The sequence below is a fragment of the Alkalihalobacillus phoenicis genome, assembly GCF_047302405.1.
Taxonomy (GTDB): Bacteria; Bacillota; Bacilli; order Bacillales; family Bacillaceae_D; genus Alkalihalobacillus.
In genome coordinates this window covers 1,095,758-1,326,443 of sequence record NZ_CP154853.1, presented here as the reverse complement: position 1 = coordinate 1,326,443, position 230,686 = coordinate 1,095,758, and the positions used below count along the sequence as shown (strand labels likewise).

Genomic DNA, 230,686 nt, shown 5'->3' with positions numbered 1-230,686 from the left:
AACTAAGAGAAAAAGGGCTATGAAATTGATTAAAAGGCACAAAAAAGCTGTGGGATAAGGTCATAAAAGGACCTTATTCCACAGCCTCATGACTGACGAAAATGATAAAAAATTAAGTAGTCTAAAGCAAACGTTTGTCCTTAACCTAAAGTTCTTATGTTAATAAAACTTCTTCTGGTATCGGGATAAAAGCAGGCAATATAACTTCAACTTTTGTACCAACATCAATTTCACTATGAACATTTAATATGCCATTATGATGTTCTAATATTTTGTAACAGACCATCAAGCCTAAACCTGTCCCTTTTTCCTTTGTTGAATAAAAAGGTTCCCCCAATCTATCGATTCTTTCTTTAGAAATTCCACAACCATTATCTTCAATTTGAATACACACTTGTTCATCGGGGTGATTTTTTAATTTCAATTTAATTTTTCCATTTAGTTCAACCGCTTCTATTGAATTGCGAATTAAATTCATAATCGCTTGTTTCAACTGCTTCTCACTCCCATATATCGGTGGGACTTCTTCATATTCAAATTCAAAAAAGACATTCTTTATAATGGATTGAGTTTCCGTTAACTTTATAATTTGTTCCAATAATTTTTGAACATTGATACGTTTAAAAGGAGTCTCATAATTAGGTTTGGCCAATGTTAAATATTCAAATATAATCGATTCGACTCTTTCTAATTCTTCCATAATAAGCGTTAGAAATTGCTCATTATACATTTTTTCCTTTTGAAAAAGTTGCAAAAATCCTTTTACCGATGTTAATGGATTACGGATTTCATGAGCAACACCTGCAGCCATCTGAGCAACAGCTGAAAGCTTATCTGATTTTCTTAATATATTATCGACTCTTTTCCTTTCAGAAACATCTTTAAAAATCGTACGATAGGCAGGTTTTCCGTGATATAAAATAATCGTTGTTGAAGCCTCCACTTCTCGATATTCTCCATTTATACAACGTAATCGAAAGATAGTCGTCGTCATTTTCTTTTTATCAGTTAACAGTAAACGAATGTTCTCTTTTGCCCTTCGATACTCTTGACCGATAAAGAGTTTACTTAATGCATGTCCGACAATGTCATTTTTATCATTTGCTTTAAATAATTTAATGCCTGCTGGATTCATATAAATAAACTTATGACCATCGTGAACAGTAATCGTTTCCGGAATATGTTCAACTAAACTCCGATAATGCAATTCGCTATCACGTAGAAACTGCTCGGCTTTTTTCCTTTTTGAAATATTCAGAAAAAATAAAGTGATCTTTTCTTCCGTTCTGTACGCTCGAATATCATACCAGCAGTCCAATTTCGTAATATAATGTTCCGTCTCAAACCTTTCTTCTCCTGCTAAAAATTCATTGATTTTATTTGTAATTTCTATATCTTGCTCTTTTAATAAATTCCAAAAATTAAGATGAGGAATTTCATTTGACTGTTTCCCTAACATCTTACACGCCTCTTTGTTCATAAAAAGAACCTTACCATCAACATGGATGGTCATCATTGCATCTTTGAGGTTTTCTAAAACTATTTTGGGCAATGTACGATTCATTTCTTTCTCCTCATTGCTTTCTCGCCAATCATAAAAATGAGGAGGAGTGCTCTCATTAATCGGTTCAAATTGAAGTAAATATAGTTCTTGTTCATTACTTTCTTTTGTTAATGGACTAATAACAGCATTAACCTCTGTTTTCTTCCCTGAAGAATGAATCAGCTTAATATTAGTTTTCATAGTATGATGATTATAAAACATTAACTTTAGGTGGGCATCTTTTTCTAACAAAGAATAAAAAGATAACATTAATAATTCCTCACGCTTATATCCTAAATGTTCACAAAGGGTATCATTAACATGAATAATCTCCCCTTGATCATTTATAACAGACTGCCAAGTAACAGTAGCATTAAAACACCTTTGAAATAATGGTACTACATCCATATCCATTCTCCCTTAACTTTATGAGTTCAGTAATATTATTCTCTTTTCACTATACAATTCCTCCTAATATCTGAAATAGTTACAGTTTTTTTAGCGACATTTTTCAACATATACAACGTTATCATGACTACTTTCTGGAAGGATCTGTAGTTTCTCCCATGAAGGAACATTTTTCCATTGATTAACTTTAAAACAGTGAACCTCAAACGACATAGTTCTCCTTTTTCCTTAGTCAAAAAACTACTTTTTTAAAATTAAAATTTCCTTCACCTTTTTTTATCTTTCTTTCGATTTATAAATTGAAAGGAGGTGAACGAGATGGAAAATCAAAATTCACGTTTAGCGATGACCTTTATTATAGGAACCGATTCATACGGAGATACCGTTTTTACAACTAAGTCCTTTCAAAATGTAAAAGGAGAAGCAGCAGATGTTGATTTAGTGCAATTTGTCCAATCATTTGTATCCCTACAATCACTTGAGCTTGATTCAGCAACACGTACTAACCAGTATGGAATTATTTAATCTAGCTACGTCATCAAAATGTTCACTTTTAAGTTGAAACAAATGGCTTTTGATTAACCAAAACGGAGTCAGCTGAATGCCGGGAGACTCCTGCGGGATTAGTGAGGAACGGGAGACCCCGCAGTTTTACGAGGAGGCTCCCGACCCACCCGCGGAACGCGTAGGGCATGCAGTTGACGGAGTAATCCAAACTCCACTCCTCTCGCTTCTGACCAAACGAACTTCGCTTTTTATTCAATCTAGCTACGTCCGTTAGAAGCTCGAGAAAAATCGGTTCGTCTTTTGAAGACAAAAAGCGTCTTCATAAGCCGCCCCTTATTTTTTCTCGCTTCTGACCAAACGGACTCCGCTTTATAATTAAGGAGGAAAAAAATGAGTAAAAAACTTGAGTTATTATTTGAAAATGAAACAGAAAAACAAGTAACCGTTTCTGTTGATTATCCTACTGAACCTGTTAATCCAGAGGCGATTTACGAAGCAATGCTAGAAATGATTTCTGCTAATGTCCTCACTTCAAATGGTGGAGATATCACAGCCATTCGTGGTGCCCGTTTAGTGGACAGACAAGTAGAAACCATCGAGCTCCCAATCTAATGATTTCTTTAGAGTCATGGCTTCCTTTTATTGCAGAATATAGCTTTCCTGTTATTGTTACCTTTTATTTGCTCCATCGCCTCGAGCAAAAATTAGACCATGTCATTTTAGCTGTAGAACAACTCCCCCACAAAATGGAGTCATAATAATGCAAACACTCATAACTAGATTACTAGTTATGAGTGTTTTTTTACATAATTTTCATTTATTAAAACCATACTATGATAAGTCTAGAAAAGGAGGATTGTGTGTAATGTCTTGGTTTTCTTTTAAAAAGAAATTAACGATGCCCAAAATAGAAGAAAGTGAATTCAGTACCTTCAGTCAAGCAATTGAAAAGCACAAACAATCAAGTGACTTCACTCATCACCAATTTTATACACAATCTCAAAAACTGTGGTTATCCTATTACCAACCATTAATCAATCATATTAAATTGGAACGCCAAGTTATTGAACCTCTCCGGAATGGTTTTTTCATTAACCTAGATGACATAATTCCACTTCTTCATGTAGAAAATGTAAAGATAGTTCATAGTCCGATGGAAATGACTGAACTTCTGATGATAGGTGCTGTCGTTATCCAGCTCATTGAAGAATCACAAGAAACTTGTTTAATTGCGATGCTCCCACAGGAAGAAGTCCGAGATGTCACCATCCCTGAAGTTGAATTCAGTGTTATAGGTCCAAAAGAAGCCTTTGTTGAGGCAATTGACGTCAATATAAATTTAGTTCGTAAAAGACTTCCAACACCTAATCTCATAACAAAGGAATATACAATTGGTACTCTTTCTAAAACAAAAGTTATTATTATGTACCTAGATTCAATTGCTAATAATGAAAACATTAACACGATGATCGAACGGATTACGACGATTGAAATCGAAACAATCAGTGATAGCTCTTATATTAATCAATTAATTGAAGATTTTTCAAATAGCCCATTCCCTCAATTTATTGATACAGAAAGACCGGATCGGGTTGCCGCAGAATTAGCGGAAGGGAAAATAGCCGTTTTTGTAAATGGTTCCCCACAAGTTATTACGGCTCCGACAACATTTATAGAATTTTTCTCTTCCTTTGAGGACTATTTTTTATCATGGCATATTGCTTCTGCCTTTCGCTTAATTCGAATTTTTGCGGTGTGGTTTTCTATTTTTGCTACCCCTCTTTATGTAGCAACCTTAACTTACCATGCTGAAATTATTCCACAGGATTTACTAGCAACTTTAATTTTATCGAGAAATCAGATTCCGTTTCCTCCAATTTTAGAAGCTCTATTTTTAGAAATAACAATTGAATTATTAAGAGAAGCAGGGGCAAGACTGCCAACAAAAGTAGGGCAAACGATTGGTATCGTAGGCGGGATCGTTATTGGAACAGCGGCTGTTGAAGCTGGATTGACAAGTAATGTATTACTGATTTTTGTTGCCCTTGCTGCACTAGCTTCATTTACAACTCCTGTTTATCGGATTGGTAACACCATTCGATTAGTTCGATTCCCTTTTATATTTGCTGCTCAATTATGGGGGTTAATTGGACTGACGATTTTATTTATGTTTTTGTTAGTTCATTTATTATCGATCAAATCATTAAATCGTCCTTATTTAGCACCACTTTACCCACTTAATCTTCGAGATTTTAAGGACGCTTTTATTCGAATGCCTTTTAATTTTCAATCTTCTCGACCTGATCAATTGACTACAAAAAGACCTGAAAAATTCAATAAAAGAAAAGCAAAACAAAAAAAGGATATTGATGAAGGCATGTAACTAGACTGTAGGAAGAAACGAGGCACAATCATGCAAGAGAAAAAAGGGAATATTGAAGCGTTATTAGTAGAACCATTTCTAGTTTTTTACCTTGTCCATTCAATGCAAGCAGGAGTTGGTGTGCTAGGCTTTACAAGGTATTTGGCAGATGCAGCTGGGTACCAAGGATGGATCGCCGTCATTATTAGTGGTTTATGTATTCACCTATTTATTTGGATGATTTATCAAATTCTTGGTCCTAAACAACATGATATTATTACCGTTCATAACCAAACATTCGGACGGATTTTTGGAGGACTTCTCTCGCTTTTTATTGTTGCTTATTTTACCCTCGCTGCCATTGTCGTATTAAGAACTTATATTGAAATCATTCAGATTTGGATTTTTCCTGATATCCCTATATGGTCCATTTGTTTTATTTTAACTTTGTTGGCCTACTATATGATCACTCAAGGGTTTAGAGTCGTCGTGGGGATTAGCTTTTTTAGTATAATCATTCCCTTTTTTCTTTTATTAGCCGCTCTTGTCCCATTAGAATTTGCCGAATTCCATCGTCTTTTGCCTTTATTTGATACGACAATTAAAGAGCAAATCGAAGCGACCAAAACAATGACCTTAAGTTATTTAGGTCCGGAGATTCTTTTATTGGCTTATCCATTTATTAAAAATGGGGTTACCTCTCAAAAATGGGCTCACTTCGGAAATTTATATACGCTATTAATATATTTAATGATTACAATCGTTCATTATTCTTTTTACAGTCCCGGTCATATCGCTACAGTGATTTGGCCATTAATTACTTCTTGGAAAATCGTGCAATTACCGTTTATTGAACGGTTTGAATATTTAGGGATCGCTTCTTGGCTCATTATTATTACCCCAAATATTGCCTTATGTATTTGGGCTGCGAGTCGCGGATTAAAAGAGATGTTCAATTGGCCTCATCGTCAAATGTTAAGACTGATTGCCCTTTCCGTCTTTTTCATTGCCCTTATGTTTCAATCAAGACAAGAAATTGATCAATTAAATAATTTTATGTCGAGCTTAGGTCTTTATTTCTTGTATTTCTATATTCCGATTCTATTTTTAATTACTATGCTCAAAAGGAAGTTGTTCAAATGAATTTATTCTCTAAAACGTTAATATTTATCCCTTTTTGCTGCTTAATGAGTGGCTGTATAGCTACTAATATTATCGATGAAGTCCAACTTATGAATGTGGTAGGTTTTGATTATATTTCGGACAAGCAAATCGAAGCGACCATTAGTGTCCCACTTTACCAACAAGAGTACATGATTATGAGTGAGACGATCTCAGCTCAAGCCAAGGCTAGTCGAGATGCCAGGTTAAAATTAAATACACAATCGTCGAAAAAATTGCATAGTGGTAAACTAAAAACGATTTTAATAAATAACGAACTGGCCAGTAAAGAAGGGATCATGACCACTATTGACAGTTTCACTAGAAATGCAACGATTGGGTTACGTAATCGTATCTGCATTGTCGAAGGAACCGCTAAAGAGATGCTCAGCCAAAAATATGACCATGAGGAAGAAGTGTCTATCTATATAGAAGAACTACTCCAACAGAATATAGAAGGGCAAAACATTCCTGAAACCAATCTTTTGGTCTTTTTAAATCAAAATTACGAGGAAGGTCAAGACCCTTATTTACCTATTTTAAGACAATATGAAAACAGTATCCAAATTAGTGGCTTAGCTTTGTTAAAAGACGATAAATATATTGATTCCATCGATATTACGGAAGCTTTTTTTTTAAAACTTTTGACCCAAAGATTTAATAGGGGGACACATGAACTTGAAATAAAAAACAAAGATGAATATGCGATGATCCGAACCATTCATTCAGTTCCACACTTTCGAATTGAAAAAAATTCAAATGAACCGAATATTGAAATTGACATAAAAATGAAAATTCAGCTGATCGAGTATTCAGGCACTGAGATTTCTGATAAAAAATTAAAGGAGATTCATGATTTACTACAAAAAGATGTAATTGAGCAATCCAAAGCTCTTATTAAGAAGTTTCAAAAGTTAGGGATTGATCCGATTGGTATTGGTAGCTTAGTTCGTTCTAAAAATAGTGATTTTGATTTAAATCAATGGCAAGCTTATTATAAAAATATGGATGTTACCATCAATCCAAAGCTTATCATTGTCGACAAAGGAATCAAGCAATAATATTGAGGTCATATCCGAAGCGTTAATGGTAACTAAAATGCTATAATATATGTACTCTACTTTTTTGGCGAGGTGAAACAATGAACAAAAAGGATACAGAAAAAGCCGTTTTTGCGGGAGGTTGTTTTTGGTGTATGGTTAAACCATTTGATCGATATGATGGTGTAGACTCTGTTGTCTCCGGTTATACAGGAGGATTTACAGAAAACCCAACTTATCAGGAGGTATGTTCTGAAAGTACCGGCCACTATGAAGCTGTTGAAATAACTTTTGATCCAAACGTTATTTCCTATAAAGAACTACTAAACATCTTCTGGAAACAAATTGATCCAACAGATGCTGGTGGCCAATTTTACGATCGAGGTCACTCTTATAAAACAGCCATTTTTTATCAAAATGACAGGCAAAAAGAATTAGCAGAAAAATCAAAGGATGAGCTCGGACGTAGCGGACAATTTAACAAGCCCATCGTAACTGAGATTTTACCAGCTAAACCTTTTTATCCAGCCGAAGACTATCATCAAAATTATTATCAGAAAAACCCAACCCATTATGAGCGCTATCAAAAAGGGTCTGGTCGTGCTGATTTTATTAAACATAATTGGGAGGTATAACAGTGAACTCAAAAAAAGAAGACCTTAAGAAGAAATTAACCCCGCTCCAATATGAAGTAACCCAAAATAATGGAACAGAACCCCCATTTCGAAACGAATATTATTCACTAGAAGAAGAAGGAATCTATGTAGATCTCGTTTCTGGAAAACCGCTATTTTCGTCACATGATAAATATGATGCTGGATGTGGCTGGCCGAGCTTTACGAAACCAATTGATGAGGAAGAAATAATTGAAAAAGAAGATCGTAGTCACTTTATGGTTCGAACAGAAGTACGGAGTAAAGAGGCTGATTCTCATTTAGGACACGTTTTTCCTGATGGTCCCGTAGATAAGGGCGGATTACGTTATTGTATCAACTCCGCTTCTCTTAAATTTATTGCTAAAGATAAATTAGAGAAAGAAGGATATGCAGAGTATCAAAAATTATTTAAGAAATGATTAAAAGGAAGAGCTAATTTCGCTCTTCCTTTTTTACATACTATCCCCGACCAAATGACTCTCGACAGCAACCCTCAACTTAAATAAAAAAAGAACTGCCCTCATTAGGTCGTTTTCACGACCTGATGGGACAGCCCCCTTAAGATTAATCTTCTAATCCGTTTTTCACTTCTTCAATCATTCCTGGGAATGATGTTAAACCACCACCAGAGATATACCAATAAGTAGGATTTAAGAAAATAATATTATCATTTTCATAAGCTTGTGTGCTTTGAATGAACGCGTTGTCTAGAAGATCATTGCCACTAGCGTCGCCACTAGTTACAACCGCTCCACGATCAATCACGAATAAATATTCAGGATTTTGTGATTCTACATATTCAAAATCAATTTCTTGTCCGTGATTTGACACTTCAATACCTGAATCAACTGGCTCTACACCAAAGACATCATGTAAAACTCCAAAACGACCATTAGATCCGTAAGCAGACATACTTCCTTCATTAACCATCACAATTAAACCTGCTGCTTCTTTTTCAGATGCTAACTGTTGTACTTCTTGAACTTGTGTTTCAATTTCAGCTAATTTTTCTTCTGCTTCTGCTTCTTTATCAAAAATTTCAGCGATGATATTTACATTATTTTCAAATGATTCATAATAATTAGACGTATCTAATGCCATAAATAAAGTTGGAGCAATATCTTCCAATTCTTCATATGCCTCTGACGCACGTCCACTAATAATGATTAAGTCTGGATCTAATTCATAAATTTCTTCAAAGTCTGGTTCAAATAAACTACCTGCATTTGTATATTCACTACCTGCATATTTAGAAAGGTATTCTGGGACATTAGATTGTGGTACTCCCGCAACATCAATTCCAAAACCATCAAGAATATCTAATACACCCATATCAAAAACAACAACGGTTTCTGGATTTTTTTCAAGTGTTGTTTCACCTAAATCATGTGTATATGTTAAAGAAGTTGATTCTTCTTCGCCACCTGTTGTCTCTTCTGTATCTGGTTCCTCTACTGGCTCTTCTGCCTCATTAGAGACATCGTCTGAACCGCAAGCTGCAAGAACTATTGCTACTAGTGCAGCTAACATAAACATCCATAATTTCTTCATCTAAATACACCCCTATGGTATTTTTTATATAATAAAGAGCTAAGGAATTATGCGCAAATTGGATCCTGTGAGCGTCGACTTCTCTTTTGCGCACTCATCCTTATTCTTAATTATCAAAGTTACTTAAACAAAATAAACACAAACACGTTGATTATTAATATCATTAATCGTAATATCCATATCGTAAATTTCACGTAGGACTCCGTTATTAATGATCTCATTTGTTGGGCCTTCATGAACAATTTGACCATCTTTTAAGGCCACAATATGATCGGAATAAAAGGAAGCAAAATTAATATCATGTAAAACAATCACTATGGTTTTGCCAAGTTCCTTCACCATTCGTTTTAACACTTTCATAATTTGAACCGAATGTTTCATATCCAAATTATTTAATGGCTCATCAAGAAGGATATACTCCGTGTCTTGGGCAATAACCATCGCAATATAAGCACGCTGGCGTTGCCCCCCACTTAGTTGATCTAAATATTTATCTTGAATATCTTCTAACTCCATATAACGAATTGCTTCATCAATAAAAGCAATATCATCTTCTTTTAAATTTCCTTGTGAGTATGGGAAACGTCCAAATGAGACGAGTTCACGAATCGTTAGACGAATATTAATATGATTGGATTGTTTTAAGATCGAGATTTTTTTGGCTAAATCATTACTTTTTGTATCAGCTAATTTGGAGTTATCAATCAAAATTTCTCCAGAGTCAGCAACTGTTAAGCGACTTATCATCGAAAGAAGGGTGCTTTTCCCCGCTCCATTAGGTCCAATAAAAGAAGTGATCTTTCCTTTTTGAATTTTGACTGAGACATTATTAACAACCGCTTTATCTCCAAATAGCTTTGATACATTCATTACTTCTACCATTTTTTACTCTCCCTTAATAAAAGATATAAGAAGTAGACACCACCAACAAAGTTAATAATGACACTAATAGGTGTTGAAAAACTAAACAGTCGTTCAACAATTAGTTGACCGCCAACTAGTGCGATCACACTAACGAGCATTGCCACTGGAATAATGATTTTATGTTTATATGTTTTAACCATTTCATACGCTACATTCGCTACCAGCAAACCTAAAAATGTAATCGGTCCGACTAATGCTGTGGCTATAGAAATGAGAATGGCAACAAAAATTAATAAAGTTTGAACAACCTTATCATAATTAACCCCCAAATTAATCGCTTGCTCTCTTCCTAATGAGAGAACATCTAAATATTTCAATTGAGGGTAGAAGATAATCGTCGTAATCACAAAGATCGTAATCGAAACCCATAATAAATCGGAGTTCACATTGTTAAAACTAGCAAACAATCGATTTTGAACATTTAAGTATTCATTAGGATCAATTAGAACTTGTAGAAACGTTGAAATACTCCCAAAAAAAGTTCCCATAATAATTCCAACTAATAAAAGGAAAAAGACATTTCTTCCTTCACCTTTTAATAAAAGCTTATAAAGGATCATCGCAAAAACAACCATCAAGGCCGTAGAAATCCCAAAATTCAAATACTTATTTATGACTAGAAAACTTGTTGAACCAAATGCAAAAATAATAAAGGTTTGAAACAATTGGTATAAGGAACCTAAACCAATTAATCCCGGTGTTAAAATACGGTTATTAGTAATCGTTTGAAAGACAACTGTTGAAAAAGCAATCGCTGCCCCTGTTACAATAATCGCTAATATTTTTACACCTCTACGGGGCAATGCGTACTCCCAGCTCCGTAAATCATAAAAAAGAAATAGACCTGTAAAACTAATGGCTAACAGAGATAATAATAGAATCTTAGATTTATTGCTCATGCTTTCTCCCCCTTATTAATAAATAGAGGAAAATCGCACTTCCAATAACACCAACAGTCAAACCAATCGGAATTTGATATGGGTAAATAATAACGCGCCCAATAATATCACAGAGGATGACAAAGGCAACTCCTAATAACGCTGTTGTTGGGAGGTTTTTCCTTAAGTTATCGCCTTGGAAGATGGCCACGATATTCGGAATGATTAATCCTAAAAACGGAATCATCCCAACAGTTAAGACAACGACAGAAGTGATAGCTGCGACTATAATTAAGCCAATATTGACGACTTGTTTATAATTCAAGCCTAAATTGACCGAAAATTCTTCCCCCATCCCTGCAATCGTAAATCGATTCGCAAATAGATACGCAATAATTAATAACGGAATGCTAATATATAACATTTCGTAACGCCCTGTCGTAATTAATGAGAAGCTTCCTTGTAACCAGCCAGAAATATTTTGAATTAAGTCATTTGAATAAGCAAAAAAGGTCGTTATCGAACCTACAATATTACCAAACATCAAACCTACTAATGGAATAAATATTGTATTTTTGAACTTTATTCTGTCTAAAATCTTCATAAATATTAACGTTCCAGCTAGGGCAAACAAAAAAGAAATAACCATCTTCTGCATCATTGTAGCTGAAGCAAACATGAGCATCGAAACCATAATACCAAGGCTTGCTGAATCCATTGTTCCTGCTGTTGTCGGAGAGACAAACTTATTTCTCGTTAACTGCTGCATAATCAAGCCACAAATCGCCATACTTGAACCTGCAATGATAATACTAATCAATCTAGGAAATCGACTATGAATAAGAGTATGTAATTGGTTCTCATCTAAGCGTAATAAACCTGATAAATTCACTTCACTTACCCCTATAAAAAGCGAAGCGATGCTTAAGATGAAACAGACGATAAGTAGGTATAAATTTTTCATAACTCTTCCTTTTTAAAACCGGTTTATAGTTGATAATAATTCTCACCTATAGGCTTTCTCAACGAAAATGATTATCAATCACATCCCCAATGATAATAGTTATCATTATTTATGTCAACATTGTTTCCCTACTTTTTCTGGGAATTATTTTTATTATCTTAATAAAATATTTAACTATCGATTATTCTTTAACACCCTTCTATCAATCTTTTATTAACCTTGTTTCATAAGGTTTTTTTATGTTTATTTCATGAAAAGAGCGGATATAATAAGACACACATTGCTATATTATCGTATTAAAACCACTTGTACTATAATTTTGCGAGGACTAATTTATTGGTTTTTATTCACGATTATGTCACACTTTATTTACAAGTTAATTGAAAATGAGGGAGGAATCGTAATGACCGAAATGAGAATCGAACGTGATACATTAGGTGAAGTTAAAGTTCCAAAGAACCGTTTTTGGGGGGCTCAAACTCAAAGAAGTCTTGAAAACTTTAAAATTGGTGAAGAAAAAATGCCAAAACCACTCATTTATGCTTTTGCCGAATTAAAAAAAGCCGCGGCCATTGTCAATGCAGGTAATGGCGATTTAGCTATCGAGAAAAAAGAAGCCATTGTAGTCGCTTGTGAACAAATTTTAACCGGTCAGTTTGACGAGCATTTCCCTCTTGTCGTTTGGCAAACGGGTAGTGGAACACAGTCGAATATGAACATGAATGAAGTCATTGCTTTTATGGCTAATGAACAATTAGATCATACGAATATAAAAGTCCATCCGAATGATGATGTTAATCGCTCCCAAAGCTCAAATGATACTTTTCCAACGGCGATGCACATTGCAACTGTATATGAAACAGAGAAAAATCTCTTTCCTGCGATTCAAACATGGATTAAGACTTTAACCTTATTAGAGGATAAATTTAAAGATGTGATCAAAGTAGGTCGAACCCATTTACAAGATGCCACTCCCCTCACATTCGGGCAAGAAGTCAGTGCTTGGAAGGAAATGCTCAAAAAATCAAATAAAATGATCCGTGAAAGCCTTGAATATGTTCGGGAGTTGGCCATTGGCGGCACCGCTGTTGGGACTGGTTTAAATTCTCCAGCTTCATTTGGTAATGAAATGGCCAAACAGTTAACCATACAAACAGGTCGTACTTTTGTTCATTCAAATAATTACTTTCATGCTTTAACAAGCCATGATCAGCTCGTTCATTTTCATGGTGCAGTAAAAGCTCTCGCCGCTGACCTATTTAAAATAGCCAATGATATTCGTTTATTAGCAAGTGGGCCACGTTCAGGAATTGCTGAAATTACGATTCCTGCAAACGAACCAGGGAGCTCGATAATGCCGGGTAAGGTCAACCCAACTCAATCTGAAGCAATGACGATGGTCGCAAGTCAAATCCTCGGTAACGATGCGACGATCTCATTTGCCGCTAGTCAAGGTCACTATCAACTCAATGTGTTTAAGCCTGTTATTGCCTATAATGTTTTACAATCAATTCGGTTATTAACGGATGGCCTTGTTAGCTTCCATGACCGTTGTTTAGTAGGAATAGAAGTAGACCGTGGCAAGATGACTGAAAATGTAGAACGCTCTTTAATGCTTGTTACAGCTTTAAATTCACATATCGGCTACGAAAATGCGGCTAAAATTGCGAAAAAAGCTTTTGCCGAAAAATCAACTTTAAAAGAAGCGGCTCTAAAGCTTGGCTTATTAACGTCTACTGAATTTGATGCACTCGTAAAGCCGGAAGAGATGATTCATCCACGCAAATAAGGAAAAATTATTAAAAACAAACACCGGTAGAATCTTTGTAACGATTGGTTGAGCGAGCCTTGCCTCTACTTTTTTGGCTATAAGTGCTCGCTATTTGTTACTTTACAAAACAAAAAACAACCCCAAAGCCCTCTTATCTCGACTTTAGAAGTTGTTTCTCCTTCCACGGCTACCTCTATTTTATTGTTCTTTTTCTGCATTTCATTCATCATACGTATAACGTACGACATATTTATTCGTTTTTAATTTTCTAACTTCAACGACCGGACCAATCTCGTACCCATTATGCCAGTTATCTTCAATTTTGGCTTTAATACAACTGGCTTGGAATTTAGAGCGAAATAATTGACGATAATAAATCCATTTAGGTGCTTGTGCTTCCATTCGAATCCCTTACCTTCATTCATAGTCATCCTATTTCTTAACCTATTATTCCCTTTTCAACTAGTTACATACAATCGTCTCATCGAAAGAATAACTTATCCTATTAATTCCTCATTTTCACGCTTTTTTATATCTTCTAAACGTCTATTTTCCTCTAAATCTCTTTGACGATGAGCAAGTCTTGCAGAAGCACTTGCGGCAATACTCGCAACTAAATCATCAAGAAAAGTATGTACTTGTTCTTTTCGATTATCGAGTTCATGAATAATCCCAACCTTTTGTTTATCTAAATACCCAAAAGTTGTTACCGCGATACTCCCAAATCCAAAGACAGAGCCCAAGGCAATCGTCTCATCTACACCAAATAAGCCCTCATCTGAATCAATTAACGATTGCAGCGGTTCAGAAAGCTTTTTCTCTTCAGCTAATTGATCAAGTTCCACACCAACTAAAATAGCATGTTGAATTTCTCGCTTTAATAATACGGCATTTGTACTTTCATAACAGTCTTCAATCGTTAAATTTGGATTATAAGGAACCTGCATTTCATAAACAATTTCAGCGATGGCTTCAATTGAGACACCACGCTCCATTAATTTTTTTCTAGCTGCATTTTCAACAACATCACACGAGACTGGCTTTTTCATAACAGACCTCCTTGATTCTCTATAAGAAAATTAGCAAATAAAAACCTTTTCCTTTGATTTAGTTTACCACAAATCTAATTCACTGCCCAAAGTTAGGCGATTCATCTTTCTGTTTATGCACAACATGATTTTGAGCACCATTGCTTAATCCTCACTAAATATATGATAAGATAAAGAAAAGTTTGATGAAAGTGTAGGTGACAACATGGTGAATCAATTAAATGGAGATTTATCTGAAGCAATTATTAATAGTCAGTTTCTAAATGAAGAACAGAAGCTGATGATTTATACTCCACCGAATTTTACCCCAATGAAAAGTTATCATTTGTTAATCTGCCAAGATGGACAGGATTACTTTCAACTAGGTCGAATTCCAAGGCAAGTCGACACTTTAATTGAAGAGGTGGAATTACGTGAAGTAATTATTATTGGGGTTCCATATCCTTCTGTCAAAGAGCGTCGTAAAAGATATCATCCGGATGAGGAAAAGTTTGCTTCTTACTTACGATTTTTAGTGGATGAATTAATGCCGTTCCTTGAAGACAAATTCCCTCTTCATTCATTAGCAAGCAGTCGTACTTTAGCTGGCGATTCTTTAGCTGGCACAGTATCGTTAATGGCTGCTTTAAAATACCCAGCTACTTTTGGTCAAGTGATGATGCATTCACCATTAGTGAATGAGACCGTATTACAGGCTGTTTCAGATGCGAACACTATTGATGGGTTGGCTATTTATCATATGATCGGTCAAAAAGAAACAGCGGTCAAAACGACAAATGGTCAAGTGCTTGACTTCCTTGAACCGAACCGGCAATTAAAAGAAGCGTTAGAAAAGCTTAAAATTGATTATACATATGGTGAATTTGACGGTGATCATACGTGGACTTATTGGCAAAAAGATTTAGAGAATGGCTTAAAGAAACTTTTGCCTTTTGAATAACGAAAAAAATGACAAACAACTAGATAGTGGAGGTTAGCATGAAATGAACATAGAAAAAGTAAACACACAAAAACAACTAGAGGACGCCTATCGAGTACGTAAAGAAGTATTTGTAGGAGAACAGAATGTCCCTATAGAAGAAGAAATTGACCAATATGAAGATGAAGCTACTCATTTTGTTGTTTATAATGATGAACATGAAGCCATTGGAGCTGCACGTCTGCGCGAAATAGATGGTTCCGGAAAAATTGAGCGTGTTTGCATCGTTCAAGCAGCTAGAGGCACAGGGATTGGCCTTGAATTAATGAATATTTTATTAGATGAAATCAAAGAACGCCAGCTAAATAAAGCGAAATTAAATGCCCAAATACAAGCTGAACCTTTTTATCAAAAATTAGGATTCGAAACCGTTTCAGGACAGTTTTTAGATGCCGGAATCCCTCATGTAACCATGATAAAAACGATGTAGACACGAAAAACGGAAGGCGTTCGCCTAGAAGCGAGAAAAAATACAGGGCTGACTAAAAAGTCGCTTTTTGACTTTATAGGCAGACCGATTTTTCTCGAGCTTCTAACGCCTGCAGTTAGACACGAAAAACGGAAGGCGTTCGCCTAGAAGCGAGAAAAAATACAGGGCTGACTAAAAAGTCGCTTTTTGACTTTATAGGCAGACCGATTTTTCTCGAGCTTCTAACGCCTGCAGTTAGACACGAAAAACGGAAGGCGTTTGCCTAGAAGCGAGAAAAACCTAACAATGGGGCCCCTCTGTTAGGTTTTTCTATTTACTATTTTTCTAACTCTCTCGCAACGGATTCTAGCTTTCCTTTTAAAGTTGTTGCTTTGTCTCTTCGGTCATCAATACGGATATTGGTTGCGACACGGGAGCAGCCTTTTTCAAATGGAACTTCATGAATCGCTTGAATCACTTCAAACAATACAGGCAGCTCTCCTTCAATCAAAGTACTCATCGGGGTTAATTGAAAAGTAATTTTGCCTTCATATGTTTGCAACACCTTTTGAATTTCACTTACATACTCACTCACACTTGGATTATCGGTTCCAATCGGTACAACCGTTACATCTACAATAGCCAATTGCTTTCTCTCCTCTACTTTAAGTTTGATTCTTTTCAATTCAAGATGTTCTGGAAACTCTTCTAATGCCAATAGCCTGTACGATTCAATCGCAGCGATTAAGTGCATTCGTTCTGGCTCTTCAGTCGTCCATTTTCGCTGTAGCCAATAAGAGATTCCTAAAACAAATTTTCTTAGTCGCTTCATCTTTTTCATCTTCATTAACCAAATCACAAGTGGGACCACTAGTACAGCACCATAAGAAGCATACATAATACTCGATGAAAAAGATACATTAATAAATAGGTTAAAGATCATCGTTAAAAAAAGGACGGCCAAAAAATAAATTACAACCGCATTTGTGGAACAATTTCGATTCGTAATCTCTGCTTTTTTAATTCTCGCTATTCGAGCCCTAATTTTCCTACCTCGATCACTAAAAACTTTATGCTCAGCTCCATGGTATTTTTTTAATTCCCTTGGAAAAATAAAGTGAGTACCAAACATAAAATAAATCAAAAAATAAAAAGGCAAGCCATTAAAAGCGAGTGGGTATACGACTTGAATCAATTTTGGCCCCAAAATTAAAGCCAGATAAACGGTCGAAAAAAGTTTAAGCCACATCGGTAAAGTAGTTGTCACTTGATAAATCATCCGACTCATCGTTTTAATACTTAGTGGTTTAATCCATTTTTGGAGTTTTCCTTTGTGATGATAAGCACAGGCAACATGCTCTTGACCGATAAAGAAAATCCCTGCTTGAAAGGACAATCCTCTAATAACAGCCATCTTTTATATCCCACTCCTTACTCTCATTCCCTCGTACTCACATTTAAAACCCAATATGGAATTCCTGATCCTCGTTCAAACTCGACCGTTTCAAAAGTCGCATCTGCTGAAACAAGTGGTGAATGGTTCACCCATGTATGTAATAAAAATACCTCTGCCGAAACAATCTCATCCGATTCTATTATTACGACAGCTTCTCCTAAGTTCCCATAACTAATATGCTCATCTAATTGATTCGTAAATGTAAAAATAAGCCCATTTTCTCCTTCAATTGCATGTGATTGCTCAATTACTTCATCAGAATAGAACAATTGCAACTCACTCTCAACGACCGAATAGTCTTCTACAGGCTCTCCAGCTTCATTATAAAAGACGACCCCGAGGTAATCATCTCCATTTAAACCATCAGCTGGGGCAACCGTCCAATCCCAGTTAGCTCTGACGGTTACACTGTCATCACCTTGATGAAATGCAACGTTCAATTCGATTTCATCTATTAATTCTTCGTTGGTGACCCCTTCATTATCATTTAGAAAAAACATTCCCCCAACAATCATCAAGACGATTAAAATTCCTGGTAAAATATATAACGCTTTGTTTCCTTCCAACATTTTTTGTCTCTCCTCATATAAACTAGTTCCCACAACGCTCATTATACCTTAAACCTTGATCAAAAGCATCGCTTAGCCATGTAGCTAAATACGAATAGACATTTTGTAAATTAGGTAAAGTTCCCTTTTGTTTCTAAATATAACTAGAGAAATGCCGACTGAATGTCGCGTGGCTGGCGTTGATATGTAAATTAGGATGAACATCGCCTGCCACTTTGCCTACTAAAAAAAGGTCTATTCAGTAAAATTTAGTTCCATTAGTTAGCCTACTCCGCTCGCTGCATGCCCTACGCGTTCCGCTCCCTCCGTTTTAGCTTTTAAAAAAAGAAACACTGAAAGCCAACTTAATCAGATAGTTAATGACCTTAGATTTTCTCTCAAAAGATGAAGTAGAGACCTTTTAAGTAGACTCCCTCCTTTTATCAAAGGATAACCTGTAAAAAAACAAATAATTCTAACTATTTTACAATGGATAGAGCACGACAATAATAGAAAATGAGCGACGGGTCCCCATCGCTCAAAACACATTGATATCTATATTCACCTAAAAATGAAACGTCATGACTTTCTCTTTAATCGTTGATAAGCATGATGGTTTGTTGGTCCAATACCTGTTCCTAACTGAATGGAGTCCGAGATTGCTGCTGTAATAAAGTCTTTCGCCACTTGAACGGCTTCTTTAATTTCTGATCCTTTGGCGAGTTCGGCGGCAATAGCGGCAGCAAACGTACAACCTGTCCCATGCGTATGCTTTGTATCGATTCGTTCCACATGATATTTGGTCATTTCTTTTCCATCATATAATAAATCAAGTGCCGGTCCTTCCGTTAAGTGACCACCCTTTAATAAAATATACTCTGGCCCTAGCTCATACAGCGCTCTGGATACTTCTTCCATTTCTTCAATGCTTGTAATCTCTTTTTCTAAATCTAAGATAGCTTGTGCTTCTGGTAAATTAGGCGTAATCACTGTTGCCACTGGTAACAGCTTTTCTTTTAACGCATCTATCGCTTCTTGTTGTAACAAGGTCGCTCCACCTTTAGCAATCATGACCGGATCGACTACGATGTTTTTTAACTGATATTCTTTCACTTTTTCGGCGACAAGTTCAATAATTTCAGCCGAAAACAACATTCCTGTTTTAACCCCATCTGCTCCGATATCAGATAAGACAGCATCTAACTGAGCTTCAATTGCCTCTACAGGTTGTGGATAAACACCGTGTACGCCTAATGTATTTTGGGCTGTTATTGCGGTAATGGCACTCATCCCAAATGTCTCAAGCTCTTGAAACGTTTTTAAGTCTGCTTGTATTCCTGCCCCACCACTACTATCAGAACCTGCAATCGTTAATGTTTTCGCTATATGCATTTTTTTACCTCCTTGCATTAAGAAAATCTTTCTGGGGAAAATCGGTCGATTGGGACAAGTGTCGGCTTTCCTTCCACTAAGTCGGCAACGATTTTGGCTGTAATTGGACTTAATAAAATCCCATTTCGGTAATGTCCCGCCGCAAAAATCACATTTTTAGCTTGTTTTAATTGCCCAATAAATGGGTACCCGTCCTGAGTAGCCGGACGCAATCCTGCCCAAGTATGAAACGGTTTAAGTGTTTTTAGAAAAGAAAAGATGTGATGATTCCAATTCGTTAAACGAAAAATCCCTTTTTCTGTTACATCGGTTTGAAAACCAGCAATGTCTTCAGAAGCACCGTTAACAAGTGTTCCATTCGCTTTAGGTACGACATATCCTTGGCTCGAATAGACGATATGACGAACTCGCTCCCGCTCCAATTCATAAGCACAAATCTGTCCTCTAATCGGGTAAATAGGAATCGAAAGAGCAAAAAAGTCTTCTAATTCCTTTGCCCACGCTCCAGAACAAATAATAAGTTCGTCACCTTCAAACTGTTGACCATCATCACTTTTTAATAAAACACTTTTATCTACTTCATTAAGCTCTACTTTGCCTAAGTTTTCATAAATCTCGACACCCAATTGTCTACATGCTGCCTCCAGTGCTTTCACATAGCCAGGTGCATACACATGGCTCTCTTCTGGATAATACATGGCAGCGATAATTTCATCAGATAACTCAGGTTCTTTCTCTTTCACTTGTTCAGCCGTTAAAAGTTCTGCTGTTACACCCCATTGACTCTGCCAAGCAAGGCGAGTTTGAAGTGCGAGAAGATCAGCTTCATGATAGACAACGTGTAAGCTTCCACTTTCTTTATATTCAAAGTCTTCGTTTGAAACATTTTTTATCTCATTCTGCCAGTCAGCAAATAATCGTAAACTTTCTAAACTCAGCTTAAAAAAGTCATCTGGATCTTCGCCAATTTCAGAAAGAGGGGCAAGCATTCCTGCTGCTGCCCCCGATGCTTGTCCACCACATTTATTTTTCTCTAAAACCGTTACATTAAATCCTCGTTTTTTTAATTCGAAAGCGGCAGATAATCCAATGACGCCTCCACCAAGAACAATTATTTCTTTCCCCATTGTCTACACGCCCCTAAAGACATCATTGTTATATAGTCTATCTATGAATTTGTTATCTTCACAAAAAGCTCATTAACCAATCGGATATTTCACGCTTTGTTTCTTTGTCGTCCATGCACTACAATTGAAATTCTGCAAATCCACTACTTGCCGTCGCATATTTCTTTTTCGGAATCCGACCTGCTTCATACGATAGACGCCCTGCTTCAATAGCCAACTTCATCGCTTTTGCCATTTTGACTGGATCCTTTGCTTTAGCGACAGGAGTATTCATTAGAATCCCATCGACGCCTAATTCCATTGCTTGTGTAATATCCATCGTACTGCCTAATCCAGCATCAACGATAATAGGTACATTGCTCTCTTCTGCTATTAAGCCGATGTTGTACGGATTAAGAACGCCTAATCCTGAACCAATCGGGGCACCACCCGGCATAACGGCAGCTGCACCTGCTTCTTCAAGCCTTTTACAAAGAATAGGATCATCCGATGTATATGGCAAGACAACAAACCCTTCGTTTGCCAAAATTTCTGTCGCTTTTAACGTTTCTATTGGATCAGGCAATAGTGTCTTTTCATTGGCACTTATTTCGATTTTGATCCAATTACTAATACCTGATGCCTTTGCTAATCGAGCAATCCGAATGGCCTCTTCTGCATTCGTGGCACCGGATGTGTTCGGTAAATACGTAAACGCTCCAGGCTCAAGATGTTGTAAAATCGCATCCTCTTCGGGAGCTTCTAAATTCACACGTCTAATCGCAAATGTCAACACCTCTGCTTCCGATACACGAATCGCCTCATTCTGAACAAATGGATTCGGATACCTTCCTGTGCCTAAAAAAAAGCGTGAATTTAATTGTTTCCCTGCTATTTCTAATGTTTTTCGTTTCATTGGTTCAACCGCCTCCTACAAAATGGACGAGCTCAATTTCCGTACCCGCTTCAACCTTTGTTTTTGCCCACTCATCTCGTTCGATAATTTTGCCATTCACTTCGGTGACGACAAGATGGGATTCAAGTTCAAAATGAGAAACGACCTCTTCTAATGTCATAACATTTAATTCATGTTTTTTACCATTAATCGTTAATTCCACTTCAATCACACTCCGTCAAGGATTTTAATAAATTTCTCGGCTGTCCCTTTGACATCCTCGGCCCCAACAATTTCACTAATCATACAAATTCTTGTTGCCCCAGCCTCAATTACTTGTCCGACATTATGGAGTTTGATTCCGCCAATCGCAACAAAAGGAATTTCCACAACCTCTTTCACTTCTTGAATGTATGCAGTCGTAACAGGATCGACTACATCCTTTTTGCTGTTCGTTGGAAAAATCGGTCCAACGCCAATATAATCAGCTCCACCAGCTTCTGCCTCTTTCGCCTCTTCGACAGCATGTGTTGAAACACCAATCATTTTATCTGGTCCAACAAGCTTTCGTACATCAGCTAGTGGCATATCATCTTGTCCAATATGCACTCCATCGGCATCTACTGCTAAAGCAATATCAATATAATCATTCACAATAAACGTCACATTATGTTTTTTCGTCAGTTCACGTAATTTCTTTGCTTTTTCAAAGACAACTTTTCTTGAACTCTCTTTATCCCTCAACTGGATAATATCCACCCCACCTAGAATGGCCTCTTCCATTACTTCAATCAGGTCTCTTCCAGTGTGAAATTCTTCTCCAGTAATCGCATATAAACGAAAATCTTTCATGTTTTATCACTCCTACATTTTTAACAAAATATAAAAAACCACACTTCATTCAATAGGAAAGAAGCGCGGCTACTCATACAAAATCATAACAAGCATCAACTTCCCTACGCTGGTATGATCCAGATCAGGTTAAAAGGGTAAAAGGAACCACCTTTTTCTCAGCTTATTCAAGATAAGCACCCCTAGTTTTCTCGTAAAATATAAAATTATTTACCCTTTCATTATGACAGATGCCCAATAAAAATCAAGGGAAAGACTATTCAATACTCACTGATATCTCAAGATCATCTAAACGTAGAATTTGTTCGAACTGGGTACCTATGAGTAAAAAGTTTTCATCTGGTGACAATTGTAATGGCACATTTTCCTGCCATTCCATTAAAAACTTGTCTTCACCGGTTTCAAGCGAGAATTGTCTTAATTCAAACCCTTGATCATAGCTATAATAATCACTACTATACTTAGGCTTGAAATAATAAAAAAAGTTCGTTTTTTTTCCATAATCAAAAAATGGGATCCACCACTGGTTAGAGTGAGTACTTAAAATCGGTATTTCTAAATCTTTTACATGCTTGGAATCCCGATAAAAGGAATAAACCGAATTCTCATCATAAATCGTCTCCACCGCAATATGCAAAGACAATGAATTCCCGAAATATTGATACTCAATCAAATCTTTATTCGTATATTCTTCTTTATTTCCTTTAATCGAATAACGATATAATGGAGCAACCACGTTCATATCGTCTATTCCCCTCTTTATATAAGCCAAATGAGCATCTGGTAACCATTGAACATACGCTGCCTCAATTGTGATTGGCAACAATTTATTTGTCCAGATATCCACATAATAGGATTCATGTTGCCAGTCCGGTAAAAAAGCAGTCACTATGACTTCGTTTTTATTATCCGGATGGAAATATACATTGTATTGTTCACCAAACCCCTCTAATTTCATTAACAATTCCCCAGAACTATCTAAAAATAAAAGATCGACCGTCTGCTTCTCTTGATTAAACTCTTGAATGGCAATGATCGACTGATTTGAATTTATATGAACATCATAAACGATGTGCGGCGTTTCATAAAATATGGCCTTTTCACTACTAAATAGATGATAATGACTTATTTTCGACCCATTCTCAGACTCTTCTAGGGTTAAAATTGTTCTTGAATCAAGCCAGCCTATGACATTATAAAAAGGGTAAGTAGATTGATAAGGAATGATGACAGAACTTTCCCAATAATGCTCTGTCACTTGCTGTTTTTCTCTCAGATCGTTATAAGCTTCAGGTAATGGTTGACTATGATAAATCGTACAGCCTGATAATAGGACTAAAAGAAGAAATGTCTTGATGAATTTCAAATGACATCACCTTCATTCCATTTCATTCAACCTATTATCCCATGTTCATATGGACTATACAATTGATAAGACTAAATGATTAGTAAAAATTTCATAACTGGATAAGTTTTAAGGTTTTTTTAAGCCTGAAATATCATATCTGCGTGATTTGAATACGTTTTATCATTTTTTATACTTTTTAGACAAATTTTATTAAAAACAGATTGTAATGAGGAGAACATATTTTGAAAACAAAAAAGGACTATCCACTTAAGGTCATTTGACGACTTTAAGAGACAGTCCCATCTTTATAGAACAATATTACCCATAAATAAAACGGGCTCCAGCAATTCCAGGATTCGTCATTTCTTTCGGATCTAAGATTTCATTTAATTCTTCTTCCGATAAAATACCACGTTCTAAACAAATTTCACGTACAGAGCGACCCGTTTCAATCGCTTCTTTAGCGACTCGTGAAGCAACTTCATAACCAACATGAGGATTAATCGCAGTGATAATCCCGACACTATGCTCTACCATTTCACGGCAATGCTCGATATTAGCGGTTATGCCGTCAATGGCAAATTTACGGAAAACATCCATTCCGTTTTGAAGAATTGTGAATGACTGTAATAAGTTAAACACAAGAACTGGTTCCATCACATTTAATTCTAGCTGCCCTGCTTCGGAAGCAAGACTAATCGTATGGTCATTTCCGATAACTTGGAACGAAATTTGATTAATCACTTCACACATTACAGGATTCACTTTTCCAGGCATAATAGATGATCCAGGTTGTCGAGCTGGTAAGTTAATCTCATTTAATCCTGTTCTTGGACCAGAACTCATGAGACGTAAGTCGTTTGCTATTTTTGATAAGTTAATCGCCATAATTTTCAACGCACTTGATAGCTCTGTATAAGCATCTGTATTTTGAGTCGCATCCACTAAATCTTCTGCTGTCTTTAATGGAAATCCAGTAATTTCAGCAAGGTATTTAGAAACCTTCTCAATATACTCCGGTTTCGCATTTAAACCTGTTCCAACAGCAGTCGCTCCCATATTGATATCATACAAGTGGCCAACGGAACGCTCAATACGTTTTAAGTCACGTGTAAGGACTCGGCGATAAGCACCGAACTCTTGTCCAAGACGAATCGGAACGGCATCCTGTAAATGCGTTCTTCCCATTTTTAAAACATCGTCAAATTCTGCTTCTTTCTTTTTGATTGCTTCAATTAACTCGTTTAATGTTTGAATGAGCCCTTTTGATAAATTTAAACATGCAATATGAATCGCCGTTGGAAAAGCGTCATTTGTTGATTGAGCCATATTGACATGTGTATTAGGGCTAACTTTCATATACTCGCCCTTTTTTCCACCTAATTCTTCAATGGCACGGTTAGCAATCACTTCATTGGCGTTCATATTAAAAGAAGTTCCGGCTCCCCCTTGGATAGAATCAACGATAAAATGCTCGGAAAGCTTTCCTTCGATTACTTCTTCCGCTGCTAAAATGACTGCTCCTGCAATTTTTTTCTGCAAAACACCAACATCACGATTAGCCATCGCCGCTGCTTTTTTTACGTATCCGAAAGCTTTAATTAGTTCCTCATGTGGCGGGTATCCTGTGATAGGAAAATTATCACGAGCTCGCATCGTTTGGATTCCATAATAGGCATCCTTTGGAACTTCCTTTTCTCCAAGTAAATCTCGTTCAATTCGATATTCTGTCATTCGATTTCTTCTCCTTCATCAGGCTGAATTTCTTTCTATTTGATTTTGCTCGTATTATTTATAGATTGTCCCTTTACATTATACAGTATGTTCATTTAGAGGGGTTGGTGAAGAGATTTTGGCAAGCCAAGCTGCCCCGATCACTCCAGCATCATTCCCAAGTGTCGCAACTTCAATCTCAGCACTCTCTGCAACACGCGGAAGGGCAAAACGATTAAATTGTGTGGTTAACGGTGTTAATAAACCATTCCCAGCTTTAGAAACGCCACCACCGATCACGATTTTATGGGGATTAATCGAATTAGCTAAGTTTGCTATGACTAACCCTAAATGAAAGGAAACCTTCTCGACAATTTCATTCGCAAAAGAATCGCCAGCCTCAGCTGCTTCAAATACATCCTTTGCCGTTATTTCACCGTCACTTACTAAAATGGATTGCAATCTGCTTTCAGGACGTTGGACCAACCCGGTCTCAGCAAGCCTAGCAATTCCAGTCGCTGATGCGATAGTCTCAATGCAGCCCGTTTTCCCACAATTACAAGAGACCCCACCTTCAGCTATCGCGGTAATATGACCAATTTCTCCAGCCATTCCGTTCGCCCCGTGCACGATCTTACCGTTTGAAATGATTCCTCCTCCAACACCTGTTCCAAGTGTCACACAAAGTAAATCAGATGCACCATCTCCTGCACCTTTCCACATTTCACCTAAGGCCGCCACATTGGCATCATTATCAACCGTTACACGAAGACCTGTTTCTTTTTCCAATATTTCCTTTAGTGGGAAGTCATTCCATCCAATGTTAACCGCTTTATAAATAAACCCTGTTTCCATTTCAATAAAACCTGGAGCTCCTAATCCAATCGCGGATAACTTTTGTGAACTCTCCCCTAATTCATCAAGCTTAAGCCGGATCGCTGCGGCAATATCTTGCGGAATTTGGATCCCTTGCTCCTCAGTATTTGTTGGAATTTCCCATTTTGTAGTGATTTCCCCAGTTTCAGTAATAAAAGCCATTTTTATCGTTGTTCCCCCGATATCAATACCAACATACCACTTATTTGTCATCCTACTCCACCTTCTACAATTTCGTTTCTTTTGCTTGACTGAGCTCTTTTCTTAAAATGAGCAATGCCTGCTGAAATGTTTGTGTATCAATCATACCCCAATTATGTAGTTCATGCACTTCTTTCTCCATAAGTTGGAGGTCCATTTTGCGGTCGCGAGTATAAATAAAAATGCCAAACTTTTTTAAAAGCTGCAAGAGATCATAAAACGTTTTCATACTGCTCACCTCAAAGACATTATAACAGCCTAACCTTAGAACGGAAAGGATTCTACTAAAATTAGAATAATTAAAATACTGCAATAACTACTTTGAATTTATTTTAAAATATTTTAATGACCGCGATAATGAATAACCAGACACAAGGTAAGTAAACAGCATACGGAAATTGCCAAAATTTTTGCCTTAGCTGCCATTGAATAAATATCCCAATAAACAAAGCAATCGCGAAAACTAAACTTGCAAAAATCGTAAAGAACGCTCGAAAATCGAATATCCCCCATTCAAAACCCATAAAGAAGAAGAGGAAAAACAATAAATTTAATACAATCTTCTCCTGAACAAAAAAGAAACCGAAACTTGGGTGAAACCTCGTACAAGCTGCCCAAATAAACAGAAAAGTGAGCACACAAATGATAAATTCAATAAACCAAAACCCAATTAGAAAAGAAGGAAATAATAATCCAACAATCATTCCGATAAAACAAACAACAAGAAAAGCAAATGTAAATAAACCATAGAGGAATAAAGAAGGTGGATGTTTACCTGCTGCCAATAAGCCACCAATCGTCACCCCTAATATAAACACAAAGAAAAGGACTGAAAAGGCAATCATAAAAAGTTCCTCCCTTTTTCTACAATTCTTGTTCGAACGTTTAAGCTCATTTTCACCTGACAGACACATAAGAAAATTCTTCTTATGATATGATATGTATAGATAAGCAAAAAAGGACAAGAAAAGCGGAATCATTGAATTTAGGAGGAAGATTTTTATGAATGAAAAAGTTCAAGAAAAGATGGATTATGCATTGCGTGGTACGCCCCAAGTGAAATTGGAAGAGCGAAACCTCTTTTTAACAACGATAGCCGAACGAATTTTTTTCGCTTTAACATTAACCCAAGTACAAAGAAACGGATTATACAATGAAATTATTCAAACGATGGAAAAAGAAAAAGATTTGCAACTGTTTATAAACGGGCACCTCCCCTACTCTACTTATTCTAAATACGTCAAAATCGCCAATTCAAAAGGCATTCGTTTTACCATTACGACCCCCAATTATCCAACTCCATTCGGACTCGTTCTCGCTACCGAACGAAGAGCCATTGACTTAGAGCAAATTTTTATTGAAGATGAATGGTATGAACGCGACATGGAAGAGCACCGTAAATAAATGACGGTGCTTTTTTTTCACATCATCTTGGTCAAGCCCACTTTAGCGGCGTTACTCTCGCTTTTTTACACATCATCCTCGACCCAACCAAACTCTCTTAACGGAGGCCACTGAAAAAGTCCTGTTAGTTAAAGTTAGTTTGGATGTTTTGGATTACTCCGCCAGCTGCATACCCTACGCGTTCCGCGGGTGAACCGGGAGCCTCCTCGCGACTAATCGCTGCGGGGTCTCCCGTGTTTCACTTCTCCCGCAGGAGTCTCCGGGTATTCCGCTGGCTCCGTTTTGGATCATGAAAAAACAGTTTAAACCCATGAGCGATTATCTACTTGGAAATCTAATTTCTAAGAAAAAGCTGATGTTGAAACTTTTTCAGTGGCCTCTCTTAACGGCCGGCGTTGCTCCCTGTCTTTCTCATTCGTCCTAATTTACCTATCTGGATCATTCGGATGAATCGCTGTCGGCCGCCGATTTTTCAGTGGCATTGGGGCTCGTAAAATAACGTCTCGTAACGCACGAGCGTTAAAAGGGATAAAGGGCCAAAAATACGGCGTCTCAAACTTTTCAATTCGAACGAGCATGATGATCCATAATGTCGTTCCAAATAGAAATCCACCTAAACCAAAAAGAGCTGTTAACACTAAGAGAGCCACTCGAATGGAGCGATTCGCCAAACTTAGTTCATAACTTGGGGTTGCAAATGAACCGACGACCGCAACCGCTAAATATAAAACGACTTCAGGAGAAAATAACCCAACTTCAATCGCGACTTCGCCAATTAATAAGGCCGCAACGAGTCCTAATGCCGTCGCTAACGCATTAGGTGTATGAATCGAGGCCATCCTCAGCATTTCAATCCCAATTTCCGCCACCAAAAACTGAGCAAATAATGGAACAGTCCCACCTTCCTCAGCACCAACAAAAGACAAAGTCTCCGGTACAAATTGACTATTATCAGCGAGTAAAAACCATAAAGGCATTAAAAAAATCGAAGCCCAAACAGCAACAAATCGTACTAACCGAAGCCCTGCTCCAATAATAGGCTTTTGTCTATACTCTTCTGCATGTTGTAAATGGTGCCAAAAGGTGGTCGGTGCCACCATCGCACTTGGAGAACCATCGACGAGAATGACGACATGCCCTTCAAAGAGCTGAGTTGCTGCGACATCTGGCCTTTCCGTATAACGGACAAGTGGATACGGCTGATAATGATGGCCAAAGACAAATTCCTCAATCGTCTTATCGGCCATTGGCAACCCATCTGTATCAATTTTTTCTAAAGAATCTTTAATATCCTCAATCATTTCCTTATCAGCAATATCGCCTATATAACAGAGGGTAATATCGGTTTTCGAACGACGGCCGACTTGAACATACTCTACTCGAAAAGTCCGGTCTCTAATTCTCCTCCTAATAAGGGCAGCATTCATGACTAGCGTTTCAACAAATCCATCCTTTGAGCCACGAATAACCTGCTCGGTATCTGGCTCCTCAGGACCACGAACCGGATACTCTCTCGTATCAATAATAATAACTTCAGAAATACCTTCGACAAGCAAAGCGGTCGGACCAGCTAAGACTTGGTCAACCACATTATCTAGATCATTTTCCGTATCAATTTCAATATAAGGAATCCGACTTTGAATCAAGGCTTTTAACGGATCGAGCTTGACTTCTTTTTCAGTCGTTCTCGATAATTGCTCTTGAATTTCTGTTAAAGCCGTGTCTTTGGCAAATCCATCGACAACAAAAAAGGCCATGTGGCGATCCGCATGTTTCATCTCTAAGCAGATCATGTCCATACTTTCTTCAACACCAAGCTGTTTTTTTAAGTATTCCAAATTCTCCATATAACTCGTTGAAACTTTTCTCTTCACCACATTATTCCCTCCTCTTATTCACTTACAGGCTTCACGAGCCAGCGTTAAGGTATAATCCAAGACAAGCCAACATATAAATGTGGCAACACGCCATGAAATGGAGGACTCCATGAAACGTATTGCCACAATTCCTATCGTCCTTTTTCTCTCTCTTAGCATGAGCCTTTTTCTCCTATTTTATTTTCAAGATCCTAAACCAAAAGAAACGCTCACGTATTTTCCACCTGATCCAAATACAAGATACATTGAAATCAGAACAGAATTAGATTTATCCTCGGTTAAAAATGAAAAGGAATATGTATTAACATGGGAAACTCACTCAATGCTTGACCAAAAAAGCTATTTAAGACAAGATGTCTCGTTATTATTTGAGGATGGATTTTTGAAGGATGTTTTATCAACATGGAAAGAAAACACCGAAGCCATTTTGCAAACAAAAGAGGTAACTGGAGAAGAGAGCGGGCGATATCAAGCGATTACTTTCCACTATGCGGAACTTCATCAAGGGAATGATTCGATCAAAAGTGCTCAAGCTCTCAGTCACGATGAACTGTATGTGATTGATTCTCCCCTTAGTAAAATTTATGCCTTTAAAGAGCCACAAACATTAGAGGAGAAAGAAAGCAAACGAACAATCGATTATATCATTACACAAAAACAACATTATGACAGGCAAGAACTCCTAAAATACTTTAATCTTAACCCAGAAAATTATATAGCTATCCCGTTAACGGATCTCCCCCTTTATTTAGAGGAAGGGTTTCCTGGCATCCCCAAAGAAAAAACCACCGATTTTCTCGGCGGTTTGTGGGAAGGGTTATATAAAGAATACGTATTGAACATTCAAAAGCCTGATGGTACGGAAATCAAAACCACCCGTGATAACGGGTGGTTTGCTCTACGGCTGAAAGCCTTTGTTACTGACCAAACCCTAAAGGGCTACTGAACGGTTCGCCATGTGTACTCCTTTTACTGGCCAGACCTCAAAGGCCTACTTTTTGTATGATTTCTTCTTCTTTTTTAGTTCTTCACCTGTAAATGGGTCGACATATTCTAAAAGACTCAATTGTTCGGCCACTATATCATCTTGTATTTGATTTTTGATGTATTCTTGTATCACTTTCTTATTTCTCCCTACCGTATCTACATAGAAACCGGTACACCAAAATTTACGATTTCCATATCGATATTTTAGGTTGGCATGTCGATCAAAAATCATTAAACTGCTCTTCCCTTTCAAATAGCCCACAAATGAAGACACACTTATTTTAGGCGGAATACTAACCAACATATGTATATGGTCTACGCAGGCTGTTGCCTCTATAATCTCTACACCCTTTCGTTCACACAAGGTTCTTAAAATTTCACCTATATCTTTTTTTAGTCTCCCATAAATAGCTTGCCTCCTATATTTGGGTGCAAACACAATATGATACTTACAATTCCACTTTGTGTGTGCTAAACTGTTAGTGTCTTTTGACATGAAAACTCCTCCGTATGCTTGATATTCTGGTTGGCGAACCAAAATATATTTTAGCACCTCGGGGGAGTTTTTTTAATACCTCGCTCTAAGCTTTTTGGAACCCTAGGCCGAGCCTAGGGTTTTCATTTCCACAATAAGTGCGCTTGGAAGCACCGTTCCTCACCTCCTCTTTCCGAAAGAGGCAGGTGAAGTGTATATTACCTTTCGGACAAGGGAAGGGGACCCGATTTTACTTAAACAAAGAATAGACTAAGTTAACGCGTTTCAAGCTCTTTTAAACGTTCACTATACTGTTCCTCACGGTCTGGGTTCAGTTCAATCGCTTTTTGAATATACTCTAATGCCTTATCATAGTCTCCTTCAGCTTCAACAATTAAAGACAAATTAAAATAAGCAGGGTGTAAATTCGGATTTTTTTCTAGCGCTTGTTCAAAGAGCACTTTCGCTTCTGGTATCTCTTCATCCTTTATTTTTAAATAACCTAAATAAAAATAAATTTCGCCTACATCTGTTCCTCGTGCGTATGGTCTTTCTAAAAAGGTGTAGGCTTCTGCCAATTTTTCCTCTTCTATATACAAATAAGCGATTTGAGCCTCTAATAAATCAAATTCATCCTTTTGTAATAAAGCATCCGCAAAAAGAAATGGAACAAGGCTCATACTAAACAAAATGGCTACCGCTATTAGTTGTTTAACTGACTTCTTTTGTTTTGGAAGTTGAATAAAGTAGGCCGCGAGAAACCCACCTATTAAGCCACCTACATGAGCACTATTATCGACGACTGGAATAAGAAAACCAAAAGCCAGATTAATCACTAAGACGATTAAAACATTCGCACCCATCGTTTGAAAAAAGAGTTTCCGGTGATTTAATCCGAAATAGAGCAAAGCACCAAATAAGCCAAAAATTGCTCCAGAAGCACCTGCTCCGATCGATAAATTCATCCAAAAGCTGATAAGAGTCCCTAAAACCCCAGCGATGAAATAGATAAAAACAAACCGAAAAGAACCATAAATCCTCTCTACTAAAGTCCCTAGAAAATAAAGGGCTAGACTGTTCATTAGTAGATGCAAAAAGCCAATATGGATAAACATCGAGGTAATGATTCTCCACCATTCCCCGTCCAAAATAAGCGGACTATATTTAGCCCCCACCTCAACCAAAGTCAATATCGATTCACTATCACCATATAATTCAATTAAAATAAATATAAAGACGTTCATCACCAAAAGGGCGTAAGTAATAAATGGCTTCCCGAAAGAAAAAAGCTCCTTTTCCTCTTTTTTCTTTTTATCAGCATACAACTTTAACTCATATTTTAACGTGACTATTTTTGCATCCAATTGCATCGGTTCAAGCTCTACATCAACCGGAAGATTACTTAGTAAAAAGCCGCTCTGCAATAGTCGTTCAGATAGAATAGCTCCCTTCGTCTCTTCATCTTGAAAAATAAAACTAGTGTGAACGACTGTTTTTTTCTTTTTGCCAACATATAATGGCGAAGTTAAACTTGAATAATCATCAACTGGCGGAAGAACCGTGACATAAATATTTTCCGCTTGAACTTCCCTAAGCCGCCTTTCCCTCCGAATCAATTCCATTTTTTTGGCCGTTGCTATCATCTCTTCCTTGTAGCGATTAGCCCAGTCTAAATCTTTACGGACAATCCGAAAAATTCTTGTCGGTTTAACAGAATCATCTTCCAGCCATACTTCTTCCCCTTTATGAAATAAAAGCTGACAGTTCTTTCGAAAGACAAGGTCGTGGACAAGGCTCCAAAACCGGTAATCATGTCTTAAGGAATCCAATTGCATCACCCTTTCCATTTTGCTTTAAACCATAGTTCGAGTTCATTAAGGTGATGGATGTCCATAACCGCCTTATTTAGCTCTGTTATTGGTCTTTCTTTATCGTTATGATTAAAATAAATAGCTTGCCATCCAGCGTTCATTGCCCCCATCACATCATGTGACCATGAATCACCAACATGTACTTTGGACCCGTTAATAGGGGCAAGCTTTTTTTCACATTCATAAAAAATGTTCGGGTTTGGTTTGGCGATGCCTACTTCTTCCGATATAAACATATTCTCACGATTAAAATAGCTCCCCAGCCCCAATTTTTTAATTTTTTCATACTGTGTATCTGCTGGACCATTTGAGATCAGGCCAAGCATATATTCCTTTTTATTTAAAAAGTCCAAAAGAGAAAAAACACCATCAAAAGGACTCATTTTTTCATAAAAGCTCCTTAAATAATCTTGATGAAATTGTTCCGATTCTTCTATCGTTGGCACTCTATTAAAATGTGTCATCGTGTTAAAGTATCTTTTCTGTCTAAATATATGTATATCAAGTTGCCCCGACTCAAAGGCTGGCCAAAGCTTCTTATTTTCCTCTTGAAAACAACGAAACCATTGTGAAAAAGGAATAGACTCCTGTCCAGATTGTTTCAAAAAACTTGTCTCCATTGCCTGTTCAAACGTTAAGTTAAAGTCATACAAAGTCTGATCGAGATCAAATGTCACAAGGTCTTTTTTCAAAATCCACCACCCCTCTTTTATTATATCAGCACAACCAAAAAGGATAACAGTAATGTCCCTTGTGTGAGCGAATCATTTCTTCATTTAATTATCATTATGTATGCAACAAAAATAAATCCGCCCGAAGATGATCGGACGGACGAAACTCTTTTAAACAGGTTCTACTCTTTTAGAAGGCGTTGAAAAAATAGAACCAATCATTTGCTCCCTTACAAGCGGAATTTGCATCGCAAAACCAACAGCTACCCTTCTTAACCAGCGTCTTTTTAAAAGCATATTGATTAAGCGATAACGATATTTATAACCAAAATACAAGGCAATCATGCTTCCGACAAATGATAAAAATGTGCGCTCCATCATATCCCTCCTCGTAACGATAGCTTTTGATAAAAAAAAGATTTTATTCGTTATGAGTAGAAATCCCAATTCCTAAATAACCAAAAGCAATCGTCAGTATAGGAGATATAAAGAGGAAAATCGCATAAGGAAAGTACTCAACAACCGACACCCCAAGCACACTTGCAAAAAAGGCCCCACTTATTCCCCATGGAATTAATGGATTCACTAATGTTCCCGCATCTTCTAAAGTTCGCGCAAGATTTTTACGGTGTAACTTATGCTTTTCATATAAACCAGGAAACAATTTACCTGGAATAAGAACACTTAAATATTGCTCTCCTGTTAATGTGTTCACTGCAATGGAAGTTGATGCTGTAGCTGCTATAACGTCTCCTTGACGTTTCAACTTTGATATCATCATCTGTAACAACTTATCTAATAGACCAATCTTTTGAATGACTCCACCAAGGGCTAGAGCAATCATAACAAGGGAAATCGACCACATCATCGATTGCAGCCCACCACGATTAACGATTCCAGCGATGGTTTCATTCGCAATAGGTGCCGTATAACCAGACTGCAAAGTTTCCAACCAAACAGTTGGATTCATAATTCCTTGAACAAAAAGCGCAGTCAATATTCCTGTTATAACACCAACTATTAGAACAAAAATCGTCGGTTTCTTTTTCACCGCTAACAATACAACGATAAGTGGTGATAATAAAGTAAGCCAACTAATCTTAAACTCTTGCTGTAAACTTAACATTAGCGTATTTGTCGTTTCAATACTTGCAACAGCATCACCATTCCCAATCAAGAGATAAATCGAAACCGTAATGAGTAATGCCGGTATCATCGTCCAACATAAATGTTTAATATGCTCAAATAAATCAATTCCAGCAATTCCTGCCGCAAAATTAGTTGTATCAGATAATGGAGACATTTTATCACCAAAACAAGCTCCAGATATAACCGCACCTGCTACTAAAGCCGGATGAATGCCTAATGCTGTTCCAATCCCAAACATCGCCACCCCAATTGTACCAACCGTTGTAAAAGAACTTCCTGTAAAAGTAGACACAAGAATACAAATCATTAAAGCACTAATCGTAAACCATTGTGGCGAAATAACCTGAAGGCCGTAATAAATCAATGTCGGGACCGTACCACTCAACATCCAAACAGCAATGATCATTCCAACGATTGCTAAAATAAGCAACGGTTTTAAGCCTACTTTTATTCCATCAATCATACTTTCTTCAAGCTCAGACCAGCTATATTTATTTTTAAAGCCTAGTATTAAAAATAAAATCAAACTAATTAATAATGGCAAATGTGGCTCGACCTTTAAATAAAAGATACTATAAACCATAACGACTAACATTAAAACAACCATTAAGATCGATTCAAAAAATGAAGGATTTTTCTTTTTTTCTGTTTGTACCATCGCTGTTCTCTCCCTTTGTCCAACAAGCAACTTTTACACTTTCAAGCTTTTACGCTTTTATGCATTAAAGTAGATATAGTAATAAAAGATATACTACTCGATTTCTAAAAGCTCGTCAATTGATTCCTTAATTGTCACAATAATAAAAATAGGAATGAATGTTATAAAGTAAGAGGTAAAATGCCGCTCCATGGTCATCTAGCCAACCTCATGCAACAATAATTAAAGCCTATGTATTTTATTATAACGAGTAAAATACATAGGCTTTTTCTATTTAAGGGCTTTTAGGACAGCACCTACTATTAATATAAACAGTTAATCGCCAATATATTTACTATATAAGCTTTTGGCTCTTATCAAGTCTTCTGTTCCTTGAACTAATATTCGTCCATCTGGGAAAATAACAAGTCTTTCTCCCTCTATTAATTGAACTTGTAATAAAAAGGGAGTCTTTTTGACGGTTGCTGCTTTTTCAAGGCGTGTTGCCCAAACGGTTAAATCCATGTGCTGATTTCTGGCAATTTGCACGGTTTCTCTACCACATAAAGTTGTGACAGCATCTGTTGCTTGTGCTTCCAAAGCTGGAAATTCCCCATGTTGACAAACAGGACATGTTTCTTTTTTCTTCGTCATTTTCATTTCATAATCATAATTATTCCATAAATCAAACGTTTTTAACGTATTTCGCAGTTTGTCCTTTTGTCCAACTAAGTATTTCACTCCTTCGACAACTTGAAAGGAAGAAACGATATCAACAACTGGGCTAATAACCCCGATCGTATCACATGTTTGGCCATTGCCATCGCCCGGTTGAATAAAGCAGCGTAAGCAAGGCGTTTCTTTAGGTATAAATAACGCAGACATGCCTCGCGCACTTACCGCCCCTCCATATACAAATGGGATGCCTTTTTTAAAACAACTATCATTCAATAAAAAACGAGTCGAAAAATTGTCTGTACCATCAAACACTAAGTCAATAGACTCCATCATCTCTTCGATGTTCGTTACATTAACATCCGTTACGATTGCTTCAATCTCCACAGCAGAGTTCACTTTCTCTAATCGCTGTTTGGCCGCCACGGCTTTCGGTAAAGCTAAGTTCACATCTTCTTCATCAAATAGCATTTGGCGTTGTAAATTGCTTTTTTCGACATAATCACGATCAACAATCCGAACAAAACCAACTCCTGCTCGAACAAGATGATTCGCTAAAACCGTTCCTAATGCTCCAACGCCAACAATTAACACCCTTGCATTATTTAATTTTTCTTGTCCTTCTTCACCAATGCCTGGAAAAAGCATTTGCCTTGAATATCGTTCAAATTTATTTTCTGCCATGTACCTTCTCTCCTCTTTTTTCTCCTATCGTATAGTTTAGCTGAGCCACCCAAAAATCGCAAAAAAGAAGACCGGACCAGAAAATGTGCATAAAAAGTTGATCGTTTCGTTATTAAATCCATAAAACCCTTTATAATGTACCGTCTTTTGCTGACAGTGCTCGGTTTTTTCCGTTATCGTTTCACAATTTGGACAACGGTATTTTATTTGGATTAAAGCCCCAGCATACGTATCGACCAAATTACCAAAAAAACCAGCACAGATTAACAATAAAACAAGTCCAACAGAAAACGATACCTCATATCCCCATAACGATAGAGCGAATAACACAATGAATACACTTCCAACAACAGCTGCCATTGTCCCCAATAAACTCATCGCACCAGAAGTCCCTTGTTTCACTTTTTGAAAGGAAAGTACATCTATTGGTTTTTTTCGGCTTAGCCTCCCAATTTCAGAAGCCCACGTATCAGAAGTAGCGGCAGCCATAGAAACAATAAAAGTGAAAAGAAACATGTCTATTTCAAAAATTCCGTATAAAAGAGCAAGTACAGCGGCAACCCCACCATTGGCTAAAACTTGCCAACCGTCACGAGCTTTATCCTTCTTATCTACTTCATTTTCTTTATTTCTTTTGAATAACGAACTCCAAACAATGGAGCTAATAAAAAACGCCGCTAAAATGAGTAAACCATTTAAACCTAAACCCCAAGAAATCATAAAACCAACTATAACCGCACAAATCGCTCCTGATAAAGTCAATTTCTTCAACCAAAACGACATAATGGCTAACATAAGGACTCCGATAAATTGAACAATCATCGACTGATCACTTCATTTTCTGTCACAATTAGGTCCATTCGTTGATCATGTGTTTCCACAGGGATCTGCTCAAAAAGTTGGAAAGAAAAGGCTAGTGCGACTTTAGGAATATTAGTCTGAGCTAAAAAACGATCATAAAACCCACCACCATATCCTAATCTTTCTCCCCTTTTACTAAAAGCAACTCCAGGTACAAGAATAAAATCGATCTCGTTTATACCGATCTGATTCGTTTTCTCCACATTCGGCTCTTTCAGACTAAACTTTGTTTCTTCTAACTGCTCAAAGCTCGTTACTTCATAAAAAAATAACTCTTTTGTTAAAAAGTTCGCTCGTGGCAGAACCACTCTTTTGGACTCTCTCCAACATTCTTTTATTAGTTCTATTGTATCGACTTCAAAATGAATCGAAAATGACATCGCGACAACTTCAGCTTTTTTCCAGTAATCTATGTTTTGTAACCGTTTATGGATTTGCTTGGACCATTCTAGATATGTATCTTCCGTTAACTGCTGACGCTCTAATTTGACCTGATCTCTTAATTGTTTTTTCTTTGTCTCCATTTGAAAATCACACCCTTTTCCAAAGTAGAAGCAAGCTTTTTAACTAATGAAAAATGCCCCCAAGTTTTCAAAAAACGAGGGAGCATTGTTGGTACCTACCTATTTATTTTTCCTTAAGAGAAAAAATAAGCAGGTTGGAAACCAACTGCTTATTTTGTTTCACGGTGAAGCGTATGACGTTTTAATCTTGGGCTGTATTTTTTAAGCTCAATACGCTCAGGATTCGTACGTTTATTTTTTGTTGTAATATAGTTACGATCGCCTGTCTCAGTGCAAGCAAGAGTGACTTGTACACGCATCTGTTATCCCTCCAAACTATGCATACTTCATACCTTTCTATATTAGCAAACCTGATACAGACGATCAAGTATTTTTTCTTTACAGTTGCTTTTTAATATTCTTTTAGGTTAAATGAAAGAATTAGAATTGGATGACAGAGATTGCAAAATACGATGGTTATTTTCTAAACTAGTAAAATCTTCTTGAAAAATCGACCAAAGTTTCCCACTTTTTTTCCCATGACCATCCACCTTTACCGAACAAGAGAGTATACTTTCTTGCCCAAATGTATGAAAAGGAGAGAAGAGTAATTTCCCTTCTCTGTCTTTCCAAATTTCTTCTTTCTCCCCTGTTCCAAACATGATCACATCTTTTGGTTTTGGCTCATGTAAATTGGCACTAACCAACGTGTATTTGTCGTTTTGTGAGTGAATTAAAGCTTTTTTGGACGATGAATAATATGTCACACCGTCAAAAGCTGCTGGCCCATACGGTGCTTGATGGAATAATAATTGTAGCCGTTTTACATGATGCGAATGATTGATCACCTCAAAATAACGGATAAACACATTTCCATCGCAGCTGACCATATCATAAAATTTGAGTTCAATTCCCCATTTTTTATGAAAGGCTGAACTAATTATATAAGATTCCTCTTCGTAACAACCAGGATAAAGATGCCACTGTTTTTCAGTTAACCAAGAACTCTCTCCATTTAGCCAGACCCCTGTACAAATTTTCAGCTTAGTCCAACGCAAATACCTTGTTAAGTTTGGTTGTAGATGCTGATAACTTTTTTTCCAATATTGACTATTGTTTAATTTGTTTAATTTTCTCAACGTAGATCTGGGTGTTTTGTTTGGCCGTAACAGGTTCTGTCGCTTGGGAGTAAATAGTAAAAATTGGCTCATCCTGCGCGGGTACAATAAAGGTCCAACCTCCTTCTTGATGACTTACTTTTACACCATCAATTAAATCTAAATGATTTCCTTGGAATTGTTCCATTAGCTTTCTCATCACCATTCCCTTTTGCTCGGTATGGCATGTCACTTCTTCAAAATAGATCGATTCTTTTGGAAATGAACTTAAAACGGTATCCAAACTCGTATTTTGAACGGTTAAAACATTTAGCAAATTGGCAGCTGCGTAAATAGCATCATAGAAACAAAGCTGAACCGTATTTTCAGTTTCCATCATCGCAAGCGTTGAGCCTTTTGTTCTTACAAGTGTTGCTGATTCGTAGCTAGCCGCAATTTCTTCTAATGCACTTCCCGCATAAACAGGAATAGCTACTTGTTCTTTTTCACCTTTTTCTAATTCTAAATAAACATACAGAGATAAGTGGTCTTCATCACTTAAAATGGCACCATCGCTATTTAAAACCGATAAAGTTTGAAGACTTTCATCAAAAATTAAACCAATATCCGCCTTTTGTTCCACTACATAATCAGAAAATTCTGTTATAGATAATTGTGGCGCCGCCTTTACAACATGACAATTTAACGCTCTCCACAATATTTCTAACGAATTGGCCTCACCATCGCCTGAAACGACCACTTTCCATGAACGATTTTGAATCGACTTCACATCTAGGCTTGAGATTAACCTTTTGACATAATGTTGGTCAACCGCAATTTCACGTGCATAATTCCCGATCGAATCAAAAGATGTTAATTTAAAGGAGTCCATTCCAAGGTTTTGAACCATTTCTCTTTGATCATTTGTTGTAATGGGAAATCCTTTTTTTCCATAAAATTCAAGTTCAACTTTGTTTTGATTTTTTTGTTGTACTTTTATAAAGACTCCACCATCCCCTTGCTCATTTTCTAAACCTGAACGAAAGACAGGAATAACGGTTTTTCCTACATCACGAACATGATGGCCAATCGCTTGAATACTTTGTGCGACAGTCAACTTTAATAAGTTTGAAAAGGGATGCCCATCTGTAGCGATATGAATATTTTTGCCTTTAAGATAAAGACTTCCATAAGCAAGTCCAAGCTTCGATACGAAGTCAGGTGTCATTTCAACATTTGCCAATCCACTAACTCGGTGGCCTTTAAATAAAGATTGTGCGACACTTCCTTCATTCCAAATAAGCGATTTTGAAACGACACGCCCTGCTTGAACTTTTTTATTTGGCCAAATCTTCACTTCTGGCTGAAGTGTTGCCTGCTCTTGAATAACCGTCTGCGAACCAACAATCGAATCTTCAAAAGCTCTTACAGCAGGTCCGATTTGAACTTGTTCACAAATAGTGACGCCTCGTAATTCACTTGAATCGCCAACATAACTTCTTTCCCATAAGATCGAACGTTTTAGTGAAGCTCTATGGTCAATGATCGAGTCTTTTCCTATAATCGTATACGGGCCAATCTTGGCTCCTTGACGAATTCTCGTTCCTTCTCCAATCGAGACTGGACCAACAATTTCGGCCCCGTCTTCAATGACGACATGTCCTTCTACCCAAATATCCGTCCCAAATTCAGTCCCAGCAAGAGTGGCACGAACTTTCCCATCTAGTAGGTCAAAATGGGCTTGGCGATATTGATTAATATTGCCAATATCGGACCAATATCCGGTTGCTTCAAAGCCATAAAGACCTGCTTGATCAGCTAATACTTTTGGAAATACTTCCTTACTGAAGTCAACCATGCTATCTGCTTCAATATAAGTAAAAATTTTCGGATCCATTACATAAATACCGGTATTGACCGTATCACTAAAAACTTCACTCCAGCTTGGTTTTTCTAAAAAGCGAACAATTTCATTTTGTTCATTCGTCATAATAACACCAAATTCAGTCGGGTCCTCTACTTGTTTCATAAAGATAGTCACTAAACTATCGTTTTGTTCATGAAATTCGATCCCATCAATTAAATTTAAATCCGTTAAGGCATCACCACTAACGACCACAAATGGTTCATCCAAAAATTGTTCTGCTTGTTTTACACTCCCTGCGGTACCTAAAGGTGTCGTTTCTTCAAAATAGGTTAAATTAACTCCCAATGCAGAGCCATCCCCAAAATAATCTTTTATTACATCCGGTAAATACTGCACGGTTACAGCAATATCAGTAATCCCACAATCTCGTAACCATTCAATGCTATACTGCATCACAGGCTTCTGCAATAATGGGACCATTGGTTTTGGTCTTTTGCATGTTAACGGTCTTAATCTTGTTCCTTTTCCTCCTGCCATGATGACACCTTTCACACTACCGCCTCCTCTATTTATCTAAACCTTCACTTGATCAGGTAAACATTTATCCATTTCCAACAACGTTTGTTGGGCAATTTGATTCCAATCATATTTTGATTTCACATCTACTAAACCTTGTTCAGCGAGCTGTTCTCTTGCGATTGGATGGTTAAAGAGATACAGAACTTGATCAACTAGACTTTCGACATGACCTGGGATCATTTTCAAGCCATTTTTTCCATGATCAATAATATCAGCAAGTCCTCCTGTATCGGAAACAATCGTTGCTTTTCCTGCCGCCATCCCTTCTAAAGCCACAATCCCAAAAGGTTCATAAAGACTTGGGAATAGAACGACATCACTTCTTCTTAACCATGAGTTCCTATCTTCATCACTTATAAAGCCTAAGAAGAGTACATAGTGATCAAGTCCTTTCTCGTAAACGAGTTGGCGATATTGCTCAAGCATTGGTCCTTTCCCTGCGACAACAAATTTAAAATCGACTCCTTTTTCTCTCATATTCTCTGCCGCATAAATAATCGTTTCGAAACCTTTTTCTTTTACAACCCGACCAACTGAAAAAATCGTAAAACGATTGTCATCGTCTATTTTAAAGTCTTGATCGTGATGGACCGTTACTTGTTCAATATCAACCCCATTCGGAATGATCGCCATTTTTTCCTCAGGTAAAGAGAAAATCGATTTTAATTCCTCTTTCATATATGAACTACAAACAATAATTTGGTCCGCTTCATATGTTAATTCCCATTCTTTTTGGTTGATTTCAAACTGAAGGTCATTATGGATCCCATGATTTCGACCATGCTCTGTAGCGTGAATGGTAACAAGCAAAGGAATATTATAAGTAGTCTTTATCGCTTTAGCCGCCACACTTACTAACCAATCATGAGCATGTACGATGTCAAACTGGACCGTTCTAGTTATTTTTTCTAGACATTGAACCATCGCCATATTCAAGCTCCCAACCCAATCAAAAAATGACTCTGCTTTAGGTTGTAGCCCTTTAACGCGATAAACATGAATGCCTAAATTATTTTCATAAGTTGGATACCCTTCAACATAGGATGTAAGGACATGTACTTCATGACCGTCCTTCGTAAGAGCTCTAGATAAATCAAAGACATGTCTAGAAAGTCCACCTACCATCATCGGCGGGAATTCCCAACTTAACATAAGTATTTTCTTTTTATTTGAAGGGACTAAATTTGACGGCTTCAAAGAACGTGCATATCGATCATGTTCAGATAAAAAGACTTGTTCATCGACTTGTTCTAAAAATGGAAAGGCTTGCTCCATACTCGTTAAATACGCTTCTGTTAACTGATGGTTCAGTAAGGTCTCTTTAAGGTGATTAAAACGATTAAAATGATTTTTAAACCGTTCATAAGCATATTGGGCGGTGCTTTGACCATCGAATATAAATGCCCAGTCACTACTAACAGCAAGCATCCATTCACGAACCATTTGTTGCATAGCCCGACGTTGTTCAGAGGATGGATGATTAAATAAAGCAACGGTTGTCGTTAAATCTTGTTCCATTTGATGATAGTGCTTATATAAAAAGGTATTCGTTTCATTCATCCATACATCACCATAACCGTCCCTGCCCCAAGTAGAAAACGATACATGAGACGTCGTAAAGTCATAATAATGTCGATGCATGTATTCTTCTGGGGTAATAAAGGATACCGAATCAGCCCCTTTTTTTAACAAAGCTTCAATCCATTCTGGCCCTTCAAACCACCAATGCCCAAAGAGTTCCGCATCAAACGGAGCGACCATTAAATACGGTGGATAACTTTGATCACCATGTGCCTCAACTTCTTGATGAATCGAATGAATGTAATCATCCGCATGAGCTTGTATTTTACCGATTGCCCATTCACGTACATAAGTCTCTTTATGTTCTGAGTTAGCCGTAATTCTTCTATACTTTAAACCTGTATCGATACGAATGCCTTCTGAATGGACAAATGGCTGAATATAATCCCAGTCACGTTCATAAGCAATATCACGATAAAATTCACGGTAATCAACATCACCTGGATACCCTAAAGTCGAACTCCACACCTTACTTGATAACGTTGTATGACGAGGAAAAAGGATTAATCCATGTGGTGTATAAATCGGCGCTCCACTTCCCTTTTCTGGATGAGGGTCCGCGCTTAAAATCGCGTGTTCATCGGCAAAAGCATAGCGAATCCCTTCCTCTACTAAAATTCGGTCTATTCCTGGTGCAAAAGCACATTCAGGCAACCAAAACCCTAAAGGCTTTTCGCCAAAATGCGATTCAAAACAACGAATGCCTTCAACGATTTGTGAGCGTATCGCATTTTTGGTTTGTACATAAGGTAAAAAGGCATGTGTTGCTGCTGAAGTCATAAGCGTAACAAGCTTTTGATCCTTTAATTCCTTATAAGCATTCAGAATATTGAAATTATAATTTTTATATGTTTCCTTAATACGTTGGAATCGTTCTTGATAAAACTTGATCACTCTTCTCTCATCAGGGTTATCCTGTTCGACAAGTTCTTTCAAAATTAATTGCTCCGTTAAATCTAAATGGGCTAAATACCTTTTTTGCATACGCTCATCAGCTAGCATTTCCATTAAAGGAGGTGTGAAGGAAATAGTAAGTGCTTCTTTCACTTGTGCCGACTTCAAAGACCAGATGAGTGGAATATACGTCTCCGTCATTGCCTCAAAAAGCCAACGCTCTTCTAATCTCTCCTCTTCCTCATGCCTTACATATGGGAGATGAGCATGGAGAACGAGAGAAAAATACCCTTCTTTCATTTTCTTCAGCTCCTATTTAATTGATTCGTAAAAAGAATATGTGCTAAAGTGCTCGAGCCATTCTGGGTCTTTGGCTTGTCCAGTTTTCCAATTATAGACCGCTTCAGAATATCGTCCTCGTTCACTTTTTTTAATTCTGGACGTGTCCATGGCATTCGAACGAATTAGACTAAAAAAGTTTCCTTCATCTGTCTCCACACCAAAGTCCGCCAGATACGTTCTATTCGGTTCAAGTTCACTAATATACCAATTATTTGTCATTTCAGGGAGGGTAATCGTATAAAATCGATGAGCATGGTGCCCATCAAAATGCATCGCTGTTATATCATAGATCTTCAGTTGCTTTTTTAAAGAAGACCACGGCTTTCTAAATTGATGCTCGACCATTTGTTGAGTGGATAATTGAACGTCCCAAAAAGCATGTAAAATAAATGGATTTTTTGGAAGTAAGACAAGTGAATCCTTGTCATAAGTTGATGGTGGCTCAACGTAAGTAATCATAGGTGGTTCACCATAATAATCAGGTGACTTGTCTTGGAGTGATTGGCTTTCTTCCTTTGCATGTAGGTCATTATTCTGACCAACTGTTGTTTCCACTTGATGTTGCAACAACACTTGCTCCTTATACTTGTGATAACGATATTGGACTTTTCCAACTGTCGTTCCCAGTTCATGGGCAATTTTTCGAAATGAATACCCTTTCTCTCTTAATTCAGCGATTTTCTCGATCAGTCTAACCACCTCCAAAAATAATTTCGTGTTGCGATTTCTTATATTCATTTATACTCGTTCGAATATTCAAAATCATTTTATTCATATCTTAATCATACATTCGAAAAAATAGGCAAACAAGCACTGAACTTTGTCGTTTTTTGTCAACCCCAGTAAACAAATGGTTTCAAACCCTCAAAAAAAATGTTTCGACATTTTTATTTAGCAATTGTTGTCGAAACAAAAGGGCTATTTACCTGTGAAAAGGGCATAATTATGTAGGAATTTGTTTGTTTTTTTCATTTTTTATAAAAGTAAACGCTCTCATAAAAATTCTTATAAAAATGGTTTCATTCAATGTTAAAATAGATTAGACTTAAAAACTCTTTTAAAAACGTAAGCGTTCAGCCGATATAATAAAAAGATTATGTTTTACACAATGAAAGGTTGATTTATTTATGGAATGGGCTTTTTTAGGATTACTTACTTTTTCAATACTCATTTTCAGCTTATCTTTTTTTCGTCAAGATCGAACAAAAGCATTAGCAAAAGAAGTCGATGATTTGACCATCGCCTACAAAAAAGAAATATTTATCGTCAACAAAAGACTGAAAACATTAGAAGAAGAACACCACAGCTTAATTCAACAACGCAAAAAAGGAACCGCCCGTGAGCAACTTATTGACGATGTTCTTGCCTTAAAATCAAAAGGACATACCGAAGAAGAAATCGCCAAAGAAATGAAATTAACCGAAAATGAAGTTATCAGCATCTTACAAACGAAATATCAAAAACCAACTCATTAAAAAAGCATGGTCGCCTAACTCTAGGCACCATGCTTTTTTCTTTATTTATTCAGCGTCCTCATCTCGTTCCACTTTTGTTGGACCTTGACGTTCTTCTTTAAGGTCAAAATAATCATTGATTAATTCAACACCAATGCCTTGGCTAATGTTGTAACCATTGGACGTGCTTGTATTAGGCACAACAATAGCAAACGCAATTTCAGGGTCATCCGCTGGTGCATACCCTACTAAGGTTTGGTTATTGGCATCTCTACCATTATACCTAACTTGAGCTGTTCCAGTTTTCGCAGCGACTCGAATATTATGATTAACATCATCTTTCAATCTTGGGGCTGTCCCTTGGCCACCATGAACAACTAACTCTAATGATTGTTGCACTCTCGAAATCATATCATCGTTCATGTCAAGTCGATTCAAAATATTTGGCCCAAATGATTGAATAACAGGTCCAAGCTCATCCTTATCAGCATACGGCTGGCGTATTTCATTTACTAACCTAGGTTGTACTCGATTACCGCCATTAGCAATCGTTGAAATATATTGAGCCATTTGTAAAGGGGTATATTGATCAAACTGTCCAAAAGTAAATTGTAGCATTAATCCACCGGCACCTTCTTGACCGACTACATCACCTATATACCCAACACTAGAAGATGGCAAATCGATTCCGGTATCAACACCTAACCCAAATTGATGGAAATAATATTTTAACGTATCATATGCCCTACTCACTTCATTTAAAATGAGTCGGTTATTATGTTGGCGATAATTAGCTAACCTTAACCCAACTTCAATCATATAAATATTCGAAGAACGTTCCAGTGCTTTAGAATAACCAATATTTCCAAGAGTCCGATTTAAAGAACTATAAGGTTGACCAGCTACCCTAATAGGTCGATCATATACGGTTGCACCTATAGGCATAGCCCCGGATTCAAATCCTGCCAAAACCGTTGCTGCTTTAATAGTAGAGCCCATCTCAAAACCATTATTAACAATGGCCTGATGATTCATTACCGGCCCATTTTCAGCTCCAACTTTATCTTCATAACCGACCATCGCAAGAACCTCACCTGTATTAGGCTCCATCACAATCGCATAAGCATTTTTATCTCCTAAATATCGCAATGCTCCTGTTTTCACTTGTCGTTCTACAGCTTCTTCTAAAAGTTGCTGATATTCCATGTCTAAGGAGAGCACTAAATCATTTCCTCTTTGCCCTAATTTCTCCGTTATTTCCCTTTGAACGCTAGAGCCCGATGTTGTCGTAATATTTTCAACCTCTGCCTTTTGTCCACGTAACGCTTCCTCATATTGCATTTCGAGAAAACTTACTCCTACTTGGTCTGCCCGTGAATAACCACGTGCTAAGAAAGAATCAATTTGCTCACTAGGGATCGAGCGAATATTTCCAAACAAGAAGTTGTTCCCAAAAGGATAGGTTCTTTCCGAATCACGTAAAATATCAATTCCTGGTAATTCGCTTAAACGCTCACTAATAACATGGGCCTCTTTATCAGTAATATCTTTTTTAATTCGTTGCGGAGTATTGGCGTAACCCGCTGACATTTCTTGAAAGATCGCAATGACTTCAAGCTCTCGGTCAGAAATTTGCTCTATCTTCCCCTCTGGTATCGCATTGATTTGGGCCCGATATATTTCCCCTGATGTCATATCATCTGTATCTATATCGTCTGTTAATTTAGCGATTTCTTCTGCATCCAATTGTAACAATAAATATTCTCTTAACGTAAATTCTCGAACATTTTCTGTATCGATTTCAATAAGCGGCTGTAATTTCCAAGCTAACTTTAGCATATCTGTTGCTCTCGTTTGTTGAGATGGATTTGTATAGGTTAATGAAAGGACTAACTCATTATCAACAACAATATTTCCATAACGGTCATACATAATTCCTCTTGGTGCATCAATTCTTGCGGTGGAATTGCTTGTTCTTTCAAGCTCCTTTTGAAATTCTTCCCCTTGCACAATTTGTACGTACCCTAACCTTAGAATAAGAATGGAAAAGAGGATAAAAACTGCAAAAAATAAAATATTTAAACGCACAGGTACTTGTCGTTTCTTCCTTGTTTTTTCTTTGTTTGTCATCACCGTCACCTCACCGAATGGCTTTTATCTATGTATACATAAGAATAGACACCTAAGAGAAGGTGTCTAGAACTGTTAGAATGTCAAAAACCCGCGAATGCCGTTGCTACAGTTGTTTCTTGAACCTACACTTGTAGGTGGGTGCCCGCAGAAGATCCTTCAACGTCCAAAATAAATTGGCATGTTGGTAGATGTTCGATTTAAGGCTCCCTTTTTGAAAACAAGGTTCGAAACAAATGGAAGCTGACTAACACGGCAGGCTTATTTAATTGATTTGTATACTCATTATATCATAATCTGGGTCGCTGTCAAAAGATACATGTCCTTCTTTTGATAGGAATGAACAACTCAGAAAACTCTATTTTCTCATGAGAATAACTGATAGTTAAACGGTTGTCCCTCCTGTACTGCCATTTTCGCCATTTCTTTGTGTTGAAAAAGGAACTCCCTCCCCTCCAGTCGGACCAGAAAAACGAACTTTTCGAACAAACCAATAAATACATGTATGACCAGCTCCTAATATAAGCAAAAGAATCGGAATCCCTGTCTTTTCTGGAAATACGGAAATGGTAAAAATAAACGCCAAGACCGATACAATTCGACCACAATTTAAAAAGACCTCTCGGACCACAATGTATTCAATTCTCATTTCTGCTGCTTTTCTTGCTTTACCAATTACATCATACGTTAATGAAAGGTACGGAACGAGTAACATCGGGTATGCCATTGAAATAATAACCCCATAGGTAATCAGCTTTGGAAATGATAAATGAAAGACAATTAAAAAGATGGCCCCATATAAAATAAGTCCGCCAATAAGAATCGACTTTTTTCGATAGGCAGGCTTAATTAATCTTGTCGCCAAATAGTAAGCCACAAATTGTACGGATGAAGCGACCAAACCATATGTCCCAAGAGCTAATTCACTTTGAGTCACAATATAAACCCATACAGTAATAACAAACATAAACGTCCCTTCACGCAAACCTTGAAAAAAATGAGCGTATAAAATTTGTCGCCAGTTATGATTATGTTTTCGCTCTTTTAAAATCTCTTTAAAATGAAAATTCCCTTCAGCTGAACGCCTTTTCAACAAAAAACTAAGCAAAACCGCAATGACAAATAATCCTAATGAAATCGCAAATATGACCGTATACCCCGTAAATTTCTTCATATTTGTAATGATAATCCCTGATAACATCGGACCAATCATCCCGGCAAATGATGTGACTAATCCTAAAAACCCATTAAAAAAATCACGTGTATCCGGCTCTGTTATCTCAAAGGTTAAGACATTAAAAGCGAGCCAATAAAATCCAAAACCAATTCCAATTAAGGCTCCTAGTAAGATGATATATTGACTCGCCTTTTCCCCTAAAAACAAAACAGTGAAAAAAAAGACGGACAAAAAACTTACTCCAAGTCTCAATACGATAATTCGATCAATTTTTTTCGCCCACCTACCGGCTAAAATAAATGTAAGTGGTTGGAAAATAACCGATGCTAAATTATACAAGGCCAAATCGATAAACTGCCCCGATTGTTTCCACAAATAAACATTCACAAAGGTATTAGATAAGGCAATGCTTAATGCATATAAACCGCCAATGGTGAGTAACAGGGCTAATTCCTTTGTGACCTCGATTTCGCCAATCATTTTTGTAAGTAAGGCTTTTTTCACAAATGCCACCACCCTCATCAAATAGTGTGTCTTATGATGAGATGGTTATACTTTTAAAAAAATCACTTTTCTAAAACCGGCCATTTATAAACGTTTACTGTCTAATGAAGAAGTCACATTTCGTAAAAAAGAAATTATTGTTGTGTACACCTTCTTTTATATAATTGGCGTAAACATGTTGGTGCTGGGAAGTTCCTTCTCTCATTCGTCACAACGTTCATCCCATAAAAAAGAGCCCTGAATCATCAGGGCCCTTCATTTATTATTTTGCTGCTTGATATAATTCTTCAACCTTGTCCCAGTTTACCACATTCCAGAATGCGTTAATGTAATCAGGACGACGGTTTTGATAATTTAAGTAGTAAGCATGCTCCCAAACGTCAAGGCCAAGAACAGGTGCTTTACCATCTGATAATGGAGAATCTTGGTTTGGAGAACTTGTGATTTCTAATTTGCCATCAGCTACAACTAACCAAGCCCAACCAGAACCGAAACGATTAGCACCAGCATCAGCAAATTTTTCTTTGAATGCTTCAAAGCTTCCAAAAGTAGAAGTAATTGCATCTGCAACCTCACCAGTTGGAGCTCCGCCGCCATTTGGAGAAAGAAGTTCCCAGAATAATTTGTGGTTAGCATGTCCACCACCATTATTTCTTACCGCTGTACGAATGCTTTCAGGTACAGAATCAAGATTAGCTACTAAGTCCTCAATGCTTTTGCTAGCTAATTCAGCGTGACCTTCAAGTGCTGCGTTTAATTTTGTGATGTACGTTTGATGATGTTTACCATGATGAATGTTCATTGTTGTCTCATCAATATGTGGCTCAAGTGCGTTTGCTGCGTAAGGTAATTGTGGTAATTCGTATCCCATTAAAATCTCCTCCTTGAATATAAACCATTTTTTGAAGAATATCTCCAAAATTTTCTACCGACTTTTGAAACAAAAATGTTTAGTAAGTCTGCAATTATTACATTATCAAAGTTTTCTCATTTCTGCAATCCTTATGCACTGAGATTTTGATAAAAAGTAAAAAAGATTTTGCCTCCTGTTTACTTCATTTGTTAAACACACACAAAAGAGCTCTTCCTTCATCATTATATAAACGCAAAATAGCAACTCTATTTTCTATACCCTTAACTTCGATTTTTAAACTCCCCCTCTTCTATGTTCTACGAGCATTTCTTAGACCACTAAAAAGGGCTATTCTTTAAAAAATGGTTACATTAGTTAGCTATACTCCGCCAGCTCCATACCCTACGCGTTCCGCGGGTGAACCGGAAGCCTCCTCGCTTCGCTGCGGGGTCTCCCGTGTTGCACTTCTCCCGCAGGAGTCTCCGGGTATTGCGCTGGCTCCGTTTTGGTTAATGAAAAAAAAACTGTTTGATGCTATGATTAAAACTCTAAAGAAATAACCTAATTGCTTAGTTAGAATCCTATGTCGTCAAAATTGAACAGGGGACTTTTTCAGTGGCTTGAGCATTTCGTGGGTCCTTTTTTGCGTTTATTTTTTTGAGTGGCGAAGAAACATCATCAATTACTGTTGCCACACTACTGATTCCTCTTACAAAGCAAAAAAAATGACTCCCATTAGGAATCATTCTATCTTTATCGTTATATATGGCTTTACGCCGTTCATTTTAATTAATGGCGGAGGAAGAGGGATTCGAACCCCCGCGCGGTTTAACCCGCCTGTCGGTTTTCAAGACCGATCCCTTCAGCCGGACTTGGGTATTCCTCCGCAAAAAAACATATGGTGGACCCTGTAGGACTCGAACCTACGACCGATCGGTTATGAGCCGACTGCTCTAACCAACTGAGCTAAGGGTCCAAAGATAATCAAAAAGTTATGTATGTAATATCGGATAGCGGCGGAGGGGATCGAACCCCCGACCTCACGGGTATGAACCGTACGCTCTAGCCAGCTGAGCTACACCGCCACATTTGGCTCCACAGGTAGGACTCGAACCTACGACCGATCGGTTAACAGCCGATTGCTCTACCACTGAGCTACTGTGGATTAACGACAAGAATTATAATAGCATGATTTCAAATGCCTTGCAATAGTTTTTTTAAAAATTATTTAGCAACTCTTTTTATAATGTATCACAAGCCTTTAAAAACGACAAGACTATGTTTACTCAACAGACAAAAAGATTGTCGATTGCTCACTCTGTTGTTATGATAAGAACGTCCATTATATTCAAATGGCTAACTTATACGTACTAAACAGATGGAGCTTTTTTGTTCTAGCACCATTTTGTCTTTTTGAAAGGAGTCTGTGATGAAGTTTTATCAATTATTTTATAAATCACTTTATGATTTGAAGGTGATTGCCTATACTCGTTTACAGCCAATAACAAAGGCTTTATTACATGTAACCGTTTTAGCACTCATAGCCTTCCTTCCATTTATTATTTCTTCTAGCTTCACCTTAAATAATCAGCTCAATCAAATTAAAGCATTAGTTGAAACGGATTTGCCTGAGTTCACAATTGATTCCAATCAACTTCATAGCAACCTGTCGGAACCTTTTGTGGAATATTCCGATGCGACTGGATTTATAATTGTCGATCCAAATAATCAATATTCGCTCGTAGAACTACATAAGTACGGAAACGGCGTCGCTTTACAAAAAAATAACTTAACCTCTTTTGCTGCAGGACAAACTCAAGACATTTCTTACAATCTATTAGGGCTCGAGCAAATGGGGAGTAAACAACTCCTTGAACGAATTTCTGAATTAGCTGGTTTTTTACCGATACTATTACCCTTAATCGGATTTTTTAATTATGCGAGTTTACTCGGAACGACTTTTTTAGGAATATCTTTATTGGCTGCTTTAGGTTTACTACTTCGCGGCAAACGAAGCCAACTACAATATAAGCATTTGTGGAATATGAGTGCTTATTCGCTCACACTACCCGTTATTTTATTCGGATGGATTGAAGTTTTTATTCCACTATCACCACTTTTATTAATCTTAGCGTGTATCGCCATGCTTACTACAGTGATTCGGAAAATACCCATACCTAAACCCCGACGAAAAACAAAACCAACAAGTTAAATCGAAACCTCTCTTATAACGAAAAAATGCAGAGTAGTTGATAAAACAGAGAAAAACCTTTGAAGGCATCCTATCTTTGTCTTCAAAGGTTTTTGTTAACTTTATTCAATTCCTTCTTCTTTCTCTATCTCTTTCTGCTCCCATTCTTTAATTAAAATTCTTGTACCATCCACTGAAACTACTTCTACTGGGACGTTTGCTTCAATCCACTTGTTTCCACTTGTAGCACTATAACCTTCACCATCAATTTCAACCGTACCCGTAGGACGAAACGGACTTAAAGTTTTTCCTTTTTTCCCAACAAGCTCTGTGTACTTTTCATTAATGGAGTTATAACCCATTTCACTTGAGAGTTTATCCTTAAGGGTCATTTTATCCCACATATTTCGTGACGGGAAAACTTTTAAAAATAAGAACGAACCAAACCCTCCAATTAAAAACCCCATGGATACGAGTAACCCGTAAACAAGACTTGGAGAAGGAATTGCTAGAGCTGCAATCATGAGAATTACACCAATGACCGCTACAGTACCATCTGTAATGAACTTACCATCCACTATTATAAGTGTTAAACCAATTAAATATAGGAGTACAATCCAAAAACCAACATCCCCACTTAAATGATAGGTAAAATAGGTTGCCATAATCGCAACACCCAATAACGCAAATAGCCCTTTAGCACGTACAAGCAATTCACCAAATAAAAATAAAGTCCCTAATAAAATAACGATAAATCCAATCGTTGCATGATCAAGCCACTCCATGACTCTACCTCCTTTTTCTATATGTACGATTTTTCACTTAAAAAAGTTTCAAAGTTTAAAAAAGGCATCACACCTTTGATTATAACAGTTTTTTACTCGAAGTTCTAAACTTTATGAGAAGAATCCATTAGCTTTATAAGGTTTCCATGATTGAAGCTAGGACAAAAAATCAAATCGCACCGTAATCCGGGGCAACTCGTGGATTTCATTACGTATTTCTAGTTATTCGAACCCTAATTCCAGCAACTCAACTTTTTCATTACCTATCACCGGGTTTCCGCACCCTAATTCCTGCAACTCAACTTTTTCATTACCTATCACCAGGTTTTCGCACCCTAATTCCTGCAACTCACAAGTCTCATTACCTATCCCCTTTACCCACTCGTCATCCAACCGCACTAAACAAAAAAAGACCGCCCCAAAAGTCAAATGCTCTTTTGAGACAGTCTCTCTTTTACTTAATTACTTGAACTAAAAAAACCTCTAATTGAATCAACAACACTACCTAAAAAGTCCAAAAACTTTTCAAGGAAGTTTCGAGTTTGATCACTATTTAAAATGTCATCTAAGTTATCACGAACTTTGGATATTTGTGATTTCACATCGTCCCAATTTATGTTTAAGTCTTTCATTCTCATAAATAAAGAAACTAAACCATCCAACTCTGTATCTGTTAAGGTAATGCCTAGCTCTGCAGCTACTCGACGAATGAGCTCACGTAGGTCATCTTCTGTTTCGACTGGATTATTAGCCATTTCCTCTTTAATACGGTTCATTAATTCCGTCGCTTCATCGACACCAATTGATTCACCAAGTTCTGATGTTTTAACAATTTCTTCATTGGCAATTTGCTTCTGTTCTTCCGGAATAATCGTGTCTGTTGCTACTTCATATGCTTTGATAAGCCCTGTTAAAGCTCCCGTTCCTGATACACTAAATGGAGCTGTGACATAAATAACGGCATCTTCAACCCCAGCTGTAATAAGGGAGTTAGCATACATTCCCTCAGAGACCCAGTACACATTATTCGTTTCAACCGTTATCCCAGTGCCAGGCTCCGCAAGTGTAATTTTTGACGAGGAAATCGCTCTCGTTCCGATTGTCGCTGCGTTCACATACTCCCCTAAGTATTGATGTTCTTCTTCATTTGTGACATAAATAATTTCAACGTCACTTTCCTTAACACCCATATCATCTAATACACGCTGCTTTTGCTCGGTGTTTAAATCTTCACCTAATGTGATAATAATATCTCCTGGTACTGCATCAGCAAATGCTAATGTTGGCCATAACAAGGCAAATAGCATTAAGCAAATCAGTACCTTTTTCCATCTCTTATTCATTTCATCGACCCCTTTTTTTAGCAGTTTCCTGCTTTCACCAACAGCCTATCAATAAATTGGCCCTACTCAATAGAAAACACATTTTCCAAACAAAATAAAAGGGTCTTTTGTCCTAATTGACGCGTTTCAGCTTGTGTAAAATTGTAAAATACAGTCTTTTTACCGACAAGTTAAGTGAAAAAATAGCAGATTTAATAGACTTTTTTATCATCAATTAACCGGCCCTTCATCAAGACGATAAATGTTCCCAGATTGATGGATAACAATCCATATTATAAGCAATATACCAATTAACGACAAACTTGTGAACATTATTTGCTCAGCATCATCAATCCAATAACTGTAAAAAATCGGTCCTAATGCAACCCCGAGAAAACGAACCATTGAATAAAGGGAAAATGTTATCGATTTAATCTGTCCAGATATTAAAACGGCCAACACTTGACTTGCTATTGAAAGAAAGATTCCAAATCCGAACGAAAACATAGATGAACCAACCACAAGAGAAATGAGCTCAAAATAAAGGATTGGTAATAAAATCCCTAAAAACATCATAAACATTCCAACTACTATCATTTTAGTACTTGAATAGATGGTTGGAAACCTCATCTTCCCACTTAAATAACTGGAAATTGTCAAACAAGCAAGTGGGATAGAAAGAAGAATTCCCTTTTGTAAATCCTCTACCAAATAAGAACCTTCAAATTCATAAGAAAGATAAACCAAATAGCCAAATAAAACAAACATTCCTCCGAAGCCCACGGCAAAAACCGCTAAAATAAGTGCCCATGAACGACGAAGTTCTTCTAAAAATAAAGAAAGTGTAGCCGGCTTCTGTTTCCTTCCTCCATCTGCTTTATAAGCAAATAAAATCGACATTCCAATCCATGTTAAAAGAATACAAACGAAATAAAAAACGAGACTGAAAGACCATGTACTTATTAGAATAATCGCTGCTCCGATTATAGGACTAAGAACTTTCGCTAAACCATTAAAAGCTTCAATCATTCCTAAAGCTTGATTACGCTCTCTCCCACTAAACCAATCGGTTGCGATAATAAAGGCAAGTGGTGTGACCAAACCAGCACCAATACCTTGTAATAGCCTTCCAGCTAACAATAAAGAGAATAACTGGCTCCCAGGATAAAACACAGCAATCATCGCAAGCAACGAACCTACAATTAAAATCATTAAAGCACTTAAAATCACTTTCTTATAACCAAATCGATTTGTAAAAACACCACTTAAGGGAATGATCAAGGCGGCCGGCAGAGAAAATACACTCAAAAATAACCCAGCATCCGCTGACGTTAGATGCAAGTCCATTTGAATCGTTGGCATAAGCGGAATAAATAATGAGTTACCAAGGACCATTATAAACGGCAGAAAACCAATCAAAACAGCACCAACTACCGCTAAATGACTCCCTTCTCCTTTACGTGACATCATTTTAGCCTCCTTATTAAAAATGCAGTCGATATTTTTGGAAAAATTTATGACATATGTTCCATGATTCTCACATATACTATAGAGGCAAAAGTATTGTTAACAGGAGGACAAGCTGATGAAAAAATTCCTTTTTACAATCATTACTTTTATTACCTTAACAAGCGTTTATTATGATCTAACAGCCGGAACTTTACCCGCAAAAAATTCCACTTCTGCAAAAGCAGCTCAAATACAAAACAAAACTCAAACTCAAACAGACACTTCACCAGTAAACGAAGAGGTTTCCCTTTACCAAGAAGTGATCGTTGAACCAGGGTTTACCGTATTATCAATAGTGGAGCACTTACATAGCGGCCCCATTCCAGTTTCGATTCAAGAAGTGATTTATGATTTTCAGCAATTAAATAAAGGAATTGAACCCGAGAAAATTCAAATTGGCCATACGTATCTTTTCCCTCTTTATATCGAGTAAGGAGATATTTCTTGCCAAAATTAATAGGTCATTGATAAAATAGTATCGTAACTCAAACGAGCTTGACTAAATTAGTCCTCGTATAAAAGGAGCGATTGGTCTATGACCGCATTAACGCATCGTACAAAAACACGTCCAGTCAAGGTCGGTAATTTGACGATTGGTGGAAACGACGAAGTAATTATTCAAAGTATGACAACAACAAAAACACATGACGTTGAGGCGACTGTAGCTGAGATTCTTCGATTAGAAGAAGCAGGTTGTCAAATTGTTCGTGTTGCTTGTCCAGATATGCGAGCAGCTGAAGCGATTGCTGATATAAAAGCACGTATTAATATTCCCCTTGTAGTCGACATTCATTTTGATTACAAACTCGCATTAAAAGCGATCGAAGGCGGAGCCGATAAAATTCGGATTAACCCAGGTAATATCGGCCGTCGTGAAAAAGTAGAAGCGGTTGTCAAAGCAGCAAAAGAAAAAGGGATCCCGATTCGGATTGGGGTAAATGCCGGTTCTTTAGAGCGTAAAATTGTTGAGAAATATGGCTACCCTACTGCTGATGGGATGGTCGAAAGTGCTCTTCATCATATTAAAATTTTAGAGGATTTAGATTTTCATGACATCATCGTCTCAATGAAAGCATCTGATGTTCATTTAGCAATTGAAGCATATGAAAAAGCAGCAAAAGCTTTTGATTACCCTCTCCACTTAGGAATTACAGAAAGTGGTACATTATTTGCTGGTACCGTTAAAAGTGCAGCTGGCCTTGGTGCTATTTTAAATATGGGAATCGGAAATACAATGCGTATTTCATTAAGTGCCGACCCAGTTGAAGAAATTAAGGTCGCACGCGAGTTATTAAAATCATTTGGGCTTGCTTCAAATGCAGCAACGCTCATTTCCTGCCCAACTTGTGGAAGAATAGAAATTGATTTAATTAGTATTGCCAATGAAGTGGAAGAATACATTTCTAAAATTAAAGCACCACTTAAAGTTGCCGTCCTTGGGTGTGCCGTAAATGGCCCTGGAGAAGCGAGAGAAGCCGATATTGGCATTGCAGGTGCACGAGGTGAAGGCCTTTTATTTATGAAAGGAAAAACGGTCCGTAAAGTGCCTGAAGCAACAATGGTTGAGGAATTAAAGTTAGAAATTGATAAATTAGCGGAAGAACATTACGCGAAGCAACGTGAAATAGAAAAAGCATAAGCGACAAGCGCTTATGCTTTTCTATTTGGATATTTATCCAAAGCTCCCCTATTGAACAGACACCGCTTTTTCTAAAAGAACGGTGAGAAGAATAGAGTCAATAGGATGGAAATAGCCCCTAATCCTATCGCCCAGTTACCTAGTGCTTTAGCACCGTAATGCCTTGATACAAATCCAACGACAATACCAGCTGCTCCAAGCAATACTGGCAAGAAGAACAGTGATAAAAAAGAAAGCACAAAAGCAAATGTGCCGATACCTCGACCGGACGTTGAAGTATCTTTGTCCACATCTACATGATCAACTTCCTCATCCGTATCACGAACCACATATTGGTCAGCATCAAATGGCCTTCCCCCCGGAGACATTCCATTTAAAGCAGCGTATTCAGCAGCTGTCTCTTCGTTAAACTGCTGCCCGCCATTTTGATCATTATGAACAGGCTCCGGCTCATGTGACTCGTCATAATCACTTGTATCTTCTTTCATTTCATTGATCGGTCGCGTATCACGACGACCATCAGCATGCGTATTTAAAAAGGTTAACGATGGATCCTCATCATCGACTAATCGGACTGGATCCGTTTTATATTCTTTCCCTTTTTCCATACGAATCCCTCACTTTCTTTGTTTAGGGGAGCAGTCTTAGTATGACGCAGATCAAAAGGATTATCGCAGTTAATCTTTTCTTCTTTAGGAAATGACCTAGACCAGCATTCAAAAATCATGTATTGTAGTAGGATATGACGTGAACTTTTTAACAAAAGAGGTGTTTATTATGACAGAAAAAATAAGATTCGGATTGGACATTGATGGAACAGTAACCGATCCAGCAACATTTATCCCTTACTTAAATAAGGATTTTAATAAAACATTAACGTTAGACGATTTAACCGAATATGATTTAACTTCTGTTTTGAATATTACAGAAGATGACTTTTGGAAATGGATGGGGCAAAATGAAAGCCTCATTTATAAAGAAGCCAAAATGGCCCCTTATGCAAACGAAATTATCCATGAATGGAACCAAAGACACGAACTCATTTATATTACCGCAAGAAGAAACCACTTATTTGATACGACAAAAGAATGGTTTCTAAGCACGAAATTGCCATACCATCATATTGAAATGGTTGGAAAACATGATAAATTAGAGGCAGTTCGTTCACATAAAATTGATATTTTCTTTGAGGACAAACACGATAATGCGGTTGCCATCGCAGAGGAGTTTAATATTCCCGTTATCTTAATGGATACACCTTACAACCGTTTATTGGTTCCAGACAATGTCATTCGCACTTATAATTGGCAAGAAGCGAAACAATGGGTTGATGAATGGTTAATGGAAAAAGAACGAAAATAAAACAAATAAAACGGAAGGGCTGAGGTCATTATGATAACCTTAGTCCTTCCGTTTTCACTTTCACTTATTAAGGGAGCCTACTGCTGACACTGTCCGCATTTTCCATAAATCTCAAATTTATGTCCAGTTACTTCAAAATCAGAAAATGGTGTCTGTGCATGGAGTTGAAGTCCATCCATTGGACAGCTTTGTATATGGGCCGTTTTACCACAATCCAAACAAATTAAGTGGTGATGATGATGCTGAGTGGAGCAGCGAAATCGGAAACGTTTTTCACCTTCTAATTCTGTCGTTTCCAATATATCTAAATCCGTAAAAAGAGATAAATTCCGATAAATCGTATCGAAACTTAACCCTGGATAACAATCATTCATTGCCTCTAAAACATCTTTTGCCGAAATATATCGCTTTTCATCTGAAAACAGGCGAAGCATCTCTTCTCTTTTCCCTGTATGTTTATATCCCTTTTCCTTCAAACGATTCATCGCTTCATTGATGTCCAATTAAATCCCTCCTAGCTCAATCACCGATGCACTTTAACGGCACTTTTTTGTTTCGTAATAAAGAGTACTACTAATAAGATCATTAAAGCACTAACAACAATTGTACCACCTGTCGCCAATTGGAAATGATAAGCAAAATAAATACCTGAGAATACCGCTGCCTGAGCAAATAAAATACCGTAAGCCATTAATTGCTTGAAGCTTTTAGTAAATTGAATACTTGTTGCAACCGGTATGACAATCAAAGCCCCTACAAGTAAAATTCCAACAATCTTCATTGAAATGGAAATCACTAAGGCTACAAGTACCGAAAAAATAAAATTACTTAGCTTCACAGAAACACCTGATACTTTCGCATGCTCTAAATCAAAAGAGATCGAAATAAATTCTTTATAAAATAACACAACGACTAATAAAATGCTAAAAGCTGCTAAGATGATAAAATGTAAATCAGCCGCTGTTACACTCACAATGCTTCCAAATAAGTAAGCATACCATTCTTGAGTGCTATTTGTTGATAAGCTAATAAAAATGGCACTTAACCCAATCCCCGAAGACAAGATAATTGGAATGGCTAACTCCTGAAAATGTGGATACATCTGCCTAAGTTTTTCAATTAATAAAGAACCGACTAAAGCAAAAATGACCCCCATATACATAGGGTTTAAATCAGCAAACCAAATCGATGTCCCACCAAGGAATGCACCTGCAGAAATACCTGTTAATGTAATGTGAGACAATGATTCCGATATAATCGAAACCCTTCGCACTAACAGAAAAGCTCCAATGATCGGGCAAATTAAAGCAATAATAACTCCTGCAATGACACCTCGTTCAATAAAATTTAATTGATAAATCCATTCCATTTTTTTGACTCCTATAAACATTATCTTATCAATGTTTGCTCTTAATTTAAACCATTTCCTGATGAATCATCATATGCTTATCAAACTTCCCTAACTATTTTCCTTTGTACGACCTTCCCTGACCTAAACTTATGAATAAATACGGAGAGCATAAAAATACAGACAGCAAGGAGAACGATGGTTCCACCAGGTGCTAAGTCTAATTGAAAAGCAACCATCAATCCGCCAATAACTGAGATTTGCGAAAAAATAACCGAATAAATAAACATCTGTTTAAAGCCTCTCGCAAACCTCATGGCGGCAGCTACTGGTAAAGTCATCAACGAAGAGACAAGCAAAATCCCAACGACCCTCATCGAAACGGCAATGACTAAAGCAACGATGATGATAAATATAATGTGGAAAAAACGATGATTCAAACCACTAACAACAGCTTGTTCTTCATCAAAAGATAAAAAGAATAATTCTTTATAAAATAAAATAAGGACAATCATAACAATAATCGAAATAAACAGGATCGTCCAAACATCTGAACGACTAACGGCAATCACACTACCAAAAAGATAATTAAACAAATCATTATTAAAACCATCCGCTAATGAAATAAATAAAACACCCAGACCGATCCCTGCAGATAAAATAATCGGTATGGCTACTTCTTTATAGTACGTGTAAGCCGAACGAAGCTTTTCAATTAATAAAGCTCCACCAACCGAAAAAGCCATCCCCATATAAAGCGGGTTTAACATTTGAAAAAAAGCGAAATAATTTCCTAAAAGTAAACTAGCTGCAATCCCTGACAACGTAATATGGGACAAGGCATCTGCAATTAGCGATAATCTGCGAACAACGAGAAAAACACCTAATATCGGTGCCAAAAAACCGACCATGATTCCAGTCAGTAGGGCATTTTGTAAAAACTCATACCGAAAAAAAGCTTCTAACATTTTAATGTCCCCCGTGATTATGAGTAATCATATGAACATCATGACCATAAATACTTGATAAATCAGGATTTGTAACAAACTCATTTGAATTCCCATGAAAATGTAATGTTTTATTTAAACAAGCAACATCGGTCACATAATCAGTCATCGCTCCCATATCATGAGTGATAAGTAAAAGTGTCATATCCTTCTCTTGATTTAATTTCTTTAACATCGTATAAAATTGTTGCACACTTTGAACATCGACCCCAACTGTCGGTTCATCTAAAATTAACAGTTCTGGGTCACTTACTAGAGCACGAGCGATAAAAACACGCTGCTGTTGCCCACCCGAAAGTTGCCCAATATTTTGGTGTATATATTTTTCCATCCCTACACTCGTAATCGCTTCAACTACTTTTCTTTTATGGTGTTTATTTAAAAAACGAAACAAGCCTATTTTTCCAAATAGCCCCATCGAAACGACTTCAAATACAGTAGCAGGGAACCCACTATTAAAACTATTCGCTTTTTGCGAAACAAAGCCAATTTTATCCCATTGTTGAAACTTCTCAATTCTTTCACCAAACAATCGCACTTGACCATCTTGTGGTTTTAATAAGCCTAGGATGATTTTAATTAAGGTTGATTTACCAGACCCATTTGGGCCAACAAGACCTAAAAATGAGCCTTTTTCGATTTTCATTGATATATTTTCTAAAACATTTTGTTGTCCATAACGAAATGAAACAGATTCTATATCAATCGGGGCATATACTTCTGTTTTTTTCTGACTCATGAAAAAGCCTCCTCATTAGATTACCTTTAAGAATGATTCCGATTTACAATCCCTATATATTATAATGGATTTGAACGCCCATTCCAACTAAATTAATTTATTTTCTGTTAAACTCATGAAAAAACCACAAAAGGATTTACCTTATGCGGTCTATTCTCTCAATTATATCCTGTTTTGTAAAAGATTGTGTTATATCTAAAAACTACATAAGGTCTAATAAGCTCAGTCTAAACTCACGAAGTACAACCCATAGTGAAATACTCAAAAGAAAGCTACTAGTCTACAGCCACTGAAAACCACTAATCATTAAAGACGACTTGCTCAAATTGATTGGCATTATCTTGAATTTCAACGGCATACCAACTCTCAGCATGACCATTTTCTTTAATATAAGCCTCTAACCCATACATTCCACGATGATAGGCTGTTAATGCATAGTCCCAGTTGTCATAACGGTCATAAAGAAAACTTAAATACTCAATGGATAATTGAATTGAAAATAATGGATCAAATAATAATTCATCTTTATATTCAAGTCCCGCCATCTCCGCAATCCAAGGAGCTGTATTTTTCATAAACTGTGCCATACCATACGCTTTTCCATATTTCGTTTCAGGGCCAACTAGATTCGGATCAAACGTATCACCTGTCTCTGTACGTAAAAGCTCGTACACGATATAAGGATCAATTTCTTTTTGCTGGGCCACTTCACCTAGAAATAAACCCCATTCCATTTCAAATTTCCCGTCACTATCTTCATAAAACTGCTCAGCTAATTCTTTTGATTGTACCCAAGTATGGTAATCGTGCACAATATTTGATTCAACAGGTTGGGTGGAAAAATACTGCCTCATCTCAGCCATTTCTTGTTCCATTTGTAATTCTTCTTTTTTCACTTCAGCTTGAAATACTCTATCTTTAAGTTGTTTATTTTGAACAACGAAAAATCCGATTATAACCATAAACAATAGCGTTAAACTTACTAATAGTTTTAATTTCAAAAAATCCCCTCCAATTAATGCAGGTATTTATTCTTACAACGCTACTTATCATACAAAAAGACTAGTTCTTTCTCAACCATTAATATCCGCTTTATCTATGGTAATCGATTGATTTTTAGGTTCTGAGCAATTCAAACAAATCATATCTTAGCAAATCCCCTCCGTTTGCTCCCAAATACTCTTAATTTCTTAATTTCAGGTGGGAATTTCTCTCTTAATATGTGGTACTTTCCATTTAATTGGTTAATTATAGAATCAATTTAAATAAACCGAAGAGCTCAGTTGTCTCCTCGGCTACTAAAAGTATCGGTCTTTAAACAAAAGATTAATGCTCAATCAACGGAATCGTTAAGATCACGGTCGTCCCAACATTAAAGGTACTTTCAATTTTAAAGCTTCCTCCATGGTCTTCAATCATCTTTTTACATAAGGGTATCCCAATACCAGTGCCGGTTTCTTTTGTTGTAAAAAAAGGCTTTCCTAATTGTTGTAAAACTTCTTTTGGCATGCCCTTTCCGTTATCTTTAACAAATATGATGTAATGCTCATTTTCAATTAACGTTCTAATCTCGAATGTTCGATTGTTATTCGATTTTCCAAAGGCTTCAATTGAATTGCGGAGTAAGTTTAACATAATCTGTTTGATAATCGATTCATTCACATTAATAAATTGAGGCGTTTCCTTTAAATGCATAGAAAACTCTACATTATGCAATAAACATTCCGCTTTCATAATTTCTACTAATGACTTCATAATATGCATGGGCGATTGAAGCTTACGTTCCATTTTTCTTCGTGATACGGATAAAAAATCCTCGATAATAACATTCATGCGGTTTAACTCAGCTAAAATCGTATCATAATATTTCTGATATTCATTCGTTAATTGGGCTAATTGAAAAAACCCTTTGATCACTGAAAGAGGGTTCCTTAATTCATGAGCCACTCCTGCTGCAATATGGGACACAGCTTCCATTTGGTGATGGAACGTTAATAAGTTCTCAAATTGTTTTTGTAAAGAACGATCTTCTAACAAAATATAAATAGCATTCGCTTCTAGAAGTGGCAAGGCACGTAAATGAATGAGCGATTCTTTATCCTCAAAGGTCGTCAATTCTACTTTCCCTGTCTGCAGAGCTTGATTCATTAAGTCATAAATTTGCTCCATTACAAATGATTGGTCGGCTAAATGATCAAGGCGTTCATAAATTAATTCGGATTTTGTCACATCAACGATATCCAAAAACATTTGATTCCACTTCTTTATATGATATTGAGTGTCAACTTTTATAAATGGTATTCCAATTTCTTCTATATACATCAAGTTATCGGATTTGTCCATCTCCCAAATTTCATGTGGAGGGTAAGGGTATTTCTCACTTGTTGGTTCATCCACCGTTCGGTTACTGCCTTTAGGGGCAACTTGACTATACGTATGTTGATTTTCCATAAAGAGGCCTCTCCCCTTAATCTCTTCTTCCTGGATTTATAAAAATATGTCACACCTAAAAAATGTTTAAAATAAATTGTCAATTTTTTCTCATTGTGAAATATTCGAGATAACTAGAATGATATCCTTTTTTTATTCACATTTTTATTTTAACGTCATATAATGAAACATCTTGTTTTTTATAGAGGAGGATGTTTTAGCATGAATCCAATTATGCAACAGCTTATTAATCATAAGGTTAATTCATTAAGTAGCACAGAGCTTCTTCAATTATCCCAACAATATCAAATTCCTTTGAACGAGCAACAAGCCAACCAGGTTATTCAAATTATCCGTTCAGAAAAGATTAATGTTGCAAACACTGAACAAATCCATCGTATACTTAACCGTCTGCAAACCGAAATAGATCCCTATGTCGCTAATGTTGTCCAACAACTTATGCAACAATTTAATCAATACTTATAAGGCATTTTCATTCATTGAAAGTATCCACTATTGTTCACCTCCATAACAAAAGAAGTCACTGAAAAAGGGTCTACTCGTTAAAATAGGGTCCCATTTGTTAGCTTACTCCGCGGGTGTCGAGCCTCCGGGCATTCCGATCGCTCCGTTTTGACCGAAGAAAAACCTACTGAAGTCATGATGGGGTATCTAATAAATATCCTAGTGGTTTAAGATTTTTCCCAGTTGAAGGTAAAAATAAGACTTTTTCGCTGGCCTTTTCTACTGACTTCCCTTTTGTTTTTTGTTTCGCCCTTTCCGTAACAAAACACTATTAAAAAAAAGCTACTGAGAACACCCAGTAGCTTTACCCTTTTTATTGTTTATTGAAACATTTTATTTCGAAAATCTTCATCAAATTTTCCAGCACGTAACATTTCAATTTCGAATTTATAAGGGGCCTTTTTATTTTTCTTGTCCTCACCGACAAAAGGAGTTTCTAAAATTTTAGGTACATCCGTTAATTGTGGATGATGAACAATTTTGTGAAGAGCCTCAAAACCGATATGACCGAAACCAATATTTTCGTGGCGATCTTTTGCCGCTCCTTGAACATTTTTACTATCATTAATATGAAGCACTTTTAGTCGATCAATTCCAATGATTTTATCAAATTCATTTAAGACACTATCAAAATCTTCATTGATCGCATAGCCTGCATCATGAGTATGACAAGTATCAAAACAGACCGACAAACGGTCATTTCTTTTTACTCCATCAAAAATACGAGCTAATTCTTCAAAGTTACGCCCACATTCTGAACCTTTCCCTGCCATTGTCTCTAAAGCGATTTGCACAGGACCACCCTCTGTTAACACTTCATTTAAACCTTCGATAATTTTATCAATTCCTGCATCTACTCCAGCTTGAACATGTGCCCCAGGATGAAGCACGATTTGTTTTGAGCCCAATGCCTCCGTACGTTCAATTTCCGAACGAAGGAAGTTAACACCTAACTCAAATGTTTCAGGTTTGACAGAGTTACCAATATTAATAATGTACGGGGCATGTACGACAATATCGGACATTCCATGCTCCTGCATATGAGCAAAACCAGCCTCGATGTTTAATTCTTCAATTGGTTTACGTCGTGTATTTTGCGGGGCACCTGTATAGATCATAAATGTGTTTGCTCCATAGGATAACGCTTCTTCACTAGCTCCAAGTAGCATTTTTTTCCATTCATTGATACATGAGAACCTAACTTTATCGTCATCTCCATCTCCCCTTCTAGATTGCTGATTTATTTCTTTTTCTTTGAAATTCTTCTTTGACGCTGGTCTTCTTTATCCTTTTTAAAGCGAGCTTTTTTCTTATAGGCTGGTTTTACTTTTTTCGGTTTTGCTTTTGCTTTTCCGCCTGTATTGACTACCGTTTTCGTCTCTTTTCTTTTCTGAGATGTTTCCGCTTCTTGACCTTTACGCTTAGGAGCCCGTTTCCCTGGCACACCTAGTGGTGGTTTATCAAGCTTTGTCCACTCACCTTTTTTGAAATCATAATAAGTAAAGGTGATGCCTTTTCCGATTAACTTTTCAACAGCTTGTTGATCAGATAGATCATAAATCGTGTAGGCAATACCTTCTGCCCCTGCACGGCCTGTCCGACCCACACGGTGAATATAAAAATCAAGGTCGTTTGGTAATGAGTAATTAATAATATGACTGACACCTTTAATATCAATCCCTCGTGCTGCTAAATCAGTTGCGACAAGGTACTGGAATTTCAAATCATTCACTTGTCTCATCACTTGTTTACGTTCACGCGGCTGTAACCCCCCGTGCAAACGTCCTACATTGAGCCCCGCTGAAATCATCGCATTTGTAACTGCATCTGCTTCTTCCTTTGTGCTTGTGAAAACAATCGCAAAATAAGGATTAAATGATTCTGCTAATTCTGCTACAAAAGAAAGTTTGTCACGATGTCTTAATGCCACAATTCGATGTTCAATTGTCGTTGCAGTCACATGCTTTGGTTCTACTTGTACATGTCTAGGGTTGTCCATATATTTATTCAAAAATGGCTTTAACTTCTCTGGAATCGTCGCTGAGAATACAAGCATCTGTAACTTCGCTGCCATTCTTGAAGCGACTTTATCGACATCTTCAATAAAGCCCATATCAAGCATTTGATCGGCTTCATCCACGATTAAAACAGTGCCTGTATAAACATTTAAAGCATTTTCATTCATTAAATCCGCGATACGTCCTGGCGTCCCGACCACAATTTGTGGTTGCTGTTTTAAGCCGTCCATTGCCCGCTGTTTGTCTGTACCACCGACAAGTAGCTTCGCTTTAACACTCGCTGTTTCTGGAGAATGGTCTATTAATTTTTTTAATTCCTCAAAAAGCTGACTGGCAAGCTCCCTTGTAGGTGCCGTAATAATCGCTTGGACTTCATCCCTTGATTCGTCCAATCTATTTAATAATGGCAATAAAAACGCTAATGTTTTACCTGTTCCTGTTTGCGATTGTCCGATCACATCATGCCCATTATAAATCGCTGGAATTAAACGCTCCTGAATTTCTGTCGGCATTAAAATATTTTGCTCATTAAGCGATTCAATTAAATAAGGCTTTAAATCGAAGCGCTTAAAATTATTTGTTTTCATCATTTTTCCTACTTTCATCCGTTTCTTCTTTGCAATAGATTATTTTATCATACTTCACTAATAAAAAGCGAATAATCTTCCGAACAAAAAAAGTTAGGCACTAATTTCCGCGTTTTACATACAAATAATAATAAGGAAAAGTGTATTTAGTAAAATGAGGTGAATCAATTGGATAGATTTATCGGACCTCCTTTAACATCGATCCCGATTCAGTCCACTTTGCCAATGTCAGCCTTCTCGCAAATGCCCATGCATACACCGATGATGTTTCCTGGAGCAGGGATTGGTGGCCCTATGTTAGGTGGCGGAGGATTTGCACAAGGGATGGCTGGAATGTCAAGTGCAGGAGCCGGGCGAGCAGGAGGAGGATTGTTAGCAAGACTATTTGGATTTGGTGGTGGAACAAAAGCAGCAAGTGGAGGCTTAGCGAGTGGGCTTGGAAAGGCGGCTGGAAGTTCAATTAAATTTTCTACTATACTTGATAATTCTCAACGTGTTCTAGGGCTAACCCAACAAGTGATGCCTATGGTCCGTCAATACGGCCCGATCATTCGAAACCTTCCAGCGATGTGGAGAATTATGCGCTCTAGTGACAGTGAATTAGCCGCTTTCGCTAACCAAGTAGCAGGACCAACAGTCGACCTTTCATCGCTAATGAACGAGAACCTGACAACCCCAACAACAACTGAAGGTTACATCGAAAACAATACCTTAACAGAAACCGTTGCCCCTTTGCCCTCACAGTTGTTAGCCACACCTTCTCAAGAAACAAATGTAAATACTGAAGCTACAAAACCTAGATTTAGCAACACAACAAAGGAAGGAATTCCATTACCTAAATTATATGTTTAAGAAAAGTAATACTTTTTAGTTGACACATAAGCCTTCAGGTAGTAAAATTTTTAATTTGTATTTTTTTGTGCTATAATAAAAATATTACAGGAATTGGAGGAATGCCTATGTTTAAAGTCGGTGATCACGTTGTTTATCCTTATCATGGTGCTGGTACAATTGAGGACATTGAAGAAAAGAATGTATTAGGTGAAACTCACTCTTATTATATTCTCCACTTCCCTCTTGTGGACGTAAAGCTCATGCTACCTGAGAACCGGATTGAACAGTCTGGTTTACGTAAAGTCATCGCCCAACAGGAACTAGATCATTTGGTTGAGGCTTTACAAAACGGACCTGAAAATCCACTATCAACAAGCCATTTCTCTCGAGATACAGAGAATTTATTAAAAAGCGGCAGTATTATAGATGCAGCTCATTTAATTTCTTCTCTCTCCAAAAAACAAACCGAACGCTCGAACGGACTTCATATTCAAGATCGAAATCATTTACAAAAAGCCAAACAAATGATTGCAAGCGAACTTGTATTAATGAATGATATGACCGAGGAACAGGCGTATGAGTTTATTGATCAATCTCTTTTAGAAGAGGGCTCTGCATAATTTTTTAAATTTTTATGCAATTCCCTATCATACAAAATAGGCATTTCGATTGTCACAGCGAACAATCTCTATTATAATATAGGACGAAACAGACAAATCCTGTTCCTTCATTTTACTTAGGGACAGGAGCTCTCATTTTTAGGAGGCATGTCATGAATGTAGTAAAAATTTCACCCCGTGGCTATTGTTATGGGGTCGTTGATGCGATGGTGCTCGCTCGTCAAGCAGCCCAAAATCTAGATTTACCACGTCCAATTTATATTTTAGGGATGATCGTTCACAATCAGCACGTTACAGATGCTTTTGAAAACGATGGAATTTATTCTTTAGACGGTCCAAATCGTCTAGAGATTTTACAACAAGTTGATAAAGGTACAGTAATTTTTACGGCTCATGGAGTTTCTCCAGAAGTTCGTAAACTAGCTCAAGAAAAAGGGTTAACCGTTGTTGATGCCACATGCCCTGATGTCACACGAACGCATGATTTAATTCGTGAGAAAACAGGTGAAGGCTATCATGTCATTTATGTCGGAAAAAAAGGGCATCCTGAGCCAGAAGGAGCCATTGGAGTTGCTCCACATTCTGTTCATTTAGTCGAATCATTAGAGGATGTAGATGAATTAGAACTTGATTCAGAAAAAATTATTATTACGAACCAAACAACAATGAGTCAATGGGATGTTTCAGATATTATGAATAAAACAATGAAACGTTTCCCACACGCACAGATCCACAATGAAATTTGCTTGGCCACTCAAGTTAGGCAAGAAGCTGTTGCGGAACAAGCAAAAGAATGTGATCTTGTCATTGTTGTAGGTGATCCAAAAAGTAATAACTCAAATCGACTCGCCCAAGTTTCCGAACAAATTGCCGGTACAACAGCTTACCGAATCGGTGATATTACCGAGTTAAAGTTAGAATGGTTTGAAGGTGTTGAAACAGTCGGTGTAACATCTGGAGCATCAACACCAACACCTATCACAAGAGAAGTAATTAAATTTTTAGAAGGCTATGATACAACAAACAAAGACACTTGGAAGACAGAAGGTCAAGTTAAACTTGAAAAAATCTTACCAAAAGTCCGCGTAAAAAAATAATATTGGCCTTTCAAAAAACCTGTTCTTGCACAAATGCATTAGCAGGTTTTTTGTTGAGAAGAAATTTCAAAGGTGCCATGCTGTTCGTTTGATTGTTCGGTTCTTATTTGGTTATGTTTGGAATTATTTGTACTGTAATTTGAGCCAATCCGGGGGTTCATTACTTATTAATCGTTTTTCGCACCCTAATTTCCCTCTATTCCAACTTTCATTACCTATTCACGCTTATTTACACCTTAATACCATCCAACTCTTTTTTTCATTACTTATCAAACTTTATTCGCACCATAATTTCTCTCTTTTCCACTTTCATTACCTATTCACGCTTATTCGTACCCTAATCCCATCCAATCCAATTTTTCATTACTTATCAAACATCATCCGCATCTCAATCCTGCTCTATTCCCAATTTCATTTCGAATATCAACTTATCTGTTCGCTCTCTACACATATAACGAAAACAAAAAAACTTAAAGCAAGTCCTCTGCCTCGACTCACTTTAAGTATTTTTCCTTTATGACATCTCTCCACTTCATCACACAAACTGAAACGGATCCGTATGTACTTTTGAGCATATCACTTCGGTTTGAACATTTTGTTCCGTTAAAAACTTTGTAAAAAATTCATACACGCCATTAATCATTACTTTTTCGACATTGTGACCCGGGTCGACGATTTTCAAACCTTCCATCATCACATCGTGAGCCATATGGTAATAAACATCCCCAGTAACAATGACGTCAGCTCCCTTAAATAAGGCTGTTTGTAAATATTTGTTTCCATCACCACCGAGTACGGCCACTTTACGAACCGTCCCTGTTAAATCACCTACGACTCGGGCCCCTTTGACACCAAAAGCTCCCTTAACAAATTCGGCAAAATTAGCTAATGTCATCTCCTGCTCAAGTTTACCAATTCGACCTAACCCTAACACCTCTCCTTTATTGTTTAACGAATATAGGTCAAAGGCAGGCTCTTCATAAGGATGAGCTTTCATAATCGCTCGTACAACACGACTTTGTAAGCTTGCTGGCATAATCGATTCTACCTTCACTTCTGGAACCTCTTCTAGCTCGTTTACTTTGCCGATATAAGGGCTTGTTCCTTCTTCAGGTTTAAAGGTACCAACACCCTTAGAATTGAAGGTACAGTGACTATAACCCCCGATATGACCTGCCCCTGCGTTTGCCATTGCCTCACGGACTTGCGTTGCATGTGATTCAGGTACAAACACCACGACCTTAACTAGCTCGGTTGATTGTGTCGGTGCGAGCACTTCCGTTTCCGTGAGCCTTAATGCGTTGGCCATCATATCGTTTACTCCGCCTTTAGCAATATCTAGGTTGGTATGAGCAGCATAAATCGTTATATCATGCTTAATCGCTTTTTCAACAATCCGACCATGGGCAGTGTTCACATCGATCTTTTTTAACGGACGAAATAATAGTGGATGATGAGCGAAAATAAAATCCACATTTTGCTCAATCGCTTCATCGATGACATTTTCTAAAACATCAAGTGTCACCATCACTTTTTGGATTCGTTTATTTAACGTCCCAATCATTAAACCATTTTTATCACCTTCAACCGCTATCGACTTCGGTGCCCATTCTTCAAAAAATTGCACCAAATGTGAGGCATGAATATAATCACTCATGATAAAGCCTCCTTTGTCATTAATATTTTTTGCTTTAATTCTTTTTTTCTGCTTTCATTACTTTCCGTCTCTTTAGCCACTTCTAACCGTTCTAATATTTGCTGCCAATGTTTGAGCTCATACTGCCATTTCTTTTTAAATGTAGCAGAGCACTGCTTCATTAAAAACGGACCTAATAATAATTTGGCTTCTGTTTGTTCCTTATATAAAAGGTGATCCGTACCTTTTTCGGCGATGAGAACTTCATAAATTTTCTCATCCTCTTCTAAAATCGCTTCATCGACTAACACCCAACCATTTTCACTAAGCCATTCTCTAATAAAAATCGCCCCAATATTCGGTTGTAAAATTAATCGCTCAACTTCCCCTAACTTATCCTTACCTTGCTCTAAAATCGTCTGAATCAACGCCCCACCCATTCCTGCAATTGATATGGCACTGATTTGGTCACCTGCTTGAATGACATCAAGTCCATCACCTTTACGAACTTCAATACGGCCGGTTAATCCTGAGCGTTTCACTTGCATCACAGCACTTTGGTACGGTCCTTCATTCACTTCCCCAGCTATAGCTGTTAATGTATCATCATTTAATGCTAAATAAGTGGGTAGATACGCATGATCCGAACCAATATCTGCTAATTTTGCCCCTTTAGGTACAAAATCAGCTACCTTTAATAATCTTTTTGATAAATGTCTTTCGTTCATTTTTTCACCTTTTATTTTATATTTGACTCTTGTTTTATCTTATCTAGATGTTTACGATCTTGCAAGAAAATCTCCAGACAAAAAGAAAAAGCGAGAGTTATCTGACTCTCGCTCGTTTCATTATTCATTTAAAGATAATAAGTATTGAGCAATCGCATCTGCTTCAACTTCATCCAATGGCATAGCTGGCATCGAACCTTGTCCATTTAAAATAACATGAACAATCTCATCCTCAGATAAATCAAGATTTGTTAAGTCTGGACCACCTGCACCTGTAAGGTCGCCACCGTGACAAGCAATACAGCTTTGTTGAGCCATCTCTTCTCCTGCTGCAACTGGATCCTCAAACTCTGTTACTTCTTCTGCACCGTTTCCTTCTTCGTCCTCTTGCATCGCTTCACGTTGATTTAAACCAACAAACGAAAGTGCTGTAATTAATAATAAGCCGACAATCGCAATAACGGCGAATGGAATTAGAGGTCTTCCTTTCATTTTCTAACCCTCCTTTGTCAATAAACATCATTTCAAAAATTTGACATCATATGTAGATTGCCAAGAAATACCCCTCTTATTGTACTTGAAAACTGTAACCATGAAAAGGGATTCGTGATCTTTTGCTTTTTTTGTCACTCTTTTTACTAAATTTTAAAGAAAATCATTCTTATCTTAAAGTATACCCGAAAAAACAGCAATCATTTATGAATTAAAAAGGAAGCCGCAAACAAAAACAGTTAAAAAAGGGAGGCCACTGGATAACCGGCTACTCGTTAAAACATGGTTACATTAGTTAGCTATACTCCGCCAGCACAATACCCGCAGCAATCACGGGTGAACCGGGTATTGTGCTGGCTCCGTTTTTGTTAATGAAAAGGCATTTTGAAACCATTACCGGCCATCTTACCAAGAGAACTAATGACCTTTGATTTTCTCCCAAAAGGTGAGGTGGAGACTTTTTCAGTGACTTCCAAAAAGAGACGGTCACTTCAAGCAAATGACTCTTTTTTATCACTTAAAAATAAAAAAACTGTTTGAAAATGACAGAAAAATATCTGATCAATTTGCATTAGCTATAAAAGATCAGTAAAATAAATGGAAAGAACATTTAATCGAATGGAATCTTCCATCATTAGAAAAGATTACCATACACATAAAACTAAAAAAGCGGTCTACTTCACCATTAGAAGTAAACCACCTATTCACCAGCCTATAAGGTATGGTTCTCACTTTTACTCTAAGAAATCTTTTAATCGTTTGCTACGACTTGGATGACGTAACTTTCTTAACGCTTTTGCTTCAATTTGACGAATACGTTCACGAGTAACACCAAAGACCTTACCTACTTCTTCAAGTGTCCGAGTACGACCATCATCTAAACCGAAACGAAGACGTAGAACATTTTCTTCACGATCTGTTAAAGTGTCTAAAACATCTTCAAGCTGTTCTTTTAATAATTCATAGGCAGCCGCATCAGATGGAGCTAATGCATCTTGGTCTTCAATAAAATCGCCTAAATGAGAATCATCTTCTTCACCAATTGGCGTTTCGAGAGATACAGGTTCTTGGGCGATTTTTAGAATCTCACGGACCTTTTCAGGTGTCAATTCCATTTCTTCTGCCACTTCTTCAGGTGTTGGCTCACGACCAAAATCTTGAAGTAATTGGCGTTGAACACGGATTAACTTATTAATCGTCTCAACCATATGAACGGGAATACGAATCGTACGAGCTTGGTCAGCAATCGCACGAGTAATCGCTTGACGAATCCACCAAGTGGCATACGTACTAAACTTAAATCCTTTATCATAGTCGAACTTTTCAACCGCTTTGATTAAACCCATATTCCCCTCTTGAATGAGATCAAGGAATAACATCCCACGACCAACATAACGTTTTGCGATCGAAACAACAAGTCGTAAGTTCGCTTCTGCTAGACGTCTTTTGGCTTCTTCATCACCTTGTTCAATTCGTTTAGCGAGTTCAATTTCTTCATCAGCTGATAAAAGAGGAACACGACCAATTTCTTTTAAATACATACGAACAGGATCGTTGATTTTGATTCCTGGAGGTACACTTAAGTCATTTAAATCAAATTCTTCTTCCTCTTTCGTTACTTGCTGAACTGATGGGCCTTCTTCACCTTCATTTATGATTTCAACACCTTGTTCTCCAAGGTATTCATAAAACTCATCCATCTGATCCGAGTCTTGATCAAAGCTAGCTAACTTATCTGTAATCTCGACATATGTGAGAGTACCTCTTTTTTTACCTAGCTCTACCAATTGTTCTTTCACCTGATCGATCGACAACTCACCTTCCGTTAATGGGCGTAGTGGTTTCTCTGCCATTCGATCCCCTCCTTCCAATGTTCAAAACGATACTAACGATTAAGATGATTGTAGTTCTTTTTTCATCTTAATTAATTCCATTTGTAGCTGGGCGAACACGATTGGATCCTGTTCACGTTTTAATTCTAATTGTTTTTTATGAATCTCTACCCATTTTGGATAGTTTTCAATCTGTTTAATATAATCATCAATGACTTGCGGGGAACATTCTTCCTCTACGGCTTGCATCGCAATTTCCGACGCTAGCCTTTTAATCGCTTCGTCATTAATTCTTTGTACAAAAGAACCTGGGTCTGGTTCATTTCCTTCTCCGTAAAACGCGTACAAATACGCAGCAATCGCATGGTGTTCATCGACATTAAATTGACCACCAATTCGCTCTTGAACTTTTTCAGCAATTTCAACATTCCGGATCATATGAGAGAGTAAAAATCGCTCTGCATTATGATAAGCAGGTAATAGCTTTTTTTGTTCAAAGCTTTTTTTCCCTTCATTCTTTTTCGGAATGGGGTCTGCTGATTTTTGATACGTTGATTGATTTTTTTTCTCACGATAAATTCGAAATTGCTCTTGTTTTAACGCATCTAACGATAAAGAAAATTCATCGGCTAATTGCCTTACATAATGATCGCGTTCAATTGCACGAGGCAAGGTGGAAACTTCTTTCAAAACGTCTTCAATATACTGAATTCGTTCATTTTCATCATTCATGTTCCGACCTTTTCGTAAAAAACGCATCTTAAATGCCATTACTGTTAAGCTTGCCCCTATTACATCATTTTTAAAGCGCTCAGCTCCAAATTTCTTGATGAAGTCATCGGGGTCTAACCCTTCAGGCATCACGGCTACTTTGACAATACAACCCGCATTCTCCAAAATGGTAGCTGCTCTAAAAGCCGCATCAATTCCTGCTCGGTCTGAGTCATAACAAATCGTAACCGTTTCTGCATTTCGCCTTATTCGCCTAGCTTGTTCGTCGGTTAAAGCTGTGCCAAGAGTTGCGATGGCATGATGAATCCCTGCTCCCCAAGCAGCGATAACATCAACAGCCCCCTCAAAAAGAAGTGCGGAGTTGGCCTTACGAATGGAACTTCTCGCCAAATGAAAAGCATATAAGGTTTGCCCTTTTTGAAATATGGGGGTCTCTGAACTATTTAAATATTTGGGGTTTTCATCGCCTAAACTTCTAGCGTTAAACCCAACTGTTTTTCCTTGTGAATTCCAAATAGGGAACATTAATCGGTTCCTAAACCGATCATAATATTCGCCATCGGATTCACGCCTACCTAACAAACCAGCTTTGACCATTTGAGTTAGCGTATAATTTCTCTTTTTAAAGATGGTCACTAATGTATCCCATCGGTCTGGGACAACACCAATTTGAAAGTGTTCAATCTGTTCTTTCGTAAAACCCCTTTGTTTTGCGTACTCTAAACCTATTTTCCCTTCTTCTGTTAAGGTCAAAATATGATGATATAATTTTGCGGCTAATTCGTGCCCTTGAATCATTTCATCCTGTGGTTTTGATGTTTGTTCATTAGTGGTCACCACTTGTTCTGGCAAATCAATATGTGTACGTTTCGCTAAATGCTGAACTGTTTCAATAAATGTGAAATTTTCATGATTCATCAAAAATGAAAAAACATTTCCACTAGCTCCACAGCCAAAACAATAGTATAACTGTTTATCAGGTGAGACAGAAAAAGAAGGCGTTTTTTCCCCATGAAACGGGCATAACCCAGTATACTGCTTTCCTTGCTTTTTCAATTGAACATAATCACTAATGACTTCTACTATATCTGCTGTCTGTCTGATTTGTTCGACAGTCTCTTCAGGAATTCGACCATTCATAACAGTGATCACCAATTCATTATAATCGTTATTAAGTCTTAATATTTTTCGAGCTTTTTTCTTATATTCCTGCTAATTTTTTATGATTTTTTCAAGGTTTTCTAAGAAAAATTGTCGATCCTTCTTTGTAAAGGCTTTTGGTCCCTTAGTTCTCCCTCCCATTCGTCGTTCTTTTTGTGAGAGAAAACGAAAATCCAAAAGTTGTTGAATTGTCTCCTCTTGAAAAAGATACCCTTTAGGCGAAAGGACCAATGTCCCTTTGGCTAAAAGTAATGATGCCAATGCATGGTCTTGTGTAACGCAAATATCACCTTTTTTCACTTGATTCATAACATATAAATCAACCGCTTCTTTATCAGAATCAACCGTGACCTGATCCACAAATGCTGGCAATGTTAATTCATGAGCATAAGAGGAGACAAATGTAGTTGGCACCTTATATTGAGCGGCTAAAAACAAGACTTCTTCCTTTACAGGACAAGAATCAGCATCCACATAAATCGTTCTTTTTTCTTTATCCATAGTAAATTAATTCAACATTCCCTTCCAATATCCTGCTTTTTACGAAAAGAATTTAGTTGATAATTGTCGAAAAAATAGGTCTTGTCAATTGATCAAGAATACGTTCTACCATTTCCTTGGTTACCTTTACTATCATTGCCAAAAACATAAGAAAAAACCTTGACTTTTTAAATTTATTTGTTCTTTTAAAAAATATTCCTTAGAAATCATATTAAATAGCAAGCAACACAATTCTTTATTATACGTAAAAATGGTTCATTTGACCAGTAAAACCTCTTATTCTTTCTTTTGCCCTTTAAAATCAAAGTAACACCATATGTTTATTACCTTTTTTGAAACATATTGTAAATTTGATTAGCTGTTTCTTCTACTGCTTTATTCGAAACATCAATTACTGGACAGCCAATTCGTTCCATAATCTCTTGGGCATAGACCAACTCTTCTTTTATCCGATTAATGTTCGCATACGTCGCTTCTGTTTGTAAACCTAATGCTTTTAAGCGCTCGGCTCGTATATCGATTAATTTCTCTGGACTAATGGTCAGCCCGATGCATTTTTTAGCCGATACTTTAAATAATTCATCAGGGGGCTTGACTTCTGGTACGAGTGGGACATTGGCGACTTTTAAACGTTTATGAGCTAAATATTGAGACAATGGTGTTTTTGACGTTCTCGAAACACCTACTAGTACGATATCTGCTCGCACCACCCCTCTTGCATCACGCCCATCATCATATTTAACGGCAAATTCAATTGCCTCTACTTTCCTAAAATAATCTTCATCAAGTCGATAAATGAGGCCTGGTTCATATCTCGGTTTAACTTGAACAAGATTTCCAATTTGGGTTAACATCGGACCTATTATATCAACTGTTTCCACCCCAACTTGTTTAGCTTGTTCCATTAAAAATTGTTTCATCTCTGGAACAACCAAAGTAAAGGCAATCAAGGCATTGGCATTAGCGGCAAGTCTGACAATCTCTTCGATCGTTTGTTTATCTTCAACATAAGGTACTCTTCTTAACTCTAGCCCCGCATCACGAAATTGACTAGCGGCAGCTTTTACGACTAATTCAGCCGTTTCTCCTACTGAATCCGAAACGATATAAACGACTGAGCGCTGCTTCTGAATCTCCTCCAATGTCATCACCCTTTATATCATAAATTTTGACTATACCTTTTATTACTTAAGGCAAGTAATGAACAGTAAGAATTCTCCTACTGTTCATCTTTCTATTCCCTTATTTGATTAACTAAAAACAATCGCCTGAAAATCAGCAAATGAATAAATGACATTCGCAAAAGCCTTCATTTGTGAAAGACGGTTTTGTTTAATCTCTTCATTTTCATCCATCACCATAATATGATCAAAGTATTGATCAATGACTTCAGTTGTATGAGCTAACGCATGAAAGGCTGACTCATAATCTTTCCCTTCGGTTGCTTCGGCGACTTGCTCTTGTACCCTCATATAGGTTTGATACAGGTTCTCTTCCTCTTCTTTTTGGAATAAACTTGTATTAATTCTCACATCTCCCGTTTGCTTTTTCGAGATATTCGTCACACGGCTTAGCGCTTCTATTACTTGTTTAAATTGAGGTTGTTCAACTTGTTGCATTAAAACATTCGCTTTTGCAACCGTCGTCGATACTTCAGTGAAACCATTGGCAATAACTGCATCAATCACATCATATCGAATCGATTTTTCTTGGAGCATATGTTTTACTCTTAAACGGAAGAATGATAATAAATCAGATTTTATATCCGATTTATCTCGTTTTAATAACTGACGCTCTTCATTAAGATTAAGGCTGACATCGATTAATGTTTCTAATGACAATGATAAGTCATTATCTAAAAGCATTTGAACAATACCTGTCGCTTGACGGCGTAGGGCATACGGATCTTGTGAACCTGATGGAATAAGGCCGATAGCAAAACAAGTCGTAATCGTATCGATTTTCTCCGCTACACTAACGACCACACCGACTAGTGACGATGGACTGTTATCACCAGCAAAACGCGGCATATAGTGTTCGTTAATCGCTTCGGCTACTTCTTTATCTTCACCTGCTAGCTCCGCATATACTTGCCCCATCTTCCCTTGTAATTCTGTAAATTCATAAACCATTTGTGTCACTAAATCAAACTTAGCAATCTCAGCAACTCGGTTTGCTTTTTTCTTTTGTTCTGTACTTAAAACCAATTGATCCGAGAGCTCATTTGTTAAATACTGAACCCTTCTCACTTTATCTGCAATCGATCCAAGTTCTTCATGGTAAACGATGTTTTCAAGCTTGGCAACGGCATCGTCAATTTTTAGCTTCTGATCCTCTTCATAAAAGAATGCCGCATCCGATAGGCGAGCTCTTAATACTTTTTCATTCCCACGTGCGACATTATTTAAATGTTCCGCATTCCCATTACGTACAGTAACAAAATAAGGTAGTAGCTCTCCTTCACTGTTTTCAACTGGAAAATAACGTTGATGCTCTCTCATTGACGTTATGAGCACATCCTTAGGAATCTCTAAAAATTCGTCATCAAACTTCCCAAATAAAGCAGTAGGATATTCGACTAGATTATTCACTTCTTCCAATAAATCCTCATCAATGGGAATTACCCAATTTTGTTCACGACTTAACACTTGAATTTGTGAAATAATCATTTCTTTTCTTTTTTGTGGCTCTACGACTACATTTTGTTCACTTAGTGTCGCCACATAATGAGCAGGTGCAGCTATCGATACTTCTTTTCCTAAAAAACGATGACCTTTAGAAATCGTTCCTGTTGAGATTCCTTCAATTGAAAATGGAATCACCTTTTCTCCGTACAAAGCGATTAACCATTGAATTGGCCTTGCGTAACGGAGCTGATATGAGTTCCAACGCATATTTTTAGGGAAATGAATGGATAAGATCAGCTCTTTTGCTGCTTCTAAAAGTTCAACCGTTTCTTTCCCAGCTGTAAAGGTGTTCGCATATACATACTCAACGCCTTTTAATTCTTTAAAAAACAGGTCCTCGACACTAACGCCTTGCCCACGTGCAAACCCTTGGGCCGCCTTTGACCAATTTCCTTCATTATCTAAAGCGATTTTTTTCGCTGGACCTTTTGCTTCGCTCGTAATATCCGGCTGTTTATCAGCAAGTCCTGTAACTAAAACCGCCAGTCTTCTAGGAGTTGAGAAGGCCTCAATAGATTGATACTCAAGCTTTTGTTCGTTTAACCAGCTACTCATTTTTTGCTCAAGCTGATTCATTGCATCTGTAATAAAACGAGCTGGTAATTCCTCTAATCCGATTTCTAATAAAAAATCATGAGCACTCATTATTCTGCCTCCTCCTTTTTCAACATAGGGAATCCTAATCTTTCTCTTTCATCATAATAAAGTTTCGCTGCCAAACGAGCTAACTGTCTAACCCGTCCAATATAGCCTGTACGCTCCGTAACAGAGATCGCTCCTCTGGCATCCAGCAAATTAAATGTGTGCGAACATTTCAAAATATAATCATAAGCAGGAAAGACAAGATTTTCATCTAAAGCTCGTTTCGCTTCTCCTTCGTAAGTGTTAAATAAACCAAACAGCATCTCTGTATCAGAAACTTCAAATGTATATTTAGAGTGTTCGTACTCTGGCTGTTTAAAAATATCACCATACGTAAATCCTTCTACCCATTCAAGGTCAAAAACATTTTCTTTATCTTGAATATAAGAAGCTAAGCGCTCTAAACCATAAGTAATTTCTGCTGACACAGGGTTCGCTTCAATACCACCTACTTGTTGGAAATACGTAAATTGAGTAATTTCCATCCCATCTAACCAAACTTCCCAACCAAGCCCGGCACAGCCTAATGTCGGGTTCTCCCAATTATCTTCAACAAAACGGATATCGTGTTCCAATGGATTAATCCCTAAAGCCCGTAAACTATCTAAATAAAGTTCTTGAATATTAATAGGAGATGGTTTCATAATCACCTGAAATTGATGATGTTGATATAAACGGTTTGGGTTCTCACCATAACGACCATCTGCCGGTCTTCTTGATGGCTCTACATAAGCAACATTCCACGGTTCTGGACCAATCGTACGTAGTAAAGTAAATGGGCTCATCGTACCTGCCCCTTTTTCTGTATCGTATGCTTGCATAATCATACAATTTTGTTTAGACCAAAATTCTTGCAAAGTCAAAATCATCGTTTGCACATTCATCTCTAATACCTCCATCACTTGTTCCATTTTTTGATATAAATTGAGTTTATTTGAAAGCAGCAAAGACAAAAAAGAAACTCTCGTCCCTATGCTGTCTTCCAGCATAGGGACGAGAGTTTCCCGCGGTTCCACCCTACTTATTTGTAAGTAATGATTCCCTTCCTTACAAATCACTTTTTTCCGTTCTGCTCCAGAGTGCCTTCGTTATAGGTAAATGCCCTAGCTTACACTATCCTAGGTTCGCTTTCATTCAGCTCTATAAGTACTATTCTCCTTCTTTGCAGCCTATCTAGTATTCATATTTTATATAAAAAGAAATCCTCTGTCAATCCTTAATATTCTATACAGAAAGTTTCATTTCTAAACAACTCATCTCAATAAGGAAAAATAAACGAATATAAGACAAGCTCTACAAATAAAAATGAAATGACGGCAAAATTACAGAGTGGAAATCAACTAAAAACGATGAGGAGTGAAAAAATGAGTGAAAACTTAGACTGGACCATCCATGACCCTTATACGTATCAAAACTTATGTAACCTTGAACAACAAGTTATCGGCGTGCAAACGACACAAGGTTCCGTAAGAGGTGTGTTAAAACATGTTTATCCCGATCATATCATCGTCGAAATGGGCGGGACTCCCTTCTACATTAGAACACAGGAAATTGTCTGGTTCTTCCCAGCACGAGCAACATAAACATCGCTCACTTTCATACAAATGTTTCTAAAAAAGAAGGTTTTACATGAAAGGTGGGAACAAAGTTATGATGAAGCGAATTAATAAGCTCGCGATTGCTCTCCCTGTACCTGAGCATGGCGATATAAATGGTGCTTCTATTGTCCAAGAATTATTAGGTGGAGAATTTGGAGAAATGTCAACCTTGAACAATTATATGTTTCAATCCTTCAACTTTCGAGGTAAGAAAAAATTCAAACCTTTTTATGATCTGATCGCTAGTATTACGGCAGAAGAATTTGGCCATGTTGAGCTAGTAGCCAATACGATTAACTTAATGTCTTATGGCAATACACATCCTGGTGCTCCTGATACAGCTCCTTTACAAATTGGCAAAGATAAAAGGTATTCTTATCACTTTACAACAACGGCCCAAACGGCTTTTCCTGGTGACGGCATGGGCAACCCTTGGAATGGAAGTTATGTACATGGCAGCGGAGCTTTAGTAGAAGATCTCTTACACAATTATTCACTCGAAATTGGAGCGAGATTACACAAAATGCGTGTTTATGAAATGACCACAAACCCAACAGCGAGAGAGTTATGTGGTTATTTATTAGTGCGTGGTGGTACTCACATTATTGCTTATGCGAAAGCAATCGAAGTTGCTACAGGCGTTGAGATTGGCAAGATGCTCCCTGTACCAAGACCCGATAACAATGCCTTTGATCATGCCAAAAAATATATTGAACAAGGACTTTCTAATGTGTTATACACTTGGGGAGAAAAAGAATACCGTGACATTAATCAAATTTGGAAAGGGCCTAACCCTGAAACAGGGGAGCCTTTAAGAGTAATAGATGGAACCCCAGAAGGTGCCCCTATACCAGATTTAGAAGCTAAACCAGAAATGTTTGCTCCAGGACTTGACGAAGATGATTACGAAAAAATCTTAAAACGTCTAAAAGCCGGCTTATAAAATCGAGACCACTGAAAAAGGGGACGTTGCAAAAGATAAAAATAACCCATCCAGTCATCATAAAATGATTTTTGATGGGTTATTATCCTTTTGGTTTGAAGTCTGCTAACTCTATTCTAAGTTACAATGAAACCTAGCGTCTGGGGGCAGCCGCAAAGTATTTAGGACAACCCTTTTTGGTCCTGATTCTCTTTTTCCTTTATTTGAAGGTCCATCTTCTCTAATTGCTCTATAAACCGTTTCGATTTTAATGTAAGACCAACATATTCGTCATAATAGGTCGAAATAATCCATTTCAGTTCTTTTTTTGTATCATCTTTTAATGAAATTTTCCCTAATCGGTTTAAATCCATATAAAAGAATAAGCGTAATAACCTTGCCGTTTGCTCATTTATTCGCAGAGCATGATCATCCTTATACGCACACTGTCCGCAAAGAAATCCTGCTTCACGAATTGAAAAAGCAACGGGAATAAAAATTCCTTGACAACTTGCACAATGATCCAATTGTGGTTTCGCTCCCGCTACGGCCAACATCTTCATTTCATAAATACGTAAAAGGACTTCCGGGTCAATACCTTCATCTAAATAATGGAGCATTTGATAAACCAATTCAAATAAATACGGATTGATTTCTTTTTCTTCGGTTAATCGGTCCAACAACTCAACCACATAACTTGCATACGACGCTAAATAAAGATCATTACGGACCTCTTTAAACGAGTCAAGGATTTCACCTTGATTTAAAGTTCCTAGGCCTTGGTGTTTTTGGATTAAAAAAGTTCCGTATATAAATAGTTGAGATACAGAAGCTAATCGACTTTTAGGCTTTTTAGCCCCTCTTGCCATTACACCGATTTTCCCTAATTCTCGCGTGTATAAAGTGATTATTTTATTTGTTTCTCCATAATCAGATGAACGTATGATAATTCCTTCTACCTTTTGTAACATCTACTTCACCACTTTTAATAAACATGGTGCACAAACGTGATTAATGATTAGTAGGTGCGTCTAAATCTTCACTTACAGCTGCTGTCTCTTGTTCGAATTGTTGATCTGAGTCTCGTTCTAACTCTTTAATTAACAAATACATGTCAACGTTTCCTGTCATTGAAAAGACCTTCCAAGAAAAATCGAGCATCATCAGATTCCACCTTTCTTTGAAGATTACACTTAAACACGTCTTATCACTATCATGACCTTGTTTGCACGAATCATGTTATGGAATAATTACTAATTTATTTTCCTTGACAAATCGTAAATTTGTTTTATTATTTTATACTGTCTTTTGGCTTTAATGATCATGTATGTTTATTATAAGTGGATACAAGATCAAAAAACAATGGCCATTCGCACAGCCACTGCTTTTTCTTAACTTTAACCTAGCCCATTTTTTTCAAACGAGCTCCATCGTGATTAATATTCGTCTTCTCTAAAGCCATAATCCCGTAAGTGCGTTGATTTATTACGCCAATCTTTTTGAACTTTTACCCATAATTCTAAAAAGACTTTTGAACCTAAAAGGGCTTCAATATCAGCACGAGCTTGTTTTCCAACTTCTCGTAATACCTTCCCTTGTTTCCCAATGACAATCCCTTTTTGTGAATCACGTTCGACAATAACTGTTGCCCCGACATAAACAGTTTCACTGCCTTCTCTGCGTTTAATCTGCTCAATCACAACCGCAATCGAATGTGGCACTTCTTCCCTCGTCATATGTAAGACCTTTTCACGAACTAATTCGGCAATAATAAATCGTTCTGGATGATCGGTCACTTGGTCACTCGGGTAATATTGTGGCCCTTCATCTAAATAACCAACAATTTGTTCGAGTAATGTCGTCACATTATTTCCTTGTAAAGCCGATATTGGTACAACTTCATCAAAGTCATATTTTGTCCGATAGGTTTCAATCACACCTAACAGCTTCTCAGGATGAACTTGGTCAATTTTATTAATCACAAGGAATGTTTTGGCCTCGGTTTCTTTTAAACGTTCAATAATAAATTCTTCTCCTGGGCCAAACGATTCCGTTGCATCCACAACGTATAAGACAAGATCCACTTCTTTTAACGTATTTTTGGCGACCTTCATCATAAAGTCCCCTAATTTATGTTTCGGCTTATGAATACCAGGTGTATCAATAAAAACAATTTGAGCCTCATTAGTCGTATAGACGCCTTGCACTTTGTTACGTGTCGTTTGCGGCTTATCCGACATAATCGCTATTTTTTGACCGATTACTTGGTTAATTAATGTAGACTTCCCAACATTAGGTCGGCCAATAATCGAGACAAACCCTGATTTAAAACTTTTTTGATCGTTATTCATGTAAATCCTCCGATGTAAATGCTCCAGGTAATAATTCAGTAACAGTCGTTTCTTGAATTTCCCCTGATAAATTTGATAAATAAACTGATGTTGTTTGTTCACAAAGCTCGATCATAACTTGACGACACGCTCCACATGGCGAGCATGGTCCTTCCGTATCCGCCACAATCGCAACTGCTTTTACTTTTGTATTCCCGTCTGAATAGGCTTTAAACAATGCCGTTCTTTCCGCACAATTTGTTAAACCAAAAGAAGCATTTTCGATATTAGCCCCATGATAGATTTGACCATCATCCATTAATAAAGCAGCTCCTACTGGAAATTTAGAATAGGGAACATAGGCATTCTCCCTAGCCTTGAGGGCTTCTTTTATTAGCTTGTCCTTTTCCATAACATTCTCCTTCAATTATTAAAGTGATATTTTTTGTAAGTTATTAGTATTTCTATCTCTTTCACTTATTCCAGACTGGCAAGCCAACCAATTTATTTACTCTTGTGTAAATAAGAGGACTACCCTTTCTAATCTAAAATAGGAATCAGTTTGGGTGAGTCTGTTTACTCCGTGAGCTGCATGCCCTACGCGTTCCGCGGGTGAGTCGGGAGCCTCCTCGCTAACGCTGCGGGGTCTCCCATCCTTCACTATTCCCGCAGGAGTCTCCGGGCATTCCGCTCTCTCCGTTTGGATCCTTTGTTTTTTATGGACAACAAAATATCATTTGGAGCCACATTCATATTTAACATGTTCTTTACAGCAACAACCATAACTCTAACAATGGTGGTAAGAAAAGCATTAAGCCAATAATAGCAGCAAATAAACAGTAAACAAATACGGCGGCCGCCGCGATATCTTTGGCCCGTTTTGCTAATGGATGATAATCATCGGTAATCATATCAACCGTTCTTTCCACTGCTGTATTCATAATTTCCATTGAAAACATCCCAGCAATCACGAGTAATAATATCATCCATGATGTAAGGGAAAACGAAAGAATCCAAGCCGCCATGAGCGTCGTAGCCGCAATCACAAGATGAATTTGCATATTTTGTTCATTCTTTACTACATGCTTTAACCCTTGACAAGCATAACCGAAGGAACGAAGAAATCTCTTAAACCCTCTTTTCTGTCTATCTTGTAAGGCCATATTCATTTAGAATGTTTTCTTGTTTGGCAAACATCTCTTTTTCATCTGCATCAGTCATATGATCAAATCCGAGCAAATGCAAAAAGCCATGGACAACAAGAAAACCTAATTCTCTTTCAAAAGAATGGCCATATTCCTCTGCTTGAGCTCCAATTCGCGGAACGGAAATAATGATATCTCCTAAAACATTCGGAAGTCCTTCTGCGATAATTTCCTGTTCGTTTTCCCCTTGTTCATTCAGAGCAAAAGAAATGACATCAGTCGGTTGATCCTTATCCCGATACTCTCGATTGATTTCTTGAATTTCTTCGTCGGTTACAAAGGTTAAAGACAGCTCAATCTCTCCTACTAGACCTTCTGATTTTGCCGCACTTTCCAAAAGCTTTTCAACTAATTCTTGTTGCTTTTGATTAATATTATTTGTCTCATCAACGATATCAATCGTCATATTCATGCTTCTTAGTCTCCTTTTTTCTTCTCATCCTCTGGGTACTCAATTCTTTGATGGAATGTCCCTTTAAGCGTCTCACAAATCGAAATGGCCACTTGATCGAGCTCACGTAACGTTAAATCTGATTCATCAAACTGACCATCTTCTAACTTATCTTTAATAATTTTCCGCACAAGATTTTCAATTTTATCTGGTGTTGGTTTTTGCATAGAACGCACAGCTGCTTCTACACTATCAGCAATTTGGACAATCGCTCCAACCTTTGTTTGTGATTTTGGTCCAGGATAACGAAATTGTGATTCAGGTAATGAGGTCTCACTATCTTGGTTTGCCTTATGATAAAAGAACTTCAAAAGAGTCGTTCCGTGATGTTGTTCTGCTATATCTATGATTTCTTTTGGCATCTTATGTTTTCTAAGAAGATCAGCACCGTCATAAGGGTGAGCCGTTATAATGGTCGTGCTCAGCTGTGGTGATATTTTATCATGTGGATTCTCCATCCTCATTTGATTTTCAATAAAAAAATGTGGCCTTTTTGTTTTCCCTAAATCATGATAATAAGACGCCACTCGAGCAAGGAGCCCATTTTCACCAATTGACTCGCTGGCCGATTCTGCTAAGTTCCCAACCACAACACTATGATGATAGGTACCCGGAGCTTCCGTTAATATCCTTCTCAATAGAGGATGATTAGGGTTTGATAACTCAATTAATCTTGTTGTTGATAAAATGCCAAATCCAACTTCAAAAAACGGCAACAAACCTAACGTTAAGACAGCGGCCACAAAACCAGAAAACCAAACAAAACCAACATGTATTCCGATTTCGACCCAACCACTAGGAACAACCTTCATAAATAGTAGTGAGAGAACCGTTAAAATATTGACAGCTGAAACGTATAAACCAGCTCTTAAAATACGGGATACTCGATTCGATTCTCCTAAAAAGAATGCGGCAGAGATAGAACTAAAAAATAAATAAATTCCATACGTAAAATTAAAAGCACCTGCTGTATCATAGTTAAAGAAAATACTACCAATCACTGCAAAGATAAAGCTCATAAATACAGCGACTCGTTTACTTAAAAGGAGAGTGAGTAACATCGCTCCAACAGATACTGGCACTGCGTACCCTAACCCTGTGATACCTAAGCCTTCTAATAAGCTAAAAACCTTAATTAAGACAACTGTAAGCACAAAAATGAGTGTAAACATAACAAGGTGACTATTATTATGACGAAGACTTGTATTAGCCTCATTAATATGATATCCAATGACTGACATAATTAGTATGACGAGAATCGCCAACCCTATATAGGGATAAACATTTAAATCATCATCAAGTAAACCTACTAACCTAAGTTGTTCATAGATCTCATGGTTAACAATCTCGCCTTCTTTTACAATTAACTGACCTTCACGAATCATGACAGGTTCAACACTATCTGCTGTAGCTTGACGTAAACGCTCGGTCTCTTCAGCATCATAAATATAATTGGGAATGATAGCAAATGAAGCAATTTCCTGCATGGCGTTCACTAACCGATTACTTAATGTCGGCATTTCAATCGAGTTTTCGACTTCTTCTTTTTTCTCCGTTAAATCTCGAATCGAAATTTGCTCATTCATAATATCAAAAACAGCATTAGCCGTTGCTTCTTGAGCAATTTGTAATTGAGAGTCCGACGATTCTAAAAGCGTAATTATGGTTTCATCAGAAAGTTCATTGCTTGTCCCGATTGCCAAGGTTTCATGAATATAAGCTAGTTGCTCTTCTAGGATTTCTTCATCCGTGCGCGTTTCGATTTCAACTTCTTCGCCCTCTTCTAGTTCCTCTTCTAACCGCTCTTTAAGGGCTTCTTGTTCTGCTTCATAATCTGCTGCTACTTGCCTTACAAGTTCAAAAATATCATCCACTTTTCCGACTTGATTTTGGGCATATTCTTGTTTTAAATCATAAACGGGTCCAATCGCCGTTACTGCTTCTTTACGCCGGTCTTCGGTAGCCGCTTTATTTTCAACAGTAATAGGGGACCGAATATCTTGATCGACAGCTTGAGACAATCGAATCTCAATTTTGTCTGGGATTATATTCCCTAGCATTAATATGTAAAGTAAAACACCCATAGCAACAAGAAGAGATATTCTAATATAGCGATTTTCTCGAAGACGCTTCCACCAATTATATTGATCAATCGTTTTACTTTTCATCAAGGCATTCTCACCTCTTTTCGATTCCAGCTCAGCACAACATTTCCCTTGTCATTAAGGAGTAAAAATCATGGGCGTATAACCCATGACTACTCCTAGTAATTCTTATATAAAAATCGCCAAACTTATGTTAAAAGGGGTCTTTCATCGTCCTTTTTATCAGTCGATTCATAAGCTTGAATAATTCTTTGTACGAGTGAATGTCTAACCACATCAACTTGATGTAAATAAATAAACCCAATCGCTTGAATACCAGCTAACGTCTCTAAAGCTGTCTTTAAACCAGACTTTTTTCCTCTCGGTAAATCAATTTGTGTTAAATCACCATTAATCACCATTTTTGAACCGAAGCCTAATCTTGTAATGAACATTTTGATTTGTTCACTCGTTGTATTCTGAGCTTCATCTAAAATCACAAAAGCATCCTCTAACGTTCGCCCACGCATATAAGCAAGTGGTGCCACTTCAATTGTCCCTCGCTCCATTAACCTTGTTGTATGCTCAACCCCTAATACATCATGAAGTGCATCATAAATCGGTCGTAAATAAGGGTCGACTTTCTCTTTTAAATCGCCCGGTAAAAACCCTAAACTTTCGCCTGCTTCAACGGCTGGACGAGTTAAAACAATTCGTTTTACATGACCATCTTTTAAAGCCGTTACAGCCATAACAACAGCTAAATAGGTTTTTCCTGTACCAGCGGGGCCAATCCCAAAGACCATATCTTTTTGGTTAATCGCGGATACATAATGACGTTGGCCTAATGTTTTGGCGATAATCGACTTGCCCTTAATATTAGTCGTTATTTTCTCTTCGTATAAATCATGTAATTCTTCTAATTGATTGCGCTTCGCTAGTTGAACAGTATAAACGACATCGCGTTCTGATATCGCAACCCCTTTTCGAATCAATTGAATTAAAGCCGTTAATGTTTTCTCAACCGTGTCAATCGCAGTGCCCTCACCCGTTACAGTCACTTCCTCACCACGAGTAACAATCGACACCTGTAACAGCATTTCAATCTGCTTCAAAAATCGATCATTTGGTCCAAACAAAGCTTGCGTTTCATTCGTATTTTTCACATCTAACTTAAGCACTTTCACATCTGACAATAGCCTCAGTCTCCTTGAATAATCGGTTGTTCTTTCATGATATCTTCAACTACTTTATAATGAATCTTTAGTATAACTTTACCATTCTCAATCGTTTCGTGCAAAACTTTTTCTTCTATAATTTCTGTATCATCCGAGAACTGCTTATTCATCTCATCATGAGCAAACTGAATCGCTTTTTCAATCGCTTCCTCATCTGTATACGACCTTTCAAAAGGAGAGGTTTCATAAAGTGTCTGTTTTTTATAAGAAACCGGCAATTCCCACTTCAAAAAATGAAAAGGCGTAATATCTTCAAACGTTTCAAAATCAGAAAACTCCGGCTTACCAAATCCCCAGATTGGAAGATCCCAATCAAATAGTTGTAAGTAATGTTTGTCCTTTTGTTCGCCTGTTAAGGTCGTAAATAGACTTTCAATCGACTTCTCCACTTCGGCTCTGTACCAAACTTCACCACGAACGACCCCAACAGCCGGAACTAACTCTTGCTTCCCTTCTTGCCCAATATAACCAGAGATGAGAATATCCCCTTTTTGCACAAAATCATTCGGTTTTACCAACGCTTGACCGTGCTCAACAAAAATATCATGAATAATCGCTTTCTTTTTGGAAACAAGATGTCTCGGGTCCAAAAGCTCAGCCCGCTCTGGCAAAGTTTGTTCAACTACTTCAAATTGATAGGTCGTCCCTTTTTTCTTCACACCAACCCATGTCGCCCCATCTAATTGCTCGGTTACATAAGTTTGAATGTCTTCCTCACTTGGTAAATGGAACTGGAACTTCCCCCTTTTTATACCAATGTCATTCACTAACTTCACGAGCTGTGTTTCTACTTGAGGAGAAGCTCCTTTGACCTCAATACCCCAAACCATATTTGAACCGATAAACAACATAATCAAACATAAAAAAATCCCGAGTACAAAACCACTCCGTTTGAGCATTTTTTGATAGAAGAAAGGAAATCCATATCTAGTGGAAAAGTGGACTTTCGCTTCTGTTTTTTTGACGAGCGGTCTAATCCGATGCACGTCTTCTAAATCCATAAAAAACGATAAGCGCTCATCCCCAACCTTTTTAATCTTCCAAACATCGATCCCTTCTTCCAAACATCGATTTAAGAAATGTTCAGGAAACGGAGCATCAATATAAACACGTACATAACCTTGAATTCGTTTCAAAAAGAAATTTTTCACTAGTGCACCACCTTTTTGTCATGCTTTTATTCATTAATATAAGTCACTTGATCAATTCGCCCTTCTAATAAAAGTTCCTCAGGCAATATCGTCTTTATCACAAATGCATCCCCTTTAATTAATAGTTGTCCTTGCTTCAACCTCAAGCGTAATTCTTGATTCGAAAAGCGAAGGACCCCTCTATGATTTTCTATATAAATATGAAGTTGACCTACCATCGTTATCCGTGGTAAATCCATTAATATATCTGGAGGCAGCTGCCACTTATTTGTGACCCATGTTCTCATTTTATTTTTAAATTTCTTCATACTCCCCCTCCTTCTTTTCATTTTTATGTGCATAAGGAGTCGGTTATCACTCTTATTCAACGGAAATTAAGGAAAGTTCTTTTTTTAGCGGCAATTATGGCAACAAATTTTATTTATCGGTTGATTACTGTTAGATGGAGGAGAGGATAGAAATTTAAATAGGATAAATGGTGGTGGAAAGGCTAACACGGTTTTTTACACATCTAAGATTGGCAAGATTCAGAGAGACCACTGACAAACTCGGATATGAGCTTAATTGGTATTACTCGCTCTTTAGGAATCTTTGCAACGAATCATCGGGTTTTGGAAAAATTTTCTTCCATTAGAAAAATAAAATTTACTTCAGTAGTCCCTATTCAGATGGACGATATTGCTACAACTAAATTACACACCACTAGTTCTCTTCCAATTCCAAAACAAAAAACAGCCAACAAGAAGCTATTACACTTCTCATTGGCTGTTTTTGATATGGTATTTCTTTTACTAGTTGAATTCCATCCGATTCATTGAATGGAACAAAAAATTACCTTCTTGCACGCGGATAAGCACCTCTTGGGTTTCTACCTCGCGGAGGTCCGATCACTTCTGCCATCACGACAGCTCTCATCGCCTCTTTGCCTGAAAGATTATCGAAATTCAAGTTTAAACTCTCGGAAGATTTGTTTTTTCTCTGCTGTTGAGTTTGACGTTCAAACTTCCTCGCAGCCTCTTCTTGAGCTCTTCTTAATTGATCATAGGTTTCTTCTAGTCTTTCTCTTCCATTTGAGCGGGTATTCATTTCTGTTTCAGCAACATTTGAGTTTTGTACATTCCCATCAAGTGTTGGATAACGTTCAATTTTCGTTGGTGTTCCTGGTTCTTGTCTTTGTTCTTCTACCGGTTCTGGTTCAAAGAAAAGGTCACGCCAATCTTTAATTTCACGTTGTTCCGCCCTTTGGGTCTGCTCGGTTCCAGCCGTTTGACTTTGTTGTTGTCTGCCCGCTTGCCTTTGCGGAGCTCTTTGCTGGCCTGCTGGTCGTTGTTGCCTTTGCCCCTGCCCTTGCTGTTCTTCATTTGGTGGATTCTGACGCTTGAAGAAGCTAAAAAGAATCCCCATAATAATAATTAACACAAATGGATTTGCTAATAAAAATTCAAAAATGGACAAGCACTTTTCCTCCCTTCAAGAGAGATCAGCTATTGTTTCTATTCTTTACTTTTGGTTTTTATAATCGTCTGAATCGTCATCAGTTGCTTTACTGATTGAATCTCTCATATCTGTGTCAGCCATTACATTTTGATAATTCATGTAATCCATTACACCCATATGACCTTTACGTAACGCTTCAGAAAGAGCCATTGGAACTTCTGCTTCAGCTTCGACAACCTTCGCACGCATTTCCTCAACTCTTGCTTTCATTTCTTGCTCTTGAGCTACGGCCATTGCACGACGTTCTTCGGCTTTTGCTTGAGCAATCTTTTTATCTGCTTCCGCTTGGTCTGTTTGTAATTCAGCACCGATGTTTTTACCGATATCAATGTCAGCAATATCAATCGAGAGAATTTCAAAAGCCGTACCAGAATCTAACCCTTTTGATAAAACAGTTTGAGAAATCATATCTGGATTTTCAAGAACTTTTTTATGGTAATCTTGAGAACCGATTGTCGAAACAATCCCTTCACCAACACGAGCAATAATTGTTTCTTCACCAGCACCCCCGACTAAACGGTCGATGTTAGCACGTACAGTAATTCTTGCTTTCGCTTTTACTTCAATTCCGTCCATCGCCACACCAGCAATAAAAGGTGTTTCAATGACTTTAGGGTTAACGCTCATTTGAACCGCTTCTAATACGTCACGACCAGCTAAATCAATGGCAGCCGCACGTTCAAACGATAAATCAATATTAGCACGTTGGGCTGCAATTAAGGCGTTAACAACGCGGTCAACATTACCACCGGCTAAATAGTGTCCTTCTAGTTTAGCTGAGCTTAAATCAATACCTGCTTTTACTGCTTTAATTAATGGATTTACAACTCGTGCTGGAATAACTCGACGTAACCTCATCCCAACTAGTTCAAAAATTCCAATTTTCACTCCAGCCGCTAATGCTGAAATCCATAGCATTACTGGAACAAACGTAAATAATACTGACAATAGTACGATAATAATCGCAAGTGAAATTAATATAGTAATTGTCCCCGGATCAAAATCCATGTAAATTCCTCCCTTTAATTATCTTCTTTTTGCTCGCGTACAACAATACGTGAGCCAGCTGCCTTCACAACTATAACATTACTACCCTGTCCAATATATCTTCCTTCTGTAACAACGTCAAGGTATTCATTTCCGATTACAGCCGTTCCAGATGGTCGAAGTGGTGTAATCGCTTCACCCTTTACTCCGATTAAATCATTCCTTGTTTCGTTTGTAATGTATCCTGCATCTGATGTTGTCGCTGTATTTAGTACAATTTTTTTCCATGGTCCTTTATCACCGAAATAACGGAATAAAATAACCGATGCGACACCTGTTACAATGATGGCTATCACAATTGAAATGAGCATCCAAGCCGTTGAATAAGAACCTAATAGCATCCCAGCTAAAATCGCAATGATTCCTAGAATTCCAAAAAGGCCAAAACCAACGAGGAAGATTTCAATTAATATGAGAATGACTCCAACAATAAATAAAAGCATGGATTCCATTCCCGCAAAGCCTGCAATCATATGGCCAAAGAAAAATAATAATAATGCTGAAATGCCCATAATTCCTGGAATTCCAAATCCAGGTGAATAAAGCTCTAAAACAAGTCCTAAACTACCGATAGACAGTAAAATCGGAATCACAACTGGATGAGTAACGATTCGGGCAATTTGTTCAGCTACAGTTACTTCCATTTGAATTTCATGAGCGCCTTCTAACTCTAAAAACTCAAGGATTTCGCTACGATTATTAACAATCGCTTCGGCATACTCTACATCCATTGCCTCCTGAGCATTTAAAGTTAAGAACTCACCAGGACCCGAACCTAACTCAGGCAAATCATAACGATTATCAGCCATCGCAAGAGCATATAAAGGATCACGGTCATTTAATTCCGCTGCCGCCTGCATTCGGCTTAACCAGTAGGATTGCGTTTTCTCTTCTGCCGCATTCCCCGCTCCATCAATGACACCTGCCGAACCCATACTTCCCGTTGGGGCCATCACAATATTATCCGCATTTAAAGCGATATACGCTCCAGCTGATATCGCATCTGTATTCACATAAGCTGTAATTGGAATATCCGTATTGCCCATTAACTTTGCGATGTCATTCGCTGCATCAACCGCCCCACCTGGCGTATGAATATCAAGAATAATATGGTCTGCCCCTTCTTCAATTGCCTCACTAAAACCTCGCTCTAAAAAAGCGAGTAATCCTCGCTCCACTGTCTGTTCAACTGGAATATAATAAACAACCGGGTCATTTGGTGAACGGGTTTCTCCACTAGATGTGAGTGGGAGGAGAACAAAGGCAAATAGGATACAAAGCAACGAGCCTGTCATCCTAACATACCGCACATACATTTCCTCCTTTCTATGTAGTCTTACTTTTTATACGATTGAAGAATAAAAAGGTTTCATTTCTATTAAATTTTATCATAAAAAGAGGGTAAAACCTAGAAAACGCTCTGTTTCTAACAAAATTAGAAACAGAGCGTTTTATTTTCATTCATTATGATAAGTGTTGTTGCACGAGACGATTCACTAATCCACCATCAGCTTTTCCTTTAACCTTAGGCATTAATGCACCCATGACCTTACCCATGTCTGCTTTTGATGAAGCACCCACTTCAGCAATTGTATCAACTACAATTTGATTGAGGTCTTCTTCGGAAAGCTGTTCTGGCATATAAATCTCTAAAATCGCAATCTCATCGCGGATCTTAGAAGCTAAGTCTTCACGGTCTGCTTGCTCAAACTCATGGAGGGAATCCCTGCGTTGCTTTAGTTCGCGATTTAAAACCGTTAGGCTATCGTCATCCGTTAACTCACGACCTACTTTAATTTGCTCGTTTTGTAACGAAGCTTTCACCATCCGGATTACAGAGAGCTTTAACTTATCTTTATTTTTCATCGCATTCTTCATATCTGTGTTCAAACGTTCAAGAAGACTCAATGAATCCACCCTCTCAATTAGAACTTACGTTTTCTTGCTGCTTCAGATTTCTTTTTACGTTTCACACTTGGCTTTTCATAGTGCTTACGCTTTTTAACCTCAGCCAACGTACCTTCTTTAGAGAGTGATCTCTTGAAGCGACGAAGTGCAGCATCAATCGATTCGTTTTTGCGAACACGAGTTTCTGCCATAATATATCCCTCCCTCCGAAACAACCAACTCATACGTACAAAATAATAAAATAAATGCACGTCTCAATAAATTATAATATATCAATTGTTATCAGTCAACTTAAAATTGCCACATTTAAACACAATTCCATATGTATTTTACTTTTTTATGCCTATTTTTCCCCATCAAAAAAAATAGACATGCTTGGACACCTTCGACCATAGAGTAGAAAAGGAGGTGACCCTATGTTTAAAGAAGTGTTTTCCTTATTAGCCGTGTTTATCGGTCTCTTTTTATTCGGAATGATCGTATTAAGAACTGGGTTTGCACAAATTGGTGAGGAACGTTTACGAAACTCAATATTAAAAATGACTGATTCCACTTGGAAAGGACTTCTCGTCGGAATGGTCATCACCGCTATTATTCAGAGCAGTTCGGCCATCATGGTGATTGTGATCGCCTTAGTAGCAGCTAAACTTTTAACATTTCAACATTCCATTGGCATTATATTAGGGGCAAACATTGGCACGACGGTCACCACAGAGCTAATCGCCTATGAATTTTCGGCTTTTATTGTGCCTTTTTTATTTTTTGGCTTTATTTTTCTATTGTTCCCAGGCAAATTAGCCTACGCTCTTGGCTGCCTCACTTTTGGACTTGCCTGCATATTTATTGCAATGAATGGACTCCAGGATTTAGCCCATCCGTTAGCATCAATTTCATGGGTGCATAATTTTTTTAATATAACGAATGAGCATCACCTACTCGGTATTGCGATCGGTGGCGTTTTAACAGCGATTATCCATTCTAGTACCGCAACAGTCGCCATTGCCATGGGTTTTATTAGCGATCAAATTTTGTCATTACCAGCAGCGATCGCCATTATGCTAGGAGCGAATATTGGAACATGCATGACCGCCTACATCGCAAGCATCGGGGCTGGGCAAAGTGCTAAATTAGTAGCCTACGCTAATATTTGGCTCAATGTATTTGGTGTTCTCTTATTTATTCCAATGATCGGTCTACTCAGTTCATTTGTCGAAATGCTAACAAGCAATACGATGATGCAGCTCGCACATTCTAGTTTAATTTTCAATTTAGTCTGTTCTTTATTAATGCTACCATTCGTTCCGCTATTCACTCGGTTTATTACTTTTATGCACCAAAAGGAAACGATTTCTAATTAACTTTTGGCAACGATTTTTGGATGGGCTTTTTATTACGGGTTGTCACATAACTATGGATAATCATCCCAGCCATAATAAATCCTAAGCCAATCAAAGCTCCAAATGAAGGGAGGTTCCCTGAAAGTAAAATGATTTCACCAATTAAGGCAAACAATACGGCACCAGATTGAGTTGCCTCTACTGCTGCTAAATTTTCAGCATCACCACGAACTAAATCAGTGGCCCAAAAAAATAAAACCGTGGCAATAACTCCAGCGAAAAGGGCTACTAAAAAGGTTTGCAACACTTGCTGAGATGGTGGTGGACCTTCGACAACGAAGCCGTAACTAAATAGCAAAAGCCACCAAGGCAAACTCGCAATCGTCATACCAAGTACCCTTTGAAAGCTATCCAGTCTCCCTTGGCATTTCTCCATCATTTTGCGATTACCTAAAGGATAGGCAAATGCCGCAATCGTTACAGGAATCACACTTAACAAAAAGAGCTGTAATGTTATCACCTCGCTTTGTTGCAATTGAATGATTAACACACCAACCAAAATAATTAAGGATGGCCAAAGAGCTTTTAATGGAATCCGTTGCTTCACTTTTAGTTGTTTGCCATCTTTTTCAATCGTCATAAAAAATAAAGGGGATAGGAGCAATCCAGCAACGATTGTCATTTGCCAAGTGCCCGCAATAAGCCAACCTGGCCCATAGGCAGCGGCATAAGTAATCGGGGCATAAAATAAAACAAAACCGACAAAGCTCCAAATGAGCCAATAACTGGGGGCTTTTTTCATTTCAGCCCAGAGCGACCTTAACCCACCTCGAAAAGAAACAATCAGCACTAAAAAAGGAATCATAAATAAAAAACGTAAAGAGGCGCTATAATACCAGCTTCCCCCTTCTAAATCAATCGAACGATTAATAATAAAAGTTGAAGAAAAAAAGATTGATGCAATGATACCAATTACAATCGCCTTCATCGGCTCTCCCCATTTCTATCCGTAGTTTTTTCTCTCTTTGTTCATGATGATCTTCGTATAAACGTTTGCATTGGACTAAGCTTAATATACATCCAAAAAAACAACAACAAAATGTATAGAAAAGAGTGCATCGGTATTATTATACGATGCACCCTCATCATTCTTAATAATCAGAAGAACCTTCTAATCCTTGTACAATCGAGACACCTGCACTAGCTCCAATTCTTGTTGCTCCTGCTTCAATCATCGCTTGGGCTGTTTCTAAATCTCTCACTCCACCTGAAGCCTTTACCCCTACGTCTGGCCCCACTGTTTTTCTCATCAGTGAAATATCTTCTACCGTCGCACCACCCGTTGAAAAGCCTGTAGATGTTTTCACAAAATCAGCACCTGCAGTTACAGCCAATTGACAAGCAAGCACTTTTTCCTCATCTGTTAATAAACAAGATTCAATAATAACTTTTGTTAAGGCTTTCCCTTTTGCCGCCTCAACAACAGCTCGAATATCTTGTTCCACATAGTCACGGTCGCCCGCTTTTAAAGCAGCAACATTAATGACCATATCAACCTCTGTTGCTCCTTTTTGGATCGCATCCTCTGTTTCAAATGCTTTCGTTTCAGAAGTAGACGCCCCTAATGGAAAACCGATTACTGTACAAACTTTCACTTCGTCCTTCACTTCAACTAACTTTTGGGACGCAAGCTTTACCCATGTTGGATTTACACATACAGAAGCAAAACGATATTCTTTTGCTTCCTCACATAACTTAATAATTTCTTCTTTAGTTGTATCCGCTTTTAAAGCCGTATGATCAATATATCTTGCCATATTCGTTGTCATCTTATCGTATCCTTTCTTCCCTTAAAGTTGTACGAACCTCTATTATATTACCATAATCTTGATATGAACTCTAGCTTCGGTTAGCAACCAGTCAAAAGTAGCCTTAGCAGACCGAAAAAAGGCTTGGACAAAATCCTCCTCTGATCTAAAAGCCGGTAACATTTTACTCGTTGTAAAATGTTACCGGCTTTCGTTCTATATTATCGGAACCGAAGTGGAGGCAACGAATGGCGTTCAACTCACCGCTCCCGAAAATCATGCTCCGCTAGGGCACAGGGGAATCTCCGTTTTTATGCTTGTAGATAATAGCGTGAAGTAACAAAACTCAAATTGAAAAATAAGGAACCGAAAAACAACTAAAATATGTTCTTCGGACTCGTTTTTTACTTTCTATAGCTAGTTATATCCCAGCCTCTTCTTCATTAAATAACTTAGCTATTTGCTACTTGTTTAAGAGAAGGCTCTTCGTCCATAACGCGAACAAATTCACCTTCACTATACGGATAGCCAGCTTTCGTTAATTTAATTTTAATAATTTTTCCGATCATCTCAGCTGGTACATTTACTTTTACTTTTAAATAATTATCCGTGTACCCAATAAGAACTCCACTGTCTGGATTGTCTTTATCTTCTTCCTCAGGGATCATCTCAAGAACATCACCTTCAAAATGGGAGGCATACTCTTTTGCTAGTTGATCAGAAAGCTGAATAAGCTTATGCACTCGTTCATTTTTTACTTCTTCATCAACTTGCTCTTCCATTCTTGCTGCTGGTGTTCCTGTTCGTTTTGAATACGGAAAAACATGAAGTTCACTAAATTTATGTTTAGCAATAAAATCAAAAGTCTCTTGAAATTCTTCTTCTGTTTCTCCTGGAAAGCCTACAATTACATCCGAAGTAACTGCAAGACCAGGAAGAACTCCTTTTAATTTTTCAATTCGCTCAGCAAAAAATTCCATCGTATATTTACGACGCATTCTCTTTAAAACCGTATTCGAACCCGATTGAATCGGAATATGCAAATGACGAACTACTTTTTCAGACCGGTCAATAACATCGATCACTTCATCGGTTAATTGACTTGCCTCAATCGAAGAAATACGAATACGTTTCAATCCTTCAATTTGCTCTAAATCTTCTAAAAGCCGAGCAAGACTATAATCTTTTAAATCTTCTCCGTATCCACCTGTATGAATTCCCGTTAAAACAATTTCTTTATACCCAGCTTCGACAAGTTGATTCGCCTGACTAATGACTTCTTTAGGATCCCTTGAACGCATCAACCCACGTGCCCAAGGGATAATACAGAATGTACAAAAGTTATTACAGCCTTCTTGAATTTTTAATGAAGCACGTGTACGATCCGTAAATGATGGTACATCCAACTCTTCATATACACGGCTTTTCATAATATTCCCTACACCGTTAATCGGTTGACGTTCTTCTTTATATTGCTCAATATAATCAAGCATCTTTACTCGATCCTGTGTACCGACGACTATGTCAACACCTGGTATTGCCATAATTTCAGCAGGGGATGTTTGAGCATAACATCCTGTCACACAAATAACCGCATCTGGATTTTTACGAATCGCTCGACGAATCACTTGACGGCTTTTTTTATCTCCGGTATTTGTCACGGTACATGTATTAATAACATAAACGTCTGAATGTTTTTCGAAATCTACTTTTTCATAATCACGTGCTTTAAATAACTGCCAGATCGCTTCTGTCTCATAATGGTTTACTTTACATCCTAATGTATGAAATGCAACTGAAGGCATCTTCTTCACCTCAACAACTCTAATTGATAGGACAGAGCAGCCAATACATATAAAGAGGCTGTTTCTGTCCTTAAAATCCGTGGCCCTAACCCACATATTTTGGCTCCAACTTGCTCAAGCTGTTGCACTTCCTCCGTAGATAAGCCCCCTTCAGGACCAATCACTACTAAGATGGAATGCTCGTTTTCAAGCGTTTGGAGCACGTTTACTAACTGACTTTTTTCATTTTGTTTCGCTACTTCTTCATAAGCGACTAAAACCTGATCAAAATGTTTGCTTTGTTCTATAAGCCCTTTAAAGGATACGGAGTTTTCAACAGCTGGGACTTTCGCTCGGTAAGACTGTTCTGCTGCTTCTTTTGCAATTTTTTGCAGTCGCTCAATCTTTTTACGTGATTTTTTTTCATCCCATTTTACAATCGCTCTAGCTGTTTGGACAGGAATAAAACGAGAAGCTCCCAACTCCGTCCCTTTTTGAACAATATAATCAAGCTTGTCCCCTTTTGGTAAACCTTGAGCAATCGTGACATGAACAGGAAGTTCTGTATTTAAATCAATCACTTCCATTGGTTTAACCGTCACTTCTTCGGCACTTACTTCTAGCAATTGACAAAGATAAGCTCCTTCACGTTCAGAAAGACAAATAATCGAATCTCCACTTTCCATTCGCATCACTCGGGTTATATGTTTTGCATCTTCGCCTGTTATTAAAAACTGATCCTGCTTAATTTGTTCAACAAAATATCGTTGCAAAAGACACTACCTCACTTTTACTCGGGTTCACCATTTTTTGCGATGATTGCTACCCAATCTTCCATTTCCACTACTTCTTCAATGATGAAACCAGCTTCTAGTAAAGAACCCTTTACTTCCTGCTTTTTGCGTTTAATGATTCCTGATGTAATAAATCGTCCACCTGGTTTAAGAATCGCTGCCGCATCTTGTGTAAAACGAACAATGATTTCAGCTAAAATATTGGCGACAATAACATCATGTGGCCCTGATACACCTTCAAGTAAATTATTTTGTTTGACTTCAATTTGATTTGAAAGCTGATTTAATTCAATGTTCGCTCGGGCACTTTGAACGGCGACCTCATCTAAATCCATACTAAGAATTTGACTTGCTCCAAGCTTTGCCGCAGCGATACTTAACACACCTGAGCCTGTCCCGACATCGACGACGCTCTCATTGCCTTTTAAGACCTTTTCTAATGCTTGAATACATAAAACAGTCGTCGGGTGGGTCCCTGTACCAAAAGCCATCCCAGGGTCAAGTTCGATAATCATTTCGCCTTCGTATGGAGTATACTCCTCCCACGTTGGGACGATCGTTACATGCTGAGAGACTTTAACAGGCTTATAGTATTTTTTCCACGCTGTTGCCCATTCTTCTTCTTTTACTTCCGTCAGCTTCACTTTATTGAAGCCTAGATCAATATTGTATTGAGATAAACCATTGATCGAAAGCGTCACTTCATCAATCGTCTCGGCTAAAAAACTATTCCCCAGAAAATAAGCTTTTACAATAACTCCATCTTCAGGGTAGTCATCTGGAGAGAGTTGGTAAATTTCACCGAAACGAACACCCCAATCTTTCACAAGGTCTGATGGGTCTTCAATGACAACACCACTCGCACCTGCTTCATGTAAAATGTTTGAAACAGGCTCTACCGCTTCCTGGGTCGTATGAATACTAAATTCCGTCCATTTCATAAAAATCTCCAACTCCATCCAAATAATATTTATCGTTCCTATTCCCTTACTCGATCAACTGAAAGAAGAAACACTTGTTTTACAAGGTTGAGACAAAAAAGTTTTTGCTAATGAGAATTCCAACCGTAATGGTAGGTGATACCTTCACATTTGCTCCAGAAATACACTCGCTTTTTAAGGCCACTGAAAAAAGGTCTACTCGTTAAAATATGGTTACATTAGTTAGCATACTCCGCCAGCTCCATACCCTACGCGTTCCGCGGGTGAATCGGGAGCCTCCTCACGACGAGTCGCTGCGGGGTCTCCCGTATTTCACTTATCCCGCAGGAGTCTCCAGGTATTACGCTGGCTCCGTTTTGGTTAATAAAAAAACGTTTGCTGCTATGAATGCCGCTCTAATGAATAACCTAATTGCCTAGGATTCTTTCTCATCAAGGTTGAGCATGAGACTTTTTCAGTGTCTACGTCTATTTCCTCTGCTAAAGTTGTATGGGTTCGTATTCTCAGTTAAACATTAGTTTTGTACAGCCTCTTTTTGTTTCTTAAGGGGATTACTCCCCTTTAAAAGCTCTTCTTACTTTACCAAAGAAACTATCATTTTGTTCATCCGGTTTGCCACCAGAAAGTGTCGCAAATTCTCGGATAATATCCTTTTCTTTTTCAGATAGGTTTTTTGGAACGACGACACGTACTTTCACATGCTGGTCGCCTTGACCTCTGCCGTGTACGTTCGGTACCCCTTTTCCACGTAGTCTAAAGTTCGTACCCGTTTGTGTTCCTGCTGGTATTTTTAACTTTACTTTACCATTTAATGTTGGCACTTCGATTTCATCACCTAATGCGACTTGAGCAAAAGTTAATGGCATCTCGCAATAAATATCGTCTCCTTCACGTTCAAAGAACTCATGTGATTTTACGTTAAAGACAACGAATAAATCACCTGGAGGTCCCCCGTTTGTGCCTGGCTCACCTTGTCCGGAAACACGTAACTGTTGCCCGTGATCAATACCCGCCGGAACTTTTACGCTAATTTTTTTGCGTTTGCGTACTTTCCCTTTTCCGCCACAAGTAGAGCATTTATGTTTGATTTGCTTACCCGTTCCCTCACAATGATGACAAACACGACGGTTAACGACACGACCAAATGGTGTATTTTGCTCAACGCTCATTTGACCAGTACCCGAACAATGCGAACATGTTTCCGGTTTTGTCCCTGGTTTCGCACCAGATCCGTCACAAGTCGTACACTCTTCTTCTCTTGGAATTTCGATTTCTGTATCTTTACCAAAGACAGCTTCTTTAAATTCCATAGTCATTGTGTATTGAAGGTCAGCTCCTTGACGAGGGGCATTTGGATTTCTTCTACCGCCACCACTGCCGCCGAAGAACATATCAAAAATATCACCAAAACCACCAAAATCTCCTGCACCTGCTCCACCAAAACCTTGATTTGGATCCGTGTGACCAAATTGATCATAATGGGATTTCTTTTGAGGATCACTTAAAACATCATATGCTTCTTTTACTTCTTTAAATTTCGCCTCTGCATCAGCAGCTTTATTGACATCAGGATGATATTGGCGCGCCAATTTACGATACGCCTTTTTCATCTCGTCAACAGAAGCTCCTTTTTCGACACCGAGGACGTCATAGTAATCTCGTTTACTCATTCCATCCACTCCCTGAATCTATTCATCGATATTCATTTTATTTGTATTCAACGACAAGTCAAAATGAATCGTTTATTTACGGTTATTATCCCAAAAAAGCTCTATTAGTCCATAACGTTCATCTTACCATTTTCTCAAAAGTGTGTGCAAGAGGGATCATCGTGTTCCCTCGGCAATTAGGAAGTTTTATATACCTTTTAGAATATGGGAGTCTATTATGGTCGTACTTCATTACAGTCATGCACTCAACCTTAGCTATTCCTTGAAAAAAGTCAAAGTCATAAATCTGACTTTGACTTTTTTATAACTCTTATTTTTTGTCGTCGTTTACTTCTTCGTAATCAGCATCTACGACATTATCATCTGATTTTGCTTGTTGCTCCTCGGCACCTTCTGCACCTTGTTGTGCTTGAGCCGCTTGCTCATACATTTTGGTTGTAATCGCGGTTAAAATTTCTTGTAACTCATCTTTAGCTGTGCGAATTTCATCAAGATTATTCGCTTCAATTGCTGCTTTTAGCTTATCTTTTGCCGCTTCTGCTTTTTCTTTTTCAGCCGCTTCCACACCTTCGCCAAGGTCTTTTAACGTTTTTTCCGTTTGGAAAACAAGTTGGTCCGCTTCGTTACGAAGTTCTACTTCTTCACGACGCTTTTTATCTTCCTCGGCATTGGCTTCAGCATCTTTAACCATTTGATCAATCTCATCATCCGATAAACCTGAAGAAGAGGTGATCGTAATCGATTGTTCTTTATTTGTGCCAAGGTCCTTCGCTTTAACATTTACAATCCCGTTCGCATCAATATCAAATGATACTTCGATTTGTGGTACACCACGTGGTGCTGGTGGGATATCAGCTAATTGGAAACGACCTAATGTTTTGTTGTTTGCAGCCATTTCACGCTCACCTTGAAGAACATGAATGTCTACAGATGGTTGATTATCAGCCGCCGTTGAGAATACTTGTGATTTAGAAGTTGGGATCGTTGTGTTGCGCTCAATCAACTTCGTAAATACGCCACCCATCGTTTCGATACCTAATGAAAGTGGAGTGACATCAAGTAAAACAACATCTTTTACATCCCCTGTTAAAACACCAGCTTGAACAGCCGCTCCAAGAGCAACTACTTCATCAGGGTTAACTCCTTTATGAGGATCTTGACCCGTTAATTTCTTAATCGCTTCTTGAACGGCTGGAATTCGAGTTGATCCACCAACAAGAACGATTTTATCAATTTCTGAAGCTGATAAACCAGAATCGGCAAGAGCACGGCGAGTTGGCCCTAATGTACGCTCCACTAAATCAGAAGAAAGTTCTTCAAATTTAGCACGGCTTAAGCTCACTTCTAAGTGCTTAGGCCCTGTTTGATCGGCTGTAATAAACGGTAAAGAAATTTGTGTTTGAGTGACACCAGATAAATCTTTTTTCGCTTTTTCAGCCGCATCTTTTAGACGTTGCATTGCCATTTTATCTTGCGCAAGGTCAATACCGTTGTCTTTTTTAAATGTCTCTACTAAGTAGTCGATGATCACTTGGTCAAAGTCATCTCCACCAAGTTTATTATCACCAGATGTAGCTTTAACTTCAAAGAAACCGTCGCCTAATTCAAGAATTGAGACGTCAAACGTACCACCACCTAAGTCATAAACAAGGATCGTTTGGTCTTCTTCTTTTTCTAAACCGTAAGCAAGTGCTGCTGCTGTTGGCTCGTTGACAATACGCTCTACTTCAAGACCAGCAATTTTACCAGCATCTTTCGTTGCTTGACGTTGGGAGTCATTGAAATAGGCAGGGACTGTGATAACCGCTTTTGTTACCGTTTCACCAAGATATGCTTCTGCATCTGATTTTAGCTTTTGTAAAATGATCGCTGAAATTTCTTGTGGTGTAAATTCTTTACCATCAACCGTTTCTTTATGGTCTGTACCCATAAAACGTTTGATTGAGATAATCGTGTTAGGGTTTGTGATCGCTTGACGTTTTGCAACTTCTCCTACTAAACGCTCTCCATCTTTAAATGCGACAACAGATGGTGTCGTGCGGTTTCCTTCTGGATTTGGGATAACCGTCGCTTCTCCACCTTCCATTACAGCCACACAAGAATTTGTTGTACCTAAGTCAATTCCAATAATTTTACTCATAGTAAGATGTGCCTCCTAATTAATCATTTATGTAGTTTATGCGTTAACTTTGACCATTGATGGACGAATAACACGTTCCTTCAGCTGATAGCCTTTTTGTAATTCTTCCACAATTTGATTTGATTCATAACCCTCTTCTTCAACTTGCATAACGGCTTGATGACGATGCGGATCGAAGGTTTCACCAACAGTTGGAATTAATTCAACCCCTTCATTCTTAAGGGCATCTTGTAATTGACGATAAACCATTTCCATTCCTGTTAGAAGAGATTTTGTTTCCTCTGATTCAGGCTCAACAACTAAAGCACGCTCAAAATTATCTAACACAGGAAGTAGACTTTCAATAATTGATTGCGATCTATATTTTGCAGCCGCTTCTTTTTCTTCGCGAGAACGGCGTCTGAAATTATCATAATCAGCTTGAACTCTAAGAATACGTTGGTTCGCTTCAGCTAATTGAGCTTCTAATTCACTTTCACGTGAATTTTCTTCCTCTTCATTTGCTTCTACTACTTCATCAACAAACTCATCATTCTCTGTTTCCTCTGTGAGCTTTTCATTTTGATTTTCATCTTGTTCAGTCGTCATTTCCATATCTTGGGCTTCATTCTTATTCATTTGACTCACCTCCTCATAATGTAAAATGGCTATTAATCTCCCTACAGCCGAGCTTTTTTCAGCCCAACAAAAAAGATGTGATAAAATGCACAAGCACAACCTAATCACCTTTTATATTCTTACGAAACAAAAAGAGATTAGGTTTCCTTTTCATTCAGATCTTCATTTATCTGTGTAGCCTTGTTAATATTTTCGTTAGATCCTTTGAAATCGTATCAACTACTCCAATGACACGTCGATACTCCATCCGGGTTGGACCAATGATTCCGATCGTCCCCATATGTTGACCCGCTACCTCATAGCTTGCTGTAATCATACTAATATTATCAAAAGCTTCATGTTTGTTCTCGTGCCCAATTTTCACTTGAACCCCAACGTCATTGGCACGTAAAACTTTATTCATGATATTATCTTGTTCTAACATTTCAAACAAGACACGAACTTTATCAATATCTCGGAACTCTGGTTGATTTAATAAATTCATTTTCCCACTGTAAATAACTTTTTCATGTTTTTCAAGCTCAAGCGATTCACCAATGGCTACAATCATTTGTTGATAATTTTGCACATGACGCATCATGACGCCTGCAATTTCTGTTTTGAGCTTATTCCTTAATTGATAGAGCGGCACTCCAACTAAACGATCATTTAAGATATTGACAATAATTTGAATATCTTCTCCTGCCATATTAGGTGGAATCACAATCGTTTGATTTTCAACATGGCCTGTATCTGTTACGAGAATTAAAATCGCCGATATATCGGTCAGAGGAATGATTTGAATATTTCTTAACTTCGTCTCAAATACTTCTGGACCTAACACGATCGAGATATAACTCGTCATATTAGATAAAATACGAGCCGAAAGCTGGATAACATCCTCCACTTCCTGCATACGGTCTGAAAATAGGGACCGAATCCCCTCTTTTTCAAGCTTCGTTAAATGTTGCGGCATTAAGAGATGATCCACATAATAGCGATACCCCTTCTGTGAAGGAATTCGACCAGCTGAACTATGCGGCTTTTCTAGAAAACCTAATTCTTCTAAATCAGCCATATCATTTCGAATCGTCGCCGAACTAAAAGAAATATCATCACGTTTTGAAATACTGCGTGAACCAACTGGCTCAGCAGAGCGCACGTAATCGTCCACAATCGCATGTAAAATTAACAATTGCCTTTCTGTTAGCATCTACTATCACCTCTGTTAGCACTCTATATACCTGAGTGCTAAATCTATTGATAAATTATCAAAAAGGGCTCGATTTGTCAATATATAATGCTTGAAGAGATGAGATAAAAATTAGATCCTATTGTGTAAGTGCCGGGTATAGAGTGGAGATTAAGAAAAAACAGGGGTATGCCATTTTCCATCCGAATTCACCCTAAATAGCTCCTACCTTGAGGCCGCCGCGAAAATGGAGCTCCTCTTATTTAGAATACGCTGTATCATTTAGCTTACCGCGAGCTGAATACCCGACGCGCTCCGCTGGTTCCGTTTTGGATGAAGGAAAAACAGTTTAAAACAATGACCGACCAACTCAGAAAAATCTAATGACCTTAGATTTTTCTGAGTTCAGGAAGATATTGAAACTTTTCTATTGAGAGCTTCACTACTCCATTCTAACCATCAGCCGTCTTACAAACCCTCACTTACTCTAAATCATTCAATACTGCTAAAAACTGTTCAAAGACTTCGTTTCCGAGTAGTAGGCCATCATCGGTTAATCGAATTCCATTTAAAGTGTCTTCAATCAATCCTCTATTTTTCAACTGCATCAATTGTGTTTGAAACAGTTGCTCATAATCGAGATTATATTTTTCTATAAAGAGAGAACGATTAATCCCTTCCCGTTTTCTTAACCCTAAAAACATTTCTTCTTCAATTTTTTCCACTAAGGAAACCTTAAATTCCTGTAATCGTGGCAATTCACCACAGGCCACAGCCTTTAAATATTTGGGTAATGGTCCGTGGTTATGATGCCTAACTCCACTGACATAGCCATGTGCCCCCGCACCAAAAGCATAATACTCTTCGTTATTCCAATAAACCAAATTATGTTTGCTTTCATAACCTACCTTGGCAAAGTTACTAATTTCGTACTGAACAAAACCATGGCTACTCGTTTGTTCTCGTAAAAGCTCATACATTTTGACTTCATCATCTTCTGGGGGAAGCTGGAGCTTACCTTTACGCTGCCGATTAAAGAAAACCGTCTTTTCTTCTATTTTCAAAGAGTAAGCCGAAATATGTTCGACACCAAGCTCAAAAGCTTTTTGTAACGTTGTTTTAAATTGTTCCGGTGTTTGTTGCGGCAATCCAAACATTAAATCAATCGATATATTATCAAAACCAGCTTTCCGACTATTTTCAATCGCTTTATAAATATTCTTTTCAACATGTGTACGCCCAATCGCTTTTAATAAACCTTCATCAAAGGTTTGTACCCCCATACTTAAGCGATTAACTCCATATTTTTTCAAGACATTTAGTCGGTCCATCGTCGCATTATCAGGGTTGACTTCAACCGTAAATTCCTCGACTTGTTCCAAGGAAACTCTTTCTTGAATCCCGACCAATAGTCGCTCCAACTGCTTTGCCGACAAGGCCGTCGGTGTTCCGCCGCCAATATAGATCGTTTTTAATTGAAATGGTTTCTGCTTACCGTCTTTTGTTAAATCGAGTTCTTTTAAGACTGAATCGATGTATTCGTCTACGGGCTGATTTTTCAAAAAAACTTTATTAAAATCACAATAAAAACAAATTTGCTCACAAAAAGGGATATGAATATACGCTGCTTGAATCACAACTCTCCCTCCTCTTCTTTTGATAGAAAAACCGCAGGATACGCTCCTGCGGTTTTCTTCAGTCACATTAATCATCCATACGTAATACAGCCATGAACGCCTCTTGTGGCACTTCAACATTACCAACAGACTTCATTCGCTTTTTACCTTCTTTTTGTTTCTCTAATAGCTTCCGTTTACGGGAGATGTCTCCTCCGTAACATTTTGCTAATACATTTTTCCGCATTGCTTTAATAGTCGAACGAGCGATAACCTTTTGACCAATACTCGCTTGAATTGGCACTTCAAATTGTTGGCGAGGAATTAATTCTTTTAATTTCTCTACAATAATTTTCCCGCGCTCATAAGCCGAATCACGGTGCACGATAACCGAGAGGGCATCGACTGTTTCACTATTTAGTAAAATATCCATTTTGACCAATTTAGATTGTTTATAACCAATTAGTTCATAATCAAAAGAAGCATACCCTTTTGTGCTTGATTTTAACTGGTCAAAGAAATCATAAACAATTTCTGAAAGGGGAATTTCATAGACGATTTGGACCCGATTCTCATCCAAGTACTGCATATCAATAAAAATCCCACGTTTCCCTTGGCATAATTCCATCACGGCTCCAACATAATCATTCGGAACCATTACTTTTGCTTTTACATAAGGCTCTTCTACATGCTCAATCTTTTGAGCGTCTGGCATATTGGCTGGGTTATCTACCTTTAGTTCCTCTCCATTTGTCATCGTGACATTATAGATAACACTTGGAGCCGTCGTAATTAATGTAATTCCGAACTCACGCTCAATCCGTTCTTGAATAATCTCCATATGCAAAAGTCCTAAAAATCCACAACGGAAACCAAAGCCAAGAGCCTGTGAAGTTTCTGGCTCATATTGAAGAGACGCATCATTTAACTCAAGTCTTTCTAATGCTTCGCGTAAATCGTTATATTCATTTGTATCAACTGGGTAAAGTCCACAATATACCATCGGGTTCATTTTACGATAACCTGGCAGTGGTTCACTTGCAGGATTCCCCGCACTCGTGATCGTATCCCCGACACTTGTATCACCAACGTTTTTAATCGAGGCCGATAAAAACCCAACATCGCCTACCGTTAATTCATCCCGTTTTTCCGCTTTAGGTGTAAAGACACCGATTTCCGTAACTTCAAATTCCTTACCTGTTGCCATCATCCGGATTTTCTGGCCCGCTTTAACTGTTCCTTCAACAATTCGAATATAAGCAACAACCCCACGGTAGGAATCATATAACGAATCGAAAATAAGAGCTTTTAACGGACCTTCAGGATCTCCTGTTGGCGCTGGAACCTTTTCAACAACCTGTTCTAAGATATCACCAATTCCAATCCCATTTTTCGCTGAGGCGAGAACCGCATCAGATGCATCAAGACCAATAACATCTTCTACTTCTTTTTTGACACGCTCCGGCTCTGCACTTGGCAAGTCAATTTTATTAATAACCGGTAAAATTTCTAAATCATTATCAAGAGCTAAATACACATTAGCAAGTGTTTGGGCTTCAATCCCTTGAGCCGCATCGACAATTAAAAGTGCCCCTTCACAAGCTGCTAAACTTCGAGACACCTCATATGTAAAATCGACATGTCCAGGTGTATCAATTAAGTGGAAAATATATTCCTCACCATCTTTTGCGGTGTATGTTAACTGTACAGCATTTAATTTAATCGTAATTCCTCGTTCGCGCTCAAGATCCATGGCATCAAGCGTTTGTTCCTTCATTTCACGTTCCGTTAAAGCACCTGTTTGTTCTAAAATACGGTCAGCCAAAGTCGACTTCCCGTGATCAATATGAGCAATAATAGAGAAATTACGAATCTTCTCTTGTCTTGCTCGACGTTGTTCATTATTCATTCTCGTCACTCCTAGTAAACGTACAACATAGACTAACCCTCATTATAGCAAGCGTTGAACCACTGTTCAATCTTTTGTTTGGATAAGCATCACGTTTATTCTTATTTTATCATGATATTGTATTCGAACGAGCCTTTTGACGTTCCTCTTATCATACCCGATAAACTCATAAAAAAGCACTAAGGAGTCCTTACGAGGTCACTAAAAAGTCCTCACGCTCCACCTTGACAGGGAAAAACAAAAGGCAATTAGGTTATTGATTAGATTTTAATCAAAGCATCAAACGGTTTTTATGAACCAAAACGGAGCCAATGTAGTACCCGGAGACTCCTGCGGGAATAGAGAATACGGGAGACCCCTCAAGCTTTGCGAGGAGGCTCCCGGTTCACCCGCGGAACGCGTAGGGGATGGAGCTGGCGGAGTAGGCTAACTAATGTAACTACATTTTAACGAGCAGCCCATTTTTCAGTAGTCTCATCCTTACTACTCTGAGACGTTTAAAATCCAGTTCACTTTTAAAAACTTTATCCATCTGTTTCACCAGTAAACATGTGATGAACAAACCCCATTACAGCTTCCAAGGTGCTCCTACACATTTTATGAAAACTGGAAGAGAGATACCCTCCAAGATCCGAGAAGAAATTAAAATTCCCAACTTCTTTCGCACGTTCTTTTTTTTCGATTAAATCATTAGCGGCATTAACGTTTTGCACGCTTTCGGTCACTGTAGCTGAAGGCGTTTGGGTAGTGGCGACTTTGGATTCGTTTGTTTCTGTCTTAATATTTAGCGGAACAGGAACCGAGCGTCCCGCTTGTTCATTCATATATTGCACACCGGCTAACACGCCAAATAGCAACACAAATAGAAAGGCCAACACGAACCCAAACATCTTTTTCACCCTCAACATCTCCTTTTAATCATTATGATAATGCTCAAAATAATACTCAGCAAACACTTTAGCAATCACTTCTGCCGTCCGATACGCTTCCTCAAGTGAATTTTCATAACCACCCATTTCAATTAACAGTGAATTCGTATTTAAATCTTGATTAAAAACGCCATTCGTTCTCGTCCCTGTTTTTAAAGGAGCTACACGGCCTAGGCCAGGATAATGTTCCTCCAATATTCCAACAAGTTCCTCTGCAAGTTGCAGACTCCGACCATAATCATCATGATTTCCTCCGATAACAAATAACGCTTTCGCATAATCAACGCCATTAATATTGACGGTTGTTCTCTCCCTAGGTAAGCTATCACGATGTAAATCAAAGACAAATTCTACTGCATCTTTTGTCTCTAACGTTTCCGTAATAAACTCTCTTGCCCCTGTATAAGACTGATTGTAGCTCCAGCCACGTTCCTTTAACATCCCTTGCACATCTCTCTCTTCTACTAAAACTCCAATCCCATGCTTCTCGAGTTCAATCGCTAATTTATCACTCACTAATGTTACATTGACTTGCGAATGATAAGCCTCGTTTGGAACAGTCGTTTCAAGCTCCGGTAAATAAGACTCATGATTATGTGCATTGATGATATAAACAACTTGTTGTCCATTTGTGTTTTTGTTTGCTTGGGCTTGTTTTTCTTTTTCAAGTTCTTCTAACTTAGCTAAACTTTCTTTTGTCGCTTCTCTTTCTGCTAATATGATTTCAAGTGGTGGTGCAGACTCAGCTAAGAAATCGGTGTGTTCAGCACCTTCACTCGAAATATACATTTCGCCCTGATAGTGGCTCATCCCAGGTAACTCTCTTCCTAAAAAGCTTCTAGGGTCATCAAGGCTAATGCTTGTAACTGTATTAAAAATCGTTTCCCCAACGTTCAAACCTTGATAACCGCTAGGCAAATTCATTTTAAAATAATGGTTTTCTAAGCCCATAAAATATAAAAAATCTTCCCCACTAACTTCACTAGACCATTGATAAAACGTAACTGAACTCGGTTTCTTATCAATAGATGTTAAAAGCCCGGTCAATAAAAAGATGATAAAAACACCCAAAAAAATCGTTATAAATATATTTTTAAAGCTCGTCCGCTTTTTCGCCCCCATCAGAAAATAGCTTTGCCTTCGCCTCATCTCCTTTAACACCCTTTCATAAACTTGTCCCTCATTCGTCCATGCTTATGGTGATAATCGATTATATGCTTGTCCACTAAAAGTAGAACAACTACTAGTTAGATGTTTAAAAAAGGTAAAAATAAAAAAGCCAGTCAGGTTGTTGTTGAGCCCTCACTAGCTTTTATGTCAAAAAACATTTTCTATTTAGGAAGTGCTTTTTCGAGCAAATCCTCAGACACTCACAGGAAAATAACGAAAGGAAACGCTTTTAATGGGTGTATGCTCCTGTATTGTCCTGGTTAATCGACTTATGCAAGGCTGCATTTAACCCAGCTGCAATGACATTGGCCATATCATCAATAAAGACATCGACCTCCTTTGGTGTCACCATTAAATTATGTCCCAAGGGAGAAAGCACTTCTTGGATGAGCTGTCTTTTTTCCTCGTCCGGTAAATTTCCAATCATCCCCATAATGGTTTGACGTTTTTCTTCATTCGGCAAGTCCTCATCGGTTAGAGTTCTTTTTTCACCAAAAGTCATTCCAGCCGGAACTAAACCTCGAGAAGGTGCGCCTCCTTCTCGCATTTCCTTACCAAAATGTTTAAGCACAAAATCAATCGTGTCACTCGTAATCGATACGGCATCAACAACTGTTGGAATCCCTACAGCAATGACTGGAATACCTAATGTATCCATACTTAAATCCTTGCGTTTATTTCCAACCCCACTTCCAGGGTGAATCCCTGTATCCGAGACTTGAATCGTCGCATTTACCCGTTCAATTGAGCGAGAAGCAAGTGCATCAATCGCGATCACAAAATCAGGCTTTGTCTTTTCAATAATACCAAAGATCACATCACTTGTTTCGATCCCCGTTAATCCCATCACACCAGGTGTTACAGCACTAACCGGTCTAAAGCCGTCTTGCACTTGTTCTGGTGCTAATTCGAATAAATGACGTGTAATCAGTAAATTTTCGGCCGCAATAGGCCCAAGGGCATCTGGGGTCACATTCCAGTTCCCAAGACCGACAACTAAACATGTGTGATCTTCTTCAATGCCTACCTCTGTTAAAAACTGATGGAAGTGCTCGGCAAATACTCGTTCCATCACTTCTTGTTTTTCCGTATCTCTTTGCCGAATGGCCTGTGACTCAAACGATAAATATTTTCCTGGTTTTTTTCCTAAACGCTCTGCCCCTTCTGCCGTAATCTCAACCCTTGTAATCTTGACCCCCTCATCTTCCGTTTCATCTACCGTCACGCCGCTAACCGACGAACTCTCCTGCACTGGCTCTGGACGTTTATTATCTTCCTCCAAAACCATTTGATGGGCTTCTAGTGCAAGATCGGTACGAATTTGATATTGAGATAAGTCTAAATTCTGTTCATTTGACACGACGTCTACCTCCATTTTCCGTTTTAAAAAGTTTAACGTTAGCGTTTCCTTCTCGGTTTGTTTTCATTCTTCTATTGCAATTGTTGCTTATTTTTGATAGAATGCTGTTTGTTGTATTGATAGTATTCGTGATATTATCATGACCTTGAATCAAGGAAAAAAATCGTCCTTTTTTGAAACGGACGAGTCAAAACAGCTACTGTTCATGCAGGAGGTGAAAGGTATGCCAAATATTAAATCAGCAATCAAACGTGTGAAAACTAACGACAAAAAACGTGCTCACAACATCGCGATCAAATCAGCTCTACGTACAGCGATCAAAAACTTTGAAGCGACTGTAGAAGCTGGAGATGCAGAAAATGCAAAAACAGCTTTTGTTACAGCTACTAAAAAGCTTGATAAAGCAGCGGACAAAGGTCTTATTCATAAAAATGCAGCTTCTCGTCAAAAATCTCGCCTAGCGAAACAATTAAACGGTTTATCTGCATAATTGAACAAGACTACAGTTCACCTGTAGTCTAGACCAAACAGTCAAAAGGAAGCAGTCCTTTAAAGTCATTAAGTGGCTTTAGAGGACTTTTCTTTTTATAGCAATGTTTATCCTTAGTTGCCCCTCGAACCATGATGGTGACTACTTTTTTCTTTCTTCTTCCTCTTTTGTTGTCACCAAGCTCAATCCGAGGTTGCTTTTCATGTCACCAAACTATCAACTGCATCTGAATCAAAAAAAGACCCACTAGGTTTCTTCCTAATGAGACTTCAACTATTAAATTTCACTTTTCATCAGTTGCCAATCGTAAAATCAACAATTCAACCGCGAGTACTTTTTCTGTTTTTCCTGTTTTAATTGCATAATCTGTTTCGGCAGCGAGCTCCATTAAGGCGTAAAGTCTTTTTTCATTAAATTGATGGAGTCTTTGAGTAGCCAACTTTACAACATACGGATGAAGTTTGATTTGACTAGCTATTTCTTTTTGCGAATAACCGCGCGAGCTTAATTCCTTCACTTGATAATAAATGCGAAATTGTCGTGTTAATAAAGCGAGGATTTTTAATGGCTCTTCTTTTTGCCTCAATAAATCATGATAAATGACTAAAGCCTTGTCCGTTTTTTGATGAATCGCCAAATCGATTAAAGCAAAAATATCTTGTTCTAATGTTCTTGCGACAAGTAATTCGATATGGTCTGGTTCAATTACACCACCTTCACCAACATAAAGGCTGAGCTTCTCAATTTCGGAGGCCATTAATAATAAATTGGCACCAACTCGCTCTAATAATTGGCCCTTTGTTTGATCACTTATCGTAATCCCTTTTTGTTCCACTTGATCTTGAATCCATTGAAACAACGTTCGCTCATCAAATGGATTAGCCTCGACTACAGTTGTTTCTTTTTTTAAAAGCTTAGTTATCTTTTTACGCTCATCAAGCTTTTCATACGGAGCTTGAATCACAACAATCGTTTCCTCGACCGGATTCTTGATGTAGCGATCAAGCACATCAAAATTATGTTCGAGCTTTGTCTCCACCTTTTGGCTAGTTACCGCATAAAAATCTTTAATAATGACCAACTTTTTTCCACCAAAAAAAGAAATGGTCTCTGCTTCCTCTACTATTAACTCAATTGGTGTCTCCTGCAATCGAAATGGAATAATATTTAATCCTTCTTCATTTTTTGTTTGCAATTGTTTGGTCAACTCTTGAATGAAATCCTCCATTAAAAAAGTTTGACTACCATAACTAAAATAAACAGGGCTTAACTTCCCTTGTTCCACAGCTTTTTTCACTTTTAAATAAGTCATCTTAATCCCCAACTTTTATGTATATTCCTTCAACAAAAGGTTTTATTTAAGTAACTCTTCTTCTTAAGCTTAGTGAAAACCTCACAAATTCACAAGCTTTTTCCACAAAATTAAGAAGGGAATCCAGCTCCGAAATTCTGGATTCCCCATTTATGATAAACGCCATATTGAAGACCCTAGGCATTCTTCTCTACGACGATAATCAACCTTCTCTTGTATGATATCCTATGCATTCTTAACTTATAGGTGACAACTCTTAACAAAGAAGGGAGATCAACCAATGTATATTTTTTTACGTTTCAACGAAATTTAAAGGATAAGTGTTTAAACTACAATGAGTAAGGAATAACGAATATCACAGATTTGTGAACATTTCTAAAATCATTATCAAAAAAAGACATTCGCTCGATAAACTTAAGGATAATCTATCTAGATTTTTCAATGTGCTTCACGTATACTATAGGTTGTATAAGGAGGGATCCAGATGAATCATTTTGAAGAAGACGTTCAAGAAAAACGCAATGACGCCATCGATTCCGGTATCGGCTTCGTCGTTTCATTTATCTTTTTTGCATTAGTATTTATTGTTGCGCAAGCGGTTGATGTCGCTAGTTTATTCTAATATACATACTCAACCGTCGAGGCTCCTGGCCAGCCTTAACAAAAAAGCTCGGTGTGAAGATTTGACTCTTCCTACCGAGCTTTTTGAACATAATCACTTAAGTTGTTGAACCCTTCTGTGCTTCAATCACTTTTACACCAAATTGTAAACATTCACGACAAATTGAAACACCAGGTCCTAATGCTAATTCTCCTACTTCTTTTTTACTCCTTCTACAAAATGAGCATTCTTCAATTGCCTGATAATTCGGACCCGCTTTATCATTTAGGGTTGTTCGTTTCATCACATTCCCTAATTCATGAATCACCTTCTCTTCAATATAATCAAATTCGCCTTGGAGCTTTAATTGAACCGTCGTATAAGCAATTGCCATCCCTTCATAAAAACGTTGCTGTTCTTTATCCTCGGATTTGCTACTTTTTGTTTCGCACAAGCTGATTAACTTTTTTAACTCTAAAATAACATCTTCAATCTTCGCCCCTCTAAAAGTCTTTTTTCGAAAATCTTGATCCATCGTACTCCCTCCCCCCTAACACATTTGTTCACAATTGTATACATTTATAGTATTCAGCGTCTTCGATTTTTTTCCTTCTTTTACTCCCGAATTAATTTAGTTTGTACCTTTCGCTCGCTTCCTTTAAGCTGCATCACCACTGCTCCATCTAAATCGGTTCGATAAATGATTACCCCTTCCTCCTGCAAACGATGGACGACATCTGGATGTGGGTGACCGAAACGATTATTCCTTCCTGCTGAAATAAAGGCGATTTGAGGCTGTAAATGATTAAGCAAGAGGTCGGTCGTTGAGGTTCGACTGCCGTGATGACCTACTTTTAACACATCGACGGTCATACGAGGAAAGTTTTGCACTAACCGTCTTTCTCCCTCCTCTTCCAGATCACCAGTAAATAGCCAGCTCAAACCGTCTAACACAGCGTACAGCACCATCGAACGCTCATTACGACCACTTTCTACTCCTGTTGGTGCCAATACGTAAAATTCAGCATTTCCAACCGACCAATACTCCCCTTTTTCAATAAAAGTTAAGTCGGCCCCATATGGCTGCCATTGCTGAAAAAGAGCGATTTCCCCCTCATCCATCGGGCCTTTCGGATAAAGAATTTCCTTTACCTTTACATGCTTCAGCACAGCAAGAACCCCACCGACATGATCAAAATCTCCATGCGATAAAATGAGCTTATCAATTTTTCTGATCCCTTTCGCCTTCAAAAAAGGCACAAGTACATCCTCACCGACCTCGAACTGTGAACGCCGTATTTGCCAGTCTTCCTCTTGAAATCGAATCGTCCCTCCTGTATCTAATAAATAAGTCGCTTGATTAAATGGGAGTTCGATTAAAAAGCTATCTCCTTGTCCAATATCGATCATCGTGATTTTGGTCGTTGGGTCTAAATAAGGGATAATTAAATGGAGTGCAACCAGAAGACTCCAGCCACATAAAACAAGTTTCCACCAGCCTCTTTTGCCTCGCTCCCACAATAAAAAAGTGAACAGTAACAGGAAACTTATCGCTAGCAGACTAAATGAATTCGGACGACCAACAGTGAAATAATGAAAACTCCAATTTTCGATCACTTGTAATCCGATATGAACATTTGACAATACGTTAACTAAGAACAAAAGCAGCCAATCAGACATAAATGGCAGGACAAAGGATAAGAAATAAGTAGTAAATACAAGTGGCAAAATGATCAAACTAATTAATGGGATATAAAATAAATTAAGGGGGATTTGCAGCCATGATTGTTCAAAAAAGTGATAAAGTAAGAAGGGCAAAGATAGAAGCTGAGCTAAAGCGGAGACGATAAATAAACGACTAAAATAACTCGTATACCTTCTTGAAATCGTCTGGGACGATAAAATTAACCCAAAGGAAATAAGGAAGGAAAGCTGAAAACCTAATTGAAAGAGGGCGTATGGGTTGACAAGCAAATAGAGAAAAAAAACAGCACTTATCGCTAGTAAAGAGGGGATTCTTTTTTGCAATCTTAATGACAAAAGAACAATCATCGTCATCCCACAAGCACGCATAACTGGTGGAGCTGCCCCAGCTAAAAGGGCATAAATTGGAAGAAAGCAGATTAATAGTTCTTGCGTTCGCTCCCTTGAGACACCAAAGCGTATCATTAAGTAAAATAGGGCCGATATAATTAATCCAACATGTAAACCAGATATCGCCAATAAATGAAAGACTCCTAGTCGTTGATAGGCGTTAAGAATCTCTTCTTCAAAGAACATTCGTTCACCAAAAAGTAAGGCGATCATCATACCCGCGATTTCCGGATCGAGTCTTTCTTCTAATTGATACATTTGTTGTTGCCGAAAGTTTTGTAAGCTTTGTCCCCATGTCCCTTCCCTTGTTTGACATGTAACAGAGCTAGGTTCCACAGCAAAAAGCCAATGGATTTGATTAAAATAAAGAAACTCAGCATAGTTAAAACCAAAAAAATTAGTCGCTTTTTGGGGAGTTTCTAACTGACCATCCATATAACATACGTCGCCAGCGGAAATGGTTTTGAACCTTTCTTTTTCCTCCTCCAATCGCAAATAACTACGAACTTGCAGCTTTTCTCCTTGCTCGGTCACGACAACCGTCATCATTCGATTTCCGTCGATTTTCGGGAGTTCTTTTATCTCGACAATCCCTTGCCAGCTTCCTTCAACTAAGACTGATTCATTTTGATATTCATAAATATAACCAACAATCACATACAACCAAAAACTAAGAAATGCAGGGAGATATGTTTTCATCCAACGTTCTTTTAAACAAAAAAGATAGAGGAGATAAAAAAAGAGGAGAATAAATAAAAAAGGACTCGGCCCTTTGATGACAAAAGTTAAACCGAGTATTGTAGATAGAATACTAATAAAAATCATATGATTCAAGGCATCAGCCCCCTATGATTTTGTTGGTGAATAAAGTGTACGGGTTTGATCAATAAATTTCATTAATTCTTCTTTATCAATATCCGTTTCTTCAAGTTTGTGAAGCAGATCGGTTGTTAATTGCAACTTATCTTGATACCTTCTGTCTAAAACAACTTCATCAAGTTCCACTTGCTCCACCTCAATGCCCACTTGTTCAAATAACTCTAAAGCATACGGATGGTTTTTATAATCTGCATCATAATAAACCTTTTTAATCCCCGCTTGAATAATGGCTTTTGAACAATGTACACAAGGAAAATGTGTCACATAAATTTCGGCTCCCTCTGTTGGTACACCAAATTTTGCACATTGTAATAAAGCATTCACTTCAGCATGAATCGTCCGAATACAATGATTATCGACGACATAACAGCCTTTATCAATACAATGATCACTACCAGAAACTGAGCCATTATATCCACCAGCAATAATTCGTTTATCTCGCACAATTGTCGCACCTACCATTAAGCGTGTGCATGTGCTTCTTAATGACAACAACTGACTTTGTGCCATAAAATATTGATTCCATGAAATACGTTCCATTATGTTCCACCTCTCTAGCTGAAACAAGCTCTCATTCAACCTTTAGCTTATCCTCTTAGATAGTTTAGTGACAAAAAATCCTTTTCGTCAAGTACGAGATCATTTTGTTGTAATTAAAATTTTTAATTGTTCAAACGACTTCTCCCCAAAACCAGACACTTTTTTCAAATCTTCTATTTCTGCAAAAGAACCATGTTCTTCACGATAGGCGATAATTTGAGCTGCTTTTGAAGGACCGACACCCGGAAGCTGTTCCAGCTCCGCTTGAGTAGCGGTGTTCAAATTGATTAAACCATCCGTCTCACTCGTTGCTGCCACCTGCAATGGACCACTATATTCTTCTTCATCATGAATCGAAGGGATATAAATCACCATTTCATCGGTAACAAGTGAGGCTAAATTCACTTGTAAATCATCCGCTTCATCTATAAGTCCTCCCGCTTTATCAATCACATCATGAATACGCTCGCCTTCTTCCATCACATAAATCCCAGGTCTTTTAATCGCACCCTTTATGTCGACAACTAGCTCAATTTCCTCAACAGAACTCACTTCCTGTAAAGTTTCTTCTTTTTCATCCTGCCCTTCTAAAAAGGCCCATTCACTTTGCTCAGCTGTAGTGGTGGACTTATCGCGGTTAAATACAAAGGCAAACAACCCTAAACTAAACAAAACCATTAAACTAGAAGCAATTAGAACCAACCATTCCCTTAAAGATAATTTCTTCATTTTTACCCCTCCATCGACAATAGACGAACAGACCATTCTCTTTTTTATTATAAATCCAATTCTTTAATAACCCAATTTTTTTCGTACCTCTAGAAAAAACACTTTCCCCTTGATTCCCCTTCACTAATCATCAGCCCTTCTTTTCCTGTATCTCTCCAAAAAGGCTGGCTTTTTTTTTGAAAAAAATTCAAATTTCACTTAATTGATTCATAAGTGCCTTCATGCTTTCATACATTTATTTATAACGTTGAACGAAATTTTCAGGATCAAGGATGAAAAGGGGGGAGTATAATGAAAATTGGAGTCATAGGCACTGGCAGTATGGGGACCATCTTAATTGAATCATGGCTTGATACAGAAATCATTTGTCCGGAACAATTAATCATTTACAACCGTACGAGCGAAAAGGCAGAACGGATCCAACGTCAATTTCCCTCAATCCATTTGGCCGAGAATCCGACACAAGTCGTTCAGCAAGCAGATATCACTTTTTTATGTGTCAAACCACCTCAGTTCCCGAACGTGATTCATGAAATTCAACCAAATGTTACCCGAAATGATCTTTTTGTCTCAATTACGAGCCCAATTAGCGTCAAACAATTAGAAGAACAATTAAATTGTAAAGTCGCAAGGGTCATTCCAAGTATTCTCAATCGGGTTCATGCCGGTTCTACTTTATTAAGTTTCGGAACAAGATGTACAGAAATCGATAAAAAGACATTAACCGATTTAATGGAGACTATTTCAGAGCCTTTATTAATCGATGAAAATATTACACGTGTATCGTCTGATATTGTCAGTTGTGGCCCTGCTTTTTTTAGTTATTTGTTACAGGAATTTATTAATGCATCGGTAAGACAGACGGAAATAAGTGAAGAAGAAGCGACTATTTTAGCCACCAATATGCTCGTTGGAATGGGAAAGTTACTTGAAAAAAGGCATTATTCCTTATCTACTTTACAAGAGAGAGTTTGTGTTCCAGGTGGGATTACAGGGGAAGGTTTAAAGGTTTTAGAAAATGAATTAGGAGCTATTTTTGACCATTTGTTTCAACAAACTCACAAAAAATACGATGATGAACGCGATAAGCTCAAGTTTTTATTCAAAGCTTAAGAGATTAAAAGGAGCTGAATCTTTAAGGATCATTTATAGAACCTTTTGAGACAGCTCCTTTTTTTGTCCATAACAATTAATACGCGTTACTTGTCAAAATTCCTGCTATTTTTTCGTGCTTTAAAAAAAATTCGTTCATTTTTATCGGTTGGGGCACTTTCGTCAAAATCAGCACTTATTTGCTCGACAACAAAACCTGTTTGCTCTAACCAATTTTGATACGTCTGCCAATCATACGTCCTTTGTTTATGTAATTCTTCAAAACGCTCGTATTTACCATCCTCTGTCAACACAAAAAAAGTTAGCTCATGCTCCACACTATTTTGAACCTCACCTGAAAATGAGTTCCAAATATAAGATATATCCTCACCTGCATCAGCGAAAGTTTGCTGCAAATAAACATGATTCACTTTATAAGGAGAGTGAACATCAAAGAGGAAAAGTCCGTCCGCTTTTAATTGTCCATAAATCGAGGCGAACGTTTTTTTGACGTCTTCTTCCTCTTGTAAATAATTGAGGGAATCACAAAAAACAGTCACGACATCATACTCTCCTAATTTATCCATCTGCGACATGTCCTGTTCGATTAGAAACGGGTTCAAATTCTCTTTTTCAGCCTTTTCTTTCGCTACCATGAGCATTTCCGTAGACAAATCGACACCAGTTGCCACAGCTCCTGCTTTTAAAAAACGAATTAATAATTCACCTGTCCCACAGCCTACATCTAAAATAGAAACATCTTTTAATGATTCTTGTCCAAGAGAGCGACACACAAATTGAAACCACTTTTCGTAAGGGGCATCAGCCATTAAATCGTCATAAAGGGTGGCAAAAGCTAAATAATTCATTTTTTCCCCTTTTCATAAGTCCAACCATCACGTTGTTCAATTTTGCCTTCTTTCATCAGTTTGCCAAGAGCACGTTTAAAGGCGGCCTTACTTAATTGAAACCTGGCTTTAATATCATCCGGTGCGGTTTTATCCGTATAAGGCATTGCTCCACCACGTTCAAGCAAATAAGCAAAAATCCGTTCTGAATCTTCGGATTGCTGTTCTGTTCGAGACCCTTTCAATGTTACATTCACTCTTCCATCCGGGCGAACAAATTGAACACGAGCTGTCACAAACTCTCCGTAACGAGGTTCTCTTGTCATTTCATCATTGTGAATAAAAGCTAAATACCCTTGTTCGGTTAAGAACAAAGCTCCTTCATCTAAATAATGATAGACATGACCAGACACTTCTTCATTTTTTAATGATTCTGGAGCCTTTTCAGCTGTTTCTTCAATCGGTTTTCCTTTTAGAAGCTTGGCCATCATCCGGCCACGTTTATCCCACGTAATCGTCACTGGCACTTTATCGCCCTTTTTTGGCCAATATCCACGGTCTTCTGGTAATTCATCCATTGATAGGAATAAATCCCTTGAAATTCCATTGTATAAAAAGACACCATGACCTGTTCTAACGGATACAGCTTCTAACCACGCAAACTCTCCGACCGATATAATCGGCTCTTTCATCGTTGCCGCAAGGCGCTCCTGATGATCCAAATATAAAAATACATGGATGGTATCTCCGACTTGAACCGTCCCTACTACATCGTTGTTATGTAGTAAAACGTCTTTTTCTCCAGCTTCAAGGAAATAACCAAAATTCGTTTTCCGGTCCACTTTCAGTTCGACCATATAACCTGGCTTTAATTCCATTACCTTAAAACCCCTTCAAGCTCGATGGTTGACGCATCGCCCCATAGCTTTTCTAAATTGTAATAAACTCGTTCATCTTTATGGAAAATATGCACGATTACATTTCCTAAATCAATTAAAACCCAACGAGCTGTATCATAACCTTCTAAACGTTTAATATCGAGACCATTTTCTTGAGCTACTTTTTTCAATTCATGGGCAATCGCCTGAACTTGCTTTTCAGAATTACCGTGACAAATCACAAAATAATCGGCAATTAATGAAATTCCCTTCATATTTAAAGCGACAATATTCTCTGCCTTCTTGTCATCTACCGTCTTTACTGCTAATTCAAGCATTTTATCTTCTACCACTAACAATCACTTCTCCTTTTTCTTTTTAAAATAAAATCATTGTATGTTGCCAATGTATCTGGGAATATTAACTGTCTTCGCTTCATCAAAAAAGTGATAGTATTTTCAAGTGATTGAATAATCGCCTCATCCAAATCCGTTTCCGCTATCTTTCGGACTTCATCTACCCCTTTAAATTGTCGCCCTGGTTCAATATAATCAGCCAAAAAAACAACTTTTTCTAAATCCGTCATTTCAGGTTTTCCCGTTGTATGATAGGCAATCGCATCAAGAATTTCTTGATCACAAATCCCGACCTCACTCTTTACATAGTAAGCCCCACACGGAGCATGTAAAAGCTCATCCCCATAATGAAGGATACTCGGCCAATGGAGTTTTTCTTTGACCAAATCACGCATTTCATTTTTATCACGAAACTTCGCATAATCATGAAAGATGGCGGCGATTTCAGCTTTTTTTTGGTTAACTCCGAACTTTTTCGCTAAGGCTACCGCCGTATGCATAACGCCTAAAGTATGTTTGTAACGATGCGCTGTCAAATGTGGCTCAACTAATTCAAGTGCTTTCTCTCTCTCCATCTCCATATAATCCTCGCTTTCTTATAATCGATTCCACGCCATTTGGCACCATATAAGCAATCGATTTCCCCAGCTTCACTCTTTCCCTAATTAAGGTCGAGGATAAATCCACTTGAATGGTTTCGACTTGAATGACTCGATCAGAATATATGGCTTGAGAGGAAGTGCCCGGACGCTGAACACCAATAAATGTCGTGTCCTCCATTAACTCATCTATATCTTTCCACGTATGCAAAGATTCAATCATATCGCCACCGATGATAAAATAAAATTGAATATTTGGATGTTGCTTTTTTAGTTGCTTGACTGTCTCAATCGTATAAGAAATCCCTTTTCTTTCAAATTCAATCGTTGAAATAAAAAATCTCTCTTCAAATGCCGTACTTTGCTCAAGCATCTCAAGTCTCTCTTCATTGGTTGACATCGATTCCCTTTTCTTATGAGGAGGTGTATGTACAGGCACAAACCAAATTTCATCTAGTTCGCATTCTTCTAATACATACTGTGCCATTAACATATGACCAAGATGTGGTGGATCAAAGCTACCACCGAACAGCCCGATTCGTTTCATTAAAAAAGAACCCCTTCTTCGAGTTCACTACCTGCTTTTATGGTAGGACTAACTGTTTTTGTTCGACTGATTCACGATAGAGAACAATCGTATTTCCAATAATTTGAACAATATCTGCTTTTGTTCCTTTATTAATTTCGTCTGCTACTTCCTGTTTATCATATTCACAGTTTTGCAAGACGCTCACTTTAATTAATTCGCGAACTTCAAGAGCTTCTGAGATTTGTTGCACCATATTTTCGTTGACGCCACCTTTACCTACTTGAAAAATAGGGTTTAAATGATGGGCTTTTGAACGTAAAAATCTTTTTTGTTTACCTGTTAACATGTGAACCTCCAAGTTGTTCTAAAACGATTTTTGTCATGACTTTTCGATTCTGGCTTCAATCCAGTCCAATATTCGAATGATAAAGCACCTTGATTGACAAACATTCCAACACCATTTAGCACCTTCGCTCCACGAGCTTCGGCCTCAAGTAGTAATTTTGTCTTCAACGGGTTGTAAATCAAATCGCTGACAATCGCTTCTTTTTTTAAGTTATTTAATGATAGTGGGCACTCGTCTGTATTCGGACTCATCCCAACTGAGGTTGTATTAATAATAATATCAAATGAAGAAAGCTCATGCTCAAGCTCCCTTATATCCATAACCCCAAGTATTGTTGCTTTCGATTGGTGACGTTCAATTAATTGTTCGGCCTTTGATTTAGTCCGGTTCGCCACAACTAAACGTGAAACGGATTCATTGACAAGAACAGTCACAATCGCTCTTGCAGCTCCACCAGCCCCGATAACCGCAACGCTTTTTTCTTCAAGTGTGTGTGCGATTTCGAGTAAAGATTGTAAATACCCTCTTCCGTCTGTATTAAACCCTTTAAGCTTACCATCTTGATTTACAATCGTGTTAACCGCCCCGATTTCAGCCGCTTCTGGGTCAATCTCATCCAAATAGTTCATGACCTTTACTTTATGAGGAATCGTCACATTACATCCTCCAAGCTCGAGAGCTCGAATCGCCATGACCGCTTCTTCAATTTTATCAGGTTTCACATTAAAGGCGTGATAATTAGCACTTTGGCCAAGCCCTTTAAAAGCGGCCTCGTGCATAATTGGTGACATGGAATGACCGACTGGATAGCCAAATAAGCCATAAACTTTCCCCATAAATTGTTTCCCCCTCTTATGACGAAATAATTGAATCGCGAATTGAAACCGTAACTCCTTTTGGAACATAGGCTGCGATATCTATGTTTGTCCCATTAACCGAAACAAAACCTAACCCTGAGAAAACGAGATCGACTTTTTTATCTTTAATACGAAATTCCTTCTTCACAAGTGGAGGGAAATCCTCTTTTGATTGTGGCCCTGGCGGTGATAAAAGCTCTCCTAGGTGATTTTCATAAAGCTGATCCGCTTTTTCAATTTTTGTGCGATGAATTTGTAGTTCATTTGAAAAATAAGAAACAAATGAACTTCTTTCTCCTTGCTTAAAATCCAGTCTTGCTAAGCCACCAAAGAATAGTGCTTGTCCCTCGTTTAATTGATTCACAATTGGTTTAATCTCTTTTTTAGGGGTAATCACTTTTAATTCCTTTTTATCAATATAATGAGCCATTTGGTGATGATTTATTATTCCCGGTGTATCATAAAGTATTTTTCCATCATCTAAAGGAATATCAATCATATCAAGTGTTGTTCCTGGGAAATGCGAGGTTGTGATTAACTGTTCCTCATCTCCATCAAAAGCTTGGATCATTTTATTAATAAATGTAGATTTCCCAACATTCGTGGCTCCTACAATATATACATCTTTTCCTTGACGCAACTTATCAATCGTGCCCGCTATTTCAATAACACTTTCCCCTTTAGCAGCACTCATCAAACAGACATCAACTGGTCGTAAACCAAGCTCTTTCGCTGACTTTTTTAACCAATTAATTAATTTGTTCCGTTTAAAAGACTTCGGTAAGAGATCCACTTTATTAGCCACTAATAATACATCATTTTTGCCGACAAAGCGGTGCAACCCCTGGAGCCAACTACCATTAAAATCAAAAACATCGACAATCTTTACGATTAAAGCATCTTTTTCTCCTAACGTATTAAGGATTCTCAAAAAATCATCGTCCGTTAAAGAAACGTCTTGTACCTCATTATAATGCTTTAACCGAAAACAACGTTGACAAATAATCACATCACGCTCTAAAGCAGAGAGAGGGGCATACCCTAAACTTTCTTTATCCTCTGTCTGAACTTTGACACCACAACCAGCACAAATAATTTGCTCCGTATCCATCAATCTTCCTCCCACTGAATTAACCCTTTTTGACGCATTTTCTTTAAAACCATTCGTTCCATTCGACGATTAAATCGGGTAAAAAATCCATCAGTTTTCGTAACAGGAACAACAAGGATCGTCTGCAAGCCAGCACGATTTCCACCTAAAACATCGGTGAAAATTTGATCACCAACAACGACTACTTCATCAGGTGCTAGTCCCATTTCTTTACACGCCCTTTGAAAAGAACGGCGCATTGGTTTCTTTGCACTATGGATGTAAACAACCTCTTCTGGCGTTGAAAATGCTTTTACTCTCTTTTCGGTATTGTTCGATACGATCGTGACTTTCATATCTAACTGCTGGATTGTCTTAAACCACCCCTTCACTTCAGGTGTAGCTAATGCTCGGTCCCATTCAACTAACGTATTATCCAAATCGGTAATGATTCCTTTTACACCCAACTCTTTTAATTCTGTTAAGTTAATCTCAAAAATACTCTTTACATATTGATTAGGAAATAGCTTTTTTAACAATTTACGCACCTCTTATCACGTTCATCTATAACCAATCTTTAACTATACCGTTGTTCATTATAGATTTCAATCAAAAACTATGTATTATTACTTATTTACTCAACTTTCGCATCGAGAAAATCCGTTCAACGAGTTGGCCGAGCGAAAGGGAAGCTCTTAAACAAATGCCCTTGACACGTTTGAAAAGCGAGAACGCACTATCACACAAAACGGATAAACTGTGCATTAAGAAAAAAATAATAGGCTGCCCTCCGGCGGTCGCTCCCAAAACCATACTCCGCGTCCTGCGGGAACCTGGCGAGCCTCCTCGGTTTATTCGAGGCCACTGAAAAAGTTCTGTTAGTTACAATAGGGTTGGATGATTTGGCTTACTCCGCCAGCTGCATACCCACAACAGCAATAGCGGGTGAACCGGGAGCCTCCTCACTCATCGCTTGAGGGGTCTCCCGTGTTTCACTTCTCCCGCAGGAGTCTCCGGGTATTCCGCTGGCTCCGTTTTGGTCAAAGAAAAACCAGCTGAGCCCTAATAGATCATCTAAGGAGAAAAATCATTCTCAAGCTACTGTACGTTGAAGTCATGACTGTTTTTTTATTCGATGAGAAAACTGAACCTAGATTCGATTCCATGATCTAGCGGACAAACAGACACGGAGACTCCCGCCGGAATAAACCGTCCAATGAGACCCCGCAAGCGTGAAACGCTGAGGAGGCTCATGAGGTTCCGGCAGGACGCGGAGTGTCTGTTTGGGAGCGACCGTCGGAGGGCCTGATTTTAGTGAACAGTTTCCTTCAACAGCCTACGAAGAGATGTGTTCAGACTGTCAACGATTGAACCGTTCATGTAAAGTCAATTTGAGTATTATATCGCCCTAAAGTCAATATCTATCAACGGTTAAGGGTCAATCATACGCTGCGAAAGTTGAGTTATTTATGATAGAAAAAAATGAAAGCACATTCCTGTCTAACTGTTCGTACCATCTCTTCATTCCTTTTCTAGCTCTTACGTCAGTTTTTTTCTTTTTTCGCAAACCCTTTTATGTCCTCTTTAATAACCTGCTTCTTAAATGCTAATAGACATTTACAAGCTTTTTTTCCCGTATATTCCAAAAACTTTTCGACAAAATCTTCACCTATCATATCTGTGGATAAAGTTATTAACGACTTAAACCTTTAACACAACTCACTTTCTTACCAATAGCAACAATTAACTAACAAGTTATCCACTACTATTTGTGGATAAAACGAACGGTTGTTCTATTCTAATTTGCATGTTAGGATTATTTTAACAAATAAATTAACTTTTTACTTTCTGAAATAAAAAGCGGAGAATGTAGAATAAAATAAAACATCTTAAAGGAGGTGACCTGTCACCGCCATTGACAGGAGATCATGCATAACCTTTCCGATGAATTGTTGATTGAAACGTATTATAAAGCAGTTGAACTGAACTTGAATCACGATTTCATTGAATTAATTAAAATTGAGCTACTTAATCGTTCATTAATGGACAAGATTAAATTAAGTTCTTAATTTTGTCATCACCAACCTTTCCTTATAGCTCATATCAGCATGGAGAAAAAGAGAGTCGGAATTAATCACGACTCTCTTTTTCTAGTTCTTCCACTTGACTTGGTACTACCTTAATATATTGACGGGGTGGTAGACGTTCTTTTTTAACCCTCTCACCATTTAACTGCTGGATTTGAAAGCGGCCATCCGTTTCTTCTAAATAACGATTTTCATTGTCCATATACCAAGCCCCAATAAACATTACCGAAAACAAGAGAAGACTTATCAGGACTTTCATTCGCGTTTTCATTCCGCCACTACCTTTTCTAAAATCAGGATTCATTTTGAAGAAAATCAATATTCTTCTTAAACTTTCCCAAATCGTCAATAAATATACACATTTTTGAATGAAGAGCCTCTAAGCCCCTTCATTTAAGCAATTGTGGCACTCTACCATATATGAAGCCATTCATTTACATTTGCCTTTCTACTTATATTGATAAAATCAAAAATTGTTGGAAACACTACGTTAAGCATGTTTAATGCGTCAACGCATAATTTAGGTTATAATTTACACTAGTGCGAAAAGAGGTTTCTCTTAAAATCGTAAAGGGGAGTATTACTAAAGGGCCCAATTTTACTATCAATAAAGTTTCTAAGGAGGTATGTATGTGTTTACTGCTTTACACTGGGCTACGATTTCACCCTTATTGTTAGCCATCATTATTCCGTTTATTTACAAATATGCTCGTCAAATACATACGGGTTGGTTTGTATTAGTCCTACCAGTTGTTTTATTCGTTTATTTCATTCGTTTCTTACCAGCCGTATCGAATGGTGAAGTGATAGAACAATCAGTTCCATGGGTTCCTTCCCTTGGGATTCATTTTAATGTTTATGTGGATGGTTTGAGCTTACTATTTGCTTTACTAATCACTGGAATTGGTGCACTTGTTGTTCTTTATTCCATTTTTTATTTATCCAAAAAGAAAGAGCAATTGCACAACTTCTATGTGTACTTACTTATGTTCATGGGGGCTATGCTTGGGGTTGTCCTATCCGATAACTTAATTGTTTTATATGCTTTTTGGGAGTTAACAAGCTTAGCTTCTTCTTTGTTAATCAGCTATTGGTATACGCGGGAAAAATCTCGTTACGGGGCCCAAAAATCAATGCTTATTACCGTTATGGGCGGATTCTCCATGTTAGCCGGTATCGTTCTCCTCTCGATGATCACGAACACGTTTTCGATTCGTGAAATAATCGCTCAAGCTGATGTAGTAGCGAGCAGTAATTTATTTATTCCTGCGATGCTCTTCATTTTATTAGGTGCCTTTACAAAATCAGCTCAATTTCCTTTCCATATTTGGTTACCCGATGCGATGGAAGCACCAACACCCGTTAGTGCTTATCTCCACTCTGCAACAATGGTTAAAGCTGGAATTTACCTTGTCGCACGTCTGACACCTGTTTTTGGTGGAGCTGCAGAATGGTTTTGGATTATCTCGATATTCGGTATTGTAACCTTACTCTGGGGCTCACTCTCAGCCGTCAGACAAAAGGATTTAAAAGGAATACTCGCCTTTTCGACTATAAGTCAACTAGGTCTCATTATGTCATTACTAGGTCTTGGGTCCGCAACCTTATACTTTAGTGAAGGACAAAATGTAGAACTATATTTAACGGCTGTTGTTGCCGCCGTTTTCCACTTAATTAACCACGCAACCTTTAAAGGAAGCTTATTTATGAGTGCGGGTATCATTGACCACGAAACTGGTACACGTGACATTCGTAAGCTTGGCGGTTTAATGACGATCATGCCGATTACATTTACCCTTTCCTTAATTGGATTAGCTTCAATGGCTGGTTTACCGCCATTTAACGGTTTCTTAAGTAAAGAAATGTTCTTTACCGCACTACTTAATGCAACAGAATATGGTATTTTTAATATGGAAACTTTCGGTATGCTCTTCCCAATCATCGCCTGGGTCGCTAGTATATTTACTTTCCTATATTGTGCTGTGATGTTTTTCCAAACGTTCACAGGCAAATTTGAACCGAGTAACTTCAAAAAAACTGTACACGAAGCACCGATTGGCTTATTAATTAGTCCGCTCGTTTTAGCTTCATTAGTAATCATTTTTGGGTTCTTCCCAAATCTATTATCTAAATCGATTATTGAACCAGCTGTTGTTTCAATTGCCCCTAGCCTTGCTGGAAGTGAGTATTTAGATGTAGACATTTATATGTGGCACGGATTTAACGCTGAATTATTTATGACAATTGGCGTAATCTTATTTGGAACGATTTTATTCTTATTAATGAATAAATGGACGAAACTCTCGATTTATAAACATGAACGTGATCCGTTTAACCGTGTATATGATGGGGCTTTATTTGGCCTTTCTAGTGGTGGTAAAAAGTTAACTGACGCTTATATGAAGGATAACTTCCGCCAATATTTAATTTACATTTATAGTTTTATGGTTCTATTCCTTGGTTATATGATAATTAGACTTGGTGTCATTGATTTAGTCCCAGAAAGCTATGCTCCTATTGCTTTCCATGAAGTGACTCTTATTATCGTGATGGTAGCCAGTTCTATTACAGTTGCACTTGCCAAAACAAGACTAAAAGCCCTTATTGGAATAAGTAGTTTAGGTTTTGCAATAGCATTTTTCTTCGTCCTTTTTCGTGCACCTGATTTAGCTTTAACACAGCTTGTTATTGAGATCGCTTCTACAGTCCTCTTTTTACTCTGTTTCTATCACTTACCACTTTTTAAAGAAACTGTAGATGAAAAGTCTGCGAAGATTATTAATGGTATAGTTGCGACTGGTGTTGGGACTATTATTACTTTGCTAGCCATTTCCTCTCATAACAATCGTTTATTTGAACCTTTAACTGAGTACTTTGTTAATACGAGTTATGATGAGGCAGGCGGTAAAAACATGGTTAACGTAATCCTTGTTGACTTCCGAGGATTTGATACATTATTTGAACTTGCCGTATTAGGCATAGCTGCTATCGGAATTTATGCAATGATAAAAGGCAAGGTCGAAAAGGAGGGACTATAATGCATCCTAATGATGTGATATTGCAAACTGTAACTAAGCTTTTAGCTTTTATCATCGTTATTTTCTCCTTTTACGTCTTCCTTTCCGGACATCATAATCCAGGTGGTGGATTTATCGGAGCTTTAACAACAGCTTGTGCTTTTTTATTAATCAGTGTTGCTTTTGATATTGAAACCGTGAAAAAAATGATTCCGGTTGACTTTAAACTACTTATGGCAGTTGGACTGCTTATAGCCGTTATATCAGGAGTTATCCCGATGTTTTTTGGAGAAAATTTCTTGTGGCAAACATTTGATTATTTTGATCTGCCATTACTCGGTGATAATACAGAACTGGCGACTGCCCTTGTTTTTGATGTAGGCGTTTATTTAGTCGTCATTGCCGTTGTATTATCGATCATCTTTACAATTGGGGAGGAACAATAATGGAAATTTTAATCTCCATCTTGTGCGGAATCCTCTTTACTGTTGGCACCTATTTAATTCTGTCAAGAAACATGACTAAAATCGTCATTGGAACTGCCGTTTTAAGTCATGGGGTCCATCTGCTTCTCTTAACAATGGGAGGCTTAAAGTTAGGGGCCGCACCACTCTTAGGCTATGAAGAAGCGGCTTATGCAGACCCCCTTCCACAAGCCTTGATTTTAACAGCGATTGTTATCAGCTTTGGGGTGACATCTTTCTTACTTGTTCTTGCTTACCGAACATACAAAGTACATGGAACAGTTGATATGGATAAATTGAGGGGAATGAAAGATGATGAATAACTTAATTATATTACCAATATTAATCCCATTTCTGACCGCGATCATTCTTCTTTTTATTAGAAAAAGCGTTAAAGCCGAACGTATTATTAGCGTGTTATCAGGAATTTCTTTAGTCATTATTAGTGGGTTACTTGTAAAAGAAGTGCTAGATAAAGGGGCTATCTCTTATGCCCTTGGTGGCTGGGCTCCCCCTTTTGGTATTGCTTTAGTAGCTGACTCATTAGCAGCCTTACTCGTTTTATTTGCGAGCATTGTCGTTTTAATTTGTATTTTGTTTTCTATTCGTGGGATAGATGAAATTCGAGTGAAGTATTTCTTTTATCCACTCGTCCAATTCCTTCTCCTTGGGGTCATTGGAGCTTTTCTAACTGGAGATATCTTTAATCTATTTGTCTTCTTTGAAGTATTACTAGTGGCTTCTTATGGCTTAATTACACTCGGTGGTTCAAAAGCACAATTACAAGAGTCGATTAAATACGTTTTAATCAATGTGATATCTTCAGCCTTTTTCGTTACAGCGATTGCTCTTCTATATTCTGTGACAGGAACACTCAATATCGCACATTTATCACAGCGTGTAGCAGAAGTAAATCAACCAGGAATTTTAACGGTTATCGCCTTTTTATTTATGATTGTCTTTGGGATGAAAGCAGCGATATTCCCATTATACTTCTGGTTACCAGGTTCATACGCCGCACCACCGCCTGTTATTACCGCCCTATTTGCTGGTCTGTTAACAAAGGTCGGAATTTATGCGATTATGCGTGTGTTTACAATCATCTTTTATCATGAGCCACAGATTACTCATTTGACACTTGAAATCATTGCTGTCTTAACAATGGTTGTTGGGGTCATTGGGGCTGTTGCTTATCAAGATATGCAAAAAATTGTTGTTTATAATGTTGTTGCTGGTGTTGGTTTCATTATCTTTGGAATTTCCTCACTTAATGAGGCTGGATTATTTGGGGCTACCTTCTATTTGCTTCATGATATGTTGATTAAAGCGGCTCTCTTCTTATTAGTCGGTGCGATTATGATCATCACTCAAACATCATCAATGAAAAACGCTAGTGGTTTAATCAAACAATATCCATTAGTCGGCTGGTCGTTTTTAGTCGCTGCCTTATCGCTTGCCGGAGTACCTCCTTTTAGTGGCTTTTTTGGAAAACTCTACTTAATTCAAGGTGGATTTGAAGCAGGACAATATATTTCCGTTATCATCATGATAATTGTCAGCCTGCTCATTCTTTATTCAGTCATACGTATCTTCTTTAACGTCATTTTAGGTGAAGAAAATCATGCTTCTCAGAACGAAACAGCGAATATTAAAGGGCTTCTTTATCCTAGTATAATCTTATTATTTTTATCATTTGTGATGGGGTTTGGTGCCGAGTTTATCGTCCCTCACGTTGCGAATGCTGCCGAGACATTGCTAAACCCTGAAATTTATATTGAAGCCGTATTAAAGGAGTAGATTAATTATGATGTCCTTTCAGTTACTCATAAATTTCGCACTCGCAGTAGCATGGATGTTTTTATATAACTCATATGACCTTCCAACCTTTATTATTGGATATATTGTTGGTTTTCTTATTTTGTATATGATGAGGCGAATATTTCCATCAAGGTTATATATTATCCGTGTTTACGGAGTGATTCATTTAGGAGTTATCTTTATTAGAGAGCTCATTCTTTCTAATTACAGTGTAATGAGACTTATTTTAAAGCCAAAATTAGATATTAAACCTGGTATTTTCACTCTACATTTAGATTATAAATCCGATTGGGAGTTAACATTATTAGCCCTTCTAATCTCTTTAACACCAGGAACGGTCGTGATTGATATTTCACATGACAAAGAGCAAATGTATATTCACTCCATGAATATTGATGATTTAGAGAGCAGTATCGGTCATATTCAAAATTCCTTCCAAAAAGTTATCTTGGAGGTGAGCCGTACATGATTAATGCACCCATTGACTATTTCCTTTATTTTGGAGCCGCGGTCATATCATTAGGTTTACTCGGTGGAATTTATCGGATCATTAAAGGTCCTACTCCCGCTGACCGCTTGATGGCCCTCGATACGATTGGTATTAATTTGATTTCAATGACAGCTCTTACTTGTATGATTTTACGTACATCTGCTTATCTAACCGTTATATTATTAGTTGGGATTTTAGCATTTATCGAAACGGTATCCATTGCGAAGTTTATTGAAAGGGGTGTTGTTCTTGAACGGAAACGTAATCATTGATATTTTGGTCGGGCTGTTTGTCGTCCTAGGTGCCTTTATCTCATTTGTCACGATGGTTGGGTTAATCAGATTACCTGATACGTATACAAGAGCACACGCCGCCTCAAAGAGTGCAACACTTGGTGTCCTTTTAATTCTTATTGCTACATTAATTTTCTTTTTCCCTGAATACGGGTTTGACGCTCGTATCATTCTAGGAATCATCTTTGTCTTTATTTCATCCCCTGTATCAGGGCATTTAATTAGTCGTGCCGCATATTTTTCCAATGTTCCTCAATGGGAGCATGCCGTACGAGATGATTTAAAGATAGTCTTGCAAAAACGTAAACAACGTTATGAAATGCAACTCGCAAAGAAAAAAGGCGAGGAAGGCAAAAAAATGCAAGAGCTTGAACGCCGCAAAAGAGAAGAAGAAGAAGTAAATAAACCAGAGAACAGTTAATGAAGAGGCTTCACTAGTTGTAGTTAATTGAAAAAGGAGATGGGAAGCCATTAAGGACTTTCCATCTCCTTTTTTTGTTTGATTAGGACTTTTCCTTATTTATTCCTTCTCAGACCAGTAACCATAATCACCTGCATCACAAAAAGGCTTCCTCATAGGGGCATATTCCCTTGAGGAAGCCTTTTCCCTACCAGCTTATGCTTGGCTTTTTTGAGCAATCTTTTCGCCCATTTTTATATTCTGATTTTCATGAATCGAATCAAAGGTAAGGAAGTTGGGTTTAAATAGAAGAATGACAGTCGAACCAAAGGAAAAATATCCGATTTCCTCCCCCTTCTTTAATTGAGTATGGTCGTGAGTCAATTCGATGGAATTAATGTTCATCGCTCCCACCTTAACGACAACCATTGATTTTCCCTCAACTTCCAATTCAGTCAAAAGTCGATAATTGTGCGATAACGGCTTTTTTCCGTATTTCAAGCCCATTTCATTAACCGGATAAGAACGACCTCCTAAACGCCATTGTCGCTTTATATGACCTGCTACAGGGCTATGAATGCGATGATAATCCTTTGGGCTTAGATAGAAAATAATAAACTGGCCCCCGACATAACGTTTCGCTTCCCTTTTGTCTCCTAACATGTCGGTTAATGAATAGGTTTGGCCCTTCACCATAAATTCGCTCTGTTCATTTAGTACTCCAAATGTGGCAATTTTCCCATCTACTGGACTTACAATCACATCTTCCTTAGCCTCAACTGTCCTGCTTCCATCTGCTAAGGACCGAATGAAAAATTGATGTAGACTTTTATATTCTCCAATCGGTTTGGCTGCCTCCGCTATATTTATTTGAAACGTTTTCGCAAATTGCGGGATGATAAACTTACTCATTTTTGACTGAGCAAATTTCTTTAACATATTCGATTGAAGTTTAGAATTACTTAATTCGACAAATGTCCTAAAAATTCTTTGTTTCAACAAGCTGTCCTCCGTCTTCGTTCATAATTATTTTGACGATGTTCTTCCTTTTAGTAGTGAATTTACTTCTCATATGATAAGATTATATTTTAATAACGTATGTAAAAAAATGTACGCTGTTAGGAATATCCATTAATAACCCTGATGAAAACAGATTGATAAACTATTACTGTCTTACTATTTTTTTGTTTTCATTTATTATGATTTTCAAGGAGTGAAATAGATGTTTCTTTTACAACGCCTTGACAATACCAAAAAGAAACTAAAAGGACAAATCGCCAATGTCCTGACTCTATTAAATCTTAGTTTAGGTGCATTTGCAATCCTTTATACGATACAAAATCAATTACAACTTGCTCTGCTTTTTATTACAATTGCAGCCGTTTTTGATCGATTGGACGGAGCCGTTGCCCGTAAATTAAATAGTACCTCTGAGTTAGGAAAACAATTAGATTCTTTAAGTGATATGATTTCATTTGGTGTTGCCCCTGCCCTTTTAATCCATCAAGCGATTTTATTTGAATTTGGATTTGCTGGTGCCTTCTTTGCTATTGTCTTTATTGTGTGTGGAGCTATTCGTTTAGCTAAGTTTAACATTACTGAAGCAAATGGTTTCTTCTATGGCCTTCCCATTACAGCAGCTGGCTGTATTCTCACGATCATGACTCTTCTTGTGGAATACATTCCAGAATATGTGTTTATGATCAGTACCTTAATTTTAGCCTTTCTTATGATCAGCCCTTTTAAAGTTAAGAAGATGTAAATTTCATTTATATTAGGACCAAAATTAGTTTTTATTCGACATTTATCAAGAAATATACGAAGAATTGTCAAAAACGGTGGAAATATTGGCTTAATATGAATGATTTTCCTTCGAAAGGCTTGACAGTAGTAGGCTTGGAGAGTAAATTGTAAGTGCAGGCTAATTAACTAACAGATAAGCACTGCTAAAAACGTAAGAACGAGCTTTAGTTTTTCTAGAATAGAGGAACAAGTTTTTTCTAAACAAGGTATGAAAGGGAGTTTTTTTCATGAACAAAACAGACTTAATTAATGCAGTATCAGAGCAGGCAGACCTTTCTAAAAAGGACGCTTCTAAAGCAGTAGACGCTGTTTTCGAAAGCATTACTACAACACTAGTAGAAGGTGGAAAAGTTCAACTAGTTGGTTTTGGTAGTTTTGAAGTGCGTGAGCGTTCAGCTCGTAAAGGACGTAACCCACAAACTGGTGAAGAGATTGAAATTGCTGCAACTAAAAACCCAGCATTCAAGCCAGGTAAACAATTAAAAGACGCAGTTAACTAATTATGTTAACTAAATCGGAGCAATGGATTTATCCCATTGCTCCGATTTTTTAATTATTTCAATAGATTTTCTATTATTATTGAGAATCTATTGTTTTCCTTACAAAGGTATGTTAACTTTATTGGGAAGTATATAACTACATACTCGTTTAACCACTAGGGGTGCATAGTTGCTGAGAGAGGCCGAATTTGGTGCCTTAACCCTTTTACCTGATCTGGATAATACTAGCGGAGGGAAGTGGATCGAAGGATCTTGAATGATTTGATTGTTATGATATTTATCAGCACTCTCTATGATTCTTGTTGAATTTGATCAAGTTTTTAATCATGATAAAAACAAACACTTCCAGCCGAAATTTCGACTGGGAGTTTTTTTATGTTTATATTAAGGAAACATAAATGCACAGCAACCAAAAACAATTAACAAGTTGGTGCACTCTTCTCTTAGCATCTAAATAGCTATTGGTTTAAACAAGAATGAATCTAGCTACGCCTGTTAGAAGTTCGAGAAAAATCGGTTCGTCTGTTAGAAGCTTGAGAAAAATCGAAGCAACATGTTCATTCCTAAAAGATGAACCGAATGGCTTTTGGTTAACTAAAACGGAGATAGCGGAATGCCTGGAGACTCCTGCGGGATTAGTGAGGAACGGGAGACCCCACAGTTCTACGAGGAGGCTCCCGACTCACCCGCTATTGCTGCGGGCATGCAGCTCGCGGAGTAATCCAACTTCTCTTTTCTCGCTTCTGAGCAAACAGGCTTCGCTTTTTATTCAATCTAGCTACGCCTGTTAGAAGCTTGAGAAAAATCGGCCGTCTTTATGAAGACAAAAAGCGTCTTCAACAGCCGCCCTGTATTTTTTCTCGCTTCTGACCGAACAGGCTTCGCTTTTTAATCTAAGGAGGATTTATGATGAAACTTTCAGAACGTTTATATGAAAAAGCAAAACCAATTTGGGAGCAAAGCCATTCCCACCCTTTTGTTCAAGGAATCGGAAACGGAACACTCGATATCGAAAAGTTCAAATTCTTTATGTGCCAAGATTATATTTATCTAATCGATTATGCTAGACTTTTTGCTCTTGGTAGCTTAAAAGCGAATAATCTTGAAACGATGCAAACTTTTGCGAAAATGCTTCATGTCACATTAGACGAAGAAATGAGCCTTCACCGTGCTTATGCAAAACGTTTAGGCATATCAAGAGCAGAGCTTGAGGCAACGAAACCAGCCCCTACTACACTCGCTTATAGTTCTTATATGTTAAATATTGCTCAGCGTGGCTCATTAAAAGAGCTTCTAGCAGCCGTGATGCCTTGTGCGTGGAGTTATTATGAGATTGGAAAGGCTTTAAGTGAGATTCCTGGTGCAATGGAACACGAATGGTACGGAGAATGGGTCACGATGTACCAGTCCCCTGAGTTTGGTGAGGTTGCCAAGTGGCAAGTTGATTTGCTCGACCAATTAACAGAGTCAAGCTCTGAAGAAGAGTTACTTGAGCTTGAAGAAATCTTTTTAACAACGAGCCGTTTTGAATATATGTTCTGGGACATGTCCTATCAACAAGCGATGTGGCCACTCAATGACTGATACCCAAGTCTCTTTTCAACATGTCTCTTTTCAATATGCTTCCTCATTTGAAGAGACGATACATGATTTGAGTTTTTCAGTTAAAGCTGGAGAATTTGTGAGTTTTCTCGCCCCAAGTGGTGCAGGAAAAAGTACGATTTTCCGATTGCTTACATCCCTTGAAACACCGCAATCAGGAAATATTCTCTTTAACGGATCGCCCTTTTCAAATAAAACGCATCAAATCGGCTATATGCCACAGCGTGATTTATTACTTGATTGGCGAACGATTTTAGACAATGCTGCCTTACCACTCGAACTTCAAGGCTTATCCAAAAGTCAAGCACGGAAAAAGTCTTTATCCTACTTTGCAGACTTTGGGTTAAAAGGCTATGAGAGCTCCTATCCTATACAGCTCTCAGGCGGCATGAGACAGCGTGTCTCCTTTTTGAGGGCAATGTTAAGCGGCCAGCAAGTTTTATTGCTAGATGAACCATTTAGTGCTCTTGATGCGATGACACGTATCGCGATGCAACAATGGCTTTTAAGTATGTGGAAGAAATGGAATATGACGATTCTCTTTGTCACTCATGATATCGATGAGGCACTCCTTCTTTCTGACCGAATTTTTCTTTTTCAACAAAAACCGTTGTCTTCTTATCAAGAAATCTTTTTAACGGAAAGCAGGCCACGTCTCATAAAAGACGATTTGTTTGAATTAAAACAATCGATTGTTGATAAATTGCTAAAAAAGGTGAATCTATGAACACAAAAATTAAATTGAATCGCTGGTTATCTGCATGCGTTTTAATTCTCCTCCTTTTGCTCGGTTGGGAAGCGTGTGCACTCTGGGTGAATCAACCATATTTATTTCCATCACCTTCACAAATTTTTATCAAAATGATTGATTTGCATGATGTTTTATTTTTTGTTCATCTTCCGGCGACCCTTTCCGTTATGCTCATTGGTTTATTTTGTTCAATGATTTTAGGTGTTGCCCTTGCTCTATGTATGAATAAATTCAAAACACTTGAACAAGCGATTTATCCGGTTTTAGTCGTGTCACAAACGATTCCCATCATCGCCCTCGCTCCTGTTTTTGTGCTTTGGTTTGGTTATTCGATTTGGAGTAAAGTCCTTGTGACGGTTTTAATTACGTTTTTCCCAATTACCGTTAATACTTTTGATGGCTTGAAATCTACATCAAAAGAACAGCTCGAGTGGTTTAAAACGGCTGGTGCGAGTAGACGAGCCATTTTAACCAAACTCTATATCCCCTCCGCCCTTCCCTCCTTTTTTTCGGGAATGAAAGTGGCAATTACGTTAAGTGTGATTGGGGCAGCGATTGGAGAATGGTTAGGAGCAAATGCAGGCCTTGGTTATTTCAGCCGCCGTATGATGACTCAATTCGATGGGGCTGGCGTATTTGCCCCGATTGTTTGGCTTTCCATCTTAGGTTTAATCGGCTTTTTACTCATTACCTTACTAGAATATTACTTATTAAAATGGAGGCATATCAAATGAAGAAGGTTTTTTTATCACTTTTAATTGGTTTTTCACTTTTCTTAGGAGCTTGTCAGGCTAATTCTGACTCAGAGCTAGAAAAGGTCGAGATTATGCTCGATTGGTATCCGAATGCGGTACATACGTTTTTATATACAGCTTTAGAAAAAGGCTATTTTGAAGAGGAAGGGTTAGATTTGAACATTGTCTTCCCTGCTAATCCTACCGATCCAATCTCACTCACAGCTGCTGGTTCGATTCCTTTTGCTTTAAGTTATCAACCTGATATTATTTTAGCTCAAGAAGAGGGATTACCAGTCACATCCATTGCTCCAATCGTTCGTAGTCCACTCAATCATGTGCTGTTTTTAACAAAAAAAGGCTACGATCGTCCAGCAGACCTTGAAGGGAAAACGATTGGTTATCCAGGTATCCCATTAAATGAAGCTTTATTAAAAACGATGGTCGAAGCTGATGGCGGTGATTTTTCACAAGTTGAAATGATTGATATTGGTTTTGAACTTGGAGCCTCCATTATTAGCGAACGTACGGATGCGATTATCGGAGCGTATATCAACCATGAGTACCCTGTTTTAAAACATGAAGGTCATGATATTCAATATTTCAATCCTGTTGATTATGGCGTTCCTGTCTATCATGAGCTCGTTTTAATTACAAATGAAGCGATGCAACAAGAAAAACCTGAAATCGTGGAAGCTTTCTGGAATGCCGCTAAAAAAGGCTATCAAGATGTCAAAGAAGACCCAGAGCAAAGCCTAGAAATCTTATTAAACAACCAAGATGAAGCCAACTTCCCTCTCAACGAAATCGTCGAACAAGAGAGTTTAAGTATTTTGTTAGAGAAAATGGAAAATGACACGGAAGCTTTTGGTCACCAAGAAGAAAGTCAATGGCAGGAAATACGTGAGTGGCTATTACAGTCACGTGAATAGAAGACGTTTTTATTGATGAGCTCCTCTCCTGCCTTCGTTAAGTGGCATCTATTTACTTTAAAAAAGCTACGGAGCTATGGACAGCCTTAAAAACTCATGATGTACGACCACTCTTTTGCTAGATTTTGATTGTAAAAACTGATGGACCTGTTGCATATAATATCTTAACTTTTTTATAAAGGTGGGAATTATATGCCTGGGTTCATTGTTTGGATCTCGATAGTTATTGAATGGATGGCAGAGCATTTCTTTTGGTGGCTACTTTAATCATTAGCCCTACTCAAACCACATATATATTCTATCTGCACCTCTCCTAGTATGATAGTTATATCAAATAAAGGAAGTGCTTATCTATGTCCAAAAATCCATTAACGCCTGCCCCTATTAAACTCCCTCTAGAAAACGATTCTTCGGTTGCTTCCCCTACTTCTATACAGGGCTATGCTTCTGAGTGCCAAAGGGAATCATAGTTGCTCTATGATTCCCTTTGCGGCTCTTATTTATAGGCTTTTGGCTTCATTCGAGCTCTATGATTCCCTTTGCGGCTCTGATTCATAGGCTTTTGGCTTCATTCGAGCTCTATGATTCCCTTTGGCACTCTGATTCATGGGCTTTTGGCTTCATTGGCTCCCTTTGATTCCCTTTGCGGCTCTGATTTATAGGCTTTTGGCTTCATTGGCTCCCTTTGATTCCCTTTGCGGCTCTTATTCACATGCTTTTGGCTTCATTGGCTCCCTTTGATTCCCTTTGCGGCTCTTATTCACATGCTTTTGGCTTCATTGGAGCTCTTTGATTCCCTTTGCGCCTCTTATTCACATGCTTTTGGCTTCATTGGAGCTCTTTGATTCCCTTTGCGCCTCTTATTCACATGCTTTTGGCTTCATTGGCTCCCTTTGATTCCCTTTGCGGCTCTTATTCACATGCTTTTGGCTTCATTGGAGCTCTTTGATTCCCTTTGCGCCTCTTATTCACATGCTTTTGGCATCATTGGAGCTCTTTGATTCCCTTTGCGGCTCTTATTCATAGGCTTTTGGCATCATTGGAGCTCTTTGATTCCCTTTGCGGCTCTTATTCATGTGCTTTTGGCCTCATACGAGCTCTATGATTCCCTTTGGCACTCTGATCACAGACTTTTGGCTTCATTGACCTCCTTTGATTCCCTTTGCGGCTCTTATTCATGTGCTTTTGGCCTCATTGACTCCCAACCATTCCCCGCTCCTTTCTTTTCCCCTTGTCTAGTAAAAAAAGAATCATCAGCCCTCATAGACTAATGCTCCTAATAGAATGGCTTTTCATTAATAAAATCAGCTTTTTTAAAACAACCGATTCCAAGTAACTGGTCCTACTTTTCCATCAACAGTTATTCCTTGTTGTCTTTGAAAATTCCGGACAGCTCTTTCTGTGTTAGGACCGTAAATGCCATCGACCGTCACACCTAACCTTCTTTGCACTTCACGAACGTCATCCCCACGCATATTAGGGCTTCTTAATGTTAATAAGCGACTATACATTGGTTTTGTTTGTGGGTTTTCAATCGCAGCCCATGTTTTAGGACCAACGATCCCATCTGCTGTTAACCCTTGAGCTCGTTGAAATTCACGGACTTTTTGCTCTGTGTTAGGTCCAAAAATACCATCCACCGCTGCTCCAACAGCTCTTTGCACAGTCCGAACATCGTCCCCAGTCATCATTGGGCGTGTATTTCTTAATGTGCGTTTTTGTCCACCCCCTCCTGATGCTGGTGGAGTTGATGGGGCTGGCGGTGGTGGGGTTGGTGGCTGTGGGGGTGCTTCTAACGCTTTTGCTAGAGCCTGATTCGTCTGTGGTCCTACAATTCCATCAACGGTTATATTTTGTTTACGTTGAAAAGAACGGACCGCATTTTCGGTTTCTGCACCAAAATCACCATCTACTCCAAATCGTGGTAAACTCTCCCCTACTTTTAAAAGATCTTGTTGTAATTGTCGAACAGCCTCACCTTTGCTCCCTCGCCTTAACAGGTTCGATGGCGTTTGAACTCCTCCTACTTCAGGCTTTTCGATGATATCAACATCTGGTGACTGACGTACTTGAGCGATAAATGAGTCCCACATTTTTAACAATGTAGCCGGACAATTTTTTCCCGTCCAACGCTGATGTGGTACGACGTTGTTTATTGAAATACCGTGATCCTCCATTAAAAAACGAATTAATGAAACAGCATTCTCCGTTGCCTCCGTAAAGACTCCATCGCTATTTACACATATTTCGATGCCAATCGATTCACGATTGCCTTGTCCAGTCCCACCATCTCCTGCATGCCAGCCAATCTCATTAGTAGGTAGATGTTGATAAATCGTAGCACCATCATCAACTGTATAATGCCAACTAACTGAAGTAGTCGGATTTTTAACATATTCGGCATGCATCCTGGCATCTGCTCCATTTCGACGATTCGCCGTTTCATGAACGGTAATAAAACGTGGCGTCATTCTCGTTCCTGGACGATTTCGATTGCTAGTCGGAATAAAATCTTGTCTAATTTCCATAATACATACTCCTCCTTCCTTTCCCTATCACATTTATTGATATGCACTTCGATAGTCTCTCAAAATGATCTGTTTGATAAATAGATCTTACTTTACGTTATGCCACATCTTTTTAAAATGGTTAGGACAAACAGGAATTTTTTTCGTGCTGCTTATCTTCTAAATCGAATAGGCAGCAAAAAATGGGGAGGAATTTCAAAAAATGCTACAATCTCCAAAAAACGAACGACTGTAGCATAGGTTTGTCTCAATTTTCACTTAAGATTCTTTGTAGCAACTGTGCTGGCTCGTCTTCCATAATGATTAACTTTCGATAGGGTTCCTTGACAAACCCTTGCTTGATCATATGTTCAAACAAATCTAGCAACGGAGTATAGTAACCATTGACATTTAAGAGACAACACGGTTTATTATGATAACCTATATGGGCCCAAGTTAACACTTCAAACCATTCCTCCATCGTGCCAGCTCCTCCTGGTAACGCAATAAATGCATCGGCTTGCTCTGCCATCATCGCTTTTCGTTCATGCATTGTTTGGACGACGTGCAACTCTGTAATTTGACGATGAGCGATTTCGACACTCGCTAATTTCTCTGGGATCACTCCTACGACCTCGCCTCCCTCTTTCATGACGGCATCTGCAACAGCCCCCATACATCCAACAGTCGCTCCACCGTAAACAAGTCCAAAGTTATTTCGGGCTATCTCTTTTCCTAATAATCGAGCCATCTCCATATAAACCGGATCATTTCCTTCATTTGCCCCACAAAAAACCGCAATTCGTTTCATCAGCTCTCTCCCCTTCTTCGTCTCTCTTTCTTTATTTTACATCAGAATCACAAAAATTCTTGTCGTTTTTTTGTAAAAAATCCCTTAAACTTTGCTTCATGGGATACCGACAACATTTCGGGAATTTTGTACGTTAAGGGAATAACAAATTAAAAAAGTCAAAATCTCATACAATTAAGAAGTGAAAAGGAGCAATTCTGTTCATCTTGTTAAGGAGTATAAGAAGAAACATAAAAAACCTCCTCTATAATTGGCTTTGAGGAGCTCTTATAAAAATTACCATAATTTGTATATCGATAAGTGGAATACACTTTCAACGCGTATTATTGACAATCGATTAATTTCTATATACAGTTTTCATCCCGTTGAAACGAGTTTCAAGTGGACACCTCTTAAATTATAAAACAACCTCTGCTAACTCTACTGCTTTTTGGTTTTGGCCAAATTGATTGGTTTTCCAAGTAGTCTCTATATAAATATCTGCCAAACTTTCATATTTGCCTTTATATTTTTGCGCCCATTCAAGAGCAACAATGCTTTCATTTGAACTACTCGCCACTTAGCTAACGCTTGAAGTGGGAGATTCTTGGGAACAGAGCGTACTTGCCAGCAGAGGTTTCTCTTATGGACCAAGCTATCCCCGTCGATTCCTACGGTTCTTGTTTTATTTATTTAGGCCGAAGCTAGTTGTCGTAAGCCTTCAGCTACTATGTTTTTACTTGCATTTACGTCTCTATCGTGATGGTTATGGTAAATAGGACACGTCCAATCCCTTATTTCAAGAGATTTCTTGCCCTCTTGATGTCCACATTCGGAACAGATTTGACTAGATGGATACCACCTGCTTATTTTCACGATGTACGTCTGTTTCGACTAGAATGGTTACAAAATATTTTCCACTAGGATTTCGTCTAACCGTCGCACGAAGAATACGACCATGTACGTCACGACTTTTAGCCAAGCGAACATACCCTAGTTTCGGCAATTTGATTTTGCTGTTTACAATGGCAATGTTATGGTTTGTTTCTACCGTCGTGTAGGATTGTACCTGATTCTTTTTAGATTTGAAACGCGGCACTTTATTTTGTTTCTTGAAAAATCGAGTATAGGAATCAGCAAGGTTTTTCAGAGAGGATTGAAGGGAAATGCTGTCCACTTCTTTTAGCCATATGAATTCCTTTTTTAGTTGGGTTAATTCAGCCGAACAAGAAGAATACGTTAGCCCTTTGCCTGTTTCTTTGTATGTACCATGTTCTTCTGGTAGCATAATTGCCCCACTAGGACCTGCTTCGGTTAGTCCATACACACTTGTCAAACGATCGGTGGCAAATTGCTTAGATATATAATTTACTTGCTCTTTTGACAGCGGAGCTCCACCATATACCCACCATTTCATTGACGATAAATCGTAATTCTTCAGTTCAGAATGGGGTGCAGTTAACAAATAAGCTACTGGGGCACCAAAGAAATGGGTGGTGCGATAAGATGAAACCGATTTCAAAAAAAGTTCTGGAGTAAATGTTGGCGTAATAACCACAGATGCTCCGACAACCATCGCTGACATTAAAAACAAATGAAGTGGTGCTGAATGGGTAAGTGGCATCATAATTAACAATTTACTATCAGTTTTCACTTCCATCTCCACTGCGATCATTTGAGCAACACTCATAATATTACGATAACTAAACAACACCCCCTTTAGGAGCACCAGTTGTACCTAATGTATATAAAATCGTACTATGATCATCTTCCGTTAAGGTACAAACAATCTCATCTGCAGAAGATAACTCAAGTAATCTTTCAAAGCTAAGCCAGTCTTCTGCCTTTTTACCAGTTTTTATTTTAAGTGTCATCTTTGAGACCTTCTCGACTGCCGAGAACACCATTTCATGTACGATTCCCTCCGGTTACTTGATTAGCAATAAATTGTGCATCTTCCCCTACTCCAAGAAGTAATGCAGAACCCCTTCTGTACTGCCAAGATAGGCCAATGAAATATAATCCTTTTTCGCTGGTTACACCTCTTTTGTGGTTCGGTAATCCATTGGAACTAAATACATTATCAGCAGAAGGTTGTATCCAACTATAGTCATTTTTATAACCCGTGGCCCAAATGATATTTGAAGGCATAATGGATTTATTATTCGCAAAATAGACTGTATTACCACTAACATCGGTAGCCCTACCTAATATATCAATGCGCCCGTTTCGAATAAGTGGTTTAATTTCTTTTCCTATAATAGGATCATTCTTCTTGATTTTTTGGCCTATTTTCGAGCGAATAGTAAAACGCATAACCCCTAATACACTCAACCACCAAAAGATACTTTTTCCCAGCACCTGATAGGGGAAAAATTTAGGTTTTTTCCCTAAAGATAAATGCACTTCCTTGTCGTTATTCACCAATTCTACAGCTATTTGCATCCCAGAATTCCCTCCACCTACAATAAGAACATCCCCTTCTTGTAATGAAGAAGGGTTCTTATAGTCCTCCGTGTGCATTTGATAAATTGATGAAGGAAGCTTTTTATGAAACTCAGGAATAAACGGTACTTGAAAAGGACCTGTTGCTATGATGACATTAGAGCAACAGAACTCTTGATTGTTATTAGTGTTGATTAAGAACTCATCGTGAACCTTAACTACCGAAATAACCTTTGTACCCATTTCAACATTAAGGTTAAAATTTTGTTGATATTCTTGCAAATAATCAGCAAGCTCATCTTTGTCAGGGTAACCTGACGGATCGCCCTTCATTTTTAAACCGGGCAATGAGCTGTGAGAGCGTGGTGTGAATAATTGTAATGAATCGTATCTAAATCTCCAGGAATCGCCTACATTCTGATGACCATCGATAATTAAGAACGATTCATTTTTTAATTGGAGATGATATCCCATTGTTAACCCTGCCTGACCTGCTCCTATGATGATTGTTTTGTATTTATTCAAAATAAAGACGATTCTCCTTTTTAAAAGTATTAAGAGCGTATATTTGAAAACCATATTTAAAATTCTTCTTTTTCGTAAGCTACCTTACATGCAGACCTTCGCACCTTACCACTAGAGGTTTTCAAAATAGTCTCTGTCTTAATTAAATAGATAGCATATGGTTGTATACCATATTCTTTCATTATATTTTTTCGAATACTTTTTAGAATTTGTTCGGAATGAAACCCTTCTATAAAAACACCCTTTGGGGAAGGTGTTGACACTGATGTATATTGAAGAAAAGCGAGCTCGTCCCCATTAAGGCATGAATATAAGTATCAACTGGAGGTAAGTCCATTGTATCTAACGATATGCATTGAGCGCCCGTCTTTATTTTTAAAACATAGTTTTGTAGCATGCTAGTTGTGAAAATGACATCTACTAATGAGCATCTGTCATATTCAAAAACCTCAACTCATTCAATTAATTGGTCCAAAAACCAATTTAAGGATAATTTATAATGACTTAATTTATTTGTCAATATATAAAATATGCGTTTTCTCCCTAGATTTATATCTAAATAATATAGCTAGGAAATCTAAATTAATCTCATAGTTTTCCAATTAGATTTTAATAGGCTAATGAGACTTAACGTCCAAACAGATAATGTCATGTTAAATATCATAAAATCGTTTTATAATAACCCTAAAAAATATTCTAATATAGTTTATTTTATAGCCGTCCATATTTCACTTAAACGAAACATTCTAACCAAACTGAATCATTAGCATCCTTCACTTCCATTATTTCTCATTGAATAACGAACATACTTTCGCATATAATAAAACACGAACATAAGTTCCTAAAAAGGTAGGGGGTAAAAATGAGGGTTATTTTTTTGATTGATATGCAGTCATTTTATGCCTCAGTTGAAAAAACACGCTATCCAGAACAGGTGGAGAAACCACTTGTCGTCTCAGGGGATCCGGCTCGTCGAAGCGGTGTTATCCTCGCTGCTTGTCCACTCGCCAAATCATATGGAATTCAAAATGCAGAACGATTATGGGAAGCAAAGCAAAAATGCAACGACTTATTAATTGTTCGCCCTAAAATGCAAGAGTACGTTGATATTTCCATGCAAGTTACGGAGTTATTAAAACAATATACTGACTTAGTTGAACCCTTTTCAATCGATGAACAATTTCTTGATGTTACCGGTAGTCAACAACTTTTTGGTCCACCCGAACAAATAGCGAAACAAATTCAACAACAGATTTGGAATCAGATGCATGTTCGAGCCCGTATCGGCATTGGTGAAAACAAAGTACTCGCCAAAATGGCCTGTGACTTATTTGCGAAAAATAATAAAGACGGGATTTACTGGCTTAAACAAAAGAATTTAGCCGAGACACTTTGGCCGCTGCCAATCGAAAAGCTCTACGGTGTTGGAAGTAAACGTACAAAACATTTTCGCAATATGGGGATTCGTACAATTGGTCAATTTGCCGAAACACCGTTAGAACGCTTTAAGAAAAAATGGGGAATTCCTGGTCATGTACTATGGATGACGGCACATGGCATTGACTATTCACCAGTTACGACCGAATCTCACGACGGGCAAAAAGCGATTGGCCATGGTATGACACTGCCTCGAGATTATGACAATAAAACGGATATTAAAGTCGTTTTATTAGAGCTTTGTGAAGAAGTGTGCAGAAGAGCTCGGTCAAGAGGTGTACTTGGAGAGACCGTAAGTTTAAGCGTTTCCGGTGCTAGCTATGACATGACCCGTGGCTTTCATAGGCAATTAAAAATGGAGCAAGCAACAAATATGACACTTGAACTTTTTCATGCCGCCTGTCAGCTTCTCGAAAGCTTTTGGCACGAATATCCAATCCGCCGCTTAGCTGTTTCCCTTTCAACACTTTCAAGTGACCAAGAAATTCAGCTAAGTTTATTTGAGCAAAACCGCGAGCGATTGCTAAAACTTGAATCGACAATGGACACGATTAATTCTCGCTTTGGCAAAACTACGCTCATGCGAGCTACCTCACTGCTCTCTGCTAGCCAAGCAAAAGATCGTGCCGCAAAAATTGGAGGTCACTACCGATGAATGAACATTTAAAAAGAGGAAATTTGCTTTGGGAAGGAAGTCGAATGTTTCTTCCTGAGCATAAAGAAGCCTTACTTAAACAAAAAGAGGAGGAACAAAAAGTCCCAAAACCTGAGTTGGATGAACAAGCCTTTCAGGAAATCGCGATCGTCATTTTGGACGCCCTCAACCATACACTCCCTGTCAGCATTGATTATTGGACACTAGGAAAAATCAAACAGGCTGAGGGCTTAGTCAACCGCGTCCATGAAAGGGAACAGCTAATTTACCTTGAAACAGCTAATGGTCCGATCACACTAAATTTTAATAGTTTAATTAACGTGGAGCTGCTTTAGTTAAATCGCCGCTTTGGAGGAGTGCTATTAGAGAGCGTATCGCAATAGGAAGGATTCGAGTTAGAGTTTCCCACCACTCAACCTACTTTCACTTCCTCATTTTAAAGCGGTAAATTACCGTGTTTCCTTTTAGGTCGTGATTCTTTTTTTGCTCGAAGCATTTGCAAAGCTTCTTTTAACTTCTTCCTTGTTTCACGAGGGTCAATAACATCATCAACCATTCCATAAGAAGCGGCAATATAAGGATTAGCAAACTGCTCTCGATATTCAGTTATTTTTTTTCTTCGCGTTTGTTCCGGGTTCTCACTTTGTTCAATTTCTTTTGCAAAAATAATATTCGCTGCTGCTTCAGGCCCCATCACCGCAATTTCAGCATTTGGCCAAGCATAGACAAGGTCAGCACCTATTGATTTTGAATTTAACGCCACATAAGCTCCTCCAAAGGCCTTTCGCAAAATGACTGTAATCTTCGGGACCGTTGCTTCGGAATAAGCATACAAAATCTTTGCTCCGTGCCGAATAATTCCGCCCTGCTCTTGGCTAGTACCAGGGAAGAAACCACTGACATCCTCAAATGTAATGATTGGAATATTAAAAGAATCACAAAAGCGAACAAATCGAGAAAGTTTATCGGAAGCATCAATATCAAGCCCCCCTGCCATCACTTTCGGTTGATTAGCAACGATCCCAATACTATCCCCAGCGATACGAGCGAAACCAACAACTATATTCCTAGCGAATTTTGCATGAACTTCCAGAAAGTCAGCGTTATCAACCACTGCTTCGAGCACCTTCCGTACATCATAAACCTTTGTCGCCTCCGCTGGCACAAGTTCAAGTAATCGTTCACACCAATCATCCCGCTCATCATTTTCGATAACAGCAGCTTTCTCCAAATAACTTTGCGGCAAAAAAGTTAAGAGCCGACGAACTTCCTCAAGCAAGGCAGATTCCGATTTTGCGGTAAAATGAGCACACCCACTCATGCTAGCGTGCATCTTCGCTCCCCCTAACTCCTCAGCTGAGATTCGTTCACCTGTTACCGCTTCAATCACTTTAGGACCCGTAATAAACATTTGACTCGTCTGCTCAACCATAAAGACAAAATCCGTCAAAGCAGGTGAATAAACCGCCCCACCGGCACAAGGACCAAGAATAACTGAAATTTGCGGAATCACCCCTGAAAAAATCGCATTTCGATAAAAAAGCTGCCCGTAACCGTCTAAGGAGGCTACTCCTTCTTGAATTCTCGCCCCACCTGAATCATTTAATCCAATAATCGGAGCTTTCGCTTTAACAGCTAAGTCCATCAATCGAGCGATTTTTAGTGCATGCATTTCTCCTAAAGCACCACCAAATACCGTAAAATCTTGAGAAAAGACATAGACGAGACGACCAGAAATCTCACCATACCCCGTTACGACCCCATCCCCAGGTGCTTCCATTTTCTCCACCCCTAACTGAGTGGAGCGATGCTGAATAAAAGCATTTAATTCGACAAACGAACCTGGGTCCAGCAAAAACTCAATTCGCTCCCTAGCTGTCCATTTTCCACGCGAATGCTGAGCACGAATTCGCTCCTCGCCTCCACCAAGTTCAATCTTCCGTTTACGTGCCATTAGATCATGCAATTTGTCATACTCATTATTCATAGGCTTCACCACCTTATCGCAAAATAAAAACTCACCCAAAACGAATAAGAAAAAAGCCCCTATTTATGTTCAGGAGCTTGCTCACAAAGTTCAATCAATACACCGTGAGTTGATTTCGGGTGGAGAAAACGAATAAAATGTCCCTCTGCCCCAAGTTTGGGCTCATCTCCAATAGATTGAACCCCTTTCTCTTCCATAAAAATAAAATCTTCTTCCATCTTCTCCGATTTAAAGGCCAGATGATGAATTCCTTCTCCCCTCCTTTTAATAAATGAAGCAATTGGACTATCTGGAGACGTTGCTTGTAACAATTCAAGCTTGCTCCCGCCAAGCTCAAAAAAAGCAATTCGGACCTTTTCACGCTCAACTGTCTCAAAGCCAAGAAACGGCAACCGCAGAATATCTTTATAAAAGACTAACGATTGCTCTAAATCACAAACGGCTATCCCGATATGGTCTAGCTGACGCACACTACGCTCTAACATCCCCCTCTTCCTTCCTTCATCCCTCTACTAAAAATCAATACTCCTTTATTCATAACGGCTTAATCAGAAAAAGGGATTGTTTCTTATGAGTAGTATTAGCTTTCGTAATGTGAGACATTCTCACTTTTAATGTATTTTGTGCCTTCTTATTAGTCTGTTTTTCTTCTATTTTTTTATTAAGTTTAGCATCCCTTATGTCAAACTCAGATTCGCTAACTGTAGCCACTCCACTATGCCGTTTTAATATCAGCTTTGTTTCCCCATTTTCCGTTTCAATTTCTACCTCTTGCAGAGAAGATGCTTCAAACCATTTGATAATCTCCCTGATTTCATGCAGTTTCAAGTAATCTCCTCCCCTTTAAGTTCCTTCACGAGTAAAAGAGGCTGACCGTACTCAATAATCTCCCCATCCTGAACAAGCCACTCGACCACAACACCAGCCATCGTCGTTTTCATTTCTTGGCTTAATCTCAAGGCTTCTACCTGACAAACAGCGATTTTTTGTCCTACTTGAATCACATCACCCACTTGTATAAACGGATTAGAAAAGCGACCAACAAATAAGGACTTGACACAGTTTACATTTGGAACAATCGCCATCTCACCAGCATTGTTTAAACCATCTTTTTGCTCCACTTTCTCCATTAGTGAGGGGGATTTCTTCAAATAAAAACGGACTCCATTATTCACAAACGTTAATTCATTGACAGAGGAACGACTCATCAACCGGATTAATTCTCTTAATTCGACCATATTGAGCAATTAATGATCCCTCCTTAAAATAAAAAGCACAGTCCGTTTGGGCAGAAGCGAGAACATTAAGGATCAACGCTAAGTTCGCGCCATCCTGCCGCAACGCCTTGTACCCACGTCCTGTGGGCAGGGGGCGGCTTCTGAAGTCGCTTTTTGACTTTATAGGCAGACCGATTTTTCTCGAGCTTCTAACAGGCGTAGCTAGGTTAAATAAACAAAACTCCTCACAAGTTCAAATGCACCTTGTTCCAAAAATATGCAAATTTCAGATACGATATGTCAGCAAAAATGAAAGGACAAACTAGAAAAATATAAAACTAGCTTGCTCAAGGTAAGGAGGTTACTCTGAAATTTGGATTCGTACCTTAATTCGGACAACTTGACTTTTTTAATACCTACCACCTGTTTTTCGCACCTTATTTTCGACAGCTCACCTTTTTCATTACCTATCCACGATTATTCGTAATCCCGCATTCAAACCACGTATATAATCCACCAGCACCTCTTGGTACGATAGATCTATCAAATGAAGGAAGAGGGCTGTCTTCTAGAAAGATTTTTTTTAGGACTTACTTTTATTCGGCTGCTTCTGGCTTCATTGAGGGGCTTTGATTCCCTTTGCGACTTTGATTCATAGGCTTTTGGCTTCATTGCGGTCCTTTGATTCCCTTTGCGGCTTTGATTCATAGGCTTTTGGCTTCATTGCGGTCCTTTGATTCCCTTTGCGGCTTTGATTCACAGGCTTTTGGCTTCATTGGCGCTCTTTGATTCCCTTTGCGGCTTTGTTTCATAGGCTTTTGGCTTCATTGGCGCTCTTTGATTCCCTTTGCGACTTTGATTCATAGGCTTCTAGCTTCATTGCGGTCCTTTGATTCCCTTTGCGGCTTTGTTTCATAAGCTTTCGGCATCATTGGGACTCTTTGATTCCCTTTGCGGCTTTGTTTCATAGGCTTTTGGCTTCATTGCGGTCCTTTGATTCCCTTTGCGACTTTGATTCATAGGCTTTTGGTTTCATTGCGGTCTTATGATTCCCTTTGCGGCTTTTAATCGACAGTGCACTTGTCAAATATTAGCTTTGGGCTTACGATTATTCGTACCTTAATTCGACCAAATCAAAGATCATATGACTGATACCATTCAAAAAACCTCCTAAAGTCCGAAATCATTTAGGAGGTTCTCATTTTTATTTTACCGAACGAGCGTTCAATCAGTTAGTGTACAAAAACTAACTTTCCAACAAATGCTTCGCAATAATCACTCGTTGAATTTCGTTTGTTCCTTCGTAAATTTGCGTCGCTTTGGCGTCGCGGAAAAGTCTTTCCACAGGGTAATCCTTCATATAACCATAGCCACCGAAGATTTGAACCGCTTCTGTTGCATTTCGCATCGCGACATCCGTTGCAAAACGTTTCGCCATAGAAGTTTCCTTACCGCTACTTTTACGGTCATCTTTTAACAATGCTGCTTGATAAACGAGTAATTTTGCAGCTTCCACATCTGTTGCCATATCTGCTAACTTAAAAGAGATTCCTTGATTCGCAGCAATGGTCTTACCAAATTGCTGACGAGATTTTGCATAATCGACTGAAAACTCAAGAGCTGCCTCTGCAATTCCTAACGCCTGTGCCGCAATACCAATACGACCGGCATCTAAATTACCCATTGCGATTTTCCAACCATCTCCCTCAGCCCCAAGCAAATTTTCACATGGAACTTCAGCATCCTCAAAAATCAATTCAGTCGTATTCGAACCATTTAAACCTAATTTCTTTTCCTTTTTGCCGATGGAAAATCCAGGTGTATCTTTTTCCACAATAAATGCAGAAATGCCACCACGACTTCCCTTAACTGTATCTGTTAAAGCAAATGTAATATACGTATCAGCAACTCCGCCGTTTGTAATAAACACTTTTGTTCCATTCAAAAAATATTTATCACCTTTTCTAACGGCCGTCGTCCTTAGGCCACTTGCGTCAGATCCTGATTGCGGTTCAGTCAAAGCAAACGCACCAAGGAATTGTCCAGCGGCTAATTTCGTTACATATTTCTCCTTTTGTTCTTCACTTCCATAATAATAAATCGGGTTCGTACCAACAGATGTATGCACCGATAATATGACACCAAGTGTTGCACTTATTTTGGAGATTTCATGAATGGCGATAATATAGGAGAGGAAATCAGCCCCAGCCCCACCCCATTTACTCGAAATGGGAATACCCATCAGCCCATACCGCCCCATTTTCTTCACAATTTGACTTGGAAACTCATCGGTTTCTTCCATCTTTTCAATATAAGGTTTGATTTCATTCTCGGCAAAATCACGGACCATTTCTCGAATAAGTTGCTGCTCATTTGTCCACTTAATCATAGGCATAAAACCCTCGCCCTGTTTTTTTTCCTAACCACCCTGCTTTAACATACTTTCTTAATAATGGACAAGGGCGATATTTGGAATCCCCAAACCCTTCATAAAGAACTTCCATAATCGACAAACACGTATCCAAACCAATATGGTCAGCTAGAGTTAAAGGGCCCATTGGATGGTTCATACCGAGTTTCATCACTTCATCAATCGCCTCTACCGTCGCAACTCCTTCATATACACAAAAAATGGCTTCATTTAACATCGGCATCAGCACACGGTTCGATACAAATCCAGGGAAATCATTCACTTCCACAGGTGTTTTTTCCATTTGAATCGCTAAACCTTTAATGACAGAAAAGGTCTGATCCGATGTAGCGAGACCACGAATAACCTCTACTAGTTTCATAACGGGAACCGGATTCATAAAATGCATACCGATCACTTTTTCCGGACGACTGGTCACCGCAGCCATTTCCGTTATCGGTAAAGAAGACGTATTACTCGCCAAAATCGTTCTTTTTGCACAAATAGCATCCAATCGCTGAAATAACTCCACTTTAACGGCCATTTTTTCTACGACAGCCTCAATTACTAAATCAACTTCTGCGGCATCTTTAAGCTTAAAAGATGGGAGAACTCTTGCCAAAATTTGATTTTTTTCCGCTTCCGTTTTTCTACCTTTTTTTATATCTCTATCTAAAAAGCTCTCCATTTTTTCAATTGCTTTTTCAGGCAGGCTAGGATCCATATCATGTAATAACACTTCAAGCCCTGCTGCTGCTGCCACTTGAGCGATACCACTTCCCATCTGACCGGCCCCAATCACCATTACACGTTGAATAGACATATCGATCACTCCTTTATGAACAATTCACTGATTCACAATATTAGCAAACGATACAATCTCTCTCCCACTCCCCTTTATTTTACTATATGTTTAAACAAAAAAGCTGATGAAATGTATACGCTTCCAAACAAATGATAAATTTTTCCTATTTCATGGGTTAGTAGCTCCTGTGCAACCTAAAAAAGACACCTCATCAAAAGATAAAGCGTCCACTAATTTGGAGCAAATCTTCTCCCACTTTCAAACCTATCTTTCAAAAACTCTCATCTGATAAATCATAATTAATCGCTCCTGCTGCTTTGCTTCCTTCTGCTGCTGCAATAATTAAGGAAGCGGGCCCAGCATGGGAAAATTCTCCTGCACTATAAACACTTTTAATAGTCGTTCTCCCTAAATCATCGGTCACGATTTTTCCGTCTTCCTTCACTTCACAACCAAGCTCTTCAACGAATGCCTTAGGTCGATAAAAGGACGGGACGATAAAACCAGCTTCACGAGCTAATTTTTCACCAGAATCAAATTCAACCCCAGTCATCTTGCCATTATTCCCATGTATGAATCGTACTTTGTTATTTATTACTTTGATATGTTTTTGCTGAAATTCCTCGATCATTTCTTCAGACATCGGGTGTCCATTTGTTGTCACGACTAAATCTTTTGACCAATTATATAAAAGCTTTGTCATATGATGAACATGCTCTTGCTTTTCTGCAATAACAATTAAAGGTTTATCCCTATTTTCCCAGCCATCACAATAAGGACAACTGAATAAACTTTTCCCATAAAAATCTCGCACATTGGCGATTGGTGGAAATTCTTCATGGACACCTGCTGCTAATAAGATTTTTTTCGCTAAAAAGATTTGCTTGTTGGCACTCCTTACTTGAAAAACTTGCTCACTATTGGTTACCTTACCTATTTGTTCAACCGTTCGTTTATGAACCGAAACAAAGGGAAATTGTCCGAGTTCAGCTAAAGCCAATTGCCGAAGCTCTGCCGGTTTCACCCCGTCTCGTGTCATAAACCCATGAGCCGCTTTTGTGACACGATTTCGATTTGTATCATTATCAAACAAAACAACTCTTCGCCTCGCTCTACCTAAAACAAGAGCTGCATTCAACCCCGCCGGCCCAGCACCAATTATGGCACAATCAAATATATCCATGCTGTTTTTCCCCTTTTCCAAAACACATTTGGCTTTAGAGTTTGTTGAAAGCAGTGGAAACATACAAAAAGCACAGAGAAGGCACCCTATTCATCCGCGGTTGCTGAGGGCATGTAGCTGGTGAAATAAGCTCCATACTCCACATCTATTCCAACTAACAGGATTATGACATATTTGCAGGAAATGGATATTTGAACACGAATATATGATTAAGAGGACTGAGTATAGAAAAGGAGAACATCATACATGAATACCAAATCACTTGATTTATTTTCGCAGCAATTCCACCAAAACCCTTATGATTATTACAAAAATATTCGCCCACACAAACCTTTTGCCAAAGTGAATATGTTTATTGAAGGACAGCCTACATGGATGGCTTTTACTTATGAAGCCGCGGAAGCCGTGTTAAAAGATGAGCGGTTTATAAAAGACATGCGGACTGTTTTTCCTGATGAAGTGACAAATGAAAATTTACCGCCAATCGCTCAAAGTATGCTTTTTGTTGACCCACCAGACCATCGCCGTCTGCGTAGTCTTGTCCAAAGTGGTTTTACCCCCAAAAGGATTGCGAAATTAAGTGGGCGTATCGAGGAAATTGCAAGGGAACAAGCATCACTCATGAGAAACAAAAAAACGGTCGACTTTATTGAAGATTATGCGTTTCCAATTCCTATTCGCGTCATTTGTGAATTGCTTGGCATCCCGTCTGAAGATCGCCTTGATTTCCAGCGTTGGTCCAATGTAATGGTAGAGATAAGTGATAATGCCCATTATGACGAGTCTATGAGTGAATTTATGACTTATTTAGAGAAATTAATTAAAGAAAAGCGATTATCCCCTAGAGAAGATTTGCTTTCAGATTTAATTCAGGCAGAAGAAGGTGGAGACCGCTTACAGTCAAACGAATTGTATGGCGTTGTTATGCTTCTTATTGTGGCTGGACATGAAACGACTGTAAATCTTATCGCTAACGGTTTATTGGCACTCCTTACACATCCAGACCAACTTGAGTTATTAAAAGCGGACCATTCACTTATGGCCCAAGCGATTGAAGAATTGCTCCGTTTCAATGGACCAGTTGAATTCAGCACAGACCGTTGGGCAAGAGAATCCTTTATGTTTATGGGACAGCAGGTAGAGAAGGGGGATCATGTCCTTGTTTCACTCGCATCAGCGGACCATGATCCAGCAGCTTTTGCCGATCCTAGCACTCTCGACATTACAAGGAAAAAAAGTCCTCACCTTGCGTTTGGGAAAGGTCTTCACTACTGCCTCGGAGCTCCACTTGCCCGCCTTGAAGGCGAAATTGCCCTACGCGTTTTGTTAGAGGAATATCCAAATCTCACCCTCGCGGCAGAGCTGTCTGAATTAGAATGGCGACAAAGCCTTATCATTCGTGGGTTAAAGCAGCTGCCTATCAAGCTTTTTTAAAGAAAATAACTAGAGTGCACTGTTACGAACTAGAAGGCAATTCATACATCTGCAGAAAAGCGAGTGCTCGAACATCCACGTCTCTTCTCAGGACATTTAAACAACACAAAAAGGCCACCTCGTAAGGTTTATTGATAACCTCACGGGGCAGCCCCTTACATTATCTTCAAAAGACTATTTTTTAATCTCCAAAAGTGTGGAAGAACCTTATCGCAAATCATTAAACAAACGAACGATTAATGTTTTTTAATTGCCCATTCTCTGATTTAAAAACCCCTCGACCTTCCATATCAATTAATGACTCATTTTTGTAATATAGGCATGTTTGCTCATCAATACCATAATGTTGATGATTTGGAAAACGTTCCATCATTTCTAACAAATGCTCTTCTTCCTGCCATTCCGAAAAGTGAACTGCAATGACAACATCTTTCAAGAGTCCTAATCCATCACGGTAAACAGGAAGCTTTAAAACATTATCCTTTGCTGAAATCAAACAATCAGTTGGACTAATTAAAGCACCAGCGGAAAAGCCAACAAGCGGTGTTCCACTCTCATATTCCTCTTTTACAACATCGGCAATAGGTGTCTCTACAATATAATCAGCATATAAACTCGTATCGCCTCCACCAATAACAATCCCTGAGCCGTTTTTAATTCTTTCTACTGCTTCTCGAATGGGTGTCGTTGGCAGTGGAATGTAGTCAAATTCAACAGTGGCATGTTGTAGAAAAGCACTTTTATACTTTGGCATATACTCTTGCCAGCCGTCACGATCCAAACATAAAATTACAATTCTCGTTTTTTCTCTATCCATCATATCAACAAATCGTTTCGCCATCTTCGTTGTAAACGGCGGTCCACCACCAAATAAAAAAAGATGCTTTTCCATGTTCATTCACCTCTACAATCGTTTTATTTTGAAATTCCTTCCCCACTCTCTTGAAAAAAAGACGCTTTGGACGTTCCGGTAATTTTCACTAATAAGTTAAGAGCTACAACCGTTCCTATGATTGAAAATAAAATACAAACCATTTGTAAAGAAAACCATTCAGCAAAAAATCCTAAAAGAAGCGTTAAGACGATTTGTATCATCGCTTGGATCATATCAGCCAAGCTTCCAAATCGACCCATTAAATGAACAGGCACTTGATTTTGAAAAAAAGTGGCATAACCTGCATTTGCAAAAGCTATAAAGAACCCTAAAAAAACAAAGGCTACAGTTGCTGTGAGAAAATTGACCGACGAATAGAATAAGAAATAGCCGACCATTGTCAAAAGTAGTCCCCCGCCTAAATACCACTTAAGATTGATTCTTTTTGCAAACATCGTCGCAACCACAGCTCCAAGAATGGCTCCAAGTCCGGTAATACTCACCATTAGTCCATATGCTTGATCAGACAAAAATAAATTTTGTTTAATAAAAGTGACTTCCTGAGAATCGAGAGCAAATCCAAATAACATCGCCGTTTGAAATAAAAGAAAAACCATCATAAAAAAGCGGGCTCCAACAACAAAATCTTTGACCGTTTTCCAATCATCCACGATAGTCTTCCAGCGTTTAGGTTCACGAACTTCCCTTTTCTCATCCACATTTGGTAACAAATATAAACAAAAAGCACAAATAAGAAAAGCAATGGAATTGATCCAAATACATATATCCGTACCGAATGCCATGATTAGAACCCCTGCAAGAGCAGGTCCTAGTAAAAAAGCTCCTGAGTTGGTCATGCTCATAATTGAATTAAAGCGCTTTCTATTTTCTTGAGGTACAAGTTTTGTTATATAAACATTTGAACTGGGACCGAAAAAAGCACCGACCATATTAATAAGCAACAAAAGAAAATAAATGAGTGCTAATGATTGTATGAGTGGAATCATTGCAACTAAACAACCTCTCGAAATGTTGACACCGATCATTAACCTTCTTTTATTCACTCGATCAATGACACTACCCGACCAAGTATTTGTTAACAGAATGGCAATCGGACGAATGATATAAAGTCCCGCAACTGCAGTAGCTGATCCTGTTAACTCTAAAATCGATAAATTTAAGGCAATTAAATAAATCCAACTTCCTAAAAAAGAAATACCAATACCCGAAATTAAAAGAAGAGGATTTCTCCACCCCAACATATTGCCCCTCCTACTATCTAATATAACTAAATTATACCAGTTGTAAATAGGAATTTACTTCTAAATACGAAAAATTCTTAATATTGACAATAAATTATCTGGACTCTCATTGAGCGAATGTTGCCCATTAAGTTATATGTTGTCGTTCACTGATCCCAAACTTCGTCTAATCGAGGAGCATAAAAAAACGTTTGAACCCATAAACGACTAATAACTTTGAAACCTAATAGTCTTAGATAGTTATTCGAGAAAGATGATGTTGAGACTTTTTCAGTGGACTCTATAAAAAGCATACTCCGTTAATGCTTGTTTGTAAATCATCGGATGAAGGAAAGGCTGGTTTGAGCCTACTGTGTGTTGGGCGGCGTTTCATTTCGTTGGGCTTTTTACTTACATATCATCCTCGACCAATTTCGCTTGGACGACGTTCCTCGGCTCTTTTTTCACACCATCCCCGGCCAATTCCAATTCAGCAGGAGTAAAGTCATAAACGTCAAAAAAAGCACTCCTCATCAAATGAGAAATGCTCTTTAAGTCGTTATGATAACGTTGCTTATCGAATTTCTTTAATACGCGCTTTTTTCCCGCGTAATTCACGTAGATAGTAAAGTTTCGCACGACGAACCTTACCACGACGCTTCACGTCAATCTTAGCGATTTTCGGTGAATGTAATGGGAATGTACGTTCAACGCCTACACCATAAGAAATTTTACGAGCTGTGAAAGTTTCGCTGATACCAGTACCGCGACGTTTGATAACAACGCCTTCGAATAACTGAATACGCTCACGAGTTCCCTCAACAACTTTAACGTGGATTACTAACGTATCTCCAGGACGAAAGCTTGGTAGATCCGTACGTAATTGTTCGCTTGTAATTTCACGGATAATGTTGTTCATATAATTCCACTCCTTCCATACAGATGCTCTTGTGTACATAGTTAAATAGACAGCGGAACATCGTAATTACTGGCATTTGCCACAACGATTATAATAGCATAAAAGTGCCTTTGTCACAAGTCTTTCTTTGTATCTTCTTCAAATTGATTAAGCCAAGCTTTTTCCTGTTCTGTTAAGGTTCGCTCTCTTAATAAATCAGGTCTTCTTTGCCATGTTCGCCTTAAAGCTTCTTTGGCTCGCCAATTTTCAATGTTCACATGATGACCAGACAGAAGAACATCTGGAACTTTTAATCCTCGAAAATCGGCTGGTCTTGTGTAATGAGGGTGTTCAAGTAAACCTGTCGAAAAAGAATCGGTGACGGCTGATTCGGCATTCCCTAACACACCAGGAAGAAGACGGACGATACTATCGGTTAGTACCATCGCACCGACCTCACCACCAGTTAAAACATAATCACCGATTGAGAGTTCATCTGTGACAAGATGTTCACGGATTCGTTCATCATATCCTTCATAATGACCACATAAAAAGATAAGATGCTCCTCTTTTGCAAGTTCTTCTGCCTTCTGTTGTGAATATGTCTCGCCTTGCGGGCATAGGAGGACGACTCGTGGCTTTTTCTCTGTTTGACTTGTTATATCCTCTACCGCGTCAAAAATCGGCTGTGGACGCAATACCATGCCTGCTCCACCGCCATAAGGATAATCATCGACTTTATTATGTTTATTGTCGGCAAACTCGCGAAAATCGACGACATTAATCGTCACTAGCTCTTTTTCTTGGGCATGCTTAAGAATGGATGAGCCAAAAACTCCAGGAAACATTTCAGGGAATAAAGTTAAAATATCAATTTTCATTAATCGATTAAACCTTCCAATAAATGAACGGTAATTTTCTTTTCATCCACATCAATTTTTTGAACAACTTGCTCGATATAAGGGATTAATACATCTTTCCCTCCCTCTAAGCGTTGCACAACCCATACATCATTTGCTCCAGTTTCAATAATCTCTTTAATTTTGCCAAGCACTTCCCCGTCTTCTGTTACAACTTGACAACCGATAATTTCATGATAATAATACTCATGTTCATCGAGCTCCTCTAAGAATTGATCAGACACATATAAAAGTTCTCCTTTAAAGCGTTCGACTAAATTAATATTCGGAAACCCTTCAAACGTTAATAAATCAAAATTTTTATGCTTACGATGACTGGCTACCGTTACGAGCACCTTTTCCTTCGTTTGTGCATCTTGAACCATGAGCTCTTGACCGATTGCAAAACGTTCCTCTGCAAAATCGGTCGAAGCGATCACACGCACCTCGCCTTTTACTCCATGTGTATTGACGACTTTTCCAACTTTAAACCACTCACTCATCCTCGCTCCTACTTTCTCTAAATTCGACTATTTTTCCATCTTTAATAATCACTTCAAGTGCGGTTTCATCTTCACACCAGTTGTCGCCAATCTCATATTCCATGAGCGTATCAACTGTACCCGCCCTTATTTCTGAACCGAGCTCTAATTTATGAAGCTGCTGTTCTTTAAAATTCAGAGCATAAAGACGCTCTTTTCGTTTATCCATTTCTTTTTTATATCTTTTCCGAATCGAAGTTTGGTCATGCTTATTTCCGGAATCCTTTAATGATTTATGTAGCTGAAATTCAAGTTGCTCCAATTCCCTTTGACAACCGATAAGCTCTTCTTTTAATCCCTGTAAAAGCTCTCCTTTTTTTCGTTCCGTTAACATGTGCTTCACTGTAGCTTTTCGAATAAATTGAATCGGTTCCACCCCCTACATCCAAACGAGCTCGCACTTTGTATTTTACCGTAAATGATTCGGAACATCTATCTTTTGCGGGAAACGGTTTGTTTTCGAATAGAAACCTAATCCAGTCTCCAAAAAGTGAGCTAAAATACGAAAAAGGCAAGGGTTTCCCCTTACCTTTTATCCGCGTTGCTAATCGACGATATCTACTCGTACACGTTTTTGCTCTTTCATTGCTGCTGCATAAACGACTGAACGAATTGCCTTTGCTGTACGACCGCCTTTGCCGATTACTTTGCCGATATCACTTTCATGAACACGAACCTCGACTAGAATCTGTTCTCCATCAATTTGTTCCTTGATTTGAACATCTTCCGGTCGTTCAACAAGAGCCTTCACCATCTTTTCAACTAACGCCTTCATCGCATTCTCCTTTTTGAAGAATTACTTTTGGTTTTTTGCGTTGTGTAGCTTTTCCATTAAACCAACGTTTGAGAAAAGATTACGCACTGTGTCAGAAGGTTTTGCACCTTTTAACATCCAATCAAGTGCTTTCTCCTCTTTCACATCAAACTTAGCTGGTTGAGTTAAAGGATTATAAGTTCCAATCTCCTCGATGAAACGACCATCACGTGGCGCACGAGAATCTGCAACAACTACACGATAAAATGGGGCCTTTTTAGAACCCATACGTTTTAAACGGATTTTAACTGCCATTTAAAAAACACCTCCGAAAAATATTCACACAATAATTTATAATATCATCAATTTCGTTAGAGTCAAGAGAAAATCCTTAACAGATGATTATTTCTAAAAAATACCTCTTAAAGTTCTCTTGGAAAGACTAACAAAAGCGATTTTTCATTAAAATGGAAGCTTTAAACCTCCAAAGCCCTTACCCTTTTTCTTACCTTTACCTGAAGTCATGTTCGACATTTGCTTCATCATCTTTTTCATTTCATCAAATTGTTTTAGTAAGCGGTTCACCTCTTGAATCGAGGTTCCACTACCTTTTGCAATTCGACGCTTCCTGCTTGCATTCATAATACTTGGGTCTTGTTTTTCCATCGGCGTCATTGAACGAACAATCGCTTCAACGTGACCAATTTGTTTGTCATCTACTTTTAAATCTTTCATACCTTTCATTTTGTTCATGCCAGGCATCATATTTAAAAGTTCATCTAACGGACCCATACTACGAACTTGGTCTAGCTGATCAAGAAAATCATCAAATGTAATATCCATGTTCTTCATTTTCTTTTCGAGCTCACGCGCTTTCTCTTCATCGACATTCATTTGGGCTTTCTCAATAAGAGTTAACACATCACCCATGCCTAGAATTCGAGAAGCCATACGCTCCGGATGGAACGGCTCAAGTTGGTCAATTTTTTCACCCATACCGGCAAATTTAATCGGCGTATTCGTGACTGCTTTGACCGAGATCGCCGCACCACCACGAGTATCACCATCAAGTTTTGTTAAAACAACTCCGGTGACATCCAATTGTTCATTAAAGCTTTCAGCAACATTGACCGCATCTTGACCTGTCATCGCATCAACAACGAGTAAAATCTCGTCAGGTTTAGCGATTTCTTTCACTTGCTGCAATTCATCCATCAACTTTTCGTCAATATGCAAACGACCAGCTGTATCGATTAACACATAATCGTGATGCTCTTCTTTTGCTTTCGCAATCGCTTGTTTCGCTATTTCCACTGGGCTTACTTGATCCCCTAGTGAGAAAACGGGCATGCTCAATTGCTTCCCTAACGTTTCAAGCTGTTTAATCGCAGCCGGACGATAAATATCAGCTGCTACAAGCATCGGATTTCGATTATGTTTTTTCCGCAAGTGATTGGCAAGTTTTGCCGTTGTTGTCGTTTTACCGGCCCCTTGCAAACCGACCATCATCACAACAGTTGGTGGCTTATTATTGACTGCAATTTTACTTTGCTCGCCACCCATTAAAGCTGTTAATTCTTCATTTACAACTTTAATGACTTGTTGTCCAGGTGTTAAGCTCTTCATCACTTCTTGCCCAAGTGCTTTTTCCTTGACGCTCGCGATAAATTGCTTCACAACTTTAAAGTTAACATCCGCTTCAAGTAAAGCTAGTCGAACTTCACGCATCATTTCTTTGATGTCTTGTTCGCTTACTTTTCCTTTTCCACGAATTTTTGTTAATGTCCCTTGTAGCCTTTCAGCTAAACCTTCAAATGCCATTTTGTCGCCTCCTAATCTAATTTTTCAAGAGAATCGATTAGTTCAATCGTCTCTTCAGGAGTCGCGTTGCTCGTCACTGCCGTTTTCAGATCAGTCATCAGTTTAGAACGCTCTTCAAATTTACTTAATAAGAGGAGCTTATGTTCATATTCTTCAAGCATCGCTTCTGTACGTTTAATATTATCATAAACGGCTTGGCGACTAACTTCAAATTCTTCGGCAATTTCACCTAAAGAAAAATCATCAAGATAATAAAGCGACATATATTTTCGCTGTTTAGGTGTTAGTAAAGCTTGATAAAAATCGAACAAATAATTCATTCGTAGTGTCTTATCTAGCACACCGTCATCCCCTTGTTAAGTGATTTCCCTTTACAAGAATTTATGATACAAAATTTTATCGATAGTGTCAAGTTTTTTTCTTAACATATGAATATGTGCTGGGACTTTTGGTTTTTTCGCACCGTAATTGCGAGCACCCTCAAGTTTCATTACCAATTCCCTAACTTTTCCGAGCAATCGCTCATGTAGGTATACATAAACAAAAGACCTCCAGGGAGATCCCCAAGAGGTCTTTATCTACGTTTGAATCATCGGCTCACTGAGAGCCTTACATTTCACCTTACACTTTTTCTTCCTCTTCTGGTGCTTCAATTAATTCTTTAAAAAGACCATAAACAAATTGGTCAGCATCAAATGGTTGAAGGTCATCCACTTGTTCACCTAAACCAACAAATTTAACAGGAATATCCAATTCATTGCGAATGGCGAGGACAATTCCACCTTTTGCTGTACCATCTAATTTTGTTAAGACAATTCCAGATACATCCGTTGATTTACCAAATGTTTTGGCTTGTGACAATGCATTTTGACCAGTTGTGGCATCTAGTACTAATAATACTTCATGAGGAGCACCAGGAACCTCTCGTTCGATGACACGCTTTACTTTTTCTAATTCATTCATTAAGTTTACTTTATTTTGCAGGCGGCCAGCCGTATCACAAATTAAGACATCCACTTCTCTTGACTTGGCTGCTTGAAGAGCATCATATACAACGGCTGCTGGGTCTGAACCTTCCTGCTGCTTGATCACGTCCACACCGACTCGCTGGCCCCAAACTTCTAGTTGGTCAATCGCTCCCGCTCGGAATGTATCACCCGCGGCTAAAAGAACCGATTTTCCTTCCTTTTTTAAGTGATTCGAAAGCTTTCCAATCGTCGTCGTTTTTCCAACACCGTTCACTCCGACGACTAAGATAACACTTAAACCATCTTTGGCAAAAGTTAAAGCAGCATCTTCACTGTCTTTTTCTAATAACTCTGCTAGCTTTTCAGAAATGACCGGCTGAATGTCTTTTGTATCCTTAATATTACGATGGCGAACTTCATCCTTTAATTCATCAATTAAATCCATCACCGTTGTGACGCCAACATCAGCACTAATTAAAATCTCCTCAAGTTCTTCAAAAAAATCTTCATCTACTTTACGATAACGATAAACGAGATCATTCATTCGACCAACGACAGAATTTCTTGTTTTTTCAAGACCGGTTTTAAATTTATCCGTCACCTCTGTCGTTTGGTTCGTAATTTTTTCTTTTAACTTTTTAAAGAAACTCATGTTTGTTCCTCCTAACTTCCAACTAATTGTTTTGTTTCTTCAAGCTTCACTGAGACAAGACGAGACACACCCGATTCTTGCATCGTCACTCCATATAGAACATCTGCCTCCTCCATCGTGCCTTTCCGATGGGTGATGACAATAAATTGAGTTTGGCGACTAAAGTCCTTTAAGAAATGAGCAAACCGACTTACATTTGCTTCATCTAAAGCCGCTTCAACTTCATCTAACACACAAAATGGAACTGGCCTTACTTTTAAAATCGCAAAAAGCAGGGCTATCGCTGTTAAGGCACGCTCTCCACCTGATAATAAAGCAAGGTTTTGACGCTTTTTCCCTGGTGGTCTGACAACCATTTCAACACCGGTATTCAATAAGTCATCTGGTGTCGTTAAGACTAAGTCAGCATCTCCACCACCAAATAATTGACTAAAGACGACACGGAAATGGGCTTTAATTTGAACAAAAGTTTCTTGGAAACGCTTCGTCATTTCTTCATCCATTTCACTAATGATCGAATGGAGAGTCGCCTTTGCTTCTAATAAATCCTCTTGCTGAACCTTCAAGAAATCATAGCGTTCCTTGACACGTTCATATTCTTCTATCGCACCAATATTGACGGTGCCGAGCTCTTCAATCGCAAGCTTAATTAACTTCACCTTCGTTTTCGCTTCTTCCACTTCATGCGTAAGCTGATAATTGGCTTTGGCAGCCTCATAAGTTAAGCTATATTCTTCCCGCAAAGTGGACAAACAATTATCAAGTTCCACATCATAACGGTTGACACTGACTTCAATCGTTCGAACTTGATCAATAATATAGGCAAATTTAGCTTGCTCTTCTTTTAATTGCTTTTCGAGCTTTTCATACGCTTCGTCCAACTGTTTTCTATCTTCACGGATTTTAACAAGCTTTTCACTTAGCAGCTCTTTGTCTTCACGACTGTCACTAATTTGTTTCTCTAAAGGACCTTCACCCGTTGTGCGGTGACTCACTTCTTCTTGTAAAAATGTCGCTTGCTCCTGTAATTCAGCAAGCTCTTCTTTTAGATGGCCTTTTTCTTGTTCCAATCGTTTCGAATCAGTCAAGATATTCGTATAGCGCTCTTTAACGGTAGCTTGTTCAATTTTTTCAAGCGTCAGCTGCTCCTGCAATTCTTCTTTAGAACTCTGTTGATTTTTCAATTTTCCTTCTAAGCGATAAACATGTTTTTCTAATTCCCTTCGCTCAGATTCAACCTTTTGTTCTTTTTCAGCTAATTGAGTAAGCCTCTCTTTAATCCGTTCTTCTTCCTGGCTGTAACTTTCTTGCTCTTTGCCAAATCGTTTAAAGCGCTCTTCAATCGTTGTCCCTTGGAGCTCGATTTCACGCTTCTCCGCTTTTTTATCTTGATAATCGGCACGAGCTTTTTCTCCATCACTTTGTAGTTTGCTTAGCTCATTTTCAAGTTCAACTTGTTCTAATTTTAAGGCTTTTACTTGCTCTTCCAACATGAGTGTCGACTTTTTCATCGCTTCGAACTTTTCCGTTAATTCTTCCACTTCTCGCTTTCGACCGAGTAAAGGGGTTTGCTTTTGTTTTAAGCTTCCTCCTGTCATCGAACCACCAGCATTGACGACGTCCCCTTCTAATGTGACGACACGGTATCGATAACCAAGCTTTGCGGCAATTTTATTTGCAGATTCTAAGTTTTCTGCGATAACAATATGTCCAAGTAAATTCCAAATCACATCGTAATAGCTTTTTTCAAACTGAATCAAATCAGCTGCCACTCCGACAAAACCAGGCTCATTCTGTAATGACTGTAATTGGAATTCATTAATTTGACGTGGCTTCAAAACGGAAAGAGGTAAAAACGTCGCTCTTCCGAACCGATTTTGTTTTAAAAATTGAATCGCTTTTCTTGCATCGGCTTCTGTTTGGACGACGACATGTTGCATCGCTGAACCTAAAGCTATTTCTAATGCGGCTTCATATTGTTTAGGTACGTGGACAAGCTCAGCGACGGCCCCAACGACACCGGTTAAATGCGTATCACGCTTTTTTAAAACTTCTTTAACCCCTTGGAAAAAACCTGAAAAGTCTGCTTCCATTTCCTCTAATACTTCTTTACGAGATTCGAGCTTTTGTAACCATTGATACGCCTCATAAAGTTTAGATTCTTTTTGATGGTATTGATTTTTCTTTTGTTCTTCTACCCGTTTCGTTTCACGGTAAGCATTCGTTACTTGCTCTAAATGAAGCTCGGCTTTTGAAAGTTCTTCATCTGCTCGTTTCAGCCGAGCCTGAATCGTTTCACGTTCGGTAATCAACTCTTCATTTTCAGATGTTAAACGCTTGTTTTTTTGCTGTTGCTGCCGCAGTTGCTCATCTAAATAACGAGTTTCATTTCGAATCGAAGCTTGCTCATTAAGAAGTTCAATATAATCACCCTTCGCTTGGTCTAAGACGCGGGCAAGATCCTCTTCACTTTCTTTTAACAATGTTTCTTTTTCATCAACTTTTTTATTTAACTCTTTTAGGAGCTCTTTTTCCTTTTGTAACCGTAATAACACTTCGTTATATTTAGCCTCTGATTGCTCCATCGCTTGCGTTTTGTCTTCTAAAGACTTTGCAATCGTTTCTTTATTTTCACTTGCATGTTTCAGTTGCTCTTTATAAAGACGTTTTTTTCCTTCTGCTTTTTCGAGCGTTTCACTCGCATAAAGCAAATCTTCTTGGGTTTGGTTCAAAATTTCTTGTAGCTGTTGAGATTGGACTCTTAATGATTCAAGCTGGTCTTCCATCTCTTTTACTTGCTTAGAGCGAATTTGATGTTGTTCTTTTAACTGTCCAAGCTTTTCTTTTTCGCTCGTCCATTTTTGATGCAGATCGGTAATTTGATACACGAGCAAGGCAATCTCAATTTCTTTTAATTGCTCTTTTTTCTCGAGGAAATCCTTGGCAATCGAGGATTGGATATGTAGTGGTTCTACTTGTCCTTCTAGTTCATATAAAATATCTTCCACTCGATTTAAATTATCCTGAGTTTCAGTTAAGCGCTTCTCTGCTTTCACTTTCCTCGTTTTATATTTAAGAACACCAGCTGCCTCTTCAAATATGACACGACGGTCCTCTGATTTACTACTTAAAATCTCTTCTACTTTCCCTTGGCCAATAATTGAATATGCTTCTCGCCCTAATCCTGAATCCAAAAATAAATCAACAATGTCTTTTAAGCGACAGGTTTGTTTATTAATCAAATACTCACTCTCACCTGAGCGGTACACCCTTCTCGTTACGCTTACCTCTGTGTAATCAACCGCTAGATGACCATCCGCATTATCGAGTACGAGGGATACTTCAGCATAATTTAAAGGTTTTCTTGAATCACTTCCAGCAAAAATTATATCTTCCATTTTTGAACCGCGAAGGGATTTGGCTGACTGCTCCCCGAGCACCCACCTAATTGAATCTGATATATTACTTTTTCCACTTCCGTTTGGACCGACAACCGCGGTCACTCCGGGGACAAAATCGACACCGATTTGCTCAGCAAATGATTTAAATCCAACGACCTCCAGCCGTTTGAGGAACATAGGCCTTCCCTCCACTTCTAATATACAACCATATTATTTTATCATAATCTTTCTCGTTATGACTATTTAACGACTAATCTTAAAAAAATTTCAATAAATCAACGAGACTCTAATTTATTTGCAGAACGTAAACCAAATGAGTAGAATTAATGGTAAACTAAATAAAATCACATAAAACATTAGTGATGAAGTAAGTCCGTTAGAACCTCGAGAAAAATCGGTCGTCTTTATGAAGACAAAAAGCGTCTTCATCAGCTGTTCTTATTTTTTCTCGCTTCTGACCAAACGGACTTCGCTTTTTAAATTAGGAGGGATTTATATGGATTTAACTGTTAATAACCGTGAAAACATTGAATATATGATTGAAGCCATTAAAGACAAGCTTCAATTTGTTAATTCAGGAGCGATTAATGCGAAAAACTTTAATACGAGTAAGTACGAAGAGTTAGTAGAAATTTATGAAATGATTATGAGAAAATCTTCCTTTTCCGTTAGTGAACTAGATGCTATCGCTACCGAATTAGGGAAATTACGAGACTAAAAAAAACGTGTACTCCTTTTTTAAGGAATACACGTTTTTCCATTCAGGTAGAGGACTTTTGACTAAGCTTCATTAGTGCTTGTTGAGCAGCGTGTTGCTCCGCTTCTTTTTTAGAACGACCTGTTCCAATCCCTAATGCTTGTGTATTTAACTGTACCTCTGAAACAAATTCACGGTTATGCGCCGGACCACGTTCCTGAACAATGATATACTGAATTTGACCTAAATTATCTCTTTGGATCAATTCTTGTAACTGACTTTTAAAATCCATCATATGAGAAAAAGCACCCTCGTTAACCTTAGGATAAATCGTTTGTGCTAAAAATTCGAATACCGCGTCTATACCTTGATCGAGATAAAGGGCTCCAATAAAGGCTTCAAATACATCAGCAAGCAAGGCTGGACGTAAGCGACCTCCTGTAATTTCCTCACCTTTTCCTAATAAAACGAGCTGACCGAACTGTAATTCTTCTGCAAACTTAGCCAGAGAAGGTTCACAAACAATTGAGGCTCTCAACTTTGTCATATCCCCTTCACTCATCGCTTTAAATTTCTTAAATAAAAACTGCGATACAGCTAGTTCAAGTACAGCGTCTCCTAGAAACTCTAATCTCTCATTATCTTGAAATGTATAAATGCGATGCTCATTCACATAGGATGAATGGGTAAAAGCTTGAATCAATAGCTTTTTATTCTCAAAAGTAAACCCGATACCCGCCTGCAAGGAATCAAACTTTTGTCTTTGTTCACTTGTCAAAGTCAAACGCCTTGGACTTCGTCTACGTTCGTGATAGGACGCTTTTGATTTCTTTTGATTTTTTGAAGACTGTGACATGGCGACCTCCAACATTTGATTATTCTCAAACTTTTATACTTCGTGTCATACCCATTGTTGACACCTGCACCTGCATTCGATCACATAGAAAGCAAGTCCCACATGGCGAGCCACATGAGACTTCCTCCATTAATTGCTGGCGTTGTTTATGTAATCTACTACATCAGCAACTGTAGCGATTTTTTCTGCGTCTTCATCAGAAATTGTTAATTCAAATTCGTCTTCAAGCTCCATTACTAGCTCAACTACATCTAGTGAATCAGCACCTAAATCTTCTTTAAATGATGCTTCAAGCTTTACCTCTGCTTCTTCTACACCTAGACGATCGACGATAATTTTACTTACACGAGTTAATGTATCTGCCATGTTCCGTTCACCCCCTCTCAAAAATAGAACTAAGGCTAGATGAATTTTACCGAGTGCAACCTCTTCTGTCAAGGTTGTTTTTTGTCAAAGTAAATCATTCTAGCTAAAATGTGAATACATTTCAAACATCGGACAAATTAAGGCATGACCATCCCACCGTCAATATGTAACGTTTGACCGGTCATATAACTCGCATCCTCACTAGCTAAAAAGCGGACTGCCTTCGCAACATGTTCAGGACTCCCTAGCTTTCCAAGTGGAATTTGACCTAATAGCTGCTCTTTTGTCTCTTCCCCTAATTCATCAGTCATATCGGTCGTAATAAAACCAGGTGCGACCGCATTAACTAAAATATGACGATTAGCGAGCTCTCTTGCTAACGATTTTGTCAAACCAATTACTCCGGCTTTAGCCGCAACATAGTTAGCTTGCCCTGGGTTCCCTAATACTCCAACGACAGAAGCAATATTAATAATACGTCCCGAACGTTGCTTCATCATTTGTCTTGTCACTGCTTTTGAACAATTAAAGACCCCTTTTAGGTTCGTATTAATGACCGCATCCCAATCGTCTTCCTTCATACGCATCACAAGATTATCTCTTGTAATCCCTGCATTATTAACTAAAATATCGACTTTGCCAAAGGCTTGGATCGTTTCCTTAATCATCGCTTGTACTTCTTCTGCACTCGCCACATTCGCTTGGTAGGCAAAGGCTTCCACACCGAATGCTTTCGCTTGCTCTACAACCGCTTCCGCTTTGTCAGCATTCCCAGCATAGTTGATAACAACATTTGCCCCTTTTTCAGCTAACTCAAGAGCAATCGCTTGACCGATTCCACGTGATGCTCCTGTAATAATCGCCACTTGTCCTGATAACATTATTTGTTCCCTCCTTCAAGCTTCTCTAACATTTTTTCTAAACTTTCGCGATCGCTAACAGCAAACGCATTAGCTCGGCGATTGACTTTTTTCACAAGCCCGGTTAAGACATTACCAGAACCGACTTCAATAAACGTATCGACGCCTTGTTCGAGCAAATACGAAATACTATCCTCCCAAAGGACTGGAGAATACACTTGTTCGATAAGTCTTTCTTTAATTTCAGCAGCACTAGTTACTTCTTTTGCCGTTACATTAGCGATTACCGGTATTTTTGCGTCTTGGACATCAAGCGTGGCCAACACATCCCCTAAACGCTCAGCACAAGGTTTCATTAAAGACGAATGAAACGGGCCACTCACTTGCAATGGCAACACGCGTTTAGCTCCTGCTTCTTTTGCATAACCGCCCGCCAATTCAACCCCTTGAGCCGTCCCAGAAATCACAATTTGCCCTGGACAATTAATATTCGCCAATTCCACGACATACCCTTCTGATTGAGCTTTTTCACAAGCTGATTGCAGTTCTTTACGATCTAATCCTAAAACAGCGGCCATCGCTCCCTCTCCAAAAGGAACAGCATCCTCCATAAATAAACCACGATTACGAACCGCATAAACGGCATCCTCAAAAGATAAGGCACCAGCTGCAACAAGCGCACTGTATTCCCCCAAGCTATGTCCTGCAACAAAATCAGCTTCAATCCCTTGTTCTTTCAAGAGTTCAAGTGTGGCGACACTCATTGTTACTAGTGCTGGTTGTGTATGTTCTGTACGTCTAAGCGTCTCTTCTGGACCATTTTCAATGATATCGGTTAAGTTATATTCAAGTTTTTGATCGGCTCGTTTGAAAATTTGTTGACTCTTCTCTTCAGAATCCCGTAAGCTTTGACCCATCCCAACTGCTTGCGAGCCTTGACCTGGAAATAAAAAAGCGATTTTTCCCATTCTTGTCAACTCCTTTTAGTTTATACTTCTTGTTCTTTTTTCATTTTTGTTACTTCATCTTTAATAATCGTGACGACTTGTTTTTCAACCATTTCATATGCTTGTCGTATCGCATTAAAGATAGCATTAGCATCAGATGAGCCATGCGCTTTAATAACTGGAGCTTTTAACCCAAAAAGAGCTGCTCCACCATATTCGGAGTAATCAAGTTGCTTTTTAATTTCTTTAAAACTTGGTTTCAATATTCCTGCCCCGATTTTATTTTTAAAAGAGCTCATAAACTCTTTTTTCAAAATCGAAAAGAGGGCAGAAGCTGTTCCTTCGATGCTTTTTAATACTAAGTTTCCTGAGAAACCATCACAAACCGCGACATCGACTTTTCCTTCTAATAAATCTCTTGCTTCGATATTACCTATAAAGTTAATCGGAGCTTCCTTCATGAGGGTGAAGCTCTCTTTCATTAACTCATTCCCTTTACCATCTTCCGTACCCACGTTCACAAGACCAACTTTTGGTTGATTCACTTTACGAACCATAGACATATAGGTTTCGCCCATAATCGCATACTGCAGAAGCTGATTAGGCTTTGCATCCATATTTGCCCCTACATCTAACAAAAGAAAACCACGACCATCTATGGTTGGCAACATGGGAGCTAATGCTGGCCGTTCAATCCCAGAAATCCGCCCAATATGCAAAAGACCTGCTGTCATTAAAGCACCTGTATTACCTGAAGAAATACACGCATCCGCTCTACCTTCTTTTACTTCGCGAACAGCCAAAACCATCGAAGCATCTTTTTTACGGCGGACAGCTGTTGTTGGCTGATCCGTGTCAACGATTTTTTCCGTCGTATGAAAGATCGTAATCCCTGTTGAATCCGTTAAGTACTTCTTAATTTCTTCTTCATTACCTACTAATGTGATCTCTAAATCCTTTAATTCTTTGACAGCTCTTTGTGCTGCTTCCACTTGCGCTTTTGGAGCATTGTCTCCGCCCATGACATCAAGAGCAATTTTCATCGTCAACACTCCTTTTATTCAACGTTTTTCTTCCATTGATTGGATCTATACATGACAAATTCACCCGAAAATACAAGCTCTTGTTCCACATAACTTTGCACATCCACAATCGTGCGCTCACCTTCTATTCGAACTACTTCGGCTTTAGCAATCACTCTTTCCTTTGCCCGAACCTGCCTCGTAAAACGAATCGTCGCTTTTGCTGTTAATGCCATTTCATCATTAATAATCGCAACAGCCAACGAATTGGCTTGAGCAAATAAATGATGACCTCGGGCTATCCCTGTTTTTGCAAAAACTTGCTCGGGTTGAATATCTAGAATTGAAATCGCTCGCTCATCCAATTGTAAATCAACGATCTCACCAATAACTTCATCTGGTGCCAACGCCTTCACATCATCAAGCTGTTGCTTTGCCACATCCTTAATTCGTTCTCTTAACTCAGGGATCGCTAACTCCATTCGATCTAAACGAATCGTTTGTATACTAACACTAAAATGGCTCGCTAAAGCTTCATCTGTCATAAATGGATCATTGTGTAGCGTCTCTTTCAGAAGCTGTTGTCTATCTCTTTTTTTTAGTTTCATCTCATGCACCATCCAAATTTATAAGACTAGGTACTAAGAGTAGTATATAATTCCTAGCCGATCATTTCAATACTAAATCAATCGTTAATCGAGTTTCTCGCCCTCAAATACGCCTTCTTTTACTAAGTAAGCCCTTAACCACTTATAAGAATCCTCATTCCAAAATGCCTCGCTATTCATAAAAGAAGCCGCGTCCTGCCTAGCTACTTCCAACGCTCGATAGTCATGAACAACATCTGCCACTTTAAAATTAGGCAGACCACTTTGTTTTTCACCAAAAAAGTCACCAGGACCTCGTAGTTCTAAATCCTTTTCCGATAAAACAAAGCCATCATTCGTTTCGGTCATAATCCGCATTCGTTCCTTGCCGACTTCAGACTTTGGATCCGCTAGCAAAATACAATACGATTGAGCCTCTCCTCGCCCTACACGACCACGAAGCTGATGAAGCTGAGCTAAACCAAAGCGCTCCGCATCATAAATCACCATCACGGTCGCATTCGGAACATTCACTCCAACCTCGACAACAGTCGTTGATACTAACACCTGAATCTCATTATGACTAAATGCTTCCATTACTTCTTCTTTTTCAGAAGAATGAAGACGCCCGTGCATTAACCCCACTTGAAATCTTTTTTCAAAATACTGCTGTAAAATCATATGTACATCAAGGGCATTTTGTAAATCAAGCTTCTCTGATTCTTCAATTAACGGACAAATGACGTAAGCTTGACGACCAGCTTGCAGCTCTTTTTCAATAAAACCCATTACCCGTTCAAACGTATCTGGTTTGGCCCAGTATGTTTCTATCGCTTTTCTTCCAGCTGGTAATTGATCGATAATCGAAACGTCCATGTCCCCAAAAACGGAGATCGCAAGCGTTCTTGGGATCGGTGTTGCGGTCATAAAAAGCACATCCGGATCCTCGCCTTTACTACGAAGGGCTCGTCTTTGCTCTACCCCAAATCGATGTTGTTCATCTGTTATGACTAAGGCTAGATTTTTAAATTGAACTTCATCTTGAATGAGAGCATGAGTTCCAACGACAATATCAATAGTACCCAGTTTCAATTCCTCAAGCAATTCTCGACGTTTTTTTCCTTTAACAGAACCGGTCAATAGACGAACCGTGACATCAAAAGGCTCCAGTAAACTTTGTAACGACTGCACATGTTGCTCAGCAAGAATTTCCGTCGGAACCATTAAGGCGGCTTGATGACCAGCTTTAATCATCGCATACATACAAATGGCTGCAACGACTGTTTTTCCCGCCCCAACATCTCCTTGTAGTAAACGATTCATCCGATAAGGTGACTGAATATCATGGCTTATCTCGTTAATCACTTTTTTCTGAGCATCTGTTAACGGAAAAGGTAAGGCCTGGATAAACTGCTCAACTCGAACGGACGGCCATTCAATCGCTTTTCCACTCGATTGTTCCCTTTGTCCTTTCCTGAAGGCTTGCATTTTTAATTGAAAAAGCAAAAATTCCTCATAAACCATTCTTCTTCTTGCATGCTTTAACGCTTCTTTGGATTGTGGAAAATGCAGTTGATAGAAGGCCTTTCCTCGTCCCGGCAATTTATACTTTTCCAATAAAAAAGAAGGTAAATTTTCTTGAATATGCCCCGAAAATTGTTGAAAGGCATTGCTAACATAACGTTTTAAAGATTTTGTTGTTAATTTACCAGCAACCGAATAAATCGGAACAAGCCTTTGCTCATTTTTTTGTTGCCCGAAACGAGCTTCACTTGCCGTTATCGTCATACGATGCTGATCCCATTTCCCCGTAATCGTCACTTCTTCTCCAAGCTGAAACTTATTTTTTAAATAAGGTTGATTAAAAAAAGTGACCGTCACAAGAACTTGATTAACGAGTAACCGAAGTGTCAATCGGTTTTTTTTCTTACCAAAAAAGCGAATCGAAGCCGGGGCTTGCACAACACCGGCAACGGTTACTCGCTCATCATGTTTAACATCATGTAAATCTCTAATTTGATAATCTTCATATCGAAACGGAAAATATTCAAGTAAATCTTCAACTGTAAAAATTCGTAACGTTTTTAGTTGATTAACAGCTTCTTCCCCAACCCCGTGGACTTCCATTACCGATTGATTGATTATTTGATTCATTGTTTAATCATCGCACTCCCAAAAATCTTCGCCTCGTAAGCTCGCCCTGTCGGAGTCGCTGCTAAGCCACCTTCACCTGTTTCACGCAATGTTTCAGGCATCGTTTGACCAATTCTATACATGGCATCAATTACCTCATCACAAGGAATTCGGCTCGTAATACCAGCTAATGCCATGTCGGCCGCTACAATGGCATTAGACGCTCCCATTGCGTTCCGTTTCACACAGGGCACTTCTACTAATCCAGCAACTGGATCACAGACAAGGCCTAACATATTCTTCAAAGCAATCGCCATCGCTTCTGCTGATTGTTGTGGCGTTCCACCCGCTAATTCTACAAGTGCGGCCGCTGCCATTCCCGTTGCTGAACCGACCTCCGCTTGACAGCCACCAGCCGCACCAGAAATCGAAGCATTATTAGCCACAACAAAACCGAAAGCTCCTGCAACAAATAAATAGCGAATCATTTGCTCTTCTGTTGGTTCAAGCTTATTTTTCATACCAAATAAAACCCCAGGAACAACCCCAGCCGACCCAGCAGTAGGAGTTGCACAAATCGTTCCCATCGCGGCATTGACTTCGTTAGTTGCAACCGCTTTACTTACGGCATCAAGTAACACATCGCTTGATAAAAACTGACCCTTTTTAATATAGTTCTGCAATAAGACCGCATCGCCACCTGTGAGGCCAGAAACAGAACGAACATTTTCAGAAATCCCTCGTTCGACCGCTGCTTCCATCACTTGTAAGTTCCGACGCATTTGTTCAAAAATCAGTTCACGTGATTTTTCTGTTACCTCGATCTCTTGTTCAATCATTACTTCTGAAATCAATTTATTTTCACGTTCTGCTATTTCAATTAATTCCGCTACATTTTTAAACAAAGGATTCACTCCTATCCAAATTACTCATGTATTTTTGTCACATGGACGATATGTGGTAATTTATTTAACTCATTTAATACAGTCTCTTCTACATTCTGGTCGACTTCAATGACCATTAAGGCTTCCTGACCTTTTTCTTTCCGAGATACTTCCATATGACCGATATTCATTTGTTGGTTTGCTAAAACATTCGCAACAGCCGCTATAACACCAGAACGGTCATTATGCACAACAAGAATGGCTGGGTGATTTCCTGATAGTTTTAAGGCAAAGCCATTTAATTCAATAACTTCTATTTTCCCACCACCAATAGAAATTCCAACGAGTTCAATTCTTTCATTCTCTTTTTCTAAAACTACTTTTACCGTATTCGGATGATCCGTTTTGGCTTCTTCTTCAATAAATTCTATGTCCATTCCGTTGCTTTCGGCTAATTTAATCGCCTCTGGCAACCGTAAATCATCTGTTTCAAAATCTAAAACACCAGCCACTAAAGCAACATCAGTACCATGCCCTTTATATGTTTTGGCAAAAGAACCGTATAAGTAAAAGCTCGCTTTTTTTGGTTCCTGACCAAATAATGTTCTCGCTACTTTCCCAATTCTTGCAGCACCAGCTGTATGAGAGCTTGATGGTCCAACCATGACTGGGCCGATAATATCAAAAACCGTGCGATACTTCATAAGCAAATTCTCCTTTTAAGTTATTTCTTTAATTTCTATATTAATAAAACGAATTTGTTCTATTTTCACTTCCCCCCTATCTTAGCATGAAAAGGATAAAAGGTTAACTATTCTACGTTTTTAATCAAAAAAATTAGAAGGCTACTATCAATTTTTTTCTAATTCCTAGCATCTATAACTAGACATAAAAAAGCCACCTATCCTAATGATAAGGTAGCTTTTCGTCTCATTTTTTACTCTTTACCTTATTACTCTACTGAGATAATAAATGAGTATAACGGCTGATCGCCTTTATGCAAGTCAATCTCAACATCTGGATAGGTCTCTTCGATATAATCTTGAATAGATGCAGATTCTTCCTCTGTCGCATCTTCCCCTTGAAGAATCGTCACGATCTCACTTTCTTCATCGATCATGTTATCCATTAATTGTTTTGTGACCGCGATTTTATCCACACCAGCACTGACAATTTTCTTTTCAGAAATCCCCATAAAATCATCTTTTTTGATGTCAATTCCATCCATCGCTGTATCACGAACCGCAAAAGTAACTTGTCCAGATTTAATCTGAGACATCGCTGATTCCATCATATCAGCATTTTCATTTAAACCTTGGTTTGGATTAAACGCGAGTAAGGCAGCTAATCCTTGTGGAACCGTTTTTGACTTCACAACTGAAACATTTTCTGACACAACTTCAGCTGCTTGTTCCGCCGCCATAATAATATTGCTATTATTAGGTAAAATAATGATATTTTTAGCATTAACCTCGCCAATCGCCTTCACGATATCCTCGGTACTTGGATTCATCGTTTGGCCACCTTCAATGACAACGCCAGCTCCTAATCCTTTAAAGAGCTTACCAATTCCCGCGCCCATTGTAACGGTAATAATACCAAATTCACTTTTTTCTTTCGGTGTCTGTTCTGAAGAAGGCTTTTCATCATAAACGGGATGAGCATCTTCTAGAAGGCTCGTATGCTGTTCACGCATGTTTTCAATTTTAATGTGAATCATTTCACCAAAAACTTGAGCTCTTGACAACACTTCACCAGGTGTTTCAGCGTGAATATGTACTTTTAAAAGATCTTCATCTGAAACGACTAATAAAGAATCACCAATTTCACTCAAATTTTTACGAAATGCTTCTTCATTATAAGGAGTTTCTTTTAATTTCTCCTCCTCAAACCGAACCATTACTTCTGTACAGTATCCATAAACAATATCTTCAGTCGCCATGTGACTTTGTGCGTGATGCTCTACTTTAATTAACGTATCCATTTGATTGGATTCTTCCGTAAATTGTTCGCTCACTTCTCCTCCACGTAAAATCGCAAGGAAACCTTCATAAATATAAAGCAACCCTTGTCCACCAGAATCTACCACACCTACTTCTTTAAGAACAGGTAATAAATCTGGCGTACGTTTAAGTGAAGCCTGACCTTCTTTTACGACTTCTTCCATTACTTTTAAAACGTCTGTTTCATTTTGAGCGATCACAGTTGCTTGTTTAGCAGCATCTTTTGCTACTGTTAAAATCGTTCCTTCAACTGGTTTCATGACAGCTTTATAAGCCGTTTCCACACCACGCTCTAATGCTTCAGCAAATTCTGTAGCATTAATTTCTTTTTTTCCTTCCACTGCTTTTGAAAAGCCTCGGAATAATTGCGATAGAATAACACCAGAGTTTCCACGTGCCCCCATAAGTAATCCTTTGGCAAAAGCAGCTGAGACTTTCCCTGCATCGGCATTTCCTTGTTGTTTCACTTCTTTTACACCTGAAGTGATGGAAAGGTTCATATTCGTTCCTGTATCCCCATCTGGGACAGGAAAGACATTAAGTGAATCTACAATTTTCACATGGCGCGACAATTGGCCGGCCCCTTCAATAAACATTTGAGCCAGCTTTTGACCTTCAATCTGTTTTAATGACACTGACATTTCCTCCTTAACAGCACCTACGGATTCGTGACCCGAACTCCTTGAACAAAAATATTCACGGAATCCACATCAAGACCTAACATTTGTTCTAATTGGTATTTTACTTTTGTTTGAACATTATAAGCTACTTCAGAAATTTTCGTACCGTAACTTACAATGATATACATATCAATATGAATTTGTTCTTCCTGTTCACGAATGACAACACCGCGGCGGAAGTTCTCTTTTCCTAATAATTCACTTAACCCATCTTTAATTTGTTTTTGTGAAGCCATTCCTACAATTCCGTAACAATCTACAGCCGCTCCACCTGCAATTGTCGCGACAACCTCTGTTGAAACATCTACAACACCTAGTTGAGTTTTCATTTCGATAGACAATTTACATTCCTCCTTATGTTAGCCAACGACTTTTTGGGTTACTGCCATTTTACTATAATCGAGGTATTTTTAAAAGTGCTTTTGGAAGCGTAACATATTCTTAGTGTCAAGTCCATTTACTTGATCATATTTCTTGAATTCTATTGCATTCTTAAATTGGCTATGCTACTATATTCAAGTATGATTCGGAGGAATTCGTATTGTGTGAATAAGGAGGTGCTTTTCATGGCTCGTAAATGTTATATTACAGGTAAAACAGCTAAGAGTGGTAACAAACGTTCTCACGCTTTAAATAAAACGAAGCGCTCTTGGGGTGTAAACGTACAAAAGGTTCGTATCCTAGTTGACGGTAAACCTAAACGTGTATACGTATCAACACGTGCACTTAAGTCTGGTAAAGTAGAACGCGTTTAATTGAAAAAAGCGAAGGCATTCAAAAAGAAGTGAGAAAAAAATCGAATTGATTTTTCTCGAACTTCTAATGCCTTTAGCTGGATTAAAAAAACGAAGGCAACTGCTTACATAGCATAGCTGAATGAAAAAACAAAAAAGCACCGGACTTCGGTGCTTTTTTGTTATCCTTTTTTAAAAGAGCTAAGAACGACCCGCACAAATCCACCTAAAAATTTCGGTAGCTTGATTGTGTAGAATTTCATAAATCCTCCTCCTCAAACTTAAATGACCACCAATTGTTTTGCGAGTTAATATCAAATAGGCCATCGTAAAATTCCGTTCCAAAAGCAATTCCCCTAAGTTTAACAAGTGAAAAAAATACTAGCTAATGAAGCATCTCAATAAATAGATAATCGCAAAAAGGGCATTAAACCGACCTCAGCAATAAACAATACACACTCACTTCTACTAGTATATTCACCACCAATAAACTATTCCTCTTTTTTCAATAACGTGAAACAAAAACTAAAAACAAAAGGAATTCACTTTTCTTTACAATCAAGCTTATGCCAAAAAAACGAGTTTATGACATTAAAAGCGGAGAGCGTTTGCTCAAGAGTGAGAAAAAATACAGGGCTGGCTAAAAAAGTCGCTTTTTGACTTTTATAGACAGACCGATTTTTCTCGAACTCTTAACGCTCGCAGCTGGATACATTAAAAGCGGAGAATGGCGTTTAGGAGCGAGGAAAAATAAGGACAGCCATGGAAGTCGCTTTTTGACTTCCTAAGGATGGACGATTTTTCCCGAACTCCTGCCATTCGCAGCTAGATACATTAAAAGCGGAGAGCGTTTGCTCAAGAGTGAGAAAAAATACAGGACCTACTTAGTTTATTCGCACTCTAATTCCGCCAACACCGCTTTTTCATTACTTATCCCACCTTATTCGTACCCTAATTCCGCCAACACGGCTTTTTCATTACCTATCCCATCTTATGATCCTACCCTCCAACTCACGGCTTTCATTACCTATCCCATTAACCCTTAACTCCCCCTCAACAAACTTAACCGAAAATAAAAAGAGCCTAACATCACATTAGACTCTTTGTTTCTTTTCATTCTATTTTATTCACCACGGATGGCCTTTATGGCTTGGCCGCGGTCAGCTTGATTATAAATGGCGGATCCGGCAACGAGTACATTGGCTCCTGCCTCTACACATAGCTTAGCGGTTTCTGGATTGACGCCACCATCGACTTCAATATCAAGAGATAAATTGAATTTATCCGCTAAATTCTTCACTTCGGTAATTTTCGGTAACACGGATTCAATAAACGATTGACCACCAAAACCTGGATTAACAGTCATTAATAAAACGAGCGAAACGTCCTTAATAATAGGCTCAATCGCACTGACAGGAGTTGCTGGGTTAATGACAACACCAGGTTTTACACCGTGCTCTTTAATTAAATGAATCGTCCGGTGTAAGTGCGGGCAGGCCTCCACATGAACGGAAATGATATCGGCACCAGCCTTGGCAAATGCTTCAATATATAAGTCAGGATTTTCGATCATTAAATGAACATCCAATGGTAAATTCGTGACTGGTCGAATCGATTCGACCACAAGAGGACCGATGGTGATATTCGGCACAAAATGACCATCCATGACATCGACATGAATATAATCGGCCCCTCCTTGTTCTACTTCTTTAATGTCTTTAGCTAATTTTGCAAAATCAGCTGAAAGAATAGAGGGAGCTATTTTTATCATTTGTCGTATCTCCTTTTTTGCGAATTAATTTCTTCTAAAAACTGCAAATAATGTTGATATCGTTGTTCACTTATATCGCCTTTATCTATCGCTTCCTTGACCGCACACTTAGGTTCAGATGTGTGCGTGCAACCACGGAATTTACATTGATTTAACCGAGCAAGCATTTCTGGAAAGTACTCACTTAAATCCTCTGCTTCTATCTGAACGAAATCAAGAGAGCTAAAGCCGGGCGTATCGGCAATTAATCCTTGCCCAACTGGAATCAATTCAACATGGCGTGTCGTATGTTTCCCTCTCCCTAAATGGGTCGATATTTGATTCGTTTCTATATCAAGCTCCGGTTTTAGTACATTTAAAAGCGATGATTTACCAACACCAGACTGCCCTGCTACAACCGAAATTCTCTGCTCAATAAAAGGTAATAACTTTTCGATTGAATCTTCTTCATTTGTCGTCGTTAAGATAACTTGATAACCTAACTGTTGATAAACCGCTTGATATTGACTGATTTTATCCATCTGCTCTTCGGTTAATAAATCAATTTTGCTAATAATTATTAATGGTTCAATTTGATTCGATTCAATATGAACTAAAAACCTGTCGAGAAGGGCTGGACTAAAATCTGGTTCTAATGCTGAGAAAACAAGGAGCGCTTGGTCTACATTAGCAATCGGCGGGCGTATTAGTTCATTTTTGCGTTCGGCAACGTCTAAAATATAGCCATCTGTTTTGTTCTCTGCTTCATATTCCACGGTATCTCCAACAAGTGGTTTAATGCCTCGATTACGAAAATTACCTCGTCCTCGACATTGAATCAGCTCACCATCTGCTTGAACATAATAAAACCCACTTAAAGCTTTCATAATCTTACCTGTTGCCATGTAAACCCTCCATTTGTTTTCTCACAAAATTGATTTTATCTTTTAATCAGAAAAGACATACGTCCCAGACATTTCTTCATCTAATTCACCATTCACATATGTTTCGATAATCGCATCATAACTTTGACTCGCATAAATATCGATTAAATACTCCTCGGTACTCGTAATTTGTTCTTCTATTTCTACTCGCTCTTCACCATTTGAAACGGCATCACGAACGACAATTCGAATGTCAAAGGCCGTGCCCTCTAATTCTTCAGGAATTTCTGGCTTTATATTTATCCTGAACCTTTGAGTAGGCTCCTCTTGTTCTTCATCCGGCTCTTCTTCATCCGGATCTGGCTCCTCAGTAGCTTCTGGCCCTTTGGAAATAACAACTCGGACGGTATCACCAGGTAATAGATTAGAATACGCATCTGGTGAGTAGCTAATTACATAGTTCTCTTCAATATTCATATGAAAGTCTTCTCGGAAATCGGCTTTTAAACCTTGCTCATCAAAGTAGTTCTCCACTTCATCTTTTGTCATACCATCAAGAGGCTGTAAGCGGAAGCGAGAATCGACACTATAAGTTAAAACGACCGTCGTCTCTTCTGGGACAACGGATTCCCCTGATTCTGGTGTTTGCGTTAAGACAATCCCTGGTGTTTGTGTACTTTCGACTTCCTCTGTTTCTACTTGAAAACCTAAATCTCTTAATTCACGGGATGCTCGTTCAATTGGATCACCAATGACACTAGGAATCACAACTTCTTCAGCGGTTAATAAAACATACAAGTGAACGATAGCTCCTTCTTTAACAATGGAGCCTGGATTCGGACGCTGTCTCGTAACTTGATCAGCCTCAAATTCATCTTCTTCCGTCAATTCATCACTTGTCACATTATGCCTTTGCGGCTCTAAATTCAAACGTTCTAATCTCTCTTCTGCTTCCTCAAAACTCATCCCAACAAAATCAATGACTTCCACTTCATCGACTTTAAATAATCCGGGCATAAGGGCGAAGGTTGCAATACCTGCTCCAAGTAACACGAGCAACGTGATTAGTGAGATCATTAACCACTTTTTTGTTTTGCTTTTTTTCTTCTTTTTCTTGCTCTCTTTCTTTTGTTCAGGTTCTGGATTATCCTTCGCATTTGCTGCAGTCATTCCATCACTTTTCGTTTTGGTTGGTGAAGCTTCAATCGTATGACTTAAATCTTCCTGATCCCCTAATGATTTAATAATCGGAATTGCTTTTGTGACTTCATTATCATCATCAGTAAATACATAAGGCTGTTCATTAAGTCGTCCGGGATCAAGAGCTGTTTCTAAGTCATAACGCATCGAACCAATCGACTCGTAACGGTGAAGCGGATCTTTAATCGTTGCCTTTTTAATAATATTTTCAATACTTTGTGGTAACGTAGTGATAATCGCTTTCGCGGATGGAATTTCATTTTGTAAATGTTTGATTGCGATCGAAACCGCCGTATCTCCTGAAAACGGGAGTGTCCCCGTCACCATTTCATATAAAACAATCCCTAATGAATAAATATCTGATTTATATGTAACATGTCCCCCGCGTGCTTGCTCAGGTGATAAATAATGCACAGAACCCATTACTGAATTTGTATGAGTAATCGTTGCCGCACTCATCGCTCTCGCAATTCCAAAATCAGCGACCTTGGCCACTCCATCATCACGAATTAAAATATTATGTGGTTTAATATCACGATGAACGATGTGATTATCATGGGCATGCGAAATCGCACTCAAAATTTGGTCCATTATTTGAATCACTTGTTCTGTTGGCAAAGGACCAACATCTTGAATTAATTCTTTTAATGTTTGACCTTTCACATATTCCATTACGATATAATAGGTATCGCCTTCTTCTCCCACATCGTAAATATTGACGACATTTTCATGAGCTAAACTTGTCGCGGCTTGAGCTTCGCGGCGAAACCTTTTAATAAATTGGTTGTCTCCAGAAAATTGCGGCTGCAGCACTTTTACGGCGACAATCCGATCGAGAATGACATCGAGCGCCAAATAAACATTTGCCATTCCCCCGCCGCCAATCATTTCTTTCACCTCATAGCGACCATTAATTCTTTCTCCAATCATTTTGTTCACCGACCGCTTTCTTCTTTATTCAGAGGGTATTCCACTAATGCAACCGTAATATTGTCTTCTCCGCCGCGCTCATTGGCTAAGTCAACAAGGGCATTTGCTTTTTGCTCTAATGACATTTTTTCATCAATAATTTTGGTTATGTCTGTCGTACTCACTTTATCGGAAAGACCATCTGAACATAACAAAATCAATTCATCCCCTTCAATAAACATCGAACGGACATCAGCACTAATTTCCTTTTCCGTTCCTAATGCTTTTAAGACAACATTACGTCTAGGATGATTTTCTGCTTCCTCTTCTGTAATCTGCCCAGAACGAACTAACTCTTGAACGAGTGAATGATCATTGGTTTTTGCTGAAAAGCCAAATTCATTTTTTATATAAATACGGCTATCACCGATATGGCCTATCGTTACAAATTCCTTCGTACAAATCGCCGCGACAATCGTTGTTCCCATACCATGACATTCCTTATGATTTTCCGAATGCTTGTACAACTTTTGATTGACCGCTTGCACTTGCTCCTTTAACCAATCTTCTGTTTCGTTAATAGAAGTTAGGAGAGGGGAGTTCTGCCAAGCTAATTGAAAAAAATCCTTCGTCATTAAACTAGCCACATCGCCAGCTAAATGCCCACCCATTCCATCAGCAACTAAGGCAAGAACCCCTGTATCATTTACAAAAACTCCACCATTATCCTCATTATGTGTCCGAATTTGTCCGGTATCTGTCTTAAACGTGTAGGCTATTTCCATACGTTACACAATCCCCTTTCTACATCGTTCCTAAAGAGTGCTCCTCTATTTTTTCATCAGACTAGCAATGAAAAAACCATCCGTTTCATAATCATGTGGCAAAATGGTCACAGAACCACCTTTATACCTTTTGGATTGAACAATTTTTTCAGGCAATCTATCTGAAAGAGTGATGTCCCATTGAAATTCTGGATGTGTTTGGATAAAATGCTCAACAATGGCTTCATTCTCTTCTTGATCGATCGTACATGTACTATATACTAAACGTCCACCTTTTTTTAACAAAGGGGCAACCGCTTCTAAAATCATTGCTTGAATTTCGGCAATGTCTTGGATATCACTTTCTTTTTTCGCCCACTTAATATCTGGCTTTCTTCTAATAACTCCAAGACCACTACACGGTGCATCAAGCAATATCGCATCAAATGATTCAACTGGTGTCTTTTGACTAAACGCTCTGACATCGGCTGCAACCACTTCGATCATCGACAAATCTAATCGTTTCGCTTGTTCACGAATGAGCTGGACTTTGTGTTCATGTAAATCAACAGATAAAAGTGTTCCTTCATTATTCATCAGCTCGGCGATATGAGTCGACTTCCCACCTGGTGCAGCACATGAATCTAAGATATGTTCTCCCGCTTTTGGCCCGAGTGCTTTCGCAACAAGCATCGAGCTTTCATCCTGGGCCGTAAACAAACCGGAACGATAGGCATTCGTTTTAAAAGCATTTCCTTCTTCGACAATTAAGGCATCAGAAGAAAGTTCGCCTTTTCGGGTCAAAACTCCTTCTTCTTTTAAAATCTTCGCTAAATCATCTTGATTTGTTTTTAACTGATTCACACGAAGCGAAACAACTGGTGGTTTTAAGCTCATCTTCATCATTTCCCTTGTTTCTTCTTCGCCGTAAGTAGTTAACCACCGTCTAACCAACCACTTTGGAAAACTATATTCAAAAGCAAGCCGTTTCGTTTGATTCGTTACTTTCTCAAATGAAGGAACTCCTTCACGTTGCACAGAGCGTAAAATCCCATTCACTAATGAGGCCGTACCATCATGCCCACGCTTTTTTGCGATCGTCACAGCCTCATGAATGACCGCTCTTTCTGGAACTCGCTCTAAATACACCAACTGGTAGACAGACATTTGTAACAGAGTCTTCACCCATGGCTCTAAACTTTCAAGACCTTTTTTAACAAAAGGGGTTAAGAAAAACGTTAAAGTAAGTTTGCGTTGCACGGTTCCATAAACAAGCTCTGTCAACAGCCCAACATCTCGTTTTTCGATCTCTCCATTATTAATCGTTTGATTTAACAGGAGATTACTATAGGCCTGTTCTTTTTCAATTTGAATTAAAATTTGTAAGGCGACTTCTCGCACATTTTTACTCATTTATGAATCTCCTAGCTTTTGGCCAACCACAACATTTGCTCCACGTATAAATTGGGATACTTCCATTCTTTTTTTACCTGAGGGTTGGATTTCGGTTAATTTTAAGGCGGTCTCATTGCCAGTTGCTACAATTAAACCATTTTCTTCTACTTTAATGACTTCTCCACTTGGGCCCGGTTGATTGGCCACTTTTTCTGCCCACCATACTTTTAAAGGTTTTCCTTCAAAACTTGTATAGGCAACAGGCCATGGATGCAGACCACGTACTTGGTTATAAAGCTCCTCACCCGTTTTCGTCCAATCTAGCTTTTCCATTTCACGTGAAATATTTCGAGCAAACGTCGCTTCTTTATCATTCTGAGCGATTGGTGTTACCTTTTGTTCCAGTAAAGCCGGAATCGTTTCCATTAATAGCTTCGCACCAGCAACGCTTAATTTATCATGAACAGTCCCAACATGATCCGCTTCTTCTATCGGTACTTTTACTTGAGTTAAAATATCACCCGCATCTAGCTTTTCAACCATATACATAATCGTCACACCCGTTTCCGATTCACCATCGATGATCGATTGATGAATAGGCGCACCACCACGATATTTTGGTAATAAGGAGGCATGAACATTAATACAGCCTAATTGCGGAAACTCTAATAAAGCTTTTGGCAATATTTGTCCGTATGCAGCCGTTACAATTAAATCTGGCTTATAAGAAAACAAACGCTCTAATTCGGCCTCTTCCCTCACTTTTTCCGGTTGAAGCACAGGGATATTTAATTTCTCCGCTGCTACTTTTACTGGAGGAGGTGTTAACACCTTTTTACGACCGACTGGACGATCAGGCTGGGTCACAACGGCTACTACCTCATACTTTTCTGCTAATTGTGTAAGAACTGGAACTGAAAAATCAGGGGTTCCCATAAAAACGATTTTCATCTACTCACTGCCTTTCAACTTACATAAATAAAAACGGATTTAAGTCAATTTGAATTTGCAAAGTACCTTGATTCGTTTCTTTCATATAATGCTCTTGAATTTCTCTTAACGTGCGTTCTAGTTTAGGTTCATTTTTGTATTTTATCACGCATTGATAACGATATCTATCTTTAAGCCGTGCGAGTGGCGAGACGACTGGACCAAGAATAATACTTGTAGAATGTAGTTCCCTTTTTAAAAACTGAGCAATTTTTTCACTAACGGAAATGACCTTTGTTAATTCTGGATCCGATATGTTTACTAAAGCCATAAAATAGTAAGGTGGATAACCAGCTCGCTTGCGATTATTCATTTCCATTTGAAAAAAACGTTCATAGTCATGGGATTGGACCAGCTCAATGCTATAGTGTTCGGGCGTATATGTTTGGATATACACTTCACCAGGTAACTCATGACGACCGGCACGTCCACTCACTTGTTCCATTAGTTGAAATGTTCTTTCTGCCGAGCGAAAGTCAGGGATATGTAGCATTGAATCGGCCGCTAATACACCAACTAATGTAATCGACGGAAAATCAAGCCCTTTAGCGATCATTTGCGTCCCTAACAAAATATCGGCTTCTTTACGACCAAATGCCTCAAGTAGTCGTCCGTGCGACCCTTTTCTTGAGGTTGTGTCTACATCCATTCTTATCACTTTCGCTTCCGGTAATACTTTCGTAAGTTCTTCTTCGACTTTTTGTGTACCTGAGCCAAAAAAACGAATATGTTCACTTTGACATGAATGGCACGTCGTTGGCATCGCTTGTTCATCCCCACAATAATGGCATTTTAAACGATGTTGATGGCGATGATACGTAAAAGAAACGTCACAATGCTCACATGTCGCCACATAGCCACAATCACGACACATTACAAAAGTAGAATGACCACGACGATTCAAAAAGAGAACGATTTGTTCCTTCTTTTCTAATCGCTCTTTCATCTTTTCCATTAACTGTGAAGAAAACATCGAGCGATTTCCACTTCTTAATTCTTCTCGCATATCAACGACTTCGACGGAAGGAAGTGCTCGTGCGTTCACTCGTTCTAACAAAGTAAGTAATGTATAAATCCCTTTTTGGGCACGAGCATACGACTCTAAAGAAGGGGTCGCACTTCCTAAAATAATAGGACATCGGTGTTGCTCTCCACGATAGATCGCTACATCCCTCGCATGGTAACGTGGATTGTCTTCCTGCTTATAACTCGTTTCATGCTCTTCATCAATGATAATAAGACCAAGGTTTTGAAAAGGAGCAAATACAGCAGAACGGGCTCCAACGACCACTTTGACTTCCTGTCGTTGAATTTTTCTCCATTCATCTAACTTTTCTCCAGCTGATAAACCTGAATGGAGGACGGCCACAAGGTCTCCAAACCGCCCTTTAAATCGCTCGACCATTTGTGGGGTAAGAGAGATTTCAGGGACGAGCATAATCGCCTCTTTCCCTTCCTCTAACCCTTTTGCAATCGCCTGTAAATAAATTTCCGTCTTACCACTTCCGGTCACACCATGTAATAAAAAAGTTTCCGACCGAGCATGCGCCATTGCCGAGGCAATTGGACTTAACACTTCTGTTTGTTTTGGCGTAAGCATCAGTGGCTGAGACGGTTGAATCATTAACTCGGCCATTGCCTCTCGGTACACTTCTTCTTCCGTTTCTATTACATATTTTTTGTCAATTAAGGCTTGCAGTGTGGAGCGTGTCGTTTGTAGAACTTTCAGTAATTCAGTGCTTTGAATCGCTTTCTGATGGTTCACTAAAAAATCGATCATTTCATGTTGTTTTTTGGCTCGTGATGGAATTTCCGCCTTTATTTGTGCAATATTTTCTATCGCACGGTTTAATACCACAAACCTTACTTTTTTTTGTTTCGCTTTTTCAATTAATAAAAAATGCTCGGTCAGTTTTCCTTCAAGTAACAAGGTTTGGATTTCAATCTTTTCTTTTTTAGCTAATGTTTGCACTTCTTCAAAAGGGATTCGGTCCTTTTCTGCAAATAAAGCTTGTACAAAAAAGGGAAGTTCTAATTTATTTGTATTAAGCCTTATTTCTTTTTTCACTTTTGTTTTTAAGGCGGCCGGGAGCATCACTTGATAGGCTGAAATTTGGTAACTTAATGTTTTTACAGCTAGCCACTTGCCTAACTCCATCAATTCAGTGGTCAAAACCGGACTTGTATCTTGTAGCTCACTAATCGACTTGATTTGTTTAAAATCTGAATGCTCGGTTAGTTCGACGATAAAACCTTGTACTTTCCTCGGACCAAAGGGAACAATCACTCTCATTCCTGGTCGAATGAAGGCTTGCCATTGCTCCGGTACTTTGTAATCAAACATTCGATCAGTTTGAGCACTTGGCACATCGACAATGATTTTGGCAATCATAAAGACAAATTCCTTTGTTCATATTTTTCAATTTCATTCAAAAGGGAATCCGCAATTTCTGATTTTTGAGCCTTTGGTACTTTTATGACTTGCCCGTCTTTTGTATAAATCATAACCTCGTTTGTATCTCCTTTAAAACCGGCCCCTTCTTGACTAATGTCATTTGCAACAATTAAATCAAGATGTTTTCTTTCAAGTTTACCGAGAGCATTTTGTTCAATATTTTCTGTTTCAGCTGCAAAACCGACTAAAATTTGCTTTTGTTTTCTCGCTCCAAGCGTCGCTAAAATATCCTTTGTTCGGTCCATTTCAATCGCCCAAGCACCTGGTTCTTTTTTTCGCTTTTGTGTATATGTTACCGCTGGTCGATAATCGGCAACAGCCGCTGACTTAATGACAATATCTGCCTCATCATATAAAGAGGTCACTGCTTCGTACATCTCTTCCGCTGATTCTATATGTATCGTTTTAATTCCTACTGGAGCACTTAGGTTGGTAGGCCCACTTACTAATGTTACGTCAGCCCCTCTTAAATAGGCCGCATGAGCGATTGCATAACCCATTTTACCTGAAGAATGATTTGTGAAATAACGAACTGGGTCAATTTTTTCTTGAGTCGGTCCTGCTGAGATAACCACTTTTTTTCCTCTCAACGAACGATTCTCTCTTTCTTTTCTTGTAAAGAATAAATCTAAAAAGGTAACGATTTCCTCTGGTTCAGCAAGTCGTCCTTTACCGATCCAACCACATGCTAAATAACCAGCATTAGCATCAATGAATTCGACCCCATCGTCTATTAATTGCTGCATATTTCGTTGAACGGCTTGATGCTCGTACATATTAACATTCATCGCTGGAGCCACAAAAATAGGAGCTTTAGTCGCAAGCAAGGTCGTTGATAACATATCATCCGCTAAACCATTGGCTAATTTACCAATAATATTGGCAGTTGCAGGAGCAACCACAAAGACATCGGCCCAATCTGCCAATTCAATATGGGCAATTTTACTTGGGTCCGGCTCAACAAATGTATTCGTATAAACAGGTTCTCTTGAGAGAGCTTGAAAAGTCAAAGGAGTCACAAATTGAGTAGCTGATTCTGTTAAGATGACTTTTACTTTTGCACCTGCTTGAACTAATTTGCTCGTTAGTGCCGCTGCTTTATAAGCGGCAATTCCACCACTTACCCCTAATACGATTTTTTTATCCTTTAACATTCTATCACCTCATTACATAAACTTTATGAACCTTAATAAAAGATAAGAAAGCAACCTATTTTTGTTTGAAAAATAGGTTGCTTTGACTTTTATTCTTGTTCGTCTAGTGATTCAACTCGTTCATAACGTAGATGTTTTTCTATAATTTCCTCTAAAGCTAGACCTACTTGCTTATAAGAATGTGGGTTTTCAACAAGGGGACCCCTCGCGACATCCTCTTTCATTTCACGAGCACGTTTTGCAGATACTGTCACTAGCGTGTATTTTGAATCTAATATGTCCATTAAGGAATCAATAGAAGGATATAACATATTATTTGACCTCCACTAACTGTTTATATTTTTCAAAAAGTCGTTCTCTTTTGCAATGTTCTGCTGTCACAATCGCTTTAATTCGCTCAACCGCTAAATGAACTTCATCATTTTCGACGACGTAATCATAGCGCTTCATCATTTCAATTTCTTCCTTCGCCACGGTCATTCGTTTATTGATCACATCTTCCGTTTCTGTACCGCGTCCGACAATACGATTCCTGAGTTCAGCTAAGCTTGGTGGCATTAAGAAAATAAAAATACCTTCTGGAAAGCGATCACGAACTTTCCAAGCTCCTTGGACTTCGATCTCAAGAATAATATCTTGCCCATTTTCGATTGTTTCACGAACATAATCAATCGGGGTTCCATAGTAATTGCCAACATATTCTGCCCATTCAAGCAATTGGTCGTTTTCAATCATTCCTTTAAATTCATCTTTTGATTTAAAAAAATAATTAACACCTTCGACTTCCCCTTTTCTTGGCTGGCGTGTCGTCGCTGAGACTGAATACTGGATTCCGGTTTGCTCATTTCTCAGAGCCCCACAAACCGTGCCTTTTCCTACGCCCGCAGGTCCTGACAAAACGATTAATAAACCTTTTTCCTTTTCCATTGAAACCTCCTACTATTCATAAGAAAGCTAATTGCTTCTCAAATTCCAAACATTTAAGCTTCTTCTGTACCGTCCTCTTTGGTAGATAATCTTTGTGCCACTGTTTCTGGCTGAACAGCACTTAAAATAACGTGGTCACTATCGGCAATAATGACGGCACGTGTTCTTCGTCCGTATGTCGCATCAATTAACATATTCCGGTCACGAGCATCTTGTATAATTCTTTTGATTGGTGCTGATTCTGGGCTAACAATTGATATAATACGATTTGCTGATACGATGTTTCCGAATCCAATGTTAATTAATTTGATATTCATGCTCGATTCCCCCACTTAAGAAGAGACTACTACTCTCATCATTTTTATCCAAACTAATGTTACTATATACGAAAATGCGTTCGAATTCTAGCATTATTCTACATTTTGTACTTGTTCCTTCAGTTTTTCAATGATACTTTTTTGGACAACGACATGTTGTTTAATCCGTAAATCCGTCACTTTTGCTCCAATTGTATTGGTTTCTCGATTCATTTCCTGAGCTAAGAAGTCTAACTTTCGTCCAATTGGTATTGTCTCTTGCAAAATCCCTTTAAATTGCTGTTGATGGGAATGAAGACGAGATAATTCTTCGGTGATATCACATTTATCCATGATAATCCCGACCTCTGTAACAATTCGACCCTCATCCAACTGCTGCTCCTCTTTTACCCATTCTTTTAATCGTGCTAACAGCTTCTCTTGTTGGATTTTGCCCATTTCCGGTGCCAACTGCTCCACTTCATGAATCGATTGCAGTAACTCCGTTAATAGCTCTTGAAAATGATGTTCGATTGTTAAACCTTCTCTCATTCTCATTTTATCCAATTGACTTATCGCTTCTTTAACTGTCTGAATGATTTTTTCCTCGACGAACGGGTTATCACTTTCTTGTTCCACCCATTCAACCAGATGCTCATTGTCCATTATCGCTTGAATATTTAACTCAGAATCTGCTTCTGTAAAAGCTTTAATCTCTTTTGCTGTTTCCTTAAATTGTTTTAACAAAGTCCAATCGACCACAAGCTTTTTAGAAACGAGCTCGGTTCCTTCGACTTTTATAAAAACATCTACTTTTCCTCGCTGAACCTTCTCTTTAATTTCTTTACGGATTATCTCTTCAAGAAATAAAAATCGTCTCGGTAAGCGAATATTGCTACATTCAAAAAAACGATGATTAACCGTTCTAATTTCGACATGCACAGTAAATTGTTCATTGGAATAGACCGCTTGTCCGTATCCGGTCATACTTTTTACCATATGTATCACATCCACCCCTTTATTCTACCTAATTTTACTTAGGGCAACAAGTCTTGATTACTAAGTTCACACGCCAATGAAATTATTTATTTATTTTGATAAATTGGAACAGAATATCAAAGAATGATTTTTCGATTTGAACGCTCTGTATTGCCAGAGAAATACACTTAGTTGTTTTAGTCGTGGATGGTGTATATAGCGAAAAAACCTCGACCATTCTCGTTGAAGCCTTAGAATAGAATTGGGTGATTTAGCTTACTCCGCCAGCTGTATACCTTACGCGTTCCGCTGTCTCCGTTTTGGATCATATCGAATCTAACATTACCAAACACATCTCCCCTTCATTGTTCTCTCGATAGCCGAATAAGCCACTATTAAAATCCCCATAAAGTCTGATTCGACTTCATGGGGATTTCCTTTATTCCATGTGTTATGAGTTTGAAAGAGATTCTTCTTTCTTCTCATTCTTTTTAAAAATCTGAAAACCACCGAGAACAACTGTTGGTATAGCTGCCATTCCTAAGACGAGTAACCATTCATGCACATCTAATGCGACGGTATGGAAAATCGTTTGTAATGGTGGGAAGTAAATGACCACTAACATGAGTAGTGTTGATAAAATAACGGCGGCAACTAAATATTTATTTTCAAACGGATTGCGATGATAAACCGAATATTCACTTCGACAATCAAAAACATGAATAAGTTGAGCCATGACTAGCGTAACAAAAGCAACGGTTTGAGCACGAATCAACTCATCTGGATGACCTTGAAGTGTAATCCAGAAGGCCGCGAGTGTAACAACCCCGATCATAAACCCTCTACTAATAATTTTCCAAGCCAAACCACGTGCAAACACCCCTTCAAATTGACTTCTTGGTTTCCGCTTCATGACATCCCCTTCCGCTTGATCCATTCCAAGCGCTAAAGCCGGTAATCCATCTGTCACGAGATTAATCCATAGAATTTGAATAGCGACGAGTGGTAATGGCATTCCAAGTAACATCGCCATTAACATTACCAAAATTTCGCCAACATTAGAAGCGAGCATATAACGAATAAACTTCCGAATGTTTTCGTAAATGTTTCGTCCTTCTTTAATGGCATCCTTAATAGTCGCAAAGTTATCGTCACTTAAAATCAACGATGAAGCTTCTTTGGCGACATCTGTTCCGGCAATCCCCATCGCAATTCCAATATTCGCCGCTTTTATGGCCGGTGCGTCGTTGACTCCATCACCTGTCATCGCCACAACATGGCCTTTCTCTTGCAAGGCTTTGACTATTTTTAATTTATGCTCAGGAGACACTCGAGCATATACATCAACATCGTCCACTACTTCCACTAGTTCTTCCGTCGACATTTTCGACAAATCTTTACCAGTTAAGGACTTACCATATTTGCTCATAATCCCAATTTCTTCGGCAATCGCACAAGCCGTTAATTGGTGATCTCCTGTAATCATAACTGTTTTAATGCCTGCTTCCCGACATTCACGAACAGAATCAATCACTTCAGGCCTTGGCGGATCAATCATTCCTTGTATTCCCACAAGCGTTAAATTACGTTCAGCTTCAAAGGCGGTCTGACATTTCTCTCCTTTATTTAACGGTTTATAAGCAACAGCTATCGTTCGTAAAGCATAGTTTGCCATTTTTGTTAAAGTTGCTTCGACTTCAGCTTTACGTTTTGGGGTTAAAGCTTCCTTATTATTTTGATACATAAGTGAGTTACATTGACTTAAAATGACATCAGGTGCTCCTTTTGTGACGACAAAGCGACGACCACCAGTGTCTTGAACGATCACACTCATCATTTTCCGTGTTGAATCAAATGGAAACTCATGAACCCTTTCAAAGTGTTCTGCCAAGGTTTCCTCATTATAACCGGCTTTCATTCCTGCAACGACTAAAGCCCCTTCTGTCGGATCCCCATCAATCATATAGTTTTTTTCTTCTTTTCGTAGCAATCCTTTTTTATCCGTTTTCTGTACCAGTCTAGCGTTATTACATAACATCGAGTAGCTTAGGAGCTGCATTAAGGCTTTTTCCCGCTTTACATCCACAACTTTCCCGTTAGCACTAAAGTCTCCTTCTGGTGCATAACCATTACCAGATACTTTCCAAGCTTTACCACCACTCCACACTTGTGTAACCGTCATATTATTTTGCGTTAACGTTCCTGTTTTATCTGAGCAAATCACCGTCGCACAACCTAATGTTTCAACTGCAGGCAACTTTCGGACAATGGCTTTACGTTTAATCATTCTTTGTACACCTAAAGCCAAAGCTACGGTTACAATCGCCGGTAGCCCTTCAGGTATAGCCGCTACAGCTAATGAAACCCCTGATAAGAACATCGTATACAAATCATGACCTTGCAACACCCCTGCTAAAACGACCATAGCTGTTAAAATTAAGGCAATGATGATTAGAATTTTTCCAAGCTGTTCTAAACGACGTTGAAGAGGCGTTTCTAACGATTCTGTCGTTTGGAGTAAATGAGCGATTTTTCCCATTTCTGTACTCATCCCAGTCGCAGTAACGACCCCGATTCCATTGCCTTGTGTGACCATCGTTCCCATAAAGGCGATATTTTTTTGATCACCAATTTCAACTGCATCCTTCTCAATCGCGGTCGTTTGCTTTTGCACAGGCACTGATTCACCAGTTAAGGAAGATTCCTCAATGCTTAATCCATTAGCTGAAAAAATTCGAATATCCGCGCCAACACGATCACCACTTTTTAATTTGACGATATCGCCAGGGACAACTTGACTAGAAAGGATTTTTACCCAAATCCCATTTCGTAACACATTCATTTGCGGGGCTGATAATTCTTTTAAAGCGTCCAAAGATTTCTCTGCTTTTCGTTCTTGAACAAATCCTAAAATACCGTTCAATAAGACGATAAACATAATCGTAATCGCATCGATGTATTCACCTAATAAACCCGAAATAAAGGTAGCGACCAATAAAACGAGAACCATAAAATCTTTAAATTGCGAAATAAATAAAGCAAGGCTAGAGATTTTTTTCCCTTCGTCTAATTTATTGGCCCCAAAATGTTTCAAACGTTTGTTTACTTCTTTTTCTGTTAAACCATTTTCATAGTTTGTCCCTAACTCCTTCTCTAATTCTTCTTCTTTTTTTCGATACCAATCCACTTTCTCACCTCACTGACATTCTAACCTCGATTAACTCTCTAAATGAGGACTAGTTATCCTCCTACAAGCGATCTTATTCAGTCTCGTCCTAAAACATGCTATACTCAATGAAGCATTTAATAATTTGTCCGAGTATCAGATTTTTGACTTGTACGTTTTTTTCGTTAAAAGCAATTGAAGACAGTTAAAGAGGTGGGGCCAATGTCATTTGATGGAATGATGACAAGAGCAATCGTAAAGGAATGTAGTGATTTATTAACAACAGGAAGAATCAATAAAATTTATCAGCCATTTAAAACAGAGCTGATTTTATCGGTACGAGCAAAGGGAAAAAGCTACTCTTTGTTACTATCAGCCAATGCACAATTTGCTAGAGCTCATCTAACAAATGAAAAATATACAAACCCCCAAGTTCCACCAATGTTTTGTATGTTATTAAGAAAACATTTAGAAGGAGCTTTTATTGAAAGCATCACTCAATTAGGTTCAGAACGAATCTTTATGATTGATTGCCAAACAAAAGATGAACTTGGCGATGATACTTCTAAACGCCTCATCATTGAAATTATGGGCAAACATAGCAACATCATTTTGATCGACCGGGAAACGAAGCAAATTATTGACAGTATTAAACATGTTAGTTATGCCCAAAGCAGTTATCGGGCTGTCTTACCAGGTCAAGCATATAAACTCCCTCCCGAACAAAATAAATTCGATCCGATTGACGTTGATGCGGAAAATTTATTAAAACGAATCGATTTTAATTCTGGAAAAATCGACCGTCAAATCGTCGAACAATTTGTTGGGATTTCACCAATGATCGGGCAAGAAATCATTTCAAGGGCAGGGATGGTTAATGCTAACACCCTTGTGGAAAGCTTTCTTAATATCATCACACCTATTAAAAACCATATTTACGAGCCACAAATGATTACAGTAGGTGCAAAAGAGTATTTTTCTATTATTTCCTTAACTCATTTAAAAGGAGAAGTACGTCGTTTTGACACCGTTAGTCTCATGTTAGACCGCTACTTTTACGGGAAAGCCGAACGTGATAGAGTCAGACAACAAGCTCACGACTTAGAGCGTTTTTTACAAAATGAGGCCCAGAAAAACAAGAAAAAAATTAAAAAGCTAGAGCAAACACTAAAAAATGCGGATAAAGCTCACTCGTACCAAAAACAAGGTGAACTCTTAACTGCCAATATGCATCTCATAAAAAGAGGCGATAAAGTGGTCGAAGTCATGGATTATTATGATCCAAATGGAGCGGTCATAACGATAAATCTAAGTCCACAAAAATCACCTTCCGATAATGCCCAAGCCTATTTCAAACGTTATAATAAAGCGAAAAATTCGGTAGCCGTCGTGATGGAGCAATTAGAGCATACGAAAAAAGAGATTGAGTATCTTGAGCAGCTCATCCAACAAATGGAAAGTGCCGCCCCAAGTGATATCGAAGAAATTCGCGAAGAGCTGGTAGAAGAAGGATATATTCGTAAACGCGTTCAAAAAGGCGATAAGAAGAAAAAGAAAGATCACAAACCACAGTTGGAGCGTTATTTATCAACGAGCGGCCTGGAATTTTTTGTTGGAAAAAACAATAAACAAAATGATTATTTAACGAATCGTTTTGCCCGCCAGGATGAAATATGGCTTCATACAAAAGACATCCCCGGCTCCCATGTGGTGATCCGCAGTACGGATCCTGATGAACAAACGCTAAAAGAAGCGGCAACAATCGCTGCCTTCTTTAGTAAAGCAAAATTATCCAGCTCGGTTCCCGTCGACTTCACAAAAATCCGTCATGTCAAAAAGCCGAATGGCTCAAAGCCAGGGTATGTGATTTATGATAATCAAACGACCTTATTTGTAACGCCTGACGAAGATTTAGTGCTGCAATTAAAACAGCGCTCTTGAGTGAAATCCTTGATTTTGGATAAATAAATGTGTGGATTCAGCTCCTTTTTATCTTTATAAAGTGAGTGTGAGACTCCACTCCTGGGATAGGGTACACTAAGTTTTATTTTTCTATCAAAAAAGCTGTAAAGCATACTAACCATGCTCTACAGCTTTTTTATATACATTTATCTTTTACCTCTGATTTGCTTATCGATTAGCCACCGATATGCGACATTTCAATTTTCTCGCGCTTCGTATTTCCGTCTAAGGAGCGCTCAGCTGAATACCTGTCATCTCGTTTGTTCCAGCAGTTTTTAATTTCATTCATAATATCTTCATCGGAATAATTTCCACGAATCAGCTTTTTAAAGTCATGCCCTTTAGTGGCAAATAAACAAGTATATAAAGAGCCTTCTACTGATAAGCGTGCTCTTGTACAAGAATGACAAAAGGCGTCTGAAACTGATGAGATAACACCGACTTCATCATTGGAACCTATATATTTAAAACGAGAAGCCACCTCACCAACATATGCTGGTTTTATTGCTTCTAAAGGCATTTCTTCATTTATCCGTTCAATGATTTCTTGTTTTGAAATCACTTCATCATATTTCCAACCATTAGAAGTCCCTACATCCATATATTCAATAAACCGAAGCATATAGCCTTTTTCCCTAAAAAATTTAGCCATCGGAATGATGTCATCGTCATTGACACCCTTTTGTACAACCATATTCACTTTTACTCCTAAACCAGCATCAGCGGCCGCTTGCATCCCTTTTAATACGGGATCAATTCCAATCCCACGCCCATTAATTTTGCCAAACTTTTCACTATCTAAACTATCTAAACTAACGGTTACTCGTTTTAACCCCGCTTCTTTTAGTTCCTTGGCATAACGCGGCAAAAGAACTCCGTTTGTGGTCATCGCGATATCTTCAATTTTAGTTGTTTGAGATAATAAAGCAATAAGCTGTGGTAAGTCTTTGCGCATTAATGGTTCGCCGCCAGTAATACGCAATTTTTGCAACGATGTTACATGATGGAATAAAGATACGAGTCGGTTTAATTCTTCAAAACTTAGTAATTCATCCCTTTTTAAAAAGGGATAGTCTGCTCCAAAAATTTCCGCCGGCATGCAATAATGACAACGAAAATTACAACGATCGGTCACCGATATACGTAAATCCTTTAATGGACGTTGCCAATGGTCAAAAATCGTTTCTTTTTGTTCGACCATTCTCCTCACTCCTTATTCGTACGTCCCATTTATTAAAATAAACTTCCTTTAATCATAGCATTTAATAAATCAACCTAGTTAGAGTGTTTATCACTCTTATTGAGCACCCTAAAATTGGGGCACTTTCGTCTCTTTATAGTAAGCACTTTCACTTTAAAAATGGGGGAAATTAATGAATCTCTTACTTTATGAAAACATATTCAGCTCCATTATACAAGTGAACAAGTTTAACCATTAAAAGATTGATTGACTAAATGCGACAAGTGACAGTGCTTGTCGAACTTAGGGTGGGCTTTGATTCCCTTTGTGGCTCTTTTTCGATGGCTTCTGGCTTTATTGACCTTCTTTGATTCCTTTTGTGGCTCTTTTTCGATGGCTTCGGGCTTCATTGACCTTCTTTGATTCCCTTTGCGGCTTTTATTCGATGGCTTCGGGCTTCATTGACGCTCTATGATTCCCTTTGCGGCTCTTTTTCGATAGCTTCGGGCTTCATTGACGCACTTTGATTCCCTTTGTGGCTCTTTTTCGATGGCTTCGGGCTTCATTGACGCACTTTGATTCCCTTTGTGGCTCTTTTTCGATGGCTTCGGGCTTCATTGACGCACTTTGATTCCCTTTGTGGCTCTTTTTCGATGGCTTCGGGCTTCACTAGTTCAACACGTGGCACTTGTCGAACTTAACCTACCGACCAAATCAAAACCACCAGTGTGAACTGGTGGTTTACTCTGCGGCTGAAAGCCTTTCTTACCGGCCTAGGCCTTAAAGGCCCACTGAACCGGTTTCCCTTTTGCACCACATTCACCCACTAATTCTAAAGAATTTCTTTATCTCTTCTTATTTTTCTCTCCGGTAAACGGGTCATAGTCTTCGAACAATGATAACTGATCACCCATATAGTCTTCTTTTAGCTGATTCCTAATGTATTCTTGTATCTGCTTCTTGTTTCTTCCCACTGTATCAACATAGAAGCCTCTACACCAAAACTTCCTGTTCCCGTAGCGATACTTCAAATTGGCATGTCGATCAAATATCATGAGACTACTTTTCCCTTTTAAGTACCCCATGAATTGTGACACACTTAACTTCGGCGGAATACTTACTAACATATGGATGTGATCCGGACAAGCATTTGCTTCATGAATCACGACCCCTTTTCTTTCACATAAATCTCTTATGATCTGTCCGATACTTTTTTTGTATTTTCCATAGATGATTTGTCTTCTGTATTTTGGTGCAAACACGATGTGATACTTACAATTCCATGTTGTGTGTGCTAAACTATTCATGTCCTTCACAGGGCATACCTCCTTCTTTGGTGCGATGAAGCGGTCGGGAAACCAACTTTATCCTACCATGAAGTGAGGTTTTTTTTTAATACCACGCTTGAAGCTTTTTAGAACCCCCGGCATAGCCAGGGGTTTTCGAAACCACTAAAAAAGCTACACAAAAGATCTAATGACCTTTTGTGTAGCCCTTCATTTCATTAAATATGTACCCACGCTTCATCGCTTGGATCTTTTCGCCACTGTGTTAATTTTTCCCACTCTTTATCCGAAATCGTTCCTTTTTCCTTTGCGACTTCTACGAGCGTTGAATAATTGGATAAAACCGCCACTTCTAATTCGGCTTCAGCTAGATTGGCTGTTGCTTTATCTAATTCATAAGTAAAAATCGCGACAACGCCTAGCACTTCTGCTCCACTTTCGCGAATCGCTTTGGCCGATGTAATCGCACTTCCACCAGTTGAAATTAAATCTTCCACGATGACAACTTTTTGCCCCTTCTCAATCTTACCTTCGATTTGGCTTTGTTTGCCATGGCTTTTTGCTTTGCCACGAATATAGGCCATTGGTAAATCGAGTTCTTCACTAACCCATGCTGCATGAGGAATCCCTGCAGTTGCTGTCCCGGCTACAACATCAACCTCAGGATAGTACTCTTTAATTAATGCCGCTAAGCCTTTAGCAATCTCTTTTCGAACCACTGGATAGGACATCGTTAAACGATTATCACAATAAATCGGTGATTTCAGCCCCGAACTCCAAGTAAATGGTTCATTTGGACTTAAGCTGACGGCTTCAATATTTAATAGATGCTCGGCAATTTGTTTTTTCATGATTGGCCCTCCCAGTTTGCTTTCATTTTTTGATATGTTTCATAAGGGGTTTCACTTGATGTAATGCTCCGTCCAACAACAATCGCATAACTGCCAAGCTCCCTCGCTGCTTGTGGTGTAACGACACGCTTCTGGTCGCCTACTTCATCTGATTCTTGTCTAATTCCAGGTGTCACCGTTAAAAATTCATCGCCACAAACCTCACGAATGAGTGGTACTTCTTTAGCTGAACAGACGACCCCATCTAATCCTGCTGCTTGAGCTTGTTTTGCATAAGAAATCACGACATCGTCTAACGGTTTCTCAATTAAAAGCTCTTCTCTAAGCATTTCTTCGTCTGTACTCGTCAATTGCGTAACAGCAATCAATTTCGGTCGCTTTTGTCCTAGGTTTGTCCCTGCTTCTAGACCTTCTAAAGCGGCACGCATCATCGTCTGCCCACCTGCTGCATGGACATTAATCATATCAATGCCAAGACCAGCTAAAACCTTCATCGCACGTTTCACGGTGTTTGGAATATCATGTAATTTAATATCAAGGAAAATGGAATGACCCGCTTCTTTTAATTCCGTAATCGCTCCGGGCCCCTCACGATAAAACATTTCCATGCCTACTTTAAGAAATAAAGGCTCATGACCAAATGATTCAAGTAGTTGCTTTCTTTTTTCCACACTATCGACATCTAAAGCAATCATTAACGGACGTTGCATAATTCCTTCCAACTCCCTCCTACTAATTCACTTACATGGTCCACTCCCATTTCATCAAGCTTTTTCGGTAGCTGTTCGATTAAGTTCGGGCATGCATATGGGTCAACAAAATTTTGTGTTCCGACCGCCACCGCACTTGCACCCGCTAAGAAAAATTCGATGACATCATCAACGGTTGTAATCCCACCCATCCCGATAATCGGAATATCGACAGCTTGACTAACTTGGTGAATCATTCGAATCGCGACTGGTTTAATCGCGGGTCCTGATAAACCACCTGCTTGATTCGCTAAAATCGGCTTACGTGTTTTTAAATCAATGCGCATCCCTAGCAATGTATTAATCATCGATAACCCATCTGCTCCGGCTTTTTCGACAGCCTTTGCCATGGAAACGATATCCGCGACATTTGGTGACAGTTTAACGTAAACCGGCACACTAGAAACCCGCTTCACTTCTTTCGTTAATTCAGCGGCTACTTCTGGAACTGTTCCAAAAGCGATTCCACCTTTTTTAACATTTGGACAGGAAATATTTAATTCAAGCGCTGTGACATTTTTATTTTTTGATACTCTTTCTGCTACTTGGATATAATCTTCCATCTCAGAACCTGCAACATTCGCTAAAATTGGAACATCATATTTTTCTAACCAAGGTAATTCCTCGTTACAAACTTTATCTAAGCCTGGATTTTGCAAACCAATCGCATTTAAAAGTCCTGCCTTCGTTTCTGCTAGGCGTGGAGTTGGATTCCCGTATCGTGTTTCAACCGTCGTCGCTTTGACCGCAATCGCTCCAAGCTCACTTAAATCATAAAAATTCGCATATTCTTTTCCAAATCCGAAACAACCAGACGCTGGCATAATCGGATTTTTCATCTTTAACCCAGGTAACTCAATCGCTAAACGACTCATAACACAACCTCCCCTACTTTAAAGACAGGACCATCTGTACATACTTTTTTATAACTAGCACCTTCAGGGTCATTTGTTAAATGGCAGACACAAGCAAGACATGCTCCAATCCCACAGCCCATTCGTTCTTCAAGGGATAAAAAGGCACGCTTATCAGCAAATCTCTCCGTTAACGCCTTTAACATCGCATTTGGTCCACATGAATAAAGGGTATCAAAGGTAAGATTATGCTTATGAATGGCATCTGTGACAAACCCTTTTATCCCATGGCTACCATCCACCGTTGTCACATAGGTCGGCCCAAGCTCATTAAATTCTTTTTCATAAAAAACAGCTTCTTTTGATTGGAAGCCAAGGACGTGGATAACTTCCACGCCTCTTGCTTTCAATTGTTTAGACAGATAATAGAGGGGAGGTACACCGATCCCGCCACCGACAAGTAAGGCTACTTCTCCAGGTTTGGTTTCCTCAACTGGAAACCCTTGACCGAGTGGTCCTAATACGTCAATTTGTGAGTGAACTTGTTTTTCAGATAAACGTTTTGTCCCGTCACCTTCAACTCGGTAAAGCATCGTTAACGTTTGTTCCTCTGTGTTCACATCACAAATACTAAGTGGACGTCGTAATAATAAGTCCTCATATTGATCAATTTTGATATGAACAAATTGACCTGGATTGGTCATCGCTGTTACCAACGGTCCTTGGCATGTGATTTCATAGATTTGTTCGGCAATTTGCTGTTGGCTTACGATGCTTAAATGTCCTTGTTTCTTCAAGATCTTATCCCCCTCATTCATTAAGCGTTCATTTGTGGCATACTTTCAGATGAAAATGTAATCGATTCGATAACGGATAACAGAGCCGCAGCCGTGTCAATCGAAGTTAAACATACAACTCCATTTTCGACCGATTCACGACGAATACGGAATCCGTCTCTAGCTGGCTGTTTTCCACGCGTTAACGTGTTAATCACAAATTGTGCTTGGCCTTGTCTAATCACATCTAATAAGTGTGGTTTCTCATCCCCGATTTTATTGACAATCGTTACAGGAATGTTTAATTGGCTAATTTCTTTCGCCGTTCCTTCTGTCGCTAAAATGTCATAACCAATTCGATGGAAGCGTTCCACTAAACTCATCGCTTCTTCTTTGTCTTTATCTGCGACTGTAAACAGAACAGCTCCATGTTTTGGAATCTTCATTCCTGAAGCAATTAACCCTTTATACAAAGCCTTTTCAAGCGTACGGTCACGTCCCATTACTTCTCCAGTTGATTTCATTTCTGGTCCGAGCGTAATATCAACTCTTCTTAATTTGGCAAAAGAGAAGACTGGGACTTTAACAGATACTTCTTTTGCTTCTGGGTGATAGCCTGTCTCATAGCCAAGCTCCGGTAATGTTTTTCCGAGCATGACTTTTGTCGCTAAATTCGCCATCGGTACACCAGTAATCTTGCTTAAGAAAGGCACCGTCCGACTTGAACGAGGGTTCACTTCTAACACATAAACCTCATCCTTATGCCAGACAAATTGAATGTTTAGTAAACCGACAATATTTAAACCTCTTGCAATTTTAATCGTACGTTCAATTAAACGCTGCTTCAGTTCTTCTGGTACTGTTTGTGGAGGATAGACAGCAATCGAATCACCAGAGTGAACGCCTGCACGCTCGATATGTTCCATAATCCCTGGAATATAAACATTCTCTCCATCAGAAATCGCATCAACTTCTAGCTCTTTACCGGTTAAATAACGGTCGACTAATACTGGATGCTTAGGATTCACTTTTACCGCGCGAGCCATATAGTTTAAAAGCTCTTCTTCTTTATAAACGATTTCCATCGCACGACCACCTAGTACATAGGATGGCCGGACAAGAACCGGGTAACCAATGTCTGTCGCAATTTTAACAGCCTGTTCCACCGATGTTGCTGTTTTTCCTAAAGGTTGTGGAATCTCTAATTCCATTAAGCTTTGTTCAAACTTGTCACGATCCTCGGCACGGTCCATATCCGCTAATTTTGTCCCGATAATTTTAACCCCGCGTTCTTCTAAACCGTCGGCTAAGTTAATCGCCGTTTGTCCACCAAATTGAACGATGACGCCTTCTGGTTGCTCATGTTCAATGACATGCATGACATCTTCAATCGTTAACGGTTCAAAATATAACTTATCAGACGTACTAAAGTCTGTAGATACCGTCTCTGGGTTATTGTTCATAATAATGGCTTCATAACCGGCTTCTTTAATCGCCCAAACCGAATGGACTGTTGCATAATCAAATTCAATCCCTTGACCGATCCGAATCGGACCTGAACCTAACACGAGAATACTCTTTTTATCGGTACGAACCGACTCCATTTCTTCTTCATAAGTCCCGTAAAAATAAGGTGTGGCTGATTCAAATTCAGCGGCACATGTATCAACCATTTTATAAACTGGAATGAGGCCATTTGCTTTTCTTAACTCGTAAACTTCACGTTCAGTCGTTTGCCATAATCCAGCAATTGTCTCATCTGAAAGTCCACGTTCTTTTACTTCTTTTAAAAGCTCAATATTTTGAACTTCTTCTTTTAATTGCGTTTCATAGCCAACAATCTTCTCGATTTTGCGTAAGAAATAACGGTCAATTTTCGTTTGCTCATGTAACTCTTCTAATGATGAACCTCTTCTATACAGCTCCGCTAGAGCGAATAAACGCTGGTCATCTGGTGATGCAATTCGTTTTAATAATTCTTCTGTCGACAATTCATCAAGCTCGACATCATGAACATGATGATAGCCAGCTTCTAAAGAACGAACAGCTTTTAGAAGCGATTCTTCAATGTTACGACCAATTGCCATAACCTCTCCTGTTGCTTTCATTTGAGTGCCCAATTTACGGTTGGCCGCGTTAAATTTATCAAATGGCCAGCGTGGGATTTTTGCCACGACATAATCAAGAGCTGGTTCAAAACTTGCATAAGTTGTACCCGTCACTGGGTTTTTAATTTCATCTATACTATAACCACATGCGATTTTCGCAGCCATTTTTGCTATCGGATAACCTGTTGCTTTCGAAGCAAGGGCAGATGAGCGACTGACACGTGGATTTACTTCGATAATATAATATTGATTACTATGTGGGTCTAAGGCAAATTGTACGTTACAACCACCTTCAATTCCTAACGCTCGAATGATTCGTAAACTCGAATTTCTTAACATTTGGTAGTCACGGTCTGTTAATGTTTGACTTGGCGCAAAGACAATCGAGTCACCAGTATGTACGCCCACTGGGTCGAAGTTTTCCATATTACAAACGACAATCGCTTGGTCTTTTCCATCACGCATCACTTCATATTCCACTTCTTTAAATCCGGCGATGCTTTTTTCAATTAAACATTGAGTCACAGGGCTGTATTTTAAACCACTCGTCACAATTTCGTTTAGCTCTTCTTCATTATGACAAATACCTCCACCTGTTCCTCCAAGTGTATAGGCTGGGCGAACGATGACAGGATAACCAATTTCAGCAACAAAAACTTTCGCTTCTTCAAGTGTATGAACAATCTCACTTTCTGGAACTGGCTCTTGTAACTCTTGCATTAAAGCTCTAAATTTTTCACGGTCTTCCGCTTGCTTTATCGCATCCAAATCGGTTCCAAGCAATTCGATGTTATATGTGTTTAAAATGCCTGACTCATCGAGCTCCATGGCCATATTTAAACCTGTTTGTCCACCAAGTGTTGCGACAATTCCATCTGGACGTTCTTTCCGAATAATACGGCTGACAAACTCTAGTGTAATTGGCTCAATATACACACGGTCGGCCATCGTTGTATCGGTCATAATCGTCGCTGGATTTGAGTTAATTAAAATAACTTCATACCCTTCTTCTTTTAACGCTTGGCATGCTTGAGTTCCGGCATAATCAAATTCTGCTGCTTGCCCAATCACAATTGGTCCTGAACCAATCACTAAAATTTTATTAATATCTGTTCGCTTCGCCATAATTCTCCTACTCCCCTTCTTTATACATGTTGTGGTTGTTTTTTATTTTCGTTGATAAGCTTCATAAAAGAATCAAATAAATGATTGGCATCATGTGGACCTGGTGATGCTTCTGGATGGTATTGGACACTGAACGCTGGATACACTTTATGTTGCACACCTTCTACCGTTCCATCATTCACCGCAACATGTGTTAATTCAAGCTCTGTTGCCTCTAAAGATTCCGCGTCTACCGTATACCCATGATTTTGAGCCGTAATATCAATTTTTCCTGTCGCTAATTCTCGTACCGGATGATTGGACCCACGGTGGCCGAAACGTAAGCGACTCGTCGTAGCCCCGCATGCTAATGCTAAAAGCTGATGGCCTAAACAAATTCCGAAGATAGGTACTTTTCCAAGGATTCCTTTAACCATTTCAATCGCTTCTGGTACGTCCTCTGGATTTCCTGGTCCGTTACTTAAGAGCACACCGTCCGCACCAAGGCGCATGATTTCATCTGCCGTTGTTTTATAAGGAACGACAATAACATCACATTGACGTTCAATTAACCCGTGTAAAATACCATGCTTCATACCAAAATCGACGAGCACTACTCGTTTTCCTTTTCCTGGTACATGATAAGGGTCTTTAGTTGAAACGAGCTCCACTTGATTTTTCATCCATTCACTTGCCTTTAACATCTCAACCACGGCTGTAACATCAACATCACTCGCACAAATTCGCCCCTTTAAAGTCCCATGCTCGCGAATTAGACGTGTTAATTTTCTCGTATCAATTCCAGCAAGTCCTGGAATTTCTTTTGCCTCTAAAAGAGTGTGTAAAGATTCTTCACTACGCCAATGGCTCGGTTCAAGCTCAATTTCTTTTACAATCAAACCGTGAATTGCCGGGGTAATCGATTCAAAATCATCACGATTAATGCCATAGTTTCCAATTAGCGGGTAAGTTAACGTCACAATTTGTCCACAATAAGAAGGATCCGATAAAATTTCTTGGTAACCCGTCATTCCCGTATTAAAAACAACCTCGCCACTCATTTGCACATCTGCCCCGAATCCATAACCTTTAAAAACTTCTCCGTTTTCTAACACTAATATTTTTTCACTCATCGCACGACACTCCCTTGTTGTTTCTCCCAAACTTTCTTACCACTAACAAACGTCATCACCGGCCACCCTTGGCAAGACCAACCTTGGAACGGTGTATTTTTTCCCTTTGAAACAAATGTCTCTTTATCGATTTTCTCTTCAAGTTCAAGGTCAATGACCGCAATATCAGCGACCGCCCCCTCTTCTAGTGTCCCTCTTTCTAATTTAAAGGTACTTGCAGGTAGGACAGTTAACCAGTCGACCAATTGTTTTAAGCTCATTTTTCCTGTTTGAACAAAATTTGTATACATTAATGGAAACGCGGTTTCTAAACCAACGATACCAAATGGGGCACGTTCCATTGATTGTGCTTTTTCTTCTTCTGTATGTGGGGCATGGTCGGTTGCAATAAAATCAATCGTTCCATCCATCAACCCTTCGATTAACGCTTCTTGATCCGCTTTTCCTCTTAATGGAGGATTCATTTTGTAGTTTGTATCTAACCCTGGAATATCTTCTTCATTTAATAAAAGGTGGTGCGGCGTTACTTCCGCCGTTACGTTAATTCCGGCTCGTTTTGCATCACGGACGACTCGAACCGATTCCTTTGTACTAATATGGCAAACATGATAATGAGCACCTGCCGCTTCAGCTAGGAGGACATCTCTAGCAATATGAACCGATTCACAAACAGATGGAATTCCATTAAGGCCATGCTCTTTTGAAAATTTCCCTTCATGCACGGCTCCGGCATGGATAAGCGTATTTTCTTCACAGTGAGCGACCACTGCCATATCTAGCTCGGCAGCCTTTGTCATTGCTTGAAGCATCATATCGGCCGATTGCACGCCGACTCCATCGTCGGTAAAAGCAAACGCTCCGGCTTCTTTTAAGGCGCCAAAATCAGTTAATTCTTTTCCGAGCTGTCTCGTCGTAATCGCCGCATATGGGAGAACATTAACATGACCGGTTTCTTCAATTCTTCCTGTTAACCATTCCATTTGTTCTTTTGTGTCTGGTACTGGTCGTGTATTTGGCATCGCACAAATCGTTGTAAAACCACCTTTTGCTGCTGCAAGTGTTCCTGTTTCAATCGTTTCTTTTTGCTCGCCACCAGGCTCACGTAAATGAACATGGACATCAACAAGTCCAGGCGTAATTAATTTTCCCGTTACATCGATTTTTTCATCGTAAACATCCAGCGTTTCAAAACTAATTTTTCCATCGATGATTGAAACGTCGATTTGTTTTTCCTGACCATCCTTCGTTAATACGATTCCACCCGTTAATTGAATTTTCATGATAAAATCCTCCCTCGTTTTATGTAATCTGTAAGGGCTGCTCCTTACAGTTTTACTTGCTGAATACCTTAGCCTTCTAAGACCTTTTTTAAAACGGCCATTCTTGCGGCGACTCCGTTTTGCATTTGTTTAAAAATCCTTGAGCGTTCACATTCAACTAACTCACTGGCAATTTCAACGTCGCGATTGACCGGTGCAGGATGAAGAATAATGCTTCTATCCTTCATTTTTCTTTCTCGCTCAATCGTTAAGCCGTACTGTTGGTGATACTGTTCTTTTGTTAGCACCATTCCATCATCGTGACGCTCATGCTGAATACGTAGCATCATCATCACATCTGCTTGTTTTACCGCTTCATCCATCGTTACGTAAGGATACGTTTTAGCAAAACCATTCATCCACTCTTTTGGCCCACTTACCGAAACATTTGCCCCCAGTTTTGTTAATATCTCTGCATTGGACCGAGCGACACGACTATGTCTTAAATCGCCGCATATGACGATTTCGACATTTTGAAAACTTTTGAATTCTTGTCTTATTGTTAATAAATCTAAAAGTGATTGGGTCGGATGATGGCCACAACCATCCCCCGCATTAATAATGGGAATGTTTAATGTTTTTAATTGCTCGTAAAAGGCATCTTCTGGATGACGAATGACGAGTGCATCGGCCCCAATCGCTTCTAATGTTTTGGCTGTATCATAGAGGGTTTCACCTTTTTGCACACTAGAGGTTTCAGCTGAGAAATTCAGAACTTCAAGACCTAATTTCTTTTCCGCTACTTCAAAGCTAAATTTTGTTCTTGTACTTGCTTCATAAAAAAGGTTCGCCACAAACATTTGGCGTTTCGGACTCCACATTGCTCCATCGGCAAAGTTTTGAGCCTCCTCTAATAATTGAAAGACCTCCGTAAGTGATAGGTTCGATAACATATGCAATCCTTTGTTTTGGTTCGATAGAAGATTGATCATGTGTATCCCTCCGTCCATTTGATTTTGTCGACTCTTCTTTTCTTAATATCCGATTTTTTGCAAAGAAAAATGCCCTAAATGTCACATTTAGGGCATGAGGAAAGGAGGCACGGTTATCAATCGTTACGCCTGCTCCATTTCCTTAAAGCCCCTTTTAAGTCTCTCTGTACTCGTTTAAAGGATGCTTGCTTGTTTATTTTTCTTCTTTTAACTCTTCATTTGAAAACAACTGACTGTTTTCTCCGAAGGCGGCTTGTTTATCTGGTAACACAAGGTGTAGGATAACCCCAACAAATGTTGCAAGCGCCATTCCAGCGATTTGGAATTCATCACTGATTTTTAGAAACGCTCCACCAATACCGATGACTAAAATCGTTGAGGCGATAACTAAGTTACGTTTCACACCAAAGTCTACTTTATTATCAATTAACATTCTTAAACCAGACGAAGCAATGATACCGAATAAGAGAATCGAGATCCCCCCCATTACCGCTGACGGAATCGAAGAAATGACAGCCGAAACTTTTCCGATAAAGGAGAACATAATCGCAATGACGGCTGTTCCTCCGATAACGTATACACTAAATACTCGCGTCATTGCCAAAACCCCAATGTTTTCACCGTATGTTGTATTAGGTGGTCCACCGACTAGTGAAGCAACAATTGAGGCAATCCCATCACCAAAAATCGAACGATGTAAGCCCGGTTTTTCAATAAAATTCCGTCCTGTTACTTTACTCAATACCATCTGTTGTCCTATATGTTCAGCTAAGGTTACAGCTGCAACTGGGACCATCACTATGATAATCGCCCAAGAAAAGTTTGGTGTGTACGTGATAAATGGAATCATCGTATCAGGTGCTTGAAGCCAAGCCGTTTCCTTTATTTCTGTAAAATCGACCAACCCTTGTACAGCTGCGAAAATGTATCCACTCACTACTCCAAATAAAATCGGAATCAGTGCGAAAAACCCTTTGAAAAACATATTTGCGATTATCGTTGCCGCTAATGTAAATAATGCGACAGTAAAATGCTGTAAGCTATAAACTGAGGTGCCATCTGGTCCTGGAATATTCATTGCCATATCTACAGCCGTTCCAGATAACCCTAAACCGATAACCATAATAACAGGTCCAACAACGGCTGGAGGTAAAATATTCATTAACCATTTAACACCGCTTTTTTTAACGGCTAAAGCAACAAGCCCGTAAACAATACCAGCAAAAAAGGTTCCGACCATCACCCCTTCAGGTCCACCTAATGCCGTGGCGGTAATGATTGGACTGATAAAAGCAAACGATGAACCGAGGTAGGCTGGAATTTGTCCTCTCGTAATAACTAAGTAAGCAAGCGTTCCTAAACCACTTGATAATAAAGCGACAGATGGGCTTAATCCGACAATCGCCGGTACTAAAATCGTTGCGCCAAACATGGCAAATAAGTGCTGTAAGCTTAAAATCACCCATTTATCTAAACGCGGGACATCGCGTACCCCTAAAACTTCTTTTTGCTGACTCATCCTGTTCTTCCTCCTAATCACTCTTACGCAAAACCCTCTTAACCAGTTGGCTAAGAGGGTTCAGGAGATAAACCCGGTGCACAGATAGGCATGCCGGTTATCTACTTTGCTCTTGCCAGCCTCTCTGGACTGTTTTAAAGAGTTTATCTATTTATTTTTTATCAATTTTCACTTGGTCGATTGCGTCGACTTCTTTTAATTCCGCTACAATAATTTCGCTTTTAGAAGTTGGAACATTTTTCCCCACATAATCTGGTCGAATCGGAAGTTCTCGATGACCTCTGTCGACTAAAACCGCAAGTTGAATTTGTTCTGGTCTTCCTAAATCAATTAAAGCATCAAGTGCTGCTCGAACCGTTCTTCCTGTGTAAAGAACATCATCAACAAGAATCACTTTACGGTTTTCAATTTCAATCGGAATATTCGTTCCTTGAATGACCGGCTCTTCTGTATCCGTCTTAACTGTTAAGTCATCACGATATAATGTAATGTCAATCTCTCCGACGGGAAGTGGTAGCCCTTCAATCTGTTCAATTTTCTCCGCCAATCTTTGAGCCAAATAAATGCCTCTTGTTTTAATGCCTACTAATACACAATTTTCGATTCCTTTATTCCGTTCAATAATTTCATGAGCAATTCGAGTGGTCGCTCGTGTAATGGCTTGTTCATCTAAAATAACTTGAGACATTTTTGCCACCTCCTCATTAGTAATCCCCTAAAACATGCAAAAAACCCTCTTGTCATAAAGAGACAAGAGGGCAGAATAAGTCTGTACACATACGGATCGTTCCAAAGATCCGATGACGATTTCCGCTGTCCTTCTTAGCCTCACTGGACTATAGTTAAAGGGCTTATTCAGTTCTTAATAACTATCGCACAAAAACATTCAAGTGTCAACCGATTATTCGTAAATGTTCGAGTAATTTCTCCATCTCCGTTGGGAGAGGAGCTTCAAACTCAATCCACTCTTTCGTTTTTGGATGTTCAAAACCTAAAACAGCTGCATGTAACGCTTGACCATCAATGTCAAGTGTCTTCTTCGGACCATATTTCGGATCACCGGCTAACGGATAACCGATATATTTCATATGAACACGAATTTGATGAGTACGACCCGTTTCAAGCTCACATTGAACATACGTATAATTCGTAAAACGATCTAACACTGTAAAATGAGTTACAGCATCTCGAGAATTCTCATTAGTTACCGTCATGCTTTGACGATCCTTTTTGTCACGGCCAATCGGAGCATCAATCGTTCCTGTTTGATGTGAAATGACACCATGCACGATCGCTTGATACACTCTTTTAGTTGTTTTCGCCTTTAATTGATTAACAAGTGATTCATGAGCTTGATCATTTTTAGCGACCATCAATAGTCCAGATGTATCCTTATCAATCCGATGGACAATACCCGGTCGAATGACACCATTAATCCCTGATAAATCCTTACAGTGATACATTAAAGCATTTACAAGCGTGCCTGAATAATGCCCTGGTGCTGGATGTACGACCATGCCACTCGGTTTATTAACAACGATCACATCTTCATCTTCAAATACGATATCTAAAGGGATGTTCTCTGCCACTACCTCTAATACTTCTGGCTCAGGAACAGATACTTCCACTTGATCAAGATCAGAAACCTTATAATTGCTTTTGACAACATTCCCGTTCACTTCGACTCTTTTTTCTTTAATCCATTGTTGAACCTGTGTCCGTGACCATTCTTCATGTTGAGTCGTAATAAACTTATCAATTCGCTCTCCCGCAAGTTCACTTGTTACTTCAAATTTAAATACTTCCATTACTTTATCTCCTTCTTTGCCTTACGTTCGTCTTGAAACATTTTTATAAATAAAAGGGCTACCCCAATACAAAGGGCTGAATCAGCGACATTAAAAATCGCAAAATTATATCCAAATGGGTATGTATCAATAAAATCGACAACTTCTCCACGGAAAAGACGATCAATAAAATTCCCAATCGCTCCCCCTAAAATTAAAGCTAATGAAGTACCATAAAGAATGCTATATTTTCCTTCTTTTTGCATGAAATAAACAATCGCAATGACAACACCAATTGTCACGATATAAAAGAACCACATTTGTCCTTCTAATATCCCAAAGGCGGCACCAGTATTCCGATGTGAAGTAAAATAAAGAAATCCATCGATAAGCGGAATCCTTTGACTAATTTCCATTTGGGTTGCTACAATCCATTTTGTTATTTGATCCAATATAATAATGAGGGCAGCAATAATATAATAAATCACATATATCCTCCGTTCTCTTCTTCATGCCATTCTTTAGCATTATAGCATAAAAAGAGGGGGAAGACCCCTCTAAACTAATTCTCATATTCATCAAAATAATGGTCCATATGGACGTTTCGCTGAAATTGCACATTTTCTGCCCCGCGATAACCATCGATGCCCGTTGATAAAAAGCCTTCAATTTCCTCCACATATCCGACTGATTCATCGTCATCATCTAAAGAAGCATCTTCATAAGTCATTGAATTCTCATTAAATCTTGCGACCGCTTGATAAGCATCTTCTGCATCAAATTCTGTTTCTTTCTCACTTCCATCATAATTGTAACGTCCAAAAGCTCCTTGTGCTTCTTCTTCAATCGGTCGATAATTTTTCACATGCGATTCGGTTGCTGATACGACCGTTTTGGCGGTCGGGTTTGCTTGCAATCGTTCAAATGGTATTTCCTGACCGGTTTTTTCACAAATCCCATACGTACCATTTTTTATTCGTTCCAGTGCATCGAGAACTTGATGATATCGCTCGGCTGCGTGCTCCTCGAGTGCAAAATCTTTCTCACGCTCATATAATTCAGTCGCTGTATCCGCGGGGTGATTATCATATTGTGAAAGCTCACCCGTTGATGCAGACTCACTGTTATGCAATTCACTTTCCTTAAAATACTTTAACTGTTGCTCAAATTCCTCTTTTTGTTGGAGTAATTGTTGATGCAACTGTTTAAAATTTGAATTCAATGTTAACACCTCCCCTTAAGCACCTTTTTTCAGATGCCTTTTTAGCTTTCCTCATAATTGCGTGAATAGCCGACGCAAGATTTTACAATTCATTTGAAATCATTTTTTGAGGTAGACGCTCTTATGACGCGACATCTCCTTCCTTTTTCACATTCCCCGTCGTATCTGCTCCCTTACGACGCAACAACTTAGCCCTTTTTCACATTCCCCGTCGTATCTGCTCCCTTACGACGCAACAGCTTAGCCCTTTTTCACATTCCCTGTCGTATCTGCTCCCTTACGACGCAACAGCTTTGCCCTTTTTCACATTCCCCGTCGTATCTGCTCCCTTACGACGCAACAACTTAGCCCTTTTTCACATTCCCCGTCGTATCTGCTCCCTTACGACGCAACAGCTTTGCCCTTTTTCACATTCCCTGTCGTATCCGCTCCCTTACGACGCGACAACTTAACCCTTTTTCACATTCCCCGTCGTATCTGCTCCCTTACGACACGACATCCCCTTCCTTTTTCACATTCCCTGTCGTATCTGCCCCCTTACGACGCGACATCTCCTTCCTTTTTCATATTCCCCGTCATACTGCTCATACTGCACTTGCAACGCTCCCTCCTCTCCCCAAAAAAAAACGTCCCAAAAAGGTATACTCCCCTTTTGAGACGGTTCATTTACTACTTATTCAACGTCTGCATAATGACTTTTTACAGTTTCGGCACATGATGTACATAAACCTGGGTGATCTGCTTCTTCGCCAACAGTTGTGGAGACCGTCCAGCAACGTTCACAAGTTTCACCTTCTGCCGCTTCTACAAAAACAGCTAAATCCTCAAATGTCACTGCTTTTTCTGAAGCTTCCGTAACACCATTAACCAGTTCTACTTTGGAAACAATAAATAACTTTTCAAGCCCAGAAATACCATTTAGTAACTCATACTTCTCGCCACTAGCATAAATCGTTAGGGCAGCTGCTAAAGATTTACCGATTGTTTTTTCATTACGAGCTTGCTCTAATGCTTTTAAGACATCACTACGAATGTCCATAAACTGATTCCAAGTGGTTTTTAATTGCTCTACCTCTCCAAAAGTGCGAGCTTCTGGCATATCAGTTAATTGCACGCTCTCCACATCAACATTCGGAATATTTTCCCATACTTCATCTGCTGTATGTGGAAGAATTGGTGAAATTAATTTCGAGAGCTTCACAACTGTTTCATACATGACCGTTTGAATTGCACGACGGGCTGGGTGATCGCTATGCTCGATGTATAGCGTATCTTTAGCTAAATCCATATAGAATGAACTTAATTCAATCGTACAGAAGTTGTGTAAAATATGATAAACACCAGAGAAATTATACTCTTCATAAGCTGTTTTCACTTTTTCAACCACTTCATTTAGCTTAACGAGCATAAATAAGTTAACCCCATCAAGTTGTTCGTCTGCTACTTGATCGGTTGTTGGATTAAAGTCATGTAAATTCCCTAATAAGAAACGGAACGTATTACGAATTTTACGATATGATTCTGATACTTGTTTTAAAATTTCATCCGAAACACGTACATCTGCTTGATAATCAACAGAAGCTACCCACAAGCGTAAAATATCGGCACCTAGCTGCTTCATGACATCATTAGGAATCACCGTGTTCCCGATTGATTTACTCATTTTACGGCCTTGTCCATCTAAAGCAAAACCGTGACTTAAAATCGCTTTATATGGAGCTTTTCCCGTCACCGCAACTCCTGTTGATAAAGAAGAATTGAACCAACCACGATATTGGTCAGAACCTTCTAAATACAAATCAGCAGGACGTTGTAATTCTTCTCTTTCCTCAAGAACAGCTTGATGAGAAGAGCCAGAATCAAACCAAACATCCATAATATCCATCTCACGAGTAAAAGTTCCATTCGGACTATGTTCAGATGTAAATCCTTTAGGCAATAGTTGTTCCGTTTCCCACTCAAACCAAATATTTGAACCATGCTCTCTAAATAAAGCTGACACATGATCGATCGTTTCGTCGGTAATGATCGGTTCCCCAGTTTCGCCATAAAAAACTGGAATGGGCACACCCCATGCTCGTTGACGAGAAATACACCAATCGCCACGGTCACGAACCATATTGAATAAGCGCGTTTCACCCCATTTTGGAATCCATTCTACTTCCTCGATGGCTTTTAATAGTTCACTGCGGAAGTTTTCAATCGAAGCAAACCATTGTGCAGTCGCTCGGTAAATGACCGGTTTTTTCGTCCGCCAGTCATGAGCGTATGAGTGAGTAATAAAGGAAAGCTTTAATAAGGCTCCAACTTCCTCTAGTTTTTCACCGATTGGTTTGTTCGCCGCATCATAAAATAATCCTTCAAAACCAGGAGCTTCATCTGTTAAATATCCTTTATCATCAACTGGACATAAAACATCTAATCCATATTTTTGACCAACAAGGTAGTCATCCTCTCCGTGACCAGGTGCGGTATGAACACAGCCTGTACCAGCATCTAACGTAACATGCTCTCCTAAAATCACAACGGATGTACGGTCATAAATTGGATGTTGTGTTAAGACAAACTCTAACTCTGATCCTTTTACCGTTTTTAATACTTCATGAGTTGCCCACTCTAACTCTTTTACTAATGTTTCAAGTAAACCTGAAGCGACCACATATTTATTATTTCCTACCAACACGACACTGTACTCTAAGTCAGGGTGAACACTAATCGCTAAGTTCGCCGGAATCGTCCAAGGTGTCGTTGTCCAAATAATAAATTTCTCATCGCCTTCAAGCACTTTTTTGCCGTCAACGACATCAAAGGCGACATAAATCGATGGCGAACGTTTATCATGATATTCAATTTCCGCTTCCGCTAAGGCAGACTCAGAAGATGGAGACCAATAAACAGGCTTTTTCCCTTTATAAATATAGCCTTTTTTCGCCATATCTCCGAATACTTTAATTTGCTGTGCTTCATAAGCTTTATCTAATGTAATATATGGGTTCCACCAATCACCACGAACACCTAAACGTAGAAATTGCTCACGCTGACGATCCACTTGCTTTAAAGCATATTCTTCACAAAGTTTACGGAAAGCAGCAACGCTCATTTCTTTACGTTTCACTTTTCCACTTTTTGTTAAAGCTGTTTCAATTGGCAAACCATGCGTATCCCATCCTGGAACATAAGGTGCATGGAAACCGGACATTGATTTATAACGGACGATCATATCCTTTAAAATTTTGTTTAAAGCGTGTCCCATATGAATATCACCATTTGCATATGGAGGTCCATCATGCAGAATAAATAGAGGCTTGCCCTTTGTACGTTCCTGTACTTTTTGATAAATATCTTCTGAGTTCCATTTCTCTTGACGCTTTGGCTCATTTTGTGGCAAATTCCCTCGCATTGGGAAATTTGTTTTTGGCATTAATAATGTTTTTTTATACTCAACCATGCCATATCCTCCTTTAAATTAACTTTCTTTTTTTGGCAAACAAAAAAGTCCTCTAATCCCTAAAATAGGGACGAGAAGACTACCCGTGGTACCACCCTAATGAAAATAAAAGATACTTATTTCCACTTGAACATTCGTAACGTGAATGAAACGCTACCTCTTACTATGTATCGTTCAGAGATAAAACTAAAAGGTGATTTTCCACATAGTTATAATAATCGAGCTTGCACCGTCCTCGAATCGCTGTATATCATCAGTCTATGTTTACTTTCCTTCATTATCGTTTTTAAAGATGAAATTAGTGATATTATATGACAGCTTCTCACAATTGGCAAGCCGTCCTTTATTGATTAGAAGGTTCTTCTTCCTCTTGAACCGTAAATTGATCCCAATCATCCGTTTGGAGCATTTCTAATTGAGCTTCTATGAGCATTTTAAAACGCATTTTATACACGGATGCTTGCTTTTTAATTTCTTCCATTTCAATCATTACTTTTCGGGACTTATTAAGGGCATCATTAATAATACGATCGGCATTTTTTTCAGCCTCTTTGACGATAAGCTGAGCTTCTTTTTGAGCATTTCTTCTTACTTCCTCTGCCGATTCTTGAGCAACTAAAATCGATTTATTCAGAGTTTCTTCAATGTTTTTAAAGTGCTCCAACTTCTCATCTAGATCATTAACACGTGCAAATAAGTCCTTTTTTTCTGTAATAATCGCTTCATAATCTTTTATAATCTGATCCAGAAATTCATTTACCTCATCTTCATCATAACCACGAAAAGCTCGTGTAAATTCTTTGTTATGAATGTCTAATGGCGTTAAAGGCAAAATCGACACCTCCATCTATCAAGTAGAAATAATTAGTCTCAACGTATATCATTCGACAACTTCTCACAAAACCCTTTTTAAAAATAGCAATCAGCGAAACAAACCAAAAGTATAAATTATACCTTTAATCGATATTGAATTTTCCATTTATCTTTTTTGGTTTTGCCGTCTAGCGATACAAGCTGGCTTCTTCCAAAACCTCTGACCGAAAAATGATCCGTTTCTTTTACTTGAAAGGAACCGTTCTCAACTACCTTCCAATTCACTTTTACGTAACCTTTTGTTAAATATGGTTCAATCTTTGAGCGTGATACTCGGTAAATTTCTGCTAAAACCGCATCCAATCGTAAGGAAGAGATGGTTCCAGAACGTTCATTCCAACTGTCAACGAGTTCTGACTGAGCTGAAAAAGGCAATCGCTTCAATTGAATCGTTGCTTTTCCGATTGAGGTTAAATTGACCTCAACATAGGATGCCACTTCTTTTGCCAATATGACTTGAATGTCCGTTCCATTAATAATAATATCTCCAAATTTCTCGCGCTTCAATCCGATTGACATAAGAGCCCCTAAAATATCACGGTGTGCAAGCGTCACAAATTTACTCGGATATTCAACGGAATAAAGGAGACAGGCAAATGTTTCTTCATCTGCCTCTATGTATGAAGGGGCTAAATGAGCTCTCTGGCGCTCAATATCACCACGTCCACCAAAAAACGAGAGCTGGACATCCTCATCAATACCGACAATTGTTTTTAAAATCTCTTGCTCACGTGGATCTAAAAAATCTGTTAAACGCTCTTTATAATAATCCTTAACTTCTTCTTTCCATGTCAATGCTTGGTCGACAAGGGAGCGTTCATCTTCTCTAAAATGCTGATAAATCGAAATGACCTTTCACCCCATTTCTCCTTAACCACCGAAGAGGACTCGCACACCTGTAGCCGCAAGACGTAAAACAATAATCGCGACGATTGGTGAAATATCGATCATACCGAGTGGCGGAATAATCCGTCTAAACGGCTCTAAATATGGCTCCACTAGACTTCCTATAAGTTGTCCAAAGGATGATTCACGGGCATTAGGGAACCAAGACATAAAAATATACACAATGACTAAAAAAGAATACATCACCATTAATTGTGCAATTAATGCACCTATTGTTTGTAACACAACTTTCACCACCTTTATTTAAACACAACACTTAATTACGGAAATGCTCCTGTACCATATCTGTAATCGTTCCAGAAACGTCAACATTATCTGGGGTACATAAGAAAATATTTCCTCCAAGCTTTTGAATGTCTCCTCCAATAGCATACACTGTTCCGCTTAAAAAATCGACTATCCTCTTTGCTTGTTCATGTGAAATTCTTTGTAAATTAATAATAACGGCTTTTCGTGCTTTTAAATGATCGGCAATTTCTTGTGCTTCATCATATGTTCTCGGCTCAAACAAAATGACTTTTGAGCTACTTTTGACACTTTGTAAACTGACAACATTTTGTCCTTGTGGTTGTTTTGGACCGGATTGAAAATGAGTTGATTGCGTAGATTGAGATGGTCCCTTAGACCTTCTCGCTTTCGGCTCTTCCTCATATCTTTGTTCAGGTTCATCAACAAATTCTTCAAATTCCTGTACATCATCTTCCAGTTCAAAAAAACGTTTAAATTTTGTTTTCATCCCCATCTCCTAAACCTCCGATATCGAGAAACTCGTTTTTTAAAATTCTTTACCGACCAATGCGGTTCCTACTCGGATAAATGTTGCCCCTTCTTCAATTGCGACACGATAATCATTGGACATTCCCATTGATAATTCAAGACAAGGAGCATGTGTAAATTGCTTAGCAGCAACTAATTCCTGAAGCTCTCGTAATCCACGAAAAACCGGCCTTGTTAACTCTGGAGCCTCATAAAAAGGTGCCATCGTCATTAAACCAACTACTTCAATAGCCGGAAATTTCTCAAGACTTTCGATAAAAGGGAGTACTTCCTCTTTTGATAAACCTGATTTGGATTCCTCATTTGAAACATTCACTTGAACAAAACAACGAATAACTTGTCCAGGTTTGGCCCGCTTGTCCAACTCCTCTGCTAAAGAGATTCTGTCTAGTGAATGAAAATAATCAAATTTGTCAATGACCTTTTTCACTTTTTTCGATTGCAAAGAACCAATAAAATGCCATATGCCTTGATTGCCAAGAGCTTCCCACTTTTCGACTCCACCTTCAGCACGGTTTTCACCGATATGTTGGACTCCGGCTTCTAATGCTTTTTGAGTCGTTTCCTCACTAACATACTTCGTGACGGCTATCACGTTAATCCTTTTCGGATCCCGTCCCACTGAATGACAAATGTCTTCTATTTCAGATAATAATGCCTCATACTTTTCTTTCACAGTCATTTGATTCCCTCACTCACTCTTTCTACCGATAAAACTCATCAACCGTCCTGTTTTTCCGTTATCACGACGATGCGAGAAAAAAAGCGACTCATCGTTTAAGGTACAATAAGTTGATACTAAAATTTGCTCTTTTTTTAACCCTTGATCGATTAAGTTAAAAAAATTTAACAAACGTAAATCTAGCTGATAATGTTCTTTATCGGTTTGAATCGTTACTTCTTCCATTCTTTTTTGCCCAAAATGCTCCGTTATTTTTTCAATAACAGAGGAATCAACCTCATAAGCAGCTTGGCTAATACATGGCCCAATTGCGACATGGATATCAGTTATAGCTACTTCTTCATCCTCTACCCAACGTTGGATCATCTTTTCTCCTATACCCAAAACTGTGCCCTTCCAACCGGCATGAGCCAAGCCTACTAATCGTCTTTTTTCTGACCAAAAATAGAGCGGAACACAGTCAGCATATAGACTCGTTAAAAGGACATTAGCATCTGCTGTATACAGCCCGTCAGTGTTTTTGAGCGCTGAGTCAAATGATAGTGCCCCTTTTGAGCAATCGTTCTTTGTGACTTTTTGGATCGTTGCCTCGTGAACTTGCTCAGATCCAACCCAAAACTCGGTCGGAAAATCAAGTTTTTCAGCGATCATTTTACGATTTTTTATAACATTGTCTTCTTTATCCGGAACATGAAATCCCATATTCAAGGAGTGAAAATGACCTGTACTCACACCACCATTTCTTGTCGTAAATCCTGCGATTAAGTTGGAATCTGATTGAGTGTATGGCTCGATCAGAAGTAGTTGTTCGTTTTTCTGAATAAATGGTTCGGTCAAATCATTTCCTCTCCTTCTCAAACAGTCATAAGAGTCATATAAATGTTTATTTCCTTCTAGTTTATCATAAGTCACAGCTATCAATAAACGACTTTCTTCCCTATTTACCGCCTTTTTACTTGTGAATTACGAAATGAAGTGTCCGAAAATGCCTTTATTGATTCAGGTACTTCCACAATGATAACATCTGACCCAATTTTAATAATATTCTCCCAAGGTATAATAACTTCTGCATCTGCCTTTCCTAATAACCCCATCACCTTATTTGTCCCATTTATAACCATAGCTTCAATTTTTCCCGTTGATAAATTAATATCCAAATCCGTCAAATGTCCAAGTCGTCTTCCATTTTCCATATTGACGATGTCCTTAGATTGTAAATCTGATATTTTCATCATATTCTACACATCCTTTTTAATGTCATGCTCATGTATATGCAGGATGTACTAAAAATATATATGGTGAATAGGAGCTTTGTTTTTTTAGCGCTTCTCCGCCTTTACAGTGCGATTGCTCCCTCTTCTTTCATAATTCATGTCGCTTCTCCTCCTTTACGACGCAGCCGCTTCCTTCTTTTTCATATTTCATGTCGCTTCTCCTCCTTTACGACGCAGCCGCTCCCTTCTTTTTCATATTTCATGTCGCTTCTCCTCCTTTACGACACAGCCGCTTCCTCCTTTTTCACATTTCATGTCGCTTCTCCTCCTTTACGACACAGCCGCTTTCTCTTTTTTCACATTTCATGTCATATCCATCGTAGACCACTCATATTCAGCGTCCCTTTAACTAAAAAAAAGAGACCGCAATCGGGTCCCTTTAACTTTGAGCATGTTTATTCATTTGTTGGATGGCGGCTTTTTCGAGTCTGGAAACTTGTGCCTGTGAAATACCAATTTCTTCGGCAACTTCCATTTGAGTTTTCCCTTGATAAAAACGCATATTTAAAATCATTTTTTCACGATCATTCAAGCGAACCATCGCTTCTTTTAACGCAATTTCTTCCACCCAATTTATATCTTTATTTCGATCGTCACTTATTTGATCCATTACAAAAATCGGGTCGCCCCCATCATTATATATCGGTTCAAATAACGAGACCGGGTCTTGAATCGCATCTAATGCAAAAACGACATCTTCTTTCGGTACTTCAAGAATTTTTGCTATTTCTTGTACGGTTGGTTCTTTTTCTCGTTTCTTCTCAGCCATTAATTGATCGCGAACTTGAAGAGCTTTATACGCGATGTCACGTAATGACCGTGATACTCGTATCGGATTATTATCTCGCAAATAACGACGAATCTCACCGATAATCATCGGTACAGCATAAGTTGAGAATTTGACGTTTTGACCTAAATCAAAATTATCAATCGACTTCATCAAGCCAATACAACCGACTTGAAAAAGGTCGTCAACGAATTCACCACGATTATTAAAACGTTGAATGACACTTAAAACTAACCTTAAATTACCATTCACTAGCTTTTCACGTGCACTTAACTCTCCACTTTGTAACTTGACAAATAACTCTCGCATTTCTGTGTTTTTTAATACTGGTAACTTAGATGTATCTACACCGCATATTTCAACTTTATTTCGTGTCAATTCTTTCCCTCCTGACCCGGGAGATGATGTCAAAATAAGTATCTCCTCCGCAGGAAAAAATATGCACAGCCCATTTCCATTTTTAATCAAAAATAGAAACAAACTGTGCTATGACAATAAATAAAAAAGCAATTATTTTTTTCATGAACGATTAAACCATTTTATTAAATTCTTTTTGCAATCTTTTAATAATTCTTTTTTCTAAGCGTGAAATATAGGATTGTGAAATTCCAAGCATATCAGCCACATCTTTTTGCGTCTTTTCTTCATCACCCGCTAACCCAAATCGAAGCTCCATAATTTGTTTTTCACGTTCATTCAACGTATGCAACGCTTTTACTAGTAACTTGCGATCCACTTTATCTTCAATGCCTTTTGTGATAATGTCATCCTCGGTCCCTAACACATCTGATAATAAAAGCTCGTTGCCATCCCAATCAATATTAAGTGGTTCATCAAAGGAGACTTCTGAACGCGTTTTATTATTTCTTCTTAAATACATTAAAATTTCATTTTCAATACAACGTGAAGCATAAGTGGCTAATTTAATTTTTTTCTCGGGATTAAAGGTATTAACCGCCTTAATTAATCCTATCGTGCCGA

222 protein-coding genes, 4 tRNA genes, 1 other RNA gene, 5 pseudogenes, 2 riboswitches and 1 other annotated feature (1 of these 235 only partly in view) are annotated in these 230,686 nt (G+C 38.5%); of the genes and pseudogenes, 48 read left to right on the top strand and 184 right to left on the bottom strand.

Annotated elements, in window-relative coordinates; genetic code table 11:
• Positions 1 to 154: 154 nt before the first annotated feature.
• Complete coding sequence (locus AA0017_RS06270; RefSeq protein WP_413380213.1) at positions 155 to 1,951, bottom strand: PAS domain S-box protein; 1,797 nt, start codon at positions 1,949 to 1,951, stop codon at positions 155 to 157.
• Positions 1,952 to 2,269: 318 nt separating this feature from the next.
• Here AA0017_RS06270 and AA0017_RS06265 point away from each other — a divergent pair, with 318 nt between their 5' ends.
• From AA0017_RS06265 to msrB, 8 genes are all read left to right on the top strand, one after another.
• Positions 2,270 to 2,476 (top strand): DUF1659 domain-containing protein, encoded by a 207-nt coding sequence (locus tag AA0017_RS06265; protein ID WP_413380212.1) that lies wholly within the window; start codon positions 2,270 to 2,272, stop codon positions 2,474 to 2,476.
• A 372-nt stretch (positions 2,477 to 2,848) separates the two neighbouring features.
• Positions 2,849 to 3,070, top strand: a complete 222-nt coding sequence (locus AA0017_RS06260) for a DUF2922 domain-containing protein (protein ID WP_413380211.1) — start codon at positions 2,849 to 2,851, stop codon at positions 3,068 to 3,070.
• Complete coding sequence (locus tag AA0017_RS06255; RefSeq protein WP_413380210.1) at positions 3,070 to 3,216, top strand: YvrJ family protein; 147 nt, start codon at positions 3,070 to 3,072, stop codon at positions 3,214 to 3,216. Before AA0017_RS06260 ends, AA0017_RS06255 begins: the two co-directional genes overlap by 1 nt.
• A 107-nt stretch (positions 3,217 to 3,323) precedes the next feature.
• On the top strand, positions 3,324 to 4,841 hold the full coding sequence (locus tag AA0017_RS06250; protein WP_413380209.1) for a spore germination protein: 1,518 nt from the start codon (positions 3,324 to 3,326) through the stop codon (positions 4,839 to 4,841).
• A gap of 30 nt (positions 4,842 to 4,871) precedes the next feature.
• On the top strand, positions 4,872 to 5,963 hold the full coding sequence (locus AA0017_RS06245) for a GerAB/ArcD/ProY family transporter (protein WP_413380208.1): 1,092 nt from the start codon (positions 4,872 to 4,874) through the stop codon (positions 5,961 to 5,963).
• Positions 5,960 to 7,042, top strand: coding sequence for a Ger(x)C family spore germination protein (locus AA0017_RS06240; RefSeq protein ID WP_413380207.1), 1,083 nt, complete (start codon positions 5,960 to 5,962; stop codon positions 7,040 to 7,042). The genes AA0017_RS06245 and AA0017_RS06240 overlap by 4 nt, the downstream gene beginning before the upstream one ends.
• 80 nt (positions 7,043 to 7,122) lie before the next feature.
• Positions 7,123 to 7,656 (top strand): peptide-methionine (S)-S-oxide reductase MsrA, encoded by a 534-nt coding sequence (gene msrA, locus AA0017_RS06235; RefSeq protein WP_413380206.1) that lies wholly within the window; start codon positions 7,123 to 7,125, stop codon positions 7,654 to 7,656.
• A gap of 2 nt (positions 7,657 to 7,658) precedes the next feature.
• A complete protein-coding gene (gene msrB, locus AA0017_RS06230; protein WP_413380205.1) occupies positions 7,659 to 8,096 on the top strand; it encodes a peptide-methionine (R)-S-oxide reductase MsrB in 438 nt (145 codons plus the stop codon).
• Between the two features lie 145 nt (positions 8,097 to 8,241).
• On the opposite strand, the gene AA0017_RS06225 is transcribed toward msrB, so the two are convergent.
• The 4 genes from AA0017_RS06225 to AA0017_RS06210 all read right to left on the bottom strand — a co-directional run bounded on the left by AA0017_RS06225 (position 8,242) and on the right by AA0017_RS06210 (position 11,994).
• A complete protein-coding gene (locus AA0017_RS06225) occupies positions 8,242 to 9,228 on the bottom strand; it encodes a siderophore ABC transporter substrate-binding protein (protein ID WP_413380204.1) in 987 nt (328 codons plus the stop codon).
• A gap of 123 nt (positions 9,229 to 9,351) precedes the next feature.
• A complete protein-coding gene (locus tag AA0017_RS06220; RefSeq protein WP_413380203.1) occupies positions 9,352 to 10,110 on the bottom strand; it encodes an ABC transporter ATP-binding protein in 759 nt (252 codons plus the stop codon).
• The gene (locus AA0017_RS06215) at positions 10,104 to 11,051 is read right to left on the bottom strand and encodes an iron chelate uptake ABC transporter family permease subunit (RefSeq protein WP_413380202.1); all 948 of its coding nucleotides are present in this window, start codon (positions 11,049 to 11,051) and stop codon (positions 10,104 to 10,106) included. The genes AA0017_RS06220 and AA0017_RS06215 overlap by 7 nt, the downstream gene beginning before the upstream one ends.
• Entirely contained in the window at positions 11,041 to 11,994 is a 954-nt protein-coding gene (locus AA0017_RS06210) for an ABC transporter permease (protein ID WP_413380201.1), read from the bottom strand. The genes AA0017_RS06215 and AA0017_RS06210 overlap by 11 nt, the downstream gene beginning before the upstream one ends.
• Positions 11,995 to 12,397: 403 nt before the next feature.
• Between AA0017_RS06210 and fumC the strand changes: the two genes are divergently transcribed.
• Positions 12,398 to 13,783 carry a class II fumarate hydratase gene (gene fumC / locus AA0017_RS06205; protein ID WP_413380200.1) on the top strand — a complete coding sequence of 462 codons (1,386 nt, stop codon included), beginning with the start codon at positions 12,398 to 12,400 and terminating at the stop codon, positions 13,781 to 13,783.
• Between the two features lie 201 nt (positions 13,784 to 13,984).
• Here fumC and AA0017_RS06200 read toward each other — a convergent pair whose 3' ends face one another.
• Both AA0017_RS06200 and AA0017_RS06195 read right to left on the bottom strand, forming a co-directional pair.
• On the bottom strand, positions 13,985 to 14,167 hold the full coding sequence (locus AA0017_RS06200) for a hypothetical protein (protein ID WP_003323951.1): 183 nt from the start codon (positions 14,165 to 14,167) through the stop codon (positions 13,985 to 13,987).
• A 95-nt stretch (positions 14,168 to 14,262) separates the two neighbouring features.
• Complete coding sequence (locus AA0017_RS06195) at positions 14,263 to 14,814, bottom strand: phosphatidylglycerophosphatase A (protein WP_413380199.1); 552 nt, start codon at positions 14,812 to 14,814, stop codon at positions 14,263 to 14,265.
• 205 nt (positions 14,815 to 15,019) lie between these two features.
• Here AA0017_RS06195 and AA0017_RS06190 point away from each other — a divergent pair, with 205 nt between their 5' ends.
• A complete protein-coding gene (locus AA0017_RS06190; RefSeq protein WP_413380198.1) occupies positions 15,020 to 15,754 on the top strand; it encodes an alpha/beta hydrolase in 735 nt (244 codons plus the stop codon).
• Between the two features lie 43 nt (positions 15,755 to 15,797).
• Entirely contained in the window at positions 15,798 to 16,223 is a 426-nt protein-coding gene (locus tag AA0017_RS06185; RefSeq protein ID WP_413380197.1) for a GNAT family N-acetyltransferase, read from the top strand.
• A 316-nt stretch (positions 16,224 to 16,539) separates the two neighbouring features.
• Here the strand turns inward: AA0017_RS06185 and AA0017_RS06180 are convergent, their stop codons facing one another.
• The 13 genes and pseudogenes from AA0017_RS06180 to AA0017_RS06120 form a co-directional block, all read right to left on the bottom strand.
• A complete protein-coding gene (locus tag AA0017_RS06180; protein ID WP_003321620.1) occupies positions 16,540 to 16,848 on the bottom strand; it encodes an MTH1187 family thiamine-binding protein in 309 nt (102 codons plus the stop codon).
• An 87-nt stretch (positions 16,849 to 16,935) separates the two neighbouring features.
• Positions 16,936 to 17,616, bottom strand: a pseudogene (locus AA0017_RS06175) (DUF1385 domain-containing protein); the annotation flags it as partial.
• A 23-nt stretch (positions 17,617 to 17,639) separates the two neighbouring features.
• Positions 17,640 to 18,227 carry a hypothetical protein gene (locus AA0017_RS06170; protein WP_413380196.1) on the bottom strand — a complete coding sequence of 196 codons (588 nt, stop codon included), beginning with the start codon at positions 18,225 to 18,227 and terminating at the stop codon, positions 17,640 to 17,642.
• A gap of 558 nt (positions 18,228 to 18,785) precedes the next feature.
• Positions 18,786 to 19,598 carry a bifunctional hydroxymethylpyrimidine kinase/phosphomethylpyrimidine kinase gene (gene thiD / locus AA0017_RS06165; protein WP_413380195.1) on the bottom strand — a complete coding sequence of 271 codons (813 nt, stop codon included), beginning with the start codon at positions 19,596 to 19,598 and terminating at the stop codon, positions 18,786 to 18,788.
• Positions 19,599 to 19,615: 17 nt separating this feature from the next.
• Entirely contained in the window at positions 19,616 to 20,725 is a 1,110-nt protein-coding gene (gene thiO, locus AA0017_RS06160) for a glycine oxidase ThiO (RefSeq protein WP_413380194.1), read from the bottom strand.
• Between the two features lie 118 nt (positions 20,726 to 20,843).
• Positions 20,844 to 21,620: a thiazole synthase gene (locus AA0017_RS06155; protein WP_413380193.1), complete on the bottom strand. Its 777-nt coding sequence runs from the start codon at positions 21,618 to 21,620 to the stop codon at positions 20,844 to 20,846.
• A gap of 4 nt (positions 21,621 to 21,624) precedes the next feature.
• Entirely contained in the window at positions 21,625 to 21,822 is a 198-nt protein-coding gene (thiS, locus tag AA0017_RS06150) for a sulfur carrier protein ThiS (protein WP_003321626.1), read from the bottom strand.
• 5 nt (positions 21,823 to 21,827) lie between these two features.
• Positions 21,828 to 22,451 (bottom strand): thiamine phosphate synthase, encoded by a 624-nt coding sequence (gene thiE, locus AA0017_RS06145; RefSeq protein ID WP_413380192.1) that lies wholly within the window; start codon positions 22,449 to 22,451, stop codon positions 21,828 to 21,830.
• Positions 22,452 to 22,535: 84 nt separating this feature from the next.
• Positions 22,536 to 22,645, bottom strand: a riboswitch (TPP riboswitch).
• A 62-nt stretch (positions 22,646 to 22,707) separates the two neighbouring features.
• On the bottom strand, positions 22,708 to 23,817 hold the full coding sequence (locus AA0017_RS06140; protein ID WP_413380191.1) for a hypothetical protein: 1,110 nt from the start codon (positions 23,815 to 23,817) through the stop codon (positions 22,708 to 22,710).
• A 300-nt stretch (positions 23,818 to 24,117) separates the two neighbouring features.
• On the bottom strand, positions 24,118 to 25,533 hold the full coding sequence (gene aspA / locus AA0017_RS06135) for an aspartate ammonia-lyase (RefSeq protein ID WP_413380190.1): 1,416 nt from the start codon (positions 25,531 to 25,533) through the stop codon (positions 24,118 to 24,120).
• Between the two features lie 78 nt (positions 25,534 to 25,611).
• Positions 25,612 to 26,601: an ROK family glucokinase gene (locus AA0017_RS06130; RefSeq protein ID WP_413380189.1), complete on the bottom strand. Its 990-nt coding sequence runs from the start codon at positions 26,599 to 26,601 to the stop codon at positions 25,612 to 25,614.
• A gap of 13 nt (positions 26,602 to 26,614) precedes the next feature.
• The gene (locus AA0017_RS06125; protein WP_413380188.1) at positions 26,615 to 26,818 is read right to left on the bottom strand and encodes a YqgQ family protein; all 204 of its coding nucleotides are present in this window, start codon (positions 26,816 to 26,818) and stop codon (positions 26,615 to 26,617) included.
• Between the two features lie 103 nt (positions 26,819 to 26,921).
• The gene (locus AA0017_RS06120; RefSeq protein WP_413380187.1) at positions 26,922 to 27,434 is read right to left on the bottom strand and encodes a hypothetical protein; all 513 of its coding nucleotides are present in this window, start codon (positions 27,432 to 27,434) and stop codon (positions 26,922 to 26,924) included.
• A 157-nt stretch (positions 27,435 to 27,591) separates the two neighbouring features.
• Between AA0017_RS06120 and AA0017_RS06115 the strand changes: the two genes are divergently transcribed.
• Complete coding sequence (locus AA0017_RS06115) at positions 27,592 to 27,993, top strand: YueI family protein (protein WP_413380186.1); 402 nt, start codon at positions 27,592 to 27,594, stop codon at positions 27,991 to 27,993.
• 425 nt (positions 27,994 to 28,418) lie between these two features.
• Here AA0017_RS06115 and AA0017_RS06110 read toward each other — a convergent pair whose 3' ends face one another.
• Positions 28,419 to 29,840, bottom strand: a complete 1,422-nt coding sequence (locus AA0017_RS06110) for a spore germination protein (RefSeq protein ID WP_413382430.1) — start codon at positions 29,838 to 29,840, stop codon at positions 28,419 to 28,421.
• Positions 29,841 to 29,979: 139 nt separating this feature from the next.
• Between AA0017_RS06110 and AA0017_RS06105 the strand changes: the two genes are divergently transcribed.
• Positions 29,980 to 30,816: a hypothetical protein gene (locus tag AA0017_RS06105; RefSeq protein WP_413380185.1), complete on the top strand. Its 837-nt coding sequence runs from the start codon at positions 29,980 to 29,982 to the stop codon at positions 30,814 to 30,816.
• A gap of 45 nt (positions 30,817 to 30,861) precedes the next feature.
• Here AA0017_RS06105 and tnpA (AA0017_RS06100) read toward each other — a convergent pair whose 3' ends face one another.
• From tnpA (AA0017_RS06100) to AA0017_RS06040, 13 genes are all read right to left on the bottom strand, one after another.
• Complete coding sequence (gene tnpA, locus AA0017_RS06100; protein WP_413374543.1) at positions 30,862 to 31,353, bottom strand: IS200/IS605 family transposase; 492 nt, start codon at positions 31,351 to 31,353, stop codon at positions 30,862 to 30,864.
• A gap of 254 nt (positions 31,354 to 31,607) precedes the next feature.
• The gene (locus AA0017_RS06095; protein ID WP_413380184.1) at positions 31,608 to 33,161 is read right to left on the bottom strand and encodes a rhomboid family intramembrane serine protease; all 1,554 of its coding nucleotides are present in this window, start codon (positions 33,159 to 33,161) and stop codon (positions 31,608 to 31,610) included.
• Positions 33,162 to 33,166: 5 nt separating this feature from the next.
• Complete coding sequence (locus AA0017_RS06090) at positions 33,167 to 33,895, bottom strand: HAD family hydrolase (protein ID WP_413380183.1); 729 nt, start codon at positions 33,893 to 33,895, stop codon at positions 33,167 to 33,169.
• A gap of 150 nt (positions 33,896 to 34,045) precedes the next feature.
• Complete coding sequence (locus tag AA0017_RS06085; RefSeq protein ID WP_413380182.1) at positions 34,046 to 34,252, bottom strand: sodium:proton antiporter; 207 nt, start codon at positions 34,250 to 34,252, stop codon at positions 34,046 to 34,048.
• Between the two features lie 43 nt (positions 34,253 to 34,295).
• Positions 34,296 to 35,681, bottom strand: coding sequence for a Na+/H+ antiporter NhaC (gene nhaC / locus AA0017_RS06080; protein WP_413380181.1), 1,386 nt, complete (start codon positions 35,679 to 35,681; stop codon positions 34,296 to 34,298).
• 315 nt (positions 35,682 to 35,996) lie between these two features.
• Positions 35,997 to 37,019 carry a ThiF family adenylyltransferase gene (locus tag AA0017_RS06075; protein ID WP_413380180.1) on the bottom strand — a complete coding sequence of 341 codons (1,023 nt, stop codon included), beginning with the start codon at positions 37,017 to 37,019 and terminating at the stop codon, positions 35,997 to 35,999.
• Between the two features lie 36 nt (positions 37,020 to 37,055).
• Positions 37,056 to 37,841: a DUF92 domain-containing protein gene (locus tag AA0017_RS06070; RefSeq protein ID WP_413380179.1), complete on the bottom strand. Its 786-nt coding sequence runs from the start codon at positions 37,839 to 37,841 to the stop codon at positions 37,056 to 37,058.
• Entirely contained in the window at positions 37,838 to 38,404 is a 567-nt protein-coding gene (locus tag AA0017_RS06065; RefSeq protein ID WP_413380178.1) for a 5-formyltetrahydrofolate cyclo-ligase, read from the bottom strand. Before AA0017_RS06065 ends, AA0017_RS06070 begins: the two co-directional genes overlap by 4 nt.
• A gap of 149 nt (positions 38,405 to 38,553) precedes the next feature.
• On the bottom strand, positions 38,554 to 38,703 hold the full coding sequence (rpmG, locus tag AA0017_RS06060) for a 50S ribosomal protein L33 (protein WP_003323811.1): 150 nt from the start codon (positions 38,701 to 38,703) through the stop codon (positions 38,554 to 38,556).
• Between the two features lie 108 nt (positions 38,704 to 38,811).
• A complete protein-coding gene (locus AA0017_RS06055; protein ID WP_413380177.1) occupies positions 38,812 to 39,522 on the bottom strand; it encodes a hypothetical protein in 711 nt (236 codons plus the stop codon).
• A complete protein-coding gene (locus AA0017_RS06050) occupies positions 39,494 to 41,899 on the bottom strand; it encodes a sugar phosphate nucleotidyltransferase (RefSeq protein WP_413380176.1) in 2,406 nt (801 codons plus the stop codon). The genes AA0017_RS06055 and AA0017_RS06050 overlap by 29 nt, the downstream gene beginning before the upstream one ends.
• 21 nt (positions 41,900 to 41,920) lie before the next feature.
• Positions 41,921 to 44,701, bottom strand: coding sequence for a 1,4-alpha-glucan branching protein domain-containing protein (locus tag AA0017_RS06045; RefSeq protein ID WP_413380175.1), 2,781 nt, complete (start codon positions 44,699 to 44,701; stop codon positions 41,921 to 41,923).
• 12 nt (positions 44,702 to 44,713) lie between these two features.
• The gene (locus tag AA0017_RS06040; RefSeq protein WP_413380174.1) at positions 44,714 to 45,481 is read right to left on the bottom strand and encodes a DUF4912 domain-containing protein; all 768 of its coding nucleotides are present in this window, start codon (positions 45,479 to 45,481) and stop codon (positions 44,714 to 44,716) included.
• A 389-nt stretch (positions 45,482 to 45,870) separates the two neighbouring features.
• Here AA0017_RS06040 and AA0017_RS06035 point away from each other — a divergent pair, with 389 nt between their 5' ends.
• Positions 45,871 to 46,218: a hypothetical protein gene (locus AA0017_RS06035; protein ID WP_413380173.1), complete on the top strand. Its 348-nt coding sequence runs from the start codon at positions 45,871 to 45,873 to the stop codon at positions 46,216 to 46,218.
• Positions 46,219 to 46,263: 45 nt separating this feature from the next.
• Here the strand turns inward: AA0017_RS06035 and AA0017_RS06030 are convergent, their stop codons facing one another.
• The 8 genes from AA0017_RS06030 to AA0017_RS05995 all read right to left on the bottom strand — a co-directional run bounded on the left by AA0017_RS06030 (position 46,264) and on the right by AA0017_RS05995 (position 52,026).
• On the bottom strand, positions 46,264 to 48,327 hold the full coding sequence (locus tag AA0017_RS06030; RefSeq protein WP_413380172.1) for a peptidoglycan D,D-transpeptidase FtsI family protein: 2,064 nt from the start codon (positions 48,325 to 48,327) through the stop codon (positions 46,264 to 46,266).
• An 84-nt stretch (positions 48,328 to 48,411) separates the two neighbouring features.
• Positions 48,412 to 48,592: non-coding RNA, 6S RNA (gene ssrS, locus AA0017_RS06025), on the bottom strand.
• A 120-nt stretch (positions 48,593 to 48,712) separates the two neighbouring features.
• Positions 48,713 to 49,984, bottom strand: coding sequence for an MFS transporter (locus AA0017_RS06020; protein ID WP_413382427.1), 1,272 nt, complete (start codon positions 49,982 to 49,984; stop codon positions 48,713 to 48,715).
• A gap of 286 nt (positions 49,985 to 50,270) precedes the next feature.
• Positions 50,271 to 50,879, bottom strand: coding sequence for a superoxide dismutase (locus AA0017_RS06015; RefSeq protein ID WP_413380171.1), 609 nt, complete (start codon positions 50,877 to 50,879; stop codon positions 50,271 to 50,273).
• A gap of 775 nt (positions 50,880 to 51,654) precedes the next feature.
• A tRNA-Ser gene (locus AA0017_RS06010) sits at positions 51,655 to 51,747 on the bottom strand.
• A gap of 13 nt (positions 51,748 to 51,760) precedes the next feature.
• A tRNA-Ile gene (locus AA0017_RS06005) sits at positions 51,761 to 51,837 on the bottom strand.
• A gap of 35 nt (positions 51,838 to 51,872) precedes the next feature.
• Positions 51,873 to 51,946: transfer RNA gene (locus AA0017_RS06000), tRNA-Met, on the bottom strand.
• A gap of 5 nt (positions 51,947 to 51,951) precedes the next feature.
• Positions 51,952 to 52,026: transfer RNA gene (locus tag AA0017_RS05995), tRNA-Asn, on the bottom strand.
• A gap of 264 nt (positions 52,027 to 52,290) precedes the next feature.
• Here AA0017_RS05995 and AA0017_RS05990 point away from each other — a divergent pair.
• Positions 52,291 to 53,073 carry a DUF1189 domain-containing protein gene (locus tag AA0017_RS05990; protein WP_413380170.1) on the top strand — a complete coding sequence of 261 codons (783 nt, stop codon included), beginning with the start codon at positions 52,291 to 52,293 and terminating at the stop codon, positions 53,071 to 53,073.
• Between the two features lie 101 nt (positions 53,074 to 53,174).
• Here AA0017_RS05990 and AA0017_RS05985 read toward each other — a convergent pair whose 3' ends face one another.
• The 3 genes from AA0017_RS05985 to AA0017_RS05975 form a co-directional block, all read right to left on the bottom strand.
• Entirely contained in the window at positions 53,175 to 53,837 is a 663-nt protein-coding gene (locus AA0017_RS05985) for an NfeD family protein (RefSeq protein WP_413380169.1), read from the bottom strand.
• A 458-nt stretch (positions 53,838 to 54,295) separates the two neighbouring features.
• Positions 54,296 to 55,180 carry a DUF1002 domain-containing protein gene (locus AA0017_RS05980; RefSeq protein WP_413380168.1) on the bottom strand — a complete coding sequence of 295 codons (885 nt, stop codon included), beginning with the start codon at positions 55,178 to 55,180 and terminating at the stop codon, positions 54,296 to 54,298.
• 210 nt (positions 55,181 to 55,390) lie between these two features.
• A complete protein-coding gene (locus AA0017_RS05975) occupies positions 55,391 to 56,626 on the bottom strand; it encodes an MFS transporter (RefSeq protein ID WP_413380167.1) in 1,236 nt (411 codons plus the stop codon).
• A 118-nt stretch (positions 56,627 to 56,744) separates the two neighbouring features.
• Between AA0017_RS05975 and AA0017_RS05970 the strand changes: the two genes are divergently transcribed.
• Positions 56,745 to 57,101 (top strand): hypothetical protein, encoded by a 357-nt coding sequence (locus AA0017_RS05970; RefSeq protein ID WP_413380166.1) that lies wholly within the window; start codon positions 56,745 to 56,747, stop codon positions 57,099 to 57,101.
• 102 nt (positions 57,102 to 57,203) lie between these two features.
• A complete protein-coding gene (ispG, locus tag AA0017_RS05965; protein ID WP_413380165.1) occupies positions 57,204 to 58,307 on the top strand; it encodes a flavodoxin-dependent (E)-4-hydroxy-3-methylbut-2-enyl-diphosphate synthase in 1,104 nt (367 codons plus the stop codon).
• A 71-nt stretch (positions 58,308 to 58,378) separates the two neighbouring features.
• Here ispG and AA0017_RS05960 read toward each other — a convergent pair whose 3' ends face one another.
• Positions 58,379 to 58,915 (bottom strand): DUF4190 domain-containing protein, encoded by a 537-nt coding sequence (locus tag AA0017_RS05960; protein ID WP_413380164.1) that lies wholly within the window; start codon positions 58,913 to 58,915, stop codon positions 58,379 to 58,381.
• A 169-nt stretch (positions 58,916 to 59,084) separates the two neighbouring features.
• Between AA0017_RS05960 and AA0017_RS05955 the strand changes: the two genes are divergently transcribed.
• Positions 59,085 to 59,669, top strand: coding sequence for a hypothetical protein (locus AA0017_RS05955; protein ID WP_413380163.1), 585 nt, complete (start codon positions 59,085 to 59,087; stop codon positions 59,667 to 59,669).
• Between the two features lie 77 nt (positions 59,670 to 59,746).
• Here the strand turns inward: AA0017_RS05955 and AA0017_RS05950 are convergent, their stop codons facing one another.
• From AA0017_RS05950 to AA0017_RS05925, 6 genes are all read right to left on the bottom strand, one after another.
• Positions 59,747 to 60,172 carry a Fur family transcriptional regulator gene (locus tag AA0017_RS05950; RefSeq protein WP_413380162.1) on the bottom strand — a complete coding sequence of 142 codons (426 nt, stop codon included), beginning with the start codon at positions 60,170 to 60,172 and terminating at the stop codon, positions 59,747 to 59,749.
• A gap of 20 nt (positions 60,173 to 60,192) precedes the next feature.
• Positions 60,193 to 61,038 carry a metal ABC transporter permease gene (locus AA0017_RS05945; RefSeq protein ID WP_413380161.1) on the bottom strand — a complete coding sequence of 282 codons (846 nt, stop codon included), beginning with the start codon at positions 61,036 to 61,038 and terminating at the stop codon, positions 60,193 to 60,195.
• Between the two features lie 80 nt (positions 61,039 to 61,118).
• A complete protein-coding gene (locus AA0017_RS05940) occupies positions 61,119 to 61,985 on the bottom strand; it encodes a metal ABC transporter permease (RefSeq protein WP_413380160.1) in 867 nt (288 codons plus the stop codon).
• Between the two features lies 1 nt (position 61,986).
• Positions 61,987 to 62,763 carry a metal ABC transporter ATP-binding protein gene (locus AA0017_RS05935; RefSeq protein WP_413380159.1) on the bottom strand — a complete coding sequence of 259 codons (777 nt, stop codon included), beginning with the start codon at positions 62,761 to 62,763 and terminating at the stop codon, positions 61,987 to 61,989.
• Positions 62,764 to 63,062: 299 nt separating this feature from the next.
• Complete coding sequence (locus tag AA0017_RS05930) at positions 63,063 to 63,764, bottom strand: lytic transglycosylase domain-containing protein (RefSeq protein ID WP_413380158.1); 702 nt, start codon at positions 63,762 to 63,764, stop codon at positions 63,063 to 63,065.
• Between the two features lie 325 nt (positions 63,765 to 64,089).
• Entirely contained in the window at positions 64,090 to 65,214 is a 1,125-nt protein-coding gene (locus tag AA0017_RS05925; RefSeq protein ID WP_413380157.1) for a two-component system sensor histidine kinase NtrB, read from the bottom strand.
• Between the two features lie 201 nt (positions 65,215 to 65,415).
• Here AA0017_RS05925 and AA0017_RS05920 point away from each other — a divergent pair, with 201 nt between their 5' ends.
• Entirely contained in the window at positions 65,416 to 65,679 is a 264-nt protein-coding gene (locus AA0017_RS05920) for a DUF2624 family protein (RefSeq protein ID WP_413380156.1), read from the top strand.
• Between the two features lie 359 nt (positions 65,680 to 66,038).
• Here AA0017_RS05920 and AA0017_RS05915 read toward each other — a convergent pair.
• A pseudogene (locus tag AA0017_RS05915) lies at positions 66,039 to 66,931 on the bottom strand (deoxyribonuclease IV).
• A gap of 27 nt (positions 66,932 to 66,958) precedes the next feature.
• The gene (locus AA0017_RS05910) at positions 66,959 to 68,323 is read right to left on the bottom strand and encodes a DEAD/DEAH box helicase (protein WP_413380155.1); all 1,365 of its coding nucleotides are present in this window, start codon (positions 68,321 to 68,323) and stop codon (positions 66,959 to 66,961) included.
• A 168-nt stretch (positions 68,324 to 68,491) separates the two neighbouring features.
• On the opposite strand from AA0017_RS05910, the gene vrrA reads away from it, so the two are divergent.
• The 3 genes from vrrA (at position 68,492) to AA0017_RS05895 (ending at position 70,874) form a co-directional block, all read left to right on the top strand.
• On the top strand, positions 68,492 to 69,175 hold the full coding sequence (gene vrrA / locus AA0017_RS05905) for a VrrA/YqfQ family protein (protein WP_413380154.1): 684 nt from the start codon (positions 68,492 to 68,494) through the stop codon (positions 69,173 to 69,175).
• A 107-nt stretch (positions 69,176 to 69,282) separates the two neighbouring features.
• Positions 69,283 to 69,777 carry a CarD family transcriptional regulator gene (locus tag AA0017_RS05900; RefSeq protein ID WP_413380153.1) on the top strand — a complete coding sequence of 165 codons (495 nt, stop codon included), beginning with the start codon at positions 69,283 to 69,285 and terminating at the stop codon, positions 69,775 to 69,777.
• Positions 69,778 to 69,929: 152 nt separating this feature from the next.
• A complete protein-coding gene (locus tag AA0017_RS05895) occupies positions 69,930 to 70,874 on the top strand; it encodes a 4-hydroxy-3-methylbut-2-enyl diphosphate reductase (RefSeq protein ID WP_413380152.1) in 945 nt (314 codons plus the stop codon).
• A 535-nt stretch (positions 70,875 to 71,409) separates the two neighbouring features.
• Here AA0017_RS05895 and AA0017_RS05890 read toward each other — a convergent pair.
• The 9 genes from AA0017_RS05890 to glyQ form a co-directional block, all read right to left on the bottom strand.
• Positions 71,410 to 72,531 (bottom strand): Nif3-like dinuclear metal center hexameric protein, encoded by a 1,122-nt coding sequence (locus AA0017_RS05890; protein WP_413380151.1) that lies wholly within the window; start codon positions 72,529 to 72,531, stop codon positions 71,410 to 71,412.
• A complete protein-coding gene (locus tag AA0017_RS05885; protein WP_413380150.1) occupies positions 72,528 to 73,238 on the bottom strand; it encodes a tRNA (adenine(22)-N(1))-methyltransferase in 711 nt (236 codons plus the stop codon). Before AA0017_RS05885 ends, AA0017_RS05890 begins: the two co-directional genes overlap by 4 nt.
• A gap of 120 nt (positions 73,239 to 73,358) precedes the next feature.
• Complete coding sequence (gene cccA, locus AA0017_RS05880) at positions 73,359 to 73,730, bottom strand: cytochrome c550 (RefSeq protein WP_413380149.1); 372 nt, start codon at positions 73,728 to 73,730, stop codon at positions 73,359 to 73,361.
• Between the two features lie 734 nt (positions 73,731 to 74,464).
• Positions 74,465 to 75,583 (bottom strand): RNA polymerase sigma factor RpoD, encoded by a 1,119-nt coding sequence (rpoD, locus tag AA0017_RS05875; protein WP_413380148.1) that lies wholly within the window; start codon positions 75,581 to 75,583, stop codon positions 74,465 to 74,467.
• A gap of 39 nt (positions 75,584 to 75,622) precedes the next feature.
• Positions 75,623 to 77,434: a DNA primase gene (dnaG, locus tag AA0017_RS05870; RefSeq protein ID WP_413380147.1), complete on the bottom strand. Its 1,812-nt coding sequence runs from the start codon at positions 77,432 to 77,434 to the stop codon at positions 75,623 to 75,625.
• Between the two features lie 72 nt (positions 77,435 to 77,506).
• On the bottom strand, positions 77,507 to 77,956 hold the full coding sequence (locus AA0017_RS05865) for a YaiI/YqxD family protein (RefSeq protein ID WP_413380146.1): 450 nt from the start codon (positions 77,954 to 77,956) through the stop codon (positions 77,507 to 77,509).
• Between the two features lie 323 nt (positions 77,957 to 78,279).
• On the bottom strand, positions 78,280 to 79,098 hold the full coding sequence (locus AA0017_RS05860) for a pyruvate, water dikinase regulatory protein (RefSeq protein WP_413380145.1): 819 nt from the start codon (positions 79,096 to 79,098) through the stop codon (positions 78,280 to 78,282).
• 108 nt (positions 79,099 to 79,206) lie between these two features.
• Entirely contained in the window at positions 79,207 to 81,288 is a 2,082-nt protein-coding gene (gene glyS / locus AA0017_RS05855; protein WP_413380144.1) for a glycine--tRNA ligase subunit beta, read from the bottom strand.
• A complete protein-coding gene (gene glyQ / locus AA0017_RS05850; RefSeq protein WP_413380143.1) occupies positions 81,288 to 82,169 on the bottom strand; it encodes a glycine--tRNA ligase subunit alpha in 882 nt (293 codons plus the stop codon). Before glyQ ends, glyS begins: the two co-directional genes overlap by 1 nt.
• 480 nt (positions 82,170 to 82,649) lie before the next feature.
• Here glyQ and AA0017_RS05845 point away from each other — a divergent pair, with 480 nt between their 5' ends.
• Together AA0017_RS05845 and AA0017_RS05840 are read left to right on the top strand one after the other, a co-directional pair.
• Positions 82,650 to 82,868 (top strand): YuzF family protein, encoded by a 219-nt coding sequence (locus AA0017_RS05845; protein WP_413380142.1) that lies wholly within the window; start codon positions 82,650 to 82,652, stop codon positions 82,866 to 82,868.
• 67 nt (positions 82,869 to 82,935) lie between these two features.
• Positions 82,936 to 83,826, top strand: a complete 891-nt coding sequence (locus AA0017_RS05840; RefSeq protein ID WP_413380141.1) for a manganese catalase family protein — start codon at positions 82,936 to 82,938, stop codon at positions 83,824 to 83,826.
• A 161-nt stretch (positions 83,827 to 83,987) separates the two neighbouring features.
• Here AA0017_RS05840 and recO read toward each other — a convergent pair whose 3' ends face one another.
• The 15 genes from recO to rpsU all read right to left on the bottom strand — a co-directional run bounded on the left by recO (position 83,988) and on the right by rpsU (position 96,907).
• The gene (recO, locus tag AA0017_RS05835; RefSeq protein WP_413380140.1) at positions 83,988 to 84,776 is read right to left on the bottom strand and encodes a DNA repair protein RecO; all 789 of its coding nucleotides are present in this window, start codon (positions 84,774 to 84,776) and stop codon (positions 83,988 to 83,990) included.
• A 40-nt stretch (positions 84,777 to 84,816) separates the two neighbouring features.
• Positions 84,817 to 84,966, bottom strand: a complete 150-nt coding sequence (locus tag AA0017_RS05830) for a YqzL family protein (RefSeq protein ID WP_413380139.1) — start codon at positions 84,964 to 84,966, stop codon at positions 84,817 to 84,819.
• Between the two features lie 275 nt (positions 84,967 to 85,241).
• Positions 85,242 to 86,156 (bottom strand): GTPase Era, encoded by a 915-nt coding sequence (gene era, locus AA0017_RS05825; RefSeq protein ID WP_413380138.1) that lies wholly within the window; start codon positions 86,154 to 86,156, stop codon positions 85,242 to 85,244.
• Positions 86,149 to 86,547 carry a cytidine deaminase gene (locus AA0017_RS05820; protein ID WP_413380137.1) on the bottom strand — a complete coding sequence of 133 codons (399 nt, stop codon included), beginning with the start codon at positions 86,545 to 86,547 and terminating at the stop codon, positions 86,149 to 86,151. Before AA0017_RS05820 ends, era begins: the two co-directional genes overlap by 8 nt.
• A gap of 355 nt (positions 86,548 to 86,902) precedes the next feature.
• Complete coding sequence (locus AA0017_RS05815) at positions 86,903 to 87,304, bottom strand: diacylglycerol kinase family protein (protein ID WP_413380136.1); 402 nt, start codon at positions 87,302 to 87,304, stop codon at positions 86,903 to 86,905.
• A complete protein-coding gene (gene ybeY, locus AA0017_RS05810) occupies positions 87,282 to 87,752 on the bottom strand; it encodes an rRNA maturation RNase YbeY (RefSeq protein WP_413380135.1) in 471 nt (156 codons plus the stop codon). Before ybeY ends, AA0017_RS05815 begins: the two co-directional genes overlap by 23 nt.
• A 5-nt stretch (positions 87,753 to 87,757) precedes the next feature.
• Positions 87,758 to 89,959, bottom strand: coding sequence for an HD family phosphohydrolase (locus AA0017_RS05805; protein ID WP_413382423.1), 2,202 nt, complete (start codon positions 89,957 to 89,959; stop codon positions 87,758 to 87,760).
• Between the two features lie 125 nt (positions 89,960 to 90,084).
• Positions 90,085 to 91,071 (bottom strand): PhoH family protein, encoded by a 987-nt coding sequence (locus AA0017_RS05800; protein ID WP_413380134.1) that lies wholly within the window; start codon positions 91,069 to 91,071, stop codon positions 90,085 to 90,087.
• Between the two features lie 5 nt (positions 91,072 to 91,076).
• A complete protein-coding gene (gene yqfD, locus AA0017_RS05795) occupies positions 91,077 to 92,264 on the bottom strand; it encodes a sporulation protein YqfD (protein WP_413380133.1) in 1,188 nt (395 codons plus the stop codon).
• Positions 92,265 to 92,290: 26 nt separating this feature from the next.
• Entirely contained in the window at positions 92,291 to 92,572 is a 282-nt protein-coding gene (gene yqfC / locus AA0017_RS05790) for a sporulation protein YqfC (RefSeq protein WP_003323316.1), read from the bottom strand.
• A 523-nt stretch (positions 92,573 to 93,095) separates the two neighbouring features.
• Positions 93,096 to 93,719 (bottom strand): hypothetical protein, encoded by a 624-nt coding sequence (locus tag AA0017_RS05785; protein WP_413380132.1) that lies wholly within the window; start codon positions 93,717 to 93,719, stop codon positions 93,096 to 93,098.
• 45 nt (positions 93,720 to 93,764) lie between these two features.
• Positions 93,765 to 94,769 carry a flotillin-like protein FloA gene (gene floA, locus AA0017_RS05780; protein WP_413380131.1) on the bottom strand — a complete coding sequence of 335 codons (1,005 nt, stop codon included), beginning with the start codon at positions 94,767 to 94,769 and terminating at the stop codon, positions 93,765 to 93,767.
• Positions 94,770 to 94,783: 14 nt separating this feature from the next.
• Entirely contained in the window at positions 94,784 to 96,124 is a 1,341-nt protein-coding gene (locus AA0017_RS05775; RefSeq protein ID WP_413380130.1) for an NfeD family protein, read from the bottom strand.
• Between the two features lie 148 nt (positions 96,125 to 96,272).
• Entirely contained in the window at positions 96,273 to 96,716 is a 444-nt protein-coding gene (locus AA0017_RS05770) for a GatB/YqeY domain-containing protein (protein ID WP_413380129.1), read from the bottom strand.
• Positions 96,717 to 96,733: 17 nt separating this feature from the next.
• The gene (gene rpsU, locus AA0017_RS05765; RefSeq protein ID WP_003323311.1) at positions 96,734 to 96,907 is read right to left on the bottom strand and encodes a 30S ribosomal protein S21; all 174 of its coding nucleotides are present in this window, start codon (positions 96,905 to 96,907) and stop codon (positions 96,734 to 96,736) included.
• 225 nt (positions 96,908 to 97,132) lie between these two features.
• Here rpsU and AA0017_RS05760 point away from each other — a divergent pair, with 225 nt between their 5' ends.
• Complete coding sequence (locus AA0017_RS05760; RefSeq protein ID WP_413380128.1) at positions 97,133 to 98,074, top strand: Na/Pi symporter; 942 nt, start codon at positions 97,133 to 97,135, stop codon at positions 98,072 to 98,074.
• Here the strand turns inward: AA0017_RS05760 and AA0017_RS05755 are convergent.
• The 14 genes from AA0017_RS05755 to gpr all read right to left on the bottom strand — a co-directional run bounded on the left by AA0017_RS05755 (position 98,067) and on the right by gpr (position 115,978).
• Positions 98,067 to 99,041: a multidrug resistance efflux transporter family protein gene (locus AA0017_RS05755; RefSeq protein ID WP_413380127.1), complete on the bottom strand. Its 975-nt coding sequence runs from the start codon at positions 99,039 to 99,041 to the stop codon at positions 98,067 to 98,069. The genes AA0017_RS05760 and AA0017_RS05755 overlap by 8 nt on opposite strands.
• A 163-nt stretch (positions 99,042 to 99,204) precedes the next feature.
• Complete coding sequence (gene deoC / locus AA0017_RS05750; protein WP_413380126.1) at positions 99,205 to 99,882, bottom strand: deoxyribose-phosphate aldolase; 678 nt, start codon at positions 99,880 to 99,882, stop codon at positions 99,205 to 99,207.
• Between the two features lie 431 nt (positions 99,883 to 100,313).
• Positions 100,314 to 101,666: a tRNA (N(6)-L-threonylcarbamoyladenosine(37)-C(2))-methylthiotransferase MtaB gene (gene mtaB / locus AA0017_RS05745; RefSeq protein ID WP_413380125.1), complete on the bottom strand. Its 1,353-nt coding sequence runs from the start codon at positions 101,664 to 101,666 to the stop codon at positions 100,314 to 100,316.
• A gap of 5 nt (positions 101,667 to 101,671) precedes the next feature.
• Entirely contained in the window at positions 101,672 to 102,418 is a 747-nt protein-coding gene (locus tag AA0017_RS05740) for a 16S rRNA (uracil(1498)-N(3))-methyltransferase (RefSeq protein ID WP_413380124.1), read from the bottom strand.
• 17 nt (positions 102,419 to 102,435) lie between these two features.
• Positions 102,436 to 103,380, bottom strand: coding sequence for a 50S ribosomal protein L11 methyltransferase (gene prmA, locus AA0017_RS05735; RefSeq protein ID WP_413380123.1), 945 nt, complete (start codon positions 103,378 to 103,380; stop codon positions 102,436 to 102,438).
• Between the two features lie 551 nt (positions 103,381 to 103,931).
• Entirely contained in the window at positions 103,932 to 105,050 is a 1,119-nt protein-coding gene (gene dnaJ / locus AA0017_RS05730) for a molecular chaperone DnaJ (RefSeq protein WP_413380122.1), read from the bottom strand.
• Positions 105,051 to 105,360: 310 nt separating this feature from the next.
• Positions 105,361 to 107,190, bottom strand: coding sequence for a molecular chaperone DnaK (gene dnaK, locus AA0017_RS05725; protein ID WP_413380121.1), 1,830 nt, complete (start codon positions 107,188 to 107,190; stop codon positions 105,361 to 105,363).
• 36 nt (positions 107,191 to 107,226) lie between these two features.
• Positions 107,227 to 107,808, bottom strand: a complete 582-nt coding sequence (gene grpE / locus AA0017_RS05720; protein WP_413380120.1) for a nucleotide exchange factor GrpE — start codon at positions 107,806 to 107,808, stop codon at positions 107,227 to 107,229.
• 166 nt (positions 107,809 to 107,974) lie between these two features.
• Positions 107,975 to 109,000, bottom strand: a complete 1,026-nt coding sequence (gene hrcA, locus AA0017_RS05715) for a heat-inducible transcriptional repressor HrcA (RefSeq protein ID WP_413380119.1) — start codon at positions 108,998 to 109,000, stop codon at positions 107,975 to 107,977.
• Positions 109,001 to 109,461: 461 nt separating this feature from the next.
• Positions 109,462 to 110,616 (bottom strand): radical SAM family heme chaperone HemW, encoded by a 1,155-nt coding sequence (hemW, locus tag AA0017_RS05710; RefSeq protein WP_413380118.1) that lies wholly within the window; start codon positions 110,614 to 110,616, stop codon positions 109,462 to 109,464.
• A 67-nt stretch (positions 110,617 to 110,683) separates the two neighbouring features.
• Entirely contained in the window at positions 110,684 to 112,504 is a 1,821-nt protein-coding gene (lepA, locus tag AA0017_RS05705; protein ID WP_413380117.1) for a translation elongation factor 4, read from the bottom strand.
• A 524-nt stretch (positions 112,505 to 113,028) separates the two neighbouring features.
• Positions 113,029 to 113,403, bottom strand: coding sequence for a hypothetical protein (locus AA0017_RS05700; RefSeq protein ID WP_413380116.1), 375 nt, complete (start codon positions 113,401 to 113,403; stop codon positions 113,029 to 113,031).
• Between the two features lie 15 nt (positions 113,404 to 113,418).
• Complete coding sequence (locus tag AA0017_RS05695) at positions 113,419 to 114,582, bottom strand: stage II sporulation protein P (RefSeq protein ID WP_413380115.1); 1,164 nt, start codon at positions 114,580 to 114,582, stop codon at positions 113,419 to 113,421.
• Positions 114,583 to 114,832: 250 nt separating this feature from the next.
• The gene (gene gpr / locus AA0017_RS05690; protein ID WP_413380114.1) at positions 114,833 to 115,978 is read right to left on the bottom strand and encodes a GPR endopeptidase; all 1,146 of its coding nucleotides are present in this window, start codon (positions 115,976 to 115,978) and stop codon (positions 114,833 to 114,835) included.
• Between the two features lie 208 nt (positions 115,979 to 116,186).
• Here gpr and rpsT point away from each other — a divergent pair, with 208 nt between their 5' ends.
• Positions 116,187 to 116,453: a 30S ribosomal protein S20 gene (gene rpsT / locus AA0017_RS05685; protein WP_003323292.1), complete on the top strand. Its 267-nt coding sequence runs from the start codon at positions 116,187 to 116,189 to the stop codon at positions 116,451 to 116,453.
• Positions 116,454 to 116,736: 283 nt separating this feature from the next.
• Here rpsT and holA read toward each other — a convergent pair whose 3' ends face one another.
• On the bottom strand, positions 116,737 to 117,765 hold the full coding sequence (holA, locus tag AA0017_RS05680) for a DNA polymerase III subunit delta (protein WP_413380113.1): 1,029 nt from the start codon (positions 117,763 to 117,765) through the stop codon (positions 116,737 to 116,739).
• Positions 117,766 to 118,249: 484 nt separating this feature from the next.
• Between holA and AA0017_RS05675 the strand changes: the two genes are divergently transcribed.
• The gene (locus AA0017_RS05675; protein WP_003323290.1) at positions 118,250 to 118,387 is read left to right on the top strand and encodes a YqzM family protein; all 138 of its coding nucleotides are present in this window, start codon (positions 118,250 to 118,252) and stop codon (positions 118,385 to 118,387) included.
• Positions 118,388 to 118,484: 97 nt separating this feature from the next.
• On the opposite strand, the gene AA0017_RS05670 is transcribed toward AA0017_RS05675, so the two are convergent.
• The 4 genes from AA0017_RS05670 to AA0017_RS05655 form a co-directional block, all read right to left on the bottom strand.
• Positions 118,485 to 118,901, bottom strand: coding sequence for a ClpX C4-type zinc finger protein (locus AA0017_RS05670; protein WP_413380112.1), 417 nt, complete (start codon positions 118,899 to 118,901; stop codon positions 118,485 to 118,487).
• 80 nt (positions 118,902 to 118,981) lie between these two features.
• Positions 118,982 to 121,285 (bottom strand): DNA internalization-related competence protein ComEC/Rec2, encoded by a 2,304-nt coding sequence (locus AA0017_RS05665; protein ID WP_413382420.1) that lies wholly within the window; start codon positions 121,283 to 121,285, stop codon positions 118,982 to 118,984.
• 21 nt (positions 121,286 to 121,306) lie between these two features.
• On the bottom strand, positions 121,307 to 121,879 hold the full coding sequence (locus tag AA0017_RS05660; RefSeq protein ID WP_413380111.1) for a ComE operon protein 2: 573 nt from the start codon (positions 121,877 to 121,879) through the stop codon (positions 121,307 to 121,309).
• Between the two features lie 99 nt (positions 121,880 to 121,978).
• Positions 121,979 to 122,608: a helix-hairpin-helix domain-containing protein gene (locus tag AA0017_RS05655; RefSeq protein ID WP_413380110.1), complete on the bottom strand. Its 630-nt coding sequence runs from the start codon at positions 122,606 to 122,608 to the stop codon at positions 121,979 to 121,981.
• 291 nt (positions 122,609 to 122,899) lie between these two features.
• Here AA0017_RS05655 and comER point away from each other — a divergent pair, with 291 nt between their 5' ends.
• The gene (comER, locus tag AA0017_RS05650; RefSeq protein WP_413380109.1) at positions 122,900 to 123,721 is read left to right on the top strand and encodes a late competence protein ComER; all 822 of its coding nucleotides are present in this window, start codon (positions 122,900 to 122,902) and stop codon (positions 123,719 to 123,721) included.
• 86 nt (positions 123,722 to 123,807) lie between these two features.
• Here comER and AA0017_RS05645 read toward each other — a convergent pair whose 3' ends face one another.
• From AA0017_RS05645 to AA0017_RS05605, 9 genes and pseudogenes are all read right to left on the bottom strand, one after another.
• Positions 123,808 to 124,569, bottom strand: a complete 762-nt coding sequence (locus AA0017_RS05645; RefSeq protein ID WP_413380108.1) for a class I SAM-dependent DNA methyltransferase — start codon at positions 124,567 to 124,569, stop codon at positions 123,808 to 123,810.
• Positions 124,566 to 125,426 carry a S1 RNA-binding domain-containing protein gene (locus tag AA0017_RS05640; protein WP_413380107.1) on the bottom strand — a complete coding sequence of 287 codons (861 nt, stop codon included), beginning with the start codon at positions 125,424 to 125,426 and terminating at the stop codon, positions 124,566 to 124,568. Before AA0017_RS05640 ends, AA0017_RS05645 begins: the two co-directional genes overlap by 4 nt.
• Complete coding sequence (rsfS, locus tag AA0017_RS05635) at positions 125,426 to 125,764, bottom strand: ribosome silencing factor (protein ID WP_413382417.1); 339 nt, start codon at positions 125,762 to 125,764, stop codon at positions 125,426 to 125,428. The genes AA0017_RS05640 and rsfS overlap by 1 nt, the downstream gene beginning before the upstream one ends.
• A gap of 14 nt (positions 125,765 to 125,778) precedes the next feature.
• On the bottom strand, positions 125,779 to 126,357 hold the full coding sequence (gene yqeK / locus AA0017_RS05630) for a bis(5'-nucleosyl)-tetraphosphatase (symmetrical) YqeK (RefSeq protein ID WP_413380106.1): 579 nt from the start codon (positions 126,355 to 126,357) through the stop codon (positions 125,779 to 125,781).
• A complete protein-coding gene (locus AA0017_RS05625) occupies positions 126,335 to 126,928 on the bottom strand; it encodes a nicotinate-nucleotide adenylyltransferase (protein WP_413380105.1) in 594 nt (197 codons plus the stop codon). The genes yqeK and AA0017_RS05625 overlap by 23 nt, the downstream gene beginning before the upstream one ends.
• A gap of 37 nt (positions 126,929 to 126,965) precedes the next feature.
• Positions 126,966 to 127,256: a ribosome assembly RNA-binding protein YhbY gene (yhbY, locus tag AA0017_RS05620; RefSeq protein ID WP_413380104.1), complete on the bottom strand. Its 291-nt coding sequence runs from the start codon at positions 127,254 to 127,256 to the stop codon at positions 126,966 to 126,968.
• Positions 127,243 to 128,092 (bottom strand): annotated as a pseudogene (aroE, locus tag AA0017_RS05615) (shikimate dehydrogenase). The gene yhbY and the pseudogene aroE overlap by 14 nt, the downstream one beginning before the upstream one ends.
• Before the next feature lie 16 nt (positions 128,093 to 128,108).
• Positions 128,109 to 129,224, bottom strand: a complete 1,116-nt coding sequence (gene yqeH, locus AA0017_RS05610) for a ribosome biogenesis GTPase YqeH (RefSeq protein ID WP_413380103.1) — start codon at positions 129,222 to 129,224, stop codon at positions 128,109 to 128,111.
• On the bottom strand, positions 129,224 to 129,742 hold the full coding sequence (locus AA0017_RS05605) for a YqeG family HAD IIIA-type phosphatase (protein WP_413380102.1): 519 nt from the start codon (positions 129,740 to 129,742) through the stop codon (positions 129,224 to 129,226). Before AA0017_RS05605 ends, yqeH begins: the two co-directional genes overlap by 1 nt.
• Before the next feature lie 1,389 nt (positions 129,743 to 131,131).
• Here AA0017_RS05605 and AA0017_RS05600 point away from each other — a divergent pair.
• Complete coding sequence (locus tag AA0017_RS05600; RefSeq protein ID WP_413380101.1) at positions 131,132 to 131,272, top strand: sporulation histidine kinase inhibitor Sda; 141 nt, start codon at positions 131,132 to 131,134, stop codon at positions 131,270 to 131,272.
• A gap of 61 nt (positions 131,273 to 131,333) precedes the next feature.
• Here the strand turns inward: AA0017_RS05600 and AA0017_RS05595 are convergent, their stop codons facing one another.
• Positions 131,334 to 131,561 (bottom strand): hypothetical protein, encoded by a 228-nt coding sequence (locus tag AA0017_RS05595; RefSeq protein ID WP_413380100.1) that lies wholly within the window; start codon positions 131,559 to 131,561, stop codon positions 131,334 to 131,336.
• A 361-nt stretch (positions 131,562 to 131,922) separates the two neighbouring features.
• On the opposite strand from AA0017_RS05595, the gene AA0017_RS05590 reads away from it, so the two are divergent.
• From AA0017_RS05590 to mnhG, 7 genes are read left to right on the top strand one after another with little or no spacing between them, the layout of a single operon-like run.
• A complete protein-coding gene (locus AA0017_RS05590; protein WP_413380099.1) occupies positions 131,923 to 134,328 on the top strand; it encodes a Na+/H+ antiporter subunit A in 2,406 nt (801 codons plus the stop codon).
• The gene (locus AA0017_RS05585) at positions 134,328 to 134,753 is read left to right on the top strand and encodes a Na(+)/H(+) antiporter subunit B (RefSeq protein ID WP_413380098.1); all 426 of its coding nucleotides are present in this window, start codon (positions 134,328 to 134,330) and stop codon (positions 134,751 to 134,753) included. The genes AA0017_RS05590 and AA0017_RS05585 overlap by 1 nt, the downstream gene beginning before the upstream one ends.
• Positions 134,753 to 135,094, top strand: coding sequence for a Na(+)/H(+) antiporter subunit C (locus tag AA0017_RS05580; protein ID WP_413380097.1), 342 nt, complete (start codon positions 134,753 to 134,755; stop codon positions 135,092 to 135,094). Before AA0017_RS05585 ends, AA0017_RS05580 begins: the two co-directional genes overlap by 1 nt.
• Positions 135,087 to 136,568, top strand: coding sequence for a Na+/H+ antiporter subunit D (locus tag AA0017_RS05575; RefSeq protein ID WP_413382414.1), 1,482 nt, complete (start codon positions 135,087 to 135,089; stop codon positions 136,566 to 136,568). Before AA0017_RS05580 ends, AA0017_RS05575 begins: the two co-directional genes overlap by 8 nt.
• Positions 136,569 to 136,575: 7 nt before the next feature.
• Positions 136,576 to 137,058: a Na+/H+ antiporter subunit E gene (locus tag AA0017_RS05570; protein ID WP_413380096.1), complete on the top strand. Its 483-nt coding sequence runs from the start codon at positions 136,576 to 136,578 to the stop codon at positions 137,056 to 137,058.
• Positions 137,055 to 137,351 carry a Na(+)/H(+) antiporter subunit F1 gene (locus AA0017_RS05565; protein WP_413380095.1) on the top strand — a complete coding sequence of 99 codons (297 nt, stop codon included), beginning with the start codon at positions 137,055 to 137,057 and terminating at the stop codon, positions 137,349 to 137,351. Before AA0017_RS05570 ends, AA0017_RS05565 begins: the two co-directional genes overlap by 4 nt.
• Positions 137,329 to 137,793, top strand: coding sequence for a monovalent cation/H(+) antiporter subunit G (mnhG, locus tag AA0017_RS05560; protein ID WP_413380094.1), 465 nt, complete (start codon positions 137,329 to 137,331; stop codon positions 137,791 to 137,793). Before AA0017_RS05565 ends, mnhG begins: the two co-directional genes overlap by 23 nt.
• 195 nt (positions 137,794 to 137,988) lie before the next feature.
• On the opposite strand, the gene AA0017_RS05555 is transcribed toward mnhG, so the two are convergent.
• On the bottom strand, positions 137,989 to 138,771 hold the full coding sequence (locus AA0017_RS05555; RefSeq protein ID WP_413380093.1) for a phosphatidylserine decarboxylase: 783 nt from the start codon (positions 138,769 to 138,771) through the stop codon (positions 137,989 to 137,991).
• 223 nt (positions 138,772 to 138,994) lie between these two features.
• Between AA0017_RS05555 and pssA the strand changes: the two genes are divergently transcribed.
• From pssA to AA0017_RS05525, 6 genes are all read left to right on the top strand, one after another.
• A complete protein-coding gene (gene pssA, locus AA0017_RS05550; RefSeq protein WP_413380092.1) occupies positions 138,995 to 139,534 on the top strand; it encodes a CDP-diacylglycerol--serine O-phosphatidyltransferase in 540 nt (179 codons plus the stop codon).
• Between the two features lie 268 nt (positions 139,535 to 139,802).
• Positions 139,803 to 140,075 (top strand): HU family DNA-binding protein, encoded by a 273-nt coding sequence (locus AA0017_RS05545; protein ID WP_003323994.1) that lies wholly within the window; start codon positions 139,803 to 139,805, stop codon positions 140,073 to 140,075.
• Positions 140,076 to 140,222: 147 nt separating this feature from the next.
• A riboswitch (TPP riboswitch) is annotated at positions 140,223 to 140,328 on the top strand.
• 656 nt (positions 140,329 to 140,984) lie between these two features.
• The gene (tenA, locus tag AA0017_RS05540) at positions 140,985 to 141,659 is read left to right on the top strand and encodes a thiaminase II (protein ID WP_413380091.1); all 675 of its coding nucleotides are present in this window, start codon (positions 140,985 to 140,987) and stop codon (positions 141,657 to 141,659) included.
• Positions 141,652 to 142,404, top strand: a complete 753-nt coding sequence (locus tag AA0017_RS05535; protein ID WP_413380090.1) for an ABC transporter ATP-binding protein — start codon at positions 141,652 to 141,654, stop codon at positions 142,402 to 142,404. Before tenA ends, AA0017_RS05535 begins: the two co-directional genes overlap by 8 nt.
• Entirely contained in the window at positions 142,401 to 143,162 is a 762-nt protein-coding gene (locus AA0017_RS05530) for an ABC transporter permease (RefSeq protein ID WP_413380089.1), read from the top strand. Before AA0017_RS05535 ends, AA0017_RS05530 begins: the two co-directional genes overlap by 4 nt.
• Entirely contained in the window at positions 143,159 to 144,094 is a 936-nt protein-coding gene (locus AA0017_RS05525) for an ABC transporter substrate-binding protein (RefSeq protein ID WP_413380088.1), read from the top strand. Before AA0017_RS05530 ends, AA0017_RS05525 begins: the two co-directional genes overlap by 4 nt.
• 1,313 nt (positions 144,095 to 145,407) lie before the next feature.
• Here AA0017_RS05525 and AA0017_RS05520 read toward each other — a convergent pair.
• The 7 genes and pseudogenes from AA0017_RS05520 to AA0017_RS05490 form a co-directional block, all read right to left on the bottom strand.
• Positions 145,408 to 145,782 carry a peptidoglycan-binding domain-containing protein gene (locus AA0017_RS05520; RefSeq protein WP_413382411.1) on the bottom strand — a complete coding sequence of 125 codons (375 nt, stop codon included), beginning with the start codon at positions 145,780 to 145,782 and terminating at the stop codon, positions 145,408 to 145,410.
• A 102-nt stretch (positions 145,783 to 145,884) separates the two neighbouring features.
• Positions 145,885 to 146,625, bottom strand: a pseudogene (locus AA0017_RS05515) (N-acetylmuramoyl-L-alanine amidase); the annotation flags it as partial.
• Between the two features lie 244 nt (positions 146,626 to 146,869).
• On the bottom strand, positions 146,870 to 147,412 hold the full coding sequence (locus AA0017_RS05510; protein WP_413380087.1) for a TIGR00730 family Rossman fold protein: 543 nt from the start codon (positions 147,410 to 147,412) through the stop codon (positions 146,870 to 146,872).
• Between the two features lie 397 nt (positions 147,413 to 147,809).
• Positions 147,810 to 147,971 (bottom strand): hypothetical protein, encoded by a 162-nt coding sequence (locus tag AA0017_RS05505; RefSeq protein WP_413380086.1) that lies wholly within the window; start codon positions 147,969 to 147,971, stop codon positions 147,810 to 147,812.
• Between the two features lie 113 nt (positions 147,972 to 148,084).
• Positions 148,085 to 149,051 (bottom strand): annotated as a pseudogene (locus tag AA0017_RS05500) (AMP-binding protein).
• 43 nt (positions 149,052 to 149,094) lie between these two features.
• Positions 149,095 to 149,265 (bottom strand): hypothetical protein, encoded by a 171-nt coding sequence (locus tag AA0017_RS05495; RefSeq protein ID WP_413380085.1) that lies wholly within the window; start codon positions 149,263 to 149,265, stop codon positions 149,095 to 149,097.
• A 34-nt stretch (positions 149,266 to 149,299) separates the two neighbouring features.
• Positions 149,300 to 150,364, bottom strand: a complete 1,065-nt coding sequence (locus AA0017_RS05490; RefSeq protein WP_413382408.1) for a flavin-containing monooxygenase — start codon at positions 150,362 to 150,364, stop codon at positions 149,300 to 149,302.
• 859 nt (positions 150,365 to 151,223) lie between these two features.
• Between AA0017_RS05490 and AA0017_RS05485 the strand changes: the two genes are divergently transcribed.
• A complete protein-coding gene (locus AA0017_RS05485; protein WP_413380084.1) occupies positions 151,224 to 152,453 on the top strand; it encodes a DNA polymerase IV in 1,230 nt (409 codons plus the stop codon).
• The gene (locus tag AA0017_RS05480) at positions 152,450 to 152,788 is read left to right on the top strand and encodes a YolD-like family protein (RefSeq protein ID WP_413380083.1); all 339 of its coding nucleotides are present in this window, start codon (positions 152,450 to 152,452) and stop codon (positions 152,786 to 152,788) included. Before AA0017_RS05485 ends, AA0017_RS05480 begins: the two co-directional genes overlap by 4 nt.
• Before the next feature lie 101 nt (positions 152,789 to 152,889).
• On the opposite strand, the gene AA0017_RS05475 is transcribed toward AA0017_RS05480, so the two are convergent.
• The 7 genes from AA0017_RS05475 to AA0017_RS05445 all read right to left on the bottom strand — a co-directional run bounded on the left by AA0017_RS05475 (position 152,890) and on the right by AA0017_RS05445 (position 160,055).
• Positions 152,890 to 154,440 carry an acyl-CoA carboxylase subunit beta gene (locus AA0017_RS05475; protein ID WP_413380082.1) on the bottom strand — a complete coding sequence of 517 codons (1,551 nt, stop codon included), beginning with the start codon at positions 154,438 to 154,440 and terminating at the stop codon, positions 152,890 to 152,892.
• A 59-nt stretch (positions 154,441 to 154,499) separates the two neighbouring features.
• Entirely contained in the window at positions 154,500 to 154,925 is a 426-nt protein-coding gene (gene mce, locus AA0017_RS05470) for a methylmalonyl-CoA epimerase (RefSeq protein ID WP_413380081.1), read from the bottom strand.
• 49 nt (positions 154,926 to 154,974) lie between these two features.
• Positions 154,975 to 155,268: a hypothetical protein gene (locus AA0017_RS05465; protein ID WP_413380080.1), complete on the bottom strand. Its 294-nt coding sequence runs from the start codon at positions 155,266 to 155,268 to the stop codon at positions 154,975 to 154,977.
• A complete protein-coding gene (locus tag AA0017_RS05460) occupies positions 155,265 to 155,678 on the bottom strand; it encodes an acetyl-CoA carboxylase biotin carboxyl carrier protein (protein ID WP_413382405.1) in 414 nt (137 codons plus the stop codon). Before AA0017_RS05460 ends, AA0017_RS05465 begins: the two co-directional genes overlap by 4 nt.
• A 1,225-nt stretch (positions 155,679 to 156,903) precedes the next feature.
• Positions 156,904 to 158,043 (bottom strand): acyl-CoA dehydrogenase, encoded by a 1,140-nt coding sequence (locus tag AA0017_RS05455; protein WP_413382402.1) that lies wholly within the window; start codon positions 158,041 to 158,043, stop codon positions 156,904 to 156,906.
• On the bottom strand, positions 158,039 to 158,890 hold the full coding sequence (locus tag AA0017_RS05450; RefSeq protein ID WP_413380079.1) for a 3-hydroxybutyryl-CoA dehydrogenase: 852 nt from the start codon (positions 158,888 to 158,890) through the stop codon (positions 158,039 to 158,041). Before AA0017_RS05450 ends, AA0017_RS05455 begins: the two co-directional genes overlap by 5 nt.
• A gap of 253 nt (positions 158,891 to 159,143) precedes the next feature.
• Positions 159,144 to 160,055, bottom strand: a complete 912-nt coding sequence (locus AA0017_RS05445; RefSeq protein ID WP_413380078.1) for an NAD(P)/FAD-dependent oxidoreductase — start codon at positions 160,053 to 160,055, stop codon at positions 159,144 to 159,146.
• 246 nt (positions 160,056 to 160,301) lie between these two features.
• Between AA0017_RS05445 and AA0017_RS05440 the strand changes: the two genes are divergently transcribed.
• The gene (locus AA0017_RS05440; protein ID WP_413380077.1) at positions 160,302 to 161,489 is read left to right on the top strand and encodes a cytochrome P450 family protein; all 1,188 of its coding nucleotides are present in this window, start codon (positions 160,302 to 160,304) and stop codon (positions 161,487 to 161,489) included.
• Between the two features lie 220 nt (positions 161,490 to 161,709).
• Here the strand turns inward: AA0017_RS05440 and AA0017_RS05435 are convergent, their stop codons facing one another.
• The 12 genes from AA0017_RS05435 to smc all read right to left on the bottom strand — a co-directional run bounded on the left by AA0017_RS05435 (position 161,710) and on the right by smc (position 173,716).
• Entirely contained in the window at positions 161,710 to 162,381 is a 672-nt protein-coding gene (locus AA0017_RS05435; RefSeq protein ID WP_413380076.1) for a Type 1 glutamine amidotransferase-like domain-containing protein, read from the bottom strand.
• Positions 162,382 to 162,404: 23 nt separating this feature from the next.
• On the bottom strand, positions 162,405 to 163,625 hold the full coding sequence (locus tag AA0017_RS05430; protein WP_413380075.1) for an MFS transporter: 1,221 nt from the start codon (positions 163,623 to 163,625) through the stop codon (positions 162,405 to 162,407).
• Between the two features lie 553 nt (positions 163,626 to 164,178).
• Positions 164,179 to 164,523, bottom strand: a complete 345-nt coding sequence (gene rplS, locus AA0017_RS05425; RefSeq protein ID WP_003322048.1) for a 50S ribosomal protein L19 — start codon at positions 164,521 to 164,523, stop codon at positions 164,179 to 164,181.
• 113 nt (positions 164,524 to 164,636) lie between these two features.
• Positions 164,637 to 165,383, bottom strand: a complete 747-nt coding sequence (gene trmD, locus AA0017_RS05420) for a tRNA (guanosine(37)-N1)-methyltransferase TrmD (protein WP_413380074.1) — start codon at positions 165,381 to 165,383, stop codon at positions 164,637 to 164,639.
• Entirely contained in the window at positions 165,383 to 165,904 is a 522-nt protein-coding gene (gene rimM / locus AA0017_RS05415) for a ribosome maturation factor RimM (protein WP_413380073.1), read from the bottom strand. Before rimM ends, trmD begins: the two co-directional genes overlap by 1 nt.
• Positions 165,897 to 166,319 (bottom strand): YlqD family protein, encoded by a 423-nt coding sequence (locus tag AA0017_RS05410; RefSeq protein ID WP_413380072.1) that lies wholly within the window; start codon positions 166,317 to 166,319, stop codon positions 165,897 to 165,899. The genes rimM and AA0017_RS05410 overlap by 8 nt, the downstream gene beginning before the upstream one ends.
• 168 nt (positions 166,320 to 166,487) lie before the next feature.
• Positions 166,488 to 166,718: a KH domain-containing protein gene (locus AA0017_RS05405; RefSeq protein WP_413380071.1), complete on the bottom strand. Its 231-nt coding sequence runs from the start codon at positions 166,716 to 166,718 to the stop codon at positions 166,488 to 166,490.
• Between the two features lie 21 nt (positions 166,719 to 166,739).
• Complete coding sequence (rpsP, locus tag AA0017_RS05400) at positions 166,740 to 167,012, bottom strand: 30S ribosomal protein S16 (RefSeq protein ID WP_003322054.1); 273 nt, start codon at positions 167,010 to 167,012, stop codon at positions 166,740 to 166,742.
• A 147-nt stretch (positions 167,013 to 167,159) separates the two neighbouring features.
• The gene (gene ffh, locus AA0017_RS05395; protein WP_413380070.1) at positions 167,160 to 168,518 is read right to left on the bottom strand and encodes a signal recognition particle protein; all 1,359 of its coding nucleotides are present in this window, start codon (positions 168,516 to 168,518) and stop codon (positions 167,160 to 167,162) included.
• An 11-nt stretch (positions 168,519 to 168,529) separates the two neighbouring features.
• On the bottom strand, positions 168,530 to 168,838 hold the full coding sequence (locus AA0017_RS05390; RefSeq protein ID WP_413382399.1) for a putative DNA-binding protein: 309 nt from the start codon (positions 168,836 to 168,838) through the stop codon (positions 168,530 to 168,532).
• 301 nt (positions 168,839 to 169,139) lie between these two features.
• A complete protein-coding gene (ftsY, locus tag AA0017_RS05385) occupies positions 169,140 to 170,138 on the bottom strand; it encodes a signal recognition particle-docking protein FtsY (RefSeq protein WP_413380069.1) in 999 nt (332 codons plus the stop codon).
• Between the two features lie 11 nt (positions 170,139 to 170,149).
• Positions 170,150 to 173,716 carry a chromosome segregation protein SMC gene (gene smc, locus AA0017_RS05380; RefSeq protein ID WP_413380068.1) on the bottom strand — a complete coding sequence of 1,189 codons (3,567 nt, stop codon included), beginning with the start codon at positions 173,714 to 173,716 and terminating at the stop codon, positions 170,150 to 170,152.
• Between the two features lie 319 nt (positions 173,717 to 174,035).
• Between smc and AA0017_RS05375 the strand changes: the two genes are divergently transcribed.
• Positions 174,036 to 174,257 (top strand): DUF1128 domain-containing protein, encoded by a 222-nt coding sequence (locus tag AA0017_RS05375; RefSeq protein ID WP_413380067.1) that lies wholly within the window; start codon positions 174,036 to 174,038, stop codon positions 174,255 to 174,257.
• 43 nt (positions 174,258 to 174,300) lie between these two features.
• Here the strand turns inward: AA0017_RS05375 and rnc are convergent, their stop codons facing one another.
• The 11 genes from rnc to AA0017_RS05320 form a co-directional block, all read right to left on the bottom strand.
• Positions 174,301 to 175,092, bottom strand: a complete 792-nt coding sequence (gene rnc / locus AA0017_RS05370; RefSeq protein WP_413380066.1) for a ribonuclease III — start codon at positions 175,090 to 175,092, stop codon at positions 174,301 to 174,303.
• A 129-nt stretch (positions 175,093 to 175,221) separates the two neighbouring features.
• On the bottom strand, positions 175,222 to 175,458 hold the full coding sequence (gene acpP / locus AA0017_RS05365; RefSeq protein WP_413380065.1) for an acyl carrier protein: 237 nt from the start codon (positions 175,456 to 175,458) through the stop codon (positions 175,222 to 175,224).
• 137 nt (positions 175,459 to 175,595) lie between these two features.
• On the bottom strand, positions 175,596 to 176,339 hold the full coding sequence (gene fabG / locus AA0017_RS05360) for a 3-oxoacyl-ACP reductase FabG (RefSeq protein ID WP_413380064.1): 744 nt from the start codon (positions 176,337 to 176,339) through the stop codon (positions 175,596 to 175,598).
• Positions 176,339 to 177,286: an ACP S-malonyltransferase gene (gene fabD, locus AA0017_RS05355; RefSeq protein WP_413380063.1), complete on the bottom strand. Its 948-nt coding sequence runs from the start codon at positions 177,284 to 177,286 to the stop codon at positions 176,339 to 176,341. Before fabD ends, fabG begins: the two co-directional genes overlap by 1 nt.
• A 20-nt stretch (positions 177,287 to 177,306) precedes the next feature.
• Positions 177,307 to 178,308, bottom strand: a complete 1,002-nt coding sequence (gene plsX / locus AA0017_RS05350; protein WP_413380062.1) for a phosphate acyltransferase PlsX — start codon at positions 178,306 to 178,308, stop codon at positions 177,307 to 177,309.
• A gap of 14 nt (positions 178,309 to 178,322) precedes the next feature.
• The gene (gene fapR / locus AA0017_RS05345) at positions 178,323 to 178,895 is read right to left on the bottom strand and encodes a transcription factor FapR (protein WP_413380061.1); all 573 of its coding nucleotides are present in this window, start codon (positions 178,893 to 178,895) and stop codon (positions 178,323 to 178,325) included.
• An 84-nt stretch (positions 178,896 to 178,979) separates the two neighbouring features.
• Positions 178,980 to 181,028: an ATP-dependent DNA helicase RecG gene (recG, locus tag AA0017_RS05340; RefSeq protein ID WP_413380060.1), complete on the bottom strand. Its 2,049-nt coding sequence runs from the start codon at positions 181,026 to 181,028 to the stop codon at positions 178,980 to 178,982.
• On the bottom strand, positions 181,025 to 181,912 hold the full coding sequence (sdaAA, locus tag AA0017_RS05335) for an L-serine ammonia-lyase, iron-sulfur-dependent, subunit alpha (RefSeq protein ID WP_413380059.1): 888 nt from the start codon (positions 181,910 to 181,912) through the stop codon (positions 181,025 to 181,027). Before sdaAA ends, recG begins: the two co-directional genes overlap by 4 nt.
• 20 nt (positions 181,913 to 181,932) lie before the next feature.
• Positions 181,933 to 182,595, bottom strand: coding sequence for an L-serine ammonia-lyase, iron-sulfur-dependent subunit beta (gene sdaAB, locus AA0017_RS05330; RefSeq protein ID WP_413380058.1), 663 nt, complete (start codon positions 182,593 to 182,595; stop codon positions 181,933 to 181,935).
• Positions 182,596 to 182,843: 248 nt separating this feature from the next.
• The gene (locus AA0017_RS05325) at positions 182,844 to 184,529 is read right to left on the bottom strand and encodes a DAK2 domain-containing protein (protein ID WP_413380057.1); all 1,686 of its coding nucleotides are present in this window, start codon (positions 184,527 to 184,529) and stop codon (positions 182,844 to 182,846) included.
• A gap of 23 nt (positions 184,530 to 184,552) precedes the next feature.
• Positions 184,553 to 184,915 carry an Asp23/Gls24 family envelope stress response protein gene (locus AA0017_RS05320; protein WP_413380056.1) on the bottom strand — a complete coding sequence of 121 codons (363 nt, stop codon included), beginning with the start codon at positions 184,913 to 184,915 and terminating at the stop codon, positions 184,553 to 184,555.
• A gap of 225 nt (positions 184,916 to 185,140) precedes the next feature.
• Between AA0017_RS05320 and rpmB the strand changes: the two genes are divergently transcribed.
• A complete protein-coding gene (rpmB, locus tag AA0017_RS05315; protein ID WP_003322683.1) occupies positions 185,141 to 185,329 on the top strand; it encodes a 50S ribosomal protein L28 in 189 nt (62 codons plus the stop codon).
• Positions 185,330 to 185,490: 161 nt separating this feature from the next.
• On the opposite strand, the gene spoVM is transcribed toward rpmB, so the two are convergent.
• The 14 genes from spoVM to AA0017_RS05245 form a co-directional block, all read right to left on the bottom strand.
• Positions 185,491 to 185,571 (bottom strand): stage V sporulation protein SpoVM, encoded by an 81-nt coding sequence (gene spoVM / locus AA0017_RS05310; protein ID WP_413382396.1) that lies wholly within the window; start codon positions 185,569 to 185,571, stop codon positions 185,491 to 185,493.
• A gap of 860 nt (positions 185,572 to 186,431) precedes the next feature.
• Positions 186,432 to 187,079, bottom strand: coding sequence for a ribulose-phosphate 3-epimerase (rpe, locus tag AA0017_RS05305; RefSeq protein WP_413380055.1), 648 nt, complete (start codon positions 187,077 to 187,079; stop codon positions 186,432 to 186,434).
• The gene (gene rsgA, locus AA0017_RS05300) at positions 187,076 to 187,963 is read right to left on the bottom strand and encodes a ribosome small subunit-dependent GTPase A (RefSeq protein WP_413380054.1); all 888 of its coding nucleotides are present in this window, start codon (positions 187,961 to 187,963) and stop codon (positions 187,076 to 187,078) included. Before rsgA ends, rpe begins: the two co-directional genes overlap by 4 nt.
• A gap of 42 nt (positions 187,964 to 188,005) precedes the next feature.
• Positions 188,006 to 190,072: a Stk1 family PASTA domain-containing Ser/Thr kinase gene (gene pknB / locus AA0017_RS05295; RefSeq protein WP_413382393.1), complete on the bottom strand. Its 2,067-nt coding sequence runs from the start codon at positions 190,070 to 190,072 to the stop codon at positions 188,006 to 188,008.
• A gap of 5 nt (positions 190,073 to 190,077) precedes the next feature.
• Positions 190,078 to 190,836: a Stp1/IreP family PP2C-type Ser/Thr phosphatase gene (locus AA0017_RS05290; protein ID WP_413380053.1), complete on the bottom strand. Its 759-nt coding sequence runs from the start codon at positions 190,834 to 190,836 to the stop codon at positions 190,078 to 190,080.
• Positions 190,837 to 190,881: 45 nt separating this feature from the next.
• The gene (gene rsmB / locus AA0017_RS05285) at positions 190,882 to 192,228 is read right to left on the bottom strand and encodes a 16S rRNA (cytosine(967)-C(5))-methyltransferase RsmB (RefSeq protein WP_413380052.1); all 1,347 of its coding nucleotides are present in this window, start codon (positions 192,226 to 192,228) and stop codon (positions 190,882 to 190,884) included.
• Positions 192,229 to 193,161 carry a methionyl-tRNA formyltransferase gene (gene fmt, locus AA0017_RS05280; protein WP_413380051.1) on the bottom strand — a complete coding sequence of 311 codons (933 nt, stop codon included), beginning with the start codon at positions 193,159 to 193,161 and terminating at the stop codon, positions 192,229 to 192,231.
• Between the two features lie 19 nt (positions 193,162 to 193,180).
• The gene (gene priA, locus AA0017_RS05275; RefSeq protein ID WP_413380050.1) at positions 193,181 to 195,592 is read right to left on the bottom strand and encodes a primosomal protein N'; all 2,412 of its coding nucleotides are present in this window, start codon (positions 195,590 to 195,592) and stop codon (positions 193,181 to 193,183) included.
• Complete coding sequence (gene coaBC / locus AA0017_RS05270; protein ID WP_413380049.1) at positions 195,589 to 196,809, bottom strand: bifunctional phosphopantothenoylcysteine decarboxylase/phosphopantothenate--cysteine ligase CoaBC; 1,221 nt, start codon at positions 196,807 to 196,809, stop codon at positions 195,589 to 195,591. The genes priA and coaBC overlap by 4 nt, the downstream gene beginning before the upstream one ends.
• A gap of 89 nt (positions 196,810 to 196,898) precedes the next feature.
• Complete coding sequence (gene rpoZ, locus AA0017_RS05265; RefSeq protein WP_413380048.1) at positions 196,899 to 197,120, bottom strand: DNA-directed RNA polymerase subunit omega; 222 nt, start codon at positions 197,118 to 197,120, stop codon at positions 196,899 to 196,901.
• A 1-nt stretch (position 197,121) separates the two neighbouring features.
• Positions 197,122 to 197,736 (bottom strand): guanylate kinase, encoded by a 615-nt coding sequence (gene gmk, locus AA0017_RS05260; protein ID WP_413380047.1) that lies wholly within the window; start codon positions 197,734 to 197,736, stop codon positions 197,122 to 197,124.
• Between the two features lie 53 nt (positions 197,737 to 197,789).
• On the bottom strand, positions 197,790 to 198,053 hold the full coding sequence (gene remA, locus AA0017_RS05255) for an extracellular matrix/biofilm regulator RemA (RefSeq protein ID WP_003320791.1): 264 nt from the start codon (positions 198,051 to 198,053) through the stop codon (positions 197,790 to 197,792).
• 93 nt (positions 198,054 to 198,146) lie between these two features.
• Positions 198,147 to 199,031 (bottom strand): YicC/YloC family endoribonuclease, encoded by an 885-nt coding sequence (locus AA0017_RS05250; RefSeq protein ID WP_413380046.1) that lies wholly within the window; start codon positions 199,029 to 199,031, stop codon positions 198,147 to 198,149.
• A gap of 430 nt (positions 199,032 to 199,461) precedes the next feature.
• Positions 199,462 to 202,197 carry a calcium-translocating P-type ATPase, SERCA-type gene (locus AA0017_RS05245; RefSeq protein WP_413380045.1) on the bottom strand — a complete coding sequence of 912 codons (2,736 nt, stop codon included), beginning with the start codon at positions 202,195 to 202,197 and terminating at the stop codon, positions 199,462 to 199,464.
• Positions 202,198 to 202,398: 201 nt separating this feature from the next.
• On the opposite strand from AA0017_RS05245, the gene AA0017_RS05240 reads away from it, so the two are divergent.
• Positions 202,399 to 204,117 (top strand): NFACT family protein, encoded by a 1,719-nt coding sequence (locus AA0017_RS05240; RefSeq protein ID WP_413380044.1) that lies wholly within the window; start codon positions 202,399 to 202,401, stop codon positions 204,115 to 204,117.
• 196 nt (positions 204,118 to 204,313) lie between these two features.
• On the opposite strand, the gene moaA is transcribed toward AA0017_RS05240, so the two are convergent.
• From moaA to sigE, 25 genes are all read right to left on the bottom strand, one after another.
• Complete coding sequence (gene moaA, locus AA0017_RS05235) at positions 204,314 to 205,339, bottom strand: GTP 3',8-cyclase MoaA (RefSeq protein WP_413380043.1); 1,026 nt, start codon at positions 205,337 to 205,339, stop codon at positions 204,314 to 204,316.
• Positions 205,340 to 206,163: 824 nt separating this feature from the next.
• The gene (gene tnpA / locus AA0017_RS05230; RefSeq protein ID WP_413382362.1) at positions 206,164 to 206,625 is read right to left on the bottom strand and encodes an IS200/IS605 family transposase; all 462 of its coding nucleotides are present in this window, start codon (positions 206,623 to 206,625) and stop codon (positions 206,164 to 206,166) included.
• Positions 206,626 to 206,822: 197 nt separating this feature from the next.
• A complete protein-coding gene (gene pyrE, locus AA0017_RS05225; RefSeq protein WP_413380042.1) occupies positions 206,823 to 207,455 on the bottom strand; it encodes an orotate phosphoribosyltransferase in 633 nt (210 codons plus the stop codon).
• Entirely contained in the window at positions 207,452 to 208,165 is a 714-nt protein-coding gene (gene pyrF, locus AA0017_RS05220) for an orotidine-5'-phosphate decarboxylase (RefSeq protein ID WP_413380041.1), read from the bottom strand. The genes pyrE and pyrF overlap by 4 nt, the downstream gene beginning before the upstream one ends.
• On the bottom strand, positions 208,150 to 209,079 hold the full coding sequence (locus tag AA0017_RS05215; protein WP_413380040.1) for a dihydroorotate dehydrogenase: 930 nt from the start codon (positions 209,077 to 209,079) through the stop codon (positions 208,150 to 208,152). Before AA0017_RS05215 ends, pyrF begins: the two co-directional genes overlap by 16 nt.
• Positions 209,076 to 209,855 carry a dihydroorotate dehydrogenase electron transfer subunit gene (locus AA0017_RS05210; protein WP_413380039.1) on the bottom strand — a complete coding sequence of 260 codons (780 nt, stop codon included), beginning with the start codon at positions 209,853 to 209,855 and terminating at the stop codon, positions 209,076 to 209,078. Before AA0017_RS05210 ends, AA0017_RS05215 begins: the two co-directional genes overlap by 4 nt.
• A gap of 20 nt (positions 209,856 to 209,875) precedes the next feature.
• Positions 209,876 to 213,067, bottom strand: coding sequence for a carbamoyl-phosphate synthase large subunit (gene carB, locus AA0017_RS05205; protein ID WP_413380038.1), 3,192 nt, complete (start codon positions 213,065 to 213,067; stop codon positions 209,876 to 209,878).
• Positions 213,068 to 213,087: 20 nt separating this feature from the next.
• A complete protein-coding gene (carA, locus tag AA0017_RS05200; protein ID WP_413380037.1) occupies positions 213,088 to 214,179 on the bottom strand; it encodes a glutamine-hydrolyzing carbamoyl-phosphate synthase small subunit in 1,092 nt (363 codons plus the stop codon).
• Positions 214,176 to 215,459, bottom strand: coding sequence for a dihydroorotase (locus tag AA0017_RS05195; RefSeq protein WP_413380036.1), 1,284 nt, complete (start codon positions 215,457 to 215,459; stop codon positions 214,176 to 214,178). The genes carA and AA0017_RS05195 overlap by 4 nt, the downstream gene beginning before the upstream one ends.
• A gap of 68 nt (positions 215,460 to 215,527) precedes the next feature.
• Positions 215,528 to 216,430 (bottom strand): aspartate carbamoyltransferase catalytic subunit, encoded by a 903-nt coding sequence (locus AA0017_RS05190; RefSeq protein WP_413380035.1) that lies wholly within the window; start codon positions 216,428 to 216,430, stop codon positions 215,528 to 215,530.
• 193 nt (positions 216,431 to 216,623) lie between these two features.
• Entirely contained in the window at positions 216,624 to 217,949 is a 1,326-nt protein-coding gene (locus AA0017_RS05185; RefSeq protein WP_413380034.1) for a solute carrier family 23 protein, read from the bottom strand.
• Between the two features lie 151 nt (positions 217,950 to 218,100).
• A complete protein-coding gene (pyrR, locus tag AA0017_RS05180) occupies positions 218,101 to 218,646 on the bottom strand; it encodes a bifunctional pyr operon transcriptional regulator/uracil phosphoribosyltransferase PyrR (RefSeq protein WP_413380033.1) in 546 nt (181 codons plus the stop codon).
• A gap of 196 nt (positions 218,647 to 218,842) precedes the next feature.
• Positions 218,843 to 219,757: an RluA family pseudouridine synthase gene (locus tag AA0017_RS05175; RefSeq protein ID WP_413380032.1), complete on the bottom strand. Its 915-nt coding sequence runs from the start codon at positions 219,755 to 219,757 to the stop codon at positions 218,843 to 218,845.
• Positions 219,757 to 220,224 carry a signal peptidase II gene (lspA, locus tag AA0017_RS05170; protein ID WP_413380031.1) on the bottom strand — a complete coding sequence of 156 codons (468 nt, stop codon included), beginning with the start codon at positions 220,222 to 220,224 and terminating at the stop codon, positions 219,757 to 219,759. Before lspA ends, AA0017_RS05175 begins: the two co-directional genes overlap by 1 nt.
• A 74-nt stretch (positions 220,225 to 220,298) precedes the next feature.
• Positions 220,299 to 220,967: a TraR/DksA C4-type zinc finger protein gene (locus AA0017_RS05165; protein ID WP_413380030.1), complete on the bottom strand. Its 669-nt coding sequence runs from the start codon at positions 220,965 to 220,967 to the stop codon at positions 220,299 to 220,301.
• Positions 220,968 to 221,631: 664 nt separating this feature from the next.
• A complete protein-coding gene (gene ileS, locus AA0017_RS05160) occupies positions 221,632 to 224,406 on the bottom strand; it encodes an isoleucine--tRNA ligase (RefSeq protein ID WP_413380029.1) in 2,775 nt (924 codons plus the stop codon).
• A gap of 63 nt (positions 224,407 to 224,469) precedes the next feature.
• Positions 224,470 to 224,696, bottom strand: a binding site (T-box leader).
• Positions 224,697 to 224,749: 53 nt separating this feature from the next.
• On the bottom strand, positions 224,750 to 225,238 hold the full coding sequence (locus tag AA0017_RS05155) for a DivIVA domain-containing protein (RefSeq protein WP_413380028.1): 489 nt from the start codon (positions 225,236 to 225,238) through the stop codon (positions 224,750 to 224,752).
• 116 nt (positions 225,239 to 225,354) lie between these two features.
• On the bottom strand, positions 225,355 to 226,074 hold the full coding sequence (locus AA0017_RS05150; protein ID WP_413380027.1) for an RNA-binding protein: 720 nt from the start codon (positions 226,072 to 226,074) through the stop codon (positions 225,355 to 225,357).
• 75 nt (positions 226,075 to 226,149) lie between these two features.
• Positions 226,150 to 226,374 carry a YggT family protein gene (locus AA0017_RS05145; protein ID WP_413382390.1) on the bottom strand — a complete coding sequence of 75 codons (225 nt, stop codon included), beginning with the start codon at positions 226,372 to 226,374 and terminating at the stop codon, positions 226,150 to 226,152.
• Between the two features lie 67 nt (positions 226,375 to 226,441).
• Entirely contained in the window at positions 226,442 to 226,927 is a 486-nt protein-coding gene (locus tag AA0017_RS05140; RefSeq protein ID WP_413380026.1) for a cell division protein SepF, read from the bottom strand.
• A 33-nt stretch (positions 226,928 to 226,960) separates the two neighbouring features.
• The gene (locus AA0017_RS05135; protein WP_413380025.1) at positions 226,961 to 227,644 is read right to left on the bottom strand and encodes a YggS family pyridoxal phosphate-dependent enzyme; all 684 of its coding nucleotides are present in this window, start codon (positions 227,642 to 227,644) and stop codon (positions 226,961 to 226,963) included.
• Between the two features lie 9 nt (positions 227,645 to 227,653).
• Complete coding sequence (pgeF, locus tag AA0017_RS05130) at positions 227,654 to 228,481, bottom strand: peptidoglycan editing factor PgeF (RefSeq protein ID WP_413380024.1); 828 nt, start codon at positions 228,479 to 228,481, stop codon at positions 227,654 to 227,656.
• Positions 228,482 to 228,585: 104 nt separating this feature from the next.
• Positions 228,586 to 228,879 (bottom strand): YlmC/YmxH family sporulation protein, encoded by a 294-nt coding sequence (locus AA0017_RS05125; RefSeq protein ID WP_413380023.1) that lies wholly within the window; start codon positions 228,877 to 228,879, stop codon positions 228,586 to 228,588.
• Positions 228,880 to 229,297: 418 nt separating this feature from the next.
• Positions 229,298 to 230,173: an RNA polymerase sporulation sigma factor SigG gene (gene sigG / locus AA0017_RS05120; protein WP_413380022.1), complete on the bottom strand. Its 876-nt coding sequence runs from the start codon at positions 230,171 to 230,173 to the stop codon at positions 229,298 to 229,300.
• Between the two features lie 61 nt (positions 230,174 to 230,234).
• Positions 230,235 to 230,686, bottom strand: the 3' portion of a protein-coding gene (gene sigE, locus AA0017_RS05115; RefSeq protein ID WP_003320590.1) for an RNA polymerase sporulation sigma factor SigE. It continues 268 nt past the right edge of the window; only the last 452 of its 720 coding nucleotides appear in the window; its start codon lies beyond the right edge, outside the window — the gene reads right to left on this strand; its stop codon occupies positions 230,235 to 230,237.

Excerpts from the sequence above, each read along its gene's own strand:
- AA0017_RS06270 (WP_413380213.1), bottom strand. The coding sequence starts at position 1,951 with ATGGATGTAGTACCATTATTTCAAAGGTGTTTTAATGCTACTGTTACT.
- AA0017_RS06265 (WP_413380212.1), top strand. The coding sequence starts at position 2,270 with ATGGAAAATCAAAATTCACGTTTAGCGATGACCTTTATTATAGGAACC.
- AA0017_RS06260 (WP_413380211.1), top strand. The coding sequence starts at position 2,849 with ATGAGTAAAAAACTTGAGTTATTATTTGAAAATGAAACAGAAAAACAA.
- AA0017_RS06255 (WP_413380210.1), top strand. The coding sequence starts at position 3,070 with ATGATTTCTTTAGAGTCATGGCTTCCTTTTATTGCAGAATATAGCTTT.
- AA0017_RS06250 (WP_413380209.1), top strand. The coding sequence starts at position 3,324 with ATGTCTTGGTTTTCTTTTAAAAAGAAATTAACGATGCCCAAAATAGAA.
- AA0017_RS06245 (WP_413380208.1), top strand. The coding sequence starts at position 4,872 with ATGCAAGAGAAAAAAGGGAATATTGAAGCGTTATTAGTAGAACCATTT.
- AA0017_RS06240 (WP_413380207.1), top strand. The coding sequence starts at position 5,960 with ATGAATTTATTCTCTAAAACGTTAATATTTATCCCTTTTTGCTGCTTA.
- msrA (WP_413380206.1), top strand. The coding sequence starts at position 7,123 with ATGAACAAAAAGGATACAGAAAAAGCCGTTTTTGCGGGAGGTTGTTTT.
- AA0017_RS06225 (WP_413380204.1), bottom strand. The coding sequence starts at position 9,228 with ATGAAGAAATTATGGATGTTTATGTTAGCTGCACTAGTAGCAATAGTT.
- AA0017_RS06220 (WP_413380203.1), bottom strand. The coding sequence starts at position 10,110 with ATGGTAGAAGTAATGAATGTATCAAAGCTATTTGGAGATAAAGCGGTT.
- AA0017_RS06215 (WP_413380202.1), bottom strand. The coding sequence starts at position 11,051 with ATGAGCAATAAATCTAAGATTCTATTATTATCTCTGTTAGCCATTAGT.
- AA0017_RS06210 (WP_413380201.1), bottom strand. The coding sequence starts at position 11,994 with ATGAAAAATTTATACCTACTTATCGTCTGTTTCATCTTAAGCATCGCT.
- fumC (WP_413380200.1), top strand. The coding sequence starts at position 12,398 with ATGACCGAAATGAGAATCGAACGTGATACATTAGGTGAAGTTAAAGTT.
- AA0017_RS06200 (WP_003323951.1), bottom strand. The coding sequence starts at position 14,167 with ATGGAAGCACAAGCACCTAAATGGATTTATTATCGTCAATTATTTCGC.
- AA0017_RS06195 (WP_413380199.1), bottom strand. The coding sequence starts at position 14,814 with ATGAAAAAGCCAGTCTCGTGTGATGTTGTTGAAAATGCAGCTAGAAAA.
- AA0017_RS06190 (WP_413380198.1), top strand. The coding sequence starts at position 15,020 with ATGGTGAATCAATTAAATGGAGATTTATCTGAAGCAATTATTAATAGT.
- AA0017_RS06185 (WP_413380197.1), top strand. The coding sequence starts at position 15,798 with ATGAACATAGAAAAAGTAAACACACAAAAACAACTAGAGGACGCCTAT.
- AA0017_RS06170 (WP_413380196.1), bottom strand. The coding sequence starts at position 18,227 with ATGTTGGAAGGAAACAAAGCGTTATATATTTTACCAGGAATTTTAATC.
- thiD (WP_413380195.1), bottom strand. The coding sequence starts at position 19,598 with ATGCATATAGCGAAAACATTAACGATTGCAGGTTCTGATAGTAGTGGT.
- thiO (WP_413380194.1), bottom strand. The coding sequence starts at position 20,725 with ATGGGGAAAGAAATAATTGTTCTTGGTGGAGGCGTCATTGGATTATCT.
- AA0017_RS06155 (WP_413380193.1), bottom strand. The coding sequence starts at position 21,620 with ATGAAACGAAAAACATTAGAAATAGCAGGGAAACAATTAAATTCACGC.
- thiE (WP_413380192.1), bottom strand. The coding sequence starts at position 22,451 with ATGAAAGATTTTCGTTTATATGCGATTACTGGAGAAGAATTTCACACT.
- aspA (WP_413380190.1), bottom strand. The coding sequence starts at position 25,533 with ATGACAGAATATCGAATTGAACGAGATTTACTTGGAGAAAAGGAAGTT.
- AA0017_RS06130 (WP_413380189.1), bottom strand. The coding sequence starts at position 26,601 with ATGACAAATAAGTGGTATGTTGGTATTGATATCGGGGGAACAACGATA.
- AA0017_RS06125 (WP_413380188.1), bottom strand. The coding sequence starts at position 26,818 with ATGAAAACGTTTTATGATCTCTTGCAGCTTTTAAAAAAGTTTGGCATT.
- AA0017_RS06120 (WP_413380187.1), bottom strand. The coding sequence starts at position 27,434 with ATGATTGCCTTTTCAGTCCTTTTCTTTGTGTTTATATTAGGGGTGACG.
- AA0017_RS06115 (WP_413380186.1), top strand. The coding sequence starts at position 27,592 with ATGAATGAAAAAGTTCAAGAAAAGATGGATTATGCATTGCGTGGTACG.
- AA0017_RS06110 (WP_413382430.1), bottom strand. The coding sequence starts at position 29,840 with ATGGAGAATTTGGAATACTTAAAAAAACAGCTTGGTGTTGAAGAAAGT.
- AA0017_RS06105 (WP_413380185.1), top strand. The coding sequence starts at position 29,980 with ATGAAACGTATTGCCACAATTCCTATCGTCCTTTTTCTCTCTCTTAGC.
- tnpA (WP_413374543.1), bottom strand. The coding sequence starts at position 31,353 with ATGTCAAAAGACACTAACAGTTTAGCACACACAAAGTGGAATTGTAAG.
- AA0017_RS06085 (WP_413380182.1), bottom strand. The coding sequence starts at position 34,252 with ATGGAGCGCACATTTTTATCATTTGTCGGAAGCATGATTGCCTTGTAT.
- nhaC (WP_413380181.1), bottom strand. The coding sequence starts at position 35,681 with ATGGTACAAACAGAAAAAAAGAAAAATCCTTCATTTTTTGAATCGATC.
- AA0017_RS06075 (WP_413380180.1), bottom strand. The coding sequence starts at position 37,019 with ATGGCAGAAAATAAATTTGAACGATATTCAAGGCAAATGCTTTTTCCA.
- AA0017_RS06070 (WP_413380179.1), bottom strand. The coding sequence starts at position 37,841 with ATGATTGTTCAATTTATCGGAGTCCTTATGTTAGCCATTATGTCGTTT.
- AA0017_RS06065 (WP_413380178.1), bottom strand. The coding sequence starts at position 38,404 with ATGGAGACAAAGAAAAAACAATTAAGAGATCAGGTCAAATTAGAGCGT.
- rpmG (WP_003323811.1), bottom strand. The coding sequence starts at position 38,703 with ATGCGTGTACAAGTCACTCTTGCTTGCACTGAGACAGGCGATCGTAAC.
- AA0017_RS06045 (WP_413380175.1), bottom strand. The coding sequence starts at position 44,701 with ATGAAAGAAGGGTATTTTTCTCTCGTTCTCCATGCTCATCTCCCATAT.
- AA0017_RS06040 (WP_413380174.1), bottom strand. The coding sequence starts at position 45,481 with ATGAATATAAGAAATCGCAACACGAAATTATTTTTGGAGGTGGTTAGA.
- AA0017_RS06035 (WP_413380173.1), top strand. The coding sequence starts at position 45,871 with ATGGAATGGGCTTTTTTAGGATTACTTACTTTTTCAATACTCATTTTC.
- AA0017_RS06030 (WP_413380172.1), bottom strand. The coding sequence starts at position 48,327 with ATGACAAACAAAGAAAAAACAAGGAAGAAACGACAAGTACCTGTGCGT.
- AA0017_RS06020 (WP_413382427.1), bottom strand. The coding sequence starts at position 49,984 with ATGATTGGCGAAATCGAGGTCACAAAGGAATTAGCCCTGTTACTCACC.
- AA0017_RS06015 (WP_413380171.1), bottom strand. The coding sequence starts at position 50,879 with ATGGGATACGAATTACCACAATTACCTTACGCAGCAAACGCACTTGAG.
- AA0017_RS05990 (WP_413380170.1), top strand. The coding sequence starts at position 52,291 with ATGAAGTTTTATCAATTATTTTATAAATCACTTTATGATTTGAAGGTG.
- AA0017_RS05985 (WP_413380169.1), bottom strand. The coding sequence starts at position 53,837 with ATGGAGTGGCTTGATCATGCAACGATTGGATTTATCGTTATTTTATTA.
- AA0017_RS05980 (WP_413380168.1), bottom strand. The coding sequence starts at position 55,180 with ATGAATAAGAGATGGAAAAAGGTACTGATTTGCTTAATGCTATTTGCC.
- AA0017_RS05975 (WP_413380167.1), bottom strand. The coding sequence starts at position 56,626 with ATGTCACGTAAAGGAGAAGGGAGTCATTTAGCGGTAGTTGGTGCTGTT.
- AA0017_RS05970 (WP_413380166.1), top strand. The coding sequence starts at position 56,745 with ATGAAAAAATTCCTTTTTACAATCATTACTTTTATTACCTTAACAAGC.
- ispG (WP_413380165.1), top strand. The coding sequence starts at position 57,204 with ATGACCGCATTAACGCATCGTACAAAAACACGTCCAGTCAAGGTCGGT.
- AA0017_RS05960 (WP_413380164.1), bottom strand. The coding sequence starts at position 58,915 with ATGGAAAAAGGGAAAGAATATAAAACGGATCCAGTCCGATTAGTCGAT.
- AA0017_RS05955 (WP_413380163.1), top strand. The coding sequence starts at position 59,085 with ATGACAGAAAAAATAAGATTCGGATTGGACATTGATGGAACAGTAACC.
- AA0017_RS05945 (WP_413380161.1), bottom strand. The coding sequence starts at position 61,038 with ATGGAATGGATTTATCAATTAAATTTTATTGAACGAGGTGTCATTGCA.
- AA0017_RS05940 (WP_413380160.1), bottom strand. The coding sequence starts at position 61,985 with ATGTTAGAAGCTTTTTTTCGGTATGAGTTTTTACAAAATGCCCTACTG.
- AA0017_RS05935 (WP_413380159.1), bottom strand. The coding sequence starts at position 62,763 with ATGAGTCAGAAAAAAACAGAAGTATATGCCCCGATTGATATAGAATCT.
- AA0017_RS05925 (WP_413380157.1), bottom strand. The coding sequence starts at position 65,214 with ATGGAAAATCAACATACGTATAGTCAAGTTGCCCCTAAAGGCAGTAAC.
- AA0017_RS05920 (WP_413380156.1), top strand. The coding sequence starts at position 65,416 with ATGAATCCAATTATGCAACAGCTTATTAATCATAAGGTTAATTCATTA.
- AA0017_RS05910 (WP_413380155.1), bottom strand. The coding sequence starts at position 68,323 with ATGAAAACAAATAATTTTAAGCGCTTCGATTTAAAGCCTTATTTAATT.
- AA0017_RS05900 (WP_413380153.1), top strand. The coding sequence starts at position 69,283 with ATGTTTAAAGTCGGTGATCACGTTGTTTATCCTTATCATGGTGCTGGT.
- AA0017_RS05895 (WP_413380152.1), top strand. The coding sequence starts at position 69,930 with ATGAATGTAGTAAAAATTTCACCCCGTGGCTATTGTTATGGGGTCGTT.
- AA0017_RS05890 (WP_413380151.1), bottom strand. The coding sequence starts at position 72,531 with ATGAGTGATTATATTCATGCCTCACATTTGGTGCAATTTTTTGAAGAA.
- AA0017_RS05885 (WP_413380150.1), bottom strand. The coding sequence starts at position 73,238 with ATGAACGAAAGACATTTATCAAAAAGATTATTAAAGGTAGCTGATTTT.
- cccA (WP_413380149.1), bottom strand. The coding sequence starts at position 73,730 with ATGAAAGGAAGACCTCTAATTCCATTCGCCGTTATTGCGATTGTCGGC.
- rpoD (WP_413380148.1), bottom strand. The coding sequence starts at position 75,583 with ATGGCAGAGAAACCACTACGCCCATTAACGGAAGGTGAGTTGTCGATC.
- dnaG (WP_413380147.1), bottom strand. The coding sequence starts at position 77,434 with ATGAATGGTCGAATTCCTGAAGAGACTGTCGAACAAATCAGACAGACA.
- AA0017_RS05865 (WP_413380146.1), bottom strand. The coding sequence starts at position 77,956 with ATGGATAAAGAAAAAAGAACGATTTATGTGGATGCTGATTCTTGTCCT.
- glyS (WP_413380144.1), bottom strand. The coding sequence starts at position 81,288 with ATGAGTGCTCATGATTTTTTATTAGAAATCGGATTAGAGGAATTACCA.
- glyQ (WP_413380143.1), bottom strand. The coding sequence starts at position 82,169 with ATGAATGTGCAAACGATGATTTTGACTTTGCAAGAATTTTGGTCTAAA.
- AA0017_RS05845 (WP_413380142.1), top strand. The coding sequence starts at position 82,650 with ATGAGTGAAAACTTAGACTGGACCATCCATGACCCTTATACGTATCAA.
- AA0017_RS05840 (WP_413380141.1), top strand. The coding sequence starts at position 82,936 with ATGATGAAGCGAATTAATAAGCTCGCGATTGCTCTCCCTGTACCTGAG.
- recO (WP_413380140.1), bottom strand. The coding sequence starts at position 84,776 with ATGTTACAAAAGGTAGAAGGAATTATCATACGTTCATCTGATTATGGA.
- AA0017_RS05830 (WP_413380139.1), bottom strand. The coding sequence starts at position 84,966 with ATGCTCGATTTTTCTTGGAAGGTCTTTTCAATGACAGGAAACGTTGAC.
- era (WP_413380138.1), bottom strand. The coding sequence starts at position 86,156 with ATGAATAACGATCAAAAAAGTTTTAAATCAGGGTTTGTCTCGATTATT.
- AA0017_RS05820 (WP_413380137.1), bottom strand. The coding sequence starts at position 86,547 with ATGGAAAAGGACAAGCTAATAAAAGAAGCCCTCAAGGCTAGGGAGAAT.
- AA0017_RS05815 (WP_413380136.1), bottom strand. The coding sequence starts at position 87,304 with ATGAATATGGCCTTACAAGATAGACAGAAAAGAGGGTTTAAGAGATTT.
- ybeY (WP_413380135.1), bottom strand. The coding sequence starts at position 87,752 with ATGAATATGACGATTGATATCGTTGATGAGACAAATAATATTAATCAA.
- AA0017_RS05805 (WP_413382423.1), bottom strand. The coding sequence starts at position 89,959 with ATGAAAAGTAAAACGATTGATCAATATAATTGGTGGAAGCGTCTTCGA.
- yqfC (WP_003323316.1), bottom strand. The coding sequence starts at position 92,572 with ATGAAGAAATTTAAAAATAAAATGAGAACATGGGTCACAAATAAGTGG.
- floA (WP_413380131.1), bottom strand. The coding sequence starts at position 94,769 with ATGGATTTTGATCCGGGGACAATTACTATATTAATTTCACTTGCGATT.
- AA0017_RS05775 (WP_413380130.1), bottom strand. The coding sequence starts at position 96,124 with ATGTATGTGCGGTATGTTAGGATGACAGGCTCGTTGCTTTGTATCCTA.
- rpsU (WP_003323311.1), bottom strand. The coding sequence starts at position 96,907 with ATGGCAGAAACTCGTGTTCGCAAAAACGAATCGATTGATGCTGCACTT.
- AA0017_RS05760 (WP_413380128.1), top strand. The coding sequence starts at position 97,133 with ATGTTTAAAGAAGTGTTTTCCTTATTAGCCGTGTTTATCGGTCTCTTT.
- AA0017_RS05755 (WP_413380127.1), bottom strand. The coding sequence starts at position 99,041 with ATGAAGGCGATTGTAATTGGTATCATTGCATCAATCTTTTTTTCTTCA.
- deoC (WP_413380126.1), bottom strand. The coding sequence starts at position 99,882 with ATGACAACGAATATGGCAAGATATATTGATCATACGGCTTTAAAAGCG.
- mtaB (WP_413380125.1), bottom strand. The coding sequence starts at position 101,666 with ATGCCTTCAGTTGCATTTCATACATTAGGATGTAAAGTAAACCATTAT.
- prmA (WP_413380123.1), bottom strand. The coding sequence starts at position 103,380 with ATGAAATGGACGGAATTTAGTATTCATACGACCCAGGAAGCGGTAGAG.
- dnaJ (WP_413380122.1), bottom strand. The coding sequence starts at position 105,050 with ATGAGTAAACGAGATTACTATGACGTCCTCGGTGTCGAAAAAGGAGCT.
- dnaK (WP_413380121.1), bottom strand. The coding sequence starts at position 107,190 with ATGAGTAAAATTATTGGAATTGACTTAGGTACAACAAATTCTTGTGTG.
- grpE (WP_413380120.1), bottom strand. The coding sequence starts at position 107,808 with ATGAATAAGAATGAAGCCCAAGATATGGAAATGACGACTGAACAAGAT.
- hrcA (WP_413380119.1), bottom strand. The coding sequence starts at position 109,000 with ATGCTAACAGAAAGGCAATTGTTAATTTTACATGCGATTGTGGACGAT.
- lepA (WP_413380117.1), bottom strand. The coding sequence starts at position 112,504 with ATGAATAATGAACAACGTCGAGCAAGACAAGAGAAGATTCGTAATTTC.
- AA0017_RS05695 (WP_413380115.1), bottom strand. The coding sequence starts at position 114,582 with ATGAGGCGAAGGCAAAGCTATTTTCTGATGGGGGCGAAAAAGCGGACG.
- gpr (WP_413380114.1), bottom strand. The coding sequence starts at position 115,978 with ATGGAGGTAGACGTCGTGTCAAATGAACAGAATTTAGACTTATCTCAA.
- rpsT (WP_003323292.1), top strand. The coding sequence starts at position 116,187 with ATGCCAAATATTAAATCAGCAATCAAACGTGTGAAAACTAACGACAAA.
- holA (WP_413380113.1), bottom strand. The coding sequence starts at position 117,765 with ATGACTTATTTAAAAGTGAAAAAAGCTGTGGAACAAGGGAAGTTAAGC.
- AA0017_RS05675 (WP_003323290.1), top strand. The coding sequence starts at position 118,250 with ATGAATCATTTTGAAGAAGACGTTCAAGAAAAACGCAATGACGCCATC.
- AA0017_RS05670 (WP_413380112.1), bottom strand. The coding sequence starts at position 118,901 with ATGGATCAAGATTTTCGAAAAAAGACTTTTAGAGGGGCGAAGATTGAA.
- AA0017_RS05665 (WP_413382420.1), bottom strand. The coding sequence starts at position 121,285 with ATGATTTTTATTAGTATTCTATCTACAATACTCGGTTTAACTTTTGTC.
- AA0017_RS05660 (WP_413380111.1), bottom strand. The coding sequence starts at position 121,879 with ATGGAACGTATTTCATGGAATCAATATTTTATGGCACAAAGTCAGTTG.
- AA0017_RS05655 (WP_413380110.1), bottom strand. The coding sequence starts at position 122,608 with ATGAAGAAATTATCTTTAAGGGAATGGTTGGTTCTAATTGCTTCTAGT.
- comER (WP_413380109.1), top strand. The coding sequence starts at position 122,900 with ATGAAAATTGGAGTCATAGGCACTGGCAGTATGGGGACCATCTTAATT.
- AA0017_RS05645 (WP_413380108.1), bottom strand. The coding sequence starts at position 124,569 with ATGAATTATTTAGCTTTTGCCACCCTTTATGACGATTTAATGGCTGAT.
- AA0017_RS05640 (WP_413380107.1), bottom strand. The coding sequence starts at position 125,426 with ATGGAATTAAAGCCAGGTTATATGGTCGAACTGAAAGTGGACCGGAAA.
- rsfS (WP_413382417.1), bottom strand. The coding sequence starts at position 125,764 with ATGCTTGAATTAGCAGTAAAGACGGTAGATGACAAGAAGGCAGAGAAT.
- yqeK (WP_413380106.1), bottom strand. The coding sequence starts at position 126,357 with ATGGAGAGAGAGAAAGCACTTGAATTAGTTGAGCCACATTTGACAGCG.
- AA0017_RS05625 (WP_413380105.1), bottom strand. The coding sequence starts at position 126,928 with ATGAAACGAATCGGGCTGTTCGGTGGTAGCTTTGATCCACCACATCTT.
- yhbY (WP_413380104.1), bottom strand. The coding sequence starts at position 127,256 with ATGTTAACAGGTAAACAAAAAAGATTTTTACGTTCAAAAGCCCATCAT.
- yqeH (WP_413380103.1), bottom strand. The coding sequence starts at position 129,224 with ATGGATACGGAGCAAATTATTTGTGCTGGTTGTGGTGTCAAAGTTCAG.
- AA0017_RS05600 (WP_413380101.1), top strand. The coding sequence starts at position 131,132 with ATGCATAACCTTTCCGATGAATTGTTGATTGAAACGTATTATAAAGCA.
- AA0017_RS05595 (WP_413380100.1), bottom strand. The coding sequence starts at position 131,561 with ATGAAAACGCGAATGAAAGTCCTGATAAGTCTTCTCTTGTTTTCGGTA.
- AA0017_RS05585 (WP_413380098.1), top strand. The coding sequence starts at position 134,328 with ATGCATCCTAATGATGTGATATTGCAAACTGTAACTAAGCTTTTAGCT.
- AA0017_RS05580 (WP_413380097.1), top strand. The coding sequence starts at position 134,753 with ATGGAAATTTTAATCTCCATCTTGTGCGGAATCCTCTTTACTGTTGGC.
- AA0017_RS05575 (WP_413382414.1), top strand. The coding sequence starts at position 135,087 with ATGAATAACTTAATTATATTACCAATATTAATCCCATTTCTGACCGCG.
- AA0017_RS05570 (WP_413380096.1), top strand. The coding sequence starts at position 136,576 with ATGATGTCCTTTCAGTTACTCATAAATTTCGCACTCGCAGTAGCATGG.
- AA0017_RS05565 (WP_413380095.1), top strand. The coding sequence starts at position 137,055 with ATGATTAATGCACCCATTGACTATTTCCTTTATTTTGGAGCCGCGGTC.
- pssA (WP_413380092.1), top strand. The coding sequence starts at position 138,995 with ATGTTTCTTTTACAACGCCTTGACAATACCAAAAAGAAACTAAAAGGA.
- AA0017_RS05545 (WP_003323994.1), top strand. The coding sequence starts at position 139,803 with ATGAACAAAACAGACTTAATTAATGCAGTATCAGAGCAGGCAGACCTT.
- tenA (WP_413380091.1), top strand. The coding sequence starts at position 140,985 with ATGAAACTTTCAGAACGTTTATATGAAAAAGCAAAACCAATTTGGGAG.
- AA0017_RS05535 (WP_413380090.1), top strand. The coding sequence starts at position 141,652 with ATGACTGATACCCAAGTCTCTTTTCAACATGTCTCTTTTCAATATGCT.
- AA0017_RS05530 (WP_413380089.1), top strand. The coding sequence starts at position 142,401 with ATGAACACAAAAATTAAATTGAATCGCTGGTTATCTGCATGCGTTTTA.
- AA0017_RS05525 (WP_413380088.1), top strand. The coding sequence starts at position 143,159 with ATGAAGAAGGTTTTTTTATCACTTTTAATTGGTTTTTCACTTTTCTTA.
- AA0017_RS05520 (WP_413382411.1), bottom strand. The coding sequence starts at position 145,782 with ATGACTGGGGACGATGTTCGGACTGTGCAAAGAGCTGTTGGAGCAGCG.
- AA0017_RS05510 (WP_413380087.1), bottom strand. The coding sequence starts at position 147,412 with ATGAAACGAATTGCGGTTTTTTGTGGGGCAAATGAAGGAAATGATCCG.
- AA0017_RS05495 (WP_413380085.1), bottom strand. The coding sequence starts at position 149,265 with ATGACACTTAAAATAAAAACTGGTAAAAAGGCAGAAGACTGGCTTAGC.
- AA0017_RS05485 (WP_413380084.1), top strand. The coding sequence starts at position 151,224 with ATGAGGGTTATTTTTTTGATTGATATGCAGTCATTTTATGCCTCAGTT.
- AA0017_RS05480 (WP_413380083.1), top strand. The coding sequence starts at position 152,450 with ATGAATGAACATTTAAAAAGAGGAAATTTGCTTTGGGAAGGAAGTCGA.
- AA0017_RS05475 (WP_413380082.1), bottom strand. The coding sequence starts at position 154,440 with ATGAATAATGAGTATGACAAATTGCATGATCTAATGGCACGTAAACGG.
- mce (WP_413380081.1), bottom strand. The coding sequence starts at position 154,925 with ATGTTAGAGCGTAGTGTGCGTCAGCTAGACCATATCGGGATAGCCGTT.
- AA0017_RS05460 (WP_413382405.1), bottom strand. The coding sequence starts at position 155,678 with ATGGTCGAATTAAGAGAATTAATCCGGTTGATGAGTCGTTCCTCTGTC.
- AA0017_RS05450 (WP_413380079.1), bottom strand. The coding sequence starts at position 158,890 with ATGTCTATTCAACGTGTAATGGTGATTGGGGCCGGTCAGATGGGAAGT.
- AA0017_RS05445 (WP_413380078.1), bottom strand. The coding sequence starts at position 160,055 with ATGGATATATTTGATTGTGCCATAATTGGTGCTGGGCCGGCGGGGTTG.
- AA0017_RS05440 (WP_413380077.1), top strand. The coding sequence starts at position 160,302 with ATGAATACCAAATCACTTGATTTATTTTCGCAGCAATTCCACCAAAAC.
- AA0017_RS05435 (WP_413380076.1), bottom strand. The coding sequence starts at position 162,381 with ATGGAAAAGCATCTTTTTTTATTTGGTGGTGGACCGCCGTTTACAACG.
- AA0017_RS05430 (WP_413380075.1), bottom strand. The coding sequence starts at position 163,625 with ATGTTGGGGTGGAGAAATCCTCTTCTTTTAATTTCGGGTATTGGTATT.
- rplS (WP_003322048.1), bottom strand. The coding sequence starts at position 164,523 with ATGAACAACATTATCCGTGAAATTACAAGCGAACAATTACGTACGGAT.
- trmD (WP_413380074.1), bottom strand. The coding sequence starts at position 165,383 with ATGAAAATTGATATTTTAACTTTATTCCCTGAAATGTTTCCTGGAGTT.
- rimM (WP_413380073.1), bottom strand. The coding sequence starts at position 165,904 with ATGAGTGAGTGGTTTAAAGTTGGAAAAGTCGTCAATACACATGGAGTA.
- AA0017_RS05405 (WP_413380071.1), bottom strand. The coding sequence starts at position 166,718 with ATGAAGGCGTTAGTTGAAAAGATGGTGAAGGCTCTTGTTGAACGACCG.
- rpsP (WP_003322054.1), bottom strand. The coding sequence starts at position 167,012 with ATGGCAGTTAAAATCCGTTTAAAACGTATGGGTTCTAAAAAGGCCCCA.
- ffh (WP_413380070.1), bottom strand. The coding sequence starts at position 168,518 with ATGGCATTTGAAGGTTTAGCTGAAAGGCTACAAGGGACATTAACAAAA.
- AA0017_RS05390 (WP_413382399.1), bottom strand. The coding sequence starts at position 168,838 with ATGAATTATTTGTTCGATTTTTATCAAGCTTTACTAACACCTAAACAG.
- ftsY (WP_413380069.1), bottom strand. The coding sequence starts at position 170,138 with ATGAGTTTCTTTAAAAAGTTAAAAGAAAAAATTACGAACCAAACGACA.
- smc (WP_413380068.1), bottom strand. The coding sequence starts at position 173,716 with ATGTTCCTCAAACGGCTGGAGGTCGTTGGATTTAAATCATTTGCTGAG.
- AA0017_RS05375 (WP_413380067.1), top strand. The coding sequence starts at position 174,036 with ATGGATTTAACTGTTAATAACCGTGAAAACATTGAATATATGATTGAA.
- rnc (WP_413380066.1), bottom strand. The coding sequence starts at position 175,092 with ATGTCACAGTCTTCAAAAAATCAAAAGAAATCAAAAGCGTCCTATCAC.
- acpP (WP_413380065.1), bottom strand. The coding sequence starts at position 175,458 with ATGGCAGATACATTAACTCGTGTAAGTAAAATTATCGTCGATCGTCTA.
- fabG (WP_413380064.1), bottom strand. The coding sequence starts at position 176,339 with ATGTTATCAGGACAAGTGGCGATTATTACAGGAGCATCACGTGGAATC.
- fabD (WP_413380063.1), bottom strand. The coding sequence starts at position 177,286 with ATGGGAAAAATCGCTTTTTTATTTCCAGGTCAAGGCTCGCAAGCAGTT.
- plsX (WP_413380062.1), bottom strand. The coding sequence starts at position 178,308 with ATGAAAATTGCTCTTGATGTCATGGGCGGAGACAATGCTCCAAAAGCG.
- fapR (WP_413380061.1), bottom strand. The coding sequence starts at position 178,895 with ATGAAACTAAAAAAAAGAGATAGACAACAGCTTCTGAAAGAGACGCTA.
- recG (WP_413380060.1), bottom strand. The coding sequence starts at position 181,028 with ATGAATCAAATAATCAATCAATCGGTAATGGAAGTCCACGGGGTTGGG.
- sdaAB (WP_413380058.1), bottom strand. The coding sequence starts at position 182,595 with ATGAAGTATCGCACGGTTTTTGATATTATCGGCCCAGTCATGGTTGGA.
- rpmB (WP_003322683.1), top strand. The coding sequence starts at position 185,141 with ATGGCTCGTAAATGTTATATTACAGGTAAAACAGCTAAGAGTGGTAAC.
- spoVM (WP_413382396.1), bottom strand. The coding sequence starts at position 185,571 with ATGAAATTCTACACAATCAAGCTACCGAAATTTTTAGGTGGATTTGTG.
- rpe (WP_413380055.1), bottom strand. The coding sequence starts at position 187,079 with ATGATAAAAATAGCTCCCTCTATTCTTTCAGCTGATTTTGCAAAATTA.
- rsgA (WP_413380054.1), bottom strand. The coding sequence starts at position 187,963 with ATGGCAACAGGTAAGATTATGAAAGCTTTAAGTGGGTTTTATTATGTT.
- pknB (WP_413382393.1), bottom strand. The coding sequence starts at position 190,072 with ATGATTGGAGAAAGAATTAATGGTCGCTATGAGGTGAAAGAAATGATT.
- AA0017_RS05290 (WP_413380053.1), bottom strand. The coding sequence starts at position 190,836 with ATGGAAATAGCCTACACGTTTAAGACAGATACCGGACAAATTCGGACA.
- rsmB (WP_413380052.1), bottom strand. The coding sequence starts at position 192,228 with ATGAGTAAAAATGTGCGAGAAGTCGCCTTACAAATTTTAATTCAAATT.
- fmt (WP_413380051.1), bottom strand. The coding sequence starts at position 193,161 with ATGAAAATCGTTTTTATGGGAACCCCTGATTTTTCAGTTCCAGTTCTT.
- priA (WP_413380050.1), bottom strand. The coding sequence starts at position 195,592 with ATGATTGCCAAAATCATTGTCGATGTGCCAAGTGCTCAAACTGATCGA.
- coaBC (WP_413380049.1), bottom strand. The coding sequence starts at position 196,809 with ATGTTAAAGGATAAAAAAATCGTATTAGGGGTAAGTGGTGGAATTGCC.
- rpoZ (WP_413380048.1), bottom strand. The coding sequence starts at position 197,120 with ATGTTATATCCTTCTATTGATTCCTTAATGGACATATTAGATTCAAAA.
- gmk (WP_413380047.1), bottom strand. The coding sequence starts at position 197,736 with ATGGAAAAGGAAAAAGGTTTATTAATCGTTTTGTCAGGACCTGCGGGC.
- remA (WP_003320791.1), bottom strand. The coding sequence starts at position 198,053 with ATGAATATCAAATTAATTAACATTGGATTCGGAAACATCGTATCAGCA.
- AA0017_RS05250 (WP_413380046.1), bottom strand. The coding sequence starts at position 199,031 with ATGGTAAAAAGTATGACCGGATACGGACAAGCGGTCTATTCCAATGAA.
- AA0017_RS05240 (WP_413380044.1), top strand. The coding sequence starts at position 202,399 with ATGTCATTTGATGGAATGATGACAAGAGCAATCGTAAAGGAATGTAGT.
- moaA (WP_413380043.1), bottom strand. The coding sequence starts at position 205,339 with ATGGTCGAACAAAAAGAAACGATTTTTGACCATTGGCAACGTCCATTA.
- tnpA (WP_413382362.1), bottom strand. The coding sequence starts at position 206,625 with ATGAATAGTTTAGCACACACAACATGGAATTGTAAGTATCACATCGTG.
- pyrE (WP_413380042.1), bottom strand. The coding sequence starts at position 207,455 with ATGAAAAAACAAATTGCCGAGCATCTATTAAATATTGAAGCCGTCAGC.
- pyrF (WP_413380041.1), bottom strand. The coding sequence starts at position 208,165 with ATGCAACGTCCGTTAATGATTGCTTTAGATGTCGATAGTGTGGAAAAA.
- AA0017_RS05215 (WP_413380040.1), bottom strand. The coding sequence starts at position 209,079 with ATGAGTCGTTTAGCGATTGAGTTACCTGGGTTAAAGATGAAAAATCCG.
- carB (WP_413380038.1), bottom strand. The coding sequence starts at position 213,067 with ATGGCGAAGCGAACAGATATTAATAAAATTTTAGTGATTGGTTCAGGA.
- carA (WP_413380037.1), bottom strand. The coding sequence starts at position 214,179 with ATGAGTGAAAAAATATTAGTGTTAGAAAACGGAGAAGTTTTTAAAGGT.
- AA0017_RS05195 (WP_413380036.1), bottom strand. The coding sequence starts at position 215,459 with ATGAAAATTCAATTAACGGGTGGAATCGTATTAACGAAGGATGGTCAG.
- AA0017_RS05190 (WP_413380035.1), bottom strand. The coding sequence starts at position 216,430 with ATGATCAATCTTCTATCGAACCAAAACAAAGGATTGCATATGTTATCG.
- AA0017_RS05185 (WP_413380034.1), bottom strand. The coding sequence starts at position 217,949 with ATGAGTCAGCAAAAAGAAGTTTTAGGGGTACGCGATGTCCCGCGTTTA.
- AA0017_RS05175 (WP_413380032.1), bottom strand. The coding sequence starts at position 219,757 with ATGGAAGTATTTAAATTTGAAGTAACAAGTGAACTTGCGGGAGAGCGA.
- ileS (WP_413380029.1), bottom strand. The coding sequence starts at position 224,406 with ATGGTTGAGTATAAAAAAACATTATTAATGCCAAAAACAAATTTCCCA.
- AA0017_RS05145 (WP_413382390.1), bottom strand. The coding sequence starts at position 226,374 with ATGGTGATGTATTCTTTTTTAGTCATTGTGTATATTTTTATGTCTTGG.
- AA0017_RS05140 (WP_413380026.1), bottom strand. The coding sequence starts at position 226,927 with ATGGGGATGAAAACAAAATTTAAACGTTTTTTTGAACTGGAAGATGAT.
- AA0017_RS05135 (WP_413380025.1), bottom strand. The coding sequence starts at position 227,644 with ATGACTGTGAAAGAAAAGTATGAGGCATTATTATCTGAAATAGAAGAC.
- AA0017_RS05125 (WP_413380023.1), bottom strand. The coding sequence starts at position 228,879 with ATGATGAAAATATCAGATTTACAATCTAAGGACATCGTCAATATGGAA.